Here is a 226,424-nt window from a genome sequence, read left to right on the forward strand (position 1 = left end):
GTATCCGCTGGTGGACGGCGAGGAGCCGACCGGCCTGCAGCGGCTGTTCGCCATCGCCGACTCCGGCAACGGGGTGTCGCATTTCCTGCCGACGGCGGACTGGTGGTTCATCAACTCGGAGCTGACCGTGCACCTGCGCCGGATCCCCGAGGGCGAGTGGATCGGGCTGGACGCGGTCACCCTGGTCGGCCCGCACGGGATCGGCACCGCGACCAGTACGCTGCACGATCGTTCCGGCCCGGTCGGCACCGGCGCGCAGGCTCTGCTGGTGCGCCCGCGACAGGCCGGGGGCGGATGAGCGCGCTGCGGCGCGCGAGTCCGATAGCCTTCGCGGAACGACCGACAAGGGAGCGCTCCGGCATGCAGATCACCTCGGTGGTCAACCAGAAGGGCGGGGTGGGCAAAACCTCGCTGAGCGTGGGCGCGGCGGCGGCCCTCGCCGAACGCGGCAGGCGGGTGCTGCTCGTCGACCTCGACCCGCAGGGGCACGCGACGACCGAGATGCTCGGCATGGACGAGGTCCCGGCGGACGCGCCGAGCCTGGCGAAGGCGCTGACCAAGCTGTGGAAGGGCCCGATCGAGCAGCTGGCCGTCCCGCATCCGCGCAGCAACCTCGGCCGCGGCGGCGCGTTCGACGTGATCCCGACGTCGCCCGGGATGTTCGACCTGATCCGCAGGCTGGACCAGTTCCGGGTGCCTGGCTGGCAGCTGGCCCGGGTGATCCAGTTCGCCCATTACGACCACGTGATCATCGACTGTCCGCCGGCCCAGGACGTGCTGACGAACAACGCGCTGGCCGCCTCGCACGGGATCCTGGTCCCGGTCCAGCCGGACAAGACGAGCATCCGCGCCCTGCGGCTGCTGTCCGAGCAGGTCCGCTACGTGGAGCAGACGACTGGCCGCTCCCCCATCGCGTGGTTCGGCATCGTGCCGGGCCTCTACCGCCGCCCGATCTCGCACTACGCCGCGGCCGCGCTGCAGGAGATGTACTCCTTCGGCGTCCCGATGCTCTCGCACGTCCCCCTTGGTGTGGTGATGAACGAGGCCGCCGCGCACGGCGTCCCGGTCACGACGTTCGCCCCGGAAACCATCCAAGCGGTGTCGTTCCGGGAAATCGCCGAAACGCTCGACGGCTATCTGGCGCAGAACCCCGGCCCCACCGAGGTTCCGGCCGACGACGAGTTCGTGTTCGAGGATTTCATTTCCGAGGTCGCGGTGGCCCGCAACGTCAACGACAACGGCGCGCGCAAGAAGCTCTACGACCTGATGCCGAAACGCCCGAACCGCCCACGCTGATCACTGTCCACATGCGACAGAGGGCGTCTCCCCGAAGAGAAGACGCCCTCTGCTCAAGCAGTTTCTACAACCGGCAGGACCTGATGTCCGAGGCCAGCACCGCCTTCGCGCCGGTCTCCGCCAGCTCGTCCATGATCCGGTTGACTTCCTTGCGCGGCACCATCGCCCGCACCGCGACCCACTTCTCGTCCGCCAGCGGGGCCACCGTCGGCGACTCCAGCCCCGGCGTGATCGAAATGGCCCGCTCGAGAATCTCCCGGGGGCAGTCGTAGTCCAGCATCATGTAGTGCTGCGCGAAAACCACGCCCTGCAGCCGGGCCGCCAGCTGCGATTTGGCCTTCGATCCCTCGCTCCCGGCGCGCTGCAGCAGCACCGCCTCGGACGCGCAGATCGGCTCGCCGAACGCGACGAGGTTGTGCTGGCGCAACGACCGTCCGGACTCGACCACGTCCGCGATCGCGTCCGCGACCCCGAGCTGGATCGAGATCTCCACCGCCCCGTCGAGCCGGATCACCTCGGCCTCGACGCCGTGGCGCGCGAGGTCGTCGCGGACCAGCCGCGGGTACGACGTCGCGAGCCGCTTGCCGTGCAGGTCGGCCGGTTTCCAGTCGCGCCCTGCGGGAGCGGCGTACCGGAAGGTCGAGGCGCCGAACCCGAGGGCGAGCACCTCGTCCACCGGCGCTCCCGAGTCGAGCGCGAGGTCGCGGCCGGTGATGCCGAGGTCCAGCTCGCCGGAACCGACGTAGATGGCGATGTCCTTCGGCCGGAGGAAGAAGAACTCGACCTCGTTGACCGGGTCGAGAACGGTCAGGTCCTTGCCGTCATGTCGCTTGCGGTAGCCCGCCTCGGAAAGCATCTCCGCCGAAGCGGCGGCGAGGGCTCCCTTGTTCGGCACGGCAACACGCAGCATTCGCTTTTCTCCTCGGTCTCCGGTGCGCGAGCGCGTCACAGGTAGCGGTACACGTCCTCGGTCGAGATTCCCCGGCCGAGCATGAGCACCTGCACCCGGTACAGCAGTTGCGAGATCTCTTCCGACAGCCGGTCGTCGGATTCGTGCTCGGCGGCGATCCACACCTCGCCCGCCTCTTCGAGCACCTTCTTGCCCTGGGCGTGGACTCCGGCGTCCAGTGCGGCGACGGTGCCGGACCCGTCGGGACGGGTACGCGCGCGCTCGGCAAGCTCCGCGAACAGCTCATCGAAGGTCTTCACGGTGCCGAATCCTTTCATCCCGCACCGGTCCGCGCCGCTCCGGGTGACCCGGAAGCCGCCGAGGTCACAGCGAGGGCAGCAGCGCGGCCAGTTCGGGCACGCCGACACCGGCCAGCGACGTGCGGAACACGCGCCGCGGCCCCTCCGGGACCGACACGTCGTTGGGCACCACGAGCACCGTGCAGCCAGCGCTTTCGGCGGACTCCGCGCCCGGCGGCGAGTCCTCGACCGCGACGCACCGCTCCGGGGCCACTCCAAGCAGTTCGGCCGCCTTCAAGTACGGCCTAGGGAGGGGTTTGTTCTGGCCGTCGACCTCGTCGCCGCAGACCGTGACGTCGAAGAAATCCCGCCCGATCGTGTCGAGCGCGAGTTCGGTCAGCGCCCGTTCGGTGGAGGTGACCAGCGCGGACTTCAGCCCGGCCGCGCGGACCGCGGCCAGCGCCTCGCGCGCGCCGGGACGCCACGGCAGCGCGTCGTCGAACAGCCCGGCGGTGCGGCGGCGGATCCACTCCCCCGTTTCCGCGACCGCCTCCGGCGTCACCGGACGCCCGGTCTGCTCCAGCAGCACGGTGGCGGTGGCGTCCATGTTGGACCCCACGAGCGTCATCCGGATTTCCTCCGAAAGCGTGCCGCCGAGCGCCTCGGCGGCCTCGTACAGCGCGACGTCCCACAGTTTCTCGGAATCGACGAGGGTGCCGTCCATGTCCCAGAGGACAGCCGCCAGTCCGTCCGAAGAGGACGGTGCAGTCACAGTTTCTCCTTGTCCGCCTGCCGTGCCCCGGTCGGGCCCGCTCCCCTCCAGCGTCCCACGCGGGCCGCCGTGAGCGGGGCCACACCTGCCTGGTGACACGCGAGGGCGGACACGCTGCGCAGCGTAGGCGGCCTAGGCCGTAGGCTGGTCAGGTGAGTGAGCCTGTCGACGAAACCCCGCGGCCCGGCGACCCGGAGCGCGACCGCACCGATGCCCAGCGACCTATCATGATCGTCGCTTTCGAGGGATGGAACGACGCGGGCGACGCGGCCAGCCAGGCGATCGAACACCTCCAGCTCACCTGGGACGCGACCCCGCTGGCCGAACTCGAGCCGGACGACTACTACGACTTCCAGGTCAGCCGCCCCACGGTGAAGATGGTCGACGGCATCACCCGCCGGGTCGAATGGCCCACCACGCGGCTGTCGGTGTGCCGCCCCGACGGCTTCGACCGCGACCTCGTGCTGGTGCAGGGCCCGGAGCCGAACATGCGCTGGCGGAAGTTCTGCGCGGAGCTGGTGGAGCACGTGCAGGAGCTGGACGTGTCGATGGTCGTCGCGCTCGGCGCCCTGCTCGCCGACACCGCGCACACCCGGCCGGTCCCGGTCACCGGGACGGCCTACGACAAGGACACCGCCAGCAAGTACCGGCTCGAGGTGAGCAACTACCAGGGCCCGACCGGGATCGTCGGGATCCTGCAGGACTACTGCGTGCAGGTCGGCATCCCGGCGGTGTCGATCTGGGCCGCGGTGCCGCACTACGTCTCGCACCCGCCGTCGCCGAAGGCCACGCTGGCGCTGCTGCACAAGCTGGAGGACGTCCTCGACGTCGAGATCCCGCTCGGCGCGCTGCCGGAGCAGGCCGAGGAGTGGCAGCAGACGGTCAGCGAGATGGCCGACGAGGACGAGGAAATCAGCGAATACGTCCGCAGCCTCGAGGAGCGCGGCGACGCCGAGACCGACTTCACCATGGAAGAGGTCTCGGGCGACAAGATCGCCGCCGAGTTCGAACGCTACCTGCGGCGGCGCCGGCCCGGCCAGGACGGCGGGTTCGGCCTGCGCTGACCCCTCGTGCGTGGCGATGCCGGTTCTAACCGGGATCGCCACTCACGACCCCCTCGGACCCGCAGCCCGCGATGCCAGGGACTTAAGCCGGGCGGCCTCAGCCTGCTGACCGTCCACAAAGGACGTCCGGGCCAGCGAAATGCCCGATCAATGCCAGAATGCCCGCTTCTTCAAGTCCGTGAAGGGCACCTTGAGGGAATCTGATTCCCTCAAGGTGCCCTTCACGGACGACGGACCCTGCTCCCGACGTCCGCAGCAGCCCCGGCGCAAGCCAACGGGCCGCCGGCGGCTTCAGCCTGGACGGACACGCCTCGGCTGCCGCCATAACGCCGCTTTAAGCCCCTGGCATTGCAACCAAGCTCGGGTTCTGGCGGCGGCGCCCATCTGGTGAGTGGCGATGCCGGTCAGAACCGGCACCGCCACTCACGACCCCTTGGCGCGCAGTCCTGCGATGACGGAGGCGTCGGCGTCGGTGGTGCGAGCCGCCGGGCTGGGGGGTCGTGAGTGTTTATCCCGGTTAGAACCGCGATCGCCACTCACGACCCGCCACGAGCGAGCGAACGCACCGTGATCACCGAGCTACGAACAGTGAACCTGGCCGCCCGGCGGGATGACGGTGCCTGCGCCGTTGACTGATCGCGCCGGGCTGCTCTGGTGCGTCTCCGAGCGGGTCTCGTTGACTGGTCTGGCGCGAGCGACGTCGCGCGGACCAGGAGGTAAGTGATGTTCGGCAAGGTACTGGCGGCGACCCTGCTCGCGGCGGGCGCACTGGCGGCGGCCGCGCCCGCGGCGTCGGCCGCACCGGTGAAGGCGGACGATTTCGGCGCCTGCATGGACTACGCCGTGGGTGCGTACGACATCGAGCCCTGGCTCGCCCACGACGCCTGCGACGCCAGCTCGTTCGAGGAGTGCTACTGGGTCCTTCGCCGCGCCTACGTCCCCGCGCACGTCGCGGGAACGGCCTGCCGGCTTTCGTTCGACTGATCCGCGCCGAGCCTGAGCGGACGCGGCCAGCCGGTCGTGTCCGCTCAGGCGGTGAGCAGCTTCCGCACCGGCACCGCACCACGAGCGCGCTTCCGCCACTCCCGCGGATAGCCGAGCGACACCTCTTCGAACCGCACGCCGTCGGCGGACGTCGTGCGCGGGATGTGCAGGTGCCCGTAAACCGCCAGTTCGGCGCGGTAGCGCAGGTGCCAGTCCTCGGTCTGCGTGGTGCCGCACCAGAGCGCGAAATCGGGGTAGTACAGCGGGTTCGTCGGGTGCCGGTGCAGCGGCCAGTGCGACATCAGGATCGTGCGGCGGTCGGCCGGGATCGCGTCCAGCCGGTCGCGGCTCACCTTCAGCCGCTGCTCGCACCAGGCCGCGCGGGATTCGTACGGGTCTGGGTGCAGGTAGTACTCGTCGGTGCACACCACCCCGACGTCGCGGGCGTGCGCGAGCGCCTCTTCGCGGGTCTTGCCCTCGGTCTCCGGGGTGCGCCAGCTGTAGTCGTAGAACACGAACAGCGGCGCGATCGTCAGCGGCTCCGGGCCGAAGTCCCACACCGGGAACTCGTCCTCGGGGGTGAGCACGTCGATCGCTCGGCACTGCTCCACCAGGAACTCGTACCGCGCCTGTCCGCGCAGCTGGCATTCGTCGTTCGGCGTGGTCCACAGCTCGTGGTTGCCCGGGACCCACACGACTTTCGCGAACCGCTCGCGCAGCGTCGCGAGCGTCTCCCGGACGACCTTGGCGGATTCGGCGACGTCGCCGGCGACGAGCAGCCAATCGCCGGGATCGTCGGGCACTACCTCGTCGACGATCGGGCCGTTGCCCTCGTGGGTCACGTGGAGGTCGCTGGTGGCGAAGAGAGACGGCACTCCTCCACCGTAACGACTTTCCGCGCCCGGAAGCGCCGGAACCGCCCATTCCCCCACCCCAGAACGACCAGCCCGGCACTCACATGGAGCCCTGCCTGCACGTTCAGCAGCACTGTCGGGCCGATCACCGCGACGAGCGCGCCGGCGAGCAGCGAACCGGCCGCCGTGCCCGCGGCCATCAGCGCGTACACCGTGCTCAGCACCCGTCCCGCGCGGTCCGGGCCAGTCTCCGCCTGCACGTGCGACAGCAGCCCCGCGCCGGCCACCACGGCGGGCGCGCCGACCGCCATGAACAGCCCGACGTACACCCCGAGCATCGTCGTCGCGCCCGGCAGATTCCAGATCGCCACCGACATCAGCCCGGCCGCGACCAGACCCCAGCCCTGCAGCAGCACCGGCGCGACCCGCCGGGCCAGCGTCGCCACCGCGAACCCGGCCGCCAGCCCGCCGATCGCCTGCACGCCGCGCAGCAGCCCGGCGTCGGCCTCGCTGCCACGGAGGATGTCGAGCACGAACACCACGAACAGCACCAGGAACATGCCCTGCGCGAGCGACGTCAGCAGCGCCGACACACTCGTCGCGCGGAGCCGCTTGCCCGCCAGATCACGGGCTCCGGCCAGCCAATCCGCCTGTTCGGGCACGGGCTTCCGCACCGTCACGCGCCGGAACGGGAACGCGAGCAGCATCCCCGCGACCGCGAGCGCGACGAGGTACCCGGCGATCACCCGGTCCAGCCCACCCCATCCCAGCAGCGCTCCGCCGGCCCAGCCGCCCGCGAGCCGCGCGACGCTGCCGTTCACGCTCATCAGCCCGTTCGCCGGGGTGACGTCCTCGACCCCGACCAGCTCCGGCACCAGCGCGCTGCGGGCCGGTTCGAACACCGAGGCCAGCCCCGCCTGCGCCGCCATCACCGCGTAGACCGCCGCGACCGGCAGTTCCGTGCCGATCAGCAGCGGCAGCACCACGAGCGCCTGGCCGACGCACACCACCGCCAGCACGACCCGGCGGTCCCACCGATCGGCGACCACCCCGGCGATCGGGCTCAGCAGCACCGCGGGCAGGAGCCCGAGCACGATGCTCAACGCCGTCGTGACCGCCGAACCGGTGCGGACGAACAGGTACACCGGCAGCGCGACCTGCAGCATCCATTCGGCGGTCTCGCCGAAGAACGCGGAGATCCAGAGCCGGGCGAATCCCGGCGCGGCGAGCAGCCGTCTCATACCGGTTTCCCGTCGTGGCCGATCCGGCGGAAGGCGCGCATGCCGAGGAAGACCGCGCGGGCGTCGGCGGGCGCGTCCTCGCGGATCGTGCTGACGTACGGCCGGATCAGATCGTCGATGGCCTTGGTCAGCGCGGTGACTTCCTCCGGCGTCGCGTACAGACCGTAGGAGAAGAAGCCGCCTGCCTCGCGCCAGTCCTCGTCGAGCTGCTCGATCGTGTCGAGGTACCGCTGGGTCAGCTCCTGCTCCTCGGCCAGTTCGGTGCCGGCGACCGCCAGCTGCGCCGCCGCGAGCGCGGGATCGCCGCCCGGGGAGCCGAGCACCAGGCCGACCTGGCAGGCCTGCCACGGACGTTCCCGGCCGTCGCCGCCCTCAGCGCGCTCGACGAGGCCGTGTTCGGCCAGCTTCCGCAAATGCCAGCTGCAGTTGGACGCTGTCGAGCCGACCGCGTCCGCGCATTCGCTGGCCGTCGACGGGCCGACCGCCATCAGGTGGTGCACCAGCGCCGAGCGCAGCGGGTGCGCGAGCGCCCGCAGCAGCTCGACGTCGTCGACCCGCTTGCGCGGGGGCAGTTCAGTCATCGGGGGCCCGGCCTAACTCTGAAGGGATTCTTTCGAAACGACTCTTTCAGAGTTGCAGGAGGGTGGTGCGGCGTCAAGAGCGGAAAAACCATTTGCCAAGCGGGACGGGCTCCGCGTTATGCTCCGGCCCATCATGGACAGCTGAGCCGAGCCCTCCCCGCATCGAGGCCGCTCCCGGTCGAGCCCTGCTCCCGGGAAGCCACTGCGTTGCCCGTCGGGGATTTCGCTTCCACCGCAAAGGCCCGGTGATCACTCATGTCTACCGTCCTGCACGCCACCGACCTCGTTTTCGGCTACGGCGCCCGCACCGTCCTCAACGGGGTCTCGCTCGTCGCGTCGCCCGGGAGGCGGATCGGGCTCGTCGGCGAAAACGGCGTCGGAAAATCCACCCTGCTCAGGCTGCTCGCCGGGCTCGAAGTCCCGCGCGCGGGCTCAGTGGTGCGGCACGGCGACCTCGGCTTCCTGTTCCAGGAGCTGCCGTTCGCCGGCACCGCGACGGTTTCCGACGTCCTCGACGAGGCACTGTCGGAGATCCGCACCGCCGCGGCGACGCTCGACAAACTGGCCGCCGTGCTCGCCGAACGCCCGGACGACCCGGAAGTGCTCAGCGAGTACGGCCACGTCCTGGAATGGGCACAGGCACACGACCTGTGGGACGCGGACCGGCGCGCGGACCTGGTCCTAGCCGGTCTCGGGCTCGGCGACATCAAGCACGACCGGCGGCTGCACACGCTCTCCGGCGGGCAACGGTCCCGGCTCGGACTGGCCGCCCTGCTGGTGCGGCGGCCGCGCACGCTGCTGCTCGACGAGCCGACCAACCACCTCGACGACAACGCGATGGAGTTCCTCGAGCGGCATCTCGCGGAGCTGACCGGCGTCGTCGTGCTGTCCTCGCACGACCGCGTGTTCCTCGACGCGGTCTGCACCGACATCGTGGACCTGGACCCGGTTCCGGCGGACCGCCGCGTCGGCGGCGCGACGCGCTACGGCGGCAGCTACACCGCGTACCTCGGCCACAAGAAGGCCGAACGGGCGCGCTGGGAACAGCGATTCAACGAAGAACAGGAGGAACTCAAGCAGCTGCGGGAATCCGTGCACGGCACCGCGCGCCGGGTCGCGCACGACCGCGCGCCCCGGGACAACGCGAAGATGCTCTACGACTTCAAGACCGGCCGGGTGCAGAAGCAGATTTCCCGCCGGGTCCGCAACGCACAGCTCAAGCTGGACACGCTGGAGCGCGAGCAAGTCCGCAAACCGCCTGCGCCACTGCGGTTTCGGGCCACGCTCACCGCGGACACCACCGGCGAAGGCCCGGCGGTGTCGGTGCGCGGCATCGCGGTGCCGGGTCGCGTGCAGCTGGACGAACTCGACGTGGACCGCACCGCGCGGCTCCTCGTGACCGGTGGCAACGGGGCGGGCAAATCCACCCTGCTGTCCGTGCTGGCCGGTCAGCTCACCCCCTCGGCCGGGACTGTCCACTTCGGACCCGGCGTGCGGGTCGGGTTGCTGGAGCAGGATGTCACGTTCGCCCGGCCGAAGCGGACCGCGCAAGAGGTGTATCGCGCCGCGGCCGGTGACGCGGCTCCGTCACTGTCCACGCTCGGGTTGCTGCCGCCGAGGGAACACGACCGTCCGGTCGGCGAGCTTTCGGTGGGACAGCGCCGCCGGCTGGCACTGGCCGTGCTGCTCGCTGAGCCGCCGGACGTGCTGCTGCTGGACGAGCCGACCAACCACCTGTCGCTCAGCCTGGCCGAGGAACTGTCCGAAGCCCTCGACAGCGCACCGGGCGCGGTCGTCCTCGCTTCGCATGATCGGTGGCTGCGGCGGCGCTGGGAAGGCGACCACCTCGCACTGGCTGATGGCCACCGCGAGGGGGTCTAGGTCGTTATACAGTCAGCGGGGCTGGACCGGCGAAGGTCCGGCCCCGCTGCTGGCAGCTCAGAGAACGATGCCCAGCAGGGCGTCCACGGCTTCCTTGATCAGGCCCGGGGCGGTCTCGTCGGTGCCGTCGCGGCGCAGGGCCGAGGTGACCCACGCGTCGATCGCCGTCAGGGCTTTCGGCGTGTTCAGGTCGTCGGAGAGGTGGTCGCGCAGCCGGGCCACAGTGTCCCCCGCCTCCGGTCCAGCGGGCAGCGCCACCGCCTCGCGCCAGCGGGCCAACCGGTCCTTGGCCTCGACCAGCAGCTGGTCGGTCCAGGCCCGGTCCTCACGGTAGTGGCCAGCGAACAGGGCCAGCCGGATCGCCGCCGGGTCGACGCCGTCGGCGCGCAGCCGCGACACGAAGACCAGGTTGCCGCGCGACTTCGACATCTTCTCGCCGTCGAGCCCGATCATCCCGGCATGCACGTAGTGCCGGGCGAACGGGTGATCGGCGGCGACGGCCTCGGCGTGCGCCGCGCTGTATTCGTGGTGCGGGAAGATCAGGTCGGATCCGCCGCCCTGCACGTCGAAGCCGAGGCCGAGCCGGTTCACCGCGATCGCGCTGCATTCGATGTGCCAGCCGGGCCGCCCCGCGCCCAGCTCTGACTCCCACGACGGCTCGCCCTCGCGCGCGACGCGCCACAGCAGCGCGTCCAGCGGATGCCGTTTGCCGGGACGGTCCGGGTCGCCGCCGCGCTCGGCGAAGAACTTCGCCATGGTCTCGGCGTCGTAGTTCGACTCGTAGCCGAACCGGCCGGTCGCGCTGTGGTCGAAGTAGATGTCCGGGAACTCGGCGTCGTCCGCGCGGTAGGCGCTGCCGTCGGCGAGCAGCTTCGCGATCACCTCGACGATCTCCGGGATCGCCTCCACCGCGCCGACGAACTGGCGCGGCGGCAGCACCCGCAGCGCCTCCATGTCCTCGCGGAACAGCGCCGTTTCGCGCATGCCGAGCACGATCCAGTCGTCCGAATCGCGTTCCGCGCGCTCCAGCAGCGGCTCGTCGATGTCGGTGACGTTCTGGACGTAGTGCACCTCGTGCCCGTTGTCCCGCCACACCCGGTTGACCAGGTCGAACGCGAGGTAGGTGGCCGCGTGGCCGAGGTGCGTCGCGTCGTAGGGGGTGATGCCGCAGACGTACATCCGGGCGGCTGCTCCTGGCGCCGTCGGGCGCACCTGCCCGGTCGCGGTGTCGTGGAGCCGGAGGGGGCGGGGCGTGCCGGACAGCCGGGGAACGGCGACGGAGGACCAAGTCTGCATACCTCCGACTGTAAGCGTGACGTCCGTCCGCTTTCCCACCCGGTGGGAGGGACCGGCCTTCTGTCCCTCCCACCGGTACGGTCAGGCCGCCTGCCGGGCGGCGTTCGCCCGGACGGCGTCGCGCACGTACGCCCCGATGCCGGGCCGCTGCTCGTCCTCCCGGACCAGGAAGGCCAGCTGCGCGGGCTCGTTCGCGTACAGGTCGGCGATCCGCTGCTGCATCTCGTACCCGCACTCCCCCATCACCCCGGCGAGCATCTCCCGGTGCTCCTCGGCGAGCTTGCCCGCCGCCGGGCTGTCCGCGGGCACGCCGTCGTCGACCAGCGCGACCAGCCGGCGCACCCAGTCCTTCCGCTGCCGCTCGGCCTCGGCCCACTCCTGTTTCGTCTCCGGCAGCTGCGTCTGCTTCCACTCCGGGCAGTCGCCCCAGCGCCGGACGGCCTCCTCCGCGTAGCCGTCCGGCTCCCGGAACCCGCCGAACACTTCGAACTTCTCCTCGGGCGTCAACGCGTTGCCCATGGCTCTCGCCTCCAGCAATCGGTCGACGGCCGCGACCATGTGCGCGATCCGGTCCGCCTGCGCCACCAGCAGCTCCCGCTGCCGTTTCAGGTGGGCGTCGGCGTCAGTCCCCGGATCCGCCAGCACGGACGCGATCGTCTCCAGGGGAAGCCCGAGTTCCCGGTAGAGCAGGACGCGCTGCAGCCGGTCGAGATCGGCGGTTTCGTAGCGCCGGTAGCCGGCCGCGGTCCGCCCGCTCGGCGACAGCAGCCCGATCTCGTCGTAGTGGTGCAGCGTGCGCACGGTGACGCCGGCCAGCGCCGCCACCTCGCCCACCCGGTAACCCATCGCTCCCCCTGGTGTTTCTTCGGCCGTTTGGCCCTTGCGAGAAACCACGATCACGCCTCACGCGGCGTGAGGGTCAAGTCTGGTGGACACCGGCCTCCGGCGCGAGTACGAACGGAGGCATGGCTCTGCGCACGCCGATCCGCGCCCATTCCGCTCTCCCTCCCGGCCCCCGGCTGCCGATGGCGGTCCAAACCGTCCTTTTCGGCGCTTTCCGCAACGCGCTGCTCCCCCGGTTGCAACGGCACTACGGGGACGTCGTGCGGCTGCGGCTGTTCCCGGAGCGTTCGGTGGTGCTGATCGGGGACGTCGACCTCGTCCGCGAGATCTTCGCCGGTCCGGTCGAGACCTTCCACGCCGGCGAGGGAAACATGGTGCTCAAGCCGATGCTCGGCGAGCACTCCGTGCTGCTCACCGACGAGGAGGAACATCGCCGGGCGCGGAAGCTGCTGATGCCCGCGTTCAACGGGGCGGCGATGCGCGGGTACCGCGACATGGTCACCGAACTGACAGTCGCGGAGCTGGACCGGTGGCCGGAAGGGCGGCCGTTCCGGGCGCACGACCGGATGCGCGCGCTGACGCTCGAGGTGATCCTGCGCGTGGTGTTCGGGGTGTCGGACGGGGCCCGGCTGACGGAGCTGCGGCGGGCGCTGGAGCGGGTCATCGACGTCAGCGCGCTCGACCTGTTCGGCTGGCACAGCCCGGCGCTGCAGAAGTTCGGGCCCTGGCGGCGGAACCGGGAGCGGCAGGAGCGGGTCGACCAGCTGCTGCACGCCGAGATCGCCGAGCGGCGGGCGGCGCCGGATCTCGCTGAGCGGACCGACGTGCTGTCGCGCCTGCTCACCGTGCCCGGAGACGAGCAGCTGAGCGACGTCGAACTGCGGGACCAGCTGATCACGTTGCTGCTGGCCGGGCACGAGACCACGGCGACCGCGCTGGCCTGGGCGCTGCACGAGCTTGCCCGCGATCCCGCCACGGCCGCCGAGACCACGCGCGCGGCCGACGAAGGCGACGAGAAGTACCTCGAAGCGGTGGCGAAGGAAGCGATGCGGTTGCGGCCGATCATCTCCGAGGTGTCGCGGAAGCTCACGAAGGACATGCAGGTGGGGCCGTACACGGTTCCGGCCGGTTACATGGTGCTGCCGTCGATCTCGATGATCCACGCGAGCGCGGAGCACCATCCGGCTCCGGGGGTGTTCGATCCGGCGCGGTTCCTCGACGGCGGTCCGCCCGCCGGCAGCTGGTTCCCGTTCGGCGGCGGGGCCCGGCGGTGCCTCGGGGCGGGATTCTCGTTGCTGGAAGCGACGATCGTGCTGCGCGAGCTGTTCCGCCGCTTCCGCGTGAGCGCACCTCAGTCTCGGCCGGAACGGACCAAGACCCGGCACATCACGCTGGTCCCCGGGGACGGGGCGCGGATCGTGGTCCACCGGCGCTGACCGTCCGTGAAGGACTCCTTGAGGGAATCTGGTTCCTTCAAGGAGTCCTTCACGGACCTTGCCGGTCAGCGGCGGCGGGTGCGGAGGTAGTCCCCTACTACGGCGGCGCCTAGGCCGTCGAGGTCCGGGGCTACCACGCGGCCGCCGGAGCGGCGGGCGATGGTGTCCACGAAGGCCTCCAGCCGCAGGTCGTCGCCGAGGCGGAAGACCGTGACCGACGCGCCCAGCTTCGCGATTCTGTCCACTTCGGACAGTGTCTTGTAGATGGTCACCGGTTCCGGCGGGTAGGAGAACTCCGCTTCGCCGTCGGGTTCCAGATGGGCGGTGGGCTCGCCGTCGGTGACCATGAGGACCACCGGCTGCGCGTCCGGGTGGCGGCGCAGGTGGCGTCCGGCCAGCAGGAGCGCGTGGTGGGCGTTGGTGCCCTGTTCCCAGGTGCCTTCCAGCCCGACCAGCTCGGGCAGGTCCACCGGCATCGCGTAGCGGCCGAAGGTGATCAGCTGCAGCGCGTCGTTGCGGAACCGGGTGCTGATCAGCTGATGCAGCGCCAGCGCGGTGCGCTTCATCGGCAGCCAGCGGCCCTCCTGGACCATCGACCACGACGTGTCGACCAGCAGCGCGACCGCCGCCCTCGACCGGTGCTCGGTCTCGATGACTTCGACGTCCTCGACATCGAGCCGCACCGCCCCGGAGCCCACCGCGGTCGACCTGAGCACGGCGTTGCGCACCGTGCGCGGGACGTCCCACGGTTGCATGTCCCCGAACCGCCAGGGGCGGCTCGAACCGGTTGGCTCGCCCGCCGCTCCGGCGGATTCGGTTTCCCGCTCGCCGGATTTGCCGCGCAGCGCGTTGACCACATCGGACAGTGCGGTCTCGCCAAGGCGGCGCAAAGCCTTGGGAGACAACCGCAACGTGCCGTCCGCGGCGCGCTCGAACAGGCCCTGCTGACGCAGCTCTCGTTCCAGCTCGGACAGCCGGCGTGCATCGACGCCCGCGTCGGGACCGAGCTGGCGCTCCAGCGCCTCCAGGTCGATGTCTTCCAGGCGGGCGCCCGGATACGACTGGCCCAGCTGCTCGGCGAGGGCGTCCAGCTCCGCCAGATCGGCCATGGCCTGCGCGCCTTCGCCAAGGCCTAGCGGGTCCTGGCCGCGGAACCGGGACGACGACGTCCAGTCCTCGCCCGGGCGCAGCGCGCGCAGCTGGGAGTCCAAAGCGGACAGTTGCTGCGCCAGCCTCGGATCGCCGAACGCCTGCTGCGAAAGCTCGGCCAGCTCCGCCCGCTGTTCCTCGGACATCGAGTTCAGCATCCGCTGCGCGGCGGCGGAACGGGCGGCCAGGACGTCGATCAGCTCCTCGACGTTGCGCGGGTTCTCCGGGAAGAACTCGCCGTGCCGCCGCATGAACTCGCTGAAGCGCTCGCCGATGTCGCTCGCGCCCTGTGCGTGCGCGGCCAGCAGCGCGTTGAGGTCGCTGAGCATCTGGTTGATCCGCTCGACGTCCTCCGGACCGGCGTTCTGCATCGCCTGCTTCATGCCCTGGAACCGCGCGTCCAGCAGCTCGCGGCCGAGGAGGTCGCGGATCTGCTCGTACTTCTGCCGCGCCTCGGCCGAACGCCAGTCGTACTCGTTCAGCTCCCGCACGGCCGCGGCGGTGCCCGGCGGCAGCGCGTCGAGCTGGGCTTCGCGGAAGCGGGCCTCGTCGTCCGGGTCCGGGAACAGCTCGCGGCGCTCGGCTTGAAGCGCTTCCTGCAGCAGCTGCTGGACTTCCTGCAGCGTCCCGTCGAGCCGGTGCCGCCGCTGGATCTGCGACCGGCGCTGCCACAGCTGACGAGTGAGTTCGTCCAGGCCCGCCGTGCGTTCGGTGCCGCGCCGCAGCAGTTCCTCCAGCGCCGAACGCGGGGACGAGCCGCCCATGACCTCGCGGCCGATCTCGTCAAGGGCGTCCCGCAGGTCCGCGGGCGGGGCCAGCGGATCCGGCCCGTCGTGCCACGGGCCGTAGGAGTATCCCTCCGGTAAGAGCGGCATTATTCGCCGTACACCGTCGTGCCGTCGTCGGAGTCCTTCGCCAGCCTGCGGGCGAGGAACAGCGACTCCAGGGCCAGTTCGACCGCCGCCGCGATCCGGCCGGCCGGTTCGTCGGCGGCCACCCCGGCCCGCTGCGCGACCTCGTGCAGCACCGGCAGTTCCGGCAGTGCCGCGAGGACTTCCGCGCCGGGGATGCGCTCGCCGGTGGCGACCAGGTGGCCGTCCGCGACCGCGTCGGACAGCGGGCGCAGATCGAGCCCGGCGAACCGTTCGCGAGCGGTTTCCGCGATCGCGCGGCGCATCAGGTGCACGAGGTGCTCGACCTCGCGGCCCTCCTCGCCGGGCTCGAACTCGACCTTGCCGCGCAGCACGGCGGGCACGGCTTCGAGATCGACCGGACGCGCGACCGCCGGGTCCTCCCCGTCACCGCCGCGCGGCGCAGGGCGGCCGCCGCGACGGTTTCGGCCGCCGCGACCGCGAACCGGGCGGACACGCCGGAACGCTGGTCGATGACCGGCGACTCGCGCAGGTTCCGCACGAACCGGGCGAGCACCTCCAGCAGCGGCTCGCCGACCTCCGCGACGAGGTTCGCCTCCTGGCGCACCACGGCGACCTCGGACTCGACGTCCAGCGGATAGTGCGTGCGGATTTCCGCGCCGAAGCGGTCTTTCAGCGGCGTGATGATCCGGCCGCGGTTGGTGTAGTCCTCGGGGTTGGCGGTGGCGACGAGGAGGACGTCCAGCGGCAGCCGCAGCGTGTAGCCGCGGACCTGGATGTCGCGTTCCTCCATGACGTTCAGCAGCGCGACCTGGATCCGCTCGGCGAGGTCGGGCAGCTCGTTGATCGCGACGATGCCGCGGTGCGCGCGCGGCACGAGTCCGAAGTGGATGGTCTCCGGGTCGCCGAGGCTGCGGCCCTCGGCCACCTTCACCGGGTCGACGTCGCCGATCAGGTCGCCGACGCTGGTGTCCGGCGTGGCCAGCTTTTCGGTGTAGCGCTCGCTGCGGTGCCGCCAGGCCACCGGCAGGTCGTCGCCGAGTTCGGCGGCGCGCCGCAGCGAGGCGGGCGTGATCGGGTCGAGCGGGTGTTCGCCCAGTTCGGAACCCTCGATGACCGGGGTCCACTCGTCGAGCAGGCCGGCCAGGGTGCGCAACAGGCGCGTCTTGCCCTGGCCGCGTTCGCCGAGCAGGACGACGTCGTGGCCGGCGAGCAGGGCGCGTTCGAGCTGGGGCAGCACGGTGCGGGAGAAGCCGACGATGCCGGGCCAGGCGTCGCGGCCCTCGCGCAGCGCGGAGAGCAGGTTGTCGTGGATCTCGCGCGCGATGGGGCGCGGGGCGTAACCGGCGGCGCGAAGCTCGCCGGCGGTGCGGGGAAGAGCGTCGGGAACAGCGTTCACCCCTTCGACGCTACTGACCGTTTCCGCTCGCGTCGATGTGGAGCGGCTCCAGCCGGGCGGGAATCGGCGGAGCGCGGCGGAACCGGTAAAATAAGCGGTCGTGTGCCGACCCAGTGCGACCCTCGCCGTCTGGTCCTCCGCGTGGCTGAACGGGGCCGCGGCGTCCGACGACGTCCTAGACGCTTTGCAGGACTGGGCCGAGGCCCACGACGTAGTCGCGGCCGATCCCGCCGCCGCTGACGCCTTCGAACTCCCGCTCGCTTTCCACCGCGCGGCCACCCCCGTGCAACTGCTGCTGGCGTTGCGCGCGCAAGGCGCGACGAGCGTCCAACTGGTCCTCCCAGTCCCCGGCGATGTGCGCGGCCTTGGCGGCGGCGGACCGTTCGCCGACGCCGCGCTGCGGTGCGGCGAAGCGGTAGTCCTCACCGGGCTTGGCTTCGGCTTGGTGCCAGAGCCGATCGCCGAGGGCCTGATGCGCTGGACGGTGTATTCGCTCGGGGCCCCGGTTTTGCTGGAGTACCAGCCGTTGCCGGACGCGGAGCACGGGCTGACGGACGCGATCCGGGCCAGCGCCGGAGCGTTGCAGGCGCTGGATGTGGCGAGTGACCGCCCTGGCGTGCGGGCGGAGCTGTCGGCGCATTTGCGGGCTCGGCCGCAGGTCGAGTGGCCGGCGGGGACGCCGGGGCGAGCATTGCGGGTGTTGCAACGGGCCGAGGAGATTTCGGCGATTCTGGCTGTAGCGCAGACGGATGACCCGGGTGGGGCGTTGTCGGCTTCGGCGGTGAACCGGCGAGCGGAGGCGTTGCGGCCGTTGGCGGAGGCGGTGCGCACTGCTCGGACTGCGTCGGTCAACGAGGCAGTACGGGTATTCGCCGAACAGGCAGATCGACACCCGTAAACCGCACCAACCCACCCAACTATCGAGGCACCCAGCCCCTCCCCCGCACCCCGATACGAAGCCGCCCTGCGGTCGGTGGGTGCTTGTCAAGGCATCTTTCCCGCCTTGACAAGCACCCACCGACCGTCAGCACACTTGGGCTTCGGGGTGCCCCACGCCCGGACGCATCAGCGTCTCGGACGCCGCCCCGGCTCACAACAACCAACCGCACACGGCACCCCATTCACCGTGCACCCAGCAGCAGGAAACCCCGAAAGCTTCCGCACCGGAGCATCCTCCAAATGCTCCCGAACCAACTCCACCACCATCTCCGCAAACCGCGGATCCACATCCGGAGTAGCCGCCCGGGCAAACGCCATCCCATGCTCAGCAGCCCGCTCAGCCGCCTCGTTGTCCAGATCCCAGATCACCTCAAGATGATCCGCGACAAACCCGATCGGACTGACCACCACCGCCTCCACCCCCGCGCATGCAGCGCGTCGATGTGATCAACGATGTCCGGCTCCAGCCAGGGAATCTGCGGCGGCCCCGACCGCGACTGCCAGACCACGTCATACTCGGCAATCCCAGCTTCGGCAGCCACCAACCGGGCAGCCTCAGCGATCTGACTCGAGTACCGACGACCCTCCCCAGGCGGACCCGAAGCAAGATCGGCACTTTCCGGAATCGAGTGAGCGGTAAAAACCGTACGAGCACCCGCCCGATCGCCAAGCTTCGCGTGCGCAGCCCGGACCGCGTCGGCAACCGCGGCGACGAACAACGGATGATCGAAAAACTGGCGCAGCTTCACCAGCTCCGGCGCGCCATCCCCAACCGCCGCCCGAGCACGCTCGATGTCCTCGTCATACTGCCGACAAGCGGAATACCCGCCGTAAGCGCTAGTAGGGAACACCAACGCCCGGCGGACTCCCGCGTCCTTCATCCCGGCCAGCGTGTCCTCGACCATCGGCCGCCAGTTGCGGTTCCCGAAGTGCACCGGCAGCTCGATGTTCTCGGCCGCCAGCTGCTTCTCGACCGCCGCGATCGCGGCGCGGTTGAGCCGGTTGATCGGCGAGACCCCGCCGAAGTGCTGGTAGTGCTCGGCGACCTCGAGCAGCCGCTCGCGCGGCACGCCCCGGCCCCTGGTGACGTTCTCCAGGAACGGCATCACCTCGTCGGGTCCCTCCGGACCGCCGAACGAAAGCCATAGCAACGCGTCGTAACCCACGGTGCTCATCCTGCCCCTGTGGCGCTCCGCACGCCTCGGCGGCCTCGTTGTGTATCGCGCTGTCCAAAATGTGTTAGCGTGGTCCGCATGCCGAGGCCACGCGAGTTCGACGAGACCGAAGCGCTCGAAGGCGCGATGAACGCGTTCTGGGCGCGGGGATACGAGGCGACCTCGACCGAGGAGCTGTGCGCTGCCACCGGTCTCGGCCGCAGCAGCATCTACAACACGTTTTCCAGCAAGCACGAGCTGTTCCGGCGCGTGCTCGACCACTACTCGCATCGCGGCATCCGCCTGCGGGAAACGCTTCTCGACGACGCGCCGGACGGGCTCGGCGCCATCCGGCTGCTTCTCGACTCGACGATCGACGACGAACTCGAGAACGGCCGGCGCGGCTGCCTGATGGTGAACGCGATCGCCGAGTTCGGCACCAGCGATCCGGAGTTCGCGGCACAGGTCAACGCGGACACCGAAGCGCATTTGTCGGCGTTGACCCACTTCGCCCGCACTGGGCAGGCGGACGGAAGCGTCACCCGCGACCGCGACGCCGGTGACATCGCGAACTTCATCCACGCCACCATTTCCGGACTCCGAACCATGTCCCGACGCGGTGCCGAACGCGAGGCGCTGACGTCGGTAGCGGAGATCGCACTGAGTGCGGTCGCCCGGCACTGACCGTCCGCCCGCAAGGCGGGCAACCAGAACACTCCGAAGATTGACCTGAGGCCAACGCAGCCCTCACCGACTCGTGCGGCGCCAACGGCGACGCGGCGCGAGCCTGCCCTGAAGTCCGTCCCTATTTTGTACTGCTGGTTTCAGAAAGAGAGAATTCCCGTGCCCCTCGCCGTCTTCGTGCTCGGGCTCAGCATTTTCGCGCTGGGCACCTCCGAGTTCATGATCACCGGGCTGCTCCCCGGAATGGCCGCCGACCTCGGGGTCAGCATTCCGGACGCGGGGCTGCTGATCTCCGCCTTCGCCGTCGGCATGGTCGTCGGCGCGCCGTTGCTCGCCGTCGGCACGCTCCGGCTTCCCCGGCGGACCACGCTGCTCGGGCTGCTCGCCGTGTTCAGCGCGGCGCACGTCATCGGCGCGGTCTCCGACGGGTACGGCGTCCTCTTCGCCACCCGCGTCGTGAGCGCGCTCGCCTGCGCCGGGTTCTGGGCCGTCGCCGCTTCGACCACCGTCAATCTCGTCACGGAGGCGAAGCGCGGCCAAGCGCTCGCCGTGCTGGTCGGCGGGCTGACCGTCGCGAATGTCGTCGGGGTGCCCGCTGGCACGCTGCTCGGGCAGCACGCGGGCTGGCGGAGCGCGTTCTGGGCGGTCGCGGCGCTGACCGTCGTCGCCGCGGTCGCGGTCCTGCTGTCGGTTCCGCGCACCGCCAAGGAAGCCGAAGCGCCGCGCATCGCGGAGGAGCTGAAGGTGTTCCGCCGCAGCCGGTTGTGGCTCGCGCTCGGCGTGATCGCACTCCTGCAGGCGATGGTCTTCGCGACGTTCAGCTACCTCGCTCCCCTGCTGGTCTCCGTCGCCGGGCTGCCCGAATCCGGGGTTCCGGTGGTGCTGGCGCTGTTCGGCGGCGGCGCGGTGATCGGGATCTTCGCCGGCGGCAAACTCGCGGACGCGCATCCGTTCGCGACGCTTTACGGCAGCCTCGGTATCGCGGTCGCGGCGCTCGTCGCGCTGGCCTTCGCCACCAACGCCGTGGTCGCGGTGACCGCGGTGCTCGTCCTCGGCGCGGCCGGGTTCGCTGCGAACCCAGCGCTAAACGTGCGGGCTTACGCCGTCGCGGGCGGCAGTTCGACGCTGGTCGGGGCGAGCACGACGTCCGCGTTCAACGTCGGGAACACCGTCGGCCCGTGGCTCGGCGGCACGACGATCAGCGCGGGGCTAGGCTTCTCCAGCGTGGCGTGGGTGAGCGTCGCGCTCGGAGCGCTCGCGCTGGCGGCCCTCACGTTCGCGCTGCGGCTGCACCAGCGCGACGCCGCGCCCCAGCTCGTCAACGCCTAACGCAAGAGGGCCCCGCAGGAAGCTTCCTGCGGGGCCCTCTTCACAACCAGCTCAGATGCCGAGCGCGTGCACGCCGCCGTCGACCATGATCATCGAACCGGTGGTGGCCGGCATCCAGTCGGACAGCGCGACGCAGACCGTCTTCGCGGTCGGCTCCGGGTCGGCGGAGTCCCAGCCGAGCGGCGCCCGGCCGTCCCAGCCGCCCTCGAGTTCGCCGAAGCCCGGGATGGACTTCGCGGCCATCGTCTTCATCGGGCCCGCGCTGACCAGGTTGACCCGGATGCCCTGCGGGCCGAGTTCCTTGGCCAGGTACCGGTTCACCGACTCCAGCGCGGCCTTCGCGACGCCCATCCAGTTGTAGACCGGCCACGCGACGCGCGCGTCGAAGTCCATGCCGACGATCGAGGCGCCGCGGCCGAGCAGCGGCAGCGTCGCCACGGCGAGCGCCTTGAAGGAGAACGCCGAGACGTCCACCGCGACCTTCACGTCGTCGCTGGGCGCGTCGAGGAACGGCGCGCCGAGGCAGCTCTGCGGCGCGAAGCCGATCGAGTGCAGCACGCCGTCGAGACCGTCGACGTGCTCGCGGACGCGGTCGGCGAGCGAGTCGAGGTGCTCCTGGTTGGTGACGTCCAGCTCCAGCACCGGGGCGGGCTCGGGCAGCCGCTTGGCGATGCGCTCCACCAGCGACAGCCGCCCGAAGCCGGTGAGCACGACCTTCGCGCCCTCCTGCTGGGCGATGCGGGCCGCGTGGAACGCGAGCGAGGCGTCGGTGATGACGCCGGTGATCAGCAGCCGCTTGCCTTCGAGCAATCCGGGCAACGCGTCCTCCAGGTCGTGGGTTTGTACGAGAAAAAAGAATTCAGTGGCCGAGGCCGAGGCCGCCGTCGACGGGCAGCACCGCGCCGTTGACGTAGCCCGCCTCGTCCGAGGACAGGTACCGCACCGCGGCCGCGATCTCGGCCGGTTCGGCGTAGCGGCCGGACGGGACGCTGGCGAGGATCTCCTTGCGCCGGTCCTCGGGCAGCGCGTCGGTCATGTCGGTGTGCACGAAACCGGGCGCGACCACGTTCGCGGTGATGTTGCGCGAGCCCAGCTCCCGCGCGAGCGAACGCGCGAAACCGACCAGACCGGCCTTCGAGGCGGCGTAGTTCGCCTGCCCGGCCGAGCCGGAAAGGCCCACCACGGACGAAATGAACACGAACCGGCCCCAGCGGGCGCGCAGCATCCCGCGCGAGGCCCGTTTGGCGACGCGGAACGCCCCGGTGAGGTTCGCGTTCACCACGCGCTCGAACTGCTCCTCCGACATCCGCATCAGCAGGGTGTCGTCGGTGAGCCCGGCGTTGGACACCAGGACCTCGACCGGCCCCTGGTGCTCCTCCACGAGCTTGAACGCCGCGTCCACCTGCTCGACGTCGGTGACGTCGGCCTGCACCCCGAAAAGCCCCTCCGGCGCGCCCGACCCGCGGTGCGTGACCGCGACCCGGTGGCCCTGCTCCGCGAGGTCGCGGGCGATCGCCAGCCCGATGCCCCGGTTGCCGCCGGTGACCAAGACCGACCGTCCCACTGCGTTCTCCTCGTCGTCTCCGCGGTTGCGCCCGCATGAGGCTATCGGCTGCGCTGACCGGCGGCGCACCCGGCACTCCCGTCCTAAGCGACGGTAAGGAACCGCGTCTCGACCTTGAGGGTTACCCGCCGGTTGGTCACCGTGAGTCGCGACACAGGAGGTCAAGGATGACTACCCGGATCCAGGACGCCGGCTCCGCGCGGAGCGAGCGGCGCGTGGTCGGCAACGTGCTGCGCGGCTCGATCGGAAACCTCGTCGAGTGGTACGACTGGTACGCCTACTCGGCGTTCACCGTCTACTTCGCGAAGGCGTTCTTTCCCGGCGGCGATGCCACGGCGCAGTTCCTCAACACCGCGGCGGTGTTCGCCGTCGGATTCCTCATGCGGCCGCTCGGCGGCTGGCTGCTCGGCCGGTTCGCCGACCGCTACGGACGGCGCTCCGCGCTCGTGCTCTCGGTTTCCATGATGGCGGCGGGCTCGCTGCTGATCGCGGTGACGCCCGGCTACTCGGCGATCGGCATCGCGGCGCCGATCCTGCTGGTGTTTTCCCGCCTGCTGCAAGGGCTTTCGGTCGGCGGCGAGTACTCCACCTCGGCGACGTATCTGTCCGAAGTGGCCACTCCCGGCAAGCGCGGGTTCTACTCCAGCTTCCAGTACGTGACCCTCGTCGGCGGGCAGCTGCTCGCGCTGGGCCTGCAGCTGATCCTGCAGAGCGTGCTCTCCGACAAGCAGATGGGCGACTGGGGCTGGCGGATCGCGTTCGTGGTCGGCGCGCTCGCGGCGGTGATCGTGATGGCGCTGCGGCGGTCGATGGACGAGTCCGAGAGCTACGAGCGGGTCACCGAGAACGCCGAAACCGGCAAGAGCGAGCGAGGCACCCTGCGGCAGCTCGTGAAGTACCCGCGCGAGATCCTGCTGGTCGTCGGCCTGACGCTCGGCGGCACGGTCGCGTTCTACACCTACGCCACCTACACGCAGAAGTTCCTCGAGAACACCGCGCACATCCCGCGCCGCACGGTCACCGTGATCATGTTCCTGGCGCTGCTGGTCTTCGCGATCCTGCAGCCGCTGGCCGGGAAGCTGTCAGACCGGATCGGCCGCCGGAAGCTGCTGATGTTCTTCGGCATCGCGGGCACCCTGCTGACCGTGCCGATCATGACGCTGATGGCGCGCACCAGCCAGCCGTTCCTCGCGTTCCTGCTGCTGCTCGGCGCGCTGGTGATCGTGACCGGCTACACCTCGATCAACGCGATCGTGAAGGCCGAGCTGTTCCCGACCCGGATCCGCGCGATCGGCGTCGGCCTGCCGTACGCGCTCACCGTCGCGATCTTCGGCGGGACCGCGGAGCTGATCGCACAGGCGCTGAAGAAGGCAGGTCACGAATCGCTCTTCTTCTGGTACGTCGCGGGTTGCGTCCTCGTGTCGCTCGTCGTGTACGCGACAATGCGGGAAACTTCGCGTTCGTCCGCCCTCGAACGCGGCGAGGACTGATCGGGAGGACGGCCGTGCGCGTGCTGCTCGTGGAGGACGACACCGGGGTCGCCCGGGCACTCGCCGAAACGCTGCAGGCGCACGGCCACTCGGTCACCGCGGTCGGCCGCGGCTGCGACGCGCTCACCCGCCACCGGGACGCCGACCTGCTGCTGCTCGACCTCGGGCTGCCCGACCTCGACGGGCTCGACGTGCTGCGCAAGATCCGCCAGGTGTCGCCGGTGCCGGTGATCGTGCTGACCGCGCGCGACGACGAGCGTTCGGTGGTCCGCGCGCTGCGTTTCGGCGCGGACGACTACCTGGCGAAGCCGGTGCGGATGGCCGAGCTGCTGGCCCGGATGGACGCCGTGGTGCGGCGGGCGGGCGGCTCCTCGCCCGCGCCGAAGGACCCGGTGGTGCAGATCGAGGACGTCGAGATCGACCTCGGCGCACGCCGGGTCGTCGTCGGCGGCCGCGACATCGGGCTCACCACGAAGGAGTTCGCCGTGCTGGCAGTGCTCGCCGCGCGGCCCGGCACGGCGGTGAGCCGGCAGCAGCTGATGGACGAAGTGTGGGGCGACGCTTACCTCGCCGTGTCGCGCTCGCTCGACGTGCACATGACGCAGCTGCGCGCGAAGCTCGACCGGCCCGGCTTGCTCACCACGATCCGCGGCTTCGGTTACCGGCTCGGCCGGAGCTGATCGGTGCGCACTCGCCTGCTGGCTGTCCTTGTCACGCTCGCGCTCGCCGTGGTGGCGGCGTTCGCCGTGCCGCTGCTGTCCGCGACCGCTGATCAACGGACCCAGCAGCTGGTGATTTCGCGCAGCAGCGACGTCGACCGCTTTGTGGTGCTCGCGCAACAGGCGGTCGATTCCGGCGACGCGACCGCGTTGAACGCCGACGCGCGGCAGTATTCGTCGTTATACAGCAGAAGGCGTGCTGATCGTCGACGCGCAGAGGCAGCCGCTGGTCGAAACCGGCGGCCTGACCACGAACGATCCCGACGCGCGGATGATCATCGAGGCGACCCTGCGCAACGAGCCGGAAGCGCCGGTCGAGCGGATCCGGCCGTGGTCAGACACGCCGGTGCTGTTCGCCCGGCCGGTCGGCACCGGGACGCGAGTGTCCGGCGTGGTCCTGTTGCGGGCTTCGGTGACCGCCGCGGCAGGCGACGTCGCGGCCGCGTGGAGCGCGATCGCGGCCGGGGCCATGGTGGTCGCCGCGCTGTTCGTGCTGCTTGCCGTGCTGTTGTCGCGATGGATGGTGCGGCCGCTGGTGGAGCTGGAAACCGGTGTGCTGGCGGTGGCGGGCGGACGCCGGGCGCAGGTGCCGGAACGGTCCGGGCCGCGCGAGCTGCGGTCGCTCGCCGCGTCGGTGAACCGGATGTCCGACGCGGTGGTCGAGTCGGCGAACCAGCAGCAGCGGCTTGTCGCGGACACCTCGCACCAGCTGCGCAATCCGATGGCCGCGCTGCGGCTCCGGCTCGACCTGCTCGGCACCGAGGTCGAAAACCGCCCGGCCTACGACGCCACCGTGGCGGAAGTCGAACGGCTGGAACGGATTCTCGACGGTCTCCTCGCCCTCGCGACCGCCGAAAGCACCGCGACCCGGCTCGCCGCCCGCGCCGACGACGAGCCGGCCGACCTCGCCGCCGTCGTGGCGGAGCGGGTCGACGCCTGGCGGTTGTCCGCCGACGAAGCCGGTGCGACGCTCGTGCCGTGCGCGGGCCATACTGAACCGCTGCTGGTCCGCACGCCGGAAAGCGAACTGGCGCAGATTCTCGACGTCCTGCTGGACAACGCCGTCCACCACGCCGGTCAGGGAGCGACCATCACCGCCGCTTGGGAATCCACTTCGGACACCGTCACGCTGATCGTCACCGACGACGGTCCCGGCCTCCCGGCCGAGGATCTCGCCCGGGCCACCGAACGGTTCTGGCGGGCAGGCGGCGACGGCGCGCCGCGCGGAACCGGGCTCGGGCTGGCCATCGCCCGGGAGCAAACCCGGGCCAGGGGCGGGATTCTGGAGCTGCGCGCGGTCGAACCGCACGGTCTGCAGGTCCGGGTGACATTGCCCGCGGCGGTGGCGCCGTGACCGTCACCCGCCGCGCCGCGCTCCTCGGCGGCCTCGCCCTCGCGCTCGCCGCCTGCGACGACACCTACCGCGGCCCGGACCGGAAGATCACCATCGCGGCCGGCGAACCCGGCGGCTTCTACCTAGCCTTCGCCGAGGTCCTGGCCGCCGAGCTGTCCCGCGCCGAACCGCGGCTGCACTGCACCGCACTGCGCACCGAGGCGAGCGTCGAGAACGTCGAACGCGTCCGCGACGGGACCGCCGATTTCGGGCTGTCGCTCGCCGACGTCGCGCAGTCCGCCGTCGTCGGCGGCACGCCGTTCGGGAAACCCGTTCCGCTGCAAGCACTCGGCCGCGTCTACGAGAACTACCTGCAGCTCGTCGTCCGCGCCGAAGACCGCCTCACCGACCTCCGCTCCCTCGCCGGACGCCCGATCTCTGTCGGCGCGAGCCGGTCCGGTGCGGCCCAGCTGGGCGAGCGGGTCTTCGCCGCGAGCGGCGTCCGGATCCAGGCACAGCACCTGCCGTTGAACGACGCCGTCACCGCACTGCACGACCGCCGGATCGACGCGTTCCTGTGGTCCGGCGGGATCCCGACGCCCGCGCTCGCCGATCTCAACCGCACGACACCGCTCGCGCTCATCCCGCTCACGTCGGTGCTCCCCCAGCTGCGGAAGGCGTACGGGCCGCTGTACGAGCAGGTGCAGGTGCCCGCCGGGGCGTACCGCGGGGTCGGCGCGCTTGGCACCATCGGCGTCGCCAATCTGCTGGTCTGCTCCCCCAGGCTGCCCTTCGACGTCGCCGCCGCGGTCGTCCGAGTGCTCGCCGAACGCGCCGCCGAGCTGGTGCCCACGCAGGCCGTCGGAACGCAGTTCCTCGACGTGCGGACACTCATCGGCACCCAGCCCGTCCCGCTCCACCGTGGCGCGGCCGACACCTACCGCGCGCTGCACGGGTGATCGCTAGATTGGTCGGGTGACCGAACGCCGACCTCTCGCCGAAATGCCCCTGCGCGTGCGCTACCACGAATGCGACGGCCAAGGGATCGTCTTCAACGCGCATTACCTCGCCTACGCGGACATGGCGGCGTTCGAGGTCGAGAGAGCCCTCTTCGGCTCGCACGACGCACTGCTAGCCACCGGCGTCGACGTCGTGGTCGCCGAATCCAACCTGCGGTACTACGCGCCGTGCCGCTTCGACGACGAGCTGGTGGTCGCGGTGTACCTCGTGCACCTGGGCACCACGTCGATGCAGTTCGAACTGGAGGTCCGCCGCGGCGACACGGTGACGACCGAGATCCGGCTGCGGTACGTGTTCGTCGACACCGAGAACTACCGCAAGGCCGAACCGCCGCCGGAGGTGCGCGCGGCCTACGCGCAGTACCTCCCCGAGGCGGCGTGATGTTCCGAGTGCTCTTCTACCGCCCCGAAATCCCGCCCAACACGGGCAACGCGATCCGCCTTGCCGCGAACACCGGCTGCGAGCTGCATCTGGTGGAGCCGCTGGGGTTCACGTTGGAGGACAAGCAGCTTCGCCGCGCCGGGCTCGATTACCACGACCTGGCACGGGTCCAGGTGCATGCTGATTTGGCTGCCGCGTGGACGGCTTTGCTGCCGTCGAAGGTGTATGCGTTCAGCGCGACGGCCACCCGGCTCTACACGGATGTGGCTTATGCGCCAGGGGATGTGCTGCTGTTCGGGCCGGAGTCCGCGGGGTTGCCGGAGGAGGTTCAGCACGCGCCGGAGGTCACTGACCGGCTGCGGCTGCCGATGTTGCCCAATAACCGGTCGTTGAACCTGGCGAATACGGCGGCGATCGCGGTGTACGAGGGGTGGCGGCAGAACGGCTTCGAAGGTCCGTGAAGGACTCCTTGAGGGAATCTGATTCCCGCAAGGAGTCCTTCACGGACCGCTACGGCAGTCTCTGGCCGAACAGCAAGGCAGTGGCGGCACCAGCCATCAGGATGATCGTGCCCAGCACCACCCACGGCTTGCTCGCGTCCGCGTTCTTCAGCTCGTACCCGATCTGCTCGCCCAGGTCCGCGTACACGCGTTTCAGCTCGTCCGCGCTCGCCGCCTTGTAGAACTCTCCGCCGGACAGTTTCGCGATCTCGCGCAGCGACTCGTCGTCCACGCGGACGTCCTGTTGCTTGCCCTCGATGTCGACCGAGCCGTGCTCCGTGCCGAACGAGATCGACGAGATCGGCATCTGTGCCTGCTTCGCCGCCTGCGCTGCGGTGTACGCACCGCGCGGGGCGTACAGGTCTTCGGGCACCGTCTGCTTGCCGTCGCTCATCAGCACGATGCGCGCGGGCGGCGGGCCGTCCGCGCCGCCGACTACCGCGGAGAAGCTCTGGATCGACTGCATCGCCGCGTAAATGCCCTCGCCGGTGGCAGTGGACTGCGCCAGCTTCAGGTTGTCGATCGCCTTCGACACGCCCGCGCGGTCCGTCGTCGGGTTGACGAGCACGGTCGCGGTGCCCGCGAACGAGATCAGGCCCAGGTTGACGCCCGGCGTCATGTTCTGCGCGAACTGTTTCGCCGCGTCCTGTGCCGCCTTCAGCCGCGTCGGGGCGACGTCGGTGGCTTCCATCGACAGCGACACGTCGATCACCAGCATGACCGTCGCCCGGTTGCGCGGCACCTTCTGCTCCGCCGTCGGACCGGCGAGCGAGACCGTCAGGAACAGCAGCGACAGCACGATCAGCACCGCGGGCACGTGCCGGATCCAGCCCTGCGCCTTGGGCGCGACCTTCTCCAGCAGTTCGAGATTCGCGAACCGCATCACCCGGCGGCGGCGCTGCCGTTGCGCCAGCACGTACGCGACCGCCACCGCGGCGACCGCGATCAGCAGCAGGAACCACCACGGCGAACTGAATCCGGCGAGGCTCATGCCGTCGCCTCCTTGCCGGGTTCGCCGGACATCCGCACGTCGGCCGCGCTCATGCGACACCTCCGGACCAGCGGCGCTTGCGGGCTACCACGAACCGCACCATGTCGGCGATCCAGTCGGAATCGGTGCGCAGCACCAGATGCGCCGCCCCGGCCCGGCGCAGCCCGGCCGCGACCGCCTGCCGGTGCGCGTTCGCCGCCGCGCCGAATTCCTTGCGCAGCAACGCCGAGGCGTGCACCTCGCGCTGCCGTCCGGTCTCCGGGTCGGCCAGCACCACGGTGCCGACGTCCGGCAGGTCGACGTCGCGCGGGTCGACGATTTCGATCGCGATCAGCTCATGCCTTCCGCCGAGCGCCCGCAGCGGGCGCTCCCAGTCCAGGGGGCCCAGGAAGTCGGAAATCGCCACCGCGAGGCCCCTTCGGCGCGGCGGGCGGCGCAACTGTTCGAGCGCACCGGCGAAATCGCCACGGACGCCCTCGGCCGCCCGGGGAGTCTCCGCCAGCCGCCGGACGAGCCCGCGCGCGTGCGGAAGACCGCCGCGCGCCGGGAACCTCGTGGTGCCTTCGCCGTTCGACACGAGCGCGCCGATCCGGTTTCCGCCGCCACCGGTCAGGTGCGCGACCGCCGCGGTCGCGCAGACCACCAGGTCGCGTTTCTCGCAGAGCGCGGTGCCGAAGTCGAGGCTCGCCGACATGTCCGCGACGACCCACGTCTCCAGCTCGCGGTCCGCTACCGTCTCGCGGATGTGCGGCGTCGTGGTGCGCGCGGTGACCGCCCAGTCCATCCGGCGCACGTCGTCGCCCGGCTGGTACGGCCGCGCTTCGCCGGGTTCCGAACCCGGCCCCGGCACGAGGCCGAGGTGGTTGCCCTGGAGCAGGCCGTCGAGACGGCGGCGCACTTCGAGTTCGAGCGTCCGCAGTCCCGCTTCCATCCGCTCGCCGCGCAGGATCGGCGGCGCCCAGCCGGGACGTCCGCCCGGTTCTTTCGAGGAGGTGCCAGCCACGCCGTTACCTGACAGGCGCGCCCGCCGGCACCGGGCCGGCGCCGCCCTGCGGCCGGGCCGAAACCTGCGGCAGCGGCACGGTCTGCAGCACGCGGGTGACGATGTGGTCCACCGGCACGCCGTCGGCCAGCGCGTCGTACGACAGCACGAGCCGGTGCCGCAGCACGTCCGGCACGACGTCGACGACGTCCTGCGGAAGCACGTAGTCCCGGCCGCGCACGAGCGCCAGCGCCCGCGCCGCGGCGATGATGCCGAGGCTCGCGCGCGGCGAAGCGCCGTAGGACACCCAGCCGGCGACGTCGGACAGGCCGTGGTCGTTCGGGGTGCGCGTGGTGAGCACCAGCCGCACGACGTAGTCGACCAGCGCGTGGTGCACGAACACCTGCGACGCGACGCCCTGCAGCCGCACCAGCTCCGCCGGGCTCAGCACCTCGTGCGGCTCCGGCGGCGTGACGCCCATCCGGTAGATGATCTCGCGCTCCTCCTCGGCGGTGGGGTACTCGACGAGGATCTTGAACAGGAACCGGTCGCGCTGCGCTTCCGGCAGCGGGTACACGCCCTCGTTCTCGATCGGGTTCTGCGTGGCCAGCACGAGGAACGGATCCGGCATCGGGAAGGTCTTGCCGCCGATCGACACGTGCCGCTCGGCCATCACCTCCAGCATCGCCGACTGCACCTTCGCCGGGGCGCGGTTGATCTCGTCGGCGAGCACGAAGTTCGCGACCACCGGGCCCAGCTCGACGTCGAACTGCTCGGAGCCCTGCCGGTAGATGCGCGTGCCGAGGATGTCGGCGGGCACCAGGTCGGGGGTGAACTGCACGCGGGAGAACGAACCGCCGACCACGCGCGCGAACGTCTCGACCGCCAGCGTCTTCGCGACCCCGGGCACGCCTTCGAGCAGCAGGTGCCCCTTCGCCAGCAGCCCGACGAGCATGCGCTCCACCAGCCGGTCCTGTCCGACGATGACGCGCTTCACCTCGAACACAGTGCGTTCCAGCAGCTGGGCGTCCCGCGCCGGGGTGCCGGGCTGCTGCCCGTTCGCGCCCTCGGCGAAGCCGGGCTCGGTCACTCTTCCTCCAGGGGTTTCCACGTCTGCGTGCTCGCCCGCGACCCTACTGCGTCGCGAACTTCCCGCGACGGTAGCCAATCGCATCGCCAGTGTGACAGCTGTGAAGCCCCTGTCAGCGGTGCTTTTCCAGGTCCTCCGGCGTGTCGATGTCGTCGCTCTCGCCCGGTTCCGCGGCCAGCTCGGCGATCCGCAGCCCGCCCAGGGTCCGGCGCAACGACGCGTTCTCCGGACGCTCTGGCATCGCCTCGCGCAACGCCGCGGCGCGCCAGGCGCTGACCAGCCATTGCCGCTCCCCCGCCGCGTCCACGAGCACCGCGCCGTCCGCATCGGCCACAGTGGACCGCAGCCGGTCCACTGTGGAGCGCCGGATGCCAGGCAGATCAGCGGCGAGGAGCACGACGATCTCCGCGTCTCCGACCGCCGCCAGTCCAGCGGCCAGCGCGGCGACAGGCCCGGCTCCGGGAACCTCCTCGCGAGTCCAGACGACCGCGTCGTATCCCGGCCGCTCCGGCCCGCACACGACGATCGGCTCCGCGCCAGCCAGCGCCTCGACGGCCCGGCCCAGCAAGGACATCCCGCCGACCCGCAGCTCCGGCTTGTCCACTCCGGACAATCGGCGCGCGGCTCCGCCGGCCAGGACGATCCCGGCGAACCGGGGGCGCTCAGTCATGCCCCCAGCGTGCCTGCCCGGAAACCCGCGCGCGCTTCAGGGGTCGCCCGCGTTAGGTTGCCGAGGTGCCCGACACCGCGCGACTGCTCGCCGCTTACGACCGCGAGGTCCGGCAAGCCGAGCTGACCCAAGCCGAACCCGGCCAAGAACTGACTCTCGACGGCCCGCTCGCCCGCCTCACCGGCGGCCGCCGCGGGTTCGTCTCCGGACCGCCCGACCTCGGCGTGACCGGCGGCGCGCTCGACGAGCTGATCGCCCGCCAGCGCGCGTTCTTCGCCGCTCGCGGCGAGGAGTTCGAGTGGAAGACCCGCAGCCACGACCGTCCCGCCGAGCTGCCGGAACGGTTGCTCGCCGCCGGGTTCATCCCAGAGGAAACCGAAACCGTCCTGATCGCCCCGCTGGACGCCGTCGCCGCCTCGGCTCCCCCGTCGGCCGACGTGGTCGTGCGGGAAGCCGGCGGCCACGACGACCTGCTGCGCATCGCGACGCTTTCGGCCTCGGTGTTCGGCCACGACGAGGCCGCCGTCGCCGCGGATCTGCTCGCCAGGGCCCGCGCCGATTCCGGCACCACCACGCACGTCGTGGCGGAGGCGGACGGCCGGTTCGTCGCCGCGTCCCGGCTGGAACTGGTGCCCGGCACCGGATTCGCCGGATTGTGGGGCGGCGCGACCCTGCCCGAATGGCGCGGCCGGGGCCTCTACCGGGCGCTCGTGGCGCACCGGGTCGGCGCGGCCCGCGCCCGCGGCGTCGCCTACCTCCAGGTGGACGCGCTGCCGACCAGCCGCCCGATCCTCGAACGGCTCGGCTTCACCGCGGTCACCGAAACGACGCCGTACGTGTGGAGCCCGCTCAGCCGATGAGGCGCGTCGCGTACGGCATGATCCCGCCGTAGCGGACCGAGGTCACGCGCACGTACGAACCCGACTGCGGGGCCTCGACCATCTGCCCGTTGCCCAGGTACAGGGCGACGTGGTGGATGCCGCCCGAGCCGCCCCAGAAGAGCATGTCGCCGCGGCGCATCTGCGACAGCGGCACCCGGCGGCCCGAGGTGTACTGGTAGCCGCTGAAGTGCGGCAGGCCCTGCACGCCGGCGAAGGCGTAGATCATCAGTCCGGAGCAGTCGAAGCCGATCTTGCGGTAGTCGCCGTAGCGGTCGGCCACGCCGCCGTCGCGGATGCCGCGGGTCGGGCCGCTGCCGTTGCCGCCGCCCCACGCGTACGGCATGCCCACCTTGGACAGCGCCCGCGCGATCACCGCTTCGATCGAGCTGCCCGCCGCCGGGGAGGGACGACGGCCGCCGCCCCCGCCGCCGTTGTCGTCGTCGTGGCTGTTCGCCGCCGCCCGCAGCGCCGCCTGCCGCGCGCGCTCCTCGTCCTCGCGCTGCTTCTGCGCGAGCCAGTCCTGGTACCGCTGGCGCTGCCCCTGCAGGCCGTTGACCTTCGCCTGCGCGGCGTACAGCTGCTGCTCGACGGAGTTCTTGTTGGCTTCCAGCTGCGTGTTCTGCGCGGCCTGGGCCTGCTGCGCGGACACGGCGGCCGACTGCGCGGCGTCCGCGGTGCCCTTCGCGCGGGTGGCCGCGTCCTGCTTCTGCTGCGCCAGTTCCAGCGCCTTGCGCGCGGCCGAGTCCTTGTTGGCCTTCTCCGTCTGCGCCTGCTGGAGCCGGTCCATCGCGTTGAGCCGCGAGCCGCCGATGGCGTTGAGCAGCTGGGCGCGGGCGAGCAGGTCCTTCGGGCTGTCCGAGGTGAGGTACGCCGAAACCGACCCGATCGTGCTGCCCTGCTCGAAGCTCGCGGCGGCGAACTTCTTCGCGTCCTCGCGGGCCTTCTCGATGGCGCCGGCCGCCGCGTCCGCCTCCTGGCGCGCGGACTTGGCGTCGTTCTGCGCCTGGGTGGCCTCGTCCTGCGCGGTCTGCAGGTCGACCAGGGCCTTCATGGCCTGTTCCTGCTTCAGCTCGACGTCGTCCTGCAGCGCGCTGAGCTTCTGCTCGGCCTGCGCGAGCTGGTTGGTGAGCCGGCCGACCTCGCCCGCCTTCGCGTTGGCGTCGCCCTTGGCCGAGTCGATCGAGGAGTCGCTGGGGTTCGGCGGCGGCGGGGGCACCGCGAGCCCGGTGCTCGTCGCGCCGAGCAGCGCCGCCAGGGTGACCGTCGCGATCGTCAGGCCGCGCCGCGCTCCGGCTCCGCGCACCAGCGCTCCCGCCGTCCCGGACCGTCCCCGCCGGACCCTCACGCCCGCCACCTCCGCTCACTGGCTGCCGGCCCGCGCGGACGTACCGTCACACCGCGCACCACTGCAGTCACACCACTATCACAAGCCTCAGCAAGAACTTACACACCGCGGAGATCATTTCCCCTGTTCGGGGGACGCGACGCGCGGCGCTCCGGGATGGCGCACGTCACTCCGCGTGTCGTCTTGAACGAAATACAGGACACGCGTACTGTTTGGGGCGACGGACGAGGTGTGCCCTCCCGGTTCCGGTCCTACGGTGGGGGTGCGCAAGACTCGCCTGGGTCGACCCGACGACCCGGATTACGACACCGAACTGACCCGGGAGGACACGCCGGCGGCGGCGTGGAATCCATGCCACTGGAGTTAGACGTGACTGCACCTAGCAAGGACAGCTTCGGCGCCAAGGACACCTTGCAGGTGGGAGAGAACTCGTACGAGATCTTCCGCCTGGACAAGGTCGAAGGCGCCGCGCGGCTGCCCTACAGCCTGAAGATCCTCCTCGAGAACCTGCTGCGCACCGAGGACGGCGCGAACATCACCGCCGGCCACATCCGCGCGCTCGGCGGCTGGGATCCGAACGCGGACCCGTCGATCGAGATCCAGTTCACGCCCGCCCGGGTGATCATGCAGGACTTCACCGGCGTGCCCTGCGTGGTCGACCTGGCCACCATGCGCGAGGCCGTGACCGCGCTCGGCGGCGACCCGGACAAGGTCAACCCGCTCGCCCCGGCCGAGATGGTCATCGACCACTCGGTGATCATCGACGTGTTCGGCCGCGCGGACGCCTTCGAGCGCAACGTGGAGATCGAGTACGAGCGCAACCGCGAGCGCTACCAGTTCCTGCGCTGGGGCCAGGGCGCCTTCGACGAGTTCAAGGTCGTCCCGCCGGGCACCGGCATCGTGCACCAGGTCAACATCGAGCACCTGGCCCGCACGGTGATGGCCCGCAACGGCCAGGCGTACCCCGACTCCTGCGTCGGCACCGACTCGCACACCACCATGGTCAACGGCCTGGGCGTGCTGGGCTGGGGCGTCGGCGGCATCGAGGCCGAGGCGGCCATGCTGGGCCAGCCGGTGTCGATGCTGATCCCGCGCGTCGTCGGCTTCAAGCTCACCGGCGAGATCCCGGCGGGCGTCACCGCGACCGACGTCGTGCTCACGATCACCGAGATGCTGCGCCGCCACGGCGTGGTCGGCAAGTTCGTCGAGTTCTACGGCGAGAGCGTCGCCCAGGTGCCGCTGGCCAACCGCGCGACCATCGGCAACATGAGCCCGGAGTTCGGCTCCACCGCGGCGATCTTCCCGATCGACGAGGAGACCGTCCGCTACCTCAAGCTCACCGGCCGTTCGGCCGAGCAGGTCGCGCTGGTCGAGGCGTACGCCAAGGAGCAGGGCCTCTGGCACGACCCGTCCCACGAGGCGCAGTACTCCGAGTACCTCGAGCTGGACCTGTCGACGGTCGTTCCGTCCATCGCCGGCCCGAAGCGCCCGCAGGACCGCATCGAGCTGTCCGACGCGAAGTCCTCGTTCCGCAAGTCGGTGCACGACTACGCCGAGGACGAGCTGCCCGCCCCGCACACCAACGTCGACGAGACCGTCGAGGAGACCTTCCCGGCCTCCGACCCGGCCGCGCTGTCGTTCGCGGACGAGACCGCCGTGCCGGTGCAGTCCGCGGCCAACGGGGCCACCGGGCGGCCGAGCAAGCCGGTCAAGGTGTCCACCGCCGACCGCGGCGAGTTCGTGCTCGACCACGGCGCCGTGGTGATCGCCTCGATCACCTCGTGCACCAACACCTCCAACCCGTCGGTCATGCTGGGCGCGGCGCTGCTCGCGCGCAACGCGGTCGACAAGGGCCTCTCGGTCAAGCCGTGGGTCAAGACGTCGATGGCTCCGGGTTCGCAGGTCGTCACCGACTACTACAACAAGGCCGGTCTCTGGCCGTACCTCGAGAAGCTGGGCTACCACCTGGTCGGCTACGGCTGCACCACCTGCATCGGCAACTCGGGCCCGCTGTCGGACGAGATCTCCGCCGCGATCCAGGAGAACGACCTCACCGCGGTCTCGGTGCTCTCGGGCAACCGGAACTTCGAGGGCCGGATCAACCCGGACGTCAAGATGAACTACCTGGCGTCCCCGCCGCTGGTCATCGCGTACGCGCTGGCCGGCACGATGGACTTCGACTTCGCGACGCAGCCGCTCGGCCAGGACACCGACGGCAACGACGTGTTCCTGAAGGACATCTGGCCCTCGCCGCAGGAGATCCAGGAGACCATCGACTCCGCGATCACCCAGGAGATGTTCACCAAGGACTACGCCGACGTGTTCGACGGCGGCGAGCGCTGGAAGTCGCTGCCGACGCCGACCGGCAAGACCTTCGAGTGGGACGCCGAGTCCACCTACGTCCGGAAGCCCCCGTACTTCGACGGCATGACCGCCGAACCGGCTCCGGTGCAGGACATCTCGGGTGCCCGGGTGCTGGCGAAGCTGGGCGACTCGGTCACCACCGACCACATCTCCCCCGCCGGCGCGATCAAGGCCGACACCCCCGCCGGCCGCTACCTGACCGAGCACGGCATCGACCGCAAGGACTTCAACTCTTACGGTTCGCGCCGCGGCAACCACGAGGTCATGATCCGCGGCACCTTCGCGAACATCCGGCTGCGCAACCAGCTGCTGGACGACGTGCAGGGCGGCTACACCCGCGACTTCACCGTCGAGGGAGCCCCGCAGGCATTCATCTACGACGCGGCCCAGAACTACGCGGCCGCGGGCACCCCGCTGGTCGTCCTGGGCGGCAAGGAGTACGGCTCCGGTTCGTCCCGCGACTGGGCGGCCAAGGGCACCAGCCTGCTGGGCGTGCGCGCGGTGATCACCGAGTCGTTCGAGCGCATCCACCGCTCGAACCTGATCGGCATGGGCGTCATCCCGCTGCAGTTCCCGGAGGGAGAATCGGCGTCGTCGCTGAAGCTGGACGGCACCGAGACGTTCGACATCGAGGGCATCACGAAGCTGAACGAGGGCGAAACCCCCGCACGGTCCACGTGACGGCCACGAAGGAAGACGGCTCAAAGGTGGAGTTCGACGCGGTCGTCCGCATCGACACCCCCGGCGAAGCGGACTACTACCGCAACGGCGGCATCCTGCAGTACGTGCTGCGCAAGATGACCCAGTCCTGACGGTCTAGATTCCGCCAGGTTTCGTGGCCCGCCCCGGTTCTCCGGGGCGGGCCACACTGCTTTCCACCCCCCGCCGACCATCCGTGAGGGACTCCTTCACGGACTTAGATTCCCTCAAGGAGTCCTTCACAGACCGCCCCGCAAAGAACCGCAGCAAACGCACCCACCCGACCAGGCACCCACACCACCCCCGCACCCCGATACGAAGCCCAAATGCGGTCTGAGGGTGCTTGTCAAGGCATCTTTCCCGCCTTGACAAGCACCCTCAGACCGTCATCACAATTGGCTTCGGGGTGCCCCACGCACCCCCCGAATGCAATGTCGCCGCCAGGCGACGAGCCATCACCCCACCACAGCCCCACTCCGAGGATCCACCTTCACCCGACCCGCCCGAGGATGGGAAAAGTCGAACATCCCACCCATCGACCCAGCCAGCACATCGAACGACCCGCCACCAATCCGCCCCAAATGCCAGTTGTCCTCAATAAACCGCAACACCGAAGTCTGATCCGTCATCGTGTGATCAACATAATTCACCTTGCTATAAGGCGAAATCACCAGCAACGGCAACCGAGGCCCATACCCGCACCGATCCGCAGACCCGCCGAGCTTAACCGGATGAGCAGTACACACCGAAGCATCCTGCCCAGAATCATGAGACCCATTGACGACCTTAGACGCGACATGGTCATACCACCCGTCCGAATCGTCATAAGCCAGCACAATCGCAGTATTCTTCCACTCCGGCGAAGCCTGGATCCGATTAACCTCCTCAGCCACAAACGCCTGCTCATCCAACGGATCCGAGTACCCCGCATGCCCGTCCTGATACTCAGGCGCCTTCAAAAAACTCACCGCAGGCATGACCCCCGCAGCAAGCGCGTCATTGAAATCCCGAACGTCATACTGATGATTAGCCTGATCCTGCTGCCCCACCGCATGCAATGACGACGGCGGCAGATGCTTCCGGTTAGCCGTAGACTGGTAATACTGGAACGGCTCATGATGCGGACTGTAGTCAACCGAAGCCTGCCCACCCACATTCGGATGCTTAGTCCCGCAAACGGCATACCCGTTCGCCTCACCAGTAGGCCGGAACCCACCCTCGAACCACCCCCACGTAACCCCGCGCGCATTCAGCAGATCACCAACATTGCGCCCCTGGAACGCACCGAGGTTGTCAGTCGCCGTGTGATTCTTGTCCGAACAGTCGTCAAACGCCGGATCCGGGTCGGTGATCATAGTGCCAACCCCGTGCGCATCAGGCGACGCCGCAGTATGCGGATCAACCTTAGGCTCACCGGTCACCGAATCAACCGGCTGCAACCCATGCGTCTGCCCGGAGATGAGATTGATCGCGCCAGGACTAGACGGACCAAAAACAGTATTGAACGAATTATCGTTCAACGCATAATGCTGAGCATAATTCCACATCGCGGTAACCGTATTACCGTCGAAGTAATTCATCACCAGCCCAGGCTCACCGAACAACACAGGCTGCCCAGTGCACTTATCCTTCTCCGTATACTCGACAAACTTATCCATCTTGCCACCATTGAACGCAGCCTGCTCCTTCTTGTAATCATGCGCCTGATCACAGGTAAGCGCCTGATCCGGACTAAGCCGCTTCGGGTTATAGGCATTCGGGTTGTGCTGCAACAACTCCGGAGTCAACCCATTGACCTTCGGAGTACCAGGCGCAGCATGAAACGGCGTCCCGTTCTCATTCGTCGCCTCAGGATAAGTCCCGAAATAATGGTCAAAGGAAATATTCTCGCCAAAGATCACCACGACGTGCTTGATCGGCGTAGCGGTCGCGAACGTCTCGGCGGCGACGGCCTGCCCCGGCACCGGAGTCGACGCCGAACTGCTCGCGCACGCCGCCGCCAGCGCCGCGGTCGCTGCCAGCGCGGCTGCCGCGGTGGCCCTCCTGGTCCGCATCACTCCCGTGCTCCTTCCGCTCAGCCCAGCATTGCCCGGCCGTAGTGGTCGGCCGGATCCGTCACGCCCGGGAACAGGTGGAAATACCCGCCCCCGAACGGCGAGACGTAGTCGGTGAGCGGCTCGCCGGCGAGCCGCTTCTGCACGGCCTCGAACTGCTTTTCGAGGTCGCGCTGGTAACAGGTGAAGACGAGGCCCATGTCGAGGTTGCCGTTGGCGTCGACGCCGCGGTCGTAGTTCACCGCGCGGCGCAGGATCCGCTGTCCGTCGGTCTGCGGGGTGCGCGGGTTCGCGAGCCGGATGTGGCTCGTCAGCGGGACGACGGTGCCGACCGGGTCCTCGGCGTAGCGCGGCACGTCCTCCTCGGCCGCGCCGTCGAGCGGCGCGCCGGTGTCGCGGCGGCGGCCGATCATGTTCTCCTGCTCCGACAGCGACACCCGGTCCCAGAACTCGACCAGCATCCGGATCAGCCGGATCACCTGGTAACTGCCGCCGTCCTCGGTCCACACGAGACTGTCCGCTTCGGACGGTGCCGGGTTCGCGGTGCCGTCCTTGAAGCCCAGCAGATTGCGCGGGGTCCCGGCCGGGCGCGGCGGCGAGCTGAACCCGTCGATCTTCCAGCGCAACTGCATCCCGCCCCTGGTCGCGCGGGCGATGTCGCGCAAGGCGTGCAGCACCGTGTCCGGCTCGGCGGCGTTGAGCACCAGGCTCAGATCGCCGTGGCACCACTGGGGATCGAGCGCGTCGTCCGGGAACATCGGCATCTGCTTGAGCTTCGGCGGTTTCCGTGCGGCGAGCCCGTACCGGTCGTCGAACAGCGACGCGCCAGCGCCGACGAGCACCGACAACTGTCCTTTCGGGACTTCCGGTCCGAGGACGCCGGAGTCCGCGGGCGGTCCGGTGATCCCGACCGACGCGGGTGCGCCGCCGCTGGTGAGAAACCGCGCGCGGGCGGTGAGTTCCTTGAGCAGCGCAGTGAGTTCGGCGCGGTTCTCGGCGACGACGTCGAAGGCGGCGACCACCGAGTGTCGCGCCGGTTCCGCCAGCACAGCGGTCTGACGCAGGCCGTGGAACGGGACCCCGGCCGCCGTCGCGCTGCCGGACAGCCCGATCAAACCCGCGCCCGCCCCGGCAGCGGCCGCTCCGCGCAGGAACGCCCGCCGCTCCAGCGTCACGACACCCTCCTCGGCTCCGCGATCGCCGCGACCGGGGCCAGGCGTTCGGTCAGCTCGGAGACGTCGGCGTTGATGCGCTGCCGCTGCTGCCGGTCGAGTGCGGAGAGCGGTTTCCCTGCAACGGCTTGAAGTTCTCGATCGGTGCGGGCGATCCACGCGTCGAGGTCTTTCAGGCCGGGGAACCGGGTGGTCAGGAGCGGGCGCAGCACGTCGAGCACGGCGCGGGTGCCGGTGAGGTTCGCGCCGGCGGTCGCGAGGTTCGAGCCGCTGCCGTAGTCGGTGCGGCCGGTCAGCTCGAACTGGAGGGTGTTCTCCATGATTTCGTGCGCGCGCAGGCCGAGGTCGTTCTGGTCGATCTGGGCTTCGGCGAACGACGCGCGCAGCTTCTGGACGGCCTGGTCGAGCTGATCGGCCACCGGAGCCAGCGCGGGCATCGATTCGTTGTGCCACAAGCCGTTCTCGAGCCGGTGGAAGCCGGTGAAACCAGGGTCCGCGGCTCCGGCGGGCAGTCCGGCGGTGGTGCCGTTGATCGCCCCGTCCGAGTCGCCGAACGCGTCGTAGGCGGCACCGAGCCGTTCGTAGGTGAGGTGTGCGGTGAGCCAAGCTTGCTGTGCCGCACCGCGATTCCCCGAATGGACGGCTTGCGCCAGCGCGGCAGTCTGGCCGGTGAGCGTGCCGAGGCCGTCGGCGACATAGCCGTGGTACTGCTTGAGCGGACCGAGGAGATCGGCGTTGGTCACCGGCACCACGGCCGGTCCCGGACGGTCCGCGCCACCGGTGACCTGCACGGACGGCCCGACGAACGGCGTGCCGTCCTCGGGCGCGCAGCGCAGGGCGTACGCGCCGTTGCCGAGGTTTACCGGCAGCGAGCGCGTCGTGCCCGGGCCGACGCCTTCCAACTCCCCGAAGACCGTGCCGGTGGCCGGGTCGACGAGGTCAATTTCCATCGTGACGGCCGCGTTGTTGCGGACCTGGAGGGTCTGCGGCCCGGCCGGCGGCGCGGTCCAGCCGTCGCCGCAGGCCGAGCGCGAAACCTGAACCGGGCCGGCCTGGGCGGGCGAGCCGGAGCAGCCGGCGAGCACCGCGGTCCCGACGAGGACCGCCGTCCACCTGGCCGCGCCGCACCCGCCCACCCAGCGCCGCACGTCAACTCCCCTCAGGTGAACTTCTGGCGGACACTTTCACCGATCCGCCGGACGCTGACAAGAGGGTTGTGCCGTTATGCCCGGTTCCGGGCCGAAGATCAGCCGATCAGCTCTTCGCGGGCGAGGTGAAGGGCTGCCGGTCCGGCTGGAACACCTGCCCGTCGGCGGGCACCTTCAGGTCGATCAGGTACGCGGCGGTCGCGTCGTCGACGCCGCGCGCCTTGCCGAGGATGCAGTGCCCGAACGCGTCGACCGACAGCAGCCGGGAGTTGCCCAGCTCCTCGGCCATCCGCTGGCCGTACCGGTACCGGGTGGCCGGGTCGTAGAAGTTGCTGACCACCAGCACCGGCGTCGCGGTGTTCGCCCGCCACGGCCCGCGGTACGGGTCGGACGTCTTCGCCGCGGGCCACACCGGGCAGGCGGCGATGTCGGAGAACACCTGGTAGCGGCCGAACGTCGGCGACTCGCGGTCCGCCTTGGCCGCGATCCCCGGCACCTGCTCCTGCTTGATCCGCATCGGCTTGTCCGCGCAGTTCACCGCGAAGTACGAGTCGTTGCCGGTGTACGGGCTGTCCGGGGCGAGGTCGGCCAGACCGCGGCGGCCCGCGGAGAGTGTGCCCTTCCGCGCGGACTGGGCCTGCAACGACGGGTGCAGCACCGAGTACGCCTGCTGCAAGCCCGCGGCCAGGTCGGCGAACTCATCCGGCGCGTACAAGGCGCTCGACGTCGCGCCGACCAGCGCGCCGAGATCGACCTTCGTGCCGTCCGGCAGCGTGATCGGGTCGGTGCGCACGTGCTCGCGCAGTTCGTCGTACTTCGCGCGCGGGTCGCCGCCCGCGCTGAACGCGCACTTGTCGCCGGCCTGGGCGCAGCGCTTGAGGAAACCGTCGAGCGCGATCTCGAAGCCCTGCGCCCGGCCCAGGTCGTAAGTGACGCCGTCGTTGGTGCGCAGCTGCGGGTCGACGTTCCCGTCGATCACGATCGCCCGCGTCTGCTTCGGGAACATCGCGGCGTAGGTCGACCCGACGAGGGTGCCGTAGGAGAAGCCGGTGTAAGTCAGCTGCTGGTCGCCCACCGCGGCGCGCAGCTGGTCGAGGTCACGCACGACGTCGCGAGTGGACATGTGGTCCAGCAGCGCCCCGGCGTTGCGTCGGCAGAACTGGCCGTAGTCGCGGTAGCCGGCGAGCGTGCCGGAGATTTCCTTGCGCGACAACGGAACCGGCAGCAACTGCCCCTGGACGTCCGCCGCGTCCTCGGCGGTGGTGAAGCAGCGCAGCGGGTTGCTGGCCCCGACGCCGCGCGGATCGAACCCGACGAGGTCGAAGCGGTCCATCACCTGCGGACGGAAGTAGCGGTCGCCCGCGATCGGCATCCGCAGGCCGGATCCGCCCGGACCGCCCGGGTTGAGGAACAGCGACCCGATCCGCTGCCCGGGAATCTTGGCGGCGCGCTTCATCAGCGCGATGTCGATGGTGCCGAGCGACGCGTCGTCGTGGTCGATCGGGACGCGGTACCGCGAGCAGCTGTACAGCTTCAGCTGGTCTTCCGGGACGCCGCGCAGCTGGTCTTTGGTGCACTCCTCCCACTTGACCGGCGCGGTACGCGCGATCTCCGCGGGTTTGGCCTGCTGCGCCGCCGCCGGAGCGGGCGCCGCGACGGCGGTTCCGGCCAGCCCGGTCAGCGCGGTCGCGATCGCCGCGACCAGCGCTCCGGTTCGTGCTCTTTTCGATCCGCGCACGTGGATTCTCCCCTGTTTGCGCACCCGCCTGATTACGGGGCGTCACCGAGACTGGCATAATCCGGCCAAGCCGGGCACCGGCCAAACGGAGGAACTCAGGGTTCCGACGAGCGATCACCGCGCGGCCGGGCTCAGGGGCAGTCCTCGACGACGGGCTGGACGGGCGACAGGAAGGGGTCGAACCGGACAGCGATCTCGCCGCGCGCCATCACGCGGACCCGGTAGCCGTCCGGCCAGGGCGGGTCGCCGGCCTCGTCGTCGCGTTCGTACAAGAGGCCGTGCGAGCCGGGGAGCCGCCGGGCGACGTACTCCAGGAGTTCGGTCAGCTCCTGTTCTTCGTCCCGGCGGCGGTTGGGCATGCCGTGCACCGTCAGCACGAACCGGCCGTTGAACACCTTGAGCCGCGCTTCGCCGGACATCCAGTCGATCGCCGCGACGCGCTCGCGGACGTCCTCGATCAGCTCGCCGAACTTCTCTTCGCCGAACTCGACCTCCGCCGGGGACTCTTCCAGCGCGAACCAGCCGTGGAATTCGTACATCGAGCTCCCCCGGGAGCGCTCAGGAGCGGGACAGCACGAAAACCGGGAACTCCCGCCCCGCCTCGTTTCGTTCCATCTCGTAGCCCGGCCAGAATTCGAGCAGCTCCGCCCACATCCGGTCGTACTCCGCGCCCTCCAGCTCGCGCGCCTTGACCTCGATCTCGCGGCCGCGCAGCCCTACCGTCGCGCGCGGGTTCTCGCGGAGGTTGTGCGTCCACGCCGGGTTCTGCGGGCGGCCCCAGTTGGAGCCGGTGAGCACGAACTCGCTGCCGTGCGGGTAGTACAGCAAGTTCGTGCTCCTCGGCAGGCCGCTGCGCCGTCCGGTGGTGGTGAGCCGCAGCGACGGCAGCCCGGCCAGGCCGACCAGGGTGACCCGGCCCCCGAACCACCGGTGCAGCTGCCGGTCGGTCGCGATGATGGCGCGCGAGGCGCTCATCAGCAGGGGCTGGGTGCCGAGCTTGCGGGCGAGTGCCGCCAGAGGGTTACGCACGCACTGATCTTGCCAAACTCACCCCGAACCGCTGCTGTGAGTCTGTCCACCATCGCTCCAGCGCGAACCCGGCGGCGTTCAGTTCCGCCTCGACGCCGTCCGGCCGGAACTTCGCGGACACCTCGGTGCGGACGTGCTCGCCCTCGGCGAACGGCACGATCAGGTCCGCGCCGGGGATGCGCACCTCCAGCCGGCACCGCGCGCGCAGCCGCATTTCGATCCACTCGTGGTCGGCGTCCCAGTACGCGACGTGGTCGAACTCGTCCGGGTCGAAATCCGCGCCGAGTTCGGTGTTGATCACGCGCAGCACGTTGCGGTTGAACGCCGCGGTGACGCCGGCCGCGTCGTCGTACGCCCGCTCCAGCGTCTCCCGGTCTTTCACCAGGTCCGTGCCGAGCAGCAGCCATTCCCCTTCGCCGAGCACGTCTCGCACCGAACGCAGGAACTCCGCGCGTTCGGCCGGGAGGAAGTTGCCGATCGTGCCGCCGAGGAAGGCGACCACTCGCGGCGCGGTGCCCGGCAGCAGCTGCAGGTGCTGGGTGAAATCGCCGACGACCCCGCGCACGTCGAGCTTCGGGTAGTCCGCCGTGATCGCGGCGGCCGCCTCGGCGAGCGCGGTCTCCGACACGTCCATCGGCACGAACGCTTCGAGCGTGCCGTGCGCGGTGAGCGCGTCCAGCAGCAGCCGGGTCTTCTCGCTCGACCCCGAGCCCAGCTCGACGAGCGTGTGCGCGCCGGTGCGTTCGGCGACCTCGGCGGCCCGCTGCGCGAGCACCTCGCGTTCGCTGCGGGTGGGGTAGTACTCCGGCAGCGCGGTGATCTTCTCGAACAGCCTGCTGCCTTCGGCGTCGTAGAACCACTTGGGCGGCAACCACTTCTGGTCGGCCAAGAGCCCTTCGCGCACGTCCGCGCGCAGTTCCGCGGCCACGTCGCGGCGATGGCTCTCCAGGTCCGCTTCGGTCATCGGGCGGTGCTCCGTTCCAGGGTCAGGGGAAGGATGTCGACGCCGTCCGCGGTGACGCGCACGGCGTGGTGGTCGGGCACGGCGGTCCAGGCCGGGTCCGGATCGCACGGCTCCGACGCCAGCACCACGCCGGTTTCCGTGCGGCGCACGGACAACGCGTGCGTCCAGGCGGTGCCGACGAGCAGTTCGCCGTCGGTGAGCAGGAGGTTCAGCCGCGAGCCGGGAGCAGCCGCCTCGACCTCCCGCACGAGGGCGGTCACCGCTTCGAGCGGCTCCTCCCCCGCGTGCAGCCGGGCGCGCAGCAAGGCCCACAGCAGTGCGGAATCCGTGGGCGCTTCGAGCGTGAACAGCTCAGCCACGTCGAGCCGGCTGGCCAGCCCGCGCATCGAACCGGGCCAGCCGCGCACCACGCCGTTGTGGCTGAACAGCCAGCGGTCCTCAGTGAACGGCGCGGCGGCGGCCTCGGTGACCGGCATGCCGGTGGTGCCGTTGCGCACCGCCGCGACGAACGCCGTGGTGCGCACCGAAGCGGCCAGCGCGGGCAGCGTCTGGTCGGTCCACAACGGCTCGCGACGGCGGTACCGCTGCGGCGGCGCGCCCGGCTCCGGGTACCAGCCGAGGCCGAAACCGTCGGCGTTCACCGAACCGCCGCCGCGCATGTCGAGCGGCGCGTACGACTGCACGAGCAGCGCGTGCGGCGCGGCGAACATCAGCTCCGCCGGGGACACCGGCGCGCCGAGATAGGCGAGATGACGGCACATCCGGCTAGCCCGCCTCGCCCGGGCGCGGATCGCGCGCGCACCGGAAGCCGGAGAAGATCTGCCGCCGGATCGGGTAGTCCCAGTTGCGGAACGTGCCCCGGATCGCCGCCGCGTCGGTGCCGAACGACCCGCCGCGCAGGATCTTGTACTCCGGCCCGAAGAACACCTCCGAGTACTCCCGGTACGGGAACGCGGAGAAGCCCGGATAGCCGTGGAAATCGGTGCTCGTCCACTCCCAGACGTCGCCGATCAGCTGGTGCACGCCCAGCGGCGACGCACCGGCCGGGTACGCGCCCGCCTCGGCCGCGCGCAGGTGGCGCTGCCCCAGGTTGGCGTGCTCGGCCGTCGGTTCCTCGTCGCCCCACGGGAACCGCCGCGACCGGCCGCTCGCCGGATCGTGCCGGGCGGCCTTCTCCCATTCCGCCTCGGTGGGCAGCCGCTTGCCCGCCCAGCGCGCGTACGCCTCCGCCTCGTAATAGGAGACGTGCACGACCGGCTCGTTCTCCGGGACGCGCTCGCGCACGCCGAAGCGGACGCGCCACCAGCCGTCCGGTTCGCGGTGCCAGAACCGGGGCGCGGTGATGTCGTGCTCCTGCCGGTACGTCCAGCCGGGCTCGCTCCAGAACCGCCGGTCGTGATAGCCGCCGGATTCCAGGAACTCGACGTACGCCCCGCAGGTGACCGGGGTGGTGTCGAGGACGAAGGCGGGCACGTCGACCTCGTGCGCCGGGCGTTCGTTGTCCAGCGCCCACGGTTCGGCGGTGGTGCCCATGGTGAACCGGCCGCCGGGCACGAGCACCTCGGCGGGCAGCTTCCGGTTCGGCGCGCGCGGCGGCTCCGGGGCGTGCAGCACCGGTTCGCCCTTGCGCAGCTGGTGGGTGGCCAGCATGGTCTCGTCGTGCTGCTGCTCGTGCTGGGTGATCATGCCGAAGGCGAACGCGCTCTCGGTGAGCCGCCGTCCGTCCAGCGGGGCGGTTTCCAGGACGTCGAACGCCTTTTCGCGAACTTCCTTCACGTAGGCGCGGGCCTCGGCCGGGCCGAGCAGCGGCAGCTCCGGACGGTCCGCGCGGGCGTGCTGGAAGGCGTCGTAGAGGTCGTCGATGTCCGGCCGCAGCGGCTCCCGGCCACCGACGTCGCGGACCAGCCACAGCTCTTCCTGGCTGCCGATGTGCGCGAGGTCCCACACCAGCGGCGACATCAGTTTCGAATGCTGCCGCACGAGGTCCTCGTCGTCGACCGCGTCGGTGAGGGCCACGCTGCGCTCGCGCGCCCGGGTGAGGGCGGCGGCCGCGTGCGCCCGCAGGTCTTGCGGGCTCAGCTCCAGCAACGGGTTCTGTTCGGGGGTGGTGCTCATGGCTCCTGGCTCCTCGAGTCCGGTGCGCCGGGCGCTCGGCCCGGCGGTGATCTCGGTCCTGCTCATCGGTCCTGGCGCGGCACTCCGGCGGCCCGCGCCCGCAGCCGCGCGGCGAGCCCGGCGACGGTGTCCTCCGGGAGCCCGGTGGACGGCAGCCCGGCGATGCCCAGCTCCACCAGCTCCCTGGCGACGGCCGCCAGCTCCGCGTCGGCCATGCCGCACCGGGCAGCGTCGGCCCACCGGCCCGCCGCCGGCGCGCAGACCTCCCGCACTTTGTCCACAGTGGACGGATCCGCCAGCAGCGCGGTGACCAGCGCTACCGGCGGCAGCCATTCCCCCGGCGGCTGCCCGTCGAGGTACCTCAGTTCGAGGTAGCCCTGCGGCCGCACCGGGGTGAACATCGTGGTGAGGTGGTAATCGAGGTCCGCGATCGTCGGGCGGCGCAGCACGGCGGCCGCGCCCCGGCCGGCGATCCATTCGGCGAAGGTGAGCCCCTCCGGCGCGTCCCACGGCCGTTCGCCGCGCGGGAACACCATCAGCGGCGTGTCCATCATCCGGCGGGCCCATTCGAGCGCCGGGTCCGCGCCGGGTTCGGGCGACTGGGTGCGCACCGGCTCGGTTTCCCGCACCGCGAGCCAGCGCGCCGACGCGAATCCGGTGTCCGCCCCGGCATGGACGCGGGAATTCGCGAACAGCGCCAGCAGCGGCGGGCCCATCGCGTGCGCGGCCGCCCAGCGCGCGGCGACCTCGTGCGCCTCGCCCGCGTCGACGCAGATCTGCAGGCCCGCGGTGCTGCACATCATGGTGATGCCGCCCGCCCCGATCGGGGCGAACCGGCGTTCCATGGCGGCGTAGCGAGGGGTGCGCAGAATGCGCCGGGGCGGACGGTGCTCGTCGATGCCGCCTGCCCCGAGTTCGAGGCCGTGGCGGGCGAGCAGACCGGTGAGATGAGCGAGATCGGCCTCGACAGCCGCGTGCAGCGCACGCAGCGAGGCCTGCGGCGGAGCGGAAATCTCCACCTGGCACCCGGGCTCCAGGCTCACCGGCGAGCCTGCCGGGAGCGGAAGCGCGGGACTGTCGGGGCGCAGCGTCCGCGGGGTGTGCGGGCCGAGCGCCGTGGCGAGGACATCGGGGTCGAGCGGGCGGACCGGGTCGCCGGCGTGGTGCACCGTGAACTCCAGTTCCACCCCGAGCAGTCTCGGCGGGCCGTGCTTGAAGCACACCGACGCTACGTACCGCTCCCCTTCCGCGCGGTCGGAGAGCACCCGCGCGGTCAGGTTCGCCGCGCTCCCGGATCTATCGGGAAAATCGTGCACTGCAGTCATCTGTAGCCGTCCACATCGGGAGGTCCGCGGGGCGGGACCTCGTCGCTTCGCGACGCTACACGCGGGGTCTGACAAAAACAGGGCCGCAAAGCCGCCGCGGCGATCGATAAGCACCTCGTAATCAGTGTTGACCTGGGAGTTCACCCACCGGATCGGCTCGCGGCGCGCTGCTCCATCCGGGGCGCCCCGATCACGGCAGCGCGGGTTCGGTGCCCAGCCCCAATTCGGCCGCGGCCTCCTGCACCGCGCCGACCACCAGGTGCAGCGCCGGACGCCGGATCTCGGTGCGGCGGTAGGCGATCGACACCGTCCGCAGCAGCGGCGGGGCGAGCGCGACGACGTCGATCCCCGGCGGGCGCAGCAGCCGCAGCCCGAGGTCGGACACCAGGGTCACGCCGAGCCCGGCGCCCACCATCGCCATCGCGGTCGACTGCTCCTCGACCTCGTGGTTGATTTTCGGCTGGAAACCGTGCCGCTGACAGGCAATCCGGATCGCCCGGCCGAAATGGGACTTGGGACTCGCCAGGATCCACGGATGCTCGGCCAGCGCGTCGAGCGGCACGGTGGCCGAGGGCAGCGCGCCCGCCGGAACCGCCGCGTGCATCCGCTCCACCGCGACGACCGCCCGTTCGAGCCCGTTGTCCCACTCCATCGGGGCATCGGAGTAGTCGATTACGAACGACAGGTCCAGCGTCCCGTCCCGGACGGCGTCCGCCGTCGCTTCCGGGGCCAGTTCCTTGGTGCGCACCTGGATTCCCGGGTAATCGGCGGCCAGCGAGGTGAGCGCGGTGGGCAGCAACCCGGACGCCACCGACGCCCACACTCCCGCAGTGAGCCGCGCGGACATCGAGCCTTGGGCTTCCTCCAGAGCGAGCGTCGCGCGCTCCACGGAGCCCAGGATCTCCTCGGCGTGCTCGGTGAGCAGAATCCCGAGTTCGGTCAGCTGAACCCGCCGCCCGAGCCGCTCGAACAGCTTCGCGCCGACGTCGCGTTCGAGCTGCGCGAGTTGCTGCGATACCGCCGAAGCGGTGTAATGCAACGCCGCCGCGGCCGCGGTGACCGTTCCCCTGCGGCGCAGCTCGCGAAGCATCCTCAAGCGGTGCAACGAAAGCTCCATGTACGAACCCTAAACAACTTCGTCCAGATTCAGTAAATAGACGCGCGCCCCGAACGGGCAGCACCCTCGGAAGCAGGCGGCGAGACGCGCCGCCCGGGACTCGAGGAGGTGAGTGGCTCGATGGACACGCGGATCGCCGAACCGCTGATGAAGCTGACGTGGACGGACCCGGTCACGGGCGCGCGCGGCTACCTGGTCGTGCACAGCCTGGTTTCCGGCGTCGCCACGGGCGGAACGCGGATGCGCGCCGGCTGCACCGTCGACGAGGTCGCCGACCTCGCGCGCGGCATGGCGAACAAGACGGCCGCGTTCAACCTCCCGGTCGGCGGTGCGAAGGGCGGCATCGACTTCGACCCGAAGGACCCGCGCGCGACCGGCGTGCTCACCCGCTTCTGCGAGTTCCTGCGCCCGTGGCTGGACGCCAGCTGGGTGACGGCGGAAGACCTCGGCGTCCCACAGCACCTCATCGACGAGGTCTTCGCGACGCTAGGCTTGGAGCAGTCGTACCACGCCGCGATCCGCCGCTCGGCCGATCCGGCTCGGACGCTCCGCCGCGTGCAGGCCGGACTCAACGCCCCGGTCCCCGGCGGACAACTTCTCGGCGACGTCATCGGCGGCTACGGCGTGGCGCAAGCCTGCCTCGGCGCCGCGAACACGTGGGGCTGGGCAGTCCCGGAAACGACCGTCGCGATCCAAGGCATCGGCACCATGGGCGGCGGCGCAGCCTGGTACCTGCACGAGGCCGGCATGAAGGTCGTCGCGGTCGCGGACGCCGCAGGCACGCTGTACGACCCCGAAGGCCTGGACATCCCCACCCTGCTGGACTTGCGCGACCGCTTCGGCGAAGTCGACCGCACCCGCTTGCCGAACGGCGTTCAATCCCTGCCACGCGAAGCCGTCGTGGCCGCCGACGCCGACATCTTCGTGCCCGCCGCGATTTCGTACGCCCTGCGGGTGGACAACGAAAACCTCGTCAAGGCGAAGGTCGTCGTCGAAGCAGCCAATGCGGCCACGACACCGGAAGCCGAGGCCGCGTTGTCGGCTCGCGGCGTCGCGGTGATCCCGGACTTCATCGCCAACGCCGGTGCCGCCGCCTGGGCTTGGTGGCTCCTACTAGGCGAGGTCGGCGCAGACCCAGCCGACTCGTTCTTGCGGCTGCGCAACGAAATGCAGGCGAAGGTGGCCCTGATCCTGGCCGAATGGCACCTGGACCGCGTCCCGCCGCGAGTAACCGCACTACAGCAAGCCGAAGCAACCCGGGCAGCCCGCACCGCAGAATCACTCAGCCCCCGCGGCGCCCCCGCACTCATGATCCCGTGAGGAGCCGGGCGGGGCTCCCACCGACCCAGCCGGCGGCGAGGCGAGGTTTACCGTCCGTGAAGGACTCCTTGAGGGAATCTAATTCCCTCAAGGAGTCCTTCACGGACCTGAACCCGCCACCGATGCACCCAACCGAGCGAGGCATCCAGCCCCTCCCCCGCACCCCGATACGAAGCCTCCCTGCGGGCGGCGGGTGTTTGTCAAGGCATCTTTCCCGCCTTGACAAACACCCGCCGCCCGTCAGCACACTCGGGCTTCGGGGTGCCCCACGCCAGCCACGCAGCAATGTCGCCGCCAGGCGACGAGCCGCCCCCTCACCCAGCAAACCGATCAGTAGCCGCCACCAACGCATCCTCCATCGAAGAAACCGCCGTAGTATGCCCAGCCCCGCCAACCAAAACCAACTCAGCCCCAGGAATAGCCCTCTCCAACAACCAAGGCGTCCCCACCAGATTCCCCAAATCCAGCACCCCCTGCACCAACACCACCGGAATCCCCGTCAACCGCCCAGCATCCCGCAAAATCCCCCCATCCTCCAAAAAACACCCACGCGAAAAATAATGCGTAACCAACCGAGCAAACCCCAACCGAAACCGATCATCACCAAACCGAGGCGAAGGAGGAACCCCAGGCAACATAGCCTCCTCCCAAGCACACCACCCCCGAGCCGCCGCCTCATGCACCGCCGGATCGGGATCCACCAGCAACCGGTAATAAGCCCCCGCCAAATCCCCTCCCCGCTCCCCCTCCGGCACCCCATCCCGAAACCGAGCGAACGCCTCCGGAAACATCCCGCCCAGCCCGCCCGTCAACTGATCGATCTCGACCTGCCGATCAGTAGCCAGCCCCATCATCACAATCTCACTGACCCGCTCCGGATACCGCTCCGCATAAGCCAGCCCGAGCACACACCCCCACGACCCCCCGAACAACATCCACCGCGAAATCCCCAGAAACCCCCGCAGCAACTCCAAATCAGCCATCAAATGCGCCGCCGTATTAGCGGATAACGCATCAACGGTATCCCCAGCATGCGGCGTACTGCGCCCGCACCCGCGCTGATCCACCAACACAATCCGATACCGCTCCGGATCGAAAAACTGCCGCATCCCGTCGCTGCACCCCGAGCCAGGCCCGCCGTGCAATACCAGCACCGGTTTCCCGTCCGGATTCCCGCACGTCTCCCAATACACCCGATGCCCGTCGCCGACGTCGAGCATCCCGCTGTCGTACGGGTCGATTTCCGGATAGCGCAACGCGTTCCCCTCAGTTCAGGGTGCGCTCCAGAGCCCGCAGCGCACCGCACAGCTCGGCCGGGCCGGCCGGCCCGATCCGGATTTCCGCGTCCGGCCCGGTCCCGACGGTGTAGCTGAGGTAGCGGCCCCAGTCGGTGTCCGCGTAATGCAAGGGTTCTTCCAGCCGGACGTACCGGCCGACGTCGTCGCGCCGTCCCGCGTACAGCTCTCCGCTGCCGTGCACCGGACGCTGCACCAGGGTTAGCACGTCCGACAGCACCGGGTCCAACGGATAAGCGTCCTCGCCGCGGCGCGCGGCTTCGGTGAGGTCCGCGACGCGCACGCTGCGGACGAACCCGCCGCCAGGGCCGACCGCGGGCAACTGTTCGACGAGCGTTTCCAGCACGCGTTCGCGATCGATCTCCTGGACGCCGACCTGTTCGCCGTCGGACACCGCGAGCACCGCCTGCAGTCCGCTCGCCGCGGCGAGCACGCCGTACGTGCGATCGCCGGTCGCGACCCAGCCGTAGTACTCGATTACCGGGCGCACGAGCAGCGGCAGCCAGTCGAGGAAGTCCACCGTGGCCCGGCCGCGCGAGTCGACCAGACCGGCCAGCGCGAGCGCGTCGTCCACCCGTTTGGCCGCTTCGTCGTGCTCGGTTTCCGACAGCCACGCCGGATCGGGCCGCAGCGTCACGTGCAGCCGGCCCACCTGTTCGCGCTCGGCGAGCGCGGCGAGTGCTTCGACCGGGACATCCACTCGTCCCGCCGGATCGGCCACCGGCTACTCCTCCTCGTCGCCGAGAACCGGCTGGGTCGCCGAACCGCCGGGGCCGAACGCCCCCTCGGGATCGGCCTCGAGGAGGTAGTCCGGCCGCCGGTGCAGCCCGTCGCCCGGACCGCCCTGCGCGGCGGGCGCGCCGCCGACCGCCGGGCCCGAGCCGCGCTGGGACGGTTCGCCCGCCGGCGCGGGCAGCACCGCGGCCCCGGGGCCGTTCCGGTCGTGGCTCGCGGCGGCCTGCGTGGTCGTACTGTCCGAAGTGGTCCGATGGACCGGGGCACTGTCCGGGACGATCGGGCCGTACTGCGTCGGCAGCGCGCGCTTCGTGTTCGCGGTGACGCCGTGGTACTGCTCCATCACCCGGACGTTGTTCTCGTTCGCGCCGTGGAACCGGTCGATTCTGTCCTGAAAGGACACCGGCGCGGCCGACGCGGGCAGCACCGCCTGCAGCGGACCGGCCCACGGCTGCGGCCGCTCCGGGCGCGGCGGCACGTCGACGACCGCGTGCCGGGAGCTTTCGAAGCTGCTGGCCTGGGTGTCCATCGACGCGCTGGTGAGGTCGAGCGGATCGGCGGACTCCCGGAATCCCGCCTCGACCGGTCCCGCGCCCGCCTTCGCCGCGTCCGCGGTGTCGCCGGTCCACGAGCGCGCCATCCGCTCCTGCAAGTCCTTCACGCTCTGTGCGCGTTCCAGGTAAGCCGCCGACAGCTCCTGGACCTTCGCCGCCGCGGCGCGCAGCCCGGACGTGTCGCCGCCGCGGAAGTTGTCGAAGATCTGCTTGCCGTCCACCTGGTTCCCTTCGTGCGCAGCCGGATTCGCCCGGCTACCGGCCGCGGCCGAGGTCGGCACCTGCCTGGTCCGCCTCGGCTGTCCGGTCGCGCGCCGTGCGCAGCTTGCCGAGGTAGCCGGCGGCGTACCGGTGCAGCGCCTCGTTCTGGTCGCGCAGCGTGCGCAGGGATTCCGCGCCGGCGGCGGCGTACTCCGCGCTCGCCGGGTCAGCGCCCGGGGCGGCGAAGACGGCGAGGATCTCGTCGATCGCGCGGCCGTCGGCGGCGATCTTGCCGAGCTGGTCCTCCCACAGCCGGATGACGGCGGTCAGCTCCGCCGCGTCCATGGCGAACCCGCCCCGCGCACGGCCCGACTCGCCGATGACCAAGGCCGCTCCCTTTCCGGTGCTCCACGTCTGTTCCCGTCGCGATGTGCACAGCGTAGTCAACCGGCACGGTCGTGTCAGCCGAGAACCCGGCAGTGTGACGGCGCGCATTCCGGCCTGCGGGAAGTCACAGTACGTACGTACGGATTGCGAGAACCCGGTCCGCGATGTCAGGATTTCAGGATGCCACGGGTCAGCCAGGATCACCTCGACGCACGCCGGCGCCAGATCCTGGACGGATCGCGCGTGTGTTTCGCACGCTACGGCTACGAGGGTGCCACGGTGCGCCGCCTCGAGGAAGCGACCGGCCTGTCGCGCGGCGCGATCTTCCACCACTTCCGCGACAAGGAGTCGCTCTTCCTCGCCCTCGCCGAGGACGACGCGGTGCGGATGGCCGACGTCGTCGCCGAACAGGGCCTGGTCCAGGTCATGCGCGACCTGCTGGCCGGGAACAGCGAGCATCCGGCGGACTGGCTCGGCACCCGGCTGGAGGTGTCCCGGCGGCTGCGCACCGACCCGGAGTTCCGCGGCCGGTGGGCGGAACGCTCGCAGCAGCTGACCGAGGCCACCCGCGACCGTCTCGAATGGCAGCGCAAGGCCGGCAACCTGCGCGACGACGTCGACGTCAGCGTGCTGACCGCGTTCCTGGAACTGGTCCTCGAAGGGCTGGTCTCGCACCTCGCGATGGGCCTGCCCGGCGACGATCTCGGCCCGGTGCTGGACCTGGTCGAGGAGACCGTGCGGCGGCACCGGCCGGGCGCGCGGGCCTAGTTTCCGACGCGATCGGCCGGGTTCGTGTTCAATGTGCCCCGTGGATCTCCTCGCCGCCCACGGCAGCGCACTCGACGTGTTCGACGCGGCCGTGCACGCTGCCGGTCCCGGAGACTGGTCGCGCGGCACGCCGTGCACCGAGTGGTCGGTACGCGATCTGGTGAACCATCTCGCGGCTGAACAACTCTGGGTACCGCATCTGCTCGCCGGGGCGACGCTCGACGAGGTCGGCACCCGCTACGAGGGCGACGTCCTCGGCGACGACCCGGTCTCGGTGTGGGAGAAGTCTTCGGCCGCCGCCCGGGAAGCGTGGCTCGCGCCTGGCGCGCTGCGCCGCACCGTGCACGTGTCGTTCGGCCTGGTGCCCGCCGAGGAGTACGGCTGGCAGATGACGCTCGACCTCGCCGTGCACGGCTGGGACCTCGCGACCGCGCTGGGCAGGCCGAACCCGGTGCCGGACCGCCTGGCCGGGCGGCTGCTCGACGTGCTGCGCCCGATGGTCGACGACTGGCAGGGGCTCGGGCTGTTCGACCCGCCGGTCGCGGCGGGCCGCAGCGCCGCCGCCCCGGACCGGCTGGTCGCGCTGCTGGGCCGCCGCCCGCGCTGAACGCCACTGTGGACAGAGCCGAGCCGGGGATTCCGCGAGGGGAAAAACCGGGCAAGTTTCGCGTCCTGTCGCGGCGCGGCCGCCCCGACCCGGTACGATTGGCGGCATCGTCGCACTACAAACCAGCTTTGCTCAAGGAGTGACTTCCATCCGTGCGCGCTGCGCCATCGCCCGGTGACAGTACCGGGCCGGGTCTCCGACGACCCGGCTTCCCGTCCGCCGTCCGTTTCGCCGTCCCGGACGGTGCGCCGTGATCCACGTCCTGCTTTCCGTGCTCGGCGTGCTGCTCTTCCTTCTTCTCACGATCGGCACCGGCCTCGCCGTGGCCGCCGAGTTCTCGCTGACCGCACTCGAGCGCAGCACCGTCGACGCGGATGTCCGCCAGGTCGGTGACAAGCGTTCGCGCACCGTCCAGAAGGCGCACCGCACGCTGAGCTTCCAGCTCTCCGGCGCGCAGGTCGCGATCACGCTCACCACGCTGATCACCGGTTTCCTCGCCGAACCGCTCATCGGCGACCTGGTCCGCCCGCTGCTCGACGGGACCGGCCTTTCCCCCTCGGCGGCGTCCGGGGTCGCGGTGGCGGTCGCGCTGGTGCTGGCCACCTTCCTGTCGATGATCCTCGGCGAGATGGTGCCGAAGAACATCGCGATCGCGCGGCCGCTGCCGACCGCGCGCGCGGTTTCCGGCTACCACGCCCGGTTCTCCGCGCTGTTCCGCTGGCTCATCACGCTGATGAACAACAGCGCCAACTTCCTCGTGCGCAAGTTCGGCATCGAGCCGCAGGAGGAGCTTCGGTCCGCGCGCTCGCCGCAGGAGCTGGGCTCGATCGTCCGCTCCAGCGCGGAAAGCGGGAAGCTCGACACGTCGACCGCGGAGCTGCTGGACCGGTCGCTGCGGTTCGGCGACCGCACCGCGGACGAGCTGATGACCCCGCGCGTGCAGGTCGAATCGCTCACCGTGGACGACACGATCGACGACCTCATCGACATCTCCCGGCGCACCGGGTTCTCGCGGTTCCCGGTCTACACCGAGGATCTCGACGACGTCCAGGGCGCGGTGCACGTCAAGCAGGCGTTCGCCGTCCCCGCCGCGGAGCGGGCGACGACCCGGATCCGCTCGGCGATGCGGCCGGTGCCCACGGTGCCGGAATCGCTGCCCGGCGACGATCTGCTGAACCGGCTGCGCGATTCGCGCTACCAGCTCGCGATCGTGGTCGACGAGTACGGCGGCACCGCCGGGCTGGTCACGCTGGAGGACGTGGTCGAGGAGATCATCGGCGACGTCCGCGACGAGCACGACGACCGCGAGGCCCCGGCCGCGCAGCAGCTCGGCGCGGACCGCTGGCTCGTGTCCGGGCAGCTGCGCGCGGACGAGGTCCGCGACATCACCGGCTTCCGGATGCCCGAGGGCGACTACGAAACCATCGCCGGCCTGATCCTCGAACGGCTCGGCGCCATCCCGGCCGAGGGCGACGCCGTCGAGGTCGACGGCTGGCGGCTCGCGGTCACCAGCATGGACCGGCACCGCGTCGCCGAGGTCCAGGTGCGCCCGGCCGAACGCGAGGTGACCGCGTGAGCGACTGGCTGAACATCGCCCTCGTCGTGGTCCTGCTGCTGGCCAACGCGTTCTTCGTCGGCGCGGAATTCACCCTGATCTCCTCGCGCCGCGACCGGCTGGAAGCGTTGCTGGAACAGGGGAAGACCCGCGCGCAGATCGTCATCAACGCGAGCAGGCACGTGTCGCAGATGCTCGCCGGGGCGCAGCTCGGGATCACCATCTGCTCGCTGCTGCTCGGCCGGCTCGGCGAGCCCGCGGTCGCGCACCGGCTGTCCGGGTTCTTCGACCTGCTCGGCCTGCCCGACCAGCTGCTGCACCCGATCTCGTTCGCGATCGCGCTGGCGTTCATCACGATGCTGCACGTGCTGATCGGCGAGATGGTGCCGAAGAACCTCGCGATCGCCGAACCGGAGCGGCTGGCGCTGTGGCTCGTTCCGGTGCACGTGGCGTGGGTGAAGCTGGCCAACCCGGTCATCGCGTTCCTCAACTTCGTCGCGAATTCCTTGCTGCGCCTGATGAAGGTGGAGCCGAAGGACGAGCTGGAGACCGCCTACAGCTCCGACGAGCTGGCCGAGCTGCTGAGCGAATCGCGCCAGGAGGGGCTGCTCGACCAGTCCGAGCACCGGCGGCTTTCGCAGACGCTGTCGTCGGTCGCGAAGACGGTCGCCGACGTGCTGGTGCCCACCTCGGAACTCACCACGCTCCCGTGCGGGCCGACGCTCGGCGACGTCGAGCGCGCGGTGTCCACCACCGGGTTCTCGCGGTTCCCGGTGTGCACCGACGACGGTTCGCTCACCGGCTACATCCACGTGAAGGACGTCCTCGACCTCGTCGGCCAGGACCCGGCCACGGTGGTGCCGGACGACAAGACGCGGCCGCTCACCGAACTGCGCTCGGACGCCCGGCTGGACGTCGCGCTTTCGGCCATGCGCAAGGAAGGCAGCCACCTCGCGCGGGCGCTCGACGCTTCCGGCGCGGCCGTCGGCGTGGTGGCTCTGGAGGACCTCGTCGAGGAATACGTGGGGACCGTCCGCGACGGCACCCACGTGGCGGCATGAGCGCGCTGACCGTGCTCGCCGAGGCGGACTGGCAGGCCCGCGAAGCCGCGCACGTCGAGCGGATGCGCGCGTGGACCGGGCCGCACCAGGAACGCCGGGCGCGGGGCGAGAAGCATCCGGTGCTGGACTTCCTGTTCACCTATTACTCGCACCGGCCGGGGCATCTCGAACGCTGGCAGCCGGGTCCGGGTGTCGCGCTCGCGGGCGCGTCCGCGCGGCGGTTTCTCGACCGTCCGGCCTACGTCGAGACCGAAGCTGGTGTGATGCTCGACCCGGCGGCCTTCACCGGTCGCCGGGCGCGCACCGCGGAGTTCGTGCTGAAGCTGCTGACCGCGACCGCGTCCCGGTCGCCGCGGCTGAGCTGCTTCGGGCTCCACGAATGGGCCATGGTCTACCGCGAGCCCGCGGACTCGGTGCGGCACGCACAGGTCCCGCTGCGGCTCGGGTCGGCCGGGACCGACGCGGTCGTGGAATCGATGGACATCCGGTGCGGGCACTACGACGCCTTCCGGTTCTTCACCGATCCCGCGCGGCCGCGCAACACGCTCGCGCCGACCCGGGAATCCCAGGTGGAGCTGGAGCAGCCGGGCTGTCTGCACGCCAACATGGATTTGTTCAAATGGGCCTACAAGCTCGATCCGTTCGTGCCCGCCGAACTGGTCGGCGACTGTTTCGCGCTCGCGGCGGACGTCCGTGAACTGGACATGCGGGCCAGCCCGTACGATCTGGCGGACTACGGCTACCGGCCAGTGCCGATCGAGACCGCCGAGGGGCGGGCCTCCTACGCGCGTGCTCAGGCCGGATTCGCCGAGCGGGCCGCGCCGCTGCGGGCGCGCTTGATCGGCCTCTGCCGTGACCTGCTCGCCGTTCCGGAGCCGGCCGGCTCCCGGGCCGACAACTCTGCGTAACAGCCTTCACCGCAGGTCGCTGGCCTGATAGAGTGATAACGGTTTGGGTGCATAACAGAGCGTGTTGTGCATATCACGAAAGGACAACGATGGGGCGTCACAGCCTGCCCGAGGAGCCGGTGCCGCACCCCCTCGATCCGCCGAAGCGGTCCCCCGGCCGCAGCGAGACGACCGGATCGCACCGGATCGTCGCGAAGAAGGCGCCGCGCAGGCGGATCGCGAAGTGGCCGCTCGTGGCCCTCGGACTCGTCGTGCTGGCGACGCTCGGCGTGGTCGGCTGGAACTGGGCCGACAGCGTGCTCAACAACCGCGCCGAGGCACAGGCCGCGAGTTGCAACGGCGGCCGCACCGACATCCGGATCGTGGTGACCCCGCAGATCGCCAAGCCGGTCGAGGCCGCGGCGGCGCGCTGGAACCGCGACCTGACCCAGGTGCACGGCAGCTGCGTGCAGGTGGCGGTGCAGAGCAAGCCCGCCTCCGACGTGCTGAACGCGCTCACCGGCAAGTCCTCGCTCGACGCCATCGGCGGCCTGCCGGACGGCTGGATCCCGGAATCGTCGTACTGGGTCTCGCAGCTGTCGAAGGCCAAACCGGACGTCATCGGCTCGCCCGCGATGCCGATCGGCTCCGGCCCGCCCGCGGACTACCCGTTCGTCGGGCTGTCCGGCGCGTCGATCGACGAGGTGCAGCAGCGCGGGACGCAGAGCTTCCGGGCGTTTCTGAAGGAACCGGCCCAGCTGGCGGACTTCGCGGCGGCTGGTATTCGGGCGGCTTGATCGGGGCTCGTGAGCGGCGATCCCGGTGAGAACCGGCGTCCGCACTCACGAGCTTGACGGCCGCTGCGGGTGCCGGAGGGGCCTGCCGGGTGACCGCGCATCGGTCCCGCGCCGGAGGTCGACGGGCTCGTGAGTGGCGATCACGGTTCTAACCGGGATAGGCACTCACGACCCCGGCCCAGGCATCGTGGCCGCGCGGGGGCGCAGCACTCACGAGTCGAGTTCGGCCAACGCCAGCAGGTCGTCTTCGGCGAGTTCGAAGTCGAAGACGTCGGCGTTCTCGCGGATGCGCGACGGGGTCGCCGACTTCGGGATCGCGATGATGCCCTGCTGCAGGTGCCACCGCAGGACGAGCTGGGCGGGCGTCTTGCCGTATTTCGCGGCCAGTGCGGTGATCACCTGGTCGTTCAGGTTCCGGCCGCGCGCCAGCGGGCTCCATGCCTCGGTCGCGATGCCGTGCTCGGCGTGGAACTCGCGCAGCGGGGCCTGCTGCTGCCACGGGTGCAGTTCGACCTGGTTGACCACCGGGACGACATCCGTCTCGTCGAGGAGGCGGCGCAGGTGGTCGATGCCGAAGTTCGAGACGCCGATCGCCCGGACGCGGCCCTCGTTCAGCAGCAGTTCGAGGGCGCGCCAGGTTTCGACGTAGCGGTCCAGTTCCGGTTTCGGCCAATGGATCAGGTACAAATCCACCGGGCCCAGGCCGAGGGCTTCGGCGCTGCGGTCGAACGCGCGCAGGGTGTTGTCGTAGCCGTGGTCGGTGTTCCAGACCTTCGTGGTCACGAAGACGTCCTCGCGCGGCAGCCCGGACTCCCGCACCGCGGTGCCGACTTCGGCCTCGTTGCCGTACATCGCGGCCGTGTCGATGCTGCGGTATCCGGCTTCGAACGCCGTCGCGACGACCTTCGCGACCTGGTCGGGCCGGACCTGGTACATGCCGAGTCCGAGCTGCGGGATGGTGACCGAGTTGTTCAGCGTGAGCAGGGGCGGCACAGCCATGCGGCGATCCTCACTGCGGTGTCCGGGGAACGGGTGTCGGTGAAGAACACCGCAGATCTTGCCATTCCCCGGCGGCCGCCGCTGTCACACCCCGCTGTGCACGCCCGAACGGACCGCCTCCGTCACCCGTCCGGCCCGTTCGGCCACGGCGTCAGCGCCTGCCGCGAAACCGTTTCGCGCTTCGACCGCGACGGACGCCGTCCGCGCCGAGGAACCGGCCATTTCCGCCGCCGCGCACACGTCCGGCAGCGCGGCGGGGTCCACAGTGGACAGCAGGCGTTCCGCCAATCGGACCACCTCCGCCGCCGCGGCGACCACGTCCGCGGCGGGCTGTACGCGGTCGGGGACGTCGTGGGTGACGGCGTGCGCGTCGATCTCGGCCAGCCGCAACGCATGGCGCGTCAGGTGGTCCGCTTCGGCGTCGCCGCCGGCGGCCCGGCTCAGCAGCGCGGCGGCTTGCGCCAGGGCGAGGGCCGCGACGGTGGCCCCGGCCGGAGCCGGGATCGCGGGCCGGGCGAGGGTGTTCAGGAAGTCGCTCACGATCTGGTCCCGCATGGTGGTCTCCTCTCAGCGCCGGATGCGCTCCATCCCGGGGTCGACCAGCGGTTCCGCGGCTACCGTCGCGGCGACTCGCCGTCCGAAGTACTCGATCTCCACCGTCGTGCCGATCTCCGTTGATCCCGGCAGCCAGGCGTACGCGATGGGGCGGCCGATCGTGTAGCCGTACGCCGCGCTCGTGACGTAACCCGCTGCGATGCCGTCCACGAACACCGGTTCCTTGCCCAGCACGACTGTCCGGCCGTCGTTCACGGTGAGGCAGCGCAGCCGTCGCGCGGCGGTCTCTTCGCTGCGTCCGTCGATGGCTGCCCGGCCGACGAACTCGCCCTTCGCCGGGCGCACCGCGAACCCGACACCGGCCTCGTACGGGTCGTGTTCGGTGGTCATGTCGGTGCCCCACAGCCGGTAGCCCTTCTCCAGCCGGAGGCTGTTGAACGCGCCCCGCCCGGCCGCGATGACGCCCAACGGCTGCCCAGCGCGCCACAGCGCGTCCCACAGGCGCTGGCCGTTGTCCGCGGAGGTGTAGATCTCCCAGCCGAGTTCGCCCACATAGGACAGTCGCAGGACGGTCACCGGCACTCCGGCGATCCGGGCCCGGCGGCCGCGGAAGTACTTGAGCCCGGTGTGCGAAAGGTCTTCCGCCGACAGCGGTTGCACCAGGTCGCGCGCGAGCGGACCCCACACGCCGAGGCAGCAGGTGCCGCCGGTGGTGTCCTCGATCCGCACACCTTCCGGGGCGCGGCTGCGCAGGTACGCGACGTCGATGTTGCCGTTGATGCCGACCTGGAACAGCTCCGGTCCCAGCCTCGCGACGGTGATGTCGCTGCGCACTCCCCCGGCGTCGTCGAGCATCAGTGTGTACGTGACGGAGCCGACCGACTTCGCCAGTTGGTTCGTCGTGAGGCCCTGCAGGAACTCCAGCGAACCCGGGCCGCTGACCTCGACGCGCTTGAGCGGCGTCATGTCGTACAGCGCGACGCGGTTTCGGGTGTGCCAGGCCTCGGCCGCCACGATCGGCGAGTGGAACTGGCCAGCCCAGGCGTCGCGCGCGGGCGGGAGGAAATCGTGCGGCAGGTCTTTGAGCAAAGGCGCGTTGGCCTCGAACCAGTGCGGGCGTTCCCAGCCGCCCGCTTCCAGGAACACCGCGCCCAGTTCGCGCTGGCGAACGTGGAACGGGCTCACTCGCAGGTCGCGCGGCGAAAGCCGGGGCTGCAGCGGGTGCAGGACGTCGTAGATCTCGACGAAGTTCTGCTGCGCGGTCTCGCGGACGTACTCGGGGGCCAGCTGGACGTCCTCGAAGCGGTGCACGTCCAGCTCGTGCAGGTCGGTCTCGGCGCGACCGTCCACAATAGATTCCGCGACCGCCTTCGCGATTCCCGCGGAATGCGTGACCCAGATGGCCTCGGCGATCCAGAATCCGCGGACGTCGCTCGATTCGCCCACGAGCGAGCCGCCGTCCGGGGTGAAGGAGAAGATGCCGTTGAAGCCCTCCTCCGCCTTGGTCTGGCCCAGCGCGGGCAGCAGGAGCTTGCTTTCCTCCCACGACGGCGCGAAATCCTCCTCGGTGAACGGCAGCATCGACGGCATCGCGGACGCGGTCACCTCGCCGGGTTCGGCGAACTTGTCCACCGGCATCGGGCGGTGCGCGTACGAGCCGATGCCGAGCCGGTCGCCGTGCTGGCGGAAGTAGAGGTCCTGGTCCTGGTGACGCAGGATCGGCAACGCCGGATTCACCGGATCCGCGCCGGCCAGTTCGGCGAGCTGGCCGGTCTTCGCGTACTGGTGTGCCAGCGGCAGCAGCGGCACGGTCATGCCGACCATCTCGCCGATCTCCCGGCCCCAGAATCCGGCGCAGGACACCACGATGTCGGCCGGGACCACCCCGTCGGCCGTCTCGACGCCGGTGACGTGGCCGTGCGCCTGCTCGATGCCGGTCACCCGGGTCGAGGCGACGAACCGCGCGCCGCGCGAGGAAGCCCGGTTGATCAGTTCCGACACCGCGCGCGAGGCGACGGCGAGGCCGTCGGTCGGGACGTACAGCGCGCCGAAGATCTGGTCCTGGTCGAGCATCGGCCAGCGTCGGACGCATTCGTCCGGGTCGATCAGCCGCGCCTCGACGCCCCACGACGTGGCCCAGCCGTGCTTGCGTTTCAGGTCTGCCCAGCGGGCCGCGGTGGTGGCCACCTCCATGCCGCCGACCTGGTGGAAACAGCCGAGGTCGAGCAGTTTGCGGACGGTGTAGCCGGCGAACTCGGTCATCGCCTTCGACGGGTTGGTCTGGAACACCAGGCCCGGCGCGTGCGACGTGGAGCCGCCGGTCAGCGGCAGCGGGCCCTGGTCGAGCACGGTGACGTCGGTCCAGCCGCGCAGGGTCAGCTCGTCGGCGAGGTTCGCGCCCACGATTCCGGCGCCGATGATCACGACACGGGTCATGAGAACTCCTGGGGATAGGTCAGCGGAAGACGACGGTCCGGGTGCCGTTGAGCAGGACGCGCCGCTCGCAGTGCCAACGCACCGCGCGGGACAGCGCCAGCGCTTCGGCGTCGCGGCCGACGGTCGCGAGCGCGCGCGGCGAGTGCGAATGGTCGACCCGCTGCACCTCTTGCTCGATGATCGGGCCCTCGTCGAGTTCGGGGGTCACGTAGTGCGCGGTCGCGCCGACGTACTTCACGCCCCGGTCGTAGGCCTGCGCGTACGGTTTCGCGCCCTTGAAGCCGGGCAGGAACGAGTGGTGGATGTTGATCGCGCGGCCCTGCAGTTTCTGGCACAGCTCGTCGGACAGCACCTGCATGTAACGAGCCAGCACGACGAGGTCGATGTCGTGCTCCCGCACCAGGTCGAGCAGCCGCTGTTCGGCTTCCGGTTTGGTCTCCGGCGTCACCGGGATGTGCTCGAACGGCAATCCGGCGGCCTCGGCCATCGGACGGAGGTCCTCGTGATTGGACGCGACAAGGGCGATTTCCGCGCCGAGTGCGCCCGCGCGCCAGCGGAAGAGGAGGTCGTTGAGGCAGTGCCCGGCCTTCGACACCATGACCAGCAGCCGGTCCGGGGTGCGGTCGGAGAACCGGTACCGCATGGCGTAGTCCCCGGCGACCGGGCCGAACTCGCGGGTGAGATCGTCCGCGGTGGCCGGTCCGGCGCAGGTGAATTCGGTGCGCAGGAAGAGTTCCCCGTGCACGTCGTCGTCGAACTGCTGGTGCTCGACGATGTCGCAGCCGTTGCCGACGAGGAACGTCGTCACGGCGTGCACGATCCCGGAGCGCTCAGGGCAGTGCAGGGTGAGGGTGAACTGGGTCAAGACTCCTCCTCTCGGTATTCGAGCGCCGCGTCGGCGAGCCAGGCGGCGAAGTAGGGGGCGAACGACTGGCGCACGAGGACGGTGAACTCCCCCGCTTCCCGCACCAGCAGGACGATTCCGGTGCGGGCCAGCAGCGTCTGGACGCAGGTGCCCGGCGGGGCGGCTTTCGGGTGGAGGTCGATCGCGCAGCCGTGGGCCAGGACGTCGCGGGCCGCCGGTCCGGCCAGCCGCACCGTGGTGCGCTGCGCGGAAACGTCGGTGACCGCGCCGACGGTGATCGCGTCTCGCAGTGTGGCTTCGGTGCCTTCGGGCGCGCCGAACACCAGGTACTCGTCGGGGCCGAGCCACAGGATGTCGCCGATGCCGCTGGTGAACTGGCACGGCTCGGGCAGCGCGGTGCCGAGCACTTTCGCCGCTGCCTCGTGGCCTGCGCGGATGCGGACGTTGAGCTGCGAGACGAACGGGCGTTCTTCAGCGCGCACGGCTGGTGCACAGCTGGCGAGCAGGCCCGCGTGCTCCGCGAGCGGCGACAGGGTTTCAGCCGTCACGGCGGGTCCCCTCCTTGTCGTAGAGCACGGATTCGGTCACCGTCACCGGCACCACCTCGTCGCCGACCGGGACGTACAGCGTCTCCCCGATCCGCTCCCGGCCGGAGCGGACGAGCGCGAGCGCGAAGGTGCGATCCAGCGCCGCGCTCGGGTAGCTGGAGGTGACGTGGCCGAGCATCCGCACCGGCGGGCGCGGCACGTGCGGGGTCTCGATGATCTGCGCGCCCTCCGGCAGCAGCATCGTCGGATCGTCCGGCAGCAGGCCGACGAACTGTTTGCGGTCCGGTCGCAGGTTTTCCGCCCGCGAGAACGACCGTTTGCCAAGGAAGTCACGCTTCTTCTTGGACACCGCCCAGCTCATGCCGAGGTCTTGCGGGGTGACGGTGCCGTCGGTGTCCTGGCCGATGATCGGGTAGCCCTTCTCCGCGCGCAGGACGTGCATGGTTTCGGTGCCGTACGGCGTGATTCCCTGATCCGCCAACGCTTTCCAGAGCGCGAGGCCGTACCAGGACGGCACGTTGATCTCGTACGCCAGCTCGCCGGAGAAGCTGATCCGGCACACCCGCGCGGCGATCCCGGCCACCTCGGCGTCGCGCCAGGCCATGAAGCCGAAGGCGTCGTTGCTGACGTCCAGCTCCGGTGCGAGCCCGGCCAGCACCTCGCGCGAGCGCGGGCCGACGAGCGCGACGGTGGCCCAGTGTTCGGTGACTGACGTGGCGAACACGCGCAGGTGCGGCCACTCGGTTTGCAGCCACTCCTCCATCCAGTCCAGCACCATCGCGGCATTGCCGGTGGTCGTGGTGACGAGGAAGCGGTCCTCGGCGACGCGGATGACGGTGCCGTCGTCGATGACCATGCCGTCGACGCCGCACATCAGGCCGTAGCGGATCCGGCCGACCTTGAGCGTGCTCATCAGGTTCGTGTAGAGCAGGTCCAGGAATTCGGCGGCGTCCGGGCCGTGGACGTCGATCTTGCCGAGGGTGGAACCGTCCATCATGGCCACGTCGGTGCGCGCGGCGAGGCATTCGCGCCGGACCGCGGCGTGGAGATCCTCACCGGGCTGCGGGTAGTACCACGGGCGCTTCCACTGGCCGACGTTCTCGAACTCCGCGCCGTGCTCGACGTGCCAGGAATGCAGGGCGGTGACGCGGATCGGGTCGTGCAGTTCGCCGCGGTTCCGGCCGGCCAGCGCGGCGAAGGCGACCGGCGTGTACGGCGGGCGGTAGGTGGTCGGGCGGCGGTCGGCGAGGTCGACGCCGAGGGCTTCGGCGGTGATCCCGGCGGCGAGCATGCCGGAGGTTTTGCCCTGGTCGTGCGCGGTGCCGATGGTGGTGTAGCGCTTCACGTGCTCCAGCGAACGGAGGCCCGCGCCGGTCGCGCGGAGGACGTCGGACACGGTGGCGTCGCGCTGCAGGTCCACGAAACGAGTGTCCACATCGGACTCTGGGCCGGGGATCTGCCATTCGACCGCCGGGGCCAGCTCGCGCGGTCGGGCGTCGGAGACTGGGATTTCTCCTGGTGCTTTCGTCACAGCGGCGCGGCCTTCTCGCACGCAACCGGCGAAGTCGAGGGTGCCGTTCGCGCTGCCTGCCACCCGTGCGGTCGGGAGGTCGCCGTCCGGGACGTACGCGCCGAGAGCGGGTTCGTAGCGCAAGGCACCGCGCAGCTGGCTGAAGAGGTGGACTGCGGGGGTCCAGCCGCCCGAGACCAGGAGCGTGTCGCACGGGATCAGTTCTCCGGCAACGCGGACGCCGGTGACGCGTTCGGTGCCTTCGGTCCCGGTCACCGCGGTGCCGGGGCGGACTTCGATCCCCCGTTCCGCACAGGCCGCAGCCCAGTTTTCCGGCGCCGCTGGGCGGACGTCGACCACCAGCGGGACCTCGACCCCGGCGTCGGCGAGGTCGATCGCGGTGGCGTAGGCGGAATCGTCCATGGTGAAGACCACTGCGCGGCGGCCGGGCACGACGCCGTACCGGTGCAGGTAGGTCCGTGCGGCGCTGGCGAGGAGGATGCCGGGGCGGTCGTTGTCCGGGAACACGATCGGACGCTCGTGCGCGCCGGTCGCGAACACGGTCTGCGCCGCGCGGATCCGCCACACGCGCTGCCGGGCCGCGCCGGACGTCCGGTTTTGCACGGCGAGGACGAAACCGTCGTCGTAAGCGCCGAACGCGGTGGTCCGGTCGAGCACCTCCACGTCCGGGGTCGCGCGGAGTTCGTCGGCGATCGCGCGGGCCCATTCGACGGCGGGCTTGAGGTCCACGTACTCGTTCGAGCCGAGCAGCGAACCGCCGGGTTCCGGCTGGTCGTCCACCAGCACGACCCGGGCTCCCGTCTGCGCGGCCGTGCGAGCGGCGACCAGACCGGCCGGTCCCGCGCCGACTACCAGCACGTCACAGTGCAGGTGTTTCGCGTCGTACCGCGCCGGGTCCGGTTCGGTCGCCAGCCGGCCTTGCCCGGACAGGCTGCGCGCGACCAGGCCGTCGAAAAGCTCGACCGTCGTGGCCGTCTGCATGGGTTCGGGGAACGGCTTTTCCAGCTGCACCACCGCGTTCGGCTCTTCGACGCCCGCCGCCATGATGCCGCGCGGGCGGCCGAGCTTGACGCTGCTGGCCACCTGGTGCACGCCGTTGGCCAGCAGTGCGGACGCGAGCGTGTCGCCGGGGTGCCCGGTGAGGACGCGGCCGTCGAAGGTGAACTGGAGCAGGGTGTCGCGGTCGAGGTGGCCGCCGCTGGGGAGGCGGAAGGTCATGGGATCACCGGCCGGGGTTCGTCGAGGCGGTAGACCGCCGCGAGTTCGTGGGTGCGGGTGTCGCGGACGGCGTTGAACCAGCGGCGGCAGCCGGCACGGTGCGTCCAGCGTTCCGCGAGCGGGCCGCTCGGGTTGGCGCGGAAGAAGACGTACTTCGCCCACTCCTCGTCGGACAGCGCCGCCGGGTCCTGCGGGTACGCGACGTGGGCTTGGCCGCCGTAGTGGAATTCGGTCTCCTCGCGGGGACCGCACCAGGGGCACGGGATCAGCTGCACAGTGGGCTCCTAATGCGCGACGGCGGCGGCGCCGTGCTCGTCGACGAGCGCGCCGGTGGTGAACCGGTCGAGGGTGAACGGTTCGGCGTACGGATGCGGCTTGCCCTTCGCGACGGTGTGCGCGAAGCAGTCGCCGACGCCCGGCGTGGCCTTGAACCCACCGGTCCCCCAGCCGCAGTTGAGGTAGAGGTTCTCCACCGGGGTCAGCCCGATGATCGGCGACGCGTCCGGGGTCACGTCGACGATGCCCGCCCAGGTCCGCAGCAGATGCGCCCGCGCGAAGACCGGGAACAGCTCCAGCGCGGCGGCCATCTGGTCCTCGATGATGTGGAAGGCGCCGCGCTGGCCGTAACCGGCGTAGGCGTCGATGCCCGCGCCCATCACGAGTTCTCCCTTGTGCGCCTGGGAAACGTAGACGTGCACGGCGTTCGACATCACCACCGTCGGGTGCACCGGTTCGAGCAGTTCCGACACGAGCGCCTGCAGCGGATGCGACACCAGCGGCAGGTCGATCCCGGCCATCTTCGCCAGCACCGAACTGTGCCCGGCGGCGCACAGCGCGACCTTCCCGGCGGCGATCCGGCCCCGGCTCGTGTCGAGGCCGACGACCTTGCCGTCCCGCGTCTCGATGCCGGTGACCTCGCAGTTCTGGATCAGATCGACGCCCATCGCGGCCGCCGCGCGGGCGAAACCCCAAGCCACGTAGTCGTGTTTCGCGATCCCGGCGCGCGGCTGGTAGGTCGCGCCGAGCACCGGGTAGCGCACGTCCGGCGAGGTGTTCACGATCGGGCAGAGTTCCTTGACCCCGTCCGCGTCGACCCATTCCGCGTCGATCCCGTTGAGCCGGTTGGCATTCACCCGGCGCACGCTGTCGCGAACGTCCTGCAGGCTGTGCGCGAGGTTCAGCACGCCGCGCTGGCTGAACAGGATCGGGTAGCCGAGGTCCTCTTCGAGGCCCTCCCACAGCTTCAGCGAATGCTCGTAGATGCCGGAGCTTTCGTCCCACAGGTAGTTGGAGCGGATGATCGTCGTGTTGCGGGCCATGTTCCCGCCGGCGAGCCAGCCCTTCTCCAGCACCGCGACGTTCGTGATGCCGTGCACCTTCGCGAGGTAGTAAGCGGTCGCGAGGCCGTGTCCCCCGCCGCCCACCACCACGACGTCGTACGCGCGCCGCGGCTCCGGGTCGCGCCACAGGAAATCCGGGTGTTCCGGCAGGTCCGCGCCCGGGGGACGCGGCTGGTCCGTCGTGGTCATTCCGGCTGGCCTCCCGCGTCGGGCAACTGGTCGACTACTGATATATCAATCTTCGCTGTAGAGTAAGGCGGGTGAGCACCCCGGTCAACCACGTCATCCCGGCCGCCGCCCCGTCGCTGGCCGAACGCGCCTACGAGTTCCTGCGCGACCGTCTCGTCATGCTCGACATCAAGCCGGGCGACCCGATCAACGAGGAATGGGCGGGCACCGCGCTCGGCATGGGCCGCACGCCGATCCGCGAAGCGCTGAAACGCCTGGAGACCGAACGCCTGGTGGTGGCGTACCCGCGGCGCGGCACGTTCGCCACCGACGTCAACATCTCCGACCTCGCGCACATCTCCGAGGTCCGGCGCACCCTCGAACCCACCGCCGCCGCGTCCGCCGCCACCCGGGCGACCGACGAGGACCGAGCCCGGCTGGCCGAACTGCGCGACCAGCTGGATTCGGTGCCGTCGAAGGAAAACACCGAACTCCTCCGCATCGACCTCGAACTCCACCGCGCGATCTACGACTGCGTGCACAATCCGTTCTTCGAGGACACGCTGATCCATTACGACAACCTCGCCACCCGCATCTGGTGCGTGTTCCTCCCCGGCTGCGCGGCATGGCCGGGCACGTGCACGAGCATTCGCCGCTGCTGACGGCGATCGTCGAAGGGGACGCGAAGAAGGCGTCGGCGCTGACGCTCGACCACGTGACCGGCTTCGAGAAGGCGATCCGCGCGCTGATCTAGTCGCCGACCTTCGAGCGCACCCAGTCGTGGAACTCGCCGATGTGGTGTTCGCTCGGCACCAGCACGCCGCCGCGGGCGTACGCGCGGGAGCCCATCGCAAGCTGACATCGTTCGCACGCCTCGAAATCCTGCTGGTTGACCCGGTGGAACAGTTCGACGGAGCGGTCGAGGTCCGCACCCGATTCCACGACCTCCGGCAGGTACAGCCAGTCGCAGCGGACGAGGGTGCGGTCCGGGGCGAGCGGGAACATCCGGTGCACGATCACGTGGTCCGGCACCAGGTTCACGAACACCTGCGGCCGGATCGTGATCGCGTAGTACCGCCGGTCCTGGTGCTCGCCGACGCCCGGCAGCCGCTGCAGCCCGTCGCCTCCGTCCACAGTGAACCCCGTGACGTCCGAGCCGAATTCCGCGCCGTGGCCGACGTAGTACTGCGCGGCGTACCCGTCCGCGAACTCCGGGAGCACCTCGGTGAGTTCCGGATGGATGGTCGCGCAGTGGTAGCACTCCATGAAGTTCTCGATGATCTGCTTCCAGTTCGCGCGCACGTCGTACTCGATCCGCCGGCCCAGCGCCAGATTCTCGATGCCGTACGCCTCGATCTCGCCCGGACCGCCGAGCCGCGCGCTCACGTCGGCCTGCACCGTGTCCGCAAAGGACGGTGCGTCCTCGGCGAGGCAAACCCAGGCGTAGCCGAGCCATTCGCGCAGTTGCAGCCGGGTCAAGCCGTACTCGACGCGGTCGACGTCCGGCATTCCGGTGAGATTCGGTGCGGCCACTAGCTTTCCGTCGAGGCCGTAGGTCCAGGCGTGGTACATGCACTGGAACGCGCGCTTCACCGAACCCTTCTCGTCGGTGCACAGCCGCGCGCCGCGGTGGCGGCAGACGTTCAGGAACGCGCGCAGGGCTCCGTCGCGACCGCGGGCGATCAGCACGCTTTCGCGGCCGATCTGCACGGTCTCGAACGAACCGGGCGACGACAGGTCGGCACTGCGCACCGCGCAGAACCAGCCCGCTTCGAAGATCCGCTCCTGCTCCCGGGCGAAGACCGCCGGGTCGGTGTAGTGCGGCCCGGGCAGAGTCGGCAGCAGGCTCTGCGGGAGGTCGATGGCGGTCACCGGCAGGGCTCCTCTCGAACACGGTCGATGTTGCGTATTACGCGTCTTGTTGCCCTCTCCGGAACACGATGAGGCTCGGCCGGGGTGCTGTCAACACCCGTCCGGGCGGCGAATCTGTCGCCCGGAAGCGCCTTCGACCACGGCTTTCACCCGGAACGACGCTCCGCAAAACTCGACCCCGGAACCCCTTGACGGCGCCCCTCCGGCGCACTCAGACTCTGTTGCGTATCACGTCGGGTGTTCCTCAATACGCAACAGTCCCCGTTTGGGAGGAATCAATGCTGCGCGCGTGCACTGTGGACGAACTGCCCCCGGGCGAGTCCGTCCGGATCGCGGGGCCCGAGCCCATCGCCGTCTTCAACGCCGACGGCGAGCTGTACGCGATCGGGGACACCTGCACCCACCAAGACGCGTCGCTGGCCGACGGCTGGCTCGAAGGCTGCTTCGTGGAGTGCCCGCTGCATGCGGCGCTCTTCGACCTGCGGACCGGGATGCCGTCGTGCCTGCCCGCCAAGCAGCCGGTGCGCACGTACCAGGTGCAGGTCGACGAGGGCGTGATCTACGTGCTCGCCGACGCCGCCGAGGACGCTGCGTGAAAACGGTCGCGATCGTCGGCGCTTCGCTCGCCGGCGCCCGCGCCGCGCAGGAGCTGCGCGCGCAGGGCTTCGACGGCCGGGTGGTGCTCGTCGGCGAGGAGCCGCATCTCCCCTACGACCGGCCGCCGCTGTCGAAGACCTTCCTGGCCGGCACCGCGTCGCGCGAGTCGCTGGACCTGCTCGACGCCGACGATCTCGCCTCGCTGGACGTCCGGCTCGGCACCCGCGCGGAACGTCTCGACCCGTCGACCGGCCGCCTGACCCTGTCCGACGGAGAGCTGGAAGCGGACGGCGTCATCCTCGCGACCGGCGGCCGCGCCCGCGCCTTGCCCGGGACGGAAACCGTTGCCGGAGTTCATGTTCTGCGCACCTTGGCCGACGCGCTCGCCCTCCGCGAGGAGCTGGTCCCCGGCGCGCGCGTGGTGATCGTCGGCGGTGGGTTCATCGGGGCCGAGGTGGCTTCGACGTGCCACGGCCTGGGGTTGGAAGTCACCGTTTTGGAGGCGTTGCCGACCCCGATGGCGCGCGTGCTGGGTCCGGAACTCGGCTCGATCTGTGCCCGGCTGCACGGCCGGAACGGCGTCACTCTTCGCTGCGGCGCTTCGGTCGCCGGGCTTTCCACGGTCGACGGCCGCGTCACTGGAGTGCAGCTGGAGACTGGCGAGATTCTGCCCGCCGACGTGGTTGTCGCCGGGATCGGCATGGTCCCGGCGGTCGAGTGGCTCGAGGGCTCCGGCCTGGCGATCGGCAACGGCGTCCGGACCTGCGCCGGGCTGGTCACGTCGCTGCCGAATGTGGTCGCCGCGGGCGACGTCGCGGCGTACGGGCCGGCAGGCATCCGTCACGAGCACTGGACCAACGCCACCGAACAGGCTTCGGTCGCGGTCGCCAACCTGCTGGCCGGACAGGTGGTCCGGGAGTACGAGCCGAGCGGCTACGTCTGGTCCGATCAGTACGCGGGAACTCTCCAGCTCGCCGGGCACCCGGCCCCCGGCGACGAAGTGCGCTACGCCGACGGCGGCCCGGACGACGAGTCCTTCCTCGCCACCTATCACCGCGACGGACAGACCGTCGCCGTGTTCGGGCTCAACAACCCGCGCGGGTTCGGCCGCCTGCGCCGGCAAGCACTGCGGCGGCCGGTCCCCGTCGGGTGATTACCGCACGACCTGGACCACGTCGCCCGGCTGCAGCGTGTTGAAGAACGCCACCGCGTCGGCGTGCGACAGGTGGACGCAGCCGTGCGACTGCACCTTCAGACTGCCCTGATGGAACGCCACTCCGGTGTTCGTGAAGAAGACCGAGTACGGCATCGGGCCGTTGAACTGCTTGCTGTAGTGGTCGATGTCCTTGTACTGCACGCGGAACGTGCCCACCGGGGTCGGGTACGCGGGCTTGCCGACAGTCACGCGCACGCCGCCGCGGGTGACCTTGCCGTGGTTCATCAGCCACGCGGTGTTCGCGGACAGTTTCAAGCAGGCTTTCGCCTTGGTGCCGCACGGGGGTCCCGCCGCCTCCGCGTTCGCCGCGAAACCGATCGTCGCCGCCATCGCCGCGATGCTGGCCAGCACTGCCGTGATTTTCCGGTTCATCCTGTGCCTCCCCGAGACGGTCGTACTTTGGATCTTTCCCAGAGAGGACAGTTTTAAACCAGAAATGCGCCCATGTGGGTGATCTCTAACGAGACCGCCAGGCCAGCGGCGAGGTCGCCAGCGCGGCCTCCGCGACCCGCCGCGCGGTTCCGGTGAAGAGCCCGGCCTGCGCCGAAGCCAGCCATTCGTCCACTGTGGACACTCCGGTCGCCCGGTATTCGAGCGCCTGGAACAACATTTCGAGTTTGTCGGCGTCCTTCGCGCACCGGGCTTCGAGCGATTCGCGCGTTTCGTACTCGTCCACCGCCGCCCGCACGGTTTCCGCCGCCGCCCGCGGGAGTCCCGCGGTCTGGTCAGCCGTGATCGCCCTCGGCTCCGGCTTCGCGAGGTACGGCGCGGCGGTGTGCGGCAGGTCGCCGGTGCGGGTCTCCTGGGTGTCGTGCCACAGCGCGAGATACGCCGCGCGCTCGGGAACCGCGCCCTCCTCGGCGGCGAGCAGCGCGGCCAGGTGCGCGGCCCGGAGGCTGTGCTCGGCGACCGATTCCGGATCGCGGACCCCGGCCTGCCACCAGCCCGCGCGGCGCACCCGCTTGAGCACTCCCAGCTCGAACCCGAACGCGGCCAGGCCCTCGGCGTCCATTCCGCAATCCCCTTCCCGTGCCGATCTCCCCGCCGGAGCCTACGGGGCATGGCATGCTGCCGGGACACCTGCTTCTTCCCCGGGAGGCCCGAGTGAGCACTGTGCTGGTCGAGCGCGACGGTCCGGTCACCACCATCGGCATCAACCGGCCGGAACGGCGCAACGCCGTCGACCGCGCCACCGCCGAGGCGCTCGCGGACGCCTTCCGGGAGTTCGACGCCTCGGACGCTTCGGTCGCGGTGCTGCACGGCGTCGGCGGGACCTTCTGCGCCGGGGCGGACCTCAAGGCGGTGAGCGAGGACCGCGGCAACCGGACCGAACCGGACGGCGACGGCCCGATGGGCCCGACCCGGCTGCGGCTGCGCAAGCCGGTGCTCGCGGCGGTGTCCGGGCACGCCGTCGCGGGCGGGCTGGAACTGGCGATCTGGGCCGATCTGCGGATCGCCGACGAGACGGCGGTGTTCGGCGTGTTCTGCCGCCGCTGGGGAGTCCCGCTGATCGACGGCGGCACCGTCCGGCTGCCCCGGCTGATCGGCCGGAGCCACGCGCTCGACCTCGTGCTGACCGGACGTCCGGTCGACGCGGCGGAGGCGCACCGGATCGGATTGGCCAATCGCGTCGTCCCCGCCGGGGAGGCCCTGCCCGCCGCGATCGCGCTCGCCAGGGAACTGGCCGCTTTTCCGCAAACGTGTTTGCGTGAGGACCGGGCGGCATTGCTGGAAGGCGAGTCGCTCAGCGAGGAATCCGCATGGGAAAACGAATTCCGGCACGGGATTCAGTCATTGAACGCGGATACTCTTGCCGGAGCCACCCGATTCGCCGAGGGCGCGGGACGACACGGGTCGTTCGAGAATTAGTCGCCTTTGCTCACCGTTGCCCCGCAAGGCATTTCGGCGTCACCTCGGGAGACCGGACATCACCGCCGACCGGACCAGGGCGGCGTTTTCCGCTCAGCCGACCCCGTTTTTCGAATTAGGCCGATCAGGTGAATCCGCACGCGAATTCGTTTCAGCTTATTGCGCGCCGGACATCATTACCTGCGGCAACCGGTCACCGCGGGGCGCGCATTCGGCACTGCTCCGGCCGAGCGAACGGAAAATGCGCTGATCGCAGGTAGCGCACGGCCCCTCGGCATCGATACAGATACAGGGCCAGCGCCAGCGCGCGCTCGCGAGGGCCGTTCGCGGCCGCCACAACACAACCCCGCCCCCGACCCGTCGCCGGCAGGCTTCCCGCCTGCGGACGCCGACCGCCCGGCCTGACGAGGCCGGGCCATCGGCGCATGCCGCCTCCGGAGCCCGCCGCGCCTCCGTGCTCGCTGTCCCCCGCCGAGCACAAGACCAGAACCGAGGTTCTTCCATGACGTCGAACATCGAGCGTTCCAGCTCCTCGCCGTCGGACGACACCGCCGCGCGCCCGGCCGCCGCCTGCTGCCTCCTGCGAACCGCCGCCCGCTGCGCGAGAGCCCGCCCTCGGAAGCTGTCCGTCGTGATCCCCGCGCTCAACGAACGGGTCAACATGCCGAGGGTGCTCGCCACGATCCCGCACTCCGGCCTGGCCTCGCTCGGCTACGAAATCGAGGTGATCGTGGTCGACAACGCCTCCACCGACGGCACCGGCGAGGTCGCCGCCGCGCTCGGCGCGCGGGTGGTCCTCCAGCCGGTGCGCGGCTACGGGCACGCCTATCACGCAGGTTTCGCCGCGGCCACCGGCGACGTGATCGCGACCGGCGACGCGGACTGCACCTATCCCTTCGACCACCTGCCGGGGCTGCTGCGCACGATGGCCGACCGGCGGCTCGACTTCCTGTCCACCAACCGGCTCGGGCAGGAGAACCGCGCCGCGATGAAACCGTCGCACCGTTTCGGCAACCGGGTGCTGACGCTGATCAGCCGGGCCTTCTTCCACTCGCCGTTCCAGGACTCGCAATCCGGGATGTGGGTGTTCCGCAGGCACGTGTGGCGCCACCTCGACATCCGGTCCGGCGGGATGCCGTTCTCGCAGGAGATCAAGAACGACGCTTACGTGCGCGGCTTCCGGTGCGGCGAAACGCCGATCGAGTACCGGATCCGCGGCGGCGAGGTCAAGCTGCACGCCGTGCGCGACGGCCTGCGCAATCTGTCCCAGCTGGCCGTCCACCGGGCGCGGACCGTCGGCGGGACGGCGACCGTGCTCTGCTCCGGCGAGCCCGAGTGCGTGCTGGCGATGGCCGAATGAGCGGCCGCGGGGAGGTGGAGCACGGTGGTCTGGACCAGGATCCGGAGCGGCGGCCGGGCAACGGCCGCGGCTGGCTGAAATTCGCCGTCGCGGTGGCGGCGGTGCTGGCGCTCGGGGTCGTGACCGTGCTGGTGTGGCCGGCCGCGCGGACGGTGTTCCGGCAGTCCTTCACCGAGGAACCCGAGACCTACACGGAGCTGTATTTCGTCGGCACTCCGGCGTTCCGGAACGGATCCGTCGCCGCCGAGGTCGCGCTTGTGCGGCACGGCCCCGGCCCGGCGGAGTACACCGTGATCGCCGCGCTGGAGACCTCGTCGGCGGCCCGGCTCGCCGGAGTGCCCCGGCAGGTGACGCTGCAGCCGGGCCAGTTCACGACGCTCGACTTCCATCTCCCGGTCCCGCCGGGCCAGACCGTGGACGCGATCGCGGTGAACGTCGCGGGCGGCATCGAGAATCTGCGGTTCCGCTTGCCCGGCAACGCTTCCGGAGGCAGGCCGTGAAGATCGTCCAGATCACTCCTTACTACCCGCCGCATCTCGGCGGGACGGAGGCGGTGGTGCAGCAACTGGCGCGGCAGCAGGCCCTCCGTCACGACGTCACGGTGCTGACCACGACCGTCGGCGCCCGCGACTCGCCGCGTCGCGAACTGGTGGACAACGTCGTCACGATCCGCATTCCCGCGCTCGACGTCGCACACACGCCGGTGTCCGCCGGTCTCGTCCCCGCGTTGCTGCGCACGCCGAAACCGGCGGTGTGGCATCTGCATGCCGCGCAGGCGGTGCTGCCCGAGCAGGTCGCGCTCGCCGCCGCGGTGCGCCGGCAGCCGTTCCTGCTGCATTTCCACCTGGACGTCGACCAGTCCGGGAAGCTGGGCTGGCTGCTGCCGCACTACAAAAAGCACGTCTTCGGCCGCGTCCTGCGGGCTGCCGCCGGGGTGCTGGTGCTGACCGGGGCGCAGCGGGACTTCGTCAGCACCGCCTACCGGGTGGATCCGGCGCGGGTCTTCACGGTGCCGAACGGCGTGTCCCCCGAGTTCTTCCTTCCGCCTCGCGCACGGCGGGAACCGGTGCTGCGGTTGCTGTTCGTCGGACGGCTCAGCCCGCAGAAGAACCTCGCCCGGCTCCTCCGCGCACTGACCCTGGTGCGCCATCCCGTCGTCCTCGACGTCGTCGGGGACGGGGAACAACGGCGGCAGCTTGAAGAGCACGGGACTCCGGGCGTGCGGTTTCACGGCCGGCTGCACGGCGCCGAACTGCTGCACCGGTATGAGCAAGCCGATCTGTTCGTGCTGCCGTCGGATCGCGAAGGCATGTCGCTCGCCGCGCTCGAAGCCATGGCCGCCGGGCTGCCGGTGCTCGCGACCGACGTTCCCGGGAATACCGAGCTGTTGCGCGGCATCGGCGTTCTCACTCCGGCCGAGCCCGCTGCGCTGGCGCAAGCGATCGACGAGTTCGCCTCCGGCGAGAGCCTTCGGCAGCGGATCGCGGCGGCCAGTTCCACCGCCGCCCGGGAGTACACCTGGGCCGCGGTGGCGCAGCGGGTCGAGGACGTTTACGCCGAGGTACTGCCGTGACGCGACCCAGCCAGCGCGCCGCCGTGCTCGGGTCGGCGCTGGTGGCCGGTGCGGTCGAGCTGAGCCCGTGGCGACCGGCCGTCCTGGTGACCATTGCCGGTCTGTGGCTGGTCTTCGGCGCTCCGGCTTGGCTGTGCCGCCGGATCGCCGCGAGGATCGTCTCCACCCGCGAAGCGCAATGGCTGCTGGGGCTGGGTTTCGCGGTCCTGGCCGCGATGGTGTCCGCGCTGGTCGTCAACACCGTCCTCCCCTGGTTCGGCGTCTCGCGCCCGTTGACGACCGTGTCCCTCGCGGTGGCCCAGACCCTGGCCGCGGCGGGGCTCGCCTTCCTCGACCGGCTGCTCACCGGCCCGTCGCCGCCGGTTCGCGCGCTGCGGTGGATGCCGGTGCGGGACGTCGCGCCGGTCGCCGTGCTCGGGGTTCTCGCGCTGGTGGTCGCGGTCGCTGGGGCCGTCCGGCTGAACAACGGGTTCACCGGCGCGACGAGCCTGGTCGCGCTGTTTCTGATCGCGGCGCTGCTCGGGCTGCTCGTCGTGCGGGCGGGCCATTACGGCGACGGGGTCATCGCGTTCGGAATCCTTTGTGCAGCAATGGCATTGCTGCTGCTGACCTCGCTGCGCGGCTGGTACCTGACCGGTCACGACGTCCAGCGCGAGTTCCTGCTCTTCCAGCTGACCTCGGCCAAGGGGCACTGGGACATCTCCGGCTACCCCGACACCTACAACGCCTGCCTCAGCATCACCCTCCTGCCCGCCTCGGTGGTCCAGCTGACCGCGTTGCCGGGCCTGGCGGTCTTCAAGGCGGTGCTGCCCATGCTCTTCGCGGCGGCCCCGGTCGCGGTGTATCGCACGACGCGGAATCTCACGGCCAAACGGGTTTCGCTCCTCGCCGCGATCTACTTCCTCGCGTTCCCCACGTTTTTCACCGACATGCCCTTCCTCGGCCGCCAGGAGGTCGCGTTCCTCCTGCTGAGCTGCGCGGTCCTGGCGCTCAGCGACCGTACTGCGCCGCGCCGGGCGCGCCGGATCGCGTTCACCGTCTTCTTCGCGGGGATCGTGCTGTCGCACTACTCGACCACCTACGTACTGATCGGCGTGCTGCTGCTGGGCAAGCTCGTCAGCGGCGTCATCCAGGTGGTGCCGCCGCTGCGTCGCCGTCTCGCCGAGCGCGCGCCGAAGGAAGCCACCGATTTCGTTGCCTGGCCGATGATCGGCATCGCGATCCTGTGCGCGACGCTGTGGACCGGACCGGTCACCGGCACCTGGCACCAGGTCGAGCACACCGTCGTGGCGACCGCTCACGACCTGTTCCATCCCGACGAGGCGCGGCGAGGCTCCTCTGACACCGCGTACAACCTCTTCGGCTCCGCCCGGGTCAGCCCGCAGCAACGGCTGCGCGACTACGCCGACTCCGTTCGAGCCAGCACCCAGCCAGCCGCGAACACCCAGGTCGCGCCCGCCAGCGACCTTCCGCTCACCGCGGCTGGCACCGCCCTGGACCAGATCGGCGTAGCCGTCCCGCGCGTCAACGGCCTCCTCCGCACCTTGTGCGCGGACGGGCTGCAGGTGCTGCTGATCGTCGGCTTGGCCGGAACGCTCATCGCCACCGCGACGCTGTTCCGCCCGACCCACGACCTGTTCGTGCTCGCCGCCGGCGGTTTGGGCATGCTCGCCGCCGAAATCGCCCTGCCGCAGCTCTCGGTCGACTACGGCCTCCTGCGCACCTTCCAGCAAGGCCTGTTCGGGTTCGCCCCGTTCATCGCGATGGGCTCGGTCTGGGCGCTGTCGTGGCTCCACCGGTGGCGGCTGCCCGCGGCGACCGCGATGGCGATGCTGTTCTTCCTCGACCTCACCGGCGCGCTGCCCCGGCTGTTCGGCGGCTATCCCGCGCAGCTGCACCTCGACAACGCCGGGCAGTACTACGACATCTACTACGCGCACCCGCAGGAACGAGCCGCCCTCGCCTGGTTACGACAGCACAACGCCGCGACGCCGATCCAGTCCGACCGCTACACCTTCAGCCGCCTGCAGACGCTCATCGACCGGCCGCCGGGCGCCGACATCTACCCCACCCTCGTCCAGCCGGGCTCGTTCGTCCTGCTCGGCTATCCGACCGTCCGGAAGGACCAGGTCACCGTGTTCTACCAAGGCGATCTCGTCACCTACAGCTATCCCTTGCGGTTCCTCGACGCCACCAAGGACAAGGTCTACAGCAGCAACGGAACGAGCGTGTACCGATGACGGCCCTCGCCCCGTCCTTCGCCGCCCGGCTCAGAGCCGACCCGCTGGTGCGGAACTCGTTCTTCCTCATGGCCACGACCGCGCTCGGCGCCGGGTCCGGGTTCGTGTTCTGGATCGTCGCCGCCCGCCTGTACCCGCCCGCCGACGTCGGCTGGGCGAGTTCGCTGCTCTCGGCGGTGACCCTGCTGAGCTACTTCAGCGGGCTCGGGCTCAGCTCCACCCTCGTCCGGCATCTGCCGACCGCGCCGTCCCGCACCGCGCACGTCAGCTCGGCACTCACCTCGGTGGCCGCCACCGGAACCGTGCTCGGGGTCGGCTTCGCCCTGGTGGCACCGCTCGTCTCGCCCGGGTTGTCGTTCCTCAGCGGGTCTTTTCCCGAGATCGCGTTGTTCGCGTTGCTGACAATGGCCGTGGCGCAGAACCTGCTGACCGACTCGGTGTTCGTCGCCCTGCGCGCGGCGAAGTACAACATGCTGCTCAACGGCGTGCTGATGAGCGCGGTCAAACTCGCCCTGCCGATCGTCTTCGTCGGCACCGGCGCGATCGGCATTTTCCTGTCCAGCACGGTGGCGTCCGCCGTAGCCGCGGTCGCGAGCATCGTGGCGATCAGCCGTCGCCTCCGCATTCCGGTGCGGCCGCGGCTGTATCCCGAAACGCTGCGCTCCACTTTGGCTTACTCACTCGGCAACTACGCGTCCAACTGCCTGAACCTGCTGCCCCTGCTGGTGATTCCGCTGCTCGTGCTGCGTTCGCTCGGTCCAGAGGCGTCGGCGGCCTACTTCGTGGCGTTCCAGATCGCCAACTTCGTCAACGCCGTGCCGTTCGCGATCGGCGAGGCGCTGTTCGCGGAGGGCTCGCACGAACAGGAAGACCTCAAGCACCTGGCCAAACGCTCGGCGCTGCTGATCCTGGCGATCGTGGTGCCCGCCGTCGGCATCACCGTCGCTCTCGCGAAACCGGTGCTGGCCCTGTTCGGCGCCAGCTACGCGGACGACGCCCGCAACTGCCTCGTCGTCCTCGCGGCCTCCGCGTTCGCCGTAGCCTTCAACACGTGGTCGAGCTTCCTGCTCAAAGTGACCCGGCAACTGCCGGCGCTGACCCTGTCGAACCTGGTCTACGCGGCGGTCACGGTCAGCCTCGCCGCGGTCGGCGCCCAGCACAACCTCGTCTGGATCGCGGCGGCCTGGGGCGCCGGCAACCTCGCGTCCGGCCTCGTCGCGATCGCCGCGCTCGCGCTGCGCGGGTTCCGGATGCCTAGCGAAAAGGGAGGTTCGGATGAAGATCGCGCACATCGTCAACGTCGGCTTCGAGGCCGGCGGCGCGGAGCGTAGCGTCCGCCTCGTTTCCGACGGGCTGCGCCGCCGCGGCCACCAGGTCCTGGTCATCGCGACCGACCACCTGCTCGACGACCCCGCGGTCAGCGACCGCGAGGTCTTCGCCGACGTCCTCGTGCCCGCGATCCGCGGCGGTCCCGCCCGCCGCGTCGCCGGCTATTTCTGGCATCGGATCGCCTACGAGCAGGTGTCCGCCGCGCTGCGCGCCTTCGTGCCCGATGTGGTGCACCTGCACACCATCGGCGAGTTCAACCCCGCCGTGCTCAGCGCGTCGGCCGCCTACCCGCAGGTGCTCACCGTGCACGGTCCCGAAGACTGGACCGTGCAGCTGCTGTCGTGGAACCTGCGCAGCCGCGCCGAAGGCCGCTCCCGATTGTCCACAATGGACACGGCGCGGCTGGCTTACCTACGCTTCCTGCAACGGCCCGCCTACTTGCGGCAGCTGCGCACCGTCGACCGCGTGCTCACCCCGAGCCGGTTCCTCGCCGAGGCCGTGCGGCACGACCTGCCGCGGACACCGATCTACGTCGTCCCCAATGGTGTGCCGCTCCCGGTCGCCAAACCGGTGCCCGACGCCGCCCACGCGCTGTTCGTCGGACGGTTGGAGCCGATGAAGGGCGCGCACCTCCTCGTGCACGCCTTCGCGACCGTCGCCCGCCGTCTGCCGGATGCCCGGCTGACGCTCGCTGGCGACGGGAAACAGCGTGCGGCGCTTGAGAAGTCCGTCAGCGAGCACGGCCTGGCGGACCGCGTCCGGTTCGCGGGCTGGCTGACCGGACCCGAACTGACCGCCGCCTATCGCGCCGCGTCGGTGGTGGTGCTCCCGTCGGTGTGGCCGGAGAACTTCCCGACGGTCGCGCTGGAAGCCCTCGGCACCGGACGGCCGGTCGTCGCCACCGACGCCGGCGGCATCCCCGAGCTGATCCGCCAGGGCCACAACGGTTTGCTCGTCCCGCCCGGCGACCGCGCCGCCCTCGCCGACGCGCTCGGCAACCTCCTCGGCGACCCGGCACAGCGGCGCGTCATGGGCGCGCGGTCGGCCCGGCTCGCGCGCGGCCACGGCCTCAGAAGTTTCCTCGACCGGCTCGAACAGCACTACCAGGAGGCCAGCCGATGACCCGCGTCCTCGTCGTCAACGCATTCGGACGCGGTGCCTTGCGCAGCACCGAGCGGCGGCCGGAAATCGACGGCGTCGGCTCCCACCGCCGCTACCCCGGCGAAAAACACCACCCACGCTCCCAACGAAACCCGCGCAAACCCAACAACCCAGCCCAACCGCACATCCCGCGCACACGGCCAGCCCGCCCCGAACACCACCACCAGGAGGCCCGCCGATGACCCGCGTCCTCGTCGTCAACGCATTCGAACGCGGCAACCGCGGCGACGCCGCCCTGCTCAGCGTCCTGCTCGACCAGACCCGCCGCGCGCTGCCCGGCGCCCGGATCGCCATCGCCGGTTTCGAGCACCCCGAACGGTGGCCGGAATTCGACGGCGCGCCCAACCTCGGATCGATCCGCCGGTACTCGGGCGAGGAGCACATCCCGCGCTTCCGGCGGATCCTGCGCAAACTGAGCTTGCTGCCCGTCGTCGCGCTCGCCGCCGTCCGGCCGCCGCGCCGGTTGCTGCTGGCCGCGGCCCGGCTGCTGCCCGCCGAACCGCGCCGCGAACTGCAAGCCCTCGCCACGGCGGACCTCGTCGTCTCCCTCGGCGGCGGCTACCTCAACGGCCGCGCGGACTTCGCCTCCGACCTCAACATCCTGTTCCTGCTGCTGCCGCTGTGGCTCGCCGAACGGTTCGGCGTCCGCGTCGTGGCCGGTCCGCAGTCCTACGGCCCGTTCCCGCGCCGGCTCCAGCGCGTGCTGGTCCGCCACGTCCTCGGCCGGGCGGACGCGGTCCTCGTCCGCGAGGACATCAGCCGCGAGCGGCTCACCGAAATCGGGCTGCCGCCGCACCTGCTCACCCGCGGCGTCGACAGCGCCTTCGCCTTTGAAACCCGCTCCGACCGCGACTGGCGAACCACTCTCGGCATCCCCGCCGACGCCCGGATCGCGATAATCACCGCCCGCCAATGGCTCGACGAGGCCGGGCAGCGCCGGTACGAACACGCACTGGCCACCGGCGTCCGCCACCTGCTCGGCCGGGGCTACCACGTTGTCCTGGTCCCGCAGGTGACCTGCGCTTTCCAGGGCGACGACGACCGGCGGACCAACACCCGCCTCGCCGCCGGGATCGACGACCCGCGGCTGCGCGTCCTGCGCGACGACACCTTCGACCACCGCGACGCCCGCGCCCTGTACGCCGAGGCCGACCTCGTGATCGGCACCCGCTTCCACTCGGTCATCTTCGCCCTCACCGCGCACGTTCCGTGCCTGGCGATCGAGTACGACCACAAAACCACCGGCATCATGCGCGATCTCGGCCTCGAACGGTGGGTCGTCGGCATCGACGAGGTCCGCGCCGCCACGTTGCCCGCGCTCGTCGACAGCCTCATCGAACACCGCGACGGCTACCTGCGGCAGCTTCGCGAGGTCCTTCCCCCTTACGCGCGACGGGCCCGAGACGTGAGCGTCCTGCTCGATGCCGCCTGATGCCGGGTCAGCCCCGCCGGATCCAGCGGAACCGGCGGCAGCCGCACCGTCCGCAGTCGGTGCCGCCGCGCAAATGCTGATGCTCGCTGCGGTCGTGCCCGCACGCGCGGCACCGCACCGCCGCCCACGGCATCCGGATCCCGGACATCCTGCGCCTCCCTCGAGTTCCCCCAGACACACACCATCACATCCGCGCGCGCCCAGCCAACCGGACCAATGAGGACAGGAGCCTCCGTGAGCCGCGAACGAACCGTCGTCTTCGCGACGCCGTACTTCCCGCCCGACGTCGGCGGCGCGGAAACCTACGTGCACAGCCTGGCCGCCGCGCTGCACACGGTCCCCGGATGGCGGTCGATCGTCATCACCGCCAGCTCCCGCGCCCAGGCGGACTGTTTCCCCGTCCACCGGCTCCCAGCGGTCGCCAAGGTCTCCAACACCCCGCTCGACCCGCGCTGGCCGGCCCGGATCCGGCGCATCCTGCGTGCCGAGCGGCCCGACTACCTCAACGTGCACACCCCCGTGCCCGGTCTCGCCGACGCCGCCACCCTGGTCGCCGGAAACACGCCCGTCGTCGTGACCTATCACGCCGCGACCCTGGCCAAGGACGGTCACCCGCTCTTCAACACCGTCGCGCGGGCTTATGCCTTCGCCGAGGGCTTCATGCTGCGACGGGCCGACCTGGTCCTCGGCGTTTCGGACTACGTCGCCGAGCGGCTCCGCCCGCGCTGCGGCGGCAAAGTCGGCGTGCTGGAGAACGCGATCGCCGTCGGCGCGCTAGTACCGCCTGTTGCCGGCGTTCGTCCTTACACCGCCGCTTTCCTGGCGCGGCTGGACCCGACGCACTCGTGGAAGGGGCTGGACCTGCTCCTGCACGCCTTCCGCTGCACGCCGGAGGCCCGCCTGCTGGTCATCGGCGACGGCGCCGCGCGTCCCGGTTACGAAGCCCTCGCCCGGAAACTCGGGATCGCCGACAATGTCACCTTCGCCGGGAATCTCAGCGGTGCGGCGAAATTCCGGGTTCTCCGGAGTGCCCGGTCGGTCGTCCTCTGTCCCACCAGCCCGAACGACGCCTTCCCGACCGTGCTGCTCGAAGCGTGGGCGAGCCGGGTCCCGGTCATCGCGACGGCCGTCGGCCCGCTCGCGTCGCTGGTGGACGATGGCCGCAACGGGCTCCTCGCCGCTCCGCGGTCTCCGGAGGCCTTGGCGGACGCGTTGCGCCGTCTGGAGAGGAATCCGGCGCTGGCGGAGACGATCCGGGGGAACGCGTTCGAGCTGGTGCGCGGCCGGTATACGTGGGAGCACCGGGTCGCGGACTTCATTCGGCACCTGGATGCGCTCGACCGGCGCGGGGTTTCGGCCACTCGGTGACGCGGTCAGGGCTGAGGCTTCGGCCGCGTTTGGAGGGTGGTCAGCAAGCGCTGCGCGGCACCCCGATGCTGCCGCGCGCGGGCGTCGAGTTCTCCGATGGTGATCGAGCCGTCTTTGTTCGTGTCGAGCCCCGCGTTTTTCTCGTAGGCCCGTTTCAGTTCGTTGTCCGGGTTGTCGGCGGTCGTGATGACCGTGTCGGCGTCCTGCCCGGCGCGCATCGTCTTGGGCAGGTACATGAACTGGTAGACGCGCCCGGCGCTGGTGAACTTGCCCCGGCCGGGCATCAGGAACTTCCGGACGTAGTCCATTTGCTCAGTGGCCGACAGCTGGGAGAACTCCTGCCAGGTTCCGGGGTAGCCGAGCCCGGCCAGCGTAGCCGGCATGAACTGGATCAGGCCGACCGCGTGCGAGTCCGGGTTGACGATGTCGGCCCGCACTCCGCCTTCGGACATCATGCAGGACAGCAGATCCAGCGGGCGGCAGCCGACGTCCTGGCACACGGATTCCAGCGCCGGGAGGAAACTGTTCTCGACGGTGTGGAAAGTGAGCCGGAAATCCAGCCGCCGCTGCGGGTCGACCTTGGTCAGGTCGTCGTCGGCGACGCTGACCGGGTCGTCCACCGCCTTGCTCGCGACCTCGACGAGCGGCCGGACGGACGCGTACTTCCTCAGTTCGGCGAGTTTGCCGTGCGCCTGCATCAGCCTGAGGACGGCGGCGATGTCGCGCATGCTGTAGCCGTTCAGGTCTTCGACCGCCTTTTGCCCTTCGGCGGGACCCTGCGCGAGCATTCCTTCGAATTTCGCCGCGAGTTGCTCGTCGTACTGTTTCTGGGTCAGTTTCTGCTGTTTCGGGGCGGCCGTCTGCTGACGGCGGATCACCGGTGCCCGCTCGGCGGTCGGCCTGCGGTTCGTCCCAGCCGCGAAGGACTCGGCTTCATGCTCGGCGTGGTCGTGCGGGCCGCCGAGGACGGGACGGGCGGTTCCGGACAGGCCCGATTGCTGCGCGACGTGGGTCAACTCGTGCGCGATGAGGCTGCGGCCCGCCGAGGTTCCGGGGGCGTACCGGCCCGCGTTGAAGACAATGTGGTCGCCCACCGTGTAGGCCTCGGCGGCGAGGGCGTCGGCGGATTCGGCGGCGGAACGGTCGGTGTGCACCCGCACCTGGCTGAAATCCTGATCGAACCGCGGCTCCAGCGAGGCCCGGACCCGCGGGTCCAGCGACTGCCCCGGCTGGGCGAGGACCTCGTCCACGACGCCGGGTACCGGCTTGCCGGGCGAGGCCCGGTGCTGACGGGCGTGCTCTGCCATCACGCCGGTTTAGCCCGGAGCCGTCACCGGATTGTCACCGGTTCGCGGGCGTCTCGCCCCAGCAGGTTCCGGACGCCCCTCGTCCCGCCGCTGCGCGCGCGGCCGTGCCGATCCAGCAGCGCCCGCCTGACCCGTTCCGACGCTGCCCCGCGCCTCGCGGCGGTGCCGGATCCGGCACCGCCCGAACCGCCTCCACCCGGATTCCGGACCGCACCCCCGGTTCCGGCCCGTTTTCCTTCCCCGAGGGCGAAATCTCCGGTTGCCGTCCCGGTCACCGGCACGACCCCCCGATCGGGGGCGCCCGCGGTCCGCCGTCCGGCGCGCGGATCTGGGTAGCCTGGCGGCGTGGCCGACCCGATCCCCCATACCCCTGCCCCCGGCGAGCCCGGATCCGAGCGTTCCGAATCCGCCGAAGCGCCCCGGAAGCGCAGGAAGAAGCGGCCCTTCTGGCAGGAGCTGCCGATCCTCATCGGGATCGCGCTGGTGCTGACGATCCTGATCCAGCAGTTCGTCGCGAAGGTGTTCCTGATCCCGTCGGCGTCGATGGAGACGACCCTGCACGGCTGCGACGGCTGCTTCGGCGACCGGGTCGTCGTCGACCGCGTCACCTACGATTTCACCGATCCGTCGCCGGGCGACGTCATCGTGTTCCGCGGTCCGCAGTCGTGGAACGCGAACGAGATCGCCCCGCAGGAGTCGGGCAACTTCTTCACGAAGACGGTGCGCGGCCTCGGTTCGCTCATCGGCTTCGCGCCGCCGGACGAGCGCGATTTCGTGAAGCGCGTGATCGCCGTCGGCGGGCAGACCGTGCAGTGCTGCGATCCGCAGGGCCGCGTCCTGGTCGACGGCAAACCGCTCGACGAGCCCTACATCCACTGGCTCAGCCAGCCGCCCACGGTGCGCCAGACGTTCGCCCCGGTCACCGTCCCGAAGGGAAGTCTTTGGGTGATGGGCGACAACCGCGAGAACTCGTGCGACTCCCGCTGCCAGGGCGGCGGCGGGCTCAACGGGACGGTCCCGGTGGACGACGTCATCGGCAAGGCCCGGGTGATCGTCCTGCCGCCGTCGCGATGGGGCGGGGTCAGCGACCACGACCCGCAGGCCGCGCCCGCCGCCCTCGGCGCACCCGCGTGGCAGCAAGGGATCCCGCTCGGGGCGGGCGCGCTGCTGGCCTTCCCGACGCTCGCCGCCGGACGAGGGCTGCGGCGGAAGCTCGGCAAACGGGACTGAGTCTCCGGACGAGACGGGGCCGTGCGACTCCGCCCCGGCAGAGGTCCGTGAAGGACTCCTTGAGGGAATCTGATTCCTTCAAGGAGTCCTTCACGGACATCTAGCGAAGGTCCCGCCAGCTCACCGTCCGGAACCGGCGGCCCGCACCACATCCATCCGGAGGTGCCGCGTCAGGTCCCCGGTCAGGTGCAGCACCGGCGTCCGCTCCGCGAACCGCCATTCCCCGCCTCGCCGCACGAACCGGTCGTCGTAGTGCCCGGCCGCGATCGGCTGCAGCGGAAGTCCTTCCGCGGCTTGGAAAACCGTGAAATAACTGTGCGCCGAAGCCGTGTCCTCGCCGGCCTCGACCCGCACGTTCGTCGTCACGTGCCGGGTCCTCGGGGTGCCGTCCGGGTGGATGATCAGGATGTCGCGGAACCAGTTCTCCACCGCTTCCCGCCCGGTCCGGCCGCCGCCGCTGTGCAGGGTCGCCTCGCGGAACAGCTCGCCCACCCCGGCGAGGTCGCCCGCGTCGATGCGCGCGGCGTAGGTCATGATCAGGTCCTGGATCGCCCACCGGGCCGACTCTGCCGACATCGGCTCAGCATAGGAGTTCCACTGTGGACGCCGTGACCTGCGGTTCTCCCGGACACCGCCCTCCCGCCGCAGCGCGGCCCGGCGGCGGTGGCATGATGCCCGCACGGTCCCGGCCGATCGGACCGCTCGCCGAGGAGGAAGGTGACGCTTGAGCACGCGCACTACCCAGGTGGACGACCTCCGGCTGGTGGCGCAGCCGAGCGCGGTCCCGTGCACCGAGCTGTTCGTCCGCCTGATCCTGACCGACTGGTCCCTGCTGCCGATGCTGGAGCAGGTCACGAACGCCGCGGTGCGGCTGGTCGGGGACGTCGTCGACCAGAACAGCCCGTCCGCGCCCGCCTTCGTGACCGTCCGGCTGCAGCTGCGCGGCGACCGGCTCGTCGTCGAGGTGGACGACGACCTCGTCGCCCCGAGCCCGCCGCGCGACGAGCGGATCGGCGTGCGCCCCGGACCGCGCGGCGGCCGCACCACGTGGTGCGAACTGCCGCTGCCCGGCGGGATTTCGGCCGGTCAGGTCCGCCTGCCGCGCCGGGGCGACCGGCGCACGCTCGTCGACGAACCCGTCTCCGGCGAACCGGTCACCGCGGACCCGCAGGTGCTCGAGCGGCTGCTGAACCGGCTCAGCACGTTCGAGTAGCGCTCACGCGGAAGCCGCTTCCCAGGCCTGCTCCAGCGCCTGCGCGAACACCTCCACCGACTGCCCGCCGGACACGCCGAAACGCCGCCCCAGCACGAAAAACGGCACTCCGGACGCGCCCAGCTGCGCGGCTTCCCGCTCCTCGGCGCGCACCGCGTCCGCATAGCGCGACGGGTCGGCCAGCACCGCTTCCGCCTCGGCGCGCGGCAACCCGGCTTCCTCGGCGACGTCGGCCAGCACACTGCCGGTGAACACCGGACGAGCCTCGGCGAAATTCGCGCGGAACAACGCCGACACCATCTCGTTCTCCAGCCCCTTCTCGCGGGCCAGGTGCAGCAGCCGGTGCGCGTCGAAGGTGTTGCCGATCGCCCGGTCCGTCCGGTAGCCGAGCCCCTCCGCCGCCGCGAGCCCGGCGACCCGCTGCTCCATCTCCCCGGCCTGCGGCCCGTACTTCGCGGTCAGCATGTCCAGCAACGGCTCGGTCCCGGTCTTCCCGGGGTCCAGCTCGAACGAGCGGTACGTCACGGTCACCTCGTCCCGGTGCGCGAACCCGGCCAGCGCCTTCTCGAACCGCGCCTTCCCGAGGTAGCACCACGGGCACACGACATCGCTCCAGATCTCCACCTGCATGCCGCCAGCGTAGATCGCGCCCTCGGCCGAGAGGACCATGACCGACGCCTAAACGCCAGCCTTCACCGGCTCCCGCGCCCCGGTCCGTTCCGCGCCGATGCCCGCGGCCACCACGAACGCAATTCCCGCCACCGCCGCCACATTCGGCACCTGGTGCAGCACGATCAGCCCGAGCACCAGCGCGATCGCCGGTTCCAGGCTCATCAGCGTGCCGAACGCCGAGGCCGTCAACCGGCGCAGCGCCAGCATCTCCATGCTGAACGGCACCACCGGCACGAGCACCGCGAGCCCGAGCCCGGCCAGCACCAGCGGCCAGGTCAGGTGGCTCGCCACCGCCGGACCGTGCACGGCCGTGGCGACCAGACCGGCCACCGGCATCGACACCGCGAGCCCGCGCAGGCCTGACACCTCGTCGCCGACCCGTTGCGTCAGCACGATGTAGGCGCCCCAGCAGACCGCCGCCGCGAGCGCGCAGCCGATGCCGATCAGGTCGGCCCCGCCCTGCCACGGCTGGGTCAGCAGCACCACCCCGGCCGCCGCCAGCAGCGGCCACAGCCGGGTTCCGCCGCGGCCGCGCACGATCGCGACGGTCAGCGGGCCGAGGAATTCCAGCGCGCTCGCCGTGCCCAGCGGCAGCCGGGTCGCGGCGACCATGAACAGGATCGTCATCCCGGCCGTCGCGACGCCGAGCACGACGCAGGTCAGCAAGGCCGGGCGGCGGAACGCCGACGGCCGCGGCCGCACGAGCACGACCAGCAGCACACCGGCCCACACGAGCCGCAGCCACGCGACGCCGGTCGGCCCGATCTGGTTGGCGAGACTGACTGAAACCGCCATTCCTAATTGGACGGACAGCATGGCGCCGACGGCGAGGGCGACACCGGTCCGGGGAGTGGAGGGAAGCACGTGGTTCAGGAAAACCCATCCAGACCGTTCGTGTCCACATGCCAATCCTGGACGTACCGTCCAGGAATCATGAACAATGGCCGGATGGAGACTCGCAGGCTGCAGTTCCTTCTCGAGTTGTCGCGGCTCGGCTCGATGCGCGCGGTCGCGGACGTGCTCGAAACCACAACGTCCACGGTCTCCCAGCAGATCTCGGTCCTGGCCAAGGAAACCGGCGTCGCGCTGCTCGAACCGGACGGCCGTCGCGTGCGGCTCACTCCCGCCGGGCGACGGCTCGCCGAACACGCCGTGACGATCCTGGCCGCCGTCGAGGCTGCCCGCGTCGACCTCGATCCCGAAGCCGAGCCAGCCGGAACCGTGCGCGTGGCCGGGTTCGGGACCGGCGTGCGCCACGCGGTGCTCCCGGTCGCGGATCTGCTCGCGCAGCGGCACCCGCAGGTCCGCCTGACGATCAGCGAGCACGAACCCGCGGAAGCACTGGCGCAGCTCAGAACCGACGACATCGACCTCGCCCTCACCTACGACTACGACCTCGCTCCCGCGACCGCCGATCCGTCGCTCGCCGTCCGTCCGCTCTGGGCGGAGCCGTGGGGCCTCGCGGTGCCGCGCGCGGAGGCGAGCCGAGTGCGAGGCGACGGAGCTTTGGCTGTGGTCAGCGCGTTCCGCGACCACGACTGGATCGGCAACTCCCGCAACGGCGCGGACGAGACGGTCGTGGGGACGCTGGCCTCGATGGCCGGGTTCTCGCCGCGGTTCACCCACCGCGCGGACAACCTCGACCTGGTGCAGGACCTGATCGCGGCCGGCGGCGGGGTCGGCCTGCTGCCCGAATCCTGGCCGACCCGGCCCGACGTCACCGTCCTGCCGCTGACCGGCCCGGACGTCCGGCTGCGCGCCTTCGCGTGCACCCGGCGCGGACGGGACGCGTGGCCGCCGCTCGCCCTCGTCCTGGGGCTGCTGCGCGGCGACTAGCATGGGTCCGAGGCTCGAGCACGGAGGAGGCGGCATGGCGACGGAAAAGGCAATCCTGGCCGGCGGATGTTTCTGGGGCATGGAGGAGCTGTTCCGCCACCAGCCCGGCGTCACCGCCACCCGCGTCGGCTACAGCGGCGGCGACGTCCCCAACGCCACCTACCGCAACCACGGCACCCACGCCGAAACCATCGAAGTCACCTACGACCCCGCCCAAACCGACTTCCGCACGTTGCTCGAATTCTTCTTCCAAGTCCACGACCCCAGCACGAAGAACCGCCAAGGCAACGACATCGGCACCAGCTACCGCTCCGCCATCTTCTACACCACCGACGAGCAAAAGCAGATCGCCGAAGACACCATCGCCGACGTCGACGCCTCCGGCCTCTGGCCCGGCAAGGTCGTCACGGAAGTGACCCCCGCCGGCGACTTCTGGGAAGCCGAGCCGGAGCACCAGGACTACCTGCAGCACTACCCCAACGGCTACACCTGCTATTTCCCGCGGCCCGGCTGGAAGCTGCCGAAGCGCGCTTAACGCGCCATCGCGGCCTCCGCGTCCTTGAACGCTGTTGGGGACAACTTCCGCCACACCAGCGACGTCCCCAGCAGCTGCACCGCCGCCGCCATCACCCACACGCCCCGCAGACTCCAGTGCACCGCCACGAAACCGCCGGCGAGCGCACCCAGCGGGGTGAGCCCCCACGCCAGCGCGCGATGGCTGGTCAGCACCCGGCCGAGCAGCTCCGGCGGCGTGAACCGCTGGCGGCTCGACTGCGAGCAGACGTTCCAGATCAGCGTCGTCCCGGTGAGGAAGATCAGCACCGCCCCGACCAGCACCGGCCACGGCGGCACGAGCACGATCAGCAGCTGGCTCAGCACCGCGCACACCTGCGCGATCCGCATCGCCGTCGAGTAGCCGGACCGCCGCACGAACCCGTCCACGAAGAACGACGACACCACCCAGCCGACGGCCAGGCAGGCCAGCAGGACGCCGTAGCCGACCGGGCCGAGGTGCAGTTCCTCGGTGGCGTAGAGGACGAGCATCGAGTTGCCCGCGGCGGCCGCGAACGACCCCAGCGCGACCGTGATCGTGATCGACCGCAGCAGCGGCGTGCCGACCAGGTAGCGCAGCCCGGCCGTCACGTCCTTCAGCGGATGCGCGGGCGTGCGCACCGGCTTCGCGGACGGAATCCCGCGCGCCAGCAGCAAAGCCACGAGCGCCGCGACGGCCGCCAGCCACGCGGGCAGTCCTGCGCTGATCCCGATCAGCAACCCCGTCGCGGGCGGGACCACGAACTGGACCATGCCGCGGTCGATCACCTGCAGCCGGGAATTGGCCATGTTGAGCCGATCCGGCCCGACGACCTCGGGCACCACCGCGCCCGCCGCACCGTCGCCGAACACCTGCGCCGTGGTGAGCACGAAGGCCACCACCAGCAGCGCGGGCAGGCTCAGCGAACCGGTGGAACCCAGCAGCGCCAGGGTGAGCGCGGCGGCGATCTGCACCGCGTAGGCGGAGGCGAGCACGGTTGTTCGCCGGACCCGGTCGATCACCACTCCGGCGAACAGCGAGAGCAGCAGCCACGGCGCTTGCCCGGCGACATTCACCAGCGACACCGCACGCGGGTCCGTGGTGATCGAGACGGCTAACAAGGGCAGCGCTGCGAGCAGGAGCCCTTCACAGGTTGAACCGGACATCGCCACTGCTTGCAGCCGGACCCAAGCCGATCCGCCCCCAACCCGCCCCGCCATACCCGTCAGTCTTCGGCACCGCGCAACTGGTTTTCCGCTGCGTGTTCCCGCCCTCCGGACCTCCTCGCCGAACAAAAGCCCGCCGGTTATCACGCGGGCGCGGTCCACGCTTTCCCTTGTGCGTCAACCGGAATCCAGCCGACCGGCCGGATCGCGGGAACGCGGTTCACCTGGTGGGACGGGCTTCAGCGAAGCGCCGCGAACGGTTGAGCTGGACGCGTCCGTCCCGTCCCCGCTGGAGGAATCCCGTGCCCCGCCACACCCCGTCCCGGCTTCCGCGTCCTGCCCGCGCGCGGTCCCGTTTAGCCTCCGCGCTGGCCCTTCCCCTGCTGCTCGCCGCGTGCGGCACGGCGGGCGGGTCCGGCCAGCAGGACGCCGGTCCCCCGCGTCCGGGCGGCACGCTGCGGCTGGGCATCTCGTCCAATCCGGACTGCATCGACCCGCAGCAGGTCAGCACCAACGCGTCGGTGAACGTCGGCCGCCAGCTGGTCGATTCGCTCACCGACCAGGACCCGAAGACCGGCGCGATCACGCCGTGGCTCGCCGACCGCTGGACGGTCAGCCCCGATTCCACGAGCTTCACCTTCCACCTCCGCCCCGGCGCGACGTTCTCCGACGGCTCCCCGGTGGACGCCGCCGCGGTGAAGACCAGCTTCGACGGCATCAAGGCGCTCGGCGCGAAGGCGCTGCTCGGGTCCAGCTACCTGGCCGCCTACCGCGGCGCGACGGTGGTCGACCCGGCGACCGTCCGGCTCGACTTCACCCAGCCCAGCGCGCAGTTCCTGCAGGCCAGCTCCACGATGTCGCTCGGCGTGCTCGCGCCAGCGGCGTTCCGGCACACCGCCGAGGAGCGGTGCCAGGGCACCGGGCTGATCGGCTCCGGTCCGTTCGTGTTCACCAGCCTGAAGCCGAACCAGAACATCCTGCTCGGCAAGCGCACCGGCTACCGCTGGGGTTCGCCGTTGTGGCGGCACCAGGGCGAGGCGTACGTGGACAAGATCGACTTCCGCGTGGTGCCCGAGCCGGGCGTGCGGTCGGGCAGCCTGACGTCCGGGCAGCTGGACGCGATCACCGACGTCCAGCCAGTGGACGAACCGCAGTTCGCCGGCAACGGGTTCGCCGAACCGGTGCGGCCGAACCCGGGCATCGTGTTCAACCTGCACGCGAACGTGACCCGCGGCGTCCTCGCTGATCAGAAGGTGCGGCAGGCGGTGTTGAAGGGCGTGAACCGGCCCGAGGTCACCAGCACCGTGCTCACCCCGAACTACAAGCCCGCGACGAGCATCCTCGGTTCCGCGACGCCGCTGTACACCGATCTGTCCAAGGAACTCGCCTACGATCCGGCGGGCGCGCAGGCGCTCCTGCAGTCCGACGGCTGGGTCCCCGGCCCGGACGGCATCCGGACGAAGAACGGGCAGCGGCTGTCCGCGTCCGTGCTGTTCTCCGCGGTGTTCAACCAGAACCAGAGCGTGCTGGAGCTGCTCCAGCAGCAGCTGCGCAAGATCGGTTTCGACCTGAAGATCGAGCTGCACACCAACTCCGAGGTCACCCGGCTGCAGCAGGCCGGCCAGTACGATTTCCTGTGGTACAACGTCACCCGCGCCGATCCGGACATCCTGCGCCAGCAGTTCTCCACGAAGACGAACAACCGGAGCAAGCTGCCCGCGGACAACCTGCTCGACGCGTCGCTGACCGAACAGTCGGCCACCGTCGATGCCGCGAAACGCAAGCCAGCCGCGGAAAAAGCGCAGCGGACCATCGTGGAACAGGCGTACTCGATCCCGGTGTTCGAGCTGACGCAGGTGCTCGGCGTCGGCCCGAACGCGCATGACGTCGGCTTCGAGGCTTCCTCGCGGCTGCAGCTGTTCGACGCCTGGGTTTCGGGCTCGTGAAAGGGTTTCCGCTGCTCCGTCGGCTCCTGCAGGCCGTAGTGGTGCTGTGGGCGGCGTTCACGCTGTCGTTCGTCATCCTGTACCTGCTGCCCGGCGACGCGGTGCTTACCAAACTCGGCTCGGCCGAGGGCGGGCCCAGCGCGTCGCCGGAGCAGATCGCCGCTCTGCGCGCCGAATACGGGCTGGACGATCCGGTCCTAGTGCAGTACGGCAAGCACCTCCTCGCGGCGCTGCACGGTGACTTCGGCACCTCGGTGGCCACCGGCGACGACGCGACGCACCAGGTCCTCAGCGCCTTGCCGCCGACACTCGCGGTCTCCGGGCTGGCGCTGGTACTCGCGATCGTCTTCGGCGGCGGGATCGCGGTGCTCGGCACGTATACCCGCGCACGCTGGGTGAGCCAGGCTCTGCTTTCGCTGCCGCCGCTGGGCACTTCGCTGCCGACGTTCTGGGTCGGGCTGCTGCTGATCCAGCTGTTCTCGTTCCAGCTGCGACTCTTCCCGGCTCTGGGGTCGACCGGCTTCGCGTCGCTGGTCCTCCCGGCGGTCACGCTCGCCCTGCCGACCGGCGCGATCATCGCGCAGGTACTGGCCAAGAGCCTGCAAACGCAGCTCGCCGAACCGTACGTCGAGGTGGTGCGGGCGAAGGGCGCGAGCCGTCGCCGAGTCCACTTCGGACACGCGCTGCGCAACGCCGGGCTGCCCGCGCTCACCCTGGTGGGAGTGGTCGCGGGCAACCTGCTGGCCGGTTCGGTGGTGACCGAAACGGTGTTCTCGCGAGACGGTCTCGGCCGGGTCACCGCGTCGGCGGTCACCGCGCAGGACGTCCCCGTGGTGCAGGCGGTGATCGTGCTCGCGGCGTTCTTCTTCGTGGTGCTCAACCTGGTCGTCGACCTCGTGTACCCGCTGCTGGACCCGCGGGTCTCGGTGCGCAAGGAGGTGCCCGCGCATGTCTGAAGCTGTGCTCCCCCAACGGTTCCTCGTCCGCCGACCCGGCCTGATACTGTCCGGGCTCCTGCTCGCCGCTGTGCTCATCGCCGCCTTCGCGCCCGCGTTGTTCACCGGCCAGGACCCGATCACCGGCGTCCCGTCCGAACGGCTCCAAGGCCCGTCGCTCGCGCACCTGTTCGGCACCGACGAAACCGGCCGTGACGTGTTCGCCCGTGTCGTGCACGGAGCCGGGCTTTCGCTGCGTGCGACCGTGCTCGCCGTCCTCGTTGCGTTCGCCGCTGGATCCGCCTTGGGGCTGCTGGCCGGGTTCCGCGGCGGGTGGCTCGACGCGGTCGTGATGCGGATCGTCGACGTGCTCCAGGCGGTTCCGGCGATCCTGCTGTCGCTGGCGCTGGTGACCGCGCTCGGGTTCGGCACCACGAACGTCGCGATCGCCGTCGGGGTCGCGAATCTCGCCGCGTTCGCCCGGCTGATGCGCGCCGAGGTGCTGCGGGTGCGATCCGGCGTGTTCGTGGAGGCGGCGCGGGCGTCGGGCGTGCGCTGGGCTGGCGTCCTCGGGCGGCATGTGCTGCCCAACGCGCTCGGGCCGGTCCTGGTGCTGGCCACGGTGACGGTCGGCACGGCCGTGCTCGAAGTGTCCGCGCTCAGCTTCCTCGGCTTCGGCGCGAGCCCGCCGACGCCGGAATGGGGCGCGCTCGTGGCCGGCGGACGCAATTTCCTGGCCACCGCTTGGTGGATGACCACGTTCCCGGGGTTGACCGTCGCGGCCGTCGTGCTGGCCGCGAACCGCGTGTCCCGGGCTCTCGACGGCGAACGGAGCTGAAGTGCTGGAGATCAGCGAGCTGGCGGTGTCCTACCGCACCTCGGGCGGCGTGGTGCCTGCCGTGCGCGACGTGAGCCTGCGGGTCGGAGCGGGCGAGATCGTCGCGGTGGTCGGCGAATCCGGCTCGGGGAAGAGCACCACCGCGCACGCCGCGATCGGGCTGCTCCCGCGCGGCGGCCGGGTCCACCATGGACGGATCGCCTTCGACGGGCGGGACCTCACCGCACTGTCCGAAAAGGACTGGCGACAGGTGCGCGGCACCGGGATCGCCCTCGTGCCGCAGGATCCGACGGTGTCGCTCAACCCGGTCCGGCGGATCGGCGAACAGGTGGCCGAGGTGCTGCTGATCCATCGGCTGGCCGCCCGCGGCGAGGTCGCCGCCCGCGCGGTGGACCTGCTGCGCCGGGCGGGCGTCGACCGGCCGGAACTGCGGGCGCGGCAGTATCCGCACGAGCTGTCCGGCGGGCTCCGGCAGCGGGTGCTGATCGCCATCGCGCTCGCGGGCGAACCGCGGCTGATCATCGCCGACGAGCCGACCAGCGCGCTCGATGTGACCGTGCAGAAGGAAATCCTCGACCACCTGGCGAAGCTGGCCGCCGACGACGGCACCGCCATCCTGCTGATCACGCACGACCTCGGCGTCGCCGCCGACCGGGCCGCGCGGATCGCGGTGCTGTCCGAAGGACGGCTGGTCGAAGAAGGACCGGCCCGCGAACTTCTCGCCGCGCCGACGCAGGACTACACGCAACGGCTGCTCGCCGCCGCGCCGAGTCTCAGCCGCGAGCCGCTGCGACCCCGCCGTGCGGAGGGCCCGGAAGTCCTGTTGTCGGTCGACTCGGTATCGAAGACCTTCGCCTCCGCCCGCGCCGGTTCGGTGCGCGCGGTGGACGACGTGTCGTTCCAGCTCACTCGCGGCCGGACGCTCGCGCTGGTCGGCGAATCCGGCTCCGGCAAGACGACCACCGCACGCATGGCGGTCGGCCTCGAAACCCCGACCGCGGGCACGGTCAGCTTCGACGGCCAGGACGTCACCCGCCTGTCCCCCGCCGAACTGCGCCGGCTGCGCCGCCGGTTCCAGCTCGTCTACCAGAACCCGTACGCCTCGCTGAACCCTCGGTTCTCCATCGCCGAGGTGATCGGCGAGCCGCTGCGCGCGTTCCGGATCGGCGGCCGCGCCGAGCGGGTGGCCGAACTGGCGGACCAGGTCGCGCTGCCGTCGTCGGTGCTGCGCCGGAAACCGGCCGAACTCTCCGGCGGCCAGCGTCAGCGCGCGGCGATCGCCCGGGCGCTGGCGCTGCGCCCGGACCTCGTCGTGCTGGACGAGCCAGTGTCCGCTTTGGACGTTTCGGTGCAGGCGCAGATCCTGAAACTGCTCGTGGACCTGCAGGACGAACTCGGCCTGACGTACCTGTTCATCACGCACGACCTGGCCGTGGTGCGGGAAATCGCCGACCAGGTCGGGGTGATGCGCGAGGGCAAGCTCCTCGAATCCGGCCCGGCCGACGACGTCCTGCTGCGCCCGCGCGAGCAGTACACCCGCGACCTGCTCGCCGCGATCCCGGGCGGCGAGCAGGTCAGCGCGTGACCTCAGGAGTTGGCGAGCACCAGCCGTCCGACCGCCTCGCCCGCGTCCATCCGGCGGTGCGCCTCGCGCGCCTGCGCCATCGGCAGGACGGTGACCGGAAGCCGGATCCGGCCCTCGGTGTACAGCGGCAGCACCGCTTCCGCGGCGGGACGAGCGGGTGCGGTGTCGGCGGACAGGAAGCCGCCGACGTTGAAGCCGACCACGCCGATGTTCTTGCCCCACACGGCGTTCGAGTCGATCAGCGGCGCGGTCTCGCTGCCCGCGCTGCCGACGACGAGCATCCGGCCCATCGGCGCGAGCAGGTCCAGCGACTCGATGCGCAGGTCGCCGCCCACCGGGTCGACGATGACCTCGAACCGCTCGTCGCGCAGCTCGCCGAGTTCGCCGGACAGCACGACGCGGTCGAAGCCGAGTTCGTTCGCCGCCTCCACCTGCTCAGGACGCCGGACCGTGCTGACGACCTCGCGCGCGCCGAGCAGCCGCGCCACCTCGGGGTACACCGAGGCGAGACCGCCGAGCGCACCGTGCACGAGCACGCGCGCGTCCTTCGGCAGCCGCACCGCCTCGGTGAGCGAAAGATAGGCCGTCACCGTGTTCGCCAGACCGGCCACGGCCTGTGCGCGCTCCACCCCGGTGCCGGCCAGCGGCACGACGAGGCTGGCGGGCGCGAGCTTGACATCGGCGTAACCGCCCATTCCGGGCAGCGTCAGCGTGACGACCTCGTCCCCGACGGCGAACCCGCTGTCCGGCCCGGCCGTGCGGATCGTGCCCGCGACCTCCAGCCCGGGCACGAGCGGCGGCTTCGGCGCGTAGTCGTACTCGGCGAGCGTGCCCCGGCGGATCAGCGCGTCGATCAGCCCGACGGACGCGTGCGAGACCGCGATGGCCACCTCGCCCGGCCCCGGAACCGGCTCGGGCGCCTCGATCTCTTCGAGGACTTCAGGACCGCCGTAGCGGGTGATGGACAAAGCGCGCATCGTGCGTACTCCCCCGTGTTCTGCGTTTGTTTCAGCGAGCCGGAACAACCTGCGCCAAGCTGCGGTTATTCCGGCTTAGTTCACCCGAGGAAGGACTCGCCGTGCCGACCGAAACGCAACCGCTGCGCAAACTGGGCTTCCTGACGATCGGCCTGTTCGACGGCGACGACCCGCGCCCGGGCCACGAATCGACGCTGCGGGTGCTCGAACTGGGCGAGCAGCTCGGGTTCGACAGCGCCTGGGTGCGCCACCGGCACCTGCAGTACGGCATCTCCTCGCCGGTCGCTGTGCTCGCCGCCGCCACCCAGCGCACCAGCCGGATCGAGCTGGGCACCGCGGTGATCCCGCTCGGCTGGGAGAACCCGCTGCGGCTGGCCGAAGACCTCGCGACCGTCGACGTCCTGTCCGGCGGACGGCTCAACCCGGGCGTCAGCGTCAGCCCGCCGACGCACTACGAGGACGTGCGGGCCGCGCTGTACCCGGACACCGGCGACCAGGAGGACTTCGGCTACGACCGGGTCTCGCGGCTGTTGTCGCTGATCCGCGGCGAACGCGCGTCCACGTTCAGCGGGGTGGAGGGCATCGAATCCTTCTCCGACCGCGTGCAGCCGCATTCGCCCGGGCTCGCCGGCCGCCTGTGGTACGGCGGCGCGAGCACCCGGTCGGCGGTCTGGACCGGGGAAGCCGGGATGAACTACCTGACCAGCAGCGTCGTCCGCGCCGAGGAGGGCTCGACGGACTTCGAGAAGATCCAGCTCTCGCACGTCCAGGCGTTCCGCGCCCACCATCCGGACGGCGCGCGGGCGCGGGTTTCGCAAGGCCTGGTGGTGATTCCGACCGACAGCGCCACCGCCGAGCAGCGCGCGAAGTACGAGGATTACGCGGCAAAACGCCTGCCCCGCACCAAAACTCCGCAGGGCCCGGCCGGATTGCTGTTCTCCCGCGATTACGTCGGCACTTCGGCGGAGATCGCCGAGCAGCTCTACCGGCACGCCGCGTTCCGGGAGATCGACGAGGTCGCGTTCGCGCTTCCGTTCACCTTCGAGCACGAGGACTACGTGCAGATCCTCACCGACCTGGCCACCCGGCTGGGGCCGGAGCTGGGCTGGAAACCGGCGTCGTGAGCGGCTGCGCAGTCTCGCCAGATATGTACGGCCAAATAAGCCTCGCCAACTTCCCAGGGTTTTCCGCTTCTAGCAACCAACATCTCACACACGGTTGACAACGGGATCCAGCTCTGTCCAACATTGGCCGTACATTTGAGCCGTCGCGCTCCGACGGCGGCTGCCCGACCTCGGACAGGACGGCGAGCATGGCTTCGACAGCGGAAACAGCGGAAACACAGCCGCCCGGTGACGGCAAGCACTGCGCCGGAGGTGCGGCCTGACATGACGGAACCCGTCGACCCGGCACAGTCCGGTCTTTCCGCGCTGCCGTTGTCCGGCATCACCGTGGTGAGCCTCGAACAGGCGGTCGCCGCGCCGTTCGCCACTCGGCAGCTCGCCGATCTCGGGGCCCGGGTGATCAAGGTCGAACGGCCCGGCGGCGGAGACTTCGCCCGCCGTTACGACGAATCCGTGCACGGGCAGTCGAGCTACTTCGTCTGGCTCAACCGGTCGAAGGAGTCGATCACGCTCGACGTCAAGGACCCGGCGGGGCGGGCGGTGCTGGAGGACCTGCTCGCCGGCGCCGACGTCTTCGTGCAGAACCTCGCGCCCGGCGCGGCCGCCCGGCTGGGCGTTGACGCGCCGTCCCTGGCACAGCGGCACGCGCGGCTGATCGCCTGCACCGTCTCGGGTTACGGCACGGACGGGCCGTGGGCCGCGCGCAAGGCATACGACCTGATGGTCCAAAGCGAAACCGGGCTGGTCTCCCTCACCGGGAGTCCCGAGAACCCGGCGAAGACAGGCATCTCGGTGGCCGACATCGCCGCCGGCATGTACGCCTACAGCGGGATCCTCACCGCGCTCTTGCGCCGCGCGACGACCGGGCAGGTCGCTCCCGTCGAGGTGTCGCTCTTCGAGGCGCTCGCCGAGTGGATGGGAGCACCTGCCTACTACACCCAGTACGGCGGCCGCGCCCCGGACGGGCAGGGGCTCAGCACGCCACGATCGCGCCGTACGGACCGTTCACCACCGGCGACGGGCAGACCGTGGTGCTCGCCGTGCAGAACGAGCGCGAGTGGCGGCGTTTCTGCGAACTGGTGCTGGAAGACGAGTCCGTGGCCGACGATCCCCGGTTCTCCTCCAATTCGGCGCGAGTGGCCCACCGCGGCGAGGTCAACGCCGTCATCGCGGCAAGGCTCGGCGCCGGGGACGCCGAAACCGCGCTGGCCGCACTGGAAAAGGCCGGCATCGCCAACGCGCGGCTCAACACCGTCGAGGACTTCCTGCGTCACCCGGCGTTGTCCGGACGCGGGCGCTGGCGCGCGGTCGAAACCCCGGGCGGACCGATCGAAGCCCTCGTGCCGCCCGCGTCGCTCGGCGGGATCGAGCCGGTGATGAACCCGGTGCCCGCGCTCGGCGAGCACACCGAACGGATCCTGCGCGAGCTGGGCCGTTCGCCCGCCGCGGTCGACGCCCTGCGCGCCGGCGGCGTGATCTGAGCGCCGCGGAGGATCGACACCGGCCGCCCGCTGGCACAATCTGCACCGACGGGGACGGAGCGGAGCCGCATGACGAGCAACGACCAGCCGGGCGAGGCGGCGTACAAGGTGCTGGCCCGCGAACTGCGCCAGGCGATTCTGCGGCGGCGGTTCGCGGACGGCGTCCGCCTGCCGACGGAGGCCGAACTCGCCGCCGAACACGGGGTCAGCAGGCAGACCGTCCGGCGCGCTTTCCAGGATCTGGTCGCCGACGGGCTGGTGCACCGGGTGCCCGGCCGGGGCACGTTCGCGGCCCCGCGAGAAGGCCAGTACCTGCGGCAGTTCGGTTCCATCGAGGACCTCATGGGATTGTCCTTGGACACCAGCCTGGAAGTGCTGCGCCCGCTGCGCCGCCTGGTGAACGTCGAGGCCGCCAGCCGGCTTCGCCTCGACAGCGACACCGTGTACACAGTCGTTTTCCGCCGGCTGCACGAAGGAAACCCGTTCTGCCACACCGCCGTGCACCTCCACCCGGCCGCCGGCAGCGCGCTCGCCGACGTCCGCACGCTCGCGACGCCCGGCGCGACGAGCGACGCGACGATCATCGGGCTGCTCGACGACCGGCTCCCGGCCCCCATCGCCGAGGCCGAGCAGAGCATCACCGCCGCCGCGGCCGACGCGCCCCTCGCCGAAGCCCTCGGCTGTCCGCCCGCGGCGCCGCTGCTGCGCGTCGACCGCACCTACCTGACCACCGACGGCCAGCCGGTCGAACTCGCCGTGACCCACTTCCTGCCCGAGCAGTACTCGTATCGCATCAAGCTCAAACGCGGCCTCGGCTGAGCATCGGCGCGAGCCGGGTCAGAAGGCGCGAAGGTATTGGCGCGGCCAGGATTCGGCCGGAGCGGAACCCTTGGCGCGCAACGCCCAGTAAGGATCGCGCAGCAACGCACGACCGACGAACACGGCATCGACCAGCTCGGGGACAGCCTCGTCGAGATGCGCGGCCTCGGAGATCGCCCCGGACGCGGCGACGGCCGCCCCGGCGTCCCGGAACAGCGGTCCGTACCGTGCGTTGTGCAGCGGTTCGGAGAGCCGCCGAGCCTCGGGGACGAGCGCCCCGGACGAGAGGTCGACCAGGTCGACCCCGCACGCGGCCAAGCCCGCCGCCACCACAGTCATGTCTTCGACGGTGAGCCCGCCGTCGAGCAGATCCTCGGCCGGGATGCGGACGGCAAGGGGCTTGTCCTCCGGCCATCCCGCGCGCAAGGCCCGCACCATTTCCAGCGGGAAGCTCATCCGGGCCCGCAGGTCGCCGCCCCACTCGTCGGCGCGGTGATTCGCCAGCGGCGACAGGAATTCGTGGAAGAGATAGCCGTTGGCGCCGTGCAGTTCCAGGAGCCGGTACCCGGCGCGGTGGGCGGCCCGCGCGGCCCTTTCGAGGTCCTCGAGCAGCCTCGTCCCGTCCGCCGGGGACATCTCGGCCGGGACGGCGAGGCCGGCGAACGGCACCGGGGACGGCGCGAGCGGCTGCCATCCGCCCTCGTCCGGCGGCACCGCGCTGCGCGTTCCGGCGTTGTCCCAAGGCACTCCGTGCGAACTCTTCCGCCCGGCCACGCCGAGCTGGACCGCGGGCACCGACCCCACCGTCGCGATCACCTCGGCCAGCCTGCGGTGCCCCGCGATCTGCTGCTCGTTCCACAACCCGAGGTCGCGGGCAGTGGTGCGCATGCCGGGCGCGACAGCCGTGCACTCGACTGTCACCATGCCGAGGCCGCCCGCCGCCCGCGCGCCGTAATGCGCGAGGTGCCAATCGGTCGGAGTGCCGTCGCCCTCCGCCGAGTACTGGCACATCGGGGACAGCCACACCCGATTGGGCAGCGTCACGTCCCGCAGGCGCAACGGTGTCCACGCGGATTCCGCGGCATCGGCCGCACCCGCTCCATCCGTGCCGCAATGGTGCACATCGTTTCGCATACCGGCACGCTAGGACGCGGATCCGCGGAGTGTCAACCGGAACGAACCGGCGGTTGACCGCGGCTTGCTCGTACCGCATAGTAGCACGGCGTGCCGCAATGGCGAACGACACCGCAGTCTTGGAGGCGACGATGCCACCCACCCGTTACCGCGGATACCGCTCCTTCTCGTACCTGGAGCCGGGGACGGACTTCCCCGAGTTCGAGCCGTCGGCGGACGTCGGCAGGCTCCCGCCGCACGACCTCGGGCTGACCGCCGCGGAGTCGGCGCGGGCCGAACGCCTGCTGGCCGAAAACGTGGTGGTGTCGCTGCACGACCACCCGGTGCGGCTCCCCGGCGCGCCCGGACCGAATTGCTCGAGTGGAACCGGGGAGCGCGGCTGGACTACGGCTACGAGGGCCTGAGCCGTTCCGGGCTCGACGCGGTGTTCGACAACCTCGGCTGGGGTGCGTGCGAATCGCGCAACGGCTGGAAATGGGACGACGTCGTCACCGATCTCGGCATGCGGTTCTGCGACTTCGCCCACCAGGACTACGTGTTCCGGGCCGAGTCCGTCGCCGACCTCCGGCGGGCGCACGCCGAGGGACGGCTCGCCGTCGTCGCGGGGCTGGAGGGCGCGGCGCTGATCGAGAACGAGGTCGACCGCCTCGACGTGCTCTACGGGCTCGGGGTGCGCCAGATCGGCGTCGCCTACAGCGACGCGAACTCTCTCGGCAGCGGCCTGCGCGAGCGCGGCGACGGCGGTCTGACCGCGTTCGGCCGCCGCGCGGTCCGGCGCATGAACCAGCTCGGGATGGCCATCGACGTGTCCCATTCGGGAGACCGGACCGCGCTCGAGGTGATCGAGGCGAGCGAGCGGCCGGTCCTCATCACGCACGCCGGCGCGCGGCAGGTCTGGGACACCCCGAGGATGAAGCCCGACGAGGTCATCCGGGCCTGCGCCGAATCCGGCGGCGTCATCGGGATCGAAGCGGCCCCTTACACCACCGTGAGCACGAGCCATCGACGGCACACCATCGAATCGGTGATGGACCACTTCCGGTACTGCGCGGACCTGGTCGGCATCGAGCACGTCGCGTTCGGCCCGGACACCTTCTTCGGCGACCACCTCGACATGCACCACGTCATGAGCCGGAAGTGGGGCGTCGAGGAGACCATCCGCTCCGGTCCCGAGTTCGAGCCGGTCGACGCGGTCGCCGGACTGGAGAACCCCGGCGAGTGCTTCCGCAACATCACCCGGTGGCTGGTCAAACACGGCTACCCCGATCACGAGATCGCCGCCGTCATCGGCGGGAACGTCCTCCGCGCGCTCGAGAAGATCTGGTGAGGAACCCATGAAGGCCAACAAGGTTCTGAGCGCCGCGATGATCGGTCACGGGGTCGAGTCCTACGACTTCGTCGTCTACGGCGCCTCGGCCACGATCATCGCGAAGCACTTCTTCCCGGCGGGCAACCCCGCTCTCGCGGTCCTTTCCGCGCTCGCCGTCTACGGCCTGGCGTTCGTGGTGCGTCCCCTCGGCGCCGCGATCTTCGGCAGCATCGGCGACCGGCTCGGCCGCCGGACCGCGCTCTCGGCCGTGGTGCTGATCATGGCCGTCTCGACGGCCGCGATCGCGGTGCTGCCCGGGTACGGCAGCGTGGGAGTGCTGGCCCCGATCCTGCTGCTGTGCTGCCGCCTGGCCCAGGGCATCTCGATGGGGGCCGAGTACACCAGCGCCGCGTCGTACGTGATGGAGCAGGCGCCGCCGCAGCGGCGCGGGTTGTGGCTCAGCGCCGTGGGCAGCGCGACCTACGTCGGTTCCGCGCTCGCCTCGTTCGCGCTGCTGGGCCTCCGGTCGATCTCCTTGCCCGCGTACGAAAGCTGGAGCTGGCGGCTCGCCTTCCTGGCGGGCGGGCTGATGGCGCTCGTCGGGCTCTACATGCGGCTCCGGCTCGACGAGACGCCGGCCTTCCGCGAGCTGAAGTCCTCGAAGGACACGGCGGCCAGGCCGATCCGCGACACCTTCCGCGACTGGCGGGTGTTCCTGCTGCTGTTCACGCTCTTCGCCCTGCTCGCCGTCGTGGTCCACAACCTCCTCGGTTATCTCCCCACCTATCTGGCGACGACCGGGCGCGTCCGCGGCGACACGGTGCTCGTCGCAGGCGGACTCGCGCTGCTGCTCTGCGCCGCGCTCTGCGTCCCGGCCGGGATGCTCGCCGACCGGATCGGACGCAAGCCGCTGCTGATCGCCGGAGTCGCGGTCGCCGTCGCCGGTTCGGTACCGGCCTACCTCCTGGCCAGGGGCGGGACGCTCGCGACGACGCTGGCGACCGAAGTCCTTCTGGTCGTCCCGGCCGCGCTCGTCACCGTGGGATCGACGGTGGTCGCGGTCGAGCTGGTCTCGGCGCGGATTCGCGCCACGAGCACGGCACTGGCCTACAACGTCGCGTACGCGATCTTCGGCGGCACTGCCCCGCTGCTCGGCGCACTGCTGACCGGATGGTTCGGACGACTCGCTCCGGGTGGCTACATCTCCGCGCTCGCGGTGATCGCGCTGGTCGTCGTGGTCGTCGCCTTGCCGGAGACGCTCGCCCGCGCCCGCGCAGACGAGCCCGCGCTCCAGAAGACCCGATGAGCCGCCAAAAGCAATGAGGAGAACGTCCGTGCCGAGGACCCACGAGCAAACGCCGTACCACCCCGGAACCTTCGAAGCCTTGCGCTTCCACACCGCGACCGCCGCCTTCCGCGACGGCTCCGATTCCCCGCGCGAGTACCTCGAACGATGCCTGGCGACGATCGCGGAGCGCGAACCGGTTGTCCGGGCATGGGTCGTGCTCAACGAGGAAGGGGCGCGCGACCAGGCCGACGAAAGCACCCGGCGCTGGCTCCGGGGCGAACCCCGGTCGCCGATCGACGGCATGCCGATCGGCGTCAAGGACCTGCTGGAGACCCGCGACATGCCCACCCAGATGGGATGTGCCGCGTTCGCGGGCAACTTCCCGAAGCGGGACAACGCCGCCGTGTGGGCACTGCGCCAGGCCGGGGCGGTCATCCTCGGCAAGACGGTGACCACGGAGCTGGGCGGCCCGGAGCCCAGCCCCACGACGAATCCCTTCGACCCGCGCCGCACCCCCGGCGGCTCGTCGTCCGGCTCCGGCGCCGCGGTCGGCGCGCGGATGGTCCCGGCGGCGATCGCCACCCAGACCGGCGGTTCCCTCATGCGGCCGGCGAGTTTCAACGGCGTGTGGGGCTTCAAACCCTCGCAGGGCGCGATCAACCGCGGGGAGCGGCAGACCGCGAGCATGACCACCCACGGCGTGCACGCCGGGTCGGCGAGCGACCTGTGGCAGGTCGCGATCGAGATCGCCGCGCGCGCCGGAGGCGACCCGGGCAGGCCCGCCTTGCACGGTCCCGCCGCCCCGCCTCCGGCTCGGGTGCCGACCACGGTCGCGGTGGTCGAGACCGAGGCGTGGCCGCGGCTGGACCCGGTGAGCCGCAACGCCTTCGAGCAGGTCGTCGCCCAGATAGAGGCCGCCGGAGTGACGGTCCTTCGCCGCGGCGACGACGCGGTCGTCGAGCGTTTCGAGCAAGCCCTCGTCGGCGCGACCGAACTCGGCAGCAACATCCTCGCCTGGGAACACGCGTGGGCGTTCCGAGACCTCGCCGCGGACCGCCCCGGCGACTTCAGCGCCCGGGTCAAGCGGTTCTTCTTCGACACGGCCGACCGGCTCGGCGCCGCAGGCTACGAGGAGGCGCTCCGCACCCGCGCGGCGGTGACGGACGCGTACGCGCTCCTCGGCCCGCGAGCGGACGCGGTCCTGCTCCCGACCTCGAGCGGACCGGCACCGGTCTGGTCCGGGGACCGGCCGGGATCCCCGCCGGTCCGCTGGCCCACCGGGGATCCCGGGTTCAACTTCCCCAGCTCGCTGCTGGGCGCGCCCGCGGTGAACGTCCCGCTGATGAGCGTCGGCGGGCTCCCCTTCGGCCTGCAGGTCATGGGCCAGCCCGGGACGGACGCCCGGACCGTCGCGATCGCGCGCTGGGCCGGAGAACACCTCGCCCCGGTCAGCGCCTGACGCCGATCCGGCTCAGCCGGCCCGGTGGTTTCGCGGCCGGGTCGCCGGTCCCGCCGTGCTTCCCTTCCCGGCCCGCCGGAAATTGTCGGTGTCGCGTGCGACGCTGCCGGTGTGGAAGTGCACTTCGACGCTGAACTGTGGATCTGGGAAGCGCGGCGGACCGATGCCTGGACCTTCGTCACCCTGCCCCGCGACATCTCCGAGGAAATCCGCGAACTCGGCGGGCCGCGCCGCGGGTTCGGATCGATGCGCGTGCACGTCCGGATCGGCGCCACCACCTGGCGCACCTCGATCTTCCCGGACAGCACGCGCGGCTACGTGCTGCCGGTCAAACGCGCGGTACGCAAAGCCGAAAACCTAGACCCCGGCGACACCGCCCGGGTGACCGTGACCGTCCTCGACCTCTGACCACCACGTCTCATCCGCCCGGCAGGAGAGTCACCTGCATGGGATACAAACCGCAGGAGGGATGAACTCGCACCACAACAGGATCTCCTCAACCGCGTGCGGTCGTCCGCCAAACCGCATGGCGGACCGCGTGACCTGTCGGACACCGGATCTCCCCTGCCCGAGTCCGCTGTGACGTCCGGCGATGCCGCCGCGGCCCCGCGCGGCAGGCGAAGACCTGCTGCCCGGATTGACAATCCGCCCTCGAACGACCGTTCGCGTTGCTGGCGGGCGCGGCCAGTTACCGCCCCGGGCGCGCGCAGGCACCGCCGCCAATTACCAGCCCCAGCCGCACGCAGGCACCGCCGCCAATTACCAGCCCCAGCCGCACGCAGGCACCGCCGCCAATTACCAGCCCCAGCCGCACGCAGGCACCGCCGCCAGTTGCCAGCCCGGTCGCGCGCAGGCTCGGCAGGGACGCGTTCGGGGCGGAACTCCTTGCGGGCGGCTGGGTCGGCGTCGCTGGGCAGGGCGCGACATTCGCCGATCTCGGCCGCGTCGCGCTGCCTCGCGGCTTCTCCCGGCTCATCGCCTTGCGCGGCGCGGTGTTAGCGTGGAGGAGTGCCGGATTTCACGTCCACAGTGGACATCGCACGCCCCGCCGGGGACCAGCGCGACGCCGTGGGCTGGGCCCGCGCGGTCTGGGAAGGGGCTCCGCCGCCGGTGCCGACGCTCCTGCGCGCCGGGTGGCTCGGCCTCGGTCTGACCACGCGGCTGTCCCCGGAGCGAGTGCTCGGCTGGACGGTCGCGTCGGCCGCGTCGGACCGGGTCGTGCTCGAAACGCCCTCCCCGCTGCTGACCGCGCGCAACATCGTGCATCTCGACGAGCATCGGGTGTACTGGACCACCGAGGTCACCTACCACCGGTTCCCGGGACGGCAGCTGTGGGCTGCCGCCGTCCCGGTCCACGAGATCGTCATCCCGGCCCGTCTGCGGCAGGTCGCCGGTCAGGCGCGGCCCGGCGATCTCCAGCACCAGATCGTCACGGCATTCCAGCGGCGGGTCGGGAATCCCCTGCTGTCGCGGCTCCCGGGCCAGACGCTGCTCGAAACCACCGGCCGCAGTTCGGGGCTCCCCGCCGGACCCCGATCGGCGGACGGCGCGTCGGGCAGGAGTTCTGGCTGGTGTCCGAATTCGGCGAGCGGTCGCAGTACGTGCGCAACATCCAGGCCGACCCGCGCGTCCGGCTGCGCCTGCACGGCCGCTGGCTGCGCGGTGTGGCGCACCTGCTGCCGGAGGACGACGCCCGGGCGCGGCTGAAGTCGTTGCCGCGCCTCAACAGCACCGCGGTCCAGGCGTTCGGCACGGACCTGCTGACGATCCGGATCGACCTGGACTAAGCCTTTCGCAGGTGCTGCAGCGCTTCGCTCCAGAGTCCGGGCTGCGTGCCGTCCGCCGGAAGCGGCTCGGGCACCGGCGGCCGCGGCGACGACGCGGAGCTGGAGATCAGGTCGACGTAGGCCTGGTCGTAGGCGGGCGCGGGCTGCGCGCGGGGCACGCGGACCCGGGAGGTGGTCTGCCGCACCCGGGCAAGGTCTTCGCCGCCCAGCCAGTTGGGACCGGACGCGGCCAGTTCGAGGCCTGCGACCGCGGTCTTCGGGTCGCCGAGGTGATCGGCGATCAGGAGCCCGCGCACGAAATGGAGAACCGCCCGGTCCTGAGGCCGTTCGACCCACATCTGCAACGCCAGGTCACAACTGTGGACGGCGGTCTTCGGCTGCCGGTGGAGAAGCGCGGAACAGACGTCCATCAACCACGCCTCCGGCAGGTACGCGCCGCCGTCGTTGCGCCAGCTCATCGCCGTTTTGTAGAGCTGGTGCCAATCGCCGTCCTGTAGCAGGGCGACGCACTGTGCACGCCACCGGGACGGCGCGGTTGAAGAGAGCATGGAGTCAGTTTTCCACGGGCTAACCGTCCGACAGCACGGCCTCGATCGTGCGCCGCGAGTTGGCCGCCAGCACCGGGTTCGTCTCGCGGTAATACGGCAGCTGGATCAGCGCGATCGACAGCGCCCAGCCGCGGCCGCGCTCCCACGTCGCGTCGTCCACTTCGACCGCGTCCCGGAAGACGGCCCGTTCCGCGGCGGCGAACGTGTTCCACGCCGGGATCACGTCGACCGCCGGATCGCCGATTCCCACCCCCGCGAAGTCCAGCACCGCGGTCAGGCCGTTCTCGTCGACCAGCACGTTCCCTGGCGCGAGATCCGCGTGCAGCCACACCGGCTCCCCCGCCCACTCCGGTGCCGCGAGTGCCTTCTCCCAGGCCGCGACGTACACCGGATCGCCGCCGAGCTGCGCGATCGCGTCCCGGGTCGGCGCGTCGCGAGTGCGCAGCGGACGGCCTCGGCTGACCTCCGGCGCGCCGGAGATATCCAGGCCGCGCAACGCTTTCACGAACGTGCCCAGGTCCCGCGCCACCTGAGCATCGCCGTAATCCGGGTTAACGCCGGGCAGCCAGCGCAGCACCGACCAGTCCCACTCGAAGCCCTCGCCGGGCCGTCCTTCGGCGAGCACCTCCGGCACCGCGACCGGCAGGCGCGGCGCGAGCCAGCGCAGCCAGCGCTGTTCGTGGCTGATCTCGGCGGCTCCGCGTTCCAGCCGGGGCAGCCGGGCTACCAGCTCGTCGCCGAGCCGGAACATCGCGTTCTCCGTGCCCGAGGACTCGACGCGCGAGACCGGCAGCCCGGCCCACTGCGGAAACTGGGCCGCGACGAGGCGACGGACCAGAGCGTCGTCGATTTCCGCTTCGTCCGCGTGCATCCGTTTCATGAGCATCGAGCAAACCGCGTCGGCGCGAGAGCGGGCAACTGGTTTATTCCCGTTCCGGCCGACTGTCCCAGACGCTGGTTACCGTCGCCCTCATCGCGGATTCCGCGCCACACTGCTGGCATCCACGGGGAAAGGACGCAGCATGACAGGGCTCACCGGACCACGGCTCGCCGTCGCGCTGGAAGGCGCCGGCTGGCATCCGGCCGCGTGGCGCGAACCGGACGCCCGCCCGGCCGACCTGCTCACCGCCGGATACTGGACCGGGCTGGTCCAGCAGGCCGAGGCGGCGCACCTGGACTTCGTCACCTTCGAGGACTTCCTCTCCCTGCGCGACCCCGCCGAGCCGAACACCCGCGACGACCACGCGCAAACCCGCCTCGACGCGGTGCTGCTCGCCTCGCGGATCGCGCCGCTGACCTCGCACATCGGCCTGATCCCGACCGCCGTCGTCACCCACACGGAGCCGTTCCACCTGTCGAAGGCGATCGCGACTCTCGACTACGTCAGCACCGGCCGCGCGGGTGTGCGCGTGCAGGTTTCCGGCCGTCCGGAAGAGTTCCAGCACTTCGGCCGCCGCACTCCGCCCGAGGTCTCAGACCTCTTCGAGGAGGCTGCCGACTACGTCGAGGTGCTGCGCCGGCTGTGGGACAGCTGGGAGGACGACGCCGAGATCCGCGACGTCGCCACCGGACGGTTCATCGACCGGGACAAACTGCACTACATCGACTTCGAGGGCCGCTGGTTCTCCGTCAAAGGCCCGTCCATCACGCCGCGGCCGCCGCAGGGCCAGCCGATCGTCGCCGCGCTCGCGCACGGACCCGACGCCTACCGCCTCGCCGCCCAGCAGGCCGACGTCGTGTACGTGACGCCTTCCGACCGTTCGCACGCCGCGTCGATCATCGACGAAATCGGTGCGCCCCTTCAGGTTTTCGCCGACCTCGCGGTCTTCCTCGACGAAACCGAGCAAGCCGCCGCCGACCGCAAAACCCGCCTGGACGACCGCGCCGAGTTCGCCTCCGACGCGCACGTCTTCACCGGCACCCCGGCCCAGCTGGCCGATCTGCTGCTCGATTGGCACGCCGCCGGCCTGACCGGTTTCCGGCTGCGCCCCGGCACCCTGCCGCACGACCTGACCGCCATCACCGATGCCCTGGTCCCCGAACTGCGCGACCGGGGCGCGTTCCGCACCGGTTACGAGGCCTCGACCCTGCGCGGGCTGCTGGGCCTGCCCCGCCCGGCCAACCGCTACGCCGCCTGATTCCCGGGAGATCTCCATGACTGCCAAGCAAATCCACCTCGCCGCGCACTTCCCCGGGGTCAACAACACGACTGTGTGGAGCGACCCCGAGGCGGGCAGCCACATCGAGTTCAGCTCGTTCGTCAAGCTGGCCCAGACCGCCGAGCGCGCGAAGTTCGACTTCTTCTTCCTCGCCGAGGGCCTGCGGCTGCGGGAGCAGAACGGCGAAATCTACGACCTGGACGTGGTCGGCCGTCCCGACACCTTCACCGTCCTGTCCGCGCTGGCCGCCGTCACCGACCGTCTCGGCCTGGCCGGCACGATCAACTCCACCTTCAACGAACCGTTCGAGGTGGCCCGCCAGTTCGCGTCGCTCGACCACCTTTCCGCAGGCCGGGCCGCGTGGAACGTCGTCACCTCCTGGGACGCGTTCACCGGCGAAAACTTCCGCCGCGGCGGCTTCCTGCCGCAGGACCAGCGCTACTCGCGCGCCGAAACCTTCCTGCGCACCGCGTGGGAACTCTTCGACTCCTGGCGCGGCGACGAACTGGTCGCGGACAAGGAATCCGGCCGCTTCGTCACCGGCGGCGGCTCCTTCGCCCACCACGACGCCCACTTCGACATCTCCGGCCGCTTCCCGGTCCCGCGCAGCCCGCAAGGCCGCCCCGTCACCATCCAAGCCGGCGACTCCGAAGAAGGCCGCGAATTCGCCGCCGCGACCGCCGACGCCATCTTCACCCGCCACGGCACCCTCGAAGCGGGCCAGGCCTTCTACTCGGACGTGAAGGGCCGCCTGGCGAAATACGGCCGCTCCCCGCACGAACTGGTCATCCTCCCGGCCGCCACCTTCGTCCTCGGCGATACCGACGCGGAAGCACACGAACTCGCCCACGAGGTCCGGTTGCAGCAGGTGAGCGAGCAGACCGCGATCAAGTTCCTCGAACAGCTCTGGAACACCGACCTCAGCGACCACGACCCGAACGGCCCGCTCCCATCCTTCGACCCGGCAGTCGGCGACCTGATCTCGAAGGGCCGCGCGAGCGTCCGCATGCACCGCGACCCGATCGCGACGGCGAACGAATGGCGGCAGCTGGCGGAGGCGAAGCACCTGACGAGCCGCGAGCTGATCATCGAGGTCACCGGACGGCAGAACTTCATCGGCTCGCCCGAGACGGTCGCGTCGGCGATGAACGAACTGGTGCAGGCCGACGCGTCGGACGGGTTCATCCTGGTGCCGCACGTGACGCCGGGCGGGCTGGACCGGTTCGCCGACGAGGTGGTGCCGCGGTTGCAGGAGCGAGGGGTTTTTCGGGAGGATTACAGCGGGCCTACTTTGCGGCACCACCTCGGCTTAGCCTAGGAACCGCTTCGCGTTCCCCCACAACAACAACTCCCGCGAGCCGTCATCCAGGAACGATGCCTGCCGCACCACCCCGCCAGCCGGGCGCTCCCCCAGCGGATACGGGTAATCGCTCCCCACCATCACCTGCCCCGCCCCCAACGTGTCCACCAGATTCCGCAACGCCTCCTCGGTGAACACCACCGAATCGACACTGAACCGCCCCACATACTCCGACGGCGGCTTCTCCGACGTCGCAATAATGTCGGCCCGCTGATGCCAAGCGTTCTCCAGCCGCCCCAGCCAAAACGCGAATGACCCGCCCCCGTGGGCGAAGCAGATCCGCAAACTCGGCGGCACCCGGTCGAACACCCCGCCCAGGATCATCGCGATGATCGACAGGTGCGTCTCCGCCGGCATCCCGGTGAGCCACCGCGCCATCCAGCGGTCCAGGCGCGGCGCGTCCGGCATGTCCCACGGGTGCACGAAAACCGGGACGCCGAGCGACGCCGCGTGCTGCAGGAACGTCACCACGCCAGCGTCGTCGAGGTCGCGGTCGCCGACGTGGTTGCCGATCTCCACGCCCCGGTGCCCGGCCGCGACCGCGCGGTCCAGTTCTCGGCAGGCGGCGTCGGTGTCCTGCAGCGGGACCTGGCAGAACGGGATCAGCCGGTCCGGCGCGGGCGCGCAGATCTCCAGTGCGAGGTCGTTGAAGACCCGCGCGATCTTCTCGCCCTGGCCGGGGCTGGTGTCGTAGCCGAAGAACACCGGCGTCGGAGAGACAACCTGCGCCTCGATGCCGTCGGCGTCCATGTCGCGCAGGCGGACGGACGCGTCCCAGCAGTCGGACCGGATCCGGCGAAACTCCGCGGAGCCGACCATGATCATGGCCTCGCGTTCGGATTCCGCGCGCAGCCACGGCATTCCTTCGCCGAGGTCGGGCCAGCCGTGCGGGACGAAGTGGCTGTGGACGTCGATCGCGCGCACGCTCAGCCCTTCCCCGGGTGCAGCGTGCCGCAGTTACCGCAGGTCCGAGCTTCCTCGGACGTGTAGAACTGCTCGAACACCGGCGGGAGGTCGTCGACGATGTCCCGCACCTGCAGCTCCACCTCGTGCACCTTCGCGTCGCACTCCAGGCAGAACCACACGAACTTCTCGAGCGTCCCCTCCTCCCGGATCCGCTCGATCACGATCCCGATCGACCCCTCCTGCGGACGCTGCGGCGAATGGTGCACGTTCCGCGGCAGCATCCACATCTCGCCCTCGCGGATGTCGACGCGCCGGGGCCCCTCGTCGGTCATCAGGTTGACGTGCATGTCGCCCTTGTACTGGTAGAACCACTCCTCGTACGGGTCGAGGTGGTAGTCGGTGCGCTGGTTCGGCCCGCCGACGACCTGCACGATGAAATCGCCCATCGGGGCCCACATCTGCTTGTTGTTGACCGGCGGCTTCAGGTCGTCCTCGTGCTCTTCGATCCAGGCGGCGAAGTCGAACACGGGCGGGATGGCGGTCATCATTCCTCCTTGCCGGGGATCCGGGCGATCGCCTGGATCTCGATGAGCAGATGCGGATGCGGCAGCTGGTGCACCGCGACGGTCGTGCGGGCCGGGCCGGTCTCGTCGAAGAACTCGCCGTAGACCTCGTTGTAGCCGCCGAAATCGTTCATGTTGACCAGGAACACGGTCACCTGGGCGAGGTCTTCGAGACCCGCGCCGGCGGCGGCCAGGATGTCCCGGATGTTTTCGAGCACCGCGCGCGTCTGCGCCCGGATGTCCAAAGTGGTCACCCCGAACTCGTCGGCCTCCGCGCCGGCGAACGTGTTGTCCGGCCGCCTGCTGCTGGTGCCGGACACGAACACGAGATCCCCGACCACCTTGACGTGCGGGAACCGGCCGCGCGGAGTCGCTTTCCCGGCAACGACATGGGCTTGCGCCACGCTCATCCCTCCTCTGTCCGAACGGAAACCGAGCCCAGCCCGGCCACCCGGGCTTCGACGTGCGTTCCGGCTTTCAAGGCCACCGCCGCAGTCGCCGCGCCCGCTAGGAGCACCGATCCGTCGAGCAGCTGGTGCCCGTACGCGGCGGCCATTCGTTGCGCGGCCGGGAGCGCCCGCAGCGGGTCGCCGAGGATGTCCGCGGTCGATCCGGTCGCCACGATCTCGCCGTCGATGAGCAGGTCGACGGCCAGCGCGTCCACCTGCTCGATCCGGGACCACGGCCCGATCACGAAGGCCGATGCCGAGGTGTTGTCGGCGACGACGTCGGCCAGGCTGAAGCGGAAGTCCCGGTACCGGCTGTCGATGATCTCCAGCGCGGGCGCGACGGCGACCAGTTCGGCGTCCGGTCCGAGCCGGAACGCGACCTCGGGTTCGACTCGCGGATGCACGCCGCGGCCGACGTCGAACGTCCCGCCGTCCTCGATCCGCATGCGGTCGGTCAGCGAGCCGATGATGACGTCGGAGACGCCCATCTGCTCGGCTTTCGCCTTGCTGGTGAAGCCCAGTTTCACCCCCGCCAGCCGCTCCCCTCGCCGCTCTCGCAGGGCGATTCCGGCGTGCTGCACGGCGTAGGCGGTCTCCAGGCTCATCGGCCCGTCGCTGGTCAGCTGCGGGATGGCCTGTCCGGTAGCGGTCGCCCGGTCGAGCAGCGCCGCGCGCTCTTCGATGGTCATAGCTGCACGCACACATTCGTCGGCTCGGTGTAGAAGTGCATCGAGTGCAGGCCGCCCTCCCGGCCGATGCCGGAAAGCCCGACCCCGCCGAACGGCGACCGCAGATCGCGCAGGTACCAGGTGTTGACCCAGGCCATCCCGACCCGCATCTGCTGCGCGACGCGGTGGCCCCGCTCCAGGTCAGTCGTCCATACCGCGGCGGCGAGCCCGTAGTCGGTGTCGTTCGCCAGCCGGACGGCCTCGTCCTCGGTGTCGAACGGGATCAGCGCCGCGACCGGCCCGAAGACCTCCTCGCGCACGACGCGCGCCGAATTGTCCAGCCCGGTCCACAGCGTCGGCTCGATCCACGAACCGCCCGCGAGGTCCGGTCCGAGGTCCGGAACCGAACCGCCGGTCAGCACCGTCGCGCCCTCGGCCACCGCAAGGTCCACATAGGACTGGACCTTCTTCCGGTGCTGCTGGGAGATCAGCGGACCGGTCGTGGTGGCCGGATAGTCCGGACGGCCGAGACGCAACGCCGCCGCGCGCTCGGCGAGCCCGTTCGCGACCTCGTCGAAGACGGACCGCTCGACGTAGACCCGCTCGGTGCACAGGCACACCTGCCCGGTGTTCAGGAAAACCGACCGGGCGAGCCCGTCGAGGGTCTTCTCCAAGTCGCAGTCCTCGAACACCACGGCCGCGTTCTTTCCGCCCAGCTCAAAGGAAACCGGCCGCACGGAAGGAGCGACCGCGCGCATGATCGCCGAGCCGGTCCCGGATTCCCCGGTGAACGTCACGCCGTCGATGCCGCGGTGCGTGGTGAGGTACTCCCCGGCGGAGTCCGGCCCGAAGCCGTGCACGACGTTATACACCCCAGCCGGCGCGCCCGCCTCCGCGATCACCTCGGCGAGCAGGGTGGCGGTCGACGGCGTCTCTTCCGACGGTTTGACCACCACCGCGTTGCCGCAGGCCAGCGCGGGCGCGACCTTCCAGGTCAACAGCAGCAGCGGCAGGTTCCACGGCACGATCACCGCGACCACGCCGAGCGGTTTGGGCACCGCGTAGTTCAGCGCCTTGCGGCCGTTCGGCAGGTCGGTCAGGAAGGAGTCGAGACCGGCGGACGCGATCGTGTCGGCGAAGGAACGGAAGTTGGCCGCCGCCCGCGCGACGTCGAGGTCGCGGGCCAGGTGCTCCGGTTTGCCGGTGTCGCGGACCTCGGCGGCGACGAAATCCTCGAACCGCGCCTCGATCCGGTCGGCGATCCGGCGCAGCAGGGCGGTGCGCTCGGCGACCGGCGCGCGTCCCCACGGGCCCTCCTGCGCGGCTCGCGCGGCCGAGACCGCGGCGTCGACCACCTCCGGCCCGGCCTCGTGGACGTGCGCGACGAGCGACCCGTCGACCGGGTCGATCTTCTCGAAGGTGCGCCGCCCGGCGACCCGGGTCCCGCCGACGACGTTGAGGAGTTCCGCAGCCATGAACCTGACCGTAGGGACGCCAGGAATGCCTGGCCAATGCTCTTTGCCGCCGCTCCCATAGCCGCCCGGGCATGCCTCAGTCATGCCTCTCCCGGCATAGCTTTCGCCCGAATGAGCATTGGCCAGGCATGACGGCGGCGGCGAAAGATGGACCCCGTGACGGACGTCGATCAGGACTACAGCGCGCAAGCCACGGTGACCGAAGCCGAGTTCGACGCCGTGATGGCCCGCTACCGCTCCGCCTCCGAAGCCGCCGTCGCCGGTCTGGACGGCCACCCTGACCTGGCTTTCGACCCGCTCAGCGACGAGCGGCTGGACGTCTGGGGCATCTCGCCCGGACAGCTGCGCCCCGTCGTCCTCGCCATCCACGGCGGCTACTGGCGGATGCTCTCGCGCCACGACACCGCGTTCATGGCGAAAGCGCTGGCCGACGCCGGAATCGCCACCGTCGTGCCCGACTACACGCTCACCCCCGCGGCGCCCCTGGAAGAGATCGTGCGCCAGGTCCGCGCCGCAGTAGCCTGGGTGCACCGCCACGGCACCGAGCACAGCCTCGACCCGGACCGCATCCACGTCGTCGGCAGCTCGGCCGGCGGCCACCTGACCGCGATGACCGCCGTCGGCGGATGGCAGCACGCGGCCGGAGTGCCCGAGGACGTGGTCAAAGGCGCGATGACGATCAGCGGCCTCTTCGACCTCCGTCCGCTGGTCGGCTCGTTCGCCAACGCCTGGCTGAACCTCGACGCCCCGCGCGCGGCAGCCCTCAGCCCGCTCCTGGCCCCGCCGGGCACCGCACCCCTGCACGTGGCGGTCGCCGAACACGAAGCCGCCGGATTTCACCGCCAGAGCAAGGAATTCCACGCCCACTGGCCCGCCGCCCGCGCGTGGACCCTCGTGCCCGGACGGAACCACTTCGACGTATTCCTCGACCTGGCCGACCCCCGTTCCACGCTCGGCCAAGCCCTCATCCGGCTCGTCCGCCCATGACGCCGGAACCCGGCCCGGACAGTAATGTCGCCGGAATGGACCTGCCCCGCCTGCTCGACGGCCGTCTCAAGCTCAGGCACCTCGTGCTGGTGGACACCCTCACCGAACAGGGCAGCGTCGTCGGCGCGGCCGCCGCGCTGCACGTCACGCAGCCGGTCGTCACGCGCGGGCTGCACGACCTCGAAGCCATCCTCGGCGTCCCGCTCTACGAACGCGGCCCGCGCGGGATCACGCCGACCGAGTTCGGGACCGCGTTCACCGAACACGCGCGTGCCGTCCTCGCCCAGCTGACCCACGCCGCCCGGCACGTGGTGGAGATCGCCGACGCGACGCGCGGCCGGGTCGTCGCGGGCATCCACCTCGCGGGCTCGAACCTGTTGCTGCCCCGGGCCATCGCGCATCTGAAGGAGGACCACCCGCTGGTCACGGTGGTCGTCCGGGAGGGAACGCCGGAGTCGTTGCTCGTGGAGCTGACCGCGGGCCGGGTGGACGTGATCGTCGGCCGGCTCAGCGGTCCCGGCACCGAAGGCACCCAGCGGAGCGCGCTGTATCAGGAGTCGATCCGCGTCGTCGCCGGCGCGCACCATCCGCTCGCCGCGCGCGAGGCCGTCTCACTGGAGGACCTCGCCGAGTTCCCGTGGATCGTGCCCGGCACCGAGACGATGCTGCGCCAGGAGCTGGAGAGCCTGTTCGCCCAGCACGGCCTCGACCTGCCCGCCAACCGCGTCGAAGCGACGTCGTTCCTCACCGTCCGGCAGCTGCTCACCGAAACCGCGATGGTCGCCGCGCTCCCCGGCCTCCTCGGCATGGACGACCCGCGGCTGGTCACCCTGCCGACGCCGCTGGAGAACATCGGGCACAGCGTCGGCCTGACGCTCGCCGCCGGACGCAGGCTGAACCCGGCCACTCAAGCGCTGATCGCATCCCTGCGCACCGTTGCCGGGCAGATCGAAGACGCCTGACCTTGTCTGTCGTTTTCTTGACGACCGACGGCGAAACGTGATACCTCATTGCGTCTGCGGAGGGAGCGTTTCATGGGTTACCGCTTGTCCACCGTCGATCCGGCCCGCACCGCGCTGGTCGTCATCGACATGCAGCACGATTTCCTCGCCCCGGGCGCCCCGCTGGAATCCCCGGACGGCCGCGCCATGGTCCCCGCCCTCAACGACACCATCCGGTTCTGCCGCGACGCGGGCATCGCCGTGTTCTTCACCGCGCACGTGCACCGCCCGGACGGCTCCGACATGGGCCGGTTCGCCGACCTGTACCCGCCGATCGCGTCCGGCCAAGCGCTCATCGAGGGCACGCCCGGCGCGGCTCTGTACTCCGAAGTGGACCGTCGCCCGGACGAACCGCTGATCCCCAAACACCGCTACAGCGCCTTCTACGGCACCGATTTCGAAATGCAGCTGCGCGGACGCGGCGTGGACACCCTGATCGCCACCGGAGTCACCACCGAGGACTGCGTCCACGCCACCATCCGCGACGCGATGTTCCGCGACTTCCGCACCGCGGTCCTTTCCGACGCGTGCGCCACCTACGACCACCCCGACCTGGGCCACGGCGCGATGTCCGCCGCCGAGGTGCATGCGGCGACGCTGGTCGTGCTCGCTCAGTCCACTGCGGACGTGCTGACCAGCGCCGAATTCACCACACTAGCCACGAAAAACTGACCCCACCCGCGGAGTCGCGTCGGCGTTTGGAGGGCGACGTGACCGCCCCCAGGCGGTCGCGTTGCCCTCCAGACGCCGACCTCACGGCGACTCCGCGCGCGACGGCGAAGCCGGCGCCAAACAGTCGTGCGAGTGAATCCACTCGAGCGTCTCGCCAATCCGCCCGAGCGCGACATCCCGCGCGTCGGCCGCCGGACCGTCCGGGAGATGCAACAGGGCGTTCGCCACCCACGAACTCCGTTGCACCGCCCGGGTTCGCGGCCGGCGCAGTTTCTCGTACCGGGCGAGCGCGGGCTCGAGAGCGTCCCGCGCCAGGCACTCGGCGAGCGTCGCCGCGTCCTCGATCGTCTGGTTGGCCCCTTGCCCGTGGTGCGGCAGCATCGCGTGCGCGGCGTCGCCGAGGAGCACGACCCCGCCGCGATGCCAGCGGTTGAGCGGATGCTGGCCGAACAACGCCCACCGCTGAAGCAATGTCGTCGCCCCCACCATCTCGCGCACCGCCGGATGCCAGCCCGCGAACGCCGCGTCGATCCGCTCGCGGGAGATGTCCTCGGTCCACGAGTCGCTTTCCCAGACGTCCGGTTCGTCGAGCACCGCGAGGAAGTTCACCACCGACCCGTCGCCGATCGCGTAGTGCAGCAGATGCCCGCCCGGCCCCATCCAGAACTGGATCGCGCCCGGGTCCGGCAAGGACGGCAACTTCTCCACCGGCACCAGCCCGCGAAAGCCGCTCGACCCCGAGTACCGCGCGAGCGGCGAGTCGTCCACCCACCCGCGAACCGTCGAATGCACCCCGTCCGCGCCAACCACCACATCGGCGGTTTCGCTGGTGCCGTCAGCGAAGTCAAGCCGGTATCCGTCGCCGTCCGCCGCCAGCCCGGTCACCTGCCGTCCAAGATGGACATTTCCGCACGCGCCGGCCAGGATCCGCTGCAAATCCGCCCGATGCACCCCGAAATACGGTCCGCCGAACCGTTCCTCGTACGCCGCCCCGATCGGATACGCGACGACCCGGTGCCCGCCTCTCCAATGCCGGTAAACCAGCTCCGTCGGCACCGCCGAACACGCGGCTAGCTCGTCCCGCAACCCGAGCCGCGTCAGCACCCGGGACCCGTTGGCGGACAACGCGACCGCCGCCCCGATCTCCCGCAGCTCGGCCGACCGCTCGTACACCTCCGCCCCGATCCCGCGCTCCCGCAACGCGAGCGCGAGCGTCAGCCCGCCGATCCCGCCGCCGACGATCGCCACCGAGAGTCCCACCAGCGCCTCCTCGCCTTGTACCGATCGGTACATTCCTGGACGGTACGACGTACCGATCGGTACAGTCAAGGGGTGGACCCCGGAACCGGCCGCCGTGCCGAACTGCTCGAGCAAGCCGTGGCGTACCTCGCGACGCACGGCATCGCCGACCTGTCGCTCGCGCCGATGGGCGAAGCGCTGGGGACGAGCAAGCGGATGCTGCTGTACTACTTCGGCAGCCGGGAAAACCTGATCACCGAAGCGATCGCCGCCAGCCGCCCGGACGTCAGCGAACTCTTCCGCTCGGTGCACGACGAGGAATCCCTGACCGCCGCTTCGCACGCACTGTGGCAGGCGATCACCCGGGGCCGCCAGCAGCGGCCGATCCACATCCTGTTCCAGGTGCTGGCCCTAGCCCCGACGCAGCCGGAGCGGTATCTGGAGGTCGCTCGGGAGACAGTCACCGCGATGATGGACCCGCTGGTGCCGGTGTACCGGAAACTCGGCTACGACGAACCCGAGGCGGCCGCCCGGGCGAGCTTGCTGATCTCGGGGTTGCGGGGGTTGTGTTTGGACCGGATCGTGACTGGGGACGAGGAGAGGATCGAGGCCGCGGCTCGGGCGTTGATCGCTACCGCGGTGGCGCCGCCCCGCTGACAGAACGGCGTCCTAGCCCTCCAACACCCCCGGCAACTCAGCCACCGACCCCAGCACATGCGTCGCCCCATGTGCCCGCAATGTCGCCTCATCATGCGCCCCAGTCAGCACCCCAGCCGCCACCGAGGCGCCAGCCCTTCGGCCGGTCAGCATGTCGAACCCGGTGTCCCCCGCCACCGCCACCGCGCGCACGTCCGTAATTCCCAACCGCAGCACTGCCGTCAGCACCATGTCCGGGAACGGCCGTCCGCGCCCGCCCGCGTCGGCTGGGCACACTACGAGATCCGCCAGATCCGTCCACCCCAGCCGACGCAGCAGGGCATCGCGCGTGACAGCTGAAAACCCCGTGCTCAGGCACACCCGACGACCCTGAGCGCGCAACTTGTCAATGGCCTCCTCCGCCCCAGGAAGCGGCTCAGCAACCTCAATCGCCCGGGAAGCGAACGCGGTCTCGAACACCTGGTTCGCCTTCTCCGCCACGCCCTCCTCAGGAAACAGCGCCCGGAAGACCTCGATCTTCGACTGCCCCATCGTGTCGCGGACGTAGGCGTCAACGTCCTCCCTCTCCGGCGAATCCGCAGACACCCCGACCGATTCAAGGGCCGCCGAGAACGCGGACTCGACAGCGCCGTCGTCGCGGACTGTCGTGCCTGCCATGTCGAGGACGACCAGCTCCACACCTCGCGTCATCGGGCGTTCTCCACTTCCCGGCCGGTCACCGCGTGCACCGCGCTGATCAGGGCCATCGTTTCGATGTCGGCGGCGCTGCAACCGCGCGAAAGGTCGTGCAGCGGGGCTGCCACGCCTTGCAGGATCGGCCCTAGCGCGGTCGCTCCGCCGAGGCGTTCGGCGATCTTGTAGGCGATGTTTCCTGCGTCTAGATTGGGGAATACCAGGACGTTCGCTCGGCCGGCGACGCTTGAGCGCGGGGCCTTCGCGAGCCCGACGGCGTCGACCACGGCGGCGTCGAATTGCAGTTCGCCGTCCACATCCACGCCGGGCAACCGTTCCCGGACCAGAGAAGTCGCCTGGCGTACCTTCTCCACCGCCGAATGCTTGGCGCTGCCTTGGGTGCTGAAGGAAAGCATCGCCACGACCGGCTCGGTTCCGGTGAGTGCGCGGTGTGTCGAGGCCGCGCCGACGGCGATGTCGGCCAAGGCGTCCGCGTCTGGTTCGGGGACTACGGCGCAGTCGGCGAAGGTCAGCGATCGGCCGTCTTGCAGCAGCATCAGGAAACAACTGCTGAGGGTCCGCACGCCGGGCGCGAGGCCGACGATGCGCAGGCCAGCCCGGAGGACATCGGACGTCGGCCGGGTCGCGCCGGCGAGGCACGCGTCTACCCGGCCGAGTGCGAGAAGTGCGGCGGAGAGGGCGATCGGGTCGTTGCGGACCGTCTCTACCCGGTCCGGGAATGCCGAGGCCAAGCGGGCGAGGACGGCGTCGTCGGCGGCGAGGGCGGCGGTGTCCAGCGAAGGCACCGAGACACCCAACTCTGCCGCGGCAGCAGCGATTTCCGCAGAGGGGCCTACTAGGACCGGTTCGATCTCGCCGCGTTCGGCCAGTCGCGCGGCCGCGGTGACGGCGCGCGGGTCGGCTCCGTCGGCGAGCGCGACGCGCGGGCGGGCGTCGCCGACTCGCTCGCGCCAGGTCTCGGCCAGCGGGGACATGGTCATCTCGCAAACTCCCTCGCGGACGGCAGTGCTCCCCCGTGAGGATGGCGACGCCTGGCCCCAAGGGACAGAGCCAGAACAGTCCCCGTTGACGGGTCCAGATGCCCGCACGACTGGACCTGTCGACCGAGCGGTTTCTGGCACTTTCGCGGTGGCCAGTCCTCCCGCACTCTCGGTCGGACCACACACGGCAGATGGGAGCAGGGCGATGAAGATCGGTGTGCCTCGCGAGGTCAAGAACCACGAATACCGGGTGGCGGCGACGCCCGCCGGCGTCCACGAGTTCACCTCGGCCGGCCACGAGGTCTTCGTGGAACGCGGCGCGGGCGAGGGCTCGTCCATCCGCGACGACGACTACGCGGCCGCCGGCGCGAAGCTGCTCGACCACGCGGACGACGTCTGGGGCACCGCGGACATGGTGCTGAAGGTCAAGGAGCCGGTCGCCGAGGAGTACCACCGGCTGCGCTCGGACCAGCTGCTGTTCACCTACCTGCACCTCGCCGCGAGCGAGCCCTGCACGAAAGCCCTCCTCGACGCGGGCACGACCTCCGTCGCCTACGAGACGGTCCAGCTGCCGAACGGCTCCCTTCCGCTGCTGTTCCCGATGAGCGAGGTCGCCGGGCGGCTGGCCCCGCAGGTCGGCGCGCAGACGCTGATGCGCGTCAACGGCGGGCGCGGCGTGCTGATCGGCGGCGTGTCGGGAGTGCCGCCGGCCCGCGTGGTCGTGCTGGGCGCGGGCGTCGCCGGGATGAACGCGGTCGCCGTCGCGGCCGGGACCTGGGGCGACGTCGTGCTGTTCGACAAGAACGTCGACAAGCTCCGCGCCGCCGACCGGATGTATCAGGGCCGCATCCAGACCGCCGCCGCGAACTCGTACGCGATCGAGCAGGCGGTACTGGAGGCCGACCTGGTGATCGGCGCGGTGCTCGTCCCGGGCGCGAAGGCCCCGAGCCTGGTGTCCAACGAGACGGTCTCGCGGATGAAGCCGGGCAGCGTGCTGGTGGACATCTCGATCGACCAGGGCGGCTGCTTCGAGGACTCCCGGCCGACGACGCACGCCGAGCCGACCTTCCGGGTCCACGAATCGGTGTTCTACTGCGTGGCCAACATGCCGGGCGCGGTCCCGCACACCTCCACGCACGCGCTCACCAACGTCACGCTCCCGTACGCGCTGGAGATCGCGAACAAGGGCCTCCGGACCGCCGTCCAGGACACGCCGGAGCTGCGCGGGGGCGTCAACACGGTGGCCGGCGCGCTGACCTACGAGCCGGTCGCCCGGGCGCACGGCCTGGCCGTCACCGACGTCGCCGACGCGCTGGCCTGAGCGGCCCGGCGTGGCGCGGGGTGGGAAAACCGGCCACTGCGAGTTACGTTTCAGCCCACCCCGCTGCACGCCGGCCACCTGGAGAGCGCACTTGCCACGCACGTTGATCGAGATCGACCGCTCGTCGGACGAACCGCTGTACCGCCAGGTCCGGCGGGCGATCGAGCACGGGATCGCCATCGGCACGTTCGACCCGGCGCGCCGGCTGCCCAGCTCCCGGGAGCTGGCCGTCGAGCTGGGCGTCTCCCGGAACACGATCAACCTCGCCTACCAGGAGCTGGTCGCCGAGGGCTACGTGGAAAGCCGCGAGCGCAGCGGATTGTTCGTCAACGGCGAGATGCGCCCGCACTGCGCGGTGGAGGAACGGGACACCGAATCGCGCATCGACTGGACGCGCCGGGTCCGCCGGTTCCCGGACGCCGGCGTCGCCCACATCGAGAAACGCACCGACTGGGCGAGCTATCCGTACCCGTTCCTCGCCGGGCAGGTCGACATCACCGCGTTCCCGGCCCGCTCCTGGACGCGCTGCCTGCGCGACGCGCTCTACCGGCCGCACGTCTTCCACAGCCTGCAGGACAGCGTCGGCTCGGACGACCCGATGCTGGTCGAGATGGTGTGCCGGCAGCTGCTCACCACCCGCGGCATCGAGGCCGACCCGGAGGAAGTGCTGATCACCGTCGGCTCGCAGCAGGGCCTCGACCTGCTCGGCCGGGTGCTGCTGGGCCCGGACCAGGTCGTGGCCATCGAAAACCCCGGCTACCTCGACGCCCGGCACATCTTCCTCCGCACCGGCGCGCACGTGACCGGCATCGACGTCGACTCCCGCGGCCTGCAACCGCCCGAATCGCTCGACGGCGTCGACCTCCTTTATCTCACCCCGAGCCACCAGCACCCCACCAACGCGACGCTCAGCATCGGCCGACGCCGTCAACTGCTCGCCCAGGCCGCCGCGTCCGGCACGGTGGTCGTCGAGGACGACTACGACAGCGAATTCCGCTACCAGGGCAGCCCCACTCCGGCGTTGAAGGCGCTCGACAACACCGGTGACGCCGTCTACCTCGGCACTTTCTCCAAATTCCTCTCCCCTGGCCTGCGCCTCGGGTATCTGGTCGGGCCGCGCGAGCTGGTGCGCGCACTCCGCGAGGCGCGGCGGTACGTCCTACGCCACCCGCCCGGCCAGCTGCAGCGAGCGCTGGCGCTGCTGATAGAGAGCGGCGAGTACCACCGATCGCTCCGCCGCTACCGCACGAAACTGATGCGCAAGTGGACCGCGACCTGCGCCGCGGTCACCGAGTACCTGCCGTGGCAGCAGGGCCCGTACCCGCCCGGCGGCGTCAGCCTGTGGATGACCGGACCGTCCGAACTGGACTGCCGGGTCCTGGTGGAGCGGGCGGAGGAGCTGGGCATCCTCATCGAACCCGGCGACATCTTCTTCCTCGGCGACGACCCGCCGCGCAACCACTTCCGCATCGGCTTCTCCGCGACCCCGCCGTCCGCGATCGACCCGGGCATCCGGCTGCTCGGCGACCTCTGCCGGGAGCTGCTCGACAGCTGACCGGACCTGTACTGGACCTGTACTGGACCCATGCGCGCGTCGCTTTCTGGACCTGTTCGCGGGCCAGCTCCCCCGGCACTGTCTTGGGGGCAGGACACGTGGACAAGGAGGTCCCATCGTGGGCGAACCCGCTGTATCCGCTCGTCCGGCCCCCGACCTGGTGGTGCTCGGGGGCACGGTGCTGACCCTGGACCGAGGCGGGACGCGGGCGTCCGCGCTCGCCGCCCGCGACGGCGCGATCACCGCGATCGGCGGCGACCGGGAGATCGCGGCTCTCGCCGGTCCCGAAACGACGGTGCTCGACCTCGCCGGGCGCACCGTCGTGCCGGGTTTCGTGGAGTCGCACAACCATCCGTCGTTCTTCGGCATGGCGCTGGCCGCCCCGGTCGACGCCGGCAGTCCGCCCAACGACCGGATCAGCGACATCGCCGATCGCGTCCGGCAGGCGGCGCGCGATTTCGGGCCCGGCGAATGGATCAAGGGTTTCCGTTACGACGACACGCTTCTCGCCGACAACCGGCATCCGACCCGGCACGACCTGGACGCGGTCTCGCCGCGCAACCCGGTCCTGCTCACGCACGTGACCGGCCACTTCTCCGTGGCGAACTCCGCCGCGCTGCGGGCCGTCGGGATCACCGCGGCCACTCCCGACCCGCCCGGCGGCGTCATCGCCCGCGACGAACGCGGCGAACCGACCGGCCTTCTGATCGAGACGGCGGCGTTCCTAGTCAACTCCGCGATGCCTTCGCAGGGTCCCGACGAACTCGCCCACGCACTCCAGCTGGCCGACGCCGAGTATCTGCGCAACGGCGTCACTTCGGTACACGACACCGGAATCGGGCTCATCGGCGGCGACCAGGAACTCGCCGCGTACCGGCAGCTGACCCGCTCCGGCAAGCTGCGCACCCGCATCCACGGCTACCTCTTCCACACCCTCCTGCCCGGCCTCGCCGAGGGCACCCCGGAGCCGCCCGATCCGTCCAATCCGGACGGTTTCACCATGAACGGCATCAAGATCGTCGCCGACGGCTCGATCCAAGGCCGCACCGGCTGCCTGGCCGAGGGCTACACCTGCGCCCCCGACGAACACGGCATGATGCTGCTCGAACCAGGCGAGCTGGCCCGCCGCATCGCCGCGCTCGACGCCGCGGGCTGGCAGGTCGCCGTGCACGGCAACGGCGACGCGGCGATCGACGCCATCATCGACGGTTACGCCCGGCTCGGCGCACCCGAGGGCACCGGCCGCCGCCACCGCATCGAACACTGCCAGACCGCTCGCGAGGACCAGCTCGACCGGATGGCCGCGCACGACGTCGCCGCGTCGTTCTTCATCAAGCACGTCTACTACTGGGGCGACCGGCACCGCGATGTCTTCCTCGGCCCGGAACGAGCACGCCGGATCAGCCCGCTCGCGTCGGCACGCTCCCGCGGAATCCACTTCGGACTCCACTCGGACACTCCGGTCACGCCCGTGCCGCCATTGGAAGGCATCTGGTGCGCGGTCGCCCGGCAAACGAGCAGCGGACAACTCCTCGGGCCCGAGCAAGCGATCGACGTCGAAGCCGCCTTGCGCGGGTACACGATCGACGCCGCTTATCTGGCTGGCGAGGAAACCGTCAAGGGCAGCCTGGAAGTCGGCAAGCTCGCCGACCTGATCGTGCTGTCCGAGGATCCGACCACAGTGGACCCGAGCCGGATCAGGGACCTGACCGTCGATGCCACGGTGATCGGCGGACAGCTGGTCTGGCAACGCGATCCCGTCGCGACGGGAGGCGTCCGATGATCCGGAGCTGGCCGAGCCTGTGCATCGGGCTCGGCGTCCCCGCGGTGGCGATCCTCGGCGGCATCCCGCTGGTCGCGGGCTCGTCCGCGACCGTCGCCGGGTTCCCGCTGGTGTTCTTCTGGATGTTCCTCTGCTTCCCGCTCACCACCCTGTGCCTGTGGATCAGCTGGCGGTTCTTCGACCGCAAGCACTACCCCGCCGACACCCCGGCCGCGAAGGAGGACCGGCAATGCTGATTCTCATCGTCGCGGTCGTGATGGGATTCTCGATCCTGCTGGCGCTGTGGGCTGGCCGGTCGTCCCGCAGCGGCGGGATCTCCGAATTCCTGGTCGGCGGCCGCTCGTTCCCGCCGTGGCTGCTGTACTTCCTGGCCGTCGGCGAGGTCTACAGCATCGGCACGATGATCGGCTTCCCGAGCGGGATCTACGCGCACGGCGCGAGTTACGGGATCTGGTTCCTGGGCTACATCCTGCTCGCCTACGCGCTGGGCTACTTCCTCGCCCCGCTGGTCTGGCGGGCGGCGCGCAAGCACGACGCGATGACCGTGCCGGACGTCTTCGGCCGCCACTACGGCAGCCGGACGCTCGAACTCATCACGTGCGTGACCATGCTGATCGCGCTCGTGCCGTGGGGCCAGTACCAGTTCATCGGCCTGCAGGTGGTGCTGAGCAATCTGGGGCTGACGCTGACCCCGGTGCAGTGCGTCCTGCTGGCCGGGATCATCGCGTTCGCCTACATCGCCGTGTCCGGCATCCGCTCCCCCGCGTTCGTGTCGATCCTCAAGGACGTGTTCATGCTGCTGGGGGTCGTGCTCGTCGGCCTCGCCGCAGTGCTGGCCGCCGGCGGAACCTCCGGGGTGACCGGGCCGGAGGCGCTGGCCAGGGCGCAGACCACGATGGGCGGCCAGGACCTGTGGTTCGCGATGACCACGATCCTGTTCCAGAGTGTGGTGTTCTACCTCGGTTTCGGCGGCGCGTACGTGTTCCCGGCCCGCTCGGAGCGGGCGGTGAAGAGTTCGACGGTGTGGATGCCGCTGTACATGCTGATCTACCCGTTCCTCGTCTTCGCCGCCTACTACGGGCTGAAGCAGCACCCCGGGCTGAAGAACCCGAACACGGTGTTCATGGTGACCGCGAAAGGCCTTCTGCCGGAACCGGTTCTGGGCCTCGTGGCCGCTGGCGCCGCGTTGTCCGGGGTGCTGGTGCTGTCCGCGACCGCGCTGGCGATCGGCGGGATGGTCAGCCGGAACCTGGCCCCGAACGTCCGCCCCGCGGCACAGCGGCGCTGGACGGTCGTGGCGGTGGCGGCGTTCCTGGTGCTCGCCGCCGTGCTCACGCTGACCGCCTCGACGCTCATGCTCACCGTGCTGAACCTGACCTACAACCTGCTGGCCCAGGTCGTGCCAGGCTGGCTGGCGATCCTGTTCGCCCGGCGGGTGCGCACCGCCGCGATCGCGACCGGCATGGTGGTCGGCGTGGTGGCCGCGGTCGTCCTGTACGTCACCGGCGTGAAGCTCGGCGGCCTCAACCCTGGTCTGGTCTCGATGGGCCTGAACCTGGCGATCGTCTTCGGCTGGAGCCTGCTCGCGCCGGGCAAGCGCCGGTCGCCGATCGCCTTCGAGAGCGGAACGGAGGTGGCGGCGAGCCCGGCGGTGGCAGCTGCACGGTGATCGTGAGCGCTGGCGCCGGTTCTAACCGGCGTCAGCACTCACGAGCTGGTACCCGCGCTGGATAGCGATGTGGTCCGCGACGAACTTCGCGTCGTGCCACACCCCCAGATGAAGCTGGACCCGCGCCGCGCCAGCCACGGCAGTCCGAGGAAGTACACGCCCGGCTCCACGGACACACCCCGGCGGTGCTGCGGCCGCCCGTTCTCGTCGAAGGCGTCGACCTGCAGCCAGCTGTAGTCGACGGCAAACCCGGTCGCCCACACAATTGAAGTCACCCCGGCGGCGGCCAAATCCAGCTCCAGCACCGGATCGGTGACGCACGCCGGGTCCGGGCCCAGCTCGCGGGCGGACGGTTCCTCCGGCAGGTCGAGCCCGTTGCGCGCCACGTACGCGTCCGCTTCGTCAAGCAGGGCAAGGTAATTCTCGTCGCCCGCGGCGATGTTCTTCGCCAGGTCCGTCGCGAAGCTGAGCTTGCCGTTCTCGTACGCGCCGGTCATGCCGACCAGCGTGATGCCGAGTCCGGCCAGTGCCCGGAAGTCCACCGTGTGCCCGCCGCGCGCGCCGCTGACCGCGATGGTCACGTGTTCCGCGCCGGCCGGCGGCGTCTCGGCGTCCCATTTGCCCAGAACGCCCAGCCACCAGCAGAAATCGCGGTCGCGGTAGCTGCGCGGCGGACGGTCGTGCGGTCCGACCGACAGGTACACCTCGCGTCCGGACCGGCGCAGTTCCTCGGCGATCTGCACCCCGGACGACCCCGCGCCGACGACCAGCACCGCGCCCTCGGGCAGCTGCCCCGGATTCCGGTAGCCGCTCGAATGCAGCTGCACCGGCCCGGCGTCGGCGGGCACGATCGGCGGGATCACCGGGCGCTGGAAGGGGCCGGTCGCGGCGACGACGAACCGGGCGTCGATCGCGCCTTCGGAAGTCTCGACGCGGAATCCGGGCCTGCCCTCGTGCCGCCGCACGGACGTCACCTCGACCCCGGTGCGGACCGGCGCGGCGATTTTTTCCGCGTACGCCTCGAAATAGTCCGCAACCTGGTCCTTCGAGGCGAACGCGCCCGGCGCGATGCCGGGGAACTCCAGGCCGGGGAACCGGTCGTGCCACGCGGGGCCGTTCGCCACCAGCGAGTCCCACCGTTCGCTGCGCCAGCGTTCGGCGATCCGGTTCCGTTCCAGGACGAGATGCGGCACGCCGCACTCGCTCAGGTGCTCGCTCATCGCCAGGCCGGCCTGTCCCCCGCCCACGACGAGGGCCTCCACCTGTTCGCTCGACATCCCAGACCTCCGCTGTCGGACCCGGCGCGGTCCGCGCCGCCTCCTCCGGATCCTCACGGCCCGCGCTTCCCGTGTCCAACAGATGTTTCCGGCACACAAGATCTGTTTTCCCGATCCATGGGGCATCGGTAAAACAGATGCATTGGTCCAGAAACATCTACTGGACAGAACCTCGGCGGCGCGGTCAGGCTGAGGCGTCCGACGACCGCCGCAGGGAAGGCCACGCAGTGACTGTCCACCGTCGCATCCGCCCGTTCAACACGCGGGACACCTATCCCGAGCAGAACCTCGACAACGACCTGTGCCAGGCCGTCGTCGCCAACGGCACGGTCTACGTGCGCGGCCAGATCGGGCAGGACCTCGACACGAGCGAATCGGTCGGGATCGGCGACGTCGCCGCGCAGGCGGAGCAGGCGATGGCCAACATCAAGATGCTGCTCGAAGAAGCCGGCAGCCGGATGGAGCACCTGGTCAAGCTCACCATCTACCTGGTCGACCCGCGCTACCGCGAGGCCGTCTACCGCACCGTCGGACGCTGGACCAAGGGCGTGCACCCGATCTCGACCGGCGTGGTCGTGTCCGCGCTCGCCCGGCCGGAATGGCTGTGCGAGATCGACGCCATCGCGGTGATCCCGGAGGAGGAGAAGTGACCTTTTCGATCGTGGCCCGCGACGCCGGCCCAGGCGGCGCCGTCCGGTTCGGCATCGCGGCCAGCTCGTCCAGCCCGGCCGTCGTCGCCCGCGTCGCGCACCTGCGCCCCGGCCTCGGCGCGGCGGCCTCGCAGAACATCACCGACCCACGGCTCGGCGGACGCCTGCTGGACCAGCTCGCCGAGCACGGGGATCCGGAGAAAGCGCTCGCCGCCGTCACGTCCGCAGCGGAGCACATCGAGTACCGGCAGCTGACCGTGCTCGGCCGCACCGGGCCCGGTTTCGCTTACAGCGGCTCGAAAACCCTGGGCACGCACGCGTCGGCGACGGCGGACGGCGTGGTCGTGGCGGGCAACATGCTGGCCAGCGAGCACATTCCGCAGTCCATGGTGGACGCTTTCACCGCGTCGACCGGCGAACTGGAGCAGCGGCTTCTCGCGGCGATGCAAGCCGGGCTCGCGGCAGGCGGCGAGGAAGGACCGGTGCGGTCCGCCGGGCTCGTGGTCGTGTCCACTGCGGACTGGCCGGTCACGGACCTGCGCGTGGACTGGGCGGACGAGCCGATCGGCCGGCTCGCCGAACTCCTCGACGTCTGGCTCCCCCAGCGCGACGACTACGTCACCCGCGGCCTCAACCCCGCCGCCGCGCCGTCTTACGGCGTGCCGGGAGACGAGTGATGGCCACGCCCAAAGCGGCCTCCCGCGCCGTGATCGACCGGCATGCCGACGAGCTGATCCAGCTGTCCGAGCGGTTGCATGCCGACCCGGAAACCGCGTGGGAGGAACATCGCGCCGCCGCCGCAGTGCCGGAGCCGCTCGACCGGGCCGGATTCGCTGTCACGGCGAAATACCTCGGCCTGGACACCGCGTTCCACGCCAGCTTCGGCTCCGGTCCCACGCGGATCGCGCTGTGCGCCGAGTACGACGCGCTCCCCGGCCTCGGTCACGCCTGCGGGCACAACCTCATCGCGGCCAGTTCCATCGGCGCCGCGCTGGGCCTTGCCGCGGTCGCTGACGAGATCGGCGTGACCGTCGAGGTCTACGGCACCCCGGCCGAGGAGGGCGGCGGCGGGAAGATCGAGCTGCTGGAACGCGGCGCCTTCGCTGGCGTGGACCTCGCGATGATGGTGCATCCGGCACCGGTGGACGTCGCGGAGGCCCGGCCGTTCGCGGTCAGCCACTCGAAGATCTCCTACACCGGCAAGTCCGCGCACGCGGCCGCCTATCCCGAAGCCGGGGTCAACGCCGCCGACGCGTTCACCGTCGCCCAGGTCGCGATCGGCCTGCTGCGGCAACAGCTTCCGGCCTCGGCGCGGGTGCACGGGATCGTGACCCACGCCGGGGACGCGCCCAACGCGATCCCCGAACACGCGTCCGGCCGGTGGTACGTGCGGGCCGAAACGCTGGCCGAACTGTCCACACTGGAGCCTCGCGTAATGCGGGCCTTCGAGGCGGGTGCGCTGGCGACCGGCTGCGAGCTGACCGTCGAACCGGAAAGCAAGCCGTACGCCGAATTCCGCGCCGACGAAACCGCTTTGGCCGCCTATCGCGCCAACGCTCTCGAACTCGGCCGCGAATTCGCCCCGGACGGCACGGCGTCCCGGATGAACCGCGCGTCCACCGACATGGGCAACGTCTCGCAGGTCGTGCCCGCCATCCATCCGTACATCGGCATCGGATCGCTGCCCGCGATCAACCACCAGCGCGAATTCGCCGCGCACTGCGTCGGCGGCACCGCGGAACGAGCCCTGCTCGACGGCGCGATCGCGCTGGCGTGGACCGGCGTCGACCGAACCTCCTAGTCACCGGGAAGGACACCGATGTCCAGCACCCGCTCCGAGCACGACATGCTCGGCGAGATCAGCGTGCCCAGCCACGTCTACTACGGCGCGCACACTGCCCGCGCGCTGGTCAATTTCCCCATCACGGGCGAAACCCTCGCCGACCGGCCGCATCTGGTCACCGCGCTGGCCACCGTCAAGGAAGCCGCCGCGCGAGCCAACGCCGAAGTCGGGGCCCTCGATCCCGGACCGGCGAAGGCGATCGAGCAGGCGTGCGCCGAGATCCGCGACGGCCGTCTGCGCGACCAGTTCGTCGTCGACCTGATCCAAGGCGGAGCCGGGACCTCGACGAACATGAACGCCAACGAGGTCATCGCCAACCGCGCCCTGGAACTGCTCGGCCATGCCCGCGGCGACTACGCGCGGCTGCATCCGCTCGACCACGTCAACCTCGGCCAGAGCACCAACGACGTCTACCCCACCGCGGTCAAACTCGCGCTCGACCGCCATCTCGCCGAACTGCTCGCGGCGCTCGCCGGGCTGCGGGAAGCGTTCGCGGACAAGGCGATCGAGTTCGCCGACGTCCTCAAAATGGGCCGCACCCAGCTGCAGGACGCCGTCCCGATGACGCTGGGCCAGGAGTTCGGCGCGTTCGCCGCGACGCTCGGCGAGGACGAACAACGGCTCGCCGAAGCCCGGTTGCTGCTGCACGAACTGAACCTCGGCGGCACCGCGATCGGCACCGGCCTCAACGCGCGCCCCGGGTACCGGGAGAGAGCCGTCGCGCACCTGCGCGAGCTGACCGGCATCGCCACCCTCGTCTCGGCTCCCGACCTCATCGAGGCGACCCAGGACGTCGGCGTGTTCGTGCAGCTGTCCGGCGTGCTGAAACGCGTGGCGGTCAAACTGTCCAAGATCTGCAACGATCTCCGGTTGCTCTCGTCCGGGCCGCAGGCCGGGTTCGGCGAGATCGCGCTGCCCGCGCGGCAGGCCGGGTCGTCGATCATGCCGGGCAAGGTCAACCCGGTCATCCCGGAAGCGGTCAACCAGATCGCCTTCGAGATCATCGGGCACGACGTCACGATCACGCTCGCCGCCGAGGGCGGGCAGTTGCAGCTCAACGCTTTCGAGCCGATCATCGCGCGGGCCCTGACCGCTGGCCTCGACCACCTCACCGCCGGTGCCCACGTGCTGGCCGACCAGTGCGTCCGGGGCATCACCGCCAAGAGAGAACACCTCGCCGATCTCGTCGCCACGTCGACCGGCCTGGTCACCGCGCTGAGCCCGGCGCTCGGCTACGAAACCGCGTGCACGCTCGCTTTGGAGGCGCACCAAACCGGCCGTCCGGCGCTGGAACTGGTGCGGGAACGCCGGTTGCTGACCGACGAGCAGGTCGGCCTGCTGACCACCCCGCAGGCACTCACCGGCGAGCCGTAAACGCTGTGTTTCGCGGCCGTCAGCCTCTCGTGTCGGCCCTGCTCAGCGCCTCCGCATAGATCGAACCGATGCATTGCTTTGCTTATTACTGCTTGTTAGATGCCGTGAGCCGCTCTTAGCGTCCTCCCGGAGAACCGGTCCAAGGAGGCCACTATGACCGCACCCGACGCCGCACCCGCCAGCGATCTCGCCGGCCAGGCCGCCGATCCCGCCACGCTGCGCCGCAGCGTCGCCGCCGGCGCGGTCGGCGTGTTCGTGCACTGGTTCGACTGGGCCGCTTACGCCTATCTCGCGAGCACCATCGCGTCCGTGTTCTTCCCGGCCGGCGACTCCACCGCCGGGCTGCTCGCGGTGTTCGGCGTCTTCGCGGTGTCGTTCGGGATCCGGCCGATCGGCGCGCTGATCTTCGGTCCGCTCGGCGACCGCATCGGCCGCAAGCGCACGCTGTCGGTGGTCATCTTCGTGATGTCCGGCGCGACGCTGGTGATCGGCCTCCTGCCGGGCTACTCGACGATCGGCATCGCGGCCCCCATCCTGCTGGTGCTCCTGCGGCTGCTGCAGGGCCTCGCGGCGGGCGGCGAATTCGGCAGCGCGGCGAGCTTCCTCGCCGAGTACGCACCCCGGCGGCGGCGCGGATTCGGCGTCAGCTGGATGGAGGTCGGTTCGCTGCTGGGCTTCCTCGCCGGTTCGTTCGTGTTCCTGCTGCTGTCGGTCGGCCTGACGCACGCGCAGCTGACGTCGTGGGGCTGGCGCGTCCCGTTCCTGATCGCGGCCCCGCTCGGCGTCATCGGGTTCGTCATCCGCAGCAAGATCGAGGACACTCCCGAGTACCGCGCGCTCGAAGCGACCGACAACGTGCCGCGCAGCCCGGTCCGGGAACTGTTCCGCAACAACAAGAAGCAGCTGCTCCAGGCCGCTGGCCTGATGACGATGATGCACGTGCCGTTCTACGCCGTCCTCACCTATCTGGTCACCTACGAGACCGACTACCTCGGCCACTCGTCCGGCAGCGCGGCGGCACTGTCCACAGTGATCTCGCTCGTCGGGCTCTTCCTCGTGCCGTTCTTCGGCCGGCTTTCCGACCGCGTCGGCAGGCGGCCGGTCCTGATCGGCGCGGGCATCGCGCTGTTCGTCCTCGCCACCCCGGCGTACCTGCTGATGCGCACCGGCTTGGTCGGCACCTGGATCGGCAGCCTCGTCCTCGGCGCGATCCTGGCCGCGATCCTCGGCACCTACGCCGTGTGGTCCGCGGAGATCTTCCCGACCCGCACCCGCCAAAGCGGCCTCTCGATCGCGTACAACCTCACCGCCGCGCTGTTCGCCGGCACCGTGCCGTACGTGATGACCGTGCTGATTTCCGCCACCGGCAGCACTCTCGTGCCCGGACCGTACCTGATGGTCGCGGCCGCGGTCGGCCTCGTCGCCGCGTTCTCGATGCGCGAGACCGCCGGAACCCCGTTGCTGCACAAGGAAGACCTGGAGAACCCCGAAGCCTGACCCTCCCCTCGATTCACCAAAGGCGGTGAAGCGTGTCCGAACCCCAGTTCGTCAACAGCGAATCCGGAAACCTGCGCCGGAATCTGCGCCGGATCGACTCGATCTTCCTCGCGATCGCGGCCATCATCTCGGTGGACACGATCGGCCAGATCGCCACCTCGGGAGCGGAGGCGGTCACCTGGACCGCCGTGCTCCTGGTGCTGTTCCTGTTCCCGTACGGGCTGGTCATGGCCGAACTGGGCAGCGCCTTCCCGGCGGAGGGCGGCCCGTTCGTCTGGCTGCGGCTCGCCTTCGGGAAGCTGCCCGCCGCGCTCGGCACGCTGCTGTACTGGATCACCAACCCGGTGTGGCTGGGCGGATCGATCACCTTCCTCGCCGCCGCGACCTGGCAGCAGTACCTCGTTCCGGCGGCGCCCGGCGGGTTCGCGGACTACGCGTTCAAGCTCGTCTTCATCTGGCTGGCGATCCTCGGCGCGGTGGTGAGCCTGCGGTACGGCAAGTGGTTCATCGCCGCCGGGGCGCTGCTGAAGGTCGGGCTGGTGGCGCTTTTCGCGGTCACCGTGGCGATCTACGCGGCCCGCAACGGCGTCCAAGGCTCGCTGAACTTCTCCCCGACGATCGGCGGTTTCCTCGCTGTCGTCCCGGTTTTGATGTTCGCGCTCGTCGGCTTCGAGGCCCCCAACGGTGCCGCTGAGGAAATGCACAACCCGCGGCGAGATGTCCCGGTCACTGTTGGCGTTTCCGGTCTCGTGTCGGCTTTGTGCTACCTGGTCCCGGTCGTCGGCATCGTGCTGGTGGTGCCGTCCGACAAGATCGACGGCCTCGGCGGTTTCCTCGACGCGGTGCGCCAGGTGTTCTCCGTGTACGGCGGCGCGTCTCCCGCGATGCTGACGCTCGCCGCCGTCGTGTTCGTCTTCGTCCTGCTGAACCAGGGCTGCTCGTGGATGATCGCGTCCGACCGCATCCAGGCGATGGCCGCCGTCGACGGCGCGTTCCCGCGCTGGTTCGGCGCGTTCCATCCGAAGCTGAACACGCCGCTGCGGGTCAACCTGCTCTCCGGCGTGGTCGCGACCGCGTTCACGGTGGTGGCGACGATCGTCCAGAGCAGTTCGGCGTCCGCGGTGTTCGCGGTGGTGCTCAACATCGCGGTGAGCACGCTGCTGCTGTCGTATCTGCTGATCTTCCCGACGATCCTGGTGCTGCGCCGCAAGTACCCGTCGGCCGACCGCCCGTTCCGCGTGCCCGGCGGGCGGATCGGGCTGTGGGCGAGCACGGTGCTGATCTACCTGTGGATCCTGCTGGGCGCGTGGCAGACGATCGTGCCCGGGGTGCTCGACCAGGCGCTCGGCGTGCCTTACGACTTCCAGGGCACCTGGGGCGTTTCAAGGCTGACCTTCGAGCTGTTCACCGCGGGAACGCTGGCGGTGCTGATCGGGTTCGGGCTCGTCGGATACCTCGTCGCCCGCCGCCGGCCCGCACCGGTCGCGGAGCCCGCCCCGGCCTAGACCTTCCGCCCCACCACGCCCGCGACGCACCGGGCCGCGTCGCTCAGCGGCTTCAGCCGAGGGCCGTCCTGCCACCATTCGTCCGCGACCGACAGGCCCGGTCCGTCGGTGCGGCTCGGCGGCAGCAGTTCCAGGCCCGGCAGCATCGCCTCGATCTCCGCGCGGGTGCGGAACCGGCCCGCGCCCAGCGGCCCGGACACCAGGATCTCCTCGATCCGCTTGGCGACCGCGGTCAGCTCCGGCACCTCGGGGTCGTAGAAATGCGCCAGCGCGACATACGAACCGGGTGCGAGGGCGTCGATGTACTCGCGCATCACCTCGACCGCGCCGTCGCCCTCGTAGTGGTGCATCGTGCCGATGTGCAGCAGCGCGACCGGCTCCGAGAAGTCGATGTACTCGCGCACCGTTTCGTGCTGCAGCACGGCTTGCGGCTCGAAGATGTCGGCCTCGACCATGTGCGTGAAGTCGTTGTCCTCCAGCAGCGCGCGCCCGTGCGCGAGGACTACCGGGTCGTTGTCGACGTACACCACGTGCGCGTCGCGGTGGTAGCGCTGCACGATCTGGTGGGTGTTCTCGGCGGTCGGCAGGCCGGAACCGCAGTCGAGGAACTGCCGGATCTCGGTCTGGCTCGCGAGCATCCGCAGCACGCGGTTGTGGAAGCCGCGGTTGCCGCGCGCGATGTGCACCGCCTCCGGGACCGCCGTGCTGATCTTGTCCATCACCGCGCGGTCGACCTCGTAGTGGTGGCTCCCGCCGAGGAACCCGTCGTAGATCCGCGCGATGCTCGGGCGGTTCGGATCCACCCCGACCGGCACCTGGCTGGGCGACAGCGGGGACGACGGGCCGGTCATGGACACCTCGCGGGGCAATCGGTCGGCAGTGACCTACGCACAGTAGTACTCCGGCCGGTCAGCCGTGCCACCGATGCGGCCCCGAGCCGCCCCATTCCCGCATGTACGAGCTGACCGCCGAGCGGAACGCGTCCTCCATCGAATCGCCGGACTGGTCGCCGTCGTCGTGGCGCGGCTCCTGCGTCGGCTGAACCCGCGGCGGCGCGGTCGTCGCGGGACGGCTGCTGGCCCGGATGACCGTGTCGCGCACCTGGTCGCTGGCCGGCGCCGGGGACGCGCTGAGCGTGCTCACCGCCGGCGGCGCCGACGACGAGGTACGGACCGGCGCGGGCGGCGGCTGCACCGGCTGCGGGCCGGTCTCGCCGGACGCCGACGGCCACAGCGCCCACGAGCCCAGCCCCGCGCACAGCACCACGGCCGCGCCCGCGAAGACGCCGTACCGGGGCCGTTTCTGGGTCGGCGGCGCGGTTTCCGCAGCAGGCGGCTCGGCGACCGGGATCGGACCGCGTTTGGCGAGCTGTTCGATCGGCGAACCGGTCGAGAGGTCGAGAACCCCGCCGAACGCCGAGGTCGTCTCCTCGGCGCGCTCCGCCCGGGGCCGCACGAGCGGCGGGGGTTCGCTGCCGTCGATCCGGGGCATCGGCGCCGTCTCGGACAGCCGCACGAGATTCGCGACCGTCTCGAGGTCGCTGCCGGACTCCGGGTTCCCCATCCAGACCTCCACCCCGCCGGGACCGCGCGTCCGCGGCACTTCCGGCGCCGCAGATCCTAGGGACCCCCGGTCCGCGCTGTAAACCCGCCTCGGACGTGATCCCGGCCGTTTCCCGGCGCAACCGACGCTCACCGCAGCACGCGATACCGGAGGTTCGTCCCCACCTGCGCCAGCAACTCCAACCGCACCGGCGGTCCAGACCGCTCGAACAACCTCACCCCACCGCCCAGCAGGACCGGGATCACCACAACGGCAACCTCGTCCAACAGCCCGGCATCCACGCAAGCCCGTCCCGCCGAAGCGCCCAGCACGCCCGCCGGGTTGCCCCCACAGAATGAGCCCGGCGGCGGCACCCGGTTCGAGGACCACTACCCCTCACCGCAGCACGCGGTACCGAAGGCTCGTCCCCTCCTGCGCCAGCAACTCCAACCGCACCAGCGGCCCAGACCGCTCGAACAACCTGACCCCGCCGCCCAGCAACACCGGCATCACCACAACAGCGACCTCGTCCAACAGACCAGCGTCCACGCAAGCCCGCCCCACCGAAGCACCGAGCACGTTCACCGTCTTCTCCCCCGCCGCCGCCCGGGCCGTCGCGACGCCTTCCTCCAGCGTGGAGCAGAACGTCACGCCGGGCACCGCCGGAGCCGGCTGCCGGGTGAGCACCACCTGCGGTCCGTCCCAGCCGCCGCCGAACGCCTTGCCCTCGCCGTCGGTGCCGCGATAGGGATCGTCGCCGGAGAAGGTCCGGCGGCCGACCAGCAGCGCGCCGACCTCCGCCGCCAGCTCCCCCGCGTCGGCGTCTCCGGTGTAGGGCGCGAGCCAGCTCATGTCCCCGCCGGGCCCGGCGATGAACCCGTCGAGCGACATCGCGGCCGAGTACAGCAGTTTTCCCATGTCTTGCCCTTTCCGTGCCAGTTTCCGGTACTGACTCCGGAGGGGCCGGAAACTCATCGGTCAGCCGGAAAGCGCGCGCCAGGCCTCCCGGCGTTCCCGCTGCCGTTCAGGGTCCGCCACCGGCGCCGCCGCGACCAGCCGTCGCGTGTAGTCCTCCCGCGGATCGCCCAGCACCGACGCCACCGGGCCCTCCTCGACCACCCGGCCGCGGTGCAGCACCACGACCCGGTCCGCGACCCGTTCCACCACCGCCAGGTCGTGGCTGATGAACAGGCACGCGAACGCCAGTTCCCGCTGCAGGTCCGCGAGCAGGTCCAGCACCGAGGCCTGCACCGACACGTCCAGCGCGCTCGTCGGCTCGTCCGCGATCAGCAGCCGCGGCCGCAGCGCCAGCGCCCGCGCGATCCCGACCCGCTGCCGCTGGCCGCCGGACAGTTCGTGCGGGTAGCGGCCGCTCCAGCCGGGGTCGAGGCGCACCGCCGCGAGCAGTTCGGCGACCCGTTCCCGGTGCTCGCCGCGTTCCCCGTGCACCACCAGCGGTTCGGCGATGCTCGCGCCGATCGTCGCGCGCGGGTTGAGCGCGGAGGCCGGGTTCTGGAACACGATCCCGATCTGCCGCCGGATGTCCCGCCGCTGCCGGGCCGAAGCCCGCGCGACGTCCACGCCGTCGACCCGCACCGTGCCCGCCGAAGGCGCGACCAAGCCGGTCAGCACCGATGAGATCGTGCTCTTGCCCGAACCGGACTCGCCGACCAGGCCGAGCACCTCGTCGGTCCCGATCGTCAGAGACACGCCGTCGACCGCGCGGACCGGCGGGGCGCCGCCGCCGACCCGGTAGGTCACCGCCAGATCGGTCACCGACACCAGCGGCGCTGACGTCGGCCGCACCGCTCCAGCCGGCGCGGAACCCAGTGACAGCACCGAATCCAGCAGCTCCCGCGTGTAGTCCGCCTGCGGCGAAGCGAACAACCCGGCCGCTGTGTTCTGCTCGACCACCTGGCCGTCGCGCAGCACCACCACCCGGTCCGCCACGTCCGCGACCACGCCCATGTCGTGCGTCACCAGCAAAATCGCCGTGCCGAGCCGGTCCCGCAGCGACCGCAGCAGCTGCAGGATCCCGGCTTGCACGGTGACGTCGAGCGCGGTGGTCGGCTCGTCCGCGATCAGCAGCTTCGGGTCGTGGATCAGCGCGATCGCGATCACCACCCGCTGCAGCTGCCCGCCGGACAGCTCGTGCGGGTACGCACGCAGCACGCGCCGCGCGTCCAGTTCGACCAGCTCCAGCAGTTCCCTGGCCCGCTCCCGCGCCACCGCCCGCGACACCTTCCGGTGCGCCCGGACCGCGTCCACGAGCTGGGTACCGATGCGGAACACCGGGTTCAGCGCGCTCATCGGTTCCTGGAACACCATGCCGATCTCGCCGCCGCGCACCGCGCGCAGCGCCGGACCGTCCACTGTGTACAGATCGCGGCCGTCGAGCACCGCGGAACCGGTCACCGTCGCGGTGTCCGGCAGCAGGCCGAGCAGCGACAGCGCGGTGACCGACTTGCCGGAACCGGATTCCCCGACGAGGGCGACGACCTCGCCGGGGTCCACCTCGAAGCTCACCTCCCGAACGGCGGAGGTGTCGCCGAACCGGATCGAGACGTCGCGCAGGGAAAGCAGCTGCTCGGACACGGGATTACTTCGCCAGGCCCATCTGGAGGTAGTTCGGGTACGCCGGGAACGCGCCGATCGCGAAGTTGCCGACCTTCGCCCCGTGCAGGAACGAGTTGCGCGTGTAGATCAGCGGGACCACCGGCGAGTCCTGCATGATCCGCTTGTCCGCCTTGGCCCACAGCTTCCCGGCCGCGGTCGGGTCGACCGTGCCCTGCGCCTCGGTGATCAGCGCGTCCACCTCGGGCACTGAGTAGCGCGCCTCGTTGTACCCGCCGTTGCCGATCTCCGAGGTGCCGAACAGCGGCTCGATGTTGGCGTTGGCGCTCGGGAAGTCCGGCTGCCACGAACCCAGGGTCAGGTCGTAGTTGCCGTCGTTGCCGGTGACCAGCGTGGTCCAGGCCTCGTCGTCGAGCGGGCGCAGCTTCGTGCGGATCCCCGCGCGCTGCAGCGCGGCCTGGATCGCCTGCGCCTTGTCCGCCTCGTTGTTCGCCGTCGACACCGGGAAGTCCAGGTTGTCGATGCCGTTCGGGAAGCCCGCCTCGGCCAGCAGCTGCTTCGCCTTCGCGACGTCGCCGGACGGCGGAGCCGGATAGAGGTCGTACACCTCGCGCCCGGCGATGCCCTCGGTGATCAGCGTCGTGGCGATCGGGCCGGCCAGATCCGCGCTGCCCGCGGCTGCGACCTGGTAGGCGGTCTTGTCCACGGCGTACTGGAACGCCTGGCGCACCTTGGGATTCGCCAGCGGGCCGCGTTTGGTGTTCAGCGCGAGGTAGGCCAGCGCGCCGGACTTCGACGTGACGAGCTGGTTCTTCGCCGCCGGGTTCGTGCGGATCTGCGCCAGCTGCGCCGGGTTCACGAACGACGAGCCGAACGCGAACGCGTCGTTGCCCTGGCTGGCCAGCAGCCGCTTCGCGACCACGCCAGTGTCCTGGCCCATCTGGATCACGACCGCGTCCGGCAGGCCGGTGCGCGCCAGGTCGGTTTTGGCGTCCCAGTTCGGGTTCCGGACGAACTTGACCTGCACGCCCTTCTGATACGACTCGACCTGGTAGGGGCCGGACGCGACCGGCTTCGTGTCGTAGGTCGCGTCGGTCCCCTTGCCCTTCGGCACCGGGGCGAACGCCGGCATGCTCGCGATCCACGGCCAGTCGCCGTACGGCCGGGCCAGGTGGAACACGATCGTCTTCGGGTCCGGGGTCTCGATCGACGCCAGTTCGCCGCCCTTGAACGGGCCCTGGTAGCCGGAGCCGCCTTCGAGCAGGTTCTTGTGGTAGCTCAACCCGCCGGAGAACGCCGAATCGAACGACCGCTCGATGCCGTACTTGATCTCGGCGCTGGTGATCGGCGTGCCGTCGGCCATCTTCAGGCCGTCCTTGAGCGTGTACGTCCACGTCTTGCCGTCCGCGCTCGCCCGGCCGGTGTCGGTGGCCAGGTCCGGGACCACGGTGGCCGGGCCGTCCGCGGCGGTCTTCCACGCGGTGAGCCTGCGGTGGATCAGGCTGATCGTGGTGATCGCGAGGTTCTGGCTCTTCGCCGGGTCGAGGTGCTGCGACGTGGTGTCGCTGAGGATGTACAGCGTCCCGCCGGACGACACCGCGACCGCGCCCCCGCCGCCGGACTGCTCGTTCGCGTTGCACGCGGCGAGGAACGCCCCCGCGCCGGTGGCCGTGGCGGTGATGCCGACCGCCCTCAGGAAGTCCCTGCGATCCATGGTTTTTCCGTTCCCTTTCTCAAGAACCGAGCCGAGCACGGGGATCGAGCACCCCGTAAAGCACGTCCACCGCGAAGTTCGCGAGGACGACGAAGAAGGCGGCGAACAGGCTGACGCCCATCAGCACCGGCAGGTCCACCTGGTGCACCGCGTCGACGAGCAGCCCGCCGAGACCGGGCAGCGCGAACACCCGCTCGGTGATCACCGCACCGCCGAGCAGCGCGCCGAGGTCGACCGCGAACACCGTCACGACCGGCAGCAACACGTTGCGCAGCGCGTATTTCCCGACGACCGTCCGCTCCGGCAGGCCGACCGCCCGAGCGGTGCGGATGAAGTCCTCGCCCATGATTTCGAGCATCTGGCCCCGCGAGAGCCGGGCGTAGACCGCGGCGTTGATGAACGCCAGCACCAGCCACGGCAGCACGAGATGCCAGGCCCAGTCGACCGGGCTTTGCGCGAAGGTCACGTAACCGCTCACCGGCACCACGTCGAGCGTGAAGCCGAACAGCAGAATTCCCAGCAGCCCCACCAGATAAGCGGGCGCGGACACCCCGGCGAGCGTCACCGTCATCGCGGCCCGGTCGGCGAACTTCCCGCGCCGCAGCGCGGAGAACACCCCGGTCGCGACGCCGGCGATCAGCCAGATCACCGACGCGCCGATGGCCAGCGAGACGGTGATCGGCAGCCGGTCCCCGATCAGTGTCAGCACCGGTTCGCTCTGCTGGAACGAATAGCCGAAACAGGGCGCGGAGCAGACGATCGCGGTCACGCCGGTGCCGAACGTGCGGCCGGTGAAGATGCCGCCGAGGAAGTCGAAGTACTGCTGGATCCACGGTTTGTCGAAGCCCATGAACTCGCGCGCCAGCGCCAGGTTCTCCGGCGTGCACGGTTTGCCGCAGGACATGAACGCCGGGTCGGTGGGCAGCAGGTAGAACACCGCGAAGGTGCCGAAGCTGACCACGAGCAGGACGCCGAGCATGCCGAGCAGGCGGATGCCCACGAAACGCAGGGTGCGGTTCACCGGCGCACCGCCGTCTTCGGGTCGAGCGCGTCGCGCAGCCCGTCGCCCAGCATGTTGAACGCCAGCGTCGCGATGAACAGCGCGGCGCCCGGGAAAATCAGGAACATCGGATCGGTCTGCACCCAGTTGATCGCGTCGCTGATGGAACGGCCCCAGCTCGGCGTGGGCGGCGGGATGCCGACGCCGAGGAACGACAGCGCGGCCTCCAGCCCGATGTTGGCCGGGATGCTCACCGTCGCCAGCACGATGATCGGCGCCCACAGGTTCGGCAGCAGCTCGCGGCGGAACACGTGCACGCCGCCCGCGCCGAGCGCGCGGGCCGCCTTCACGAAGTCGCGGTTGCGCAGGCTCAGCGTCTGCGCGCGGACCACCCGGGCCACCCGCGGCCAGCCGAACAGGCCGATCACCGCGATCAGCAGGAGCGGCCTCGGGATCGACTGCGGGGCGACCGCGCCGAGCGCGATCATGAAGATCAGCTGCGGGAAGCCGAGCAGCACGTCGGTCACCCGGCTCACCACGGTGTCCCACCAGCCGCCGACGTAGCCGGCGCTCGCCCCGAGGAGCACGCCCAGCAGCATCGACAGCGCGGTCGCGGCGAGCCCGATGAGGAACGACGTCCGCGCGCCGTACGCGACGACCGCGAAGAGGTCTCGTCCGGTCAGCGGTTCGACGCCGAACCAGTGGCTGCCGCTGATCCCGCCGAGGAATCCCGCGCCGGTGCCGTCGGCCGGATTCAGCAGTTCAGTGTGGTAGGTGTACGGATCCTGGCCCTCGATCAGGGCGAGCAGCGGAGCCGCGAGGGCGGTGACGATCACCAGCACGATGACGACCGCGCTGGCTTGCGCCCAGCGGTCGTGCCGCAGCGCGCGCCACAGGTTCCGGGAGGCCGGAGCGGCCGCCGGGACTCCAGCGCTGCCGGGCGACAAGATGTCGGACAACGGTTCCCTATGCAGATCAGCGTTACTTGACTACGTGACAGTAAATAACCTGAAGGAAATTCACCACGACGGCGGAGCCCGTCCCGGATCGTGAGACGCCGCCGCTGTCCCGCCCCTTTCGCTCTTGATGCTGTTTCCGCAGGTCACCGACCGTCCGGCAGCCCGGGACAGTGTGCCGCGCCGACGACCGTCCGGCCACCGTTGTTGTCACCCGTTCGGACGTAGTCCCGGGACCGTCGGCTGACTCCGTTTGTGCCGCCGGGCCCGCGGGGCTGGACTGGGCGCACAAGATCAGTCTCATGTGGACGGAAGGACCCGCCGATGTTTCGCTGCTCGCTCCGCAAGCTGGCCGGGATCGTGTTTTCCCTGGCCGCGGCCGCCTCGCTGGCCTCCCCCGCGACCGCGGCGGCCGCCACGGCGGTGAACGGGGGCGACGCGATGTACACCGTCTCGCCCGGTCCCGGCCGCGAGCCCTACTACTGCTCGGCGGGGTTCGCGATCCTCGTCAAGGACGTCCGGTACATCCTCACCGCCGGGCACTGCACCGAGCACGGACTCGACTGGAAGGACATCGGCGCCAACGGGGACACCCACTTCCCCGGCACCGACTACGGCCGCGTCCACGACCCGTCCGGCTCCGCGCACGCCCAGGTCGATCTCTACAACGGCAGCACCCAGCGGATCCTGCGCGCGGGCACGCCGCGGGTGGGGCAGGTGGTCTGCAAGAGCGGCATGACCACGAAGAAGACCTGCGGCAAGGTCCTCGGCCTCAACCAGACGGTCAACTACGGCGACGGCAAGCTGGTCGTCGGCACGATCGCCACCGACATCCCGGTCGGAGAAGGCGACAGCGGCGGCCCGCTCTTCTACGCCGGGGTCGGCTACGGCGTGCTGTCCGGCGGGAACAGCCAGGTCAGCTTCTTCCAGCCGTTGCCGCCGGTGCTCGCCGCCTACGGGGCCACGCTCGCCTGAATGAGTCGTGAGTGGCGATCCCGGTTCTAACCGGCATCGCCACTCACGACAGCGTCCGAGCCGAGCGGGATCCAAAACCGGTCTTCGCCGCGCTTCCGGCCGTCCGGCACGCCGCCGTTGGCCAAGATCGCCCGGCGCGAGGGCTCGTTGTCCACGTCGCAGGTCAACAGGACGCGGTCGAGCCCGAGACGGCGGCACTCCGCGAGCCCGGCCCTCAGCATCCGCGTGGCGTGGCCCTGCCGTCGCCACGGAGGCACCACGTGGTAGCCGATGTGGCCGCCGGCTTCGGCGAGTTCAGCGGTGAGCCGGTGCCGGACGACCAACGTGCCCAGGTAGTACTCGCCGGAGACGTACCAGAAGATCGTGGAAGGCACGCCCCATCGCGGTTGCACCCCGCGCCGCGCGGCGACGAACCCCGCGAAGTCGTCGCTCGCCGCGTCCAGCCACTCGGTGGGGCGGCCTTCGAGCAGGCAGCCTGCCTGCTCGCCGACCAGATACGACGTGCGCACCTCAGTCGTGGGCCAGACCAGACGGGGCGGTTCGACGAGACGGATCATCGGCGCAGTCTCCCCGCCGCTTGCCCGGCACACAGCTCATTTTCGGCGCCGCGGACGGTGCCGGTCCCCGGACGTCAGGACTGTGCGAGGTCAGCGTGGCTCTCCCGCAGGGTGCGCTTGACGATCTTCCCGCTCGGGTTCTTCGGCAGCGAGTCCGCGAACACCACGTACTTCGGGCACTTGTACCCCGCCAGGTGCTCCCGGGCGTGCGCGATGACTTCGGCCTCGGTGAGCGTGACGCCCTCGCGCGGCACGACCGCCGCGGTCACCGCCTCGATCCAGTGCGGGTGGGAGACGCCGAACACCGCGACCTCGGCGATCCCGTCGAGCAGGTACAGCGCCTCCTCGACCTCCCGGCTCGCGACGTTCTCGCCGCCGGTCTTGATCATGTCCTTCTTGCGATCCACCACCGAGAGATAGCCCTCGTCGTCGAGCACGCCGAGGTCGCCGGAGTGGAACCAGCCGCCCGCGAAGGCGGCCGCGGTCTTTTCCTCGTCCTCGTAGTAGCCGAGCGTCGCGTGCGGGCTGCGGTGCACGATCTCGCCGACCTCGCCGGGCGGCAGTTCGCGGCCCTGCTCGTCGACGATCCGGGTCTCGACGTTGATCGACGCCCGGCCCGCCGAACCCGCCTTCGCGACCTGTTCGTGCGGGCGCAGGATGGTCGCCAGCGGAGCCATTTCGGTCTGGCCGTAGAAGTTCCACAGCTGCACGTCCGGCAGCCGGCGCGAGAGTTCGCGCAGCACCTCGGCGGGCATCGGCGCCGCGCCGTAGTAGCCCTTCCGCAGGCTGGACAGGTCGGTGGTGTCGAACGCCGGATGCCGCAGCAGCGAGATCCACACCGTCGGCGGCGCGAACAGCTTCGTCGCGCGTTCGCGTTCCACCGCGGCCAGCAGCGCCGCCGGGTCCGGGCCGGGCAGGATCACGCTCGTGGCGCCCAAGTAGACGTCGACGGACAGGAAACAGTCCAGCTGCGCGCAGTGGTAGAGCGGCAGCGAGTGCACCTCGATGTCGTCGCCGGTCATGCTGCCGTCGATCGCGCACGACACGTACTGGGCGATCAAGGACCGGCTCGACAGCAGCACGCCCTTGGGCCGCGATTCGGTGCCGGAGGTGTACATCAGCCGCAGCGGATCGTCGTCCGCCACCAGCACCGCCGGGGCGGTCTCGTCGCCGGGCTGGTCGATCCAGTCCGCCACGCTTTCCCAGTCCTCGTCGCTGCCGCCGATCCGCCCGCGCAGCACGTCCGTGCGGCCGGCGCGCTTCAACGCTTCCGCGGCGGTGCCGAGCAGTGCGTCCTGGGCGATCAGCCCGGACACTCCGGCGTGGCCGAGGATGAACGCGATCTCCTCCGCGCCCAGCATGAAGTTCACCGGCACCAGCACCACGCCCAGTTTGGCCGTGGCGAACACCAGCACCGCGTACTCCCAGCAGTTGCGGCTGAGCAGCGCGAGCCGGTCGCCCTTCGCGAGGCCGCGTTCGGCGAGCCGGTGCGCGCAGCGGTTCACCGCCGCGTCGAACTCGCGGTAGGTCGCCCGTCGCTCGCCGGAGACGATCGCGAGCTTGTCCGGGAGGCGCGACGCGGTGCGCCGCAGGAAATCCCCGACGGAATGCTGGCGGGCGTGCTGGATCGCTTCCGCCGTTTCGGCGCTGAACGGGCTCGGCATAGCGGGAGTCTCATCCACCGGCGCGCCGCGCGCAAGCAAGACCGGCGGCGACGCTCGGTAGGCTTTTCCCGGCACACCCGGGGAGACGCGCGTGGACGAGACCGAGGCACCGACGCTGGAGCGGCCGGACATCACCGGCAGGCTGCCCCGGTACCGGCTCGTGCGCCAGCTCGCCCGCACCAGGATGAGCGAGGTCTTCGAGGCCGCCGACACCCTGAACGGCGACCGCCCGGTGGCGCTCAAGATCGTCGGGCCGGAGTTCATGGCGGTGCGCGGTTTCCGCACCCGGTTCGAACGCGAGACGCGCATCGCCCGCGACCTGGTGCATCCCAACGTCGTTCCGGTGCTGGACGCCGGGTTCTCCGACGACGGTTATCTCGGCTACCTCGCGATGGAGTACGTCCGGGGCGCCAATCTCGCGGGGCTGCTCTCCCGACGGGGCTCGCTGTCCTTCCATGAGACTGTCGCGATCGGACGCGGGATCGCCGCCGCACTCGACGCCGCGCACGCACGACGGCTCGTGCACCGGGACGTCAAACCCGGCAACATCCTGCTCGACGACACCGGCCGCGCGTACCTGTGCGACTTCGGCATCGCGCGCCAGCTCGACCTCACCCAGCTCACCGCCACCGGCGCGTTCCTCGGCACGATCGGCTACGCCGCCCCCGAACAACGCCAAGGCAAACCGGCCGGACCGGCCGCCGACGTGTACTCGCTGGCCTGCGTGCTCTGGGAATGCCTGGCCGGTGCTCCCCCGGGCCACGACGCCGACCTCGGCCACCCCGGCACGGCCGCGCTCCGCCGGTCGCTCAGCACCGATCCGGCCGCCCGGCATCCGACGTGCACCGCTCTGGTCGAAGACCTGGTCGCCGTCCGGCACCGCCGACGGTGGATGCGCGCCGGAATCCCGGTCGCCGCCGTCGTTGCCGCGGGAGCGCTCATCGCCTGGCTGACCACCGCCAGCCCGTCCGGTTTCGACGACGCCACGCTCGCCCGGCTGCCCGCCGCGTTGCGCGCGAACTGCGCCACCGCGGACTCGCCCGCCCCCGGTGCGACCGCGACGCTCACCTGTCACGACCCGTCCGGCCGCACCGCCACCACCGCGCTGTACGCCGACCCGAAACAGGCCGCCGACGCCTACTCGACCGCACTGTCCCGCGCCGGGTTGTCAGCCAACCAGGGCGACTGCGCCACCGCTTCCGGGGCGGAACATCGTTACCCGGCAACCGGACCCGCACTCGGCCGCGCGTTCTGTCAAGTCCAGGATGGACAGTCCACAGTAGTCTGGAAGAACGACGCGGCGCGGGCCGTCACCACCGCGCAGGCCGCGGCGGGCGACGACCCCGCGTTACGCGCTGCCTGGGTCGGCTGGACCGGCGCGCCCGCTTTCCCGACTCCGGACGAACAAGCCCTGACCGAGATCGCCGCCGGAACCGGCTGCCACCGCGCCGCGCCAGCGGACCTCGGCAACTACCCCGGCGCCATCGCCGGAATCGCCTGCACGCCACGCGGCAGCGGCGCCCGCGAAGTCTCGTACTACCGCTTCGCCGACACCCAGACCCTGCGCACCGGCTTCGACAGTCTCGTTACCGCGGCGAAAGCGCCGAGCGGGAAACCCTGTCCGGGCACACCGTTTCTGAGCACCACGCGCTTCGACTGGCTGAGCGTCGACCTCGGGCAGGTGCTCTGCCGTCCCGGGCCGGAAAGCACCGTCGCGATCGACTGGAGCCTCGACGCCTTCCACGTCCTCGGGCACGTCACCGGCACCAGCCCGGACGCCGCGGGCGGATGGTGGTCCGAATGGCATCTCGCGCCGCTGAACCGGATCGTCGCCAAGGTCAACGTGGAGTCCTCGTTCCCGAGGCCCTCGGAAAACGCTCTGCTGCAACGGATTCCGGCCGCGTCCCGGGTCAACTGCGTGCGCCCGTCCGCCGGACAGAAGTGGAACGACCTCGGCGCGATCCAGTCCACTGCCGCGGTCGCGTGCGGGCGGACCAGCGGTGCCGCGCTGGTCGTCTACTACCAGATGCCCGACACCGCGACGATGAACCAGGTCTTCAACAGCACCGACACCACCGAGAAGGCATGCACCGAGCAGCCGCCCGACTTCGCCGCCGACCGCCCGTACACTCGCGGCGGCCACACCGGACGGCTCTCCTGCGCGACGCTCTCCCCTGGCGGCGAGCGCTATCTCAAGTGGACGGACGACCAGACCGGAATCCTCGCCGTCGCCCATCGCGGCACCGAACCGTTCGCGATGATCGACTGGTGGACCCACGACGCGGGCCCGGCCTGAGCGTTCAGCCCTGCACGCTGCCGCCGATCGACGCCGACCCGGTCAGGTTCCCGGACCCGGACCCGCCGCTCGCGCTGTGCGCGGATTCCTTCCCGTCCACCACCGAATACATCTCCACCTGCCCGCTCGCGCCGGAATACGTGATCTCCAGCGTCCACTGGTGCGGTTTCCCGTCCGCGGGCACGGTGAGCGACTGCCGCCACGGCATCTTCACCGGGCCGGTTTCCTTGGCGGCGCCGTCCAGGGTGTAGGTGACCTGCTTCAGCGAACCCGAACCGGTCGCGTTGAGCACGAGCGTGTGCGGCTGGCGGTCGGGCACCGGTTCCTTGACCGGCGCGGCCGACGAGGACGACGGCGCCGGGGCGGGCGGCGCGGGGGCCGGGGCGGGGCTGCCCGAACACGCGGTCAGCACCACGACCGGCGCGATCGCCGTCCAGGCGGCAGTGCGAAAGTTCATGCGCGCACCGTACTGAGCACGCGCCGGGACCGGTCCCCTTCCGGGAAATCAGCCGTCCTTCGCCCACACCCGCACGGCCACCGCGACGGCGATCCCGGCGACGCCGAGCACGATGCCCGCGACCAGCAGCCCGGACGCGATCAGCCCGAGCGCGGCCACCGCGAACAGCGCGACCTCCAGGAAGAACCGGGTCGGCTCCGGGCTGCGCCGTTTGGCCTTCGGCGCGATCACCAGCCACCAGATCGCCGCGGCAAGCGCCGGCCACAGCACCGCCGCCAGGACGTCGAGGAACACGTTCCCGCCGAGCCGCGCGCCGGCAACCGCGAGCCCGGCCAGCAGCGCCAGTTCGGTCAGGAAGCGGACGACGAGCACCGCGCCGGGGAAACCGCGCAATTCGGGTCGAGTGGTGGTCACGCCGGGGAGCCTAACGGCCGGGCCCGCGCTCCGTGCGCGGAGTGGCGGACCCGGCCGGAATCAGCGTCGGGCGACCATCCGCGACAGCGTCATCAGGATCGCGCCGAACACCAGCAGCGCCGCACCGAACACGGCGAGCCGCGGGGTGCTCACGCCGGTCTTCGCCAGCGCCTGCTGCTTCGGCTGGCTCGACTCCGGCGCGGACGCCTTGACCGGCTTCGTCGCGACCTTCTCCGGGGCCTTCGGCGTCACCTTCGCGACTTCGTGGACGCGAGCGGTGAGCGAGTCGGCGTGCTTCGCGTCCGACAGCGACCCCGGCGGGTTCGCCTGCTTCCCGCCCGCCCAGACGAGACCGCTGATGTCCTTCTTCGCCGCGGTCGACGAGGTGGACGTCGGCGACTTCGTGGCCGAGGTCGTCGGGCTCGCCTTCGTGGTGGTCGTCGACGGCGAGGTGGTCGTCGGAGTCTTCGTGGGCGTCTTGCTCGCCGAGGAGGTCGGCGGCGCGCTCGTGGTCGGTTTGGTGGACGTCGGCGGCTTCGTCGACGTGGTCGGCTTCGGCGGGGCCGGGACCTCGGCCTTCGGCGGCTCGCCGCCCGCCAGCTTGATCAGCTGCTCCATCGAGCCGTTGAACGAGTCCTGGTCGCCGGGTTTGTTGCCGGAGTCCGAGTACTGCCAGATGGTGTAGTACCGCCAGCCCGAGGGCAGCGGGCCGGCGCTCTGCGCGTACCGGGCGATGAACAGCGGATGCGTGTCGCCGAACGCCGCCGAGTTGCCGGTGCAGGTCTTCCACCAGTCGGTGGTGGTGTAGAGCATCGGCCAGCGCGACGTCTTCGCGTGCACCCGCTCGGAGAACGACTTCACCCACGACACCATCGCCTGTTTGGACAGGCCGAAGCAGGTCGCGCCGTACGGGTTGTACTCGATGTCCAGCATCGGCGGCATCGTGCGGCCGTCTCCGGACCAGCCGCCGCCGTGCGCGACGAAGTAGTCCGCCTGCGTCGCGCCGTCGGACACGTCCGGACGCGCGAAGTGATACGCGCCGCGGATCATCCCGACGTCGTAGGAGCCGTTGTACTGCTGCGCGAAGTACGGGTTTCGATACCCGGTGCCCTCGGTCGCCTTGACGTACGCGAAGCGCGCGCCGGCGTTCCAGGCCGCTTTCCAGTCCACGTTGCCCTGGTGCCCGGACACGTCCATGCCCGGCACCTCGGCAGGCGCGGCCGCCGCCTGGGGCGCGTGCAGCAGCCCCAGCGCTCCGACGGCGGCCACCGCTGCCGCCGCCACGACCGAACCCGCCCGAGCCGCAATCCGCCCGGAGCCCGTCATCGTCCACTCCCTCTTCTTTTCCCGCCCAGGGAGCGCTCCGGCCGTTCCGCGTCTCTTCCCCGAGTGCGGCACCGGATCGCCTGGGCCCGACCAGTGTGTGTGACACACGGGACGCGTGTAAACCACTGGGAGTGATGTGACGGGTGATACATGAGAGGTTTTCGCAGGCCACGGGCGGTGCGGCCTGGACGGGACAGGACGAAACTCACCCGTCCCGGGTCACTGCCCGGAGTCCGTTCGCAGCGGGTAACCGGGCGCCGCTGCCGGAACTGCGTGGGGTCTCGTGAGTGCTGGTGCCGGTTAGAACCGGGATCGCCGCTCACGACCCCCACCCGGTGCCAGCAGGCTTGAGGCCAACCTCCCGCCGCACCGCGCCCCCGCTCCGCCCGCACCAGCACGCCCGCCTCGCGCCATCACGCTCGCCCCGCGCCAGTACACGTCGGCACCGGCCGCGTGAGTGCTGGCCGAGCCGGGCGTCGCCGCACAAGGCCGGGCGGAGCGCGGGCCGGGGCGGTCGTGAGTGCTGGCACCGGTTAGAACCGGGATCGCCACTCACGACCCCCACCCCGCACACCCCTCACCGCGAACCTGTCGCCCCGTCATCGCGCAAGGGCCGAAAGTCGGTCGCCGAAAACCCGCCCGCGGCGCCCGGCACGCCCGGCCCGGCGAGCCGTTCACGAACAATTCCGCGCCGCCGGAAACCCTTGCCCGCACTGCGGAATCGGCCCGCTACCAGCACTTTCCGTCCGGGCGGCGGTAACTGCCCGGACACGCAGCGTCAATCGCGCCGACGTCTTCGCAACATCTTGGCAACCGGCTTGACACCGGCTGTGGTCCGGACCACCCTGCAGGACATTGGTCTACACCATTTGTCATTCAGCCCCGGTCGCCGACGACCGGGCACCGAAAGGACGAGACACGTGAAGCGCTGGCTCAAGCTGGCGGCGGGAGCCGCCGCCATCACGCTCGCCACGGCCGGGTGTGCCGGCTCCGGCGGGAGTGAGAACGCCTCGGGCTCTGGGGGCGCGCAGGACGGCAAGCTGACAGTCTGGCTGATGACCGGCTCCGCGCCGGACAGCCTCACCGCCGCCCTCCACAAGGAGTTCGAGGCCGCCCACCCCGGCGTCAAGGTCGACTACCAGATCCAGCAGTGGAACGGCATCCAGCAGAAGCTGACCACCGCGCTGGCGAGCGACACGCCGCCGGACGTCATCGAGGTCGGCAACACCCAGACGCCCGCGTTCGCCGCGCAGGGCGTGCTGCAGGACCTTTCCGCCGACGTCAACAACCTCAACGGCGCGCAGTGGCTGGCCGGGCTCAAGGCGTCCGGGCAGTACGAGGGCAAGACCGTCGGCGTGCCGTTCTACGCCGCCAACCGCGTCGTCATGTACCGCAAGGACATGTTCGAGCAGGCCGGCATCACGAAGCCGCCCGCCTCGAACGACGAGTGGCTCGAGGACATCGCGAAGCTGAAGACGAAGTTCGGCAGCGACTCGCAGTTCCAGCCGCTCTACATGCCGGGCCAGAACTGGTACGCGCTGTCGTCGTTCATCTGGGACAACGGCGGCGACATCGCCAAGGGCGAGGGCAAGTCCTTCAAGTCCTCGCTCAACACGCCGGAAGCCAAGGCGGGCGTCGAGTTCTACAAGAAGCTCGTCGACGCCTCCGGCACCACCGCGCCCAAGGACAACGACGAGGCCACGCCGCAGCAGGCGGGCATCTACGCCGCGGGCAAGGTCGCCATGTTCATCGGCACCCCGAACGAGGTCGCCACCGCGGCCAAGACCGACCCGGGCATCACCGCCAAGACCGGCGCGTTCCCGATCCCGTCCAAGACCGCGGGCCAGGGCGCGCCGGTGTTCCTCGGCGGCTCGAACCTGGTCGTCCCGCTCAACAGCAAGCACCAGGACCTCGCCAAGGACTACCTGAAGCTGCTGACCAGCACCAAGTACATGACCCAGCTGGCCGCGGGCGGCTACGTGCCGGGCACCTCCACCGACCTCAGCGCGCTCGACAAGGACCCGCTGGGCTCGGTGATGGCGAAGGCGTCGAAGAACGGCCACGCGATGCCCGCCAGCCCGAAGTGGGGCGAGGTCGAGTCCGGCCAGAACCCGCTGAAGGACATGCTGACCGCGTACCTGACCGGGAAGAAGACCCTCGACCAGGCCGCGGCCGACGCGAACACCGCCCTCGACAAGATCATCGGCGGATGACCGCGACGAAGGACAAGCCGATGCCGGCGGGGGCGACCCCGCCGGCATCGGCGCACGTCGGGGCAGCGCGACGGCGCGCGAACGGATGGTTCAGCGAGCGGCTCATGCCGTACCTGCTGATCCTTCCCGCGCTCGCCGCCGTGCTGGTGCTGCTCGGCTGGCCCACCGTCCAGATGCTCGGCATCAGCCTCCGCCAGCTCGACCTGCGCGAGCTGGTGACCGGCAAGATGGTGTGGATCGGCTTCAAGAACTACACCGACGTGCTGTCCGACCCCGAGTTCTGGGCAGTCGCGCTCCGCACGATCCTCTTCACCGGCGCGCTCGTCGCCGGCACCCTGCTCGTGGCGCTGCTGATCGCGGTGCTGATGCGCCACCTCGCCCCGGCGCTGCGGATCTTCGTGCAGATCTCGCTGGTGCTGGCCTGGGCGGTGCCGGTGATCGCCACGACCACGGTGTTCCAGTGGATCTTCGACCAGCAGTACGGCATCCTCAACAAGACGCTGGACCGGCTGGGCTTCCACTCGTTCATCGGGTACTCGTGGTTCTCCACCGGCACGAGCACGCTCGTGGTGATCGGGCTGCTGGTGCTGTGGCAGGCCGTGCCGTTCGTCGCCTTCACGCTCTACGCGGGCCTCATCGGCGTGCCGCGCGAGCACTACGAGGCGGCGGGCATCGACGGCGCCGGGCCGTGGCAGACGTTCCGCGCGGTCAGCTGGCCCGCGATCCGGCCGATCCTGACCATGGTGACGTTCCTGTCGATGCTGTGGGACTTCAACATGTTCGCCCAGGTGTGGGCCATCCGCCAGGGCGGCCCGGACGGTGCGAGCACCACGCTGGCGATCCTGCAGTACCTCAAGGGCATCGCGGGCAGCCACTTCGGCTCCGCCGCGGCGATCGCCACCATCATGCTGGTGCTGCTCCTGCTGGTCACCGGCCGGTACGTGCAGCTGCTGGTCCGGACGAAGGACGGGGAGATCGCATGAGGAAGTCCCTGCCCGCCCGGATCCTGGTGTCGATCGCCGGCGTCCTCGTGGCGCTGCTGTTTCTCTTCCCGACGTACTGGATGTTCACCACGTCGCTGAAGACGCCCGGCGACGTGCTGTCGCCGAAGTACGACCTGATCCCGACCTCGGCGACGCTGTCGAACTTCGCGTCGGCGCTGACCAAGCCCGGGTTCGTCACGTATCTGTCCAACAGCCTGATCGTGACGCTCGGCGCGGTGGTGGCCGCGCTGATCGTGGGCGTGCTCGCGGCGATCCCGCTGGCGCGCTTCCGTTTCCGCGGCCGCAAGGGGTTCCTGCTGCTGATCCTGGTGGCGCAGCTGGCCCCGCTCTCGGCGCTGTTCATCCCGATGTACCTGCTGATGCGCGACATCGGGCTGCTGAACACGCTGCCGTCGCTGCTGCTGGTGTACTTCGCGACGTCGCTGCCGTTCACCGTGTGGATGCTCTACGGGTTCGTCAACGGCATCCCGTACGACCTCGAAGAGGCCGCGATGATCGACGGCTGCAGCCGGGTCGGCGCGTTCCGCCGGGTCACGCTGCCGCTGCTCGGGCCCGGTCTGGTGACCACGTCGGTGTTCAGCTTCATCACCGCGTGGAACGAGTTCCTGTTCGCCCTGGTGTTCATGCGGGACCAGACGAAGCAGACGCTGCCGGTGTGGCTGTCGTCGTTCAAGACGGCGTTCTCGATCGACTGGGGCGGCGTCATGGCCGCGTCGGTGATCTACGCGATCCCGGCGGTGATCTTTTTCCTGATCGTGCAACGGAAACTCGTGTCCGGCATGACCGCCGGCGCGGTGAAGGGATGATGGTGGCCGACCCCCGCAAGCTCGCCGAAGCCGTGCTGCTGCCCGGATTCGCGGGCACGACCGCGCCGGACTGGGTGCGCCGCCGCCTCGCCGAGGGCCTCGGCGGCGTGATCTTGTTCGGCCGCAACGTGGTCGACGACGAACAGGTCGCCGCGCTCACCGCCGAGCTGCGGTACGAACGGGACGACGTGGTCGTCGGGATCGACGAGGAAGGCGGCGACGTCACGCGGCTCGACGTCGCCAAGGGTTCGTTCATGCCCGGCCCGCTCGCGCTCGCCGCGGCCGGGGATCCCGAGCTGACCTCGTCCATCGCGGCCATGCTCGGCGAACGGCTGGCGGCGTGCGGGGTCACGGTCAACCTCGCGCCGTGCGCGGATCTCGCGATCGCGGAGGAGGATCCGGGCAACGGCGTGCGAGCGTTCGGCTCGGATCCGGCGGCGGCTTCGCTGCACGTCACGGCGTTCGTCGACGGCATGCAGAAGCACGGCGTCGCCGCGTGCGTGAAGCACTTCCCCGGACACGGTGCGGCGACCGAGGATTCGCACTTCTCGCTGCCGGTGCTGCCGCGGACCGTGGCCGAACTGCGGGAGGTCGAGCTGGTCCCGTTCGGCGCGGCGATCCAGGCGGGCGTGCGGACGGTCATGTCCGGACACCTCGTGGTGCCGGAGTGGGGCGACGAACCGGCGACCTTCAACCGGACCGCCCTCGTCGACGTGCTGCGCGGCGAACTGGGCTTCACCGGGACGGTCATCACCGACGCCCTCGAGATGGGCGCGGTGTCGGGTGCTTACGGTCGGCACGACGGTCTCGGCGAGGCTTCGGTCCGGGCGCTCCTCGCCGGTGCGGACGCGCTGTGCCTCGGCGGGGCGGCGTTCGACGCCGAGACGCTGGACCGGGTCGCCGAGTCGATCGTCGCGGCGGTGGCCGACGGTCGGCTTTCGCTGGAGCGGCTCGCTGACGCTGCCCAGCGGACGGCCGCGCTCGGCACCTCCCCGACCCCGGCTGAGCTGCGGCCGGTGGACTACACGCTCGGGCTGTCCGCGGCACGGAAGGCTTTGCGGATCACCGGTGCGCCGAAACTGGCCGGGCCGCCGCTGGTGGTGGACGTGCAGACCGATCCGGGGATCGCCGCCGGTCCGATGCCGTGGGGGCTGGGGACGCATCTGACGGAGCTGGTCCCGGGCACGCGGGCGCTGTCGGTCTCCCCGGCGACGCCGCGTCGGTCCTGGCCGAGGCCTCGTCGGCGGCGAGCGTCGTGGTGGTGACCCGGGACGCGCACCGGCATCCGGCGGTGCGGGAGTTCCTGGCTCAGCTGTCCACTGTGGACTACATCCGGGTCGAAACCGGGTTTCCCGGGCCGGAAGCCGGCGAGGGGCCGCGGATCGACACCTTCAGCGGCTCTTACGTGAGCCTGCGGGCGGCGGCCGAGTACCTGGCGCGGGCGTGACGTGAGGGGAACCCTGGTCCCCCGGGGTTCCCCTCACCGGCCTACGCGGCGAGACTGCGGGTGAACGCGACCCGGTCCAGGCCAGGCCCGTCGTAGTCCGGCAGCACGTCGGACACCGAGAACCCGAGCCGGGCGTGATACGCGCGCGAAGCGGTGTTCTGCGGGCTGGTGATGCACTTCACCTTGCGCACCCCCGCTTCCCGCACCTGCCCGAAGAACCACTCGTACAGCGACCTTCCGATCCCCTGCCCGTGCAGTTCCGGATCGACGCCCACGAAGTGGATGTACGCGGTGTCCGGGTCGGTCTGCGAGACGAAGCCGATCAGGAACGCCGCGAGCGTCCCGTCCGGACGCTCGGCCAGGCGGCTGGTCGTGGTGAAGTGCTGGAAGTACAGGCGCGGCACCAGCAGCGCCCGTTCCTTCGCACCGGCTTCGCCTTTCAGGCCGCCCCACCAAGGTCCCAGCGCGGCAAGCACGCGCGCGTGGTCGTCTTCGGTCGGCTGGCGGAAGGTCAGGTCGGCACTCATGCCCCGAGCCTCTCGTTTCCGCGCCCGCCGGGCAACCTGGTTACCGGCGTGGGTCGACGTGGACCTTCGGCGCACCGGGCGGCCGCTGTCCGCCGAGCACCGCCGCGACCTCGCCCAATCCGACCGTCGCCGCCACCAACGGCCGCGGATCGACCTCCCCGGACGCGTAAGCGTCGATCGCCTGTGCCAATCCCGGCGACCCGCTCAGCACGCCGATCGCGGTGAGGTCCTTCAACGCCAACGTCCGCGTGTCGAGCAGGCTCGGCCGCCCGGACAGTCCGATGTAGACGATCCGGCCGGACGGTTCCACCACCTCGGCCGCGAGCGCGGGCGACGCGGGATCGTTCGTCGCGTCCACCACCGCGTCGAAGGGCGGCTCCGGAACGGTCGTGCCAGCGGAAAAACCCAAGCCGCGGGCGAAGTCCACCGACCACGGCGTCGCCCCCACCAGATGCACCTCGCTGCCCGCCGCGCGCAGGAACAACGCGGTGAGCACCCCGATCGTCCCCGGCCCGAGCACCAGCACCCGCTCGCCCGCCGCCGCTCGCGCCGCGCGGCAGGCGTTGCCGCCGGGTTCGACCAGGGCACCGGCGACGGGATCCAGCCCGTCCGGAAGTTCGTGCAGCGACCGCACCGGCACCGCGAGGCGTTCGGCCAGTGCGCCGGCCCGGCCGCCGCGGATGCCGACCTCCTGCCGGTTCGCGCAGACGTGCTGGTGCCCGCCCCGGCAGCGCCGGCACTCGCCGCAGCCGAGCATCGTGTCGCCGGTGACCCGACGGCCCACCCAGGCCGGATGCACGCCGGGCCCGGCCTCGGACACCGTGCCGCACCATTCGTGGCCGAGCCGCATCGGGTACTGGGCGTGGCCGTCCGCGAGGTACTGCATCTCGCCGGTGAAGAACTCGACGTCGGTGCCGCAGACCCCGGCCCGCTCCACGTCGACCACGACCTCGCCGACCCCGGCGACCGGCTCCGGCACCTCGGCCGGCCCGGCCTCCCCCGGTCCGGTCACCACGAACGCCCGCATTCCCCGATCGTAGCGGCGCTCAGCTGGTCACGCGCTCGCGCAAGAACGCCGCGGTCGCCGGATCGGCCGGGTAGAACGATTCGATGACCAGCTCGGCGACAGTCACGTCCAGCGGGGTCCCGAAGGTCGCGACCGTGCTGAAGAAGGCGAGTTCGAGGTCGCCGTGCCGGTAGCGCAGCGGGACGAAAATGTCGCCCGGTCCGGGGATTTCCACCTCGGGAACCTCGTCGTCGCACGGATAGCCGCGCAGTTCCTCCAGCAGTTCGGCCAGCCCCGCGTCGGCGGTCTGGTCGACTTGACGGCGCAGCCTGCCGAGCAGATGCGCGCGCCATTCCCCCAGGTTGACCACCCGCGGCGCCATCCCGTCCGGGTGCAGCGTCGCGCGCAGGACGTTCACCGGCCCGGTCAGCAGCTCCGGCGAGATGTCCTCGGTGAGCAGGCCGAGACTGAGGTTGGCGTCGACGAGGTTCCAGCCGCGGTCGACCACCGCCGCCGGATACGGGTCGTGCCCGGCGAGCAGCCTGCGGACCGCCTCGCGGACCACGGCCATCTCTGGCGCGCCGATGTCCGACTCGCCGTACGCGGGCGCGTATCCGGCCGCGAGCAGCAGGCGGTTCCGCTCGCGCAGCGGGATGTCGAGGTGCTCGCCCAGCCGCAGCACCATGTCCCGGCTCGGCTTGGACCGGCCGGTCTCGACGAAGCTCAGGTGGCGCGTCGAGATGTCCGCCGAGATCGCGAGGTCGAGCTGGCTGATGCGGCGGCGGTCGCGCCATTCCCGGAGCAGCTCGCCGACCGGGGCCTTCACCGTAGTCGTCACCCGTCCGACGCTACGGCCTCGCCGGGCGCGGGACCATTACCCCCGAGGTAACGGCGCGTGCACCACCAGCGCCTCGCCGAGCGGTTTGCGCTCGAGGTCGGGCACCTCGCAGTCCGGCGCGGGATAGCCGACCGGGAACAGGATGTAGGGCCGCTCGGTGACCGGACGCGCGAAGACCTCGTTGAGGAACCCCATCGGATTCGGGGTGTGGGTGAGCGTCGCGAGGCCCATCGTGTGCAGCGCGGTGATGAACATGCCGCACGCGATGCCGACGCTTTCGTTGACGTAGTAGTTCTTCCGCAGCGAACCGTCCGGCAGCGGCGTGCTCTTCTGCGCGAAGGCGACCACGAGCCACGGCGCGATCTCCAGGAACTCCTTGTGCTCGTCGGTTTCGAGCCGGGCGAGCGCCGCGTGCCACTCCGGCGCATTCCGCTCGCGGTAGAACTTCCGCTCCTCGACCTCGGCCGCCTCGCGCACCGCGCGTTTCACGTCCGGGTCGGCCGTCGCGACGAACGTCCACGGCTGATGGTGCGCCCCGCTCGGCGCGGTGTTCGCGATCCGCACTGCGGTCTCGATCGCCTCCAGCGGCACCGGGTCCGGGGAGAACCAGCGGACCGAACGGCGCTGGTCGAGCAGCCGGTACAGCTCCTGCCCGCGCGCAAGGCTTTCTTCCGGGGACAGCCGCGGCGGCGCGTACGGGACGAACGGGTGCGAATGCCGGGTCATGCCCCGACCCTGCCGCGTCCGCGGTCATCGGTCCAGTTCACATTTCTGCTGAAGCACATAAGCTGAACTGATGTCTCCCTCGTTGCGCCAGCTCGAGTATCTGGTCGCGGTCGCCGACACCGGCGGCCTCACCTCGGCCGCGGACCGCTGCCACGTGTCGCAGTCGGCGGTGTCGCTGGCGATCGCTTCGCTGGAACGGACTTTGGGCGTGCAACTCATCCTGCGCGGCCCGGGCCGCACGACCGCGCTCACCGACGCCGGCCGCCAGGTCGTCGGAGAGGCCCGCGCGGTGCTCACGTCGGTCGCCGAACTCGGCACCTCCGCCCGCGACCTCGGCCAGGACCTCGCCGGCCGCCTGAACTTCGGCTGCTACACCCCGCTCGCGCCGCTGCACGTCCCCGCCGCGCTCGCGACCTTCCGCACCCAGCACCCGGAAGTCGACGTCAGCTTCGTCGAAGGCACCCTGCCGGACCTGCAGCACCTCCTGCTGGAAGGCCGCTGCGACCTCGCGGTGCTGTACCGGCAAGACCTGGTGCCCGGCATCGCGGTGGACAAGCTGTACGACCAGCCGCCGAGCGTGCTCCTCCCGCCGGACCATCCCCTGGCCCGCCGCAAGACGGTTTCGCTGCGCGCCTTGGCGGACGAGCCGTTCGTCCTGCTGGACGTACCACCGTCGGAACGCTATTTCCGGGACGTGTTCGCCTCCGTCGGCCTGCCGATGCCGGTCGCCCACCGCACGACAAGCTTCGAACTGGCCCGCGCACTGGTCGCCCGCGGCCTCGGCTACACCCTGTCAGTCCAGCGGCCGCCACTGGAACTGTCCGTCGAAGGCACACCCTTCGCCGTCCGCCCACTGCGCGAACGAGTCCCGACGACGCCGGTCGTACTGGCCCGCGCCGCCGGCGCACGCTTGACCCGCCGAGCCGAAACATTCCGCACCTTCTGCCGGGAGTTCTTCAGCACTAGAGCCTGATATCGCGCGGTTCGCGCCCCAGCAGCTCGCCGAGCACCGGACTCGTCTCGGCGAAATGGCCTTCCCGGGCCGCTTGGAAGAACGTCAGCGTCATCCGCGCCTCCGGCCCCCTTGCGGCCCACTCCTCGTCGTCCACCACCACGCGCTTCACCTCGCGCCCGCTGACCCGCGAGGCCATCTCGGCCAGGTCATCGAACGTCACCGCCCGCCGCGCGGTCAACGTCACCGGCCCGTCGAACTCCCTGTCCTCGGCGAGAATGACCGCCGCCGCCTCGGCGACGTCCGCCCGATCCGTCCACGAGACCGGCCCGTCCGCCGGTGCCTCGATCACCCCGCTCTCCCGCCACGGCCCGAGCAGCCAACCGAGACTGTGCGCGTAAAACCCGTTGCGCAGCGCCGTCCACGTAACCCCGGACTCCGCGAGAATCCGCTCCGTGGCGAAGTGTTCCGGCCCCGGCGGAAACGGCGTGTCCGGCCGGGAATTCTGATGACTCGTGTACAGAATCCGTTGCGCCCCAGCCTCCACCGCCGCCTCGATGCCGGCGCGATGCAACCCGACCCCATCCGCATGTGGGTCATTCGAGGACACCAGCAGCACTGTTTCGGCCCCCTCAAAGGACTTCCGCAACGCCGCCGGGTCCTCATAGGACCCTCGGCGCACCCGCACCCCGCGCTCCGCGAAATGCCGCGCCTTCTCGACATCCCGCACGCTCACGCCGATGCGCTCCGCCGGGATCCGCTTGAGGAGGTGCTCCACTGTCGCCCCGTTGAGCGCGCCGGTCGCCCCTGTGATCACGATCATGCCCGATTCTCCTTCTGTCCCAGCAACGGCAGCAAAATGTCGTCCACGAGATGCCGCACGAACCGCTCGTCGCACCGCTGCCCGGCGACCACGATCCGATGCACGATCACCGCCGGCGCGACCTCGCCGAACAACGCCACCGCGCCAGGAGCCAGCTCCTCGCCCGGCAGCGCAGCCGTCATCGCCGCCTCGTCACGGCGCAAAATCCGGCGCATCTCCTCCGCCAGCCGGGGATCGCCGCGCATGCCCGCGAACAGCGCCCCCAGCAACCCGATCTCCTGCTCGGCGATCTCCCGAGCCAGCCACCCCACGACCGTCAGCAGGTTCTCCCTGAGCCCGCCCGCCCCCGTCACCGGCGGCGCGCTCCCCTGCCGCCGCTCCACCGCCGCCGCCACCAGAGCCGCTTTGTCGCGGTACCGCCGGTAAATCGTCGTCTTCGCCACCCCGGCCCGAGCCGCGATCGCCTCGATCGACAGCTGGTCGTAGCCGACTTCGGTCAGCAACTCCAGCGCCGCCGCATGAATCGCCTCGTCCCGCCGGGCGTCCCGCGGCCTGCCCACGCCTTCCACTGGCACCCCTATTTCGATACGCAACCGTCTCGTATCGAAACTACGCCCCGCTCGGCGCAGGCGTCAAGCAGGCCACGGCAGCACGGTCAACTCCGGCCATTGCTCCTGCCACCGCCGAGCTTTCGCCTCGTAACTGCTTCGCGGCGCCTGACCCGGATTAGGCCGGACAACCAGGTTGAACATGTCGGCAAACCCGTGCGGCGCATAGACCTGCCACTCCCCGCCATCCACCCTGATCCCGAGACACGGCGTCGTGGACGGAAACGAATCGATCGCCGCTTCGGTCGACGAGTACGGCGCGCACGGCACTCCGAAGCGGTCCTCGTACCAGAGATGCACCCGCGCTTCGTTACGGATCTCCACCGTCGCCGGAAGATCCCCGAACCTGCGGGAGCCCTCCTCGATCACTGAGTTCTCGGCTTCCCAGCTGAGATCGGAGTCGTCGAAGTAGAACAGGTCGTAGTCCTTGATGCCCTCGGCCGGCGGACGTCCGGTCAGCACGTTCCACACCGTCTGGCAGAGACAGCCCGCCGTCAGATACCAGCCGGGAAGCGCCAGATCAGCCGCCCGCGCCAGCACCTCCGGCACCAGCTCGTTGCGAGTCACGATCTCGCGGAATTTCCCCAGTTGCCCGTCGATCGCTAGCCGCCCGTAGTCCATCGCCCCGGTCTAGCACGGCGAACCGGTTACCTCCCGGGTAATCGACCAGCCGCCGCGCTTCGGACAGGCTTGGCCCTACCGAAACCGGGACAACGCAAGGAGAAACCCCGCATGACCACCACCGCCCCGACCGCCGCCGCCATCGCCCGCCGCTACCTCGACGTCTGGAACGAAACCGACCCGCAGCGCCGCCGCCAGCTGGTGTCGGAGGTCTTCGCCCCGGGCGCGACCTACACCGACCCCTCGGCGAGGCCGCCGGACAGGACGAGATCGACGGCTTCATCGGCGGCGCGCAGGCGCAGTTCGCCGGACTGGTCTTCAGCCTGCCCGCGGACCCCGACGCCCACCACGACCTCGCCCGTTTCCAGTGGCACCTGTCGGCCCCGGGCGCCTCGGAGCCGATCGCGATCGGCTTCGACGTAGTGGAAATCTCCGACGGCCGGATCGCCAAGGTGCACGGCTTCCTGGACAAGATTCCGGGCTGAGCGCCGGGACATCGCGGCTGACGGTGTGGTTGAGACCACATCAGGAGGTTCAGACCACCCGGGAGGTCTGAACCTCACGGGCCGCACCTTCTCACCGGCTGGAATCGCACCGTGCCCACCGGCACCGGAAGCTCACGGCCGGCCGCACGAGGATGCCGGAATTTCGCTGTATCGCCGGGAAACCTCGGCTCACTCCGCACCAGAACGGATGCCGGGATCTCGTCAGCCGCGCCGAGACCACGCTGGTCCAGACCGCGAGGGATGCCAGCATCCAGGACCTGGACCTTGCCGTCCGCCGGGAACCCCGACCTCGCCGGTTCAGGCCACACCTCACGACCTCGCCGCATGCCGGACCTTCGCCGCCCGCACCGGGAGCCCCGACCTCACCAGTCCAGACCGCACCAGAACCCACGGCCTCGCAACGTGCCGGACCTTCACCGGCCGCGCCGAGAAACCCCGACCTCACTGGCCCGGGCCACACCAAAACCACAGCCTCGCCGCATGCCGGACTTTCGCCGCCGCGCCGGGAAGCCTCCACCTCACCGGTCAAGGCCGCGCAGAATCCCAGACCCCAGCCCCGTCACCTGCCGAATTGGCCCTCAGCACCGAGAAGCTTCTCGGGCCCATGCCGCTCCACAGCACCCGAAACTCGCCCGCCAAGCCGGAAACCTCAGTCTCCCAGCCGAAACGGGCACCAGAAACGCCGGAATCCCCCAGCCACGCCGCGCCGCACGCGCGGAAACATGGCCCTCCCCACTCTGTCCGTACCCCGCGGGGCGCCTGAGAGTTTCACCCGCGTGGATAGCCGGGTTTGCACCGTCGGCGGCATCGGCTGGTGGTCTCCTGCCGAGGCGCTTTCCAGAGGCGTCTCGTCCGCGCGGTCCAGGGTGCCTGAGAGGTTCCGGGGAGGACTTGCTCCTTCGGCGCCGGACCGGGGATGCCGGTCCGGTCTCTCCCGCGCGGGTTCGTCGATCGCGCGCCCAGTCTAGCGCGGACCAAGATCAGCCCGTGCGGCGGGCGTTGCGGCGCTGGGTCAGCTCGTCCGGCACGACGGCCTCGACCAGACCGCCGTCGGCGCGTTCGGCCGGGAACTCGTGGATCGTGCCGCTGATCTCCTGCATCGCGCCGCTGACCGCGATGCCGAACACGCCCTGGCCGCCCTGGAGCAGATCCACGATCTCCTCCGGCGAGGTGCATTCGTACACCGTGGTGCCGTCGGAGAACAGCGTGACCTTCGCCAGGTCCCGCACCCCGCGCACGCGCAGGTGGTCCACCGCGACGCGGATGTTCTGCAGCGAGACCCCGGTGTCCAGCAGGCGTTTCACGACCTTGAGGACCAGGATGTCCTTGAACGAGTAGAGCCGCTGCGACCCCGAACCGTGCGCCGTCCGGATGCTGGGCGCGACCAGCTTCGTGCGCGCCCAGTAGTCCAGCTGGCGGTAGGTGATCCCGGCGATCTGGCAGGCCGCGGGACCGCGGTAGCCGACCAGTTCGTCGGGCAGCGAGGCGTCGGGGAACAGCTCGCCCTGCTCGCCGTCGGCGACAGGTCCGGCAGGTATCTCCGGACGACCAGCCTCGACCACCGCAAGCCTCCCCTCGCCCGGCCTCGCGGCGGGGCGTTCGACAGGCCGGTCGAGCCCAGGATCGGGTTCGGCCGGGGAAAACTGCCACGAGCGCGCCGGGTCGGCGAATCACATCGTGGCGATTTACCGCCTTTGACGGTAAGGCTGCGCCGCGAGCCGGTCAACGCGACGCGCGGCGGACCTCAAGGTCGTGTCGAGGCTTTGGCCCGTTCGCCGTACGGGATTGACATCTTTTACTCAGCCAAGTAACTTATTACTCATGCAAGTAAACATCGACACGCAAGCGGAACTCGGCCTCAGCGTCACCGAGGCCACCACCCGGGCGCAGATCATCGGCGCGACGATCGCCACGATCGCCGACCACGGGTACGCGCGCACCACTTTCGCGCGGATCAAGGAGCGGGCCGGGCTCAGCAGCACGCGGCTGATCTCGTACCACTTCACCAACAAGGCCGGCCTCATGCAGGCGGTGCTCAGCACGGTGTCCGAGACCAAATCGGAATACCTGCGGCTGCGCAGCGAGGGCATCGACCCGGCGGACCGGCCGGGGAACCTGCGCGCCTACATCGAAACGTCGGTCGCGTTCCTGCGGGACTACCCGCAGTGCGAGCGGGTGCTGGTCGAAATGGCCGCGCACGCCGACGACCGCGACGGCTGGGCGATGACCGGCGTCATGGTCGGTCAGCTGCGCACCGGCGTCCTGCAGCGGCAGCTCGAACAGGGCCGCAAGGAAGGGGCGTTCGGCGACATCTCGCCGGAGATCGTCGCGCTGTCGATCGCGCAGGCCATCGACGGGGTCGCGGCCGCCTACGCCGCCGATCCGGCCGTGGACCTGGACCGTTACGGCCGGGAGCTGGCCGACCTGTTCGCCCGCGCCACCGCGCGGTGAAACGCCGCCCCGGCGGGAAACCGCCGGGCGCGGCGGTCAGGTGTCGGCGCCGCGGAAGTCTTCCGGGGACACGGAGTCGAGGAACTCGCGGAACTTCTCGACCTCGTCCTCCTGCTCGTCCGGGATGATCAGGCCGGCTTCCTCGAGGACCGCGTCGACCGCGTGGATCGGGACGCCGATCCGCAGCGCCAGCGCGACCGAATCGCTCGGGCGGGCCGACACCCGGATGTCGCCGTCGAAGACGAGTTCCGCGAAGAACGTGCCTTCCTTGAGGTCGGTGATGACGACCTGCTCCAGCTCGCGGCCGAGCGCGCCGATGACCTCTTTGAGCAGATCGTGGGTGAGCGGCCGGGCGGGCCGGACGCCTTGCTGTTCCAGGGCGATCGCGGTGGCTTCGACCGAGCCGATCCAGATCGGCAGGTACCGCTCGCCCTCGGTCTCCCGCAGCAACAAGATCGGCTGATTGGCGGGCAGTTCGACCCGCACTCCGACGACGCGCATCTCGCTCATCGGGCTTCGCCTCCCTCTCGTGCACACGGGCCGCAGCGCTGGCGACGGCTGACGACCGTTGTCTCCGACGCTACCCGTCATCCGGGCGCTGTGCTCGCTCGCAGCGGACTTTCTCGGTTCGTGGTCTCGCGAACCGTCTCTCACGGTACGGCATCCCGGCGCTGAGGTTCAGTCATTGACAAGTGACGGAAAACGCGTCTCGGGCATGCGGGCCGGTCAATCGCCGGCCACCCCGCGGATGCCGGCTTTGACGAGCAGGGTGTGCAGCGTGACCGACAGCGCGGCCAGCTCGCGCACGACCTCGTCCGCCCGCGCCGCGGCGGTGGTCGAATGATGCCGGTACACCGGGGTCACGATCTGCTCCAGCAGGCCGACCTCGCGGTCGGCCGCGGCGCGGAACGCGCGCAGGTGCCGGGGTTCGAGCCCGAATTCGGTCATCGCCTTGACCGTGCGGGCGATGAGCACCGCCTCCGGGCCGAAAAACCCGCCGCGCCGGGGCGCAGCAGGCCGTACTGGCACAGCTCGGCCAGCATCGCGTCGTCGATGCCCGCCTGTTCCAGCAGGTCTTCCTGGGTGAGCCGGTGGTCCGGCCCGGTCTCGAAGTCCGCCGCCGACGGCAGTCCCGCCGGATCGCTGCCGTCCCCGAGCGGCACGAGCCGCCGCGGCAGCTGCGGGGCCGCCGGGACCGGCGCGGGCGGCGGCACGCCCGCGTCGGCCGCGTCGAGCTGTTCCTTGATGACCTTGAGCGGGAGGTAGTGGTCGCGCTGCGCGGACAGCACATACCGCAGGCGCTCCACGTCCGCCGGCGAGAACTGCCGGTACCCCGAGGGCGTCCGGCCCGGGCGGACCAGGCCTTCCGCCTCGAGGAAGCGGATCTTCGAAATCGTGACATCGGGGAAGTCCCCGCGCAGCTGCGCGAGCACCGCCCCGATGCTCAACCCGTCCCGCCGGGCCTCCTGACGACCGGGCTGCCCGGCCGCCGTCACTGCGCCCCCTGGCCCCCGTGCCCCGGGCCGGTCAGGAAGACCAGGCGGAACTTGCCGATCTGCACCTCGTCACCGCCGGCGAGGACGGCCTGGTCGACCGGCTCGCGGTTGACGTAGGTGCCGTTGAGGCTGCCGACGTCGATGACGACGAACTCCCCGCCCTCGCGCCGGAATTCCGCGTGGCGGCGGGAAACCGTGACGTCGTCGAGGAAGATGTCGCTGTCCGGGTGCCGTCCCGCGCTGGTGGTGTCGCGGTCGAGCAGGAAGCGGGAGCCCGCGTTGGGCCCGCGCTTCACGACCAGGAGGGCGGAACCCGGCGGCAGGGCGTCGACGCCCTGCACCGGTGCCTCGGCGGCCGGTGCGGACTCCTGCTGGCCTTCCATGTCGGCCAGGAAATCGGCCCGGAAGACAGAGGTCCGCTCCGGAGACTGCTCCGGGGGAACGCCGGGCCCGTCGTTCGTGCTCACCTGAGCTCTCCTCTACGCATGAAGTGTTGTCGTCGACCAAGAACGTGTAGCTGTCAACGTACCGTGCCCGACCGGCCCGGAACCCTCGGGCTCCCCTTGAGGCTCACCGCGCCCGGCCGAACGGCTCAGCCCTTGATGAGCGCCTGGTACGCCTCGGCCTCGAGCAGCGCCTCGAGACCCGCCGGGTCGTCGAGCCGGATCTCCACGAGCCAGCCCTCGCCGTAGGGGTCGGAGTTGATGAGTTCCGGCGATTCGGCGACCGCGGGGTTGACCGCCACGATCTCGCCGTCGACCGGCGCGAACAGTTCCGAGACGCTCTTCGTGGACTCGACCTCGCCGAACGGGTCGCCCGCCCCGACCTGCTTGCCGACCTCGGGCAGGTCGACGAACACGACGTCGCCGAGCTGGTCCTGCGCGTACTCGGTGATGCCCACCCGCACGAGCGACCCCTCGCGGGTCGCCACCCACTCGTGCTCCTCGGTGTAGCGCAGTTCTTCCGGAGTGGTCAACGCCGCTCCCCTTCCTGGTGCTGGCTTGCTTGCCGACAATCTTCCATCACCGGGTGCGCAGCGCGCGAGCCGCCTGCGCGACGTAGAGCGCGCCGGACCAGACATACAGGACGCCGCCCCACACCATGAACGCGTACGCGATCGGCCGCGCGATCGCCGCGACGTCCGAGCCGCCCTGGGTGAGCAGCAGGAACGGGAAGGCGTACATGAGGACGAAGGTCGCGCCCTTGCCGATGTAGGTGACCTCGGGCGGCGCGAACCCGCCGCGGCGCAGCAGCATCACGCAGACGCCCAGCACCAGCTCGCGCAGCACCAGCGGCACGACGACCCACCACGGGATGATGTCGCGGATCAGGAAGGCGACGAGCGTGGCGAGGATGTAGAGCCGGTCCGCGGCGGGGTCGAGCAGCTGCCCGAGCCGCGACATCTGGTCCAGCCAGCGGGCGAGCTTGCCGTCGAGCCAGTCGGTGAGCGCGGAGAAGACGAGGACCGCGAGCGCCCAGCCGTCCTCCTTGGGGCCGAGCAGCAGCCAGAGGAACACCGGGACGCCGGCCAGGCGCAGCAGGGACAGCAGGTTGGGGACGTTGAGCGCCTGCCGCCAGAGGGAGGGCTCGGTCTTGGGCTCGTCGGGGACCGTGGTCACGCGGTCAGCCTAGAGCGGGCGGGATCGCGAGGTTTGTCCTGGCGGGGTGAAAGGCGGGGTTCCCGGTAGCGGGCCGGGGGTTGCGGCGGGTGTTCTGCTCCGATGCGGCGTTGGGGTGCATCTCGCGCACCCCGATGTGGCGTTGGGTGCGCGGCACGCACCCGAAGCAGCGTTCGGTGCGTCGCATGCACCCAATGTGGCATTGGGGCTTTCTCGGCAGCGCGGTGCGGCGGCGGGTTCGTCGCGGCGAGGCCCGGCGGGGCGATGCGGAACACCGGCTGAACCGCTCGCCGGGCGGCGGCGCTGGGGCCGGAGCGGTGCGGACGGGACCCGGCGGGTCCGGCGCTGGAACGATTCCGCCGCCAGCGAACCAGCGAAAGACGGCTGAAGCCGGTGCGGCGGAGGGAATCCGGAGCCTCCGCCGGGCGGCGGCGCTGGGGCCGGGGTTCTCCCCGGTCCCGGCGCGGCCGCGGCGGAAGGCCGGAAGGTTCAGCGGGAGCGGCGGCGGCTGGCGGCGCGGCGGTGGCTCCAGCCGCGGCGCTGGAGCTGGGCGTTGCTGAGCGTTTCCGGACGGCCGCGGCCGTCGGTGCCCACCCAGCGCGGGCGCACGGAGCCTGCTTCGAGGACGTAGGGGCGGCCGCCGCACCACACCACGCTGCAGGGTTCGGTCGGCGGGACGGTCGGGGCTTCGGTCTCGGCTGCGGGGACGGTTTCGGTGCTCATGCTCTCGGTGACTCGTGCTCTCTGGCGTCGGGCTTCGGGGACCTGGAACGCGCGGGGCGCCTGCCTTGTACGTCGGCGCCGGACCGCCGAGCGTTAACCGCCGCGCATCGGATTCCTCCGATCGATGCGCTTAAACGATACGGATTTCCCCTTCCGGAACCGGAAAACAACCGTCCACAGTAGACTCGGCGACGGGCGCGCCGGTGTGTCGGTGCCGCTCAGCGGGGGCGCGAGGGGCCAGAATGGGCGCGACCCCGGCGAAAGGATCGCGGTGCTCCCGTCGAAAACCGTGTACGGGCCGCTGTGCGCGGCTGTGGTGGTTTTGCCCGCGCTCACCGCCTGTTCGGGGGATCAAGCGCCACCGGCGGCCGCTCCGTCGGCGCCCTCCGCGACGGCCTCGGCCGCGCCGAGCACGCACGCTCCCCCGCCGCTGCCGCAGACCGGGGGCGCGAGCAGTCCGCCGGCCGTGCCCAAGAGCACCGCGGCCGCGCCGAAGCCGTCGAAGCAGGCGCCGCCGGTCAATCCGGGCACCTGCGGCACGGTCACCGCGGCGAGCGGGATGACGTTGTACGTGTACGACAACAAAGCGATCCCGTGCGCGGACGCGATGTCGCTGGTCAAGAAGTTCCACGAGGCGATCAACGGACGGCAGGCCGCGGGCTCGAACAACCCGGTCAACGCGACCGTTGACGGCTGGCTGTGCGTGTCCGGCCCGCCCGCCGCGCAGGGCGGCACCACGTGCAGCAAGGGCGAGCAGACCGTGCTGGCGGCGGTGGTTCCGGCCGAGTAGCCCCGGCCGGAACCACCGCTCAGGACTTGAGGTCCGGGAAGTCGTCCTCGCGGAACTCGCCCTCGGGCCGCTCGCCGCCCTCGCGGCCGCGCAGTTCGACGCGGCGGATCTTGCCGGAGATGGTCTTCGGCAGCTCCCCGAACTCGAGCCGCCGGATCCGCTTGTACGGCGCGAGGTGCTCCCGTGCGTAGGCGAGGATCGCCCGCGCGGTCTCCGCGTCCGGCTGGTGCCCGGAGGCGAGCACGACGTACGCCTTGGGCACCGCCAGCCGGATCGGGTCCGGCGCGGGCACCACGGCCGCCTCGGCGACCGCTTCGTGCTCCAGCAGCACGCTTTCCAGCTCGAACGGCGAGATCCGGTAGTCGGAGGCCTTGAAGACGTCGTCGGTGCGGCCGACGTAGGTGATGTAGCCGCGTTCGTCGATCGAACCGACGTCTCCGGTGTGGTAGTAGCCGTTCGCGAACGCGGCCGACGTGCGTTCGTCGTCGTCCGCGTAGCCCGCCATCAGGCCGACCGGCCGGTGCGCGAGGTCGAGGCAGATCTCGCCCTCGCTCGCCCGCTCGCCGGTGACCGGGTCGACCAGCGCGACGACGAACCCCGGCAGCGGGCGGCCCATCGAACCGGCCACCACGTCCTGGCCCGGGGTGTTCGCGACCTGGACGCTGGTTTCGGTCTGCCCGAAGCCGTCCCGGATGGTGACGCCCCACGCCTTCTCGACCTGCTCGATCACCTCGGGGTTGAGCGGCTCCCCCGCGCCGACGACCTTCTTCGGCGGCGTCCGCAGCGCGCTGAGGTCGGCCTGGATCAGCATCCGCCACACCGTCGGCGGCGCGCAGAAACTGGTGATGCCGCAGCGGTCCATCTGCGCCATCAGCGCGACCGCGTCGAACCGCGCGTAGTTGTACAGGAACACGGTCGCTTCGGCGTTCCACGGCGCGAAGAAGTTGCTCCACGCGTGCTTGGCCCAGCCCGGCGACGAGATGTTGAGGTGGACGTCGCCCGGTTCGAGCCCGATCCAGTACATTGTGGACAGATGGCCGACAGGATAGGAAACGTGCGTGTGCTGCACGAGTTTCGGCTTCGCGGTGGTGCCCGAGGTGAAGTACAGCAGCAGCGGGTCCCCGGCGCGGGTGACTCCGTCCGGGGTGAATTCAGCTGACGAGGCGTACGCGGTTTCGAAGGCGTGCCAACCGGAAACCGGCTCGCCGACCGCGATCCGCGTGTAGCCGCCCGCGACGTCGGCGAACTTCTCCGTGTCGGCGGCGCGCACGACCACGTGCTTCGCGTTGCCGCGCTCGACCCGGTCCACGAGGTCGGCCGGGCCGAGCAGCGTGGACGCCGGGATCACCACCGCGCCGAGCTTGATCGCCGCGAGGATCGTCTCCCACAGCTCGCCCTGGTTGCCGAGCATGACGATCACCCGGTCGCCGCGCGAGACGCCGAGGCCGCGCAGCCAGTTCGCGACCTGGTTGGACCGGGCGGACATCTCCGGGAACGTCCAGCGGTTCTCGGAGCCGTCCTCCTCCACGATCCACAGCGCGTACCGCTGCGCGTTCGCCGGGTTCGCCGCGATGGCGTCGAACCAGTCGAGCGCCCAGTTGAACTCGTCCAGCTGCGGCCACGCGAACTCGCGGTAGGCAGTCTCGTAGTCCTCGCGGTGGGCCTGCAGGTAGTCCCGCGCCGCGCGGAATGCCTGGTACCCGGTGACCTCAGCGCCGTTGCTCACGTCGTACTCCTCGTGCTCGCTTTCCCGTGCCTGTTTTACTCGCCCTTGAACTCCGGCGCTCGTCGCTCCATAAAGGCCTGCACGGCTTCCTGGAGGTCCTTGCTGGGCAGGAAAGCGGAGTTCCACGCGGCGACGTAGCGCAGGCCCTCGGCGACCTGGCGTTCGGTGTTCGTGGACAGGACCTGCTTGGTGCCCTGGACGACCAGCGGCGGGTTCGCGGCGATCTCCGCGGCCAGCTCGCGGGCCTTGGCCAGCAGCGTCTCCTGGTCCGGGTACACGTCGTTGACCAGGCCGATCTTCTCCGCCCGCGCGGCGTCGATGTCCTTGCCGGTCAAGGCCAGCTCGCGGACATGGCCCTCGCCGATGATCGGCGCGAGCCGCTGCAGGCTGCCGATGTCGGCGACGATCGCGACCTTGACCTCGCGGACGCTGAACTTGGCGTCTTCGCTGGCCAGGCGGATGTCGGCGGCGGTGATGACGTCCACGCCGCCGCCGATGCACCAGCCGGACACCGCGGCGACCACCGGCTTGCGGCATTCGGCGATCGAGCTGACCGCCTGCTGCAGCCGCTGGACCTCGCGGTGGAACTCGGTGCGCGGCCCGGCCAGCGCGTCGCCGGCCAGCAGCGGGGCCCAGCCGCCTATCATCGCGGGCAGGTCGAGGCCGTAGGAGAAGTGCTTGCCGCTGCCGGACAGCACGACGGCGCGCACGCGCGGGTCCGCGTCGAGGGCGGCGAACACCAGCGGCAGCTCGCGCCAGAAGTCGGGGCCCATGGCGTTGCCCTTGCCGGGCCCAAGCAGGGTGACCTCGGCGACCGGGCCGTCGAGGTCGACGCGGAGCGAGGCGAGTTCGGGCAGGGCGGCTACTGGTTCGGTCATGCCGTCATCTTTACTCATCCCGCGCACCCCAGCTCACTTGAGTTGACACTGTGCCAACGCGGCCCGGGGATGCTTTCCTGGAGACCCGAGGTGGAGAGGGAGGCGCCCGTATGGATCCGGCACCCGTGCCCGTCGCCGACGCCCCGCCCGCGGAGCCCGCGGCGGCCCGCAAGGCCCGGCCGATCGAGCTGTCCGGCTCGTTCCGGCACGACGGCCAGCGCCTGTGCTACACCGAATACGGCAGCGGCGACCGCGTCGTCGTGCTCATGCACGGCATCATGTTCACCCGGCGGATGCACGCGCCGCTGGCCCGGCGGCTCGCCCGCGCCGGCTTCCGCGTGGTGACGCTCGACCTGCTCGGCCACGGCGATTCGGACCGGCCGACCCAGTCGTGGCGCTATTCGATGCCCGCGTTCGGCGAACAGGCGGTCGCGCTGCTCGACCACCTGGAGATCGAGGACGCGGTGATCGGCGGCACGTCGCTGGGCGCGAACGTGGCGCTGGAGGTGGCGGTCGCCGCGCCGTCGCGGGCGCGCGGGCTGGTGGTCGAGATGCCGGTGCTGGACAACGCGATCGTCGCCGGTCTGCTGACCTTCGCGCCGCTGCTGTTCGCCGCGCGCTTCCTGCCCGTGACGGTGCGAGGAGTGGCTTTCGCGGCGCATCTGGTGCCGCACGGGAACCAGTGGGTGGACGTCGTCACGGACACGCTGAGCCAGGACCCCGCGCCGATGGCCGCGCTGCTGCACGGTGTGCTGTTCGGCCGGATCGCGCCGCCGAAGTCGATGCGCGGCACGATCACCACGCCGACCCTGGTGATCGGGCACGAAGGCGACCCGATCCACCCGTTCGGCGACGCGGGCAGCCTTGCCGAGGACCTGCCGAACGCCGAGTTCGTGCAGGCCCGCAGCCCGGTCGAGCTGCGGTTCGATCCCCAGCGGCTCAGCGCGGCGATCCGGGACTTCGCGTTTCGCCGTTACCCCGTCTGACCCCGAAGTCCGGTCAGTCGTCGACGGGCAGTTCCGGCGGCGCCTCCAGGTCGTGGGCCCGGAACAGCACCGCGTGCTCGACCCCCATCGCCTTGCCGCTCAGTGCCGCGAACTGCGGGATGAACTCCGCGGGCGCGGGATGCCCCGAAAGCGCGGCCAGGTACGCGGCGTGTGCCTCCAGCGAGGCGATCCCGCGCCGCAGCGGTTCGCCGGTGACGTCGACGCCGTGGGTCGCGCCGGAGCCGGGGAGCCCGGGCACGAGGTACCAGCGCGCCGAGTGCGGGGCCAGGCCCTCGTCGTCGATCTGCTCCGGGAAGACCCACCGGTTGCCCGCGTCGCGGATCGCGTCGAGGGTCGCGAGGCCGGCGGCGCGGTGGTCGGCCTGGTCGAAGCCGTAGGGCGTTTCGACATCGAACCCGCAGCCGAGCACGACGTCGGGCTTGAAGCGGCGGATCTCGCGGCTGATGTCGCGGCGCAGGTCGAGGCCGTAGACGAGCACGCCGTCCGGATGTTCGAGGACGGTCAGGTGCTCGACGCCGACCGCGGCGCAGGCGTTCCGCTGTTCGGCGACGCGCAGGCGGGCCGTCTCCTCGGGCGGGTTCGGCATGCCTGCCTCGCCGCGGGTGAGCAGGAGGTAGCCGACCTCGATGCCGCGCGCGGTCCAGCGCGCGACGGCCGCCGACGTGCCGTACTCCATGTCGTCCGGGTGCGCGACGACACAGAGCACCCGCTGGAAGGACTCTTCGGGCAAAGCAGGCAGTGTCATGCGGGCCATTCTCGCCCGCCGAAGGCCCGCTGTCCGCGTTATCCGGCCTGATTCCGGTCCAGCCCGGCCACCGGGCCGAACACGATCACCGCGGGCGGCCGCACGCCCGCCGCCGCGGCGTCGTCGGCCACCGAGGCCAGCGTCGAGCGCAGCACCCGCTGGGTCCGCATCGTGCCGTCCTCGACGACCGCGACTGGCGTGTCTCCCGGGCGGCCGCCTTCCAGCAGCGCGGCGGCGAATTTCGGCAGCCGCTCGACGCCCATCATCAGCACGATCGTCCCGCGCATCCGGGCCAGCAGCGACCAGTCGACCAGCGACCGCTCGTCCCCCGGCGCGACGTGCCCGGACACGACGACCACCTCGTGCGCGACCCCGCGGTGCGTCACCGGCACGTCCGCCACCGCGGGCACCGCGAACGCCGAGGTGATGCCCGGGACCATGGTCACCGGCACGCCGGCCTCGGCGCAGGCCTGCACCTCTTCGAAACCGCGGCCGAACAGGTACGGGTCGCCGCCCTTGAGCCGGACCACGAACTTGCCCTCGCGGGCCTTCTCGATGAGCGTCCGGTTGATCACGTCCTGGCTGGCCGCGCGGCCGTACGGGATTTTCGCCGCGTCGATGACCTCGACCTCCGGCGCGAGTTCGTCCAGCAGGTCGCGCGGGCCGAGCCGGTCGACCACCACGACGTCGGCGCGCGAGAGCAGCCGGCGGGCGCGGACGGTGATCAGGTCCGGGTCGCCGGGGCCGCCGCCGACCAGCGCGACGCCGGGCAGGGTGCCCTCGGGGTGCGGCTGGCGGCCGTCCTCGATCGTGCCCGCGTGCAGGCCGTCGAGCATCGAGTCGCGGACCGCGGCGGACCGCAGCGGCTCGCCGCCGGACAGGACGCCGAACAGGAGGCCGCCGTGCCGTCCGGTCGCCGGGGTGACCGCGGAGCCGGACTCGCCCTCGTCGGCGCGGACGCAGAAGACGCGTTCCCGCTCCGCCTCGGCGCAGATCTCGGCGTTGGTCTCCGGACTGTTCGTGCAGGCCAGCGCGTACCAAGCGGCGCTCAGGTCACCCTCGGTGTAGCGGCGCTGATGCCAGACCAGCTCGCCCGCGTCCGCCATCCCCTGCACCGAAGGCGTCGTATGCGGCGACACCAGTTCGACGCGGGCGCCCGCGCTGATCAGCCGGGGTAGCCGGCGCTGGGCGACGGAACCGCCGCCGAACACCACGACGCGGCGGCCGGTCAGGTTGAGGCCGGAAAGGTAGTGCGGGTCGTCCATGCGCGGAAGCATATGGGCGGGCCGCCGTCTCGCACGCTGAGCGTGGGTCATGCCACGCCGTCGGGGGTGCTTACGCCGCCGGGGCTAACGCGACGGCAAAAGTGCGTCGGCTGTCCGCAGGCAAAACCGGCACCACGGGAGTAATTCCGCACGCCGCCCGTACCACTGTCCCTTCTGGAAACGACTGCAGGTCGCACACTGCCGCATCACTTGGGGAGTCATGATGACAAGGAACAGTGCGACCAGACGAAGACGCGCGTGCTCGGTCGTCGCAGCCGTGCTGGTGTTCGCGGGCGCGACGGCCGGGACCGCGCACGCCGACCCGCTCGCGCCGACGGATCTCGCTCCGCTGCCCGGCGACGACCAGAGCATGGCGCTGGCGGTCAACGAGGCGGGGACGGCGGTCGGCACGTCGTCGGTGGGCCGCGACCCGCGCCTGGACCACCCGGTCCGCTGGGACGCCGCCGGGCATCCGACCGCGCTGCCCACGCCGGGCGCCAGCCAGGGGCAGGCGCGCGCGATCAACAGCAGCGGGGTCGCCGCCGGGTACGTGCTGACCCCGACGATCGCCATCCCGGCGCGCTGGGACGCGGGCGGCCAGGCGACCTTGATGCCGCTGCCGCCCGGCTACCACAACGCGATGGGCGAGCACATCAGCGACACCGGCGTCGTCGTCGGGGAATGGGTGACACCTAGCGACCAGACGCATCCGTTCCGCTGGGACCCGGACGGCACCGTCACCGACCTCGGCACCCTGCCCGGCGACGTCTGGTGCATCGCCACCGGCATCTCCGCCGACGGCACGATCATCTCGGGCCTGGACACCAACCCGGTGAAAGCCCACTCCGTGCGGTGGGTGAACGGCGGGCCGATCACCGATCTGGCCCCGGCCGCCTGGGCCAGCGCGAACAACGTCATCAGCAAGACCGGGACAATCGCCGGGCACCTCACCGACGTCGAGCACGGCACCTCCGCGCCGGTGACCTGGGACCGCGACGGCACGCTCCAGCGCCTCGACTGGCCGAGCCCGCATCCGAGCTGGCTCAGCCAGATCAGCCCCACCGGCTACGTGGTCGGGACCGGCTATCCCTATCCCCCGGAGCGCGATTCGGTGCTGTGGGATCCGCAGGGGAACCTGTATCTCATCGACGGCAATGTCGCCGGGGTCGATTCCTTCGGCAACTCGGTGGGAGACGCGCAGAACCGCGCGACGCTGTGGTACGAGAACGGCGGCCGCACGCAATTCGGCATTCTTCCCGGCGGCACTTACAGCAAGGCGACCTGGATCACCGACAGCGGATACATCGTCGGCAATGCGGACGCACCTGGGTGGAAGATGCACGCGGTGTCTTGGAAGATCCAGTAAGACGGGTTCGGCCGTTCCCTTCGGGGAACGGCCGATACTCCTATTGCGAGCGCCGGACGGTGACCGTGTCGTCGTTGATCACGATCGCGTCCGCACGGCCGTCGCCGGTCACGTCGGCGAACAACGTGCCCCGCGAGCCGTAGTAAGGACCGCCGGTCCAGTCTTCGTTGGGGCTGAAGGATGATCCGGTCGAACGCCGAACGGTCACGGTGTCGAAGTTGACGACGATCGCGTCCGCGCGGCCGTCGCCCGTGACGTCGGCGAAGAACGTGCCGAGGGTGCCGTAATAGGGGCCGCCGGTCCAGTCCTCGTTCGGACCGAAGGAGGAGCCCGTCGAGCGCCGGACGGTGACCGTGTCGTCGTTCACCACGATCGCATCGGCCCGGCCGTCGCCGGTCACATCCGCGAAGAACGTGCCCCGTGAGCCGTAATAGGGACCGCCAGTCCAGTCTTCGTTGGGGCTGAACGACGATCCCGTCGAGCGCCGGACCGTGACCCGATCGAAGTTGACGACGATCGCGTCCGCTCGGCCGTCGCCGGTGACGTCGGCGAAGAACGTGCCTAGCGTGCCGTAATAGGGACCGCCGGTCCAGTCCTCGTTCGGGCCGAATAGCCCGAGCCTTCCCGGAGCTGCCTGCGCGGCAACGGCACCGGATATTCCGGCACCCGCCGCCAGCAACCCCGCCCCGCCCGCGAATCGCAGAAAACCGCGGCGGGACAACGCATTCCGCAAACGCATCTCTTGCCGGTCGAGTGGCATCTCCACTCCCTTGCCTCGGAAGCTCAATCCTCGACCCGCTGGCCGCTCGGCCGCAAGAAGCCACCTGACGCAGTTGCTTCAGCCGTTAGCGCGCTCGCGCTTACCGCAGAACGCGCGGCTGGGCGGGCCCCGCCGTCCGCCCAGCCGCGCCTGCGGCGTTCAGCTTCGCGCCGCCGTCGGGTACGGGAGCAGCGCCATCTCCCGAGCGTTCTTGATCGCGGTCGCCACCTGTTTCTGTTGCTGCGGCGTCAATCCGGTGACCCGGCGGGCACGGATCTTGCCCCGGTCGGAGATGAATTTCCGCAGCAGGTCGACGTCTTTCCAGTCCACGCTGGTGATTCCGGCCGCGTGGAAGGGATTCGCACGGCGGCGCGGGGTCCGGTCCGGTTTCGGCATGGCGCTCACCAGCTCGACTTCGACACGCCGGGCAGTTCCCCGTTGTGCGCCATCTGCCGCACGCGCACCCGGGACAGCCCGAACTTGCGCAGGTACCCGCGCGGACGGCCGTCGGCGGCGTCGCGGTTGCGGATGCGCGTGCGGCTGGCGTCGCGCGGCATCCGTTGCAGCGCAACGACCGCGTCGGCCTTCTCCTCCGAGGAAGCGGACGGCGACGCGATCACCGCCTTCAGCGCGCGCCGCCGTTCCACGTACCGCGCGGCGATCTCTTTGCGCTGCTCGTTCTTCGCGATTTTCGACTTTTTCGCCATCAGCGTTCTTCCTTGAATTCGACGTGCTTGCGCGCCACCGGATCGTATTTGCGCAGGACCATCCGGTCCGGATTGTTCCGGCGGTTCTTCTTGGTCACGTACGTGTAGCCGGTGCCCGCGGTCGACCGCAGTTTGATGATCGGCCGGATGTCGGTGCTCTTCGCCATTTAGAACTTCACTCCCTTCGCCGCGAGGTCGGCGACGACGGCTTCGATGCCGCGTTTGTCGATCGTCTTCATGCCCTTCGCCGACACCTTGAGCCGCACGGTGCGGCCGAGGCTCGGCACGTAGTAGCGGCGCGTCTGCAGGTTCGGCTCCCAGCGCCGCGACGTGCGGCGGTGCGAATGCGAGACCTGCTTGCCGTAGCCCGGCTTGCGGCCGGTGACCTGGCACACGGCTGACACGGACCCTCCCAAGTTGATAGTGACATTCATGTTCAACTACGCTCGTCACCGTACCCCGCCCCGTCGTCTGGAGATCCAGTGCCCCAACGTCCGCGTGTCCCGCTCGTGCTCTGCAGCGGGATCGCCCCGGCCCACAGCGACGCGCTCGCCGCGCTCCTGCTCCGCGCGAGCCCCGGCACCGCCGTCGTCCACCACGACCTGCGCGACATCGGCTCCGGCGTCGTCCGCCGCCGGGTCCTCCTGCGCGGCCGCGACGAGCTGACGCCGCTCGAACTCGCGCACGGCTGCGTGAACTGCACGCTGCGCGAGGACCTGCTGCCGCTGCTGCGCCGGCTGGCCCGGATGCCGCAGGTCGACCGCATCGTGGTGCGGCTGGACGAGGCGATGGAGCCGGAGCCGGTGAGCTGGGCGGTCCGCAACGTCCTGGTCGGCGACCGCCCGGTGAGCGACGACGTCGAACTCGAAGCCGTGTTCACCGTGCTCGACTGCGCGACCTGGCTCGCCGACGTCACCGGCGACGACCTGCTCGCCGAGCGCGGCCTGCAGGGCAGCCCCGAGGACGAGCGGACGGTCGCGCAGGTCGCGCTGTCCCAAGTGGAATCCGCGGACGTGCTGGTGCTTGCCGGAGCCGCGCCGGACGCGTGGTGCGCGGCCAAATCCTCGGCCGTGCTCGACCGGGTCGCGCCGTCCGTGCCCCGCGTCGAATTGGCGCGCACCGACGCCGCCGGACTGCTCGCCGCTGTCCCGGCCGATGCCCGGCGCGGCGAGGTGACGGACCTGCACGGCGCATTGCTGCGCGGGGCCCCGCCGCTGCACCCGGATTGCGGGATCGAGCTGCTGCAGTTCACCGCGCAGCGCCCGTTCCACCCGGAGCGGCTGCACGAGGCGATCGACCTGCTGCTCGACGGCGTGGTCCGCACCCGCGGCCGGGCCTGGGTGGCCAGCCAGCCGGACGTCGCGTTCTGGATCGAATCGGCGGGCGGCGGGCTCGGCATCGGGCACGCCGGGCCGTGGCTCGCCTCGCCGGACGGGCCGGACTGGGCCGACGTCTCCCCCGAACGCCGCACGCTCGCCTCGCTGCGCTGGGACCCGGTGCACGGAGACCGCGCGCAGGAGCTGGTGATCGTCACTGACCAGGCCACGCCAGCGGAGATCGAGAGCGCGCTGCAAGCGGCTCTGCTCACCGACGCGGAGCTGGCCGAGGGCGAGACGGCTTGGCGCGTCTACCCGGACCCGTTCGGGAACTGGCACGAGGACCCCTGCGAAGAAACCGAAGAACCCGACCGGCACGCGAACGCCGCCAACCAGAAGGACGAAACCCTGTGAAACCCGGCATCCACCCCGACTACCACCCGGTGGTCTTCAAGGACTCGTCGACCGGCGACGCGTTCCTGACCCGCTCCACCGCCACCTCCGACCGCACGATCGAATGGTCCGACGGGAACACCTACCCGCTCGTGGTGGTGGACATCAGCGCGTGGTCGCATCCGTTCTGGACCGGCACCCAGCGGATCCTCGACTCCGCGGGCCAGGTCGAGAAGTTCCACCGCCGCTACGGGCAGCGCCGGAGCGGGGTGCGCGCTGATGGCCGTGCCGAAGCGGAAAATGTCGCGCAGCAACACCCGTTCCCGGCGCTCGCAGTGGAAGGCGGCGGCCCCCGACCTGGTGCCGATCGTCGTGGACGGCGAGCGGAAACTGGTGCCGCGCAAGCTGATCAAGCACTTCCAGCGGCTCGAGCGGTGAGCGTTCCCGTCACTGTCCTTTCCGGATTCCTCGGCGCCGGGAAAACCACGCTCCTCAACCGGATCCTGGCCAACCGGGACGGCCTGCGCGTCGCGGTGATCGTGAACGACATGAGCGAGGTCAACATCGACGCCGCGCTCGTGCGGGACAGCGTGTCGCGGACCGAGGAGCGGCTGGTCGAGATGACCAACGGGTGCATTTGCTGCACCCTGCGCGAGGATCTGCTCGACGAGGTCGCGCGGCTGTGCGATGGCGGGCGGTTCGACCATCTGCTCATCGAGTCCAGCGGGATCTCCGAGCCGATGCCGGTGGCCGCGACCTTCTCGTTCACCGGCGACGACGGCGCGCCCGTGCTGTCGTCGGCACGGCTGGACACGATGGTCACCGTCGTGGACGCGGCCAACTTCGCCCGGGAACTGGCGCGCGGGGACAGCCTGGCGGAGCGGCGGCTGGACCAGTACGACGGCGACGAGCGGACGGTCAGCGACCTGCTGATGGACCAGGTCGAGTTCGCCGATGTGCTGCTGCTGAACAAAACCGACCTGGTCACGCCGTCCGAACGGGAGCAGTTGCTCGCCTCGCTGCGCCGGCTCAACCCGGCCGCCGACGTCGTCGCCGCCGAGTTCGGCCGGGTCCCGCTGGAGCGGGTCTTCGGCACCGGCCGGTACGACGCCGAGCGCGCGCAGGAGGCGCCGGGCTGGGTCGCGGAGCTGAACGGCGACCACGTTCCGGAGACCGAGGAGTACGGCATTTCCAGCGTCGTCTTCCGCTCCGGCCGCGCGTTCGACCCGGTGCGGCTGTGGGAGTTCGTGACCGAACGGCTCGACTCCGGCGAGTTCGGCACCGTGCTGCGGTCGAAGGGATTCTTCAGCCTCAGCACGCGTCCGGGCACGCTCGGGCTGTGGTCGCAGGCGGGCAGTGTCGCACGGTTCGAACCGCAGGGGGTGGTCGACGGGGCTCGGCAGGAACTGGTGTTCATCGGGGTCGGCCTGGAGCACGCGGCGTTGCTCGGCGCGCTCGAGGGGTGCCTGACTGACACTGCGGCGGCGGCCGACCCGTTTCCTGAGTGGGAGCCGGTGCACGTCCATTGAGGGGTCAGTCCATCGTGAGGACGATCTTGCCGTGGACGTTGCCCGCCTGATGGGTCCGCATCGCCTCGGCGGCCTCGGCGAGCGGGAACGCGGCCATGATGCGGTGGGTCAGCTCGCCTTTCGCGTAAAGACCGCCGAGCCGTCCGAGGCGGGCCGCGGAGCGGGCGTCCAGCGTGATCCGGATGCCCAGCTCGTCGGCGCGGTCGTGGTCGGCCAGGGTGAGGATCCGGGTGCGGTCCTCGATCAGCTCCAGGGTGTGCTCCAGCGCGGCGCCGCCGACCCCGTCCACGGCCGCGGTGACGCCGTGCGGAGCCACCCGTTCGACGAAATCGTCGCTGTAGGCAAAGGGAATCGCCCCCAGCTCCCGCACCTGCTCGTGCCACGCGGGGCGCGCGACGCCGAGCACCTTCGCGCCGCGCAGCCGGGCAAGCTGCACCGCCATCGCCCCGACCGAACCCGCCGCGCCGTGCACCAGCACGGTGTCCCCCGGTCCGACGCCGATCCGCTCCATCGCGATGTCCGCGGTCTGCGCGGCGGCGGTGAACGCTCCCGCGACCTCCCACGGCATCTCCGGCGGCTTCGGCACGATCTGGTCCGCACCGGCGACCAGCAGCTCCTGATACCCGCCCAGCCTGCCGAAGCCGAGCACCTCGTCCCCCGCCGCGAATCCTTCGACGCCCTCGCCGATCTCGTCGAGCACGCCGGCGAACTCGTTGCCCGGCACGGTGAACCCGCCCGGCTCCGGCGCCGGGATGATCCCCGCGACCACCGCGATGTCGAACGGCTGCACCCCCGCCGCCTTCACCCGGACCCGGACTTCCCCGGGACCGGCGTGCGGTTCCGGCACCTCCGCCAGCCGCAGCTGCTCCGGCCCGCCCGGCTCGCGGAACCCCATCGCCTTGCCCATCCCCGCCTCCAGTTCCCGGGTCGCTCACCGGAGTGTCCAACTTCGAGTCCGGTCGAGGTCAAGGCGCGGGATGGGATAGGTTGGACAGCGATGTCTACCGGGACGGCCTCGCGCCACACACGGATTGGCGACCCGGTGCTCTCCTGAGCGCCGCGCGGGCTCCGCCTCCTTCGTCGTGATTCCAGAAACCCCATCACGACAAGGAGACTTCATGCCCGACAAGACCCTGCGGATCCCCACCCCCGACGGCCTCGCCGACGCCTTCGCCACGTTCCCCGACGACGGTGCGCCCCACCGCGGGGTGCTGATGTACGCCGACGGCTTCGGCATCCGGCCCGTCCTTCGCGACCTGGCCCGGGAACTCGCCGCCCACGGTTACTACGTCCTCGTCCCCAACTTCTTCTACCGGCACGGCCCGGCTCCGGTGCTCGACCTTCCCGCGTTCATCGGAGAAGCCGAGCGTCCCAGCGTCTTCGCCCGCCTCATGCCGATGATCGAAGCGCACACTCCCGAACTGGTCCTGCGGGACGCCGGCGCCTACCTCGAATTCCTCGCCGCCCAGCCCGAAGTCAGCGCCGGACCGGTCGCGGTGACCGGTTACTGCATCGGCGGCCTCCTCGCCGCGCGCACCGCCGAGGCGCATCCCGGTCAGGTGGCCGCGGTCGCCGCATTCCACGCGCCGGTGGGCGCGGCGAGCCTCTCCCGGATCACCGCCGAGGCGCACTTCGGGCATGCCGAGTCCGATCTGACGCCGGAAGCCCTCGGCGAACTCAACCGGACCCTCGATGCCGCCGGGCTCAGCTACACGTCCGAGATCTACCCCGGCACCGTCCACGGGTTCACCATGGCCGACACCGACGCCTTCGACCCCGCTGGCCTGCAACGCCACTGGGAACGGTTGCTGCCGCTGCTCGACCGCATCGGCTGAGCCGGGCGGCTACTCGACCCACCACCAGCCGTCGCCCAGCTGGACCGCCGGCCGGACCACGCAGCTCGCGCCGTCGAGGGAGCCCATGCCGTTGAGGGAGCCCGGGGAACCGTCGAAGTGAGCGAAACCCTCAGCACAGCCGGGAATCCCCGACCACACCCGGACGAACCACGCCGACGCGCCCGAGTCGCTGTTCAGCCGTGAAATCCCCTCGGGCGGACCCTCGCCCTTCGGGAGGTGGTCGAGGTATCGCAGCGCCTCGGCGTAGTCCGGGCGGTGCATCGCGTACCAGGTGCTCGCGTAGAAGTGCACCCAGTTCACGCTCGCCATCAGCACCGCCGCCGCGGCGGTGAGCACCGCGAACCCGGCCAGTCCGGGCCAGCGCAGCCGTCGCCACACCAGCCACGCGCTGATCGCGGTGGCCACCGCCGCGGTCAGCCACGCCGCCGCGAGCAGCACGCCGACCGGCACCGGGATCACGAAGCTGACGAACAAGATGAAGTAGTTCACCGCGGCGGCCAGCAGCCAGCCGAACACGAACACGACCGCGGCCAGCACCAGGCCCAGTCTCCGATCGCCCGAAGCACTCCCCATGATCGGTAGACGGGCCACCGGACGATCGGTTGCGCTTACTCCCGGGACGGCGTGTACAGCGCGCCCAGGAATTCCACCAGCAGCCGTTCCCGCAACGGTTCCGGCGCGGCGGCCAGCAGTGCGTTGATCGGGGCCATCCGTTCCGGCAGCCCGTCGCCGCCGGTCAGGCCCGCTGCCGCGAGCAAGCCGCCGAACTGCTCGGAGGTCAGCGTCTCCGGGTCGAGCGCGGCCACGAAGGCGGCGACGTCCGGGTCGACCTGCACCGGGCCTTCCGCGCGCGCCGCTTCGACGGAGGCCGTCAGATCGGCAAGGAATTCCGGTTCGCTGCCGTGGTTGGCGGCGGTGACGGTGAGGTGCAGGTTCAGCGGAGACGTGCCGTGCGCGAACTGCGGCTGGACGTACCAGCCGCGCGCCTTCATCTCGTCGGCGACGGTGAACAGGTCGAAGCCGTCCGAGCCGGTGAAGGCGACCAGCGTCGACACCGGATCGCCCAGCACCCGCAGGCCCGGGATCGCTGCTACGCCAACGCGAATCCGCTCCACGGCTTCCCGCGCCCGCGAGGCCAGCTTCAGATAGCCGTCCTCGCCGAGGTGATGGACGACGGCCCACGCGGCGGCGAGCGGGCCGCCGGAACGAGTGCTCTGCAAGGTCGGGTTGAGCATTGTGTAGCCGGGCCAGGACGCGCTCGCGAAGAAGTGCGGCCGCCGGAGTTCCGCGGAAGCGTGCAGCAGCACCGAGACGCCCTTGGCGCAGTAGGCGTATTTGTGCAGGTCCACCGAAATGCTGGTGACGCCGGGAACGCGGAAGTCGAACGGCGGCAGGTCCGCGCCGAGCTTCGCGAAGTACGGCAGCACCCAGCCGCCGATGCACGCGTCGACATGCATCCGCACTCCGCGCGCCGAAGCCGCGGCGGCGATCTCCTCGATCGGGTCGACGACGCCGTGTGCGTACGAAGGCGCACTCGCTACGACGAGCACGGTGGAGTCGTCGATCGCCGCTGTCATCGCGGCCGGGTCCGCGCGGAAGGTCTCCGGATCGACCGGCACCACGACCTTCCGCACACCGAACAGGTGCGCGGCTTTGTGGAACGCGGCGTGCGCGGTTTCCGGCAGCACGATCGACGGCGACGCGATCTCCGGCCGCGAATCGCGCGCGGCGAGGACCGCCAGCAGGCACGATTCGGTGCCGCCGGAGGTCACCGTGCCGACCGTGTCCGGCGTGCCGCCGAGCAGCGCGGCCGCGCGGGCGACCAGGTCGTTTTCCATGCGCAGCAGGCTGGGGAACGCGGTCGGGTCGAGTCCGTTCGCCGAACTCGCCAGCGCGTGCGCGGCGGCGGCGATCTCGTCCACTTCGGACAGTCCGCTGTCGTACACGTAGGCCAGCGTCCGCCCGCCGTGCGTCGGCAGGTCGCCGGAACGGAGTTCGCGCAGTCGCGCCAGTACGTCGGTCACGGCTGCTTCTCCAGGACCGAGCGGCGCAGCAGCGGGATGCCGAGCGCGATCAGCACCGCAGGCAGCACCGACGCGCCGATCACGATCGCGGTGATCGCCGAAGGCGGCTGGGGCACCGCGTTGGCACCGGTGCTCGACACGTAGCTCCCGCCCTGCAGCACCAGCCCGAACAGGCCCGGCCCGAGCGCGAGCCCGAGCGTCTCGGACGCGGTCCAGACCCCGGCGGTGATGCCCGCCCTGGTCTCGCCGGTCCGTTCCTCCTCGGCGCTGATCAGGTCCGGCAGGATCGCCAGCGGGAACACCGAAATCCCCGCGTAGCCGACGCCGGCCAGCGCGACGAACACCAGGGTCGCGGCGAACGGCAGCCGGTCGGCGAAGTACATCGCGACCAGTCCGACGACGAACGACGTGGTGGCGACCCGGAATCCGGCGAGCTTGCCCCAGCGCGCGCCCAGCCGCGGCCAGACCGGCATGGTGACCAGCGCCGGTCCGACGAACCCGACGAACAGGTAGGTGCGGTAGCTCGGGTCGCCCAGCACGTGCTGCGCGAAGTACGGGATCGCGGCCAGCACGGTGCCGATGCCGAGCGCCTGGATGAAGTAGACGCCCAGCAGCCACCGGAACGAACGCCACCGCGCGATGGTGCGCGCCAATTCCTTGAGCCGCACCGTGTTCGGCCGCAGCGAGCCGACCGGCGCGCCCTTCAGGCCGAAGTAGACGCCGAGTGTGGCGGCCAGGATGATCACCGCCATCACCAGGCCCATCACCCGGTAGCCAGCCACGCCGGGCAGCAGGTCGGTGATCGCCGGGGCGCCGCCGCCGGACACCAGCACCGCCACCGCGAGCACGCCGATCCGGACGCTGGTGAGCCTCGTACGTTCCTCCGCGGAATCGGTCAGCTCGGCCGGAAGCGCGTTGAACGGCACCTGGAAGAACGCGTACGCGGTGGCGCACAGGAAGAACATCACCACGACGTACGTCGCGTCCCAGAACGGCGTGCCGAAGCCGGGATGCGCGAACAGCGCGAAGAACAGGACCGCGACGCCGATCCCGCCGCGCAGCAGGAACCGCCGCCTGCTGCCGGTGCGTGCGAGGTCGGCGTCCGACAGCCGGCCGGCGACCGGGTTGAAGAGCACGTCCCACGCCTTGGGCACGAACACGATGATCCCGGCCGCCGCGGCGGGCACGGCCATCGTGTCGGTGAGGTACGGGAGCAGGAGCAGCCCCGGCACGGTGCCGAACCCGCCGGTGACGAAGGAGCCGAGCGAGTAGCGGAAGCTCGTGCGGCGGGACAGCGGCGCCAAAGGTCCTCCTCGAAGGCGGAACGACGAACGCATGCCTAGTGGATCTTCGCCGGTTCCCGGTAGTGGTCGGGAGGAATCGTGCCACCGTCGTGATGCACCGGCCGTACCGGGCCGACTACGCACTCGTGAGTGGCAATCCCGGTTCTAACCGGGATTGCCACTCACGACTCCACCTCAGGACAGTGCCTTCGCCGCCCTCGCCAGCGACCCCGCGTCGCCGCGCAGCAGCAGCGTCGTCACCACCGTCGCTTCCCACGCCTCCAGCTCTTCCCGGATCTTCTCCGCCGGGCCGATCAGCGAAGTGTCCTCGACCAGTGACGTCGGGATCGCCTTGACCGCTTCTTCCTTGCGTCCGGCCAGGTAAAGCTCCTGCACCTTGTCCGCGACATCCGCGTAGCCGAGCCGGGCGAAGACGTCGTGGTGGAAGTTCACGCTCTTCGCGCCCATGCCGCCGATGTACAACGCCAGCGCCGGCTTGATGAAGCCCGCCGCCTCCTCGACGTCGTCGTGCACGATCACCGGCACCGAAGCGGCGACCTCGAACCCGTCCAGGCCGCTCCGCCGCGCGCCCGGGCGGGCGAAACCCTCCTCCAGGGCGGCCCGGTAGAAAGCGTCGGACTTGGGCGAGAAGAACAGCGGCAGCCAGCCGTCGCAGATCTCCGCGGCCAGCGAGACGTTCTTCGGACCCTCGGCGGCGAGGTAGATCGGCAGGTCGGTGCGCAGCGGGTGGACGGTCGGCTTGAGCGGTTTGCCCAGCCCGGTCCCGCCCTGCAGCGGCAGCTGGAAGAACTGCCCGTCGATGGTCACCGGTTCCTCGCGGGCCAGCACCTTCCGCACGATCTCGACGTACTCGCGGGTGCGCGCCAGCGGCTTCGGATACGGCTGGCCGTACCAGCCCTCCACCACCTGCGGGCCGGACGCGCCGAGCCCGAGCACGAACCGGCCGCCGGACAGATGGTCCATGGTCAGCGCGCTCATCGCGGTCGCGGTCGGGGTGCGCGCGGACATCTGCACGATGTTGGTGCCGAGCTTGATCCGGCTGGTCGCCGCGCCGACCCAGGCCAGCGGCGTGAACGCGTCCGACCCGTACGCCTCGGCCGACCACACCGAGTCGAACCCGAGCCGTTCGGCTTCCAGCACGCTTTCCTGCGCGCCAGGGATCGGCCCGCTCCCCCAGTACCCGAGGTGAAAGCCCAGCTTCATCCAGCCCTCCTGATCTCGAAGCCCGTGCACGCCGCGGCGCTCACGGCACGTCCGGCGAGTAGTGCTCCGGTTTCCCGCGCTCGGCGAGCGGGGAAGATTGCGGCGCGGGGTTTCGACCGGCGGCGTCCCCGGCGCGAGTTCGCCGCGGGCGCGCCGCCAGCCCGCCCGTGCCCGCGGATGGTAGCGGCGATCGTGCGGAACCAGCGTGAACGCCGCGTTGATCAGCTTGCCGACCCGCCGGTGCCGCCGGGCGTCCCGCGCGGTCCAGCGGTAGCCGAGCAGATCGCGCACCTCCTGGTCGTACATGCCGACTGTCAGCCACACGAACTGTTTGGCGATGATCTTGGAGACCGGCGTCCACAGTGGATCCGGCAGCCACGGCAGGAACGGCGGTTTCGCGATGCCGCGGAGGTCGAGCACGTCGCGGGTGGCCTTGTTGTCCTCCAGCACTTCCGCGCACATGTGCTTCCAGTACCGCTGGAAGTCCTCCCACGAGTCCGGCACCGGCCGCATCGTCATGTCGTACATCCGCCACCAGCGCACGTGCTCGTCGAACAGCGTGCGCTTTTCCTCTTCGCCGATGCCGCCCATGAAATTGTCGGCGATCAGGATGGTGCTGACGAAGAACGTGGAATGCGCCCAGTAGTACGTGTCCGGGTCGAGCGCGTGATAGCGGCGGCCTTTCGCGTCCACGCCCTTGATGCGGTCGTGGTAGCCGCGCACCTCCAGCGCCGTGCGGTGCGCGCGCGGGCCGTCGTAGACCACGCCGCCGATCGGGTACAGCGAACGGAACAGCCGCTGCCAGCGTTCCTCGAAGAACCGGGAATGCTCCTCGACGCCCGCGCCGAGGCCGGGGTGCATGTTCTGCATCGACCCGGCCCACAGCGCGATCAGCAGACCGCGCCAGTCGCCGAAGTACTTCCAGGTCAGCGAGTCCGGTCCCAGTGGCTCCGGCGTGTCCCTCATCGCGGCTCCTCGGCGGGTCGGCGAAGTGACTACAGCTGTTGTCAGGTTAGGATGTGACAACATCTGTGGTCAACTCGGGACGGGAGCGGGTATGCCGGGCCGCACGTGGGCGGGCACGACGCTGGACGACCGCAAGGCCCAGCGCCGCGCGCAGCTGCTGGCCGCCGGGCTCGACCTGCTCGGCGCGCAGGGCAGCGCCGCTGTCAGCGTCCGCGCCGTGTGCCGCTCGGCGAAACTGACCGAGCGGTACTTCTACGAAAGCTTCGCCGACCGGGAAAGCCTGGTCGCCGCGGTCTACGAGGACGTCGGGGACCAGGCGAAGCGGGCGCTGGCCGAAGCGGTTTCCGAGGAGGCCGATCCGCGCCGCCGCGCCGAACGCGCCGTCACCGCGTTCGTGGAGCTGATGCTGGACGACCCCCGCAAGGGCCGGGTGCTGCTGCTCGCCCCGCTCACCGATCCGGCGCTGACCAGCCGCGGCCTGCACCTCCTCCCGGCGTTCACCGGCCTCGTCGGGGAACAGCTGTCGCGCGGCGACGAAACCGGCCGCCAGCTCGTGGCGATCGGTCTCGTCGGCGCGCTCAGCAACGTGTTCATCGCATACCTCGACGGCACGCTGAAGGTGAGCCGCGAGCGTCTCGTCGAGCACTGCGTGAAGCTCGTGCTCGGCGCGGACGCTTTCGACCCCGGGGCTCACTGAGCGGCTGCCCGCTCGTCGCGCAGCCGCAGCGCGATGTCGATGATCATGTCCTCCTGGCCGCCGACGTAGCGTTCTTCGCCGACCTTGTACAGGATTTCGTGCGCCGGGACGCCGTAGCGCTCGGCGGCGCGTTCGGCGTGCAGCAGGAAGCTGGAGTACACGCCGGCGTAGCCCTGGATGATCGACGACCGGTCCATCACCGGCAGCCGGGTCAGGTACTTCTTGACCACGTTCTCCGCGGCTTCCATCAGAACGTCTTTGTCCACCCCGGTTTTGATGCCGAGCCGTTCGAAGGTGGCCGCCAGGACCTCGGTCGGCGAGTTGCCCGCGCCGGCGCCGAGCGCGGCGAGCGAACCGTCGATCTGCCGGGCCCCCGCGCGGTAGGCGAGCACCGAGTTGGCGACGCCGAAGCTCAGGTTCTGGTGCCCGTGGTAGCCGACCTGGGCGTCGTCGCCGAGTTCCGCGACGAGCGCGGCGACCCGTTCGGTCGCGTCGTCCAGGATCAGCGCACCCGCGGAGTCCACGACATACACGCACTGACAGCCCGCGTCGACCATGATCCGGGCCTGTTTCGCCAGGTCTTCCGGCGACGACATGTGCGCCAGCATCAGGAATCCGACGGTTTCGAGGCCGAGGTCGCGGGCCGCGCCGAAGTGCTGGATGGACACGTCGGCCTCGGTGCAGTGCGTCGCGATGCGCACCGCGCCCGCGCCGAGGTCGGCCGCCGCGCGCAGGTCGGTGACCGTGCCGAGGCCGGGCAGCAGGAGCACGGCGATCTTCGCCTGCTTCGCCTCGTCGACCGCGGCGGCGATGAGCTTTCGCTCGTCCACCAAGGAAAAACCGTAGTTGAAGGTGGAGCCGCCGAGGCCGTCGCCGTGGGTCACCTCGATCAGCGAGATGCCCGCGTCGTCGAGCGCGCGGACGGTGTCGCGCACCTGTTTCTCGGTGAACTGGTGCGCCATGGCGTGGCTGCCGTCGCGCAGAGTGGTGTCGACCAGCCGGACGTCGGTGTTGTTCACGCGGCCACCTCCTGAGCGGCGAAGAGATCGCCGACGCGCGCGGCGGCGGCGGTCATGATGTCGAGGTTGCCCGCGTACTTGGGCAGGTAGTCGCCGTTGCCCGCGACTTCCAGGAACACGCCGACGCGGGCCTTGCCGCTCCAGTCCGGGCGCGGCGGGTCGAACTGCGGATCGGCCTTGAGGGTGTAGCCGGGGACGTACTGCTGGACGTCTTTCACCATGCGGTGCACGGATTCGCTGATCGCGTCGAAGTCGGCGTCCGGGTCGACCGCGCAGAACACTGTGTCGCGCATGATCATCGGCGGGTCCATCGGGTTGATGATGATGATCGCGCGGCCCTTGTCCGCGCCGCCGACCTTTTCGATCGCGTGCGCGGTCGTCTCGGTGAACTCGTCGATGTTCGCGCGGGTGCCGGGACCGGCCGAGCGCGACGACACGGACGCGACGATCTCCGCGTACGACACCGGCGTCACCCGCGAAACCGCGTGCACGATCGGGATGGTCGCCTGTCCGCCGCAGGTGATCATGTTGACGTTGCGGTCGGTCAGCTGGTCGGGCGGATTCACCGCCGGACAGGTCAGCGGGCCCACCGCGGCGGGCGTCAGGTCGATCGCGCGGATGCCCGCTTCGGCGTACCGCGGCGCGTTGGCTTTGTGCGCCTTCGCCGAGGTCGACTCGAACACCAACTGCGGCAGTTCCGCGCGCGACAGCAGCCAGTCCACGCCCTCGGCGGACGTCTCGAGCCCGAGCTTCGCGGCGCGGGCGAGCCCGTCCGAGGCTGGGTCGACGCCCACCATGTAGCGCACTTCCACGTGCTCGCTGCGCTGGAGTTTTGCCAGCAAGTCCGTACCGATGTTGCCCGGGCCGACGATCGCGGCCGTCACCTTGCGTTCCGCCATGCCTGCACGGTGCTCGCCGGGATGGGGCACACTCAACCCATGCGTACCACTGGACGGAACGGCGACGGCCTCGTGACGGCGCGCGTCGCCGCCGTGCTGGAAGCCTTCCGCCCCGGCGACGACGCGCTGGGCGTCTCCGAGCTGGCCCGGCGGACCGGCCTGGCGAAGACGACCGTGCACCGGCTGGCCGGGCACCTGGCCGAAACCGGCCTGCTGGAACGCGACGGCACCTCGGTCCGGCTCGGGCTGCGGCTGTTCGAGATCGGCCAGCTGGCGGTGCGCCGCCGCGGCCTGGTGGAAGCCGCGCGGCCGTACCTGGCGGATCTGCGGGAGGCCACGCGGAACACGGTGCACCTCGCGGTGCTGGAGAGCACCGAGGTGGTGTACCTGGACGTGCTGCGCGGGCCGGACGCGCCAGATCTGCCTTCGCGCACCGGCGGCCGGTTCCCCGCGCACGCGACCGGCGTCGGGAAGGCGATCCTGTCCCGCTCCCCCGACGACGTGGTGACGCGGGTGATCGACGCCGGACTGCCCCGGGTCAGCCCGCGGACGATCACCGCGCCCGGGCTGCTGCGCCGCCAGCTGGCGCGGATCCGCGAGGACGGGATCGCGTTCGAGCGCGAGGAATCCGGGGTCGGCGTGGTGTGCGCGGCGAGCCCGCTCGTCGATGCGAACGGGCTCGCGGTGGCGGCGGTGTCGATCTCCGGCTGGGCGACCCGGATGCGGACCGAACGGGTCGCGCCCGCGGTGCGGACGGTGGCGTTGGCGTTGTCCCGCACGGTTTCCGAGACCTGATCAAGACCCCTTGCTCATCCGCAGGATCAAGGCGACCGCGTCCTCCGACGGGACCGTTTGAGTCAGCACCTCCTGCAGCAGCAGACCGCGAATCGCCGCGACGGCGACGGTCGCCATCGTCAGCGCTTCCTTGGCGTCGCGGCCTTCGCGTTCCGCGAGCGAGGCCAGCTTCTCGGTCAGGTCGTCCAGCGAGTCGACCAGCTCGCCGAAGTCCTCCGGCCGGTACGCGGCCAGTCCCGCGACGTGGAAGAAGCCGCGGACCCGCGACAGCTGGCCCGGGTCGGTGTAGGTCCGCCAGATCGCCACCACGAACTCGGCGAAGGTGCTGTGGCGGGCGGTCTCGAAAAGCGCCTCGTTGTCCCGGGCCCGCTGAACCTTGAGCATCGCCGCCAGCACCCCGGGCAGCGAACCGAAGTGGTAGCGCAGCAGGGCATGGCTGGTTTCGGCCCGGGCGGCGATCTCGCGCAGCGACACCTCCGGCGCGGGAAGGTCCCCGTCGAAGGCGTCGACGAGCCGGGCCAGGAGGCGTTCGCGGGCGTCCGTGCTTGACAAGCTCACCCCCGCAGTTTATCCATTGGAAAAGAACGCGGCAACGGCGGAGGGACGGCTCGTGGGATGTCTTGAGGTAGTCGGCGCGACCGTTATCGACGGGTCGGGACGCGATCCCGCCGAGGGCACGGTCACCGTCCAGGACGGGCTGATCACCGAGGTCAGCGCGTCCGGCGAGCGTCTCGACGCGGACGGGCTGACCATGACGCCCGGCCTGATCGACGCGCACGTCCACCTCGGCTTGTCGAGCCCGATCCAGCCGCAGTTTTCGTTTCAGCTCAGTGCCGCCGAGATCGCGGCGGACATCTTCGCCACCGCCAGCGCGACCCTCGACGCCGGCTTCACGACTGTCCGGGACACCGGCGGGATCGACGGCGGAGTCGTCACCGCGATCGAGAAGGGCAAGGTCCGGGGTCCGCGCGTCCTGTCGTGCGGGCCGGTGCAGTGCCAGACCGGCGGGCACGGCTACTACGGGGCCGAGTGGGAGCCCACCGAGTTGTGGACCAGCCACCACATTCCGGGGCTGTGTGCGCTGTCGATGATGTCCGGCAACGCGACCGAGCTGCGCAGCAACGTGCGCGAGGCCTTCCGTCGCGGTGCCTCCTTCCTGAAGCTTTGCGTGACCGGCGGAGTGGTCGGCGCGCACGACCAGCTCTCCGACACGCAGTTCACCGTCGAAGAAATCGCCGTCGCGGTGCAAGAAGCCGCTGCACGCGGCACGTACGTGACGGTGCACGCGCACAACAGCGAAGGCATCCGCAACGCGATCGAGGCCGGGGTGCGCTGCGTCGAACACGGCACCGACCTCGACGAGCCGACGGCCGCGCTGATGGCCGCTCGCGGGGTCGCCATGGTGCCGACGTTCGCGGTCGTCGAGCAGCTGCTGCACAACACCGCCGGAGCGGGCCTCGGCGAGTCGACCCGCGAGCGGGTGCTGGGCGTTCGCGAGCGGATGGCCGAGGCGCTCGCGGTCGCCGAGGAGGCCGGAGTGCGGATCGGGCTGGGTTCTGATCTCATTGGTCCGGCCCAAGACCGCCGAGGCGAGGAACTCTCGTTGCGCGCCGCGCTCCAGACCCCGATGGAAGCCCTCGTGGCGGCCACGAAAACCAACGCCGAGATCCTCGGCCTGTCCGGCCGGGCGGGTGTGCTCGCCCCCGGGATGCAGGCGGATTTCGTGCTGTGGAACGGAAATCCGCTCGAAAACCCGAAGCTGTTCTCCGACCCGGCCAACGCGATCGTCGTCGTCAAGGCCGGCCGAATCGCGAAGGACCTCCGATGAGCACCATGTGGCAAGGCTGCCTGGCCGACACCGACTATTTCGAAATGCTTTCCCGCGGCGGGAACGACTACGGCATCTGGGTCACCACGCCGCCGGGTTACGACACCGCGACGACGAAAGCCCCGGTCGTGTATGTGCTCGACGGCAACTGGGCCGTGGGCCAGACCGCTCCGCTCATCGTCACCCAGGCGGACCCGATGCAGCCGATCCAGCCCTATGTCCAGGTCAGCGTCGGCTACGCGGGCGAGGAAGCCGAGCACTGGTCCCGGCTGCGCAACCGGGACCTCGTACCGCCCGGCGAGCCGATCGCCCAGGAGTTCGTCGACGCGGTGGAGATGGGCGTCGAAACGGGAAGGATGACCCGCGAGCAGGCCGACGCCTACCTCGCCGAATTGCGCGACACCCGCGCCGATGCGTTCTTGAGCTTCCTCACCGCGGAATTGCACCCGCGGATCCAACGCGCCTACGGCACCGCGACGAGCGGCCACGGCCTTTTCGGCTACTCCTACGGCGGGCTTTTCAGCCTCTACGCCTGGCTCAACGGCGGCACGCTGTTCGAGAGCATCGGAGCGGGCAGCCCCGGCGTCATCGGTGAAGAGAGCCAGATTTTCGCTCAGCTCCGGGAGCTTGGCGACAGCCTGCCTGCCGCCAAGCTTCACGTGACCGTCAACGAACAAGAGCTTCTCGGAGAGCTGCCCGTCTACCAAAGCCTCGCGCAGAACACAGCTACTCTCCTGCACCGCCTCTCTGCCCGCGACGGAGCCGTCACCAGCGCCGTCCTGCGCGAGACGCACGTGACCGGCCTGCAGGCCTCGTTCCTCAGCTACCTCCGGACCTGCCGCGCCTCGGAGACGTGAACGCCGGGCCGCCGGGCCGCCCACGGCATCGCCTCCTCCAGGTAGGCCGCAACGCGCAGCAGCAGCGACTCCGAACAGGCCGGACCGCCCAGCTGGACGCCGATCGGCAAGCCCTGCGAGGACTGGCCGAGCGGAAGGCTGATCGCGGGCGCGCCGGTCTGGTTGAACAGCGGCGTGAACGAGCAGGCGTCGAAAAGCTGCCTCGTCCAGTCCGCCGCGGCGAGGTCCGCGTTCGCGTCGAGGCGGCCCAGCGGCAGCGCCGGGGTGTTCATCGTCGGGGTCAGCAGCAGGTCGTATCCGGTGAAGAAGCGGCCCGCCTCGCGGGAGACGACGTTGACCGCGCTCAGGGCCGCGGTCAGTTCCATCGCACTGATCGAGCGGCCGTACTCGACGCACGCCCACGAGGTGCGTTCGAGGTTCTCCGGGCTCGCGGTCACGCCGGTCATCTCCTCGATGCCAGCGACCGCACCGGCCAGAAACCCGGACCACAGCACGTGATTCGCGTGCAGGAACGACTCCCACTCGAAGACCGGCGTCGCGCGTTCGACGTGGTGGCCCGCCGCTTCGAGCACCTCGGCGGCGGCTTCGACTGCGCGTGCCACCTCCGGGTCGACGTAGCTGCCTGACCAGGATTCGGTGTGCACGGCGATCCGCAACCGGCCCGGGTCGGCGCCGACTTCGTCCAGCCACGGACGCGCGGGCGGCGCGAGGACGTACGGGTCACCGGGGTAGCTCACCGCGACCTCGTCCAGCAACGCGGCGGTGTCCCGGACCGTCCGCGACACGGCGAGTTCGACGCCCATTCCGTACAGCGGGTCGGCGAAGTCGGGGCCGGCGGGCACCCGGCCGCGGGTCGGTTTCAGCCCGACCAGGCCGGTGCAGGCGGCGGGCACGCGGATCGACCCGCCGCCGTCGTTGGCGTGTGCGATCGGGAGCGCCCCAGCGGCGACGAGGGCCGCCGAACCGCCGCTGGACCCGCCGGCGCTGTGCGCGGTGTTCCACGGGTTGCGGGTCGAGCCGTAGGCCAGCGCTTCGGAGTTGCCGTTGAACCCCAGCTCCGGCGTGGTCGTCACGGCCAGGGTCGCCAGACCCGCCGCGCGGAACCGCTCCATCAGGTGGGTGTCCTCCGGCGGCACGACGCCCTTGCCGAGCAGCCGCGTGCCCATCCGGGTCGGCACCCCGGCGGCGTGCAGGACGAGGTCCTTGATCGCGAACGGAACCCCGGCGAACCGGCCGTCACGCGAGTAGTCGAGCGGGCGCTCGAACGGGCCGTCCGCGACCGCGTTCAGCTCCTGGTTCACCTTGCCGATGGCCTCGATCGCCACCGCGGCCACCTCGTCGGCGGTGACCTCGCCGGAGGCGATGACCGCGGCGAGCGCGGTCGCGTCGAGGGCGGCGTATTCGTCGATGTTCATCGAGATCTCCTTCAGCCGGGGACCGGAACGCTACGAACGGGCGCGCACGGGCGCATCGGCCGAAAAGCCGTTCCGCGGCCGGCTCGGACGTGCGTCCCCGTTGACATTCCGGACAGCGGGCATTCATGCTCCGTTCGGCAGCGGAGGTTCGAAGATGACCGCGGATGTGCAGTGGTGGGCCCGGCTCGCCCAAGAGGTGCGCGCGGCCGGCCGCGGCGAGCTGCCCGTCGAGGCTCCGCTCCGCGCGGTACGGGACAAGCTCGGTTTCGATTGCGCCGCGCTGGTGAGCGGCGGCAAACAACGCACGGCGACCGTCAACCTCGGCTACCCGGCGGACGCGCTCGGCTACATCACGACGACCTACCGCTGGAAATGCCCGATCCACCAGCGCGCGATCCGGCTGGGGCTGCCGCTGCGCTTCGTCGACGTGCCGGAGGTCCACGAGACCCGGACGTACCGGGAAGTCATCCGGCCGCACGGTTTCCGCGAAGGGATGACGCTGCCGCTCGCGCCCGGCGCCAGTCCGCCTTTCGTGGCACTGAGTTCGACGCACGGACGGCCGCTGGACGACGAATCCCGCCTCGCGCTCACGATGCTGTCGCACGATCTCGCCGCGTTGACCGACCCTGGCGCTGAACCGGGCGATACCGCCGCAGACGTCGTGCTGTTCGTTTCGCGGACGCGGATCGACGTGCGCTCCGCCGCGACGCGGATTCCGCTGACCGAACGGGAAATCCGGCTCGCCGCGGCCTGCGGCGCGGTCCGGTTCCGGCACCGGGACGCGGACGGCGGGTGGTGGCGGGTCCAGGCCCGGGTGCGCCGTCCGGACGGGGTGCTGCTGCGGCTCTCCCGCGTCCCCGAACTGCTGACCGGACGCGAGCTGGACGTGGTCGGGCTGGTGGCGCGCGGGTGGCCGAACGAGCGGATCTCGGCGGCGCTGGGGATCGCGGTCCGGACAGTGCGCAGCCACGTCGAGTCGGCGCTGGCGAAGCTCGGCTGCCCGAACCGGACCGCGCTGGCCCGGCACGCGCTCGAGCACGACCTCGACACCCTCGACGCGCTGCTGGCGGCCCGCCGCTGACCAGATTGTGTCACAATCCTTGCGATCATGGCGTCACCATGCTTGACTCCCCCTGCCCATAATTTCCGAAACTCCCGTACCGCACCGGCTTTCCAGGGCGCACATTGTGTACGGATCTCGCTGGGTTTCCGGCGATCAGGAGGCAGCGGATGACCACGTTCGAACCCGAGCACCTGCCCCGGCGGGCGATCAAGCGGCGGCTGCCCCGGCCGTCGGAGATCCGTCCGCTGCTCAAGTTCCGGCAGCCGAGGTTCGACATCCGCGAGCGCCGCCTCGCCACCGCGCACACCATCGACGACCTGCGCACCATCGCCCGCCGCCGCACGCCGCGGCCGGTTTTCGACTACGTGGACGGCGCGGCGGAGCAGGAGATCAGCATCGGCCGGGCGCGGCGGGCGTTCGAGAATGTCGAGCTGCATCCGCGCGTGCTGCAGGACGTCACCGACGTGAACCCGTCAACCACTGTCCTCGGTGGACAGTCCGCCCTGCCGCTGGTCCTCGCGCCCACCGGTTTCACGCGCATGATGCACCACGAGGGCGAGATCGCCGTCGCCCGCGCGGCCGCCCGCGCCGGAATTCCGTACGTGCTCTCGACGATGGGCACCACCGATCTCGAAGACGTCCGGGCGTGCGCACCGACCGCGCGGCAGTGGTTCCAGCTCTACCTCTGGAAGGACCGCGCCGCGAGCGAGGCGCTGGTCGAACGCGCGGCTCAAGCCGGGTACGAGGCGCTCGTGCTGACCGTCGACACTCCCATCGGCGGGGCCCGGATGCGCGACGTCCGCAATGGACTGACCATCCCGCCCACGCTGACCGTCCGCACGCTAGCCGGGATCGCGGTGCGCCCGTCCTGGTGGCTGAACCTGCTGACCACCGAACCGCTCCAGTTCGCCGCGCTGAACAACTTCGACGGCACCGTCGAAGAGCTGATCGGCACGATGTTCGACCCCTCCCTCACCGTCGCCGACCTCCGGTGGCTGCGCGGGCTGTGGCCGGGAAAGCTGGTGGTCAAAGGGATCCAGAGCGTCGTGGACGCCAAGGAGATGGCCGCTGCCGGCGTCGACGCGCTCGTGCTCTCGAACCACGGCGGCCGGCAACTCGACCGCGCCCCGACCCCGCTCGAACTGCTGCCGCGCGTGGTCGACGCCGTCGGGGACGACTGCGAGGTCATCCTCGACACCGGCGTCCGAACCGGTGCCGACCTGGTCGCCGCGCGGGCCCTCGGCGCGTCCGCCGCGATGGTCGGCCGGGCCTATCTGTACGGCCTGATGGCCGCGGGCGAGCAGGGCGTGGACCGCGCGATCGAGATCCTCAGCGCGGAGTACACCCGGACGCTGCGGCTTCTCGGCGTCACGAGCACCGACGAGATCAACGCGGACCACGCGTCGCTGCGCGGCTTCGGTTAAGATCGGCAGCGGCGGTGGGAAGTTCTGCTGAAACGAGTGGCGAAGTGCGCGAACAGTCGGGCAGTACGCCGAGCAGCATCGCGCAAGCCCTCCGCGACGATCTCCTGGACGGCGTCCTCGAACCCGGAACGCGGCTCACCGAGGAATCCCTGAGCGCACGGTTCGGCGCCGGACGGCATTCAGTCCGTTCCGGACTGCAGACGCTGGTGTCCGAGGGGCTCCTCGAACACCAGCGCAACAAGGGAATCGTCGTCCCCGCGGTGACCGCCGAGCGCATCGACGCGATGTGCTCGTACCGGTCCATCCTGGAACTGGGCGCGCTCCGGCTGGCGCTGCTGCGAAACGCGGATTTCTCCGCCGTCGACGAAGCCGTCCAGCGCCTCGAAGCGATGACCGCCGCGACGCCGTGGCGTCAGGTGATCGAAGCGCACAGCGCGGTGCACGCGGAAATCGTCGCCGCGAGCGGAAATCCTCGCGTGCTGGCGGCGCACCGGGCCTGCGAGAACGAACTCAACTGCATGCTCGCGACCATCCGGGCGGAATACTCCACCTCCCAGATGGCGGCCATGCACCGGCACCTGGTCGGCCAGCTCCGAGCCGGTGGGGAAACCGCTTTGAAGGCCCTGGAAGACGACCTCGAACTCGGCGGCCGCGCGGCAATGCACCTCGCACTGCGGCGCCGGAGCGAGGCACCGCATTTGCTGCCCGGAGACCTCGACGCTGGCTAGGCCTCGCGAGTGCCGCGGCCGGTTCTCACCGACACCAGCACTCACGACACCCCAGCACCACTCAGCGCGGGGGCTCGTGAGTGGCGTTGCCGGTTCTAACCGGCATAAACACACACGACGCCCGGACCGGCGGCCTCGCGCCACCGACGCCGCCACATCCGTGAGCGCGGTCCTGAGCGCAACTAGGGCTCGTGAGCGCCGCCGCCGGTTCCACCGGCACCAGCACCCACGAGCCCCAGCCGACCGCCCACGCCACCACACGCGGGTTCCCTCGTGAGCGGCAATCCCGGTTAGAACCGGCAACGCCACTCACGACTCTCCTTACTGCGCCGCCACCGCCCGCTCCCCCGGCACCGCCCGCAGCACCGGGACCTCGGCCAGCAACCCGCGCCGCGCCAGTTCCGGGCGGACGCCCTCGCCGAACCAGTACGCCTCCTCCAGATGCGGATACCCGGACAGCACGAACTCCGACACCCCGGCGTCGTGGTACTCCTCGATCAGGTCCGCGATCTCCGAGTAACTGCCCACCAGCGCCGTACCCGCCCCGCCGCGGACCAGGCCGATGCCCGCCCACAGGTGCGGGTGGATCTCCAGATCCCGCGCCGAACTCCCGGCCTTGCCGCCGTGCAGCGCGACCATTCGCTGCTGCCCCACCGACCCGCTCGCCGCCAGCTGGGCCTGTGCCTTCGCGATCTGCTCCGGGTTCAGCGCGTCGAGCAGCTTCTGCGCCTCCGCCCACGCCTCCTCCGACGTGTCGCGCGCGATCGTGTGCAGCCGGACGCCGAACCGGACCGTCCGACCGGCGGCCGCCGCCAGTTCCCGCACCTTGCCGATCTTCTCCGCGACCTGCGCGGGCGGCTCGCCCCACGTCAAATACACATCGGCGTGCCGGGCGGCGACCGGAAGCGCCGCCGCCGAAGAACCGCCGAAGTACAGCGGCGGCACCGGATCCGGCGCGGCGAGCGTCGTGGCTCCCTCGACGCGCAGGTGGTCGCCGGTGAAGTCGAACGGCTTGCCCGACCACACGCCGCGCACGATCGACAGGAACTCGTCGGTCCGGGCGTAGCGGGCGTCGTGGTCGTGCCAGTCGCCGAAGCGGCGCTGTTCGATCTCGTCGCCGCCGGTCACGATGTTCAGCAGGACCCGGCCGCCGGACAGCCGCTGGAACGTGCCGGCCATCTGCGCGGCGAGCGTGGGCGAGATGACGCCCGGCCGGAACGCGACCAGGAACTTCAGGCGGCTCGTCTCGCGGATGAGCGCGGCGGTGGTCAGCCAGGCGTCCTCGCACCAGGTCCCGGTCGGCGTCAGCACGCCCTCGAAGCCGAGCCGCTCGGCCGCGCGGGCGACCTGCGCGAGGTAGTCAAGGTCCGCCGGCCGCTGCGCGCTCGGGCCCTGGGATTTGTTGGCGTGGAAGCGTTCCACGATCGTCCGGCCGTCCCCGCTGGTCGGCAGGAACCAGTGCAGTTTCACGCTCATCCGTTCCTCCTCGCGGCCTCGATGTCGGGCCCGTAACGGCGGTCGACGAACGCCGCGAAGTCGACCTTCCCGGGCAGCGTGCCCTCGTTCGTGAACGCGTCGGCGAGCTGTTGTTCGGAAGTGACAACAGAATCGTCCAGCGGGATCGGCCGGTCCCGCCCGGCGGAAACGGCCTTCTTCGCCACCTCGGGCTTCAACCCGGTTTCCGCGGCCCACGCCCGCGCCCATTCGTCCCGATGCGTGTTCGACCACAGCTGGGCCTTCACGACGCGCTGCACGAAGTCCTTGATCGCCGAGTTCTTGCCCGGATCGGCGAGCGCAGTGGTGCTCGCGGTCTCGAAGGCGAGCCCGTTGGACGCGCCGCGACCGTCGGCAAGCACCCGGGCGTGCGCGTCGAGCTGAGCTTGCGCGGTGTACGGATCCCAGATCGCCCACGCGTCGATCTGGTGCTGGGTGAACGCGGCGAAGGCTTCGGACGGCTGCAGGAACGAGATCTTGATGTCCTTTGTAGACAGACCAGCCTTCTTCAGCGTGTTGAGCAGCTGGCCGTGCGCCGAACTCCCCTTCGCCACGCCGACGGTCTTGCCCCGCAGCGACGCGACATCGGTGAGCGGCGAATCCGGCGGCACCAGAATGGTTTCCCGCTCCACATTGCTCTTCGCGACGCTCACCACGGAGATCTTCGCCTTCGACGCGGCGGCGAAAATCGGCGGCGTATTGCCCACCCGGCCGATATCAATCGCGCCCGCCGACGCCGCCTCCAGCAACGGCGGACCGGAAGTGAAGGTGGACCACTCGATCCGATACGGCGTCCCGCTCAGCTGATTCGCCGCGGTGAGCAGGGATTTCACCCCACCCTTCTGGTCGCCGACGCGCAGCGTGACCTTCTTGAGTTCAGCGGGCGACACCGCGGCGGGCACTGGCGCGCGACCGTCCGAAGTGGACGACGAGCAGGCGGCCAGCCCGGTCAGCAACAGCGCCGCGGCCAGGACGTTACGCAGGTGCACCTTCGGTCACTCCCAAATCGGCCAGGACGCGGCTGCGCACCTCGGCGTGGTCGGCGGCCTTCCGCGGACGCGGCTGGCCGAGGACGTGTTCGGCGACGATGTGGCCCTCGCCGAGCACGAGGATCCGGTCGGCGAGCACGAGCGCCTCGTCGACGTCGTGGGTCACCAGCAGCACGGCGGGCTGGTGCGTGCGCCACAGATCCTCGACGAGCCGGTGCATCGCCAACCGGGTCAACGCGTCGAGCGCGCCGAACGGTTCATCCAGCAACAGCAGGTCCGGCTCGCGGACCAGCGCCCGGGCGAGCGAAACCCGTTGCGCCTCACCGCCGGACAGCGTGAGCGGCCACTTGTCAGCGTGTTCCGACAGCTGTACTTCGGCCAGCGCTTTCTCCGCCACCGCACGGTCGTTGTCCTGGTGCAGGCCTAGCACGATGTTCCGCCAGACCTTGCGCCACGGCAGCAGCCGCGGCTGCTGGAACGCCACCGAAACCGTGCCCTCAACGCGGGCTGTGCCCTCGATTTCCTGGTCCAGGCCGGCCAGAACCTTCAGCAGCGTCGACTTCCCGGACCCGCTCCGCCCGAGCAGCGCGACGAACTCGCCGGGGCCGATGTCCAGGTTGAGTCTATTGAGGACAGTGCGGTCGCCGAACTTCTTCACGAGGTCGCGGACCTCGACTACCGGGCTCGCCATCGCAAGGCCCTCCTTTCGAGCAGCCGGACGAGCGCGTCGGTGACGAGACCCAGCACGGCGTAGACCACGAGCCCGACCACCACGACGTCGGTGCGCAGGAACTCGCGGGCGTTGTTGATGAGGTAACCGATTCCGGCGTCCGCGTTCACCGTCTCGCCGACGATCAGCGCGAGCCACGCGACGCCGAGCGACTGCCGCAGCCCGACCAGCGCCTGCGGCAGCGCACCCGGCAGGACGACGTGCCACAGCCGTTCGCCCCGGGTGAAGCCCAGTGCCCGCGCGGCTTCCACGAGCTGCGGATCGGCGGTGCGGATTCCTGAGTGGACATTCAGGTACAGCGGAAACGCGACGCCGAGCGCGACGAGGAAGATCTTGGTCTCCTCGCCGATCCCGAACCACAGGATGAACAGCGGGATCAAGCCGAGGAACGGCAGCGTGCGCAGCATCTGCACCGGCGGGTCGACCAGCGCCTCGCCCCAGCGGGACAGCCCCGCGATCGTCCCGAGCAGCAGCCCGGCCAGCGCCCCGAGCGCGAAACCCGCGCCGACGCGGCCCAGCGAAACGACGAACGCGCTGCCGAGTTCGCCGCTGCGGGCGACGTCGACGCCCGCCTGCAGGACGGTCAAGGGCGAACTGAGCTTGTCGGGCGGCAGCGCGCCGGTCGAGCTGGCGATCTGCCACGCGAGCACCAGTGCGACCGGGCTGATCCAGCGGCGCAGCGACGGCAGCCGCCACCGCGCGCGCTTCGGCCCGGCCGTTTCGGCGCGCGGCAGCACGCCCGTGGTGGAAATCGACACGGATTTCTCCCGGGTGGGGGTTTTCGGTTCAGGGAACGGGATTCAGCGGCGGGACAGACAGACCGCGCTCGCCTGCTGCCGGAGGTCGACGTGCAGGCGGCACACGAGGAGGACGCCGCGCTTCATGCCCCCGAGCTTCGATCCCCGGACGGGTGAAGTCAATGTCGCGCCGGAGCGCTCTCACGCACTGGAACCGGCGTGGCGGTGTACCGGGTTTGTTCACCGGGCGGATGCGCGAACGCCCGGGATGCGGGACGGGTTTCCCGCACCGTCGCCGAACATCGGGCACCGCGCGCCGGGAAGGCCGCGCTCGAGTGCCCGCGGGAACGGCGGTCAGCCGCCGAACATCCGCCGCCATTCCTCCAGCGACCGCGGCCGGAACACGAAATTCGTGCCCTTTACTTGCGAAAGGGACGCCGACGATTCCGGCGAATACTGGTGGCCCGGATACACCACCGGGTCGCCCGGCAGCGTCGCCAGCCATTGCAGGCTGCGGAAAATCGCGTCCGCGTCGCCGCCGGGGAAGTCGGTCCGGCCGCAGCCCTCCAGGAACAGCGTGTCCCCCGAGACCAGCCGGTCGCCGACCAGGAAGCACTGGCTGCCCGGCGTGTGCCCCGGCGTGTGGAGCAGCCGGATGTCGATCGAGCCGACTGTCACGACGTCGTCGTGGTCGTGCGCGCGCAGGTCGGTGTCCGACACCCCGGTCACCCGGCGGACCCACTCGGTTTCCTGCGCGTTGACGTGGATCGGGACCGGCCGCAGCGCGAGCAGCTCGGCGATGCCCGGCAGCGAGAAGCCCATCATGTCGCCGCCGACGTGGTCCGGGTGATGGTGCGTCGCGAGCACGCCGGTGAGCCGCATCCCGTCGGCTTCGAGCGTCTCGACCAGGTCGCCGACCGCGTACGCCGGGTCGACCAGCACCGCCTCGCCCGCTTCGCGGTCCCCGATCAGGTAAGCGAAATTCACCATCTGGGTCGCGACGGGGTCCCCGACGGCGAAGTCACGGCCGGCGAGCAACTGGCGGAAGTAGAGCTGGTCTGCCATGCCCGCAGCGTAACGTCACTCCCCGACAGAGCCGTCGGCCAGTTCCCGCAGCGCGTCGAGGTGCCCGACGTGCCGCGCCGTCTCCTGCACGACGTGCGCCAGCACCCAGCGGACGGTGAACTCCCCGGACCGCCGCGTCCGGTCCTCCGGAGGCAGCCCTTCCAGCGCCGCCGCCGACCGTGCCCACTCCTCGCGATAGGCCGCGACCACGCTGGTCACGTCGTCTTCGGGCGTCAGGTCCCAGCTCGGGTCCGGCGAACCCGGCCACAGCGACGGCTCGGCGGAACCGCCCGCCTCGATCACCAGCCACCACCGCTCGACCGCGGTGAGGTGCTTGAGCACGCCCAGCGCGCAGGTCCGCGGCGAACTCGGCAACGGCGTCGCGGCGGCCTGCGCGCGGGTCAGTCCGGTGATCTTCCGCACCGCTGTCGCCCGGAGGAACTCGAGGAACCGCGTCTGCACCGTCAGTTCGTCACCGTCGAGCGGATCGGGCCAGACGCGTTCTACCTCCGCCATGGCCCCGACCCTACTGGCACCAGAGAGGAATAGTCTCGGCGTCATGGTGTGGGGATTTCTGTGCGCGCTGCTCTCCGCGGTGGCCTACGGCGTCGCTTCGGTCATGCAGGCGGTGGCCGCGAAGGCCACTCCCGACGACGGCGGCACCGGAGTCGACCCACGGTTGCCGCTGCGCGTGCTGCGGCAGTGGAAGTTCGTCGTCGGCCTGCTGCTCGACGGCGTCGGTTTCGTCGCGCAGATCGCCGCCCTGCACGTGCTGCCGCTGTTTCTCGTGCAGGCCACGCAAGCCGCGAGCCTCGCGGTGACGGCCGTCGCGGTGCGAGTGTTCGGCGTCCGGCTCGGCACCCGGGAATGGACCGCCGTCGGCGTGGTGTGCGCCGGGCTCGCGCTGCTCGGTTCGTCCGCGGAAAGCGAGGGCTCCAGCGAGGTGGCCCTGGGCTTCCGACTGACGTTGGCCGGTGCCGCAGTGGTGCTCGGGATCGCCGGACTCCTCATCGGACGCGCCGGAGACCGCGTCCGCACCGCCGGACTCGGCCTGGTCGCCGGGCTGTGCTTCGGCCTAGTCGCGGTAGCGGGCCGGGTCATCCCGAGCCTCGCGCCGCTGGACCTGCTGCGCGACCCCGCGCTGTACGTCGTCGCCGTCGCGGGCGCGCTGGCCATGCTGTTCTTCGCGACCGCTCTGCAACGCGGCAGCGTCACGACGGCCACGGCGATGATGGTGCTCGGCGAGACGGTGATGCCGTCGCTGATCGGCGTCCTACTGCTCGGCGACCGGACACGGCCCGGCTTCGCGGTGGTCGCGCTGATCGGGTTCGTGCTCGCGGTCGCGGCCGCCCTGGCGCTGGCCCGCTTCGGCGAACCCGAGCCCGCGGCCGCCTCCGTCGAGGAGCCCTCGGAGACCGAGCCCGCTGGCCGGGACGCCCACCGGTAAGACTTCCTCCGCGCGAGGTTAGGCTACCCTTCCTAAGCGGGACGAAAGGGAAGAACCGGCGACCAGACCGGCCTCGCCTGCACGAACGGAGGCGCCGGTGACGACGACGGGCCGCGGCACCAGCCTTCTGCACGCAGCTCAGCGACACCGGTCGCGACGCCGTTCCCGGGCAACGGACACCGATCCGCGCATCCCGGAGACCGGCCAAGCTGGCCCGCACTGCGCCGTCACCGCCGGGCGGAAACCCGACCGCGCCGGAGCCGCTCGTGACCGCCGCGCCCCAAGCCAGCCGAACTGGTGCTCGCAGCGCTGTCACCGGCCGCCCGAAACCGGCCCGCACCACCAGCCGCCCATCCCGGAGCCGCCCGTGACCCCCACCGTCAGCCAAGCGGGCCTCCACCGCACCCAGCCTCCTGTCCCGGCGCCGCCGTTGACCGCCGCTCTCAAAGCCAGCCAAGCCGTCCTCCGCGCAGCCACCGGCTACCCGAAACCGGTCCGCGCTCCGACCGGGAGCCGCCCGTGATCACCGCGCCCGCAACCGGCCCAGCGAGCCTCCGCCGCACCATCACCAGCACGCGGCAACCCACCCGGCCGCCGGTGACCACCACGCGCAAAGCCAGCCAAACAGGCCCGCACAACGCCACCAGCCACCCCAAACCAGGCCGCACCCCCAACCGCCCGCCCCGGAGCCGCCCGTGACCACCCCGCCCGCAACCGGCCGTGCCGTTCTCCGCGCGGCCATCACCGGCCAGCGGAAATCCGTCCTCGCCGCGTCCGTCCTCGCCGCCGGTCACCAAGGCGGCGAAGCGCTCGTCCCGGTCGTCATCGGCGTCGTCCTCGACCGCGCCGTCGCCGACAGTTCCGCGCTCACCCTCCTCGGCTGGCTGGCCGTGCTGGCCCTCGTCTTTCTCGTGCTCTCCTACAGCTACCGCTTCGGCGCGCGGGCTGCCGAACGCGCTTCCGAACGGGCCGCGCACGAGATCCGGCTCGCCGTCAGCCGTCGCGTCCTGCATCCGCGCGGGGGTGCGGAAGCCGGTGCCCTCGCTGGAGAACTGGTGAGCGTCGGCACGTCGGACGCCCGCCGGGTCGGGATGATCAACGCGGTGCTGCCGTTCGGGATCGCGGCGTTCGCCGGGCTCGTCGTGAGCGCGGTCGTGCTCATCCGGATGTCGGTGCCGCTCGGGCTGCTCGTCCTCCTCGGCACCCCGCCGCTGCTCTTCCTCGCCCACCTCATCGGCAAACCATTGGAGAAGCGCAGCGAGCTGGAGCAGGAACGCGCCGCGCACGCGTCGGGCGTCGCGGCCGATCTCGTCAGCGGGCTGCGGGTGCTGAAGGGCATCGGCGCGGAACCGGCGGCGACCGCGCGCTACCGGCGCACCAGCCGGGATTCCCTGCGGGCGACCATCCGCGCGGCCCGGGCGCAGGCGTGGCACAACGGTGCACTGCTCGCGCTCACCGGGATCTTCATCGCGATCGTCGCCCTCGTCGGCGGCTCGCTCGCGGCGAACGGCGAGATCTCCGTCGGCGACCTCGTCGCGGCGGTCGGGCTGGCGCAGTTCCTGCAGACGCCGTTCACCATCTTCGCCTGGGTCAACGGCCAGCTCGCCCAGGGCCGCGCCTCCGCCGGCCGGGTAGCCGCCGTGCTCAGCGCGCCGCCGGCGGTCCCCGACGGAACCGGCGAACTGCCCGTCCCCGCGCGCGGCAGCGTGACGCTTTCCGGTGTCTCCCATGGCAAACTCCGCGGCCTCGACCTCTTCGTCCCGCCCGGCGAACTGCTCGGCGTCGTCACCAGCGACCCCGCCACGGCCACCGATCTCCTCGACTGTCTCGGCCGCTTCGCCGATCCTCGCGACGGCACCGTGCACGTCGACGCGGTGAGTCTGTCCACAGTGGATCCAGACCGAGTCCGAGAGGTCGTCCTCGTCGCCGCGCACGACACGGACCTGTTCGAGGGCACCGTGGACGACAACGTCCGCGGCGGAATGCCCGCCGTCCCCGAGGGCGTCCTGTCCGCCTCGGCCGCCGACGAAGTCGCCGCGACCCTCCCGTCCGGCACGACCACCACCGTCACCGAACGCGGGCGATCGCTGTCCGGCGGGCAGCGGCAACGGGTTGCCCTGGCACGAGCCCTCGCCACCGAGGCACCGGTTTTGGTGCTGCACGATCCGACCACCGCCGTCGACACCGTCACCGAAGCCCGGATCGCTACCGGCGTCGCGCAGCTTCGGCGAGACCGGACGACGATCGTGGTCACCACCAGTCCGGCCCTGCTGGCGGCAACGGACCGAGTCGTCTTGATCGAGGACGGCCGGGTCGTCGCGGAAGGCAGCCACGCCGAGCTTGTCCACGACGAGGCGGCCTACCGAGCGGCGGTGCTTTCATGACGGAACGCGAACTTCTGCCGGTCGCTGACGGACCGCGGATCCGCGCTGTCCTGCTCGACCTGGTGCGCCAGGCGAAACTCCGCGCGGCCGGCTCGTTCGGCTTCGTGATCGGCGCGACCGCGATCGGGCTGCTCACCGCTCCCCTGCTCGGCCGGGTCGTCGATCTCGTCGCCAGCCGCGAGCCCGCGTCTTCGCTGGTGTATCCGGTGGTGGGCCTAGTCCTGGTGGCGGTGACGTCCGCGATCGCCACGGCCATCGGCGTCTCGATGCTCGCCCGCCTTGGCGAAACGATGCTCGCCGACCTGCGGGAACGGTTCGTCGACCGGGCGCTCGGGCTGCCGCTGGAGCAGGTCGAGAAGGCGGGTTCCGGGGACTTGACCGCCCGGGTCACCAATGACGTCTCGGTGGTCGCCGACGCGGTCCGGCAAGCGCTGCCCGCGTTGGCCCGGTCGGTGCTGACGATCGTGCTCACGCTGGTCGCGATGGCGGTTCTCGACTGGCGATTCCTCGCTGCGGCTTTGCTGGCCGTCCCGATCCAGCTGCATACCGTCCGCTGGTACGTCCGGCGCGCGACGCCGTTGTACGCTGCCCAGCGAGCCGCGGTCGGCGCGCAGCAGCAGCAACTTCTTGACACCATCGGCGGGGCCAAGACCGTCCGCGCGTTTCGGCTGGCGGACGCGCACGTCGATCGGGTCCGGTCCCGCTCGAATGGCGCGGTGGAACTGGCGCTGCGCGGGGTCCGGCTCGCGACGCGGTTCTACGGGCGGCTGAACCTGGCCGAGTTCGTCGGGCTGTCCGCGGTGCTGGCGGCTGGTTTTCTGTTGGTGGGGACGAATCTCGCGACGGTCGGGGTGGCTACCGCGGCCGCGTTGTACTTTCACAGTCTCTTCGGGCCGATCAACACCGCGCTCGCGTTGGTAGACGACGCCCAGGCTGCGGCGGCGAGTCTGGCCCGGCTGGTCGGGGTGGCGGATCTGCCCGTGCCTGCTGAGCCGAGCCGGGTGGAGCGGCCGGTTGACGCGTCCGTGAAGGCCGCCGGGGTTGGGCATTCCTATGTGGACGGTCACCCGGTGCTGCGGGACGTCGATCTCGAGGTGGCACCCGGGGAGCGGGTCGCGCTCGTCGGGGCCAGCGGGGCCGGGAAGACGACGTTGGCGAAGCTGATCGCCGGGATCCATCAGGCGAGCAGCGGTGCGGTGTCGATCGGGGGCGTTCCGCTTGAGCAGCTCGGTCCGCTGGGCGCTCGGCGGGCGGTGGGGTTGATCAGCCAAGAGGTGCATGTCTTCAGCGGGACATTGGCTGACGATCTCCGGCTGGCTGCTCCTGATGCCAGCGACGAGGAGCTGCGGGCCGCGCTCGCGAAAGTCGGTGCGCTCGAGTGGGCAGAGGAGTTGCCGGAGGGGCTTTCCACCGTCGTCGGCGAGGGCGGGCATCGGTTGACGGTCACGCAGGCTCAGCAGCTCGCGTTGGTTCGGTTGGTGCTGGCCGATCCACCGGTGGCGATTCTCGACGAGGCCACGGCAGAGGCCGGTAGTGCGGGGGCTAAGGCGTTGGAGGCCGCGGCGGGGGCCGCTCTCGAAGGCCGCACCGGTCTGATCGTGGCGCACCGCCTCACCCAAGCGGCCGCGTCGGACCGCATTGTCGTCCTGGACGCCGGAGCCGTCGTCGAATCCGGTACGCACGAGGAATTGGTCGCCGCTGGGGGCCAGTACGCTGCGTTGTGGGCGGCCTGGTCCGGACTGCGCGGCTAGGTCCGTGAAGGACTCCTTGAGGGAATCTAAGTCCTGGAAGGAGTCCTTCACGGAACGTCAGGATTCGGCGCGGTCGATCAGCGAGCGGGGGCGCAGGTCGGTCCACGTGCGCTCGATGTGGTCCAGGCAGGCTTGCCGTTCGGCGGGGCCGAAGGTCGTTCGCCAGCCGTCCGGGACCGCGACGAAGTCCGGCCACAGGCTGTGCTGACCTTCGTCGTTCACCAGGACCCGGTACGTGCCGTCGGGGTCCTCGAAGGGGTTCGTCATAGCGCCTGCCCACTCACCGCGTACTCGACGGGATCGGCGACCGCGGCGCGCCGGTCCACAATGGACTGCAGGATCTCCCCGACGCGCACCGCGGTGTTCGAGAGCAGCGAAGAGGTGATGCCGTGCGTATGTTCGGTGCCGCCTTGCAGGTAGAGGCCGCCGCGCACACTCGGGTCGGTCGTGATCCGGTAGTCCCGTTCGACCTTCAACCGGCCCTCGACGTCTCGGCGGCAGTGCGCGGCCAGGCCGCCCAGCAGCGGCGTCGGGTCCGCGGGGCGGTAGCCGGTCGCGTAGACAACGGCGTCGGCGTCCAGGACCGAACGCTCCCCCGTCGCCAGCGATTCGACCGTCGCGCGGACGTGCGTTCCCTGGTCGGCGACCTCGACAGGCTGCGAGACATTGAAGAATCGCAACCGTTCCACGCCGAGCACCTTTTCCTGGTACCGCCGACGGTACAGCTCGTCGATGAGGTCCAGGTCGACCGCGGAGTAGTTCGTCGCGCCGTGGTAGCGCATCAGGCGTTCCTTGACCGGTTCGCTTGCCGCATAGAAGGAATCGACCGCCTCGGGGTCGAAGATGCGGTTGGCGAACGCACTGTCGTCGGCAGGGCTGTAGCCGTAGCGCGCGAACACCGCGCACACCTCGGCGCGCGGGAACTCGTCGTGCAGCAACGCGGCGACCTCGGCTGCACTCTGGCCGGCACCGATCACCACGAACCGCCGGGCGTCCGTGCCGCGCAACGACTCCACGCGGTGCAGCAGCTCGCTGTTGTGCCAGATTCGTTCCCCGGCGACGACACCGTCCGGCAGCTTCGCGCGCAACCCGGTGCCCAGCACCAGATTCCGGGCCCGCAGTTCGGTGATCTCGCCGTCCACCTCGGCGCGCACGTCGAAGTACACGATCTCGCCGCTGTCGTGCACCGGTTCGACCGAAACGACCTCGCTGCCGTAGGACACGAGGTCGTCGACCTTCGCCGCGGCCCACTCGAAGTAGTCGTGGAACTCCACGCGCAGCGGGAAGAGGGTCTTGTGGTTGATGAAATCGACCAGCCGCCCCTTCTCGTGGAGATAGTTCAGGAAGGTGAACGCGCTCGCCGGGTTCCGCATCGTCGCCAGGTCCTTGAGGAACGACACCTGCATGGTCGCGGTGTCGATCAGCATCCCGCGATGCCAGCCGAACCGGGGCTGGCGCTCCAGGAAATGCGCCGTGACCGTCTCGCCCGAGCCCGCGTTGTGCTCGGCGAGGGCGATCGCGAGCGCCAGGTTGGACGGCCCGAACCCGACTCCGACCACGTCGTACACCGGCACCCGGCTGCTCCCGGCCCCTGCTCGTGACATGAAAGTCCCCTAGCGCGGCACTGCCGCATCGCCGTTTCTCGACTGACCACTGTTCAAGAAACCCTAACCTAACTTAGGTAAGCCTCAACTAGTACTGTCTGGGTGATGTTCGTCCCGACCACGAAAGGTGCACCGCCGATGCGCGTGGCCATGTTCGGCTACCAGACCTGGGGACACCGCACCCTGAAAGCCCTCCTCGACGCGGGCCACGACGTGCGGCTGGTGGTGACGCACCCGCCGAGCGACCACGCCTACGAGCGGATCTGGAGCGATTCGGTGGCGGACCTCGCCGAGTCGAACGGGATCCGCACTCTGCTGCGCACCCGCCCGGACGACGCCGAACTGCTCGCCGAGCTGAAGGCCGCCGACCTGGACCTGATCGTCGCGAACAACTGGCGCACCTGGCTGCCGCCGGAGATCTTCGACCTGCCGCGCCACGGCACGCTCAACGTCCACGATTCGCTCCTGCCCGCCTACGCCGGCTTCTCCCCCATCATCTGGGCGCTGATCAACGGCGAACCGGAGGTCGGCGTCACCGCGCACATGATGAACGGCGAACTCGACGCGGGCGACATCGTGGCCCAGCGCGCCGTCGCGGTCGGCCCGCGCGACACCGCCACGGATCTGTTCCACCGCACCGTGGACCTCATCGAGCCGCTCGTGACCGAAGCCCTCGGCCTGATCGGATCCGGCACGATGGTCCCGATCCCGCAGGACCGGTCGAAGGCGAGCTTCTTCCACAAGCGCGCCCCGCGCGACAGCCGCATCGACTGGACGTGGTCCGCCGAAGAGCTGGACCGCCTCGTGCGCGCCCAATCCGACCCGTACCCCAACGCGTTCACCTACCACCGCGGCGAACAGCTGCGCATCGTGCGCGCGTCGATCTCGGACGGCCACTACGGCGGGACTCCGGGCCGCATCTTCATCCGCGAAGGCGAGGGCGTGGTGATCGTCGCGGGCCCCGAGGCCCGCCGCGGCAAATCGCCCGGTTTGCGCATCGAACGCGTCCGCACGGCCGACGACCGGGAGCTGCCTGCGACGGAGTACTTCACGACCATGGGCGGCTACCTCACTGATCGTCCTTAGGGCGCTGACTGGGCGGGTTTACCGGGTTGCGGCGGGTGGTGCGGCGTTCGCGGAAATCCGTTTCGAGCGTTGTTGCGATGCCTCTACCGTGGCGTCGTGTTTACTGAGGTGATCCTTCTCAACGGCGGTTCCAGCTCGGGGAAGTCCGGGATCGTTCGATGCCTGCAGGCAGTCCTGCCGGATCCATGGCTGGCCCTGGGGACAGACACACTGGTTGAGGCGTTGCCTCAGTCGATGCGGGCGTCGAATGCCGGGATCGAGTTCGCTCCGGACGGACAGGTGGTCGTCGGGCCGGAGTTCCGGACGCTGGAAGCGGCATGGATCGAGGGGGTCGCCGCGATGGCCCGCGCGGGCGCCCGGGTCATCGTCGACGAGGTCTTCCTCGGCGGAGCGGACTCCCAGCAGCGATGGCAGAAGGCTTTGGGCGGACTGCGGGTGCTGTGGGTCGGCGTCCGGTGCGACAGCGCGGTTGCCGCGGGCCGCGAGGTCGCACGAGGTGATCGGGCCATCGGCATGGCGGCGGCTCAGGCGGAGGCGGTCCACCGGGGCATGGTCTATGACCTGGAGGTGGACACCACGCGTACCGAGTCGCTTGAGTGCGCGCGAACCATCGCCGCACATGTCAGCTGATCCGCAACCCGGTGAGCCCTTCCAGAGCACTAGGCAGCCCGCGCGACAGTGACGATCGACCCGCTGTCCGCGGTGATCGGGCCGCCGCGGAAGTCGCCGTACTGGTGTTCGACGGCGAACCCGGCTCGGCGCAGTGCGGCGTTGAGCGGGTCGACGTCGAGGAACCGCAGCGTCGCGCGGTCGGTGCGCAGTGGTGTCCGGTCGGGTTCGCCGACGGTTTCGGTGAAGGTCACGACGCCGTCGTCCGCGGATTCGACCTCCCACCACGACACCAGCTGACGTCCGGCGTACTCGAACGGCGCCGGCTCGGCAGCCGCCCAGACCTCCCACGCGCGAGCCTGCGGATGCCGGGTCTCGAAGACGAACTGGCCGCCGTCGATCAGCGCGGCGCGGATGGCGGTGAGCGAGGCGGCGATGTCCGCGTCGGTCACCAGGCACTGGAAAGCGTTGTTCGCCATGGTCGCCAGTGCGAATTCCGCACGCCACGGGATGTCCGCCGCCGGGCCCTCGACCCATTCGACGTCCGCCCGGCGGCGCGCTCGCCGCAGTGCCGCGGCGTCCGGGTCGATGCCGGTCAGCCGGCCGTGATGTCCTTGCGCGCGCAGCGAATGCAGCATCTGCCCGGTGCCGCAGCCGACGTCGAGCACGGAACGCGCCGCCGTCGCGTGCTCGGTGTAGAACCCGTCGCTGGTGCCGGGCTCGGCCCGCCAGGGGTTGGTCACGTCGTAAACGGCCGCGGCGTCGTCCTCGCTGAATTCCACCCAGCCGACCGTACTCAGGCCCGGCCGCCGGCGGCACCGACTAACGCTCGGAAACCTTGCCGCCGTCCACTTCCAGCCGCCGGGTGACCGAAACCGCGTCGAGCATCCGGCGATCGTGCGTCACCAGCAGCAGCGTGCCGGGGTAAGTGTCCAAAGCGGACTCGAGCTGTTCGATCGCGGGCAGGTCGAGGTGGTTGGTCGGCTCGTCCAGCACCAGCAGGTTCACGCCGCGCGCCTGCAGCAGCGCCAGCGCCGCGCGGGTGCGCTCACCGGGCGAAAGCGTCGCCGCCGGGCGCAGCACGTGCGCGGCCCTGAGCCCGAATTTCGCCAGCAGCGTACGGACTTCCGCGTCCGCGAACGACGGGACCTCCCGCGCGAACGCCTCCGCCAGCGGGGCGTCGCCGAGGAACAGCCGGCGGGCCTGGTCGACCTCGCCGACCACCACGCCCGGCCCCAGCGCGGCAGCGCCCTCGTCCAGCGGCAGCCTGCCGAGCAGCGCGGCGAGCAAGGTGGACTTGCCCGCGCCGTTCGCGCCGGTGATGGCGACCTTGTCCGCCCAGTCGATCTGCAGGTCCACCGGACCGAGCGTGAACTCGCCGCGCCGCACCACCGCGCCCCGCAGCGTCGCGACCACCGCGCCCGCGCGCGGAGCGGCGGCGATCTCCATCCGCAGCTCCCACTCCTTGCGCGGCTCCTCGACCACCTCGAGCCGTTCGATCATCCGGTCGGTCTGGCGCGCCTTCGCAGCCTGCTTCTCGGTGGCCTCGCTGCGGAACTTGCGGCCGATCTTGTCGTTGTCGGTCGCCTTGCGGCGGGCGTTCTTGACGCCCTTTTCCATCCACGCGCGCTGCATGCCCGCCCGGGCCTCCAGCGACGCGCGGGTGCTGGCATATTCCTCGTAGTCCTCGCGCGCGTGCCGCCGCGCGACCTCCCGTTCCTCCAAATAGGACTCGTACCCGCCGCCGTACGTCTTCACCTGCTGCTGCGCCAGGTCCAGCTCCACCACGCGGTCGACCGTGCGGGCGAGGAACTCGCGATCGTGGCTCACCAGCACGGTTCCGCCGCGCAGCCCGGTGACGAACCGCTCCAGCCGGGCGAGCCCGTCGAGATCGAGGTCGTTGGTCGGCTCGTCGAGCAGGAAGATGTCGTAGCGGCTCAGCAGCAGCGACGCCAGCCCGGCGCGCGCGGCCTGCCCGCCGGACAGCGAAACCATCGGCTGGTCGAGGTCGACCGCCAGCCCGAGGTCCGCGGCGACCTCGCCGGCCCGGTCGTCGAGATCCGCTCCGCCGAGCGCGAGCCAGCGGTCCAGCGCGGTGCCGTATGCGTCGTCAGCGCCGTCCTCGCCCGCGGTAAGCGCATCCGTCGCCGCGTCGAGCGCGGTTTGCGCGGCCGCGACGCCGGTGCGCCGCGCGAGGAAGGCGCGCACCGACTCCCCCGGCCGCCGCTCGGGCTCCTGCGGGAGATGCCCGACGGTGGCTGTCGGCGGGTTCAGCCGGATCTCGCCGGATTCCGGGCTGGCCAGCCCCGCCAGCGTGCGCAGCAAGGTGGACTTGCCGGCGCCGTTGACGCCGACCAGCCCGATCACCTCGCCCGGGGCGACGACGAGGTCCAGACCGGAGAAGAGAACGCGGTCACCGTGGCCCGCGGCCAGGTCCTTCGCGACGAGTGTGGCGCTCATATCGGAGCCGAGTTTACGGGGACCCCGCGCGCCGCGTGCCGCGTGTCGGCTTCGTCACTGGGAGTGGGTACTCTGGGCGGGTTGCCGGGTCCCAACGAGAGCAGTGAGGTCGGTGAAAAGCGATGGCGGAACCCGCCCCGGTCCCGTTCGGCCGGGGGAAACAGCGGGCTCCCCGGCCAACCGTCAGCAGACGTCGCGAGGTGAGCCACGCCAGCGCACGGTCGCTGCTGATGACCGTGCTGGGCGAGTACGTGCTGCCCCGCGACCGTCCGGTGTGGACGTCCATGCTGGTCGAATCGCTCGGCATGCTCGACATCGAGGAGAAGTCGGCGCGGCAGGCGCTGGCCCGGTCCGCGGCCGAGGGCTGGCTGGTGTCCGAGCGCATCGGCCGCCGCGTCCGCTGGTCGCTGACCCCGCCCGGACGGCGGCTGCTCACCGAGGGTGCCGAGCGCATATACGCCTTCGGCCGCGACGCGCACGCCTGGGAGAACACCTGGCTGATGCTGATCGTCTCGGTGCCGGAGGCGAAACGCGACCTGCGGCACCGGCTGCGCACGCGCCTCACCTGGGCCGGGTTCGGGTCCCCGGTCGCGGGCGTCTGGGTGAGCCCCGATCCGAGCCGCGAGCCCGAGGCGCAGAAGATCGTCGCCGACCTCGGCCTCGAAGCGCAGGCGATGTCGTTCACCGCGGAGTACGGCGCGATCGGCAGCCAGGAGAGCATGGTCGAGCGGTCCTGGGACCTGTCCGAGCTGACCGACCGGTACGAGGACTTCATCGACCGCTTCACCGGCGTGACGCCGTCCGGCGAGCAGGCGGTGCTGCGCGCACAGACCGAACTGGTGCACGAGTGGCGGCGCTTCCCGTTCCTCGACCCGCAACTGCCCGCCGAACTGCTGCCCGCGGGCTGGAGCGGAGCCAAGGCGGCCGAACTGTTCCACCGCAAGCACGTGGAATGGCGGCCGGCCGCGCAGGCGTACTGGGACCAACTCACCGCGAACGAGGAGCAAGCATGACCCGGTTGGACCGCGACGGCGGGCTTGCCGTGCTCACCATCGACGAGCCGCCGCTCAACCTCTACACCAAACCGCTGCAGGACGCCCTGCTCGACGCGATCGGGTCGCTGGAGGAAACGCCCGCCCGCGCCCTGCTGATCCGCGCCGAAGGCCGCGTCGTGAGCGGCGGCGTCGACGTGGCGCTCTTCGACGCGCAGTCGTCTCCTGATGAAGCCAAAGTGCTCTTCGACGAACTGCTCACCGTGCCCGATCGCCTTGCCGCACTGCCGTTCCCGACGGTTTTCGCCGCCCACGGCCTGTGCCTGACCTGGGCGTTCGAGGTCGCCATGGCCTGCGACCTGCTGCTGGCCTCCTCCCGGGCGAAATTCGGCCTCGTCGAGAAGGTCGTCGGCCTCACCCCCACCATGGGCGGCACCCAGCGCCTGGCCGCCCGGGCAGGCGTGGCCCGTGCGAAGGAGTTCGTGTTCACCGGCGAACCGTTTGACGCGGCCACGCTGGAGCGCTGGAACGTCGTCAACCGCGTCCTGCCCGACGAAGGCTTCGACGCCGCCGCCCGCGAGTTCACCCGCCAGCTCGCCGAAGGCCCCACCCAGGCGCACGCCGCGACGAAGCGCGTCCTCGCGCACTTCGAACACGGCGGCGTCCCGGAAGCGAACGAGCACGTCACGGCTATCGCTGCCGACCTCTACAACACCGAAGACCTGCGCGGCGCCGTGAAGTCCTTCCTCGCCGACGGCCCCGGCAAGGCCCGCTTTATCGGCCGCTAACCCGGCAGCTGCCCAGCCCGGTCGACAATCCCGTACGAGACCAGGGCTTCCTTGGTGGTGCCCAAATACGCGTGCGTCGCCGAGTCGAACACCAACGTCGTGCCGTCCCAACTGACCCCGACCCCTTGCCGCCCCGCCGCGTCCCTCGCGTTCTCGACCGCACTGAGCCCGCCCAGCTGCGCCACCGCGTCATACATCGCCGCACGCGCCTTGGGTTCGAGATACGTCTCGCTCGCGATCCGCCCGAAGTTCTCCCCCATCGCCGCCGATCCGCCGCCGAGATACTGATACATCGCACCAGCCGTCTCGGGCGCCCCCTTCTTGTAAGCAGGCTCCTTCTGACACGGCTTCTTCTCCGGCACCTTCTCGCCGATGGGGTGATACTTCCCGTCCACGCAGACCGGTACCGGCATCTCTTTCCCTTCTTGCCGGACATACCCGTCCTGCTCCCCGTCCGCAGACAACCACTCCTCGCGGGTGCCGTCCGGGGTCTGCTTTTTGACATAAAGGAACTGCCCCGGCTGCGGCGGCGTATCCGGCTTCTGCAACGCCGCCTTCGCCGCGTCATGCAGCACCCGGACCGGATCCGCCGCAGCCGGCTGCCCACCGCTGAAGGGCACGATCGCCACCGCTGCCACCGCTGCCGCCGCCGCAATGCCGATGGCCCACTTCGTCTTGTTCGGCCTGCCCTCCGCCCGCGCCTCCGCAAGCAGCCTCTCCCTCGCCGGGGCGAGATCGTCCAGAGCGGGCAAGGGAACGTCCGCCGTCCGCTCGCGGAGCAGCTGCATCTCATCCATGGACGGAAACCTCCTCAGAGTCAGTGCCAAGCGCGTCCCGCAACTTCCGGCGGGCGCGATTCAGCCGAGAACGGACAGTGCCGACCGGAATGCCAAGCGCCTCAGCGACTTCCTCGTACGACAGCCCTTCGGTAGCCGTCAGCACCACGACGTCCCGGTCCCCCTCCGCGAGCGCCGCCAATGCCGCCCCCAGTTCCGGCCCACGCGCCACCGCGACCACCCGTTTGGCTACGTCCTCGTCGTGCGCCTGCGCAGGCTGCTGCGGCCCCACCGCCCGGAGAAGCCGGTACTCCCGGACCTCATCCCGCCGGTGCTGCTTCACGACGTTGGTAGCAATGCCGTAAAGCCACGGCCGCGCGTCCGGCCTGGCCAGGTCGTAGCGGCTCCTCTTGCGGAACGCCGCCAGGAAGGTCTCAGCGAGCGCGTCATCGGCAACGTCCCGCCCGAGCCGGCGAGCGAGATACCGGTGGATGAAGGGCGCGTGCCGGTCGAAAATCCCCGCAAACGCCTCCGGCTCGCCGACCGACCGCCTGATCACGCCGGCGTCGTCGTCTTCGGTCACCCCGTTGCCCCTCCCCGGTCTGTCCTGCCCTGTCCACCCTGTTGTCCGCACTCTGCCGGGTTTGAGTTCACGGTGCAGGGTTTGCGCAGGTCAGACGGCAAAGGAGACCTCGTTGCGGGGCTGGTTGGGGGACCCGCTAGAGTAGTCGCATCGCACTTCGCGGGGGTTCCTCCGGGGAGTGAGGAGTCCGGGCTGTGGCGCAGTTTGGTAGCGCACTTGACTGGGGGTCAAGGGGTCGCAGGTTCAAATCCTGTCAGCCCGACCGGACGAACGAGCCGCTTGGCTTGGGTGGAAGCCCAGGTCGGGCGGCTTTTTGCTGCCGGGGTTTGATCTTGGGTCTGGGTGCCGGTGTTGAGGCTTGGGGACCAGCGCGCAACACGGTGGGCCGATCCGGTGGTCGTGCGTGCCTCCTGGCTGAGCACGCGGCGCGTCTCCTGACGATGGCGAACGGTGCAACCCGACCATCGTTCGATGGGCAAAAAACCCAGCGACTCCGCTCACCCGGGCATCGCCCGGCACGACCCTCGCCGAGGCAAGCGCCGCACGCGGACTTGGGGCGCGACGCGGTTCGAGCGGGTTCAGGCTTGGGCAGTGGGCTCGTGGTAGAACGCCGTGTGCCGCCGGACCTGCTCGGCTGCCGCCTCAGCGTCGCCGTTGCGCAGGGCTTTGACCAGGGCGCGGTGCGATTTCTGCGCCGAGGACGCCAGTTTGGGCCACGCGGCCGGGTCCAGTTCCCGTTTGACCAGGTGTTCGGTGACGGCGTCGCGCATGGAGCCCATGAGGTGTGCCAGCAGCGGGTTGCCGCTGGCGAGCGCGACGGCGACGTGGAATTTGCCGTCCAGGGCGAGGTACGTGTCGCTGTCCGCGGAGGCGGCGTCCATCTGGTCCAGCAGTGCTTCGAGGCGAGCCAGTTGCTCGTCGGTGCGTTCGGCCGCAGCGACGCGCGCTGCCTCTTCTTCCAGCAGGCGGCGGGTGTGCAGGACGTCTTCGAGATCGAAATGCCCGAGCGCCATGTACAGCCGCATGAGTCGGGAGATTGTGGGGCCGAGGCGGTCGCTGATCTTCGTGCCGCCGCTCGCGCCGATGCCGGTGCGCACGGTGATGATGTCGAGCGCGTCGAGCACCCGGAGCGCTTCGCGCAGGGAGGGCCGGCTGACCTGCAGCGACTCGCTCAGCGCGCGTTCGCTCGGCAGCCGGTCGCCCGCCTGCAGCTTGCCGTCGTAGATGAGCTGTTCAAGCTGGTCCAGGACGCTTTCGAACAGGCGCTGCTTCCCGACCGGAGCGAACAGCTCGCCGTCGTTCGCCGAGTCGGTCACGTCGAGGTCCTTCCGCCGGTCAGTGCTGGGACCGCCAGCGTACTTGGCCAGACCAGCTGACCGCAGGTCAGTCCCGGCCGGCCGCGACGATTTTCTCCGCCAGCAGCTTCGGCCGCGTGTACATCGCCTCGTGGCCGCCGGGCATCTGCACGAGCCGGAAGTAGCCGAGCCGGTTGGACATCCGCGGGTGCCAGCCCCATTCGCCTTGCAGCAGGCCGTTGTCCTCGGTGGCGTTCAGGTAGCTTTTCGGGATCGGCAGTCCGGCGAACGTCTTGAGGTCCACGGGTTCGGTGAACGGACGGAACGGCTGCGGCCGCAGGCCGTCGTAGACTTCGCGGGCCAGCTCGCGGGTCGCGTCGCCCATGAAGCCGTCGCGCCAGATCTCGAAGGGCAGCATCACCGTTCCGTCGCCGCGTTCCGCCGCGTTCGCGTGCAGCGCGGGCGGGAAGAACGGCGGCACGTTGTCCAGCACGGTCTGCCCGTCGAGCAGCACGAACGCGCTCTGGAAGACGAGCCTGCGCACGCGGTCGGGCACGGCCTCCGCGATCTTCGCGATCAGCACGCCGCCCCAGCTGTGCCCGAGCAGCACGAAATCGCGCAGGTCGCGCTCGAGGATGTAGTCGATGATCGGGCGGCAGGCGTCGTCGGTGCTGATGTCGGGCGAGTCGCCGGGGCTCAGTCCGGCCGCGGTCGGCGTGTGGACGTCGTGGCCCAGTGCTTCCAGTTCGGGCCGGACGAGGTTCCAGCTTTCGCCGTACTGCCAGGCTCCGTGAACGAGGACGTAGGTGGTCATGGCGGTCTCCTCAGCGTCCGGTGTAGCGCGGGGTGCGTTTCTCGGCGAAGGCCGCGAGACCTTCTTGCATGTCGGCGGTGTGCATGTGGGCGTACATCGCCACGCGTTCGGCGCGCAGGCCCGCTTCCAGCGACTGGTCGGCGGCCTCGTCGATCAGGTGCTTGGCCCCGGCGAGCACGAGCGGGCTCTTCTCCGCGACGAGTTCGGCGAGTTCCTGCACCCGTTTCCCGAGCGCGTCGTCGTCGACGACCTCGTTGACCAGGCCCCACGGCAGGAAGTACTCGGCCGGGAACAACTGCCCGGTGAACGCGAGGTACTTCGCGCGGGCGGGCCCGACCGCACGGGCGAGCCGCACCGCGCCCCCGCGCCGGGCAGCAGTCCGAAATTCGCGTGCGCGTCGCCGATGCGGACGCTGCGCGCCGCCACCACCAGGTCGCAGGCCATCGCGATTTCCAGCCCGCCCGCCGCGGTGACTCCGTTGAGCGCGGCGATCACCGGTTTCTCGATCCGCGGGAGGTGTTCCAGCGTCTTCGCGGCCTGGCGGAGGAATTCGTGCACGGTGTCCTGGTGTTCCGGGTCGAACGAGTTCAGATCGCCGCCGGCGCAGAACGCCCGGCCCGTCCCGGTGATCACGAGCACTCGCACCGCGGGGTCGTTCTCGAACCGGGTGAGCGCGTCGTCGAATTCGGCGACGAGTTCGGCGTTGAGCGCGTTGAGCGCCTCGGGCCGGTTCAGCCGGATCCAGCCGACCGGTCCGTCGACGCTCGTCAGCACAACCTGTTCAGTCACTTCGGGTCCTCCCTTGGTTTCCCGGTCGCGGCCAGTTCGTCGCGGCACCACGGAGTGGGGACGAACCGGCCGCCGTCGACCACCGTGACCGCGACGTGCCGCGCGGTCAGTCCGTGGTGGTCGGTCGCGGTGTAGCGGTATTCGCCTTGCGGCGTAAGGACTTCGACTGTTTCGAGCGCGTCGCGCACTCGTCGCGGGTCCGCACTGCCCGCCTCGGCGACGGCCGCCGCGAGCAGCTTCACCGCGCTGTATCCGTCCACTGCGTACAGAGACGGCGCGTAGCCGTGGCGTGCTTCGAAGGCGTCCGCCAGCGCCACCGCCGCGTCCCGCACCGGCGACGCCGGGAGATCCCGCGCCACCACCCCGAGCGACGCCGCCGCGACGACCCCTTCGGCGGCCGGACCGGCGACGTCCAGGAACCTCCGGTCGGAATTGCCGTGGCTCATCAGCAGCGGAAGGTCGCGCGGGCGCTGCCGTACCAGCTCGACAGCGGGCGGGCCGGTCGCCCACGCCATCACCGCCTGCGCCCCGCTGTCGCGGACCCGCTCGAACAACGCGGCGAATTCCCGTGCCGCCATGGGAAATCGCTCGACATGCGTCCACTCGACACCGTGTCCGGGGGCAAGGTCGACGTGCTTGCCGAGGCCGGCGCGAGCGAACACGC

General features: G+C 70.6%; 215 protein-coding genes, 1 tRNA gene, 12 pseudogenes and 1 riboswitch (2 of these 229 only partly in view). Of the genes and pseudogenes, 102 read left to right on the forward strand and 126 right to left on the reverse strand.

Annotation, left to right across the window (positions count from 1 at the left end):
• Window positions 1–298 carry the final stretch of a thioesterase family protein gene (locus RPX00_RS38160; RefSeq protein WP_406632819.1) on the forward strand. It extends 494 nt beyond the left edge of the window, so the window shows 298 of its 792 coding nt (coding positions 495–792); its start codon lies beyond the left edge, outside the window; its stop codon occupies window positions 296–298.
• Window positions 299–360: 62 nt separating this feature from the next.
• Window positions 361–1,296 (forward strand): ParA family protein, encoded by a 936-nt coding sequence (locus RPX00_RS38165; protein ID WP_101439862.1) that lies wholly within the window; start codon window positions 361–363, stop codon window positions 1,294–1,296.
• 64 nt (window positions 1,297–1,360) lie between these two features.
• Here the strand turns inward: RPX00_RS38165 and hisG are convergent, their stop codons facing one another.
• The 3 genes from hisG to RPX00_RS38180 form a co-directional block, all read right to left on the reverse strand.
• Window positions 1,361–2,206: an ATP phosphoribosyltransferase gene (gene hisG / locus RPX00_RS38170; RefSeq protein ID WP_406632822.1), complete on the reverse strand. Its 846-nt coding sequence runs from the start codon at window positions 2,204–2,206 to the stop codon at window positions 1,361–1,363.
• Window positions 2,207–2,241: 35 nt separating this feature from the next.
• Window positions 2,242–2,505 (reverse strand): phosphoribosyl-ATP diphosphatase, encoded by a 264-nt coding sequence (locus RPX00_RS38175; protein ID WP_027927607.1) that lies wholly within the window; start codon window positions 2,503–2,505, stop codon window positions 2,242–2,244.
• Between the two features lie 64 nt (window positions 2,506–2,569).
• Window positions 2,570–3,256, reverse strand: coding sequence for an HAD family hydrolase (locus RPX00_RS38180; protein WP_406632824.1), 687 nt, complete (start codon window positions 3,254–3,256; stop codon window positions 2,570–2,572).
• 152 nt (window positions 3,257–3,408) lie between these two features.
• On the opposite strand from RPX00_RS38180, the gene RPX00_RS38185 reads away from it, so the two are divergent.
• Both RPX00_RS38185 and RPX00_RS38190 read left to right on the forward strand, forming a co-directional pair.
• Window positions 3,409–4,320, forward strand: coding sequence for a PAC2 family protein (locus RPX00_RS38185; protein ID WP_406632826.1), 912 nt, complete (start codon window positions 3,409–3,411; stop codon window positions 4,318–4,320).
• A 723-nt stretch (window positions 4,321–5,043) separates the two neighbouring features.
• Window positions 5,044–5,304 carry a hypothetical protein gene (locus RPX00_RS38190; RefSeq protein WP_406632828.1) on the forward strand — a complete coding sequence of 87 codons (261 nt, stop codon included), beginning with the start codon at window positions 5,044–5,046 and terminating at the stop codon, window positions 5,302–5,304.
• 44 nt (window positions 5,305–5,348) lie between these two features.
• Here the strand turns inward: RPX00_RS38190 and RPX00_RS38195 are convergent, their stop codons facing one another.
• From RPX00_RS38195 to RPX00_RS38205, 3 genes are read right to left on the reverse strand one after another with little or no spacing between them, the layout of a single operon-like run.
• Entirely contained in the window at window positions 5,349–6,179 is an 831-nt protein-coding gene (locus tag RPX00_RS38195; RefSeq protein WP_406632829.1) for a metallophosphoesterase family protein, read from the reverse strand.
• Entirely contained in the window at window positions 6,143–7,399 is a 1,257-nt protein-coding gene (locus tag RPX00_RS38200) for an MFS transporter (protein ID WP_406632831.1), read from the reverse strand. Before RPX00_RS38200 ends, RPX00_RS38195 begins: the two co-directional genes overlap by 37 nt.
• Window positions 7,396–7,980: a winged helix-turn-helix domain-containing protein gene (locus tag RPX00_RS38205; RefSeq protein WP_406632833.1), complete on the reverse strand. Its 585-nt coding sequence runs from the start codon at window positions 7,978–7,980 to the stop codon at window positions 7,396–7,398. Before RPX00_RS38205 ends, RPX00_RS38200 begins: the two co-directional genes overlap by 4 nt.
• Before the next feature lie 255 nt (window positions 7,981–8,235).
• Between RPX00_RS38205 and RPX00_RS38210 the strand changes: the two genes are divergently transcribed.
• Window positions 8,236–9,861: an ABC-F family ATP-binding cassette domain-containing protein gene (locus RPX00_RS38210; RefSeq protein WP_406632835.1), complete on the forward strand. Its 1,626-nt coding sequence runs from the start codon at window positions 8,236–8,238 to the stop codon at window positions 9,859–9,861.
• A gap of 57 nt (window positions 9,862–9,918) precedes the next feature.
• Here the strand turns inward: RPX00_RS38210 and mshC are convergent, their stop codons facing one another.
• Window positions 9,919–11,157: a cysteine--1-D-myo-inosityl 2-amino-2-deoxy-alpha-D-glucopyranoside ligase gene (mshC, locus tag RPX00_RS38215; RefSeq protein ID WP_406632837.1), complete on the reverse strand. Its 1,239-nt coding sequence runs from the start codon at window positions 11,155–11,157 to the stop codon at window positions 9,919–9,921.
• An 81-nt stretch (window positions 11,158–11,238) separates the two neighbouring features.
• Complete coding sequence (locus RPX00_RS38220) at window positions 11,239–12,003, reverse strand: MerR family transcriptional regulator (RefSeq protein ID WP_406632839.1); 765 nt, start codon at window positions 12,001–12,003, stop codon at window positions 11,239–11,241.
• 119 nt (window positions 12,004–12,122) lie between these two features.
• On the opposite strand from RPX00_RS38220, the gene RPX00_RS38225 reads away from it, so the two are divergent.
• Window positions 12,123–13,436 carry a cytochrome P450 gene (locus RPX00_RS38225; RefSeq protein ID WP_406632841.1) on the forward strand — a complete coding sequence of 438 codons (1,314 nt, stop codon included), beginning with the start codon at window positions 12,123–12,125 and terminating at the stop codon, window positions 13,434–13,436.
• Between the two features lie 65 nt (window positions 13,437–13,501).
• Here the strand turns inward: RPX00_RS38225 and RPX00_RS38230 are convergent, their stop codons facing one another.
• The gene (locus RPX00_RS38230; RefSeq protein ID WP_406632843.1) at window positions 13,502–15,460 is read right to left on the reverse strand and encodes a hypothetical protein; all 1,959 of its coding nucleotides are present in this window, start codon (window positions 15,458–15,460) and stop codon (window positions 13,502–13,504) included.
• Window positions 15,460–16,856, reverse strand: a pseudogene (locus RPX00_RS38235) (ATP-binding protein). The gene RPX00_RS38230 and the pseudogene RPX00_RS38235 overlap by 1 nt, the downstream one beginning before the upstream one ends.
• Window positions 16,857–16,956: 100 nt before the next feature.
• Between RPX00_RS38235 and RPX00_RS38240 the strand changes: the two are divergent.
• Window positions 16,957–17,754 (forward strand): hypothetical protein, encoded by a 798-nt coding sequence (locus tag RPX00_RS38240; RefSeq protein WP_406632845.1) that lies wholly within the window; start codon window positions 16,957–16,959, stop codon window positions 17,752–17,754.
• A gap of 167 nt (window positions 17,755–17,921) precedes the next feature.
• Here RPX00_RS38240 and RPX00_RS38245 read toward each other — a convergent pair.
• Window positions 17,922–18,961: pseudogene (locus RPX00_RS38245) on the reverse strand (ferrochelatase).
• 87 nt (window positions 18,962–19,048) lie between these two features.
• Here RPX00_RS38245 and RPX00_RS38250 point away from each other — a divergent pair.
• Both RPX00_RS38250 and RPX00_RS38255 read left to right on the forward strand, forming a co-directional pair.
• Window positions 19,049–19,633: a TetR/AcrR family transcriptional regulator gene (locus RPX00_RS38250; RefSeq protein ID WP_406632846.1), complete on the forward strand. Its 585-nt coding sequence runs from the start codon at window positions 19,049–19,051 to the stop codon at window positions 19,631–19,633.
• Window positions 19,634–19,792: 159 nt separating this feature from the next.
• Window positions 19,793–20,962, forward strand: coding sequence for a Cmx/CmrA family chloramphenicol efflux MFS transporter (locus RPX00_RS38255; RefSeq protein WP_406632848.1), 1,170 nt, complete (start codon window positions 19,793–19,795; stop codon window positions 20,960–20,962).
• A gap of 51 nt (window positions 20,963–21,013) precedes the next feature.
• On the opposite strand, the gene fabI is transcribed toward RPX00_RS38255, so the two are convergent.
• Together fabI and fabG are read right to left on the reverse strand one after the other, a co-directional pair.
• Window positions 21,014–21,781, reverse strand: a complete 768-nt coding sequence (fabI, locus tag RPX00_RS38260; protein ID WP_406632850.1) for an enoyl-ACP reductase FabI — start codon at window positions 21,779–21,781, stop codon at window positions 21,014–21,016.
• Window positions 21,782–21,821: 40 nt separating this feature from the next.
• On the reverse strand, window positions 21,822–22,526 hold the full coding sequence (gene fabG, locus RPX00_RS38265; RefSeq protein WP_378314200.1) for a 3-oxoacyl-ACP reductase FabG: 705 nt from the start codon (window positions 22,524–22,526) through the stop codon (window positions 21,822–21,824).
• A gap of 167 nt (window positions 22,527–22,693) precedes the next feature.
• Between fabG and RPX00_RS38270 the strand changes: the two genes are divergently transcribed.
• The 6 genes and pseudogenes from RPX00_RS38270 to RPX00_RS38295 all read left to right on the forward strand — a co-directional run bounded on the left by RPX00_RS38270 (window position 22,694) and on the right by RPX00_RS38295 (window position 27,930).
• Window positions 22,694–24,016, forward strand: coding sequence for an MFS transporter (locus tag RPX00_RS38270; protein WP_406632852.1), 1,323 nt, complete (start codon window positions 22,694–22,696; stop codon window positions 24,014–24,016).
• Between the two features lie 14 nt (window positions 24,017–24,030).
• Complete coding sequence (locus RPX00_RS38275; RefSeq protein WP_406632854.1) at window positions 24,031–24,696, forward strand: response regulator transcription factor; 666 nt, start codon at window positions 24,031–24,033, stop codon at window positions 24,694–24,696.
• Between the two features lie 3 nt (window positions 24,697–24,699).
• Window positions 24,700–26,089 (forward strand): annotated as a pseudogene (locus RPX00_RS38280) (sensor histidine kinase).
• Window positions 26,086–27,027, forward strand: a complete 942-nt coding sequence (locus RPX00_RS38285) for a TAXI family TRAP transporter solute-binding subunit (protein ID WP_406632856.1) — start codon at window positions 26,086–26,088, stop codon at window positions 27,025–27,027. The pseudogene RPX00_RS38280 and the gene RPX00_RS38285 overlap by 4 nt, the downstream one beginning before the upstream one ends.
• Window positions 27,028–27,043: 16 nt before the next feature.
• A complete protein-coding gene (locus RPX00_RS38290) occupies window positions 27,044–27,469 on the forward strand; it encodes an acyl-CoA thioesterase (RefSeq protein ID WP_406632858.1) in 426 nt (141 codons plus the stop codon).
• Window positions 27,469–27,930 carry a tRNA (cytidine(34)-2'-O)-methyltransferase gene (locus RPX00_RS38295; RefSeq protein ID WP_406632860.1) on the forward strand — a complete coding sequence of 154 codons (462 nt, stop codon included), beginning with the start codon at window positions 27,469–27,471 and terminating at the stop codon, window positions 27,928–27,930. The genes RPX00_RS38290 and RPX00_RS38295 overlap by 1 nt, the downstream gene beginning before the upstream one ends.
• Window positions 27,931–27,979: 49 nt before the next feature.
• Here the strand turns inward: RPX00_RS38295 and RPX00_RS38300 are convergent, their stop codons facing one another.
• The 4 genes from RPX00_RS38300 to RPX00_RS38315 all read right to left on the reverse strand — a co-directional run bounded on the left by RPX00_RS38300 (window position 27,980) and on the right by RPX00_RS38315 (window position 31,702).
• A complete protein-coding gene (locus RPX00_RS38300) occupies window positions 27,980–28,960 on the reverse strand; it encodes a VWA domain-containing protein (protein ID WP_406632862.1) in 981 nt (326 codons plus the stop codon).
• 49 nt (window positions 28,961–29,009) lie between these two features.
• On the reverse strand, window positions 29,010–29,891 hold the full coding sequence (locus tag RPX00_RS38305; protein ID WP_406643230.1) for a DUF58 domain-containing protein: 882 nt from the start codon (window positions 29,889–29,891) through the stop codon (window positions 29,010–29,012).
• 76 nt (window positions 29,892–29,967) lie between these two features.
• Complete coding sequence (locus RPX00_RS38310) at window positions 29,968–31,032, reverse strand: AAA family ATPase (RefSeq protein ID WP_406632864.1); 1,065 nt, start codon at window positions 31,030–31,032, stop codon at window positions 29,968–29,970.
• A gap of 112 nt (window positions 31,033–31,144) precedes the next feature.
• The gene (locus tag RPX00_RS38315) at window positions 31,145–31,702 is read right to left on the reverse strand and encodes a molybdenum cofactor guanylyltransferase (protein WP_406632866.1); all 558 of its coding nucleotides are present in this window, start codon (window positions 31,700–31,702) and stop codon (window positions 31,145–31,147) included.
• A gap of 65 nt (window positions 31,703–31,767) precedes the next feature.
• Here RPX00_RS38315 and RPX00_RS38320 point away from each other — a divergent pair, with 65 nt between their 5' ends.
• Window positions 31,768–32,562, forward strand: a complete 795-nt coding sequence (locus tag RPX00_RS38320; RefSeq protein WP_406632867.1) for a GNAT family N-acetyltransferase — start codon at window positions 31,768–31,770, stop codon at window positions 32,560–32,562.
• On the opposite strand, the gene RPX00_RS38325 is transcribed toward RPX00_RS38320, so the two are convergent.
• On the reverse strand, window positions 32,552–33,928 hold the full coding sequence (locus RPX00_RS38325) for an NlpC/P60 family protein (protein WP_406632869.1): 1,377 nt from the start codon (window positions 33,926–33,928) through the stop codon (window positions 32,552–32,554). The two genes, RPX00_RS38320 and RPX00_RS38325, sit on opposite strands and share 11 nt — an antisense overlap.
• A 351-nt stretch (window positions 33,929–34,279) precedes the next feature.
• Between RPX00_RS38325 and acnA the strand changes: the two are divergent.
• Window positions 34,280–37,104, forward strand: a pseudogene (gene acnA, locus RPX00_RS38330) (aconitate hydratase AcnA).
• Window positions 37,105–37,446: 342 nt separating this feature from the next.
• Here acnA and RPX00_RS38335 read toward each other — a convergent pair.
• The 11 genes from RPX00_RS38335 to RPX00_RS38385 form a co-directional block, all read right to left on the reverse strand.
• Window positions 37,447–39,045: a phospholipase C gene (locus RPX00_RS38335; RefSeq protein WP_406643232.1), complete on the reverse strand. Its 1,599-nt coding sequence runs from the start codon at window positions 39,043–39,045 to the stop codon at window positions 37,447–37,449.
• A gap of 20 nt (window positions 39,046–39,065) precedes the next feature.
• The gene (locus tag RPX00_RS38340; RefSeq protein ID WP_406632871.1) at window positions 39,066–40,220 is read right to left on the reverse strand and encodes a Dyp-type peroxidase; all 1,155 of its coding nucleotides are present in this window, start codon (window positions 40,218–40,220) and stop codon (window positions 39,066–39,068) included.
• Entirely contained in the window at window positions 40,217–41,365 is a 1,149-nt protein-coding gene (locus RPX00_RS38345) for an EfeM/EfeO family lipoprotein (RefSeq protein ID WP_406632873.1), read from the reverse strand. The genes RPX00_RS38340 and RPX00_RS38345 overlap by 4 nt, the downstream gene beginning before the upstream one ends.
• 106 nt (window positions 41,366–41,471) lie before the next feature.
• Window positions 41,472–43,103 carry an alpha/beta hydrolase gene (locus RPX00_RS38350; RefSeq protein ID WP_406632875.1) on the reverse strand — a complete coding sequence of 544 codons (1,632 nt, stop codon included), beginning with the start codon at window positions 43,101–43,103 and terminating at the stop codon, window positions 41,472–41,474.
• Between the two features lie 131 nt (window positions 43,104–43,234).
• Window positions 43,235–43,642, reverse strand: a complete 408-nt coding sequence (locus RPX00_RS38355; protein ID WP_406632877.1) for an Imm7 family immunity protein — start codon at window positions 43,640–43,642, stop codon at window positions 43,235–43,237.
• Between the two features lie 19 nt (window positions 43,643–43,661).
• Window positions 43,662–44,132: a nitroreductase family deazaflavin-dependent oxidoreductase gene (locus RPX00_RS38360; protein ID WP_406632879.1), complete on the reverse strand. Its 471-nt coding sequence runs from the start codon at window positions 44,130–44,132 to the stop codon at window positions 43,662–43,664.
• Window positions 44,125–45,096, reverse strand: coding sequence for an L-histidine N(alpha)-methyltransferase (gene egtD / locus RPX00_RS38365; protein WP_406632880.1), 972 nt, complete (start codon window positions 45,094–45,096; stop codon window positions 44,125–44,127). The genes RPX00_RS38360 and egtD overlap by 8 nt, the downstream gene beginning before the upstream one ends.
• Window positions 45,093–45,857, reverse strand: coding sequence for an ergothioneine biosynthesis protein EgtC (egtC, locus tag RPX00_RS38370; protein ID WP_406632882.1), 765 nt, complete (start codon window positions 45,855–45,857; stop codon window positions 45,093–45,095). The genes egtD and egtC overlap by 4 nt, the downstream gene beginning before the upstream one ends.
• 4 nt (window positions 45,858–45,861) lie before the next feature.
• Entirely contained in the window at window positions 45,862–47,211 is a 1,350-nt protein-coding gene (egtB, locus tag RPX00_RS38375) for an ergothioneine biosynthesis protein EgtB (protein ID WP_406632884.1), read from the reverse strand.
• A 62-nt stretch (window positions 47,212–47,273) separates the two neighbouring features.
• Window positions 47,274–48,536 carry a glutamate-cysteine ligase family protein gene (locus RPX00_RS38380; protein ID WP_406632886.1) on the reverse strand — a complete coding sequence of 421 codons (1,263 nt, stop codon included), beginning with the start codon at window positions 48,534–48,536 and terminating at the stop codon, window positions 47,274–47,276.
• A gap of 190 nt (window positions 48,537–48,726) precedes the next feature.
• On the reverse strand, window positions 48,727–49,653 hold the full coding sequence (locus tag RPX00_RS38385; protein WP_406632888.1) for a LysR substrate-binding domain-containing protein: 927 nt from the start codon (window positions 49,651–49,653) through the stop codon (window positions 48,727–48,729).
• Window positions 49,654–49,773: 120 nt separating this feature from the next.
• Between RPX00_RS38385 and RPX00_RS38390 the strand changes: the two genes are divergently transcribed.
• On the forward strand, window positions 49,774–50,973 hold the full coding sequence (locus tag RPX00_RS38390; RefSeq protein WP_406632890.1) for a Glu/Leu/Phe/Val dehydrogenase dimerization domain-containing protein: 1,200 nt from the start codon (window positions 49,774–49,776) through the stop codon (window positions 50,971–50,973).
• 314 nt (window positions 50,974–51,287) lie between these two features.
• Here the strand turns inward: RPX00_RS38390 and pip are convergent, their stop codons facing one another.
• From pip to RPX00_RS38410, 4 genes are read right to left on the reverse strand one after another with little or no spacing between them, the layout of a single operon-like run.
• Window positions 51,288–52,229, reverse strand: coding sequence for a prolyl aminopeptidase (pip, locus tag RPX00_RS38395; protein ID WP_406632892.1), 942 nt, complete (start codon window positions 52,227–52,229; stop codon window positions 51,288–51,290).
• 10 nt (window positions 52,230–52,239) lie between these two features.
• Window positions 52,240–52,968 (reverse strand): ESX secretion-associated protein EspG, encoded by a 729-nt coding sequence (locus RPX00_RS38400; RefSeq protein ID WP_406643234.1) that lies wholly within the window; start codon window positions 52,966–52,968, stop codon window positions 52,240–52,242.
• Window positions 52,969–52,992: 24 nt separating this feature from the next.
• The gene (locus tag RPX00_RS38405; protein WP_406632894.1) at window positions 52,993–53,778 is read right to left on the reverse strand and encodes a WXG100 family type VII secretion target; all 786 of its coding nucleotides are present in this window, start codon (window positions 53,776–53,778) and stop codon (window positions 52,993–52,995) included.
• Window positions 53,779–53,812: 34 nt separating this feature from the next.
• Window positions 53,813–54,145, reverse strand: coding sequence for a hypothetical protein (locus tag RPX00_RS38410; RefSeq protein ID WP_406632896.1), 333 nt, complete (start codon window positions 54,143–54,145; stop codon window positions 53,813–53,815).
• 180 nt (window positions 54,146–54,325) lie between these two features.
• On the opposite strand from RPX00_RS38410, the gene RPX00_RS38415 reads away from it, so the two are divergent.
• The 6 genes from RPX00_RS38415 to RPX00_RS38440 all read left to right on the forward strand — a co-directional run bounded on the left by RPX00_RS38415 (window position 54,326) and on the right by RPX00_RS38440 (window position 59,820).
• A complete protein-coding gene (locus RPX00_RS38415) occupies window positions 54,326–54,913 on the forward strand; it encodes a TetR/AcrR family transcriptional regulator (RefSeq protein WP_378314160.1) in 588 nt (195 codons plus the stop codon).
• Window positions 54,914–54,953: 40 nt separating this feature from the next.
• Window positions 54,954–55,520, forward strand: coding sequence for a TIGR03086 family metal-binding protein (locus RPX00_RS38420; protein WP_406632898.1), 567 nt, complete (start codon window positions 54,954–54,956; stop codon window positions 55,518–55,520).
• A 250-nt stretch (window positions 55,521–55,770) separates the two neighbouring features.
• Window positions 55,771–57,096, forward strand: coding sequence for a hemolysin family protein (locus RPX00_RS38425; protein ID WP_406632900.1), 1,326 nt, complete (start codon window positions 55,771–55,773; stop codon window positions 57,094–57,096).
• On the forward strand, window positions 57,093–58,136 hold the full coding sequence (locus RPX00_RS38430) for a hemolysin family protein (RefSeq protein WP_406632902.1): 1,044 nt from the start codon (window positions 57,093–57,095) through the stop codon (window positions 58,134–58,136). The genes RPX00_RS38425 and RPX00_RS38430 overlap by 4 nt, the downstream gene beginning before the upstream one ends.
• The gene (locus tag RPX00_RS38435; protein WP_406632903.1) at window positions 58,133–59,044 is read left to right on the forward strand and encodes a 3-methyladenine DNA glycosylase; all 912 of its coding nucleotides are present in this window, start codon (window positions 58,133–58,135) and stop codon (window positions 59,042–59,044) included. The genes RPX00_RS38430 and RPX00_RS38435 overlap by 4 nt, the downstream gene beginning before the upstream one ends.
• An 89-nt stretch (window positions 59,045–59,133) precedes the next feature.
• A complete protein-coding gene (locus tag RPX00_RS38440) occupies window positions 59,134–59,820 on the forward strand; it encodes a hypothetical protein (protein WP_406632905.1) in 687 nt (228 codons plus the stop codon).
• A 210-nt stretch (window positions 59,821–60,030) separates the two neighbouring features.
• Here the strand turns inward: RPX00_RS38440 and RPX00_RS38445 are convergent, their stop codons facing one another.
• From RPX00_RS38445 to RPX00_RS38480, 8 genes are all read right to left on the reverse strand, one after another.
• On the reverse strand, window positions 60,031–60,819 hold the full coding sequence (locus tag RPX00_RS38445; protein ID WP_406632906.1) for an aldo/keto reductase: 789 nt from the start codon (window positions 60,817–60,819) through the stop codon (window positions 60,031–60,033).
• Between the two features lie 84 nt (window positions 60,820–60,903).
• Complete coding sequence (locus tag RPX00_RS38450; protein ID WP_406632907.1) at window positions 60,904–61,374, reverse strand: hypothetical protein; 471 nt, start codon at window positions 61,372–61,374, stop codon at window positions 60,904–60,906.
• Between the two features lie 12 nt (window positions 61,375–61,386).
• The gene (locus RPX00_RS38455) at window positions 61,387–63,810 is read right to left on the reverse strand and encodes an FAD-dependent oxidoreductase (RefSeq protein ID WP_406632909.1); all 2,424 of its coding nucleotides are present in this window, start codon (window positions 63,808–63,810) and stop codon (window positions 61,387–61,389) included.
• A 19-nt stretch (window positions 63,811–63,829) separates the two neighbouring features.
• Window positions 63,830–64,675 carry a formyltetrahydrofolate deformylase gene (purU, locus tag RPX00_RS38460; protein WP_406632911.1) on the reverse strand — a complete coding sequence of 282 codons (846 nt, stop codon included), beginning with the start codon at window positions 64,673–64,675 and terminating at the stop codon, window positions 63,830–63,832.
• Entirely contained in the window at window positions 64,672–65,223 is a 552-nt protein-coding gene (locus tag RPX00_RS38465; RefSeq protein ID WP_406632913.1) for a sarcosine oxidase subunit gamma, read from the reverse strand. The genes purU and RPX00_RS38465 overlap by 4 nt, the downstream gene beginning before the upstream one ends.
• Window positions 65,213–67,972 carry an FAD-dependent oxidoreductase gene (locus RPX00_RS38470; protein WP_406632914.1) on the reverse strand — a complete coding sequence of 920 codons (2,760 nt, stop codon included), beginning with the start codon at window positions 67,970–67,972 and terminating at the stop codon, window positions 65,213–65,215. Before RPX00_RS38470 ends, RPX00_RS38465 begins: the two co-directional genes overlap by 11 nt.
• Entirely contained in the window at window positions 67,969–68,247 is a 279-nt protein-coding gene (locus tag RPX00_RS38475) for a sarcosine oxidase subunit delta (protein WP_406632916.1), read from the reverse strand. The genes RPX00_RS38470 and RPX00_RS38475 overlap by 4 nt, the downstream gene beginning before the upstream one ends.
• A 9-nt stretch (window positions 68,248–68,256) precedes the next feature.
• Window positions 68,257–69,501 (reverse strand): sarcosine oxidase subunit beta family protein, encoded by a 1,245-nt coding sequence (locus RPX00_RS38480; protein ID WP_406632917.1) that lies wholly within the window; start codon window positions 69,499–69,501, stop codon window positions 68,257–68,259.
• Between the two features lie 71 nt (window positions 69,502–69,572).
• Here RPX00_RS38480 and RPX00_RS38485 point away from each other — a divergent pair.
• Window positions 69,573–70,234, forward strand: a pseudogene (locus RPX00_RS38485) (GntR family transcriptional regulator).
• Here RPX00_RS38485 and RPX00_RS38490 read toward each other — a convergent pair.
• Window positions 70,231–71,352 (reverse strand): aromatic ring-hydroxylating dioxygenase subunit alpha, encoded by a 1,122-nt coding sequence (locus tag RPX00_RS38490; protein WP_406632919.1) that lies wholly within the window; start codon window positions 71,350–71,352, stop codon window positions 70,231–70,233. The pseudogene RPX00_RS38485 and the gene RPX00_RS38490 sit on opposite strands and share 4 nt — an antisense overlap.
• A gap of 278 nt (window positions 71,353–71,630) precedes the next feature.
• Between RPX00_RS38490 and RPX00_RS38495 the strand changes: the two genes are divergently transcribed.
• Both RPX00_RS38495 and RPX00_RS38500 read left to right on the forward strand, forming a co-directional pair.
• Window positions 71,631–71,948 carry a bifunctional 3-phenylpropionate/cinnamic acid dioxygenase ferredoxin subunit gene (locus RPX00_RS38495; RefSeq protein ID WP_182894775.1) on the forward strand — a complete coding sequence of 106 codons (318 nt, stop codon included), beginning with the start codon at window positions 71,631–71,633 and terminating at the stop codon, window positions 71,946–71,948.
• The gene (locus tag RPX00_RS38500) at window positions 71,945–73,102 is read left to right on the forward strand and encodes an NAD(P)/FAD-dependent oxidoreductase (protein WP_406632921.1); all 1,158 of its coding nucleotides are present in this window, start codon (window positions 71,945–71,947) and stop codon (window positions 73,100–73,102) included. The genes RPX00_RS38495 and RPX00_RS38500 overlap by 4 nt, the downstream gene beginning before the upstream one ends.
• Here RPX00_RS38500 and RPX00_RS38505 read toward each other — a convergent pair whose 3' ends face one another.
• A complete protein-coding gene (locus RPX00_RS38505; RefSeq protein ID WP_406632923.1) occupies window positions 73,103–73,537 on the reverse strand; it encodes a L,D-transpeptidase in 435 nt (144 codons plus the stop codon).
• A gap of 85 nt (window positions 73,538–73,622) precedes the next feature.
• The gene (locus RPX00_RS38510) at window positions 73,623–74,177 is read right to left on the reverse strand and encodes an HD family hydrolase (protein WP_406632925.1); all 555 of its coding nucleotides are present in this window, start codon (window positions 74,175–74,177) and stop codon (window positions 73,623–73,625) included.
• A 53-nt stretch (window positions 74,178–74,230) separates the two neighbouring features.
• Between RPX00_RS38510 and RPX00_RS38515 the strand changes: the two genes are divergently transcribed.
• From RPX00_RS38515 to RPX00_RS38550, 8 genes are all read left to right on the forward strand, one after another.
• Window positions 74,231–75,034 carry a crotonase/enoyl-CoA hydratase family protein gene (locus RPX00_RS38515; RefSeq protein ID WP_406632927.1) on the forward strand — a complete coding sequence of 268 codons (804 nt, stop codon included), beginning with the start codon at window positions 74,231–74,233 and terminating at the stop codon, window positions 75,032–75,034.
• A 502-nt stretch (window positions 75,035–75,536) separates the two neighbouring features.
• Window positions 75,537–76,394 (forward strand): glycosyltransferase family 2 protein, encoded by an 858-nt coding sequence (locus RPX00_RS38520; protein WP_406632929.1) that lies wholly within the window; start codon window positions 75,537–75,539, stop codon window positions 76,392–76,394.
• Window positions 76,391–76,894 carry a hypothetical protein gene (locus RPX00_RS38525; protein WP_406632931.1) on the forward strand — a complete coding sequence of 168 codons (504 nt, stop codon included), beginning with the start codon at window positions 76,391–76,393 and terminating at the stop codon, window positions 76,892–76,894. Before RPX00_RS38520 ends, RPX00_RS38525 begins: the two co-directional genes overlap by 4 nt.
• Window positions 76,891–77,967 (forward strand): glycosyltransferase family 4 protein, encoded by a 1,077-nt coding sequence (locus tag RPX00_RS38530; RefSeq protein ID WP_406632933.1) that lies wholly within the window; start codon window positions 76,891–76,893, stop codon window positions 77,965–77,967. Before RPX00_RS38525 ends, RPX00_RS38530 begins: the two co-directional genes overlap by 4 nt.
• Entirely contained in the window at window positions 77,964–80,207 is a 2,244-nt protein-coding gene (locus RPX00_RS38535) for a hypothetical protein (protein WP_406632935.1), read from the forward strand. The genes RPX00_RS38530 and RPX00_RS38535 overlap by 4 nt, the downstream gene beginning before the upstream one ends.
• Entirely contained in the window at window positions 80,204–81,538 is a 1,335-nt protein-coding gene (locus RPX00_RS38540) for a lipopolysaccharide biosynthesis protein (RefSeq protein WP_406632937.1), read from the forward strand. Before RPX00_RS38535 ends, RPX00_RS38540 begins: the two co-directional genes overlap by 4 nt.
• Window positions 81,483–82,658 carry a glycosyltransferase family 4 protein gene (locus RPX00_RS38545; protein WP_406632938.1) on the forward strand — a complete coding sequence of 392 codons (1,176 nt, stop codon included), beginning with the start codon at window positions 81,483–81,485 and terminating at the stop codon, window positions 82,656–82,658. The genes RPX00_RS38540 and RPX00_RS38545 overlap by 56 nt, the downstream gene beginning before the upstream one ends.
• 217 nt (window positions 82,659–82,875) lie before the next feature.
• A complete protein-coding gene (locus tag RPX00_RS38550; protein WP_406632940.1) occupies window positions 82,876–84,129 on the forward strand; it encodes a polysaccharide pyruvyl transferase family protein in 1,254 nt (417 codons plus the stop codon).
• Between the two features lie 7 nt (window positions 84,130–84,136).
• Here RPX00_RS38550 and RPX00_RS38555 read toward each other — a convergent pair whose 3' ends face one another.
• Entirely contained in the window at window positions 84,137–84,277 is a 141-nt protein-coding gene (locus RPX00_RS38555; protein ID WP_406632942.1) for a hypothetical protein, read from the reverse strand.
• Between the two features lie 86 nt (window positions 84,278–84,363).
• On the opposite strand from RPX00_RS38555, the gene RPX00_RS38560 reads away from it, so the two are divergent.
• Window positions 84,364–85,497 (forward strand): glycosyltransferase family 4 protein, encoded by a 1,134-nt coding sequence (locus RPX00_RS38560; RefSeq protein WP_406632944.1) that lies wholly within the window; start codon window positions 84,364–84,366, stop codon window positions 85,495–85,497.
• 5 nt (window positions 85,498–85,502) lie between these two features.
• On the opposite strand, the gene RPX00_RS38565 is transcribed toward RPX00_RS38560, so the two are convergent.
• Entirely contained in the window at window positions 85,503–86,804 is a 1,302-nt protein-coding gene (locus RPX00_RS38565; protein ID WP_406632946.1) for a DUF4157 domain-containing protein, read from the reverse strand.
• Window positions 86,805–87,149: 345 nt separating this feature from the next.
• Here RPX00_RS38565 and lepB point away from each other — a divergent pair, with 345 nt between their 5' ends.
• Window positions 87,150–88,034, forward strand: coding sequence for a signal peptidase I (lepB, locus tag RPX00_RS38570; RefSeq protein WP_406632948.1), 885 nt, complete (start codon window positions 87,150–87,152; stop codon window positions 88,032–88,034).
• Window positions 88,035–88,154: 120 nt separating this feature from the next.
• On the opposite strand, the gene RPX00_RS38575 is transcribed toward lepB, so the two are convergent.
• On the reverse strand, window positions 88,155–88,610 hold the full coding sequence (locus RPX00_RS38575; RefSeq protein WP_406632950.1) for a nuclear transport factor 2 family protein: 456 nt from the start codon (window positions 88,608–88,610) through the stop codon (window positions 88,155–88,157).
• A 148-nt stretch (window positions 88,611–88,758) separates the two neighbouring features.
• On the opposite strand from RPX00_RS38575, the gene RPX00_RS38580 reads away from it, so the two are divergent.
• A complete protein-coding gene (locus RPX00_RS38580; RefSeq protein ID WP_406632952.1) occupies window positions 88,759–89,247 on the forward strand; it encodes an ATP-binding protein in 489 nt (162 codons plus the stop codon).
• A gap of 3 nt (window positions 89,248–89,250) precedes the next feature.
• Here RPX00_RS38580 and RPX00_RS38585 read toward each other — a convergent pair whose 3' ends face one another.
• Both RPX00_RS38585 and RPX00_RS38590 read right to left on the reverse strand, forming a co-directional pair.
• Window positions 89,251–89,916: a DsbA family oxidoreductase gene (locus tag RPX00_RS38585; protein ID WP_406632954.1), complete on the reverse strand. Its 666-nt coding sequence runs from the start codon at window positions 89,914–89,916 to the stop codon at window positions 89,251–89,253.
• A gap of 9 nt (window positions 89,917–89,925) precedes the next feature.
• Window positions 89,926–90,714, reverse strand: coding sequence for an EamA family transporter (locus tag RPX00_RS38590; RefSeq protein ID WP_406632955.1), 789 nt, complete (start codon window positions 90,712–90,714; stop codon window positions 89,926–89,928).
• 153 nt (window positions 90,715–90,867) lie between these two features.
• On the opposite strand from RPX00_RS38590, the gene RPX00_RS38595 reads away from it, so the two are divergent.
• Together RPX00_RS38595 and msrA are read left to right on the forward strand one after the other, a co-directional pair.
• Entirely contained in the window at window positions 90,868–91,755 is an 888-nt protein-coding gene (locus tag RPX00_RS38595) for a LysR family transcriptional regulator (RefSeq protein ID WP_406632957.1), read from the forward strand.
• A 34-nt stretch (window positions 91,756–91,789) separates the two neighbouring features.
• Window positions 91,790–92,290, forward strand: coding sequence for a peptide-methionine (S)-S-oxide reductase MsrA (msrA, locus tag RPX00_RS38600; RefSeq protein WP_406632959.1), 501 nt, complete (start codon window positions 91,790–91,792; stop codon window positions 92,288–92,290).
• Here msrA and RPX00_RS38605 read toward each other — a convergent pair.
• Complete coding sequence (locus RPX00_RS38605) at window positions 92,287–93,453, reverse strand: MFS transporter (RefSeq protein WP_406632961.1); 1,167 nt, start codon at window positions 93,451–93,453, stop codon at window positions 92,287–92,289. The genes msrA and RPX00_RS38605 overlap by 4 nt on opposite strands.
• A gap of 368 nt (window positions 93,454–93,821) precedes the next feature.
• Between RPX00_RS38605 and RPX00_RS38610 the strand changes: the two genes are divergently transcribed.
• The 4 genes from RPX00_RS38610 to RPX00_RS38625 are packed head-to-tail and all read left to right on the forward strand — an operon-like array spanning window position 93,822 to window position 98,757.
• Window positions 93,822–95,399: an ABC transporter substrate-binding protein gene (locus tag RPX00_RS38610; protein ID WP_406643235.1), complete on the forward strand. Its 1,578-nt coding sequence runs from the start codon at window positions 93,822–93,824 to the stop codon at window positions 95,397–95,399.
• Window positions 95,396–96,355, forward strand: a complete 960-nt coding sequence (locus tag RPX00_RS38615) for an ABC transporter permease (RefSeq protein ID WP_406632962.1) — start codon at window positions 95,396–95,398, stop codon at window positions 96,353–96,355. The genes RPX00_RS38610 and RPX00_RS38615 overlap by 4 nt, the downstream gene beginning before the upstream one ends.
• Window positions 96,348–97,172 carry an ABC transporter permease gene (locus tag RPX00_RS38620; protein ID WP_406632964.1) on the forward strand — a complete coding sequence of 275 codons (825 nt, stop codon included), beginning with the start codon at window positions 96,348–96,350 and terminating at the stop codon, window positions 97,170–97,172. The genes RPX00_RS38615 and RPX00_RS38620 overlap by 8 nt, the downstream gene beginning before the upstream one ends.
• 1 nt (window position 97,173) lies before the next feature.
• A complete protein-coding gene (locus RPX00_RS38625) occupies window positions 97,174–98,757 on the forward strand; it encodes a dipeptide ABC transporter ATP-binding protein (protein ID WP_406632966.1) in 1,584 nt (527 codons plus the stop codon).
• A gap of 2 nt (window positions 98,758–98,759) precedes the next feature.
• Here the strand turns inward: RPX00_RS38625 and RPX00_RS38630 are convergent, their stop codons facing one another.
• Window positions 98,760–99,734 carry a zinc-binding alcohol dehydrogenase family protein gene (locus RPX00_RS38630; RefSeq protein WP_406632968.1) on the reverse strand — a complete coding sequence of 325 codons (975 nt, stop codon included), beginning with the start codon at window positions 99,732–99,734 and terminating at the stop codon, window positions 98,760–98,762.
• A gap of 101 nt (window positions 99,735–99,835) precedes the next feature.
• On the opposite strand from RPX00_RS38630, the gene RPX00_RS38635 reads away from it, so the two are divergent.
• The 3 genes and pseudogenes from RPX00_RS38635 (at window position 99,836) to RPX00_RS38645 (ending at window position 103,158) form a co-directional block, all read left to right on the forward strand.
• The gene (locus tag RPX00_RS38635; protein ID WP_406632969.1) at window positions 99,836–100,858 is read left to right on the forward strand and encodes an LLM class flavin-dependent oxidoreductase; all 1,023 of its coding nucleotides are present in this window, start codon (window positions 99,836–99,838) and stop codon (window positions 100,856–100,858) included.
• Between the two features lie 264 nt (window positions 100,859–101,122).
• Window positions 101,123–102,339: pseudogene (locus RPX00_RS38640) on the forward strand (CaiB/BaiF CoA transferase family protein).
• Window positions 102,340–102,408: 69 nt separating this feature from the next.
• Window positions 102,409–103,158 carry a GntR family transcriptional regulator gene (locus tag RPX00_RS38645; RefSeq protein ID WP_406632971.1) on the forward strand — a complete coding sequence of 250 codons (750 nt, stop codon included), beginning with the start codon at window positions 102,409–102,411 and terminating at the stop codon, window positions 103,156–103,158.
• An 18-nt stretch (window positions 103,159–103,176) separates the two neighbouring features.
• On the opposite strand, the gene RPX00_RS38650 is transcribed toward RPX00_RS38645, so the two are convergent.
• Window positions 103,177–104,292 (reverse strand): NADH:flavin oxidoreductase/NADH oxidase, encoded by a 1,116-nt coding sequence (locus RPX00_RS38650; protein WP_406632973.1) that lies wholly within the window; start codon window positions 104,290–104,292, stop codon window positions 103,177–103,179.
• A gap of 131 nt (window positions 104,293–104,423) precedes the next feature.
• On the opposite strand from RPX00_RS38650, the gene RPX00_RS38655 reads away from it, so the two are divergent.
• The 6 genes from RPX00_RS38655 (at window position 104,424) to RPX00_RS38680 (ending at window position 110,135) form a co-directional block, all read left to right on the forward strand.
• Entirely contained in the window at window positions 104,424–104,696 is a 273-nt protein-coding gene (locus tag RPX00_RS38655) for a hypothetical protein (protein WP_406632975.1), read from the forward strand.
• A complete protein-coding gene (locus RPX00_RS38660) occupies window positions 104,645–105,619 on the forward strand; it encodes a dipeptidase (RefSeq protein ID WP_406632976.1) in 975 nt (324 codons plus the stop codon). The genes RPX00_RS38655 and RPX00_RS38660 overlap by 52 nt, the downstream gene beginning before the upstream one ends.
• 7 nt (window positions 105,620–105,626) lie before the next feature.
• The gene (locus RPX00_RS38665; protein ID WP_406632978.1) at window positions 105,627–106,907 is read left to right on the forward strand and encodes an MFS transporter; all 1,281 of its coding nucleotides are present in this window, start codon (window positions 105,627–105,629) and stop codon (window positions 106,905–106,907) included.
• A 28-nt stretch (window positions 106,908–106,935) separates the two neighbouring features.
• Complete coding sequence (locus RPX00_RS38670; RefSeq protein WP_406632980.1) at window positions 106,936–108,348, forward strand: amidase; 1,413 nt, start codon at window positions 106,936–106,938, stop codon at window positions 108,346–108,348.
• Window positions 108,349–108,459: 111 nt separating this feature from the next.
• Entirely contained in the window at window positions 108,460–108,756 is a 297-nt protein-coding gene (locus tag RPX00_RS38675; protein ID WP_406632982.1) for a DUF1905 domain-containing protein, read from the forward strand.
• Window positions 108,757–109,919: 1,163 nt separating this feature from the next.
• Window positions 109,920–110,135, forward strand: a complete 216-nt coding sequence (locus RPX00_RS38680; protein ID WP_406632984.1) for a nitroreductase/quinone reductase family protein — start codon at window positions 109,920–109,922, stop codon at window positions 110,133–110,135.
• Here RPX00_RS38680 and RPX00_RS38685 read toward each other — a convergent pair.
• Together RPX00_RS38685 and RPX00_RS38690 are read right to left on the reverse strand one after the other, a co-directional pair.
• On the reverse strand, window positions 110,132–110,683 hold the full coding sequence (locus RPX00_RS38685; RefSeq protein ID WP_406632986.1) for a hypothetical protein: 552 nt from the start codon (window positions 110,681–110,683) through the stop codon (window positions 110,132–110,134). The two genes, RPX00_RS38680 and RPX00_RS38685, sit on opposite strands and share 4 nt — an antisense overlap.
• Before the next feature lie 19 nt (window positions 110,684–110,702).
• Entirely contained in the window at window positions 110,703–111,563 is an 861-nt protein-coding gene (locus tag RPX00_RS38690; RefSeq protein WP_406632988.1) for an aminoglycoside phosphotransferase family protein, read from the reverse strand.
• A 142-nt stretch (window positions 111,564–111,705) separates the two neighbouring features.
• Between RPX00_RS38690 and RPX00_RS38695 the strand changes: the two genes are divergently transcribed.
• Window positions 111,706–112,821, forward strand: coding sequence for an LLM class flavin-dependent oxidoreductase (locus RPX00_RS38695; protein WP_406632990.1), 1,116 nt, complete (start codon window positions 111,706–111,708; stop codon window positions 112,819–112,821).
• A gap of 16 nt (window positions 112,822–112,837) precedes the next feature.
• Window positions 112,838–114,160: an NtaA/DmoA family FMN-dependent monooxygenase gene (locus tag RPX00_RS38700; protein WP_406632992.1), complete on the forward strand. Its 1,323-nt coding sequence runs from the start codon at window positions 112,838–112,840 to the stop codon at window positions 114,158–114,160.
• Here the strand turns inward: RPX00_RS38700 and RPX00_RS38705 are convergent.
• The 5 genes from RPX00_RS38705 to RPX00_RS38725 are packed head-to-tail and all read right to left on the reverse strand — an operon-like array spanning window position 114,152 to window position 118,263.
• Window positions 114,152–115,126 (reverse strand): amidohydrolase family protein, encoded by a 975-nt coding sequence (locus tag RPX00_RS38705; protein WP_406632993.1) that lies wholly within the window; start codon window positions 115,124–115,126, stop codon window positions 114,152–114,154. The two genes, RPX00_RS38700 and RPX00_RS38705, sit on opposite strands and share 9 nt — an antisense overlap.
• Before the next feature lie 2 nt (window positions 115,127–115,128).
• The gene (locus RPX00_RS38710) at window positions 115,129–115,653 is read right to left on the reverse strand and encodes a 3-hydroxyanthranilate 3,4-dioxygenase (protein ID WP_406632995.1); all 525 of its coding nucleotides are present in this window, start codon (window positions 115,651–115,653) and stop codon (window positions 115,129–115,131) included.
• On the reverse strand, window positions 115,653–116,075 hold the full coding sequence (locus tag RPX00_RS38715; protein ID WP_406632997.1) for a RidA family protein: 423 nt from the start codon (window positions 116,073–116,075) through the stop codon (window positions 115,653–115,655). The genes RPX00_RS38710 and RPX00_RS38715 overlap by 1 nt, the downstream gene beginning before the upstream one ends.
• Before the next feature lie 2 nt (window positions 116,076–116,077).
• Window positions 116,078–116,809, reverse strand: coding sequence for a 2-keto-4-pentenoate hydratase (locus tag RPX00_RS38720; protein WP_406632999.1), 732 nt, complete (start codon window positions 116,807–116,809; stop codon window positions 116,078–116,080).
• Window positions 116,806–118,263 (reverse strand): 2-hydroxymuconic semialdehyde dehydrogenase, encoded by a 1,458-nt coding sequence (locus RPX00_RS38725; protein ID WP_406633001.1) that lies wholly within the window; start codon window positions 118,261–118,263, stop codon window positions 116,806–116,808. The genes RPX00_RS38720 and RPX00_RS38725 overlap by 4 nt, the downstream gene beginning before the upstream one ends.
• A 156-nt stretch (window positions 118,264–118,419) precedes the next feature.
• Here RPX00_RS38725 and RPX00_RS38730 point away from each other — a divergent pair, with 156 nt between their 5' ends.
• The 3 genes from RPX00_RS38730 to RPX00_RS38740 all read left to right on the forward strand — a co-directional run bounded on the left by RPX00_RS38730 (window position 118,420) and on the right by RPX00_RS38740 (window position 120,923).
• Entirely contained in the window at window positions 118,420–119,250 is an 831-nt protein-coding gene (locus RPX00_RS38730) for an alpha/beta hydrolase (protein WP_406633003.1), read from the forward strand.
• A gap of 35 nt (window positions 119,251–119,285) precedes the next feature.
• Window positions 119,286–120,212 (forward strand): LysR substrate-binding domain-containing protein, encoded by a 927-nt coding sequence (locus RPX00_RS38735; protein WP_406633005.1) that lies wholly within the window; start codon window positions 119,286–119,288, stop codon window positions 120,210–120,212.
• 72 nt (window positions 120,213–120,284) lie between these two features.
• Window positions 120,285–120,923, forward strand: coding sequence for a cysteine hydrolase family protein (locus tag RPX00_RS38740; protein ID WP_406633007.1), 639 nt, complete (start codon window positions 120,285–120,287; stop codon window positions 120,921–120,923).
• 81 nt (window positions 120,924–121,004) lie between these two features.
• Here RPX00_RS38740 and RPX00_RS38745 read toward each other — a convergent pair whose 3' ends face one another.
• A complete protein-coding gene (locus tag RPX00_RS38745) occupies window positions 121,005–122,216 on the reverse strand; it encodes an FAD-dependent monooxygenase (RefSeq protein ID WP_406633009.1) in 1,212 nt (403 codons plus the stop codon).
• A gap of 39 nt (window positions 122,217–122,255) precedes the next feature.
• Here RPX00_RS38745 and RPX00_RS38750 point away from each other — a divergent pair, with 39 nt between their 5' ends.
• Window positions 122,256–122,819, forward strand: coding sequence for a TetR/AcrR family transcriptional regulator (locus RPX00_RS38750; RefSeq protein ID WP_406633010.1), 564 nt, complete (start codon window positions 122,256–122,258; stop codon window positions 122,817–122,819).
• A 12-nt stretch (window positions 122,820–122,831) separates the two neighbouring features.
• On the opposite strand, the gene RPX00_RS38755 is transcribed toward RPX00_RS38750, so the two are convergent.
• Window positions 122,832–123,509 carry a phosphonatase-like hydrolase gene (locus tag RPX00_RS38755; RefSeq protein WP_406633012.1) on the reverse strand — a complete coding sequence of 226 codons (678 nt, stop codon included), beginning with the start codon at window positions 123,507–123,509 and terminating at the stop codon, window positions 122,832–122,834.
• Window positions 123,506–124,492, reverse strand: coding sequence for a phosphotransacetylase (locus RPX00_RS38760; RefSeq protein WP_406633015.1), 987 nt, complete (start codon window positions 124,490–124,492; stop codon window positions 123,506–123,508). Before RPX00_RS38760 ends, RPX00_RS38755 begins: the two co-directional genes overlap by 4 nt.
• Window positions 124,493–124,697: 205 nt before the next feature.
• Between RPX00_RS38760 and ald the strand changes: the two genes are divergently transcribed.
• From ald to RPX00_RS38785, 5 genes are all read left to right on the forward strand, one after another.
• Window positions 124,698–125,813, forward strand: a complete 1,116-nt coding sequence (gene ald, locus RPX00_RS38765) for an alanine dehydrogenase (protein WP_406633017.1) — start codon at window positions 124,698–124,700, stop codon at window positions 125,811–125,813.
• A gap of 91 nt (window positions 125,814–125,904) precedes the next feature.
• A complete protein-coding gene (locus tag RPX00_RS38770) occupies window positions 125,905–127,368 on the forward strand; it encodes a PLP-dependent aminotransferase family protein (protein ID WP_406633019.1) in 1,464 nt (487 codons plus the stop codon).
• 118 nt (window positions 127,369–127,486) lie between these two features.
• The gene (locus RPX00_RS38775; RefSeq protein ID WP_406633021.1) at window positions 127,487–129,151 is read left to right on the forward strand and encodes an amidohydrolase; all 1,665 of its coding nucleotides are present in this window, start codon (window positions 127,487–127,489) and stop codon (window positions 129,149–129,151) included.
• Entirely contained in the window at window positions 129,148–129,387 is a 240-nt protein-coding gene (locus RPX00_RS38780) for a DUF3311 domain-containing protein (RefSeq protein WP_406633023.1), read from the forward strand. The genes RPX00_RS38775 and RPX00_RS38780 overlap by 4 nt, the downstream gene beginning before the upstream one ends.
• On the forward strand, window positions 129,381–130,820 hold the full coding sequence (locus RPX00_RS38785) for a sodium:solute symporter (RefSeq protein WP_406633025.1): 1,440 nt from the start codon (window positions 129,381–129,383) through the stop codon (window positions 130,818–130,820). Before RPX00_RS38780 ends, RPX00_RS38785 begins: the two co-directional genes overlap by 7 nt.
• A 38-nt stretch (window positions 130,821–130,858) precedes the next feature.
• Here RPX00_RS38785 and RPX00_RS38790 read toward each other — a convergent pair whose 3' ends face one another.
• A complete protein-coding gene (locus RPX00_RS38790) occupies window positions 130,859–132,097 on the reverse strand; it encodes a flavin-containing monooxygenase (protein ID WP_406633027.1) in 1,239 nt (412 codons plus the stop codon).
• A 227-nt stretch (window positions 132,098–132,324) separates the two neighbouring features.
• On the opposite strand from RPX00_RS38790, the gene RPX00_RS38795 reads away from it, so the two are divergent.
• The 6 genes from RPX00_RS38795 to RPX00_RS38820 all read left to right on the forward strand — a co-directional run bounded on the left by RPX00_RS38795 (window position 132,325) and on the right by RPX00_RS38820 (window position 138,966).
• A complete protein-coding gene (locus tag RPX00_RS38795; protein ID WP_037805786.1) occupies window positions 132,325–132,747 on the forward strand; it encodes a RidA family protein in 423 nt (140 codons plus the stop codon).
• Complete coding sequence (locus RPX00_RS38800; protein ID WP_406633028.1) at window positions 132,744–133,424, forward strand: DUF1028 domain-containing protein; 681 nt, start codon at window positions 132,744–132,746, stop codon at window positions 133,422–133,424. Before RPX00_RS38795 ends, RPX00_RS38800 begins: the two co-directional genes overlap by 4 nt.
• A complete protein-coding gene (locus tag RPX00_RS38805; RefSeq protein WP_406633030.1) occupies window positions 133,424–134,548 on the forward strand; it encodes a M20 family metallopeptidase in 1,125 nt (374 codons plus the stop codon). Before RPX00_RS38800 ends, RPX00_RS38805 begins: the two co-directional genes overlap by 1 nt.
• Before the next feature lie 18 nt (window positions 134,549–134,566).
• A complete protein-coding gene (locus tag RPX00_RS38810; protein ID WP_406633032.1) occupies window positions 134,567–135,964 on the forward strand; it encodes an aspartate ammonia-lyase in 1,398 nt (465 codons plus the stop codon).
• 153 nt (window positions 135,965–136,117) lie between these two features.
• Complete coding sequence (locus RPX00_RS38815; RefSeq protein ID WP_406633034.1) at window positions 136,118–137,461, forward strand: MFS transporter; 1,344 nt, start codon at window positions 136,118–136,120, stop codon at window positions 137,459–137,461.
• A 32-nt stretch (window positions 137,462–137,493) separates the two neighbouring features.
• Complete coding sequence (locus RPX00_RS38820) at window positions 137,494–138,966, forward strand: APC family permease (RefSeq protein WP_406633035.1); 1,473 nt, start codon at window positions 137,494–137,496, stop codon at window positions 138,964–138,966.
• Here the strand turns inward: RPX00_RS38820 and RPX00_RS38825 are convergent.
• The 8 genes from RPX00_RS38825 to RPX00_RS38860 form a co-directional block, all read right to left on the reverse strand.
• Window positions 138,963–139,817 carry an SAM-dependent methyltransferase gene (locus RPX00_RS38825; RefSeq protein ID WP_406633037.1) on the reverse strand — a complete coding sequence of 285 codons (855 nt, stop codon included), beginning with the start codon at window positions 139,815–139,817 and terminating at the stop codon, window positions 138,963–138,965. The two genes, RPX00_RS38820 and RPX00_RS38825, sit on opposite strands and share 4 nt — an antisense overlap.
• Before the next feature lie 58 nt (window positions 139,818–139,875).
• The gene (locus RPX00_RS38830) at window positions 139,876–140,529 is read right to left on the reverse strand and encodes a hypothetical protein (RefSeq protein WP_406633039.1); all 654 of its coding nucleotides are present in this window, start codon (window positions 140,527–140,529) and stop codon (window positions 139,876–139,878) included.
• A 128-nt stretch (window positions 140,530–140,657) separates the two neighbouring features.
• Entirely contained in the window at window positions 140,658–140,882 is a 225-nt protein-coding gene (locus RPX00_RS38835; protein WP_406633041.1) for a dihydrofolate reductase family protein, read from the reverse strand.
• A gap of 22 nt (window positions 140,883–140,904) precedes the next feature.
• On the reverse strand, window positions 140,905–141,426 hold the full coding sequence (locus RPX00_RS38840; protein ID WP_406633043.1) for a dihydrofolate reductase family protein: 522 nt from the start codon (window positions 141,424–141,426) through the stop codon (window positions 140,905–140,907).
• 60 nt (window positions 141,427–141,486) lie between these two features.
• Window positions 141,487–143,103, reverse strand: a complete 1,617-nt coding sequence (locus RPX00_RS38845; RefSeq protein WP_406633045.1) for a dipeptide ABC transporter ATP-binding protein — start codon at window positions 143,101–143,103, stop codon at window positions 141,487–141,489.
• 4 nt (window positions 143,104–143,107) lie between these two features.
• A complete protein-coding gene (locus tag RPX00_RS38850) occupies window positions 143,108–144,796 on the reverse strand; it encodes an ABC transporter substrate-binding protein (protein ID WP_406633046.1) in 1,689 nt (562 codons plus the stop codon).
• Window positions 144,797–144,815: 19 nt separating this feature from the next.
• On the reverse strand, window positions 144,816–145,817 hold the full coding sequence (locus tag RPX00_RS38855) for an ABC transporter permease (protein WP_378314047.1): 1,002 nt from the start codon (window positions 145,815–145,817) through the stop codon (window positions 144,816–144,818).
• The gene (locus RPX00_RS38860) at window positions 145,814–146,755 is read right to left on the reverse strand and encodes an ABC transporter permease (protein WP_406633049.1); all 942 of its coding nucleotides are present in this window, start codon (window positions 146,753–146,755) and stop codon (window positions 145,814–145,816) included. Before RPX00_RS38860 ends, RPX00_RS38855 begins: the two co-directional genes overlap by 4 nt.
• Window positions 146,756–147,076: 321 nt before the next feature.
• On the opposite strand from RPX00_RS38860, the gene RPX00_RS38865 reads away from it, so the two are divergent.
• Window positions 147,077–147,727, forward strand: coding sequence for a S1 family peptidase (locus tag RPX00_RS38865; protein WP_406633051.1), 651 nt, complete (start codon window positions 147,077–147,079; stop codon window positions 147,725–147,727).
• A gap of 26 nt (window positions 147,728–147,753) precedes the next feature.
• Here RPX00_RS38865 and RPX00_RS38870 read toward each other — a convergent pair whose 3' ends face one another.
• Window positions 147,754–148,284: a GNAT family N-acetyltransferase gene (locus RPX00_RS38870; protein ID WP_406633052.1), complete on the reverse strand. Its 531-nt coding sequence runs from the start codon at window positions 148,282–148,284 to the stop codon at window positions 147,754–147,756.
• A 74-nt stretch (window positions 148,285–148,358) separates the two neighbouring features.
• Window positions 148,359–149,948: an acyl-CoA synthetase gene (locus tag RPX00_RS38875; protein WP_406633054.1), complete on the reverse strand. Its 1,590-nt coding sequence runs from the start codon at window positions 149,946–149,948 to the stop codon at window positions 148,359–148,361.
• 91 nt (window positions 149,949–150,039) lie between these two features.
• On the opposite strand from RPX00_RS38875, the gene RPX00_RS38880 reads away from it, so the two are divergent.
• Window positions 150,040–152,244 (forward strand): protein kinase domain-containing protein, encoded by a 2,205-nt coding sequence (locus RPX00_RS38880; protein ID WP_406633056.1) that lies wholly within the window; start codon window positions 150,040–150,042, stop codon window positions 152,242–152,244.
• Window positions 152,245–152,248: 4 nt separating this feature from the next.
• Here RPX00_RS38880 and RPX00_RS38885 read toward each other — a convergent pair whose 3' ends face one another.
• From RPX00_RS38885 to RPX00_RS38895, 3 genes are read right to left on the reverse strand one after another with little or no spacing between them, the layout of a single operon-like run.
• Window positions 152,249–152,701: a hypothetical protein gene (locus RPX00_RS38885; RefSeq protein WP_406633058.1), complete on the reverse strand. Its 453-nt coding sequence runs from the start codon at window positions 152,699–152,701 to the stop codon at window positions 152,249–152,251.
• A 48-nt stretch (window positions 152,702–152,749) separates the two neighbouring features.
• Entirely contained in the window at window positions 152,750–153,115 is a 366-nt protein-coding gene (locus RPX00_RS38890; protein ID WP_406633059.1) for a YrdB family protein, read from the reverse strand.
• A 60-nt stretch (window positions 153,116–153,175) separates the two neighbouring features.
• A complete protein-coding gene (locus tag RPX00_RS38895) occupies window positions 153,176–154,441 on the reverse strand; it encodes a lysozyme (protein WP_406633061.1) in 1,266 nt (421 codons plus the stop codon).
• A 920-nt stretch (window positions 154,442–155,361) separates the two neighbouring features.
• Here RPX00_RS38895 and RPX00_RS38900 point away from each other — a divergent pair.
• The 4 genes and pseudogenes from RPX00_RS38900 to RPX00_RS38915 all read left to right on the forward strand — a co-directional run bounded on the left by RPX00_RS38900 (window position 155,362) and on the right by RPX00_RS38915 (window position 159,911).
• Window positions 155,362–156,654: a sugar ABC transporter substrate-binding protein gene (locus RPX00_RS38900; protein WP_406633063.1), complete on the forward strand. Its 1,293-nt coding sequence runs from the start codon at window positions 155,362–155,364 to the stop codon at window positions 156,652–156,654.
• A complete protein-coding gene (locus RPX00_RS38905) occupies window positions 156,651–157,637 on the forward strand; it encodes a carbohydrate ABC transporter permease (RefSeq protein WP_406633065.1) in 987 nt (328 codons plus the stop codon). The genes RPX00_RS38900 and RPX00_RS38905 overlap by 4 nt, the downstream gene beginning before the upstream one ends.
• Window positions 157,634–158,464 (forward strand): carbohydrate ABC transporter permease, encoded by an 831-nt coding sequence (locus tag RPX00_RS38910; protein ID WP_406633067.1) that lies wholly within the window; start codon window positions 157,634–157,636, stop codon window positions 158,462–158,464. Before RPX00_RS38905 ends, RPX00_RS38910 begins: the two co-directional genes overlap by 4 nt.
• Window positions 158,461–159,911 (forward strand): annotated as a pseudogene (locus RPX00_RS38915) (glycoside hydrolase family 3 protein). Before RPX00_RS38910 ends, RPX00_RS38915 begins: the two are co-directional and overlap by 4 nt.
• 41 nt (window positions 159,912–159,952) lie before the next feature.
• Here the strand turns inward: RPX00_RS38915 and RPX00_RS38920 are convergent.
• The 4 genes from RPX00_RS38920 to RPX00_RS38935 are packed head-to-tail and all read right to left on the reverse strand — an operon-like array spanning window position 159,953 to window position 163,008.
• Window positions 159,953–160,438: a GNAT family N-acetyltransferase gene (locus RPX00_RS38920; protein ID WP_406633069.1), complete on the reverse strand. Its 486-nt coding sequence runs from the start codon at window positions 160,436–160,438 to the stop codon at window positions 159,953–159,955.
• Between the two features lie 40 nt (window positions 160,439–160,478).
• Window positions 160,479–161,465: a zinc-binding dehydrogenase gene (locus RPX00_RS38925; RefSeq protein WP_406633071.1), complete on the reverse strand. Its 987-nt coding sequence runs from the start codon at window positions 161,463–161,465 to the stop codon at window positions 160,479–160,481.
• A gap of 19 nt (window positions 161,466–161,484) precedes the next feature.
• On the reverse strand, window positions 161,485–162,282 hold the full coding sequence (locus RPX00_RS38930) for a helix-turn-helix domain-containing protein (protein WP_406633073.1): 798 nt from the start codon (window positions 162,280–162,282) through the stop codon (window positions 161,485–161,487).
• Between the two features lie 36 nt (window positions 162,283–162,318).
• Window positions 162,319–163,008 carry a nitroreductase family protein gene (locus RPX00_RS38935; protein WP_406633075.1) on the reverse strand — a complete coding sequence of 230 codons (690 nt, stop codon included), beginning with the start codon at window positions 163,006–163,008 and terminating at the stop codon, window positions 162,319–162,321.
• Between the two features lie 70 nt (window positions 163,009–163,078).
• On the opposite strand from RPX00_RS38935, the gene RPX00_RS38940 reads away from it, so the two are divergent.
• Window positions 163,079–163,981: a LysR family transcriptional regulator gene (locus RPX00_RS38940; RefSeq protein WP_406633077.1), complete on the forward strand. Its 903-nt coding sequence runs from the start codon at window positions 163,079–163,081 to the stop codon at window positions 163,979–163,981.
• Here RPX00_RS38940 and RPX00_RS38945 read toward each other — a convergent pair.
• The 3 genes from RPX00_RS38945 to RPX00_RS38955 are packed head-to-tail and all read right to left on the reverse strand — an operon-like array spanning window position 163,971 to window position 166,012.
• The gene (locus RPX00_RS38945) at window positions 163,971–164,783 is read right to left on the reverse strand and encodes an SDR family oxidoreductase (RefSeq protein WP_406633079.1); all 813 of its coding nucleotides are present in this window, start codon (window positions 164,781–164,783) and stop codon (window positions 163,971–163,973) included. The two genes, RPX00_RS38940 and RPX00_RS38945, sit on opposite strands and share 11 nt — an antisense overlap.
• Window positions 164,780–165,358 (reverse strand): TetR/AcrR family transcriptional regulator, encoded by a 579-nt coding sequence (locus RPX00_RS38950; protein WP_406633081.1) that lies wholly within the window; start codon window positions 165,356–165,358, stop codon window positions 164,780–164,782. The genes RPX00_RS38945 and RPX00_RS38950 overlap by 4 nt, the downstream gene beginning before the upstream one ends.
• A gap of 57 nt (window positions 165,359–165,415) precedes the next feature.
• A complete protein-coding gene (locus RPX00_RS38955) occupies window positions 165,416–166,012 on the reverse strand; it encodes a nucleotidyltransferase family protein (protein WP_406633082.1) in 597 nt (198 codons plus the stop codon).
• Window positions 166,013–166,123: 111 nt separating this feature from the next.
• Here RPX00_RS38955 and RPX00_RS38960 point away from each other — a divergent pair.
• A pseudogene (locus RPX00_RS38960) lies at window positions 166,124–166,497 on the forward strand (nuclear transport factor 2 family protein).
• A gap of 868 nt (window positions 166,498–167,365) precedes the next feature.
• Window positions 167,366–167,465: riboswitch (glycine riboswitch) on the reverse strand.
• A gap of 33 nt (window positions 167,466–167,498) precedes the next feature.
• On the opposite strand, the gene RPX00_RS38965 reads toward RPX00_RS38960, so the two are convergent.
• On the reverse strand, window positions 167,499–168,080 hold the full coding sequence (locus tag RPX00_RS38965; RefSeq protein WP_009078853.1) for a MerR family transcriptional regulator: 582 nt from the start codon (window positions 168,078–168,080) through the stop codon (window positions 167,499–167,501).
• A 259-nt stretch (window positions 168,081–168,339) separates the two neighbouring features.
• On the opposite strand from RPX00_RS38965, the gene RPX00_RS38970 reads away from it, so the two are divergent.
• On the forward strand, window positions 168,340–168,969 hold the full coding sequence (locus tag RPX00_RS38970) for a TetR/AcrR family transcriptional regulator (RefSeq protein ID WP_406633085.1): 630 nt from the start codon (window positions 168,340–168,342) through the stop codon (window positions 168,967–168,969).
• A gap of 36 nt (window positions 168,970–169,005) precedes the next feature.
• On the opposite strand, the gene RPX00_RS38975 is transcribed toward RPX00_RS38970, so the two are convergent.
• From RPX00_RS38975 to RPX00_RS39005, 7 genes and pseudogenes are all read right to left on the reverse strand, one after another.
• Window positions 169,006–169,479, reverse strand: a complete 474-nt coding sequence (locus tag RPX00_RS38975; protein WP_009078856.1) for a bifunctional nuclease family protein — start codon at window positions 169,477–169,479, stop codon at window positions 169,006–169,008.
• A gap of 216 nt (window positions 169,480–169,695) precedes the next feature.
• Window positions 169,696–170,465 (reverse strand): annotated as a pseudogene (locus RPX00_RS38980) (MerR family transcriptional regulator).
• Window positions 170,462–170,932, reverse strand: coding sequence for a glycogen accumulation regulator GarA (gene garA / locus RPX00_RS38985; protein ID WP_009078859.1), 471 nt, complete (start codon window positions 170,930–170,932; stop codon window positions 170,462–170,464). The pseudogene RPX00_RS38980 and the gene garA overlap by 4 nt, the downstream one beginning before the upstream one ends.
• A 125-nt stretch (window positions 170,933–171,057) precedes the next feature.
• Entirely contained in the window at window positions 171,058–171,441 is a 384-nt protein-coding gene (gene gcvH / locus RPX00_RS38990; protein WP_406633088.1) for a glycine cleavage system protein GcvH, read from the reverse strand.
• 46 nt (window positions 171,442–171,487) lie between these two features.
• Window positions 171,488–172,084: a CDP-alcohol phosphatidyltransferase family protein gene (locus tag RPX00_RS38995; protein WP_406633090.1), complete on the reverse strand. Its 597-nt coding sequence runs from the start codon at window positions 172,082–172,084 to the stop codon at window positions 171,488–171,490.
• A gap of 489 nt (window positions 172,085–172,573) precedes the next feature.
• Entirely contained in the window at window positions 172,574–172,807 is a 234-nt protein-coding gene (locus tag RPX00_RS39000; protein ID WP_406633092.1) for a hypothetical protein, read from the reverse strand.
• A gap of 351 nt (window positions 172,808–173,158) precedes the next feature.
• On the reverse strand, window positions 173,159–173,389 hold the full coding sequence (locus RPX00_RS39005; RefSeq protein WP_406633094.1) for a hypothetical protein: 231 nt from the start codon (window positions 173,387–173,389) through the stop codon (window positions 173,159–173,161).
• Here RPX00_RS39005 and RPX00_RS39010 point away from each other — a divergent pair.
• Window positions 173,367–173,597, forward strand: coding sequence for a hypothetical protein (locus RPX00_RS39010; protein WP_406633096.1), 231 nt, complete (start codon window positions 173,367–173,369; stop codon window positions 173,595–173,597). The two genes, RPX00_RS39005 and RPX00_RS39010, sit on opposite strands and share 23 nt — an antisense overlap.
• A gap of 19 nt (window positions 173,598–173,616) precedes the next feature.
• Here RPX00_RS39010 and RPX00_RS39015 read toward each other — a convergent pair whose 3' ends face one another.
• Together RPX00_RS39015 and RPX00_RS39020 are read right to left on the reverse strand one after the other, a co-directional pair.
• Window positions 173,617–175,323, reverse strand: a complete 1,707-nt coding sequence (locus RPX00_RS39015) for an AMP-binding protein (protein ID WP_406633098.1) — start codon at window positions 175,321–175,323, stop codon at window positions 173,617–173,619.
• Window positions 175,324–175,358: 35 nt separating this feature from the next.
• Window positions 175,359–176,201, reverse strand: a complete 843-nt coding sequence (locus tag RPX00_RS39020) for a crotonase/enoyl-CoA hydratase family protein (protein ID WP_406633100.1) — start codon at window positions 176,199–176,201, stop codon at window positions 175,359–175,361.
• A 110-nt stretch (window positions 176,202–176,311) separates the two neighbouring features.
• Here RPX00_RS39020 and RPX00_RS39025 point away from each other — a divergent pair, with 110 nt between their 5' ends.
• Window positions 176,312–177,187, forward strand: coding sequence for an alpha/beta fold hydrolase (locus RPX00_RS39025; protein WP_406633102.1), 876 nt, complete (start codon window positions 176,312–176,314; stop codon window positions 177,185–177,187).
• Between the two features lie 13 nt (window positions 177,188–177,200).
• On the opposite strand, the gene RPX00_RS39030 is transcribed toward RPX00_RS39025, so the two are convergent.
• Together RPX00_RS39030 and cobA are read right to left on the reverse strand one after the other, a co-directional pair.
• Window positions 177,201–177,962 carry a PIG-L deacetylase family protein gene (locus RPX00_RS39030; RefSeq protein WP_406633104.1) on the reverse strand — a complete coding sequence of 254 codons (762 nt, stop codon included), beginning with the start codon at window positions 177,960–177,962 and terminating at the stop codon, window positions 177,201–177,203.
• Between the two features lie 29 nt (window positions 177,963–177,991).
• Complete coding sequence (cobA, locus tag RPX00_RS39035; protein WP_406633106.1) at window positions 177,992–179,218, reverse strand: uroporphyrinogen-III C-methyltransferase; 1,227 nt, start codon at window positions 179,216–179,218, stop codon at window positions 177,992–177,994.
• A 223-nt stretch (window positions 179,219–179,441) separates the two neighbouring features.
• Between cobA and RPX00_RS39040 the strand changes: the two genes are divergently transcribed.
• Window positions 179,442–180,584 (forward strand): HAF repeat-containing protein, encoded by a 1,143-nt coding sequence (locus RPX00_RS39040; protein ID WP_406633108.1) that lies wholly within the window; start codon window positions 179,442–179,444, stop codon window positions 180,582–180,584.
• 40 nt (window positions 180,585–180,624) lie between these two features.
• Here RPX00_RS39040 and RPX00_RS39045 read toward each other — a convergent pair whose 3' ends face one another.
• The 5 genes from RPX00_RS39045 to rpmB all read right to left on the reverse strand — a co-directional run bounded on the left by RPX00_RS39045 (window position 180,625) and on the right by rpmB (window position 182,455).
• Window positions 180,625–181,344, reverse strand: a complete 720-nt coding sequence (locus tag RPX00_RS39045) for an FG-GAP repeat domain-containing protein (protein ID WP_406633110.1) — start codon at window positions 181,342–181,344, stop codon at window positions 180,625–180,627.
• Window positions 181,345–181,503: 159 nt separating this feature from the next.
• Window positions 181,504–181,749 (reverse strand): 30S ribosomal protein S18, encoded by a 246-nt coding sequence (gene rpsR, locus RPX00_RS39050; protein WP_406633112.1) that lies wholly within the window; start codon window positions 181,747–181,749, stop codon window positions 181,504–181,506.
• Window positions 181,746–182,051 (reverse strand): 30S ribosomal protein S14, encoded by a 306-nt coding sequence (rpsN, locus tag RPX00_RS39055; RefSeq protein ID WP_406633114.1) that lies wholly within the window; start codon window positions 182,049–182,051, stop codon window positions 181,746–181,748. The genes rpsR and rpsN overlap by 4 nt, the downstream gene beginning before the upstream one ends.
• Window positions 182,051–182,218, reverse strand: coding sequence for a 50S ribosomal protein L33 (rpmG, locus tag RPX00_RS39060; RefSeq protein WP_116205050.1), 168 nt, complete (start codon window positions 182,216–182,218; stop codon window positions 182,051–182,053). The genes rpsN and rpmG overlap by 1 nt, the downstream gene beginning before the upstream one ends.
• The gene (gene rpmB / locus RPX00_RS39065; RefSeq protein ID WP_406633116.1) at window positions 182,219–182,455 is read right to left on the reverse strand and encodes a 50S ribosomal protein L28; all 237 of its coding nucleotides are present in this window, start codon (window positions 182,453–182,455) and stop codon (window positions 182,219–182,221) included.
• A 78-nt stretch (window positions 182,456–182,533) separates the two neighbouring features.
• On the opposite strand from rpmB, the gene mrf reads away from it, so the two are divergent.
• The 4 genes and pseudogenes from mrf (at window position 182,534) to RPX00_RS39085 (ending at window position 185,289) form a co-directional block, all read left to right on the forward strand.
• Window positions 182,534–183,781: a ribosome hibernation factor-recruiting GTPase MRF gene (gene mrf, locus RPX00_RS39070; protein WP_406633118.1), complete on the forward strand. Its 1,248-nt coding sequence runs from the start codon at window positions 182,534–182,536 to the stop codon at window positions 183,779–183,781.
• Window positions 183,778–184,020 (forward strand): annotated as a pseudogene (locus RPX00_RS39075) (type B 50S ribosomal protein L31); the annotation flags it as partial. The gene mrf and the pseudogene RPX00_RS39075, both read left to right, overlap by 4 nt.
• Before the next feature lie 19 nt (window positions 184,021–184,039).
• Window positions 184,040–184,198 (forward strand): 50S ribosomal protein L32, encoded by a 159-nt coding sequence (rpmF, locus tag RPX00_RS39080; protein WP_037805693.1) that lies wholly within the window; start codon window positions 184,040–184,042, stop codon window positions 184,196–184,198.
• Window positions 184,195–185,289: a GTP-binding protein gene (locus tag RPX00_RS39085; RefSeq protein WP_406643237.1), complete on the forward strand. Its 1,095-nt coding sequence runs from the start codon at window positions 184,195–184,197 to the stop codon at window positions 185,287–185,289. The genes rpmF and RPX00_RS39085 overlap by 4 nt, the downstream gene beginning before the upstream one ends.
• Window positions 185,290–185,293: 4 nt before the next feature.
• Here the strand turns inward: RPX00_RS39085 and RPX00_RS39090 are convergent, their stop codons facing one another.
• Window positions 185,294–186,196: an NADP-dependent oxidoreductase gene (locus RPX00_RS39090; protein ID WP_406633120.1), complete on the reverse strand. Its 903-nt coding sequence runs from the start codon at window positions 186,194–186,196 to the stop codon at window positions 185,294–185,296.
• Window positions 186,197–186,407: 211 nt separating this feature from the next.
• On the opposite strand from RPX00_RS39090, the gene RPX00_RS39095 reads away from it, so the two are divergent.
• A complete protein-coding gene (locus RPX00_RS39095) occupies window positions 186,408–187,124 on the forward strand; it encodes a dienelactone hydrolase family protein (RefSeq protein WP_406633122.1) in 717 nt (238 codons plus the stop codon).
• A 9-nt stretch (window positions 187,125–187,133) separates the two neighbouring features.
• On the opposite strand, the gene RPX00_RS39100 is transcribed toward RPX00_RS39095, so the two are convergent.
• The 5 genes and pseudogenes from RPX00_RS39100 to RPX00_RS39120 all read right to left on the reverse strand — a co-directional run bounded on the left by RPX00_RS39100 (window position 187,134) and on the right by RPX00_RS39120 (window position 192,642).
• Window positions 187,134–187,718 carry a hypothetical protein gene (locus RPX00_RS39100; RefSeq protein WP_406633124.1) on the reverse strand — a complete coding sequence of 195 codons (585 nt, stop codon included), beginning with the start codon at window positions 187,716–187,718 and terminating at the stop codon, window positions 187,134–187,136.
• Between the two features lie 35 nt (window positions 187,719–187,753).
• On the reverse strand, window positions 187,754–189,169 hold the full coding sequence (locus tag RPX00_RS39105; RefSeq protein ID WP_406633126.1) for a pyridoxal phosphate-dependent decarboxylase family protein: 1,416 nt from the start codon (window positions 189,167–189,169) through the stop codon (window positions 187,754–187,756).
• A complete protein-coding gene (locus RPX00_RS39110) occupies window positions 189,166–190,473 on the reverse strand; it encodes an MFS transporter (protein ID WP_406633128.1) in 1,308 nt (435 codons plus the stop codon). The genes RPX00_RS39105 and RPX00_RS39110 overlap by 4 nt, the downstream gene beginning before the upstream one ends.
• Window positions 190,474–190,647: 174 nt before the next feature.
• Entirely contained in the window at window positions 190,648–191,676 is a 1,029-nt protein-coding gene (locus tag RPX00_RS39115; RefSeq protein ID WP_406633130.1) for an LLM class F420-dependent oxidoreductase, read from the reverse strand.
• A gap of 40 nt (window positions 191,677–191,716) precedes the next feature.
• Window positions 191,717–192,642 (reverse strand): annotated as a pseudogene (locus RPX00_RS39120) (oxygenase MpaB family protein).
• A gap of 91 nt (window positions 192,643–192,733) precedes the next feature.
• Here RPX00_RS39120 and RPX00_RS39125 point away from each other — a divergent pair.
• Window positions 192,734–193,339: a TetR/AcrR family transcriptional regulator gene (locus RPX00_RS39125; protein WP_406633132.1), complete on the forward strand. Its 606-nt coding sequence runs from the start codon at window positions 192,734–192,736 to the stop codon at window positions 193,337–193,339.
• Here the strand turns inward: RPX00_RS39125 and dmpG are convergent.
• Entirely contained in the window at window positions 193,333–194,358 is a 1,026-nt protein-coding gene (dmpG, locus tag RPX00_RS39130) for a 4-hydroxy-2-oxovalerate aldolase (RefSeq protein ID WP_378307994.1), read from the reverse strand. The genes RPX00_RS39125 and dmpG overlap by 7 nt on opposite strands.
• Window positions 194,355–195,257 (reverse strand): acetaldehyde dehydrogenase (acetylating), encoded by a 903-nt coding sequence (locus tag RPX00_RS39135; protein ID WP_009078908.1) that lies wholly within the window; start codon window positions 195,255–195,257, stop codon window positions 194,355–194,357. The genes dmpG and RPX00_RS39135 overlap by 4 nt, the downstream gene beginning before the upstream one ends.
• A gap of 39 nt (window positions 195,258–195,296) precedes the next feature.
• Between RPX00_RS39135 and RPX00_RS39140 the strand changes: the two genes are divergently transcribed.
• Window positions 195,297–196,052 (forward strand): IclR family transcriptional regulator, encoded by a 756-nt coding sequence (locus RPX00_RS39140; protein WP_406633135.1) that lies wholly within the window; start codon window positions 195,297–195,299, stop codon window positions 196,050–196,052.
• Here RPX00_RS39140 and RPX00_RS39145 read toward each other — a convergent pair whose 3' ends face one another.
• Window positions 196,053–196,610, reverse strand: coding sequence for a TetR/AcrR family transcriptional regulator (locus RPX00_RS39145; RefSeq protein WP_406633137.1), 558 nt, complete (start codon window positions 196,608–196,610; stop codon window positions 196,053–196,055). It lies immediately after the preceding gene.
• 52 nt (window positions 196,611–196,662) lie between these two features.
• Here RPX00_RS39145 and RPX00_RS39150 point away from each other — a divergent pair, with 52 nt between their 5' ends.
• Entirely contained in the window at window positions 196,663–197,880 is a 1,218-nt protein-coding gene (locus RPX00_RS39150; RefSeq protein ID WP_406633139.1) for an amidohydrolase family protein, read from the forward strand.
• Window positions 197,877–198,737: an alpha/beta hydrolase gene (locus RPX00_RS39155; RefSeq protein ID WP_406633141.1), complete on the forward strand. Its 861-nt coding sequence runs from the start codon at window positions 197,877–197,879 to the stop codon at window positions 198,735–198,737. Before RPX00_RS39150 ends, RPX00_RS39155 begins: the two co-directional genes overlap by 4 nt.
• Here the strand turns inward: RPX00_RS39155 and RPX00_RS39160 are convergent.
• Window positions 198,704–200,152 carry an amidase gene (locus RPX00_RS39160; RefSeq protein WP_406633143.1) on the reverse strand — a complete coding sequence of 483 codons (1,449 nt, stop codon included), beginning with the start codon at window positions 200,150–200,152 and terminating at the stop codon, window positions 198,704–198,706. The genes RPX00_RS39155 and RPX00_RS39160 overlap by 34 nt on opposite strands.
• Before the next feature lie 154 nt (window positions 200,153–200,306).
• On the opposite strand from RPX00_RS39160, the gene RPX00_RS39165 reads away from it, so the two are divergent.
• The 3 genes from RPX00_RS39165 to RPX00_RS39175 all read left to right on the forward strand — a co-directional run bounded on the left by RPX00_RS39165 (window position 200,307) and on the right by RPX00_RS39175 (window position 203,367).
• Window positions 200,307–201,233 (forward strand): response regulator transcription factor, encoded by a 927-nt coding sequence (locus RPX00_RS39165; RefSeq protein WP_406633144.1) that lies wholly within the window; start codon window positions 200,307–200,309, stop codon window positions 201,231–201,233.
• A gap of 149 nt (window positions 201,234–201,382) precedes the next feature.
• On the forward strand, window positions 201,383–202,639 hold the full coding sequence (locus RPX00_RS39170) for an alpha-hydroxy-acid oxidizing protein (protein ID WP_406633146.1): 1,257 nt from the start codon (window positions 201,383–201,385) through the stop codon (window positions 202,637–202,639).
• 44 nt (window positions 202,640–202,683) lie between these two features.
• The gene (locus RPX00_RS39175) at window positions 202,684–203,367 is read left to right on the forward strand and encodes a GntR family transcriptional regulator (RefSeq protein WP_406633148.1); all 684 of its coding nucleotides are present in this window, start codon (window positions 202,684–202,686) and stop codon (window positions 203,365–203,367) included.
• A 321-nt stretch (window positions 203,368–203,688) separates the two neighbouring features.
• Here the strand turns inward: RPX00_RS39175 and RPX00_RS39180 are convergent, their stop codons facing one another.
• The 6 genes from RPX00_RS39180 to RPX00_RS39205 form a co-directional block, all read right to left on the reverse strand.
• A complete protein-coding gene (locus tag RPX00_RS39180; RefSeq protein ID WP_406633150.1) occupies window positions 203,689–204,843 on the reverse strand; it encodes an LLM class flavin-dependent oxidoreductase in 1,155 nt (384 codons plus the stop codon).
• Window positions 204,840–205,850, reverse strand: coding sequence for an ABC transporter substrate-binding protein (locus tag RPX00_RS39185; RefSeq protein WP_406633152.1), 1,011 nt, complete (start codon window positions 205,848–205,850; stop codon window positions 204,840–204,842). The genes RPX00_RS39180 and RPX00_RS39185 overlap by 4 nt, the downstream gene beginning before the upstream one ends.
• The gene (locus RPX00_RS39190) at window positions 205,837–206,541 is read right to left on the reverse strand and encodes an ABC transporter ATP-binding protein (RefSeq protein ID WP_406633154.1); all 705 of its coding nucleotides are present in this window, start codon (window positions 206,539–206,541) and stop codon (window positions 205,837–205,839) included. The genes RPX00_RS39185 and RPX00_RS39190 overlap by 14 nt, the downstream gene beginning before the upstream one ends.
• The gene (locus RPX00_RS39195) at window positions 206,526–207,338 is read right to left on the reverse strand and encodes an ABC transporter permease (protein ID WP_406633156.1); all 813 of its coding nucleotides are present in this window, start codon (window positions 207,336–207,338) and stop codon (window positions 206,526–206,528) included. Before RPX00_RS39195 ends, RPX00_RS39190 begins: the two co-directional genes overlap by 16 nt.
• A 333-nt stretch (window positions 207,339–207,671) precedes the next feature.
• Window positions 207,672–208,382: an MBL fold metallo-hydrolase gene (locus RPX00_RS39200; protein ID WP_406633158.1), complete on the reverse strand. Its 711-nt coding sequence runs from the start codon at window positions 208,380–208,382 to the stop codon at window positions 207,672–207,674.
• A gap of 15 nt (window positions 208,383–208,397) precedes the next feature.
• Window positions 208,398–208,898, reverse strand: a complete 501-nt coding sequence (locus RPX00_RS39205) for a DinB family protein (RefSeq protein ID WP_406633160.1) — start codon at window positions 208,896–208,898, stop codon at window positions 208,398–208,400.
• Window positions 208,899–208,941: 43 nt separating this feature from the next.
• On the opposite strand from RPX00_RS39205, the gene RPX00_RS39210 reads away from it, so the two are divergent.
• The 3 genes from RPX00_RS39210 (at window position 208,942) to RPX00_RS39220 (ending at window position 213,964) form a co-directional block, all read left to right on the forward strand.
• On the forward strand, window positions 208,942–209,829 hold the full coding sequence (locus tag RPX00_RS39210; RefSeq protein ID WP_406633163.1) for a hypothetical protein: 888 nt from the start codon (window positions 208,942–208,944) through the stop codon (window positions 209,827–209,829).
• A gap of 695 nt (window positions 209,830–210,524) precedes the next feature.
• Entirely contained in the window at window positions 210,525–212,213 is a 1,689-nt protein-coding gene (locus RPX00_RS39215; protein WP_406633165.1) for an ABC transporter ATP-binding protein, read from the forward strand.
• Window positions 212,210–213,964, forward strand: coding sequence for an ABC transporter ATP-binding protein (locus tag RPX00_RS39220; RefSeq protein ID WP_406633167.1), 1,755 nt, complete (start codon window positions 212,210–212,212; stop codon window positions 213,962–213,964). Before RPX00_RS39215 ends, RPX00_RS39220 begins: the two co-directional genes overlap by 4 nt.
• 57 nt (window positions 213,965–214,021) lie before the next feature.
• Here RPX00_RS39220 and RPX00_RS39225 read toward each other — a convergent pair whose 3' ends face one another.
• Complete coding sequence (locus tag RPX00_RS39225) at window positions 214,022–214,231, reverse strand: MbtH family protein (RefSeq protein WP_406633169.1); 210 nt, start codon at window positions 214,229–214,231, stop codon at window positions 214,022–214,024.
• Window positions 214,228–215,568 (reverse strand): lysine N(6)-hydroxylase/L-ornithine N(5)-oxygenase family protein, encoded by a 1,341-nt coding sequence (locus tag RPX00_RS39230; protein WP_406633170.1) that lies wholly within the window; start codon window positions 215,566–215,568, stop codon window positions 214,228–214,230. Before RPX00_RS39230 ends, RPX00_RS39225 begins: the two co-directional genes overlap by 4 nt.
• A 138-nt stretch (window positions 215,569–215,706) precedes the next feature.
• Here RPX00_RS39230 and RPX00_RS39235 point away from each other — a divergent pair, with 138 nt between their 5' ends.
• Window positions 215,707–216,654: a methionyl-tRNA formyltransferase gene (locus RPX00_RS39235; RefSeq protein WP_406633172.1), complete on the forward strand. Its 948-nt coding sequence runs from the start codon at window positions 215,707–215,709 to the stop codon at window positions 216,652–216,654.
• Between the two features lie 108 nt (window positions 216,655–216,762).
• Complete coding sequence (cpt, locus tag RPX00_RS39240) at window positions 216,763–217,284, forward strand: chloramphenicol phosphotransferase CPT (RefSeq protein ID WP_406643238.1); 522 nt, start codon at window positions 216,763–216,765, stop codon at window positions 217,282–217,284.
• A 29-nt stretch (window positions 217,285–217,313) separates the two neighbouring features.
• Here the strand turns inward: cpt and RPX00_RS39245 are convergent, their stop codons facing one another.
• A complete protein-coding gene (locus RPX00_RS39245; protein ID WP_406633175.1) occupies window positions 217,314–218,045 on the reverse strand; it encodes a class I SAM-dependent methyltransferase in 732 nt (243 codons plus the stop codon).
• Window positions 218,046–218,085: 40 nt separating this feature from the next.
• Complete coding sequence (locus tag RPX00_RS39250) at window positions 218,086–219,723, reverse strand: ABC-F family ATP-binding cassette domain-containing protein (protein WP_406633177.1); 1,638 nt, start codon at window positions 219,721–219,723, stop codon at window positions 218,086–218,088.
• A gap of 122 nt (window positions 219,724–219,845) precedes the next feature.
• Between RPX00_RS39250 and RPX00_RS39255 the strand changes: the two genes are divergently transcribed.
• Entirely contained in the window at window positions 219,846–220,736 is an 891-nt protein-coding gene (locus RPX00_RS39255; RefSeq protein WP_406633179.1) for a PaaX family transcriptional regulator C-terminal domain-containing protein, read from the forward strand.
• Window positions 220,733–221,503 (forward strand): enoyl-CoA hydratase/isomerase family protein, encoded by a 771-nt coding sequence (locus tag RPX00_RS39260; protein ID WP_406633181.1) that lies wholly within the window; start codon window positions 220,733–220,735, stop codon window positions 221,501–221,503. The genes RPX00_RS39255 and RPX00_RS39260 overlap by 4 nt, the downstream gene beginning before the upstream one ends.
• On the opposite strand, the gene RPX00_RS39265 is transcribed toward RPX00_RS39260, so the two are convergent.
• Both RPX00_RS39265 and RPX00_RS39270 read right to left on the reverse strand, forming a co-directional pair.
• Window positions 221,500–222,300, reverse strand: coding sequence for a CU044_5270 family protein (locus RPX00_RS39265; protein WP_406633184.1), 801 nt, complete (start codon window positions 222,298–222,300; stop codon window positions 221,500–221,502). The two genes, RPX00_RS39260 and RPX00_RS39265, sit on opposite strands and share 4 nt — an antisense overlap.
• Window positions 222,293–222,862 carry an RNA polymerase sigma factor gene (locus RPX00_RS39270; protein ID WP_406633186.1) on the reverse strand — a complete coding sequence of 190 codons (570 nt, stop codon included), beginning with the start codon at window positions 222,860–222,862 and terminating at the stop codon, window positions 222,293–222,295. The genes RPX00_RS39265 and RPX00_RS39270 overlap by 8 nt, the downstream gene beginning before the upstream one ends.
• Before the next feature lie 188 nt (window positions 222,863–223,050).
• Between RPX00_RS39270 and RPX00_RS39275 the strand changes: the two genes are divergently transcribed.
• A tRNA-Pro gene (locus RPX00_RS39275) sits at window positions 223,051–223,124 on the forward strand.
• A 316-nt stretch (window positions 223,125–223,440) separates the two neighbouring features.
• On the opposite strand, the gene RPX00_RS39280 is transcribed toward RPX00_RS39275, so the two are convergent.
• The 4 genes and pseudogenes from RPX00_RS39280 to RPX00_RS39295 all read right to left on the reverse strand — a co-directional run.
• Window positions 223,441–224,178, reverse strand: coding sequence for a FadR/GntR family transcriptional regulator (locus tag RPX00_RS39280; protein WP_406633188.1), 738 nt, complete (start codon window positions 224,176–224,178; stop codon window positions 223,441–223,443).
• A 67-nt stretch (window positions 224,179–224,245) separates the two neighbouring features.
• Window positions 224,246–224,971: an alpha/beta fold hydrolase gene (locus RPX00_RS39285; RefSeq protein WP_406633190.1), complete on the reverse strand. Its 726-nt coding sequence runs from the start codon at window positions 224,969–224,971 to the stop codon at window positions 224,246–224,248.
• A gap of 10 nt (window positions 224,972–224,981) precedes the next feature.
• A pseudogene (locus RPX00_RS39290) lies at window positions 224,982–225,811 on the reverse strand (enoyl-CoA hydratase/isomerase family protein).
• Window positions 225,757–226,424, reverse strand: the 3' portion of a protein-coding gene (locus RPX00_RS39295; RefSeq protein WP_406633192.1) for an ABC transporter substrate-binding protein. It continues 436 nt past the right edge of the window; the window shows 668 of its 1,104 coding nt (coding positions 437–1,104); its start codon lies off the right edge, out of view; its stop codon occupies window positions 225,757–225,759. The pseudogene RPX00_RS39290 and the gene RPX00_RS39295 overlap by 55 nt, the downstream one beginning before the upstream one ends.

This window comes from Amycolatopsis sp. WGS_07 (assembly GCF_045278895.1).
Lineage (GTDB): Bacteria > Actinomycetota > Actinomycetes > Mycobacteriales > Pseudonocardiaceae > Amycolatopsis.

Coding starts and splice junctions, on each gene's coding strand:
- RPX00_RS38165 (WP_101439862.1), top strand. CDS start 361: ATGCAGATCACCTCGGTGGTCAACCAGAAGGGCGGGGTGGGCAAAACC.
- hisG (WP_406632822.1), bottom strand. CDS start 2,206: ATGCTGCGTGTTGCCGTGCCGAACAAGGGAGCCCTCGCCGCCGCTTCG.
- RPX00_RS38190 (WP_406632828.1), top strand. CDS start 5,044: ATGTTCGGCAAGGTACTGGCGGCGACCCTGCTCGCGGCGGGCGCACTG.
- RPX00_RS38200 (WP_406632831.1), bottom strand. CDS start 7,399: ATGAGACGGCTGCTCGCCGCGCCGGGATTCGCCCGGCTCTGGATCTCC.
- RPX00_RS38205 (WP_406632833.1), bottom strand. CDS start 7,980: ATGACTGAACTGCCCCCGCGCAAGCGGGTCGACGACGTCGAGCTGCTG.
- RPX00_RS38210 (WP_406632835.1), top strand. CDS start 8,236: ATGTCTACCGTCCTGCACGCCACCGACCTCGTTTTCGGCTACGGCGCC.
- mshC (WP_406632837.1), bottom strand. CDS start 11,157: ATGCAGACTTGGTCCTCCGTCGCCGTTCCCCGGCTGTCCGGCACGCCC.
- RPX00_RS38220 (WP_406632839.1), bottom strand. CDS start 12,003: ATGGGTTACCGGGTGGGCGAGGTGGCGGCGCTGGCCGGCGTCACCGTG.
- RPX00_RS38225 (WP_406632841.1), top strand. CDS start 12,123: ATGGCTCTGCGCACGCCGATCCGCGCCCATTCCGCTCTCCCTCCCGGC.
- RPX00_RS38230 (WP_406632843.1), bottom strand. CDS start 15,460: ATGCCGCTCTTACCGGAGGGATACTCCTACGGCCCGTGGCACGACGGG.
- RPX00_RS38250 (WP_406632846.1), top strand. CDS start 19,049: ATGCCGAGGCCACGCGAGTTCGACGAGACCGAAGCGCTCGAAGGCGCG.
- RPX00_RS38270 (WP_406632852.1), top strand. CDS start 22,694: ATGACTACCCGGATCCAGGACGCCGGCTCCGCGCGGAGCGAGCGGCGC.
- RPX00_RS38295 (WP_406632860.1), top strand. CDS start 27,469: ATGTTCCGAGTGCTCTTCTACCGCCCCGAAATCCCGCCCAACACGGGC.
- RPX00_RS38300 (WP_406632862.1), bottom strand. CDS start 28,960: ATGAGCCTCGCCGGATTCAGTTCGCCGTGGTGGTTCCTGCTGCTGATC.
- RPX00_RS38305 (WP_406643230.1), bottom strand. CDS start 29,891: ATGGAAGCGGGACTGCGGACGCTCGAACTCGAAGTGCGCCGCCGTCTC.
- RPX00_RS38315 (WP_406632866.1), bottom strand. CDS start 31,702: ATGACTGAGCGCCCCCGGTTCGCCGGGATCGTCCTGGCCGGCGGAGCC.
- RPX00_RS38335 (WP_406643232.1), bottom strand. CDS start 39,045: ATGCGGACCAGGAGGGCCACCGCGGCAGCCGCGCTGGCAGCGACCGCG.
- RPX00_RS38355 (WP_406632877.1), bottom strand. CDS start 43,642: ATGTACGAATTCCACGGCTGGTTCGCGCTGGAAGAGTCCCCGGCGGAG.
- egtD (WP_406632880.1), bottom strand. CDS start 45,096: ATGACCGAAGCGGACCTGGAGAGCCATCGCCGCGACGTGGCCGCGGAA.
- egtC (WP_406632882.1), bottom strand. CDS start 45,857: ATGTGCCGTCATCTCGCCTATCTCGGCGCGCCGGTGTCCCCGGCGGAG.
- egtB (WP_406632884.1), bottom strand. CDS start 47,211: ATGAGCACCACCCCCGAACAGAACCCGTTGCTGGAGCTGAGCCCGCAA.
- RPX00_RS38380 (WP_406632886.1), bottom strand. CDS start 48,536: ATGACTGCAGTGCACGATTTTCCCGATAGATCCGGGAGCGCGGCGAAC.
- RPX00_RS38385 (WP_406632888.1), bottom strand. CDS start 49,653: ATGGAGCTTTCGTTGCACCGCTTGAGGATGCTTCGCGAGCTGCGCCGC.
- RPX00_RS38390 (WP_406632890.1), top strand. CDS start 49,774: ATGGACACGCGGATCGCCGAACCGCTGATGAAGCTGACGTGGACGGAC.
- RPX00_RS38415 (WP_378314160.1), top strand. CDS start 54,326: ATGCCACGGGTCAGCCAGGATCACCTCGACGCACGCCGGCGCCAGATC.
- RPX00_RS38435 (WP_406632903.1), top strand. CDS start 58,133: ATGAGCGCGCTGACCGTGCTCGCCGAGGCGGACTGGCAGGCCCGCGAA.
- RPX00_RS38440 (WP_406632905.1), top strand. CDS start 59,134: ATGGGGCGTCACAGCCTGCCCGAGGAGCCGGTGCCGCACCCCCTCGAT.
- RPX00_RS38445 (WP_406632906.1), bottom strand. CDS start 60,819: ATGGCTGTGCCGCCCCTGCTCACGCTGAACAACTCGGTCACCATCCCG.
- RPX00_RS38450 (WP_406632907.1), bottom strand. CDS start 61,374: ATGCGGGACCAGATCGTGAGCGACTTCCTGAACACCCTCGCCCGGCCC.
- RPX00_RS38455 (WP_406632909.1), bottom strand. CDS start 63,810: ATGACCCGTGTCGTGATCATCGGCGCCGGAATCGTGGGCGCGAACCTC.
- RPX00_RS38470 (WP_406632914.1), bottom strand. CDS start 67,972: ATGACCTTCCGCCTCCCCAGCGGCGGCCACCTCGACCGCGACACCCTG.
- RPX00_RS38480 (WP_406632917.1), bottom strand. CDS start 69,501: ATGACCACGACGGACCAGCCGCGTCCCCCGGGCGCGGACCTGCCGGAA.
- RPX00_RS38495 (WP_182894775.1), top strand. CDS start 71,631: ATGCTGCGCGCGTGCACTGTGGACGAACTGCCCCCGGGCGAGTCCGTC.
- RPX00_RS38505 (WP_406632923.1), bottom strand. CDS start 73,537: ATGAACCGGAAAATCACGGCAGTGCTGGCCAGCATCGCGGCGATGGCG.
- RPX00_RS38510 (WP_406632925.1), bottom strand. CDS start 74,177: ATGGACGCCGAGGGCCTGGCCGCGTTCGGGTTCGAGCTGGGAGTGCTC.
- RPX00_RS38515 (WP_406632927.1), top strand. CDS start 74,231: ATGCTGCCGGGACACCTGCTTCTTCCCCGGGAGGCCCGAGTGAGCACT.
- RPX00_RS38520 (WP_406632929.1), top strand. CDS start 75,537: ATGACGTCGAACATCGAGCGTTCCAGCTCCTCGCCGTCGGACGACACC.
- RPX00_RS38525 (WP_406632931.1), top strand. CDS start 76,391: ATGAGCGGCCGCGGGGAGGTGGAGCACGGTGGTCTGGACCAGGATCCG.
- RPX00_RS38540 (WP_406632937.1), top strand. CDS start 80,204: ATGACGGCCCTCGCCCCGTCCTTCGCCGCCCGGCTCAGAGCCGACCCG.
- RPX00_RS38545 (WP_406632938.1), top strand. CDS start 81,483: ATGAAGATCGCGCACATCGTCAACGTCGGCTTCGAGGCCGGCGGCGCG.
- RPX00_RS38550 (WP_406632940.1), top strand. CDS start 82,876: ATGACCCGCGTCCTCGTCGTCAACGCATTCGAACGCGGCAACCGCGGC.
- RPX00_RS38555 (WP_406632942.1), bottom strand. CDS start 84,277: ATGTCCGGGATCCGGATGCCGTGGGCGGCGGTGCGGTGCCGCGCGTGC.
- RPX00_RS38565 (WP_406632946.1), bottom strand. CDS start 86,804: ATGGCAGAGCACGCCCGTCAGCACCGGGCCTCGCCCGGCAAGCCGGTA.
- RPX00_RS38575 (WP_406632950.1), bottom strand. CDS start 88,610: ATGTCGGCAGAGTCGGCCCGGTGGGCGATCCAGGACCTGATCATGACC.
- RPX00_RS38585 (WP_406632954.1), bottom strand. CDS start 89,916: ATGGTCCTCTCGGCCGAGGGCGCGATCTACGCTGGCGGCATGCAGGTG.
- RPX00_RS38590 (WP_406632955.1), bottom strand. CDS start 90,714: ATGGCGGTTTCAGTCAGTCTCGCCAACCAGATCGGGCCGACCGGCGTC.
- RPX00_RS38595 (WP_406632957.1), top strand. CDS start 90,868: ATGGAGACTCGCAGGCTGCAGTTCCTTCTCGAGTTGTCGCGGCTCGGC.
- msrA (WP_406632959.1), top strand. CDS start 91,790: ATGGCGACGGAAAAGGCAATCCTGGCCGGCGGATGTTTCTGGGGCATG.
- RPX00_RS38605 (WP_406632961.1), bottom strand. CDS start 93,453: ATGTCCGGTTCAACCTGTGAAGGGCTCCTGCTCGCAGCGCTGCCCTTG.
- RPX00_RS38620 (WP_406632964.1), top strand. CDS start 96,348: ATGTCTGAAGCTGTGCTCCCCCAACGGTTCCTCGTCCGCCGACCCGGC.
- RPX00_RS38630 (WP_406632968.1), bottom strand. CDS start 99,734: ATGCGCGCTTTGTCCATCACCCGCTACGGCGGTCCTGAAGTCCTCGAA.
- RPX00_RS38645 (WP_406632971.1), top strand. CDS start 102,409: ATGACGAGCAACGACCAGCCGGGCGAGGCGGCGTACAAGGTGCTGGCC.
- RPX00_RS38650 (WP_406632973.1), bottom strand. CDS start 104,292: ATGCGAAACGATGTGCACCATTGCGGCACGGATGGAGCGGGTGCGGCC.
- RPX00_RS38655 (WP_406632975.1), top strand. CDS start 104,424: ATGCCACCCACCCGTTACCGCGGATACCGCTCCTTCTCGTACCTGGAG.
- RPX00_RS38665 (WP_406632978.1), top strand. CDS start 105,627: ATGAAGGCCAACAAGGTTCTGAGCGCCGCGATGATCGGTCACGGGGTC.
- RPX00_RS38685 (WP_406632986.1), bottom strand. CDS start 110,683: ATGCTCTCTTCAACCGCGCCGTCCCGGTGGCGTGCACAGTGCGTCGCC.
- RPX00_RS38690 (WP_406632988.1), bottom strand. CDS start 111,563: ATGAAACGGATGCACGCGGACGAAGCGGAAATCGACGACGCTCTGGTC.
- RPX00_RS38695 (WP_406632990.1), top strand. CDS start 111,706: ATGACAGGGCTCACCGGACCACGGCTCGCCGTCGCGCTGGAAGGCGCC.
- RPX00_RS38700 (WP_406632992.1), top strand. CDS start 112,838: ATGACTGCCAAGCAAATCCACCTCGCCGCGCACTTCCCCGGGGTCAAC.
- RPX00_RS38710 (WP_406632995.1), bottom strand. CDS start 115,653: ATGACCGCCATCCCGCCCGTGTTCGACTTCGCCGCCTGGATCGAAGAG.
- RPX00_RS38720 (WP_406632999.1), bottom strand. CDS start 116,809: ATGACCATCGAAGAGCGCGCGGCGCTGCTCGACCGGGCGACCGCTACC.
- RPX00_RS38725 (WP_406633001.1), bottom strand. CDS start 118,263: ATGGCTGCGGAACTCCTCAACGTCGTCGGCGGGACCCGGGTCGCCGGG.
- RPX00_RS38735 (WP_406633005.1), top strand. CDS start 119,286: ATGGACCTGCCCCGCCTGCTCGACGGCCGTCTCAAGCTCAGGCACCTC.
- RPX00_RS38740 (WP_406633007.1), top strand. CDS start 120,285: ATGGGTTACCGCTTGTCCACCGTCGATCCGGCCCGCACCGCGCTGGTC.
- RPX00_RS38745 (WP_406633009.1), bottom strand. CDS start 122,216: ATGTACCGATCGGTACAAGGCGAGGAGGCGCTGGTGGGACTCTCGGTG.
- RPX00_RS38755 (WP_406633012.1), bottom strand. CDS start 123,509: ATGACGCGAGGTGTGGAGCTGGTCGTCCTCGACATGGCAGGCACGACA.
- RPX00_RS38760 (WP_406633015.1), bottom strand. CDS start 124,492: ATGACCATGTCCCCGCTGGCCGAGACCTGGCGCGAGCGAGTCGGCGAC.
- ald (WP_406633017.1), top strand. CDS start 124,698: ATGAAGATCGGTGTGCCTCGCGAGGTCAAGAACCACGAATACCGGGTG.
- RPX00_RS38780 (WP_406633023.1), top strand. CDS start 129,148: ATGATCCGGAGCTGGCCGAGCCTGTGCATCGGGCTCGGCGTCCCCGCG.
- RPX00_RS38785 (WP_406633025.1), top strand. CDS start 129,381: ATGCTGATTCTCATCGTCGCGGTCGTGATGGGATTCTCGATCCTGCTG.
- RPX00_RS38790 (WP_406633027.1), bottom strand. CDS start 132,097: ATGTCGAGCGAACAGGTGGAGGCCCTCGTCGTGGGCGGGGGACAGGCC.
- RPX00_RS38805 (WP_406633030.1), top strand. CDS start 133,424: ATGGCCACGCCCAAAGCGGCCTCCCGCGCCGTGATCGACCGGCATGCC.
- RPX00_RS38810 (WP_406633032.1), top strand. CDS start 134,567: ATGTCCAGCACCCGCTCCGAGCACGACATGCTCGGCGAGATCAGCGTG.
- RPX00_RS38815 (WP_406633034.1), top strand. CDS start 136,118: ATGACCGCACCCGACGCCGCACCCGCCAGCGATCTCGCCGGCCAGGCC.
- RPX00_RS38825 (WP_406633037.1), bottom strand. CDS start 139,817: ATGACCGGCCCGTCGTCCCCGCTGTCGCCCAGCCAGGTGCCGGTCGGG.
- RPX00_RS38830 (WP_406633039.1), bottom strand. CDS start 140,529: ATGGGGAACCCGGAGTCCGGCAGCGACCTCGAGACGGTCGCGAATCTC.
- RPX00_RS38840 (WP_406633043.1), bottom strand. CDS start 141,426: ATGGGAAAACTGCTGTACTCGGCCGCGATGTCGCTCGACGGGTTCATC.
- RPX00_RS38850 (WP_406633046.1), bottom strand. CDS start 144,796: ATGGATCGCAGGGACTTCCTGAGGGCGGTCGGCATCACCGCCACGGCC.
- RPX00_RS38865 (WP_406633051.1), top strand. CDS start 147,077: ATGTTTCGCTGCTCGCTCCGCAAGCTGGCCGGGATCGTGTTTTCCCTG.
- RPX00_RS38870 (WP_406633052.1), bottom strand. CDS start 148,284: ATGATCCGTCTCGTCGAACCGCCCCGTCTGGTCTGGCCCACGACTGAG.
- RPX00_RS38875 (WP_406633054.1), bottom strand. CDS start 149,948: ATGCCGAGCCCGTTCAGCGCCGAAACGGCGGAAGCGATCCAGCACGCC.
- RPX00_RS38885 (WP_406633058.1), bottom strand. CDS start 152,701: ATGAACTTTCGCACTGCCGCCTGGACGGCGATCGCGCCGGTCGTGGTG.
- RPX00_RS38895 (WP_406633061.1), bottom strand. CDS start 154,441: ATGACGGGCTCCGGGCGGATTGCGGCTCGGGCGGGTTCGGTCGTGGCG.
- RPX00_RS38905 (WP_406633065.1), top strand. CDS start 156,651: ATGACCGCGACGAAGGACAAGCCGATGCCGGCGGGGGCGACCCCGCCG.
- RPX00_RS38910 (WP_406633067.1), top strand. CDS start 157,634: ATGAGGAAGTCCCTGCCCGCCCGGATCCTGGTGTCGATCGCCGGCGTC.
- RPX00_RS38920 (WP_406633069.1), bottom strand. CDS start 160,438: ATGAGTGCCGACCTGACCTTCCGCCAGCCGACCGAAGACGACCACGCG.
- RPX00_RS38925 (WP_406633071.1), bottom strand. CDS start 161,465: ATGCGGGCGTTCGTGGTGACCGGACCGGGGGAGGCCGGGCCGGCCGAG.
- RPX00_RS38935 (WP_406633075.1), bottom strand. CDS start 163,008: ATGACCCGGCATTCGCACCCGTTCGTCCCGTACGCGCCGCCGCGGCTG.
- RPX00_RS38940 (WP_406633077.1), top strand. CDS start 163,079: ATGTCTCCCTCGTTGCGCCAGCTCGAGTATCTGGTCGCGGTCGCCGAC.
- RPX00_RS38945 (WP_406633079.1), bottom strand. CDS start 164,783: ATGATCGTGATCACAGGGGCGACCGGCGCGCTCAACGGGGCGACAGTG.
- RPX00_RS38955 (WP_406633082.1), bottom strand. CDS start 166,012: ATGGACTACGGGCGGCTAGCGATCGACGGGCAACTGGGGAAATTCCGC.
- RPX00_RS38970 (WP_406633085.1), top strand. CDS start 168,340: ATGCAAGTAAACATCGACACGCAAGCGGAACTCGGCCTCAGCGTCACC.
- RPX00_RS38975 (WP_009078856.1), bottom strand. CDS start 169,479: ATGAGCGAGATGCGCGTCGTCGGAGTGCGGGTCGAACTGCCCGCCAAT.
- RPX00_RS39000 (WP_406633092.1), bottom strand. CDS start 172,807: ATGAGCACCGAAACCGTCCCCGCAGCCGAGACCGAAGCCCCGACCGTC.
- RPX00_RS39010 (WP_406633096.1), top strand. CDS start 173,367: ATGACGTTGTACGTGTACGACAACAAAGCGATCCCGTGCGCGGACGCG.
- RPX00_RS39020 (WP_406633100.1), bottom strand. CDS start 176,201: ATGACCGAACCAGTAGCCGCCCTGCCCGAACTCGCCTCGCTCCGCGTC.
- RPX00_RS39025 (WP_406633102.1), top strand. CDS start 176,312: ATGGATCCGGCACCCGTGCCCGTCGCCGACGCCCCGCCCGCGGAGCCC.
- RPX00_RS39030 (WP_406633104.1), bottom strand. CDS start 177,962: ATGGCCCGCATGACACTGCCTGCTTTGCCCGAAGAGTCCTTCCAGCGG.
- cobA (WP_406633106.1), bottom strand. CDS start 179,218: ATGGACGACCCGCACTACCTTTCCGGCCTCAACCTGACCGGCCGCCGC.
- RPX00_RS39040 (WP_406633108.1), top strand. CDS start 179,442: ATGACAAGGAACAGTGCGACCAGACGAAGACGCGCGTGCTCGGTCGTC.
- RPX00_RS39045 (WP_406633110.1), bottom strand. CDS start 181,344: ATGCCACTCGACCGGCAAGAGATGCGTTTGCGGAATGCGTTGTCCCGC.
- rpsN (WP_406633114.1), bottom strand. CDS start 182,051: ATGGCGAAAAAGTCGAAAATCGCGAAGAACGAGCAGCGCAAAGAGATC.
- rpmG (WP_116205050.1), bottom strand. CDS start 182,218: ATGGCGAAGAGCACCGACATCCGGCCGATCATCAAACTGCGGTCGACC.
- rpmF (WP_037805693.1), top strand. CDS start 184,040: ATGGCCGTGCCGAAGCGGAAAATGTCGCGCAGCAACACCCGTTCCCGG.
- RPX00_RS39090 (WP_406633120.1), bottom strand. CDS start 186,196: ATGGGCAAGGCGATGGGGTTCCGCGAGCCGGGCGGGCCGGAGCAGCTG.
- RPX00_RS39095 (WP_406633122.1), top strand. CDS start 186,408: ATGCCCGACAAGACCCTGCGGATCCCCACCCCCGACGGCCTCGCCGAC.
- RPX00_RS39100 (WP_406633124.1), bottom strand. CDS start 187,718: ATGGGGAGTGCTTCGGGCGATCGGAGACTGGGCCTGGTGCTGGCCGCG.
- RPX00_RS39115 (WP_406633130.1), bottom strand. CDS start 191,676: ATGAAGCTGGGCTTTCACCTCGGGTACTGGGGGAGCGGGCCGATCCCT.
- RPX00_RS39125 (WP_406633132.1), top strand. CDS start 192,734: ATGCCGGGCCGCACGTGGGCGGGCACGACGCTGGACGACCGCAAGGCC.
- RPX00_RS39135 (WP_009078908.1), bottom strand. CDS start 195,257: ATGGCGGAACGCAAGGTGACGGCCGCGATCGTCGGCCCGGGCAACATC.
- RPX00_RS39140 (WP_406633135.1), top strand. CDS start 195,297: ATGCGTACCACTGGACGGAACGGCGACGGCCTCGTGACGGCGCGCGTC.
- RPX00_RS39155 (WP_406633141.1), top strand. CDS start 197,877: ATGAGCACCATGTGGCAAGGCTGCCTGGCCGACACCGACTATTTCGAA.
- RPX00_RS39160 (WP_406633143.1), bottom strand. CDS start 200,152: ATGAACATCGACGAATACGCCGCCCTCGACGCGACCGCGCTCGCCGCG.
- RPX00_RS39165 (WP_406633144.1), top strand. CDS start 200,307: ATGACCGCGGATGTGCAGTGGTGGGCCCGGCTCGCCCAAGAGGTGCGC.
- RPX00_RS39170 (WP_406633146.1), top strand. CDS start 201,383: ATGACCACGTTCGAACCCGAGCACCTGCCCCGGCGGGCGATCAAGCGG.
- RPX00_RS39180 (WP_406633150.1), bottom strand. CDS start 204,843: ATGAGCGTGAAACTGCACTGGTTCCTGCCGACCAGCGGGGACGGCCGG.
- RPX00_RS39190 (WP_406633154.1), bottom strand. CDS start 206,541: ATGGCGAGCCCGGTAGTCGAGGTCCGCGACCTCGTGAAGAAGTTCGGC.
- RPX00_RS39200 (WP_406633158.1), bottom strand. CDS start 208,382: ATGGCAGACCAGCTCTACTTCCGCCAGTTGCTCGCCGGCCGTGACTTC.
- RPX00_RS39205 (WP_406633160.1), bottom strand. CDS start 208,898: ATGGCGGAGGTAGAACGCGTCTGGCCCGATCCGCTCGACGGTGACGAA.
- RPX00_RS39210 (WP_406633163.1), top strand. CDS start 208,942: ATGGTGTGGGGATTTCTGTGCGCGCTGCTCTCCGCGGTGGCCTACGGC.
- RPX00_RS39220 (WP_406633167.1), top strand. CDS start 212,210: ATGACGGAACGCGAACTTCTGCCGGTCGCTGACGGACCGCGGATCCGC.
- RPX00_RS39225 (WP_406633169.1), bottom strand. CDS start 214,231: ATGACGAACCCCTTCGAGGACCCCGACGGCACGTACCGGGTCCTGGTG.
- RPX00_RS39230 (WP_406633170.1), bottom strand. CDS start 215,568: ATGTCACGAGCAGGGGCCGGGAGCAGCCGGGTGCCGGTGTACGACGTG.
- RPX00_RS39235 (WP_406633172.1), top strand. CDS start 215,707: ATGCGCGTGGCCATGTTCGGCTACCAGACCTGGGGACACCGCACCCTG.
- RPX00_RS39250 (WP_406633177.1), bottom strand. CDS start 219,723: ATGAGCGCCACACTCGTCGCGAAGGACCTGGCCGCGGGCCACGGTGAC.
- RPX00_RS39255 (WP_406633179.1), top strand. CDS start 219,846: ATGGCGGAACCCGCCCCGGTCCCGTTCGGCCGGGGGAAACAGCGGGCT.
- RPX00_RS39260 (WP_406633181.1), top strand. CDS start 220,733: ATGACCCGGTTGGACCGCGACGGCGGGCTTGCCGTGCTCACCATCGAC.
- RPX00_RS39265 (WP_406633184.1), bottom strand. CDS start 222,300: ATGGATGAGATGCAGCTGCTCCGCGAGCGGACGGCGGACGTTCCCTTG.
- RPX00_RS39285 (WP_406633190.1), bottom strand. CDS start 224,971: ATGACCACCTACGTCCTCGTTCACGGAGCCTGGCAGTACGGCGAAAGC.